We start from the raw sequence: 230,686 nt of genomic DNA on the forward strand, positions 1-230,686 counted from the left end.
AAGCCACCCTATCTTTCTCTGACGGTTCGCCCAGCGTCGAACTGCCGATCTATCAGGGAACGATGGGCCCGGATGTAATCGACATCCGCAAGCTGTACGGCCAGAGCGGCAAGTTCACGTACGACCCGGGCTTTATGTCGACGGCGTCGTGCAATTCCGCCATCACCTACATCGATGGCGACAAGGGCGAACTGCTGTACCGCGGTTACCCGATCGAGCAGTTGGCGACCAACTGCGACTTCCTCGAGACCTCGTATCTGTTGCTCAAGGGCGAGCTGCCCAACGCACAACAGAAGGAAGAGTTCGTCAAGACCGTGACCCGCCACACGATGGTGCACGAGCAGATGAACTTCTTCTTCCGTGGTTTCCGTCGCGATGCCCACCCGATGGCTGTATTGACCGGCTCGGTCGGCGCACTGTCGGCGTTCTATCACGACTCGCTGGATATCAACAATCCGACGCACCGCGAAGTCTCGGCGATTCGCCTGATCGCCAAGCTGCCGACGCTTGTGGCCATGGCATACAAGTACAGCATCGGTCAGCCGTTCGTGTACCCGCGCAACGACCTGTCGTACAGCGCGAACTTCATGCGCATGATGTTCGCCAACCCGTGCGAAGAGTACGAAGTGAACGACGTGCTGGTGCGCGCGCTCGACCGTATTCTGATTCTGCACGCCGATCACGAACAGAACGCGTCGACGTCGACCGTGCGTCTGGCCGGCTCGTCGGGTGCGAATCCGTTCGCCTGTATCGCTGCCGGTATCGCATGTCTGTGGGGCCCGGCGCACGGTGGTGCGAACGAAGCTGCGCTGAACATGCTCGAGCAGATCGGTTCGCCGGAGAACATTCCCGAGTTCATCAAGCAGGTGAAGGACAAGAATTCGGGCGTGAAGCTCATGGGCTTCGGTCACCGCGTGTACAAGAACTACGACCCGCGTGCCAAGCTCATGCGTGAGACGTGCTACGAGGTGCTCAACGAACTCGGCCTGCACGACGACCCGCTGTTCAAGCTGGCAATGCAGCTCGAGAAGATCGCCCTGGAAGACGAGTACTTCGTGTCGCGCAAGCTGTACCCGAACGTCGACTTCTACTCGGGTATCGTTCAGCGTGCACTGGGCATCCCGACGTCGATGTTCACCTGCATCTTCGCTCTGGCCCGTACCGTGGGCTGGATCGCGCAGTGGAACGAAATGATCGGCGAGCCGGATCAGAAGATCGGCCGTCCGCGTCAGTTGTTCATCGGCCACACGCCGCGCGACGTCGCGTCCATCGACAAGCGTTAAGCCTGTCGAGGCGTCCGGCACGGCCCCCGCTTGCCGTGCCGGCACCGCAACCTTGCCGAAACGGCAAGGCGGTGCGGCCCGCAACGAGCCCTCGTTGCGCTATATTCGAAGCCACGGCACAAGCTGCCGTGATTCGCACAAATCCCCGGTTGATCGTGCGTTTACCGCCCGGTTTGCCGGGGATTTCGTATTCCGCCGGCGCGAAAGCGCTATGGCATAATCAAAAGTTCCCAGAACGATTTTTGTTCTCAGAACGATAATTTAGCCCCGCGTTTTTATCATGGCCAAGACGCTGTATGACAAATTGTGGGATGCACATGTCGTGCATACCGAGGACGATGGCACTACGTTGCTCTACATCGACCGTCACCTGTTGCACGAGGTGACCAGTCCGCAGGCGTTCGAGGGGCTAAAACTCGCGCAGCGTCCGGTCTGGCGTCTTTCGGCCAATCTGGCGGTGTCGGACCACAACGTGCCGACGACCGATCGTACGCAAGGTATTGCCGACCCGATTTCGCGTTTGCAGGTCGACACGCTCGACGCCAACTGCGACAGCTTCGGCATCACCCAATTCAAGATGAACGATCTCCGTCAGGGCATCGTGCACGTGATCGGCCCGGAGCAGGGCGCCACGTTGCCGGGCATGACGGTGGTTTGCGGCGACTCGCATACCTCGACGCATGGCGCGTTTGGCGCGCTGGCGTTCGGCATCGGCACGTCGGAAGTCGAGCACACGCTCGCCACGCAGACGTTGCTGATGAAAAAGAGCAAGAACATGCTCGTGAAGGTCGAAGGCACGCTGCCGCGAGGCTGTTCCGCCAAGGACATCGTGCTGGCGGTCATCGGTCGCATCGGCACGGCGGGCGGTACGGGCTACACGATCGAGTTCGCCGGTTCGGCCATTCGCTCGCTCACGATGGAAGGCCGCATGACGGTGTGCAATATGGCCATCGAGGCGGGCGCACGCGCCGGTCTGGTGGCCGTGGACGACACCACGATCAACTACGTGAAGGGCCGTCCGTTCGCGCCCACGGGCGTGGAATTCCAGCAGGCAGAAGCCTACTGGCGTACGTTCCACACCGACCCGGGCGCCGAGTTCGACCACGTGGTCGAGATCGACGCGAATACGCTGCGTCCGCAGGTGAGCTGGGGAACGTCGCCCGAAATGGTCGTGAGCATCGAAGACCGCGTGCCCGATCCCGAGAAGGAAAAAGACCCGGTCAAGCGCAGTGCGATGGAGCGTGCGCTCGAGTACATGGCGCTCACGCCGGATACCCCGATGTCGAGCATCAATGTCGACAAGGTTTTCATCGGCTCGTGCACCAACTCGCGCATTGAAGACATTCGTGCCGCCGCTTACGTCGTGAAGAAGCTTGGCCGCCGTGTGGCGTCTAATGTGCGCCTGGCGATGGTGGTGCCGGGCTCTGGCCTCGTGAAGCATCAGGCCGAGCAGGAAGGGCTGGATCAGGTCTTCAAGGCCGCAGGCTTCGAATGGCGCGAGCCGGGCTGCTCGATGTGTCTGGCGATGAACGCCGACCGTCTGGAGCCGGGCGAGCGTTGTGCGTCGACCTCGAACCGCAACTTCGAAGGCCGTCAGGGCGCAGGAGGGCGTACGCACCTCGTAAGCCCGGCAATGGCTGCTGCGGCCGCCATTGAAGGTCATTTCGTCGACGTGCGACGCCTCGTCTGACGCTTTAGCATCGGTTTAGCCGTCGTTTGACATCGTTTTTGAAAGAGAAAAATCATGAAGAAACTGTGGATGCTGATCGGTGCGGTGCTGGTGTTGGGTGTGGCGGGTTGCAACACGATGGCAGGCCTAGGCAAGGATACCCAAGCCGCCGGCTCGGCTCTCGAGAACGCCGCGAAGAAGTGATGCGACGGTGCGTGTCGCCGGGGTTGTTGCCCTGTGCACGCACCCACGAAATTTCCGGCTTCGACGGCCCTGGTGTTCCGGGCTGGCCGCAGCCGAACTGTTTTGATCAGGTGGTTTGTGATGGAAAAATTTACCGTCCATACGGGGTTGGTGGCACCGCTGGATCGCGAAAATGTCGATACCGACGCGATCATCCCCAAGCAATTCCTGAAGTCGATCAAGCGTACGGGCTTCGGCCAGAACCTGTTCGACGAGTGGCGCTATCTCGATGTCGGTCAACCGGGGCAGGATTGCAGCACGCGTCCGCTCAACCCGAACTTCGTGCTGAACCAGCCGCGATATCAGGGCGCGACGATTCTGCTCGCCCGCAAGAATTTCGGCTGCGGCAGCTCGCGTGAGCACGCGCCGTGGGCGTTGCAGCAATACGGCTTCCGTGCCGTGATTGCGCCGAGCTTTGCCGACATCTTCTTCAACAACTGCTACAAGAACGGGCTGCTGCCGATCGCGCTGTCCGAGTTGCAGGTCGACCATCTGTTCAACGAAACGGCGGCGTTCAACGGTTACCAGTTGACGATCGATCTGGACAAGCAGGTCGTGTTGACGTCTGATGGCCGGGGCTACGAGTTCGACATCGCGCCGTTCCGCAAGTACTGCATGATGAACGGTTTCGACGACATTGGCCTGACGCTGCGTCACGCCGACAAGATTCGCGCCTACGAGGCCGAGCGGCTCGCGAAACAGCCGTGGCTGGCAACGCGTCTGCCGGGCTGAGTCCAGGGCATATTGGGCGCCAATAAGGAGATTGCATGAAAATCGCTGTGTTGCCGGGTGACGGCATTGGTCCGGAAATCGTGACGGAAGCCGTCAATGTGCTGAACGCACTTGGCGAAAAGTTCGAGCTGGAAGAGGCGCCCGTCGGCGGCGCCGGTTATGAGGCGGCGGGTCATCCGCTGCCGGAGGCCACGCTGAAGCTGGCGAAGGAAGCGGACGCCATTCTGTTCGGCGCCGTGGGTGACTGGAAGTACGACTCGCTTGAGCGTGCGCTGCGTCCCGAGCAGGCGATTCTGGGGCTGCGCAAGCATCTCCAGTTGTTCGCCAACTTCCGTCCGGCCATTCTTTACAAGGAACTGGCCGACGCGTCGAGCCTGAAGCCGGAAATCGTGGCAGGGTTGGATATCCTGATCATTCGCGAGCTGAACGGCGATATCTACTTCGGTCAGCCGAAGGGTTTCCGTCAGTCGCCGGATGGTGCTTTCGAGGGCGCGCGCGAAGGTTTTGATACCATGCGCTATAGCGTGCCCGAAGTGGAGCGTATCGCGCACGTCGCGTTTCAGGCGGCAGCCAAGCGCGGCAAGCGTTTGTGCTCTGTCGACAAGGCCAACGTGCTCGAAACGTCGCAACTGTGGCGTGACACGATGATCGAGGTCGCGAAGCAGTATCCGAAGGTCGAACTGTCGCATATGTATGTCGATAACGCTGCGATGCAACTGGTCAAGGCGCCGAAGAACTTCGACGTGGTGGTGACTGGCAACATGTTCGGCGATATTCTCTCGGATGAGGCGGCGATGCTTACGGGGTCGATCGGTATGCTGCCGTCGGCGTCGCTCGATGCCAACAACAAGGGGCTGTACGAACCGTCGCATGGTTCGGCACCCGATATCGCCGGTAAGGGCGTGGCCAATCCGTTGGCAACGATCCTTTCGGCGGCCATGATGCTGCGTTATACGCTCGGCCGTGCGGAACAGGCCGATCGTGTGGAGGCGGCAGTGAAGAAGGTGCTGGCGCAAGGGTTGCGCACGCCCGACATCTGGCAGGAAGGCGCGACCAAGGTCGGTACGCGCGAAATGGGCGCGGCGGTAGTCGCCGCGCTATAACGTTGACGGGGCGTCGTGAGACGCCCCTCGGCGCAATTGCAACGATAAGAGAGTGGATAAATGAAAACCGTAGGTCTGGTAGGTTGGCGGGGCATGGTCGGTTCGGTTCTGATGCAGCGCATGCAGCAGGAGAACGACTTTGCTTTGATCGAGCCGGTGTTTTTCAGCACCAGCAACGCGGGCGGCAAAGCCCCGTCGATGGCGAAGAACGAGACTTCGCTGAAAGACGCCAATGATGTCAACGAGCTGAAAAAATGCGACATCATCATTACCTGCCAGGGCGGTGACTACACAACCGAGATCTTCCCGAAGCTGCGTGCTGCGGGCTGGAACGGCTATTGGATCGACGCGGCCTCGACGCTGCGCATGAACGACGAAGCCATCATCGTTCTCGATCCGGTCAATCTCGACGTGATCAAGAATTCGCTGACGAAGGGCACCAAGAACTTCATCGGCGGCAATTGCACCGTGAGCTGTATGCTGATGGGTCTGGGCGGTCTGTTCCAGCACGGCCTGGTCGACTGGATGACGTCCATGACGTATCAGGCAGCATCGGGCGGCGGTGCACAGCACATGCGCGAGCTGCTTACGCAATTCGGCAGCATCAATGCCGAAGTCAAGTCGCTGCTGGACGATCCGCACGCGGCGATTCTCGAGATCGACCGTAAGGTGCTTGCCAAGCAACACGCGCTCACCGCCGAAGAAACCAAGCAATTCGGCGTGCCGCTGGGCGGCAACCTGATTCCGTGGATCGACAAGGATCTGGGCAACGGCCAGTCGAAGGAAGAATGGAAGGGCGGCGCCGAGACCAACAAGATTCTGGGTCTGGGCGACGGGTTCCCCGGCACGCGCGCCATTCCGGTGGACGGTCTGTGCGTGCGTATTGGCGCGATGCGCTGCCACAGCCAGGCGCTGACCATCAAGCTTACGAAGGATGTGCCGTTAGATGAACTGACCGACATCATTGGCCAGGCTAATGATTGGGTAAAGGTGGTGCCGAACACGCGTGAGGCGTCGATGAAGGATTTGACGCCCGCCGCCGTGACCGGCACGATGAGCATTCCGGTGGGTCGCTTGCGCAAGATGTCGATGGGTCCTGAGTACCTGTCGGCCTTCACGGTGGGCGATCAACTGTTGTGGGGCGCAGCGGAACCGCTGCGTCGCATGCTGCGCATCCTGCTCGACGCTTGAGCGTCGAAGCACATCGGTAAGGCGTGAAGAACGGCGGCCCGCGAGGCCGCCGTCCGCGCTTTGGGAGGCGCCCCATTTTGCCGGGGCGGCCAGTGACAAACGACTGACAGGCCCTTAAAGACACAGTGCGGAAATACTCGATCGGCAAGCGTGCAAACTCGACCCGTAACTCGTTTCGCCTGAGCGCGGCGGCGGCCGTGTTGTGGAGCCTCGGGCTCCTCAATGCCGGTGCCGCAGAGTTCGGCCCGCAGCAGGTGCGCTCGGGGCCGGGCCAGCCGTTGCGGGCCGTGATCGTGCTGGGCAACGTGTCGCAGGCGGAAGCCGATGGACTGTCGGTGAAGCTCGCTCCGCGCGATGCCTTCAGGCAAGCCGGTCTGCGCTACGACCCCACGCTCGAAAAGCTCTCCGTGTCGGTCACGCCGACGGGCGGGCGCGAGCCGGGCTACAGCGGCACGTACCTCGTTCACGTCGATTCGGCTGAGCCGGTCAGTACGTCATTCCTCGATTTGTTGCTGGTGCTCGAATGGCGTACCGGCCGGCAGTCCAACGCGGTGACGCTGTCCGCCATTCCGGAAGCCAGCGCCGCGCAACCCCAGGCCGTCGTGCCTGCAGCCGCGTCGAGCGGCGGTACGCCTGCGGCGTCCGCTACCCCAGCGACTTCGTCTACCCCTGTGGCTTCCGAGCCGTCGGGGAATGCGTCGGCCAATGCATCGGCTGCAAACGCGGAGGGCGCTCGCAAGGTGGGCCGCGGGGACTCGCTATCGTCGATTGCCCGCGAATTCACCGGCGGTGAGGGGGGCACGACACTGGCGCAGATGATGAGCGCGCTGTTCGAGGCGAACCGCTCGGCATTCATCGGGGACGACCCGAACCGGCTGCGTCAGGGCGCGACGTTGACGCGCCCGACCGATGCGCAGGTGCAGAGTATTCCTCCCGCGCAGGCACGCAAGTTCGTGTCTTCCGCACGGGAGCAGTTTGAAGCGTATCGCGCGCGGCTGGCCGAATCGACGGCGCAGCAGGCAGCACCGGCCGGTGGCCGCAGTGCGCAAGGCGCGATCGAAGCGGGCAAGGCACCGGAAGCTGCCGCACCCGCCACGCGCGATGAATTGAAGCTGTCGCGGCCCGGTAAGGGTGGGGCGGGCGGCACGGCCGGTCGTACTGGCGGCAGCGAGGAAGAGCAAATCGCTCAGGGCAAGGCGCAGGCCGAGGCTCAGGGCAGGGTGAATGAGTTGCAGAAGAACGTAGCAGATCTCCAGAAGCTGTTGGCGATGAAGAATCAGGCTGTCGCCAATCTGGAGGAGCAGGCCGCCGCCGCTTCCGGGGCGACTGCACAGGACAAGACGGCGAAATCCGCCGACAGCAAGAACACGGCGCAAGCGGCGGCCGGGGCTGCCGCTACGACGCCGAATCCCGCTCAGGGCGCGGCTGACGCGAAGGCCGCAGCCAGTTCGCCCGCGGCGGCTGTCGCATCGGAGGCTGCGGCTACCGATGCGGCGTCGGAGGCCACCGCGGTGGGTGCTACGGCGTCGGAGGCCACCGCAGCCGTAGCAGTGCCGGCCAGCGAGGTCGCAGCGGCGTCTGCCGCCAGCGCCCCGGCGGCAGAGTCGAAGCCGGCGCCGAATGCCGCCATGAATTGGCGCGCCGTTACGCAGAATCCTTACGTACTTCCCGGCGCGGGTGCGCTGGTGGTGTTGCTCGGCCTGTGGTGGCTCATGCGCCGCCGTCGCGCAGAGACGCCGGTGGGACAGCCCGGGCCCTATGACGACGGGCATGACGCTCGCGCAGACCAGGCGGCGCCGCATGACGGCCCGCAAGGTGCCGAGCCGGCGTCGGGGGCGGCTGCGGCCGGTGCGGTGGCTGCGGCGGGTGCTGCCGGTGCTGCCGCACTGTACGCGGCGAATCAGGCGGAAGCCGACGAGCATCTGCATCCGGTGGCCGACGACACATGGTCGGCATCGGCGGATGACGTTGCCGCCGTCGATGAGCCCCAGCCGGCGCCTGTAATCGCTGAAGACCGTACGCCGGACGACTGGGATGTCGAGCCGTCGACGTTGAACGACGCATCTGCCGATGCGGTGCATGCTGAAGGACAGAGCGAGTCACTGGTCGCACCCGAGGTGCCTGAGGCGGTTGCTGAGCCGCTCGTTGGCGAGGCGATGGCCCACGAGCCGGAAACGGCGCCGGAAGCTGCCAGCGAATCGGAAATCGATTGGGATGCCGCGTTCGCCGAGCAGGCTGGCGAGTCCAGTGGTGCCGCCGAAGCGCACGAACCACAGGAAGTGCCTGAAGCGCCCGCGCCCCACGCCGACGCGTCGGCGGCAACGTTGTCGTCGCTTGAAGCGCTGGGCACGGCAGCGGCTATCGGTGGCGTGGCCGCGACACATCTGGCAGAACACGAGCCGACGCCGACTGCATCGGAATCCGCGCATGCGCCGATGGCCGACGCGACACCTGACGGCGGCGTGGCAGGTATGCTGGGCGATCTGGATCTGGCGATTCCGGGGCAGCCGGCGCATGTGGGTACGATTTCGAGCGATGCCTTGCCGTCCCTGAGCAAGGGTCTGGGCTCGGTGCAGTTCATGATGGAGCCGAAGGACGATTCGACCCGGCAGCACGCCAGCATGGAAGACGAGGGCGACGATGCCTATCCGGAACTGAGTGACGCCGATTTCGATGCCGCGATGGAGCAGGCGCACCGCGCCCCCGAGACGCCGCGCAGCTATACCGATGCCGCGCATGAAGCGCCGTCGCTCAAGCCGCTGTCGTTCGATCTGTCGGACTTCAGCCTCGATCTGAAGGGCGACGACGCGCCGGCCGCACCTGCGTTCGTCAGCGCCCCGACGTTGCCGGCAGATATCGGCGCCGAGGCATTGATCGAGCACGAGACGCTGGATTCGACGCCACCGCAAACACCGTTCGCAGCCGAACCTGCGGCACCGCAAGCGCCGCAAATCGTTGCGCCGACGCCGACGCATGCTGCGGCACCGGCCGCGCCGGACACGCCCGACGAGTTCCATACGAAACTCGAACTGGCCGCGGCGTACCAGACCATCGGCGACGACGATGGCGCGCGCGAGCTGCTTGAAGAGGTGATCGCCGGAGGGGACGCAGCGCAGCAATCCGTCGCCCGAACCCGGCTGGCCGAGCTTGGCAAGTGACGCCGCGGCACGCCGCCGATCACACCACTGATTGACCGTAGTTTGGGGCGCTCGCAGGTTGGGCGCCCGTTTTTCTTTTTCATATGCGAATCGCACTGGGCATCCATTACGACGGCACGGCGTTCTCCGGCTGGCAATCGCAGCCGCATGGCAACACCGTGCAGCAGACGCTCGAAGCCGCCCTGCGGGAGTTCGGCGGCGTAGCGCTGCCCACCACGGTCGCCGGGCGCACCGATACCGGCGTGCATGGCATCGGTCAGGTGGTGCATTTCGACACCGAACTGGATCGCGCGATGTTCTCGTGGGTGCGGGGCGTCAATGCCTTCCTGCCGAAGACGGTCGCCGTGCAATGGGCGCAAGCGATGCCCGACGACTTCCATGCGCGATTTGCGGCCTTCGAGCGCACCTATTTTTACGTGCTCTACGTGCACCCCGTGCGCTCGCCCTTGCTCGACGGCCGCTGCGGCTGGCTGCATACGCCACTCGATCTCGACGCCATGCGTGCCGCGAGCCAGGCGCTGGTCGGCGAACACGACTTCTCGGCGTTCCGTTCGTCCGAATGTCAGGCCAAGACGCCAGTGAAACACCTGTACGCCATCGACATCGAGCAGCAGGGGCACTTCTTCGTGTTCCGATTCCGCGCGAGTGCGTTCCTGCATCACATGGTGCGCAACATCATGGGCTGTCTGGTCGCGATTGGCCGGGCGCGTCAGCCTGCAAGCTGGATGACGCAGGTGCTCGCGAGTCTCGATCGCCGTCAGGCGGCGCCGACGTTCATGCCGGACGGCCTGTATCTGGCCCGCGTGGGGTATCCTGAGCGTTTCGCCGTGCCGGAGCCCAACTGGGCCGCGTGGCCGTTCCCGATGCCGTGGGCAAGCTCATGAAATCCCGTACCCGAATCAAGATTTGCGGCCTGTCGCAACCGGCAGATATCGACCATGCCGTGGCGCTGGGCGTTGACGCCATCGGCCTCGTTTTCTACCCGCCGAGCCCGCGCTATGTCGATCTGGCGCGCGCGGCGGAACTGGCGCGCCGGGTGCCGCCTTATGTGAGCCTTGTCGGTCTGTTCGTCAACGCAACGGCCAGCGAGATTGCCCGGGCCGTCGAGGCTGTGCCCCTCACCACGTTGCAGTTCCACGGCGATGAAACGCCCGGGGAATGCGCGGCACTGTCGGCGGCAGCGGGCAACCGTCCGTACATGCGCGCTATGCGTATCGGCCCTGAGACGAAAGACAGTGGCGATTTGCTACAATTCGCCAACGCATACACCGCCGCACAAGGCATCTTGCTCGATGCTCTGGTTGAGGGCTACGGCGGTGGAGGAAAGGTTTTCGATTGGTCACTTATTCCAAAAGACATCGCGCGTCGGGCCGTTTTGAGTGGTGGCTTGAACGCACACAACGTTGCTGAAGCCATCGGCCGGGTGACGCCATACGCCGTCGACGTGTCGAGCGGTGTGGAGGCGTCGCGGGGCGTGAAGGATCACGCCCGCATGACGGCGTTCGTGCAGGCAGTGCGTGCCGCCGACGCCGAATAAGCAACCCGCCGGGGCGCCCGCCAGGGCCGCTCACCGGTAACGCGAAGAGTAACGACCATGTACGATTTACCTGACGCCCACGGCCACTTCGGCCCGTACGGCGGTGTTTTTGTGGCGGAAACGCTGATTCACGCGCTCGACGAGCTGCGCGAAGCCTATGCCAGGTATCAGCAAGATCCGGCCTTCCTCGAAGAATTCCATTACGAACTGAAGCACTACGTCGGCCGTCCGTCGCCGATCTATCACGCCAAGCGCTGGAGCAGCGAGCTGGGCGGCGCACAGGTGTATCTGAAGCGCGAAGACCTGAACCACACGGGTGCGCACAAAGTGAACAACGTGATCGGGCAGGCGTTGCTGGCGCGTCGCATGGGCAAGCGCCGCGTGATCGCCGAGACCGGTGCCGGTCAGCACGGTGTGGCCACGGCAACCATCGCCGCACGCTTCGGCATGGAATGCGTGGTCTACATGGGGGCTGAAGACGTCAAGCGTCAGGCCGCCAACGTCTACCGCATGCAGTTGCTCGGTGCGACCGTGGTGCCGGTGGAATCGGGTTCGAAAACCCTCAAGGACGCGCTGAACGAAGCCATGCGCGACTGGGTGACGAACGTCGAGAGCACGTTCTACATCATCGGCACGGTGGCCGGACCGCATCCGTATCCGATGCTCGTGCGCGATTTCCAGAGCGTGATCGGCGAAGAGTGCAAGGTGCAGATGCCCGAACTGGCCGGCCGTCAGCCGGACTACGTGCTTGCGTGCGTGGGCGGCGGCTCGAACGCCATGGGTATCTTCTATCCGTACATCGACGTGCCGGGCGTGAAGCTCGTGGGCGTGGAAGCGGCAGGCGAAGGCATCGAGACTGGCCGTCATGCGGCATCCATCATCGGTGGCACGCCCGGCGTGCTTCACGGTAACCGCACCTATTTGTTGCAGGACGCCCACGGGCAGATCACCGAGACGCATTCGATCTCGGCGGGGCTGGACTACCCGGGGGTCGGCCCGGAGCACGCCTGGCTGCATGACATCAAGCGCGCCGAGTACGTGGGCATTACCGACACCGAAGCGCTTCGTGCATTCCATGACTGCTGCCGCATCGAGGGCATCATTCCGGCACTGGAGTCGAGCCATGCGCTCGCTTATGCGTGCAAGCTGGCGCCGACGCTGCCGAGCGATCAGATCGTGCTGGTCAATCTCTCGGGGCGCGGCGACAAGGACATGCACACCGTGATGGCGCTGGCCAAGCCTGCGCCTGCGGGCGCATAAGCGGCACCGCGAGACGCTCCACCGATCCCTAGATCCCTGCTCCCAGATCCATTGAGGACACCAGAACCGCATGACCGATCTGACTGATCGCAAGGCACAAAATGACTTCCTCGGGGCCGAACGCCCCGTGGACGCCACCGAAGCCGCCGCCGCGCGTCTCGAGGCCATGGAAGCGGCCGGGGAGTTGCGCGCGCATTGGGCGCCGGGCGACATCACGTTGCGTCATGCCGACTTCCTGCAACACCTGCACGAACTGGACGACGGCAGTGTCGACCTGATCCTTGCCGACCCGCCTTACGGGCTCGGCAAGGATTACGGCAACGACTCCGACAAGCGCTCCGGCGAGGATTTCCTCGGCTGGACGTATGGCTGGCTCGAAGCGGCGATTCCGAAGCTTGCGCCGCGCGGCTCGTTGTACCTGTTCTGTACGTGGCAGTACGCTCCCGAGCTGTTCGTGTTTCTGAAGCAGCGCATGCTGATGATCAACGAGATCATCTGGGATCGCCGCGTGCCCAGTATGGGCGGCAGCACCCGCCGGTTCTCGTCGGTCCACGACAATATCGGCTTTTTCGCGGTCTCGAAGGATTACTACTTCGACCTCGATGCCGTGCGCGTGCCGTATGACGCCGCAACGAAGAAGGCGCGCTCGCGCCGCATCTTCGAGGGCAGCAAGTGGCTGGAGCTGGGATACAACCCCAAGGATCTGTGGTCGATCTCGCGATTGCACCGGCAAGACCCCGAACGCGTCGATCATCCGACGCAAAAACCGTTGCATATCATCGAGCGCATGGTGCTGGCCAGTTGCCCGCCCGGCGGTCTCGTGCTCGACCCGTTCATGGGCAGCGGCACGACTGCCGTGGCTTGCGCGTTGCACGGCCGGCGTTTCGTCGGCTACGAGCTGAACGCGCATTACCATGCGCTCGCCAATCAAAGACTTCAGAGACTTTCCGATCATGTCCCGCATTCAAGCGACGTTCCAAGCCTTGCAAGCGCAGGGTAAGAAGGGCCTCATTCCGTTCATCACCGCCGGCGATCCCGAGCCGGGCTGGACGGTCAAGCTGATGCATGCGCTGGCGGATAACGGCGCCGACGTCATCGAACTCGGTGTGCCGTTCTCCGATCCGATGGCCGACGGCCCGGTGATTCAGCGCGCATCGGAGCGCGCGCTCGCCCGTGGCGTAAGCCTGGCCGAGGTGCTCGGCTATGTGGCCGTGTTCCGTCAGACGAACGACCGCACGCCGGTCGTGCTCATGGGCTACGCCAATCCGATCGAGGCCATGGGGCTCGACGCCTTCGCGGAACGTGCCGCAAAGGCCGGTGTGGACGGCGTGCTGGTCGTCGACTACCCGCCCGAGGAGGCTGAAGCTTATGCGGGCGCCGTGCGTGCCCGTGGCATCGATCCGATTTTCCTGCTCGCGCCGACGTCGACCGATGCGCGTATCGCTGCCGTGGCGCGTCAGGCGAGCGGCTATCTGTATTACGTTTCCCTCAAAGGGGTGACGGGCGCTGCGAGTCTCGATATGGACAGCGTTGCCGCCAAAATCCCCCAGATCAAGGCGGTCGCCGCCTTGCCGGTGGGCGTGGGCTTCGGCATTCGCGACGCCGCGACGGCCCGTGCCGTGGCCGGTGTGGCGGATGCCGTGGTCATTGGCAGCGCCATCGTCCAGCGACTGGAAAACACGCCACGTGATCTCGAGGGCCAGAACGCGGTAAAATCGCTGGCTGAATTCATCGGCGGCATTCGCCAGGCGCTCGACGAGGGCGCCAAATCGGCGTAAATTCCCGCGTAAATTTGCGGTGAAGTTGTGCTGGAATGGCTCCGCCCGTTCGATGGAACGCTGAATTGAAACGGCCGTGTCACGCGGTCGCCCGAAACGCCCGCGCCAGATGGTGCGGGCGTTTGCCAAGGAGAAACTATGAGCTGGCTCGATAAGCTGCTGCCCCCGAAGATCAAGCAAACCGATCCGACGCAGCGCAACAAGAGCATCCCGGAAGGGCTGTGGATCAAGTGCCCGTCGTGCGAAGCGGTGCTGTATCGCAACGATGTGGAAGCGAATCTGCATGTTTGCCCCAAGTGTGACCATCACATGCGCATCGGCGCGCGTGCGCGACTCGACGCGCTGCTCGATCCGGAAGGCCGTTACGAACTCGGTCAGGAGATCGTGCCGGTCGATGCGCTGAAGTTCAAGGACAGTCGCAAGTATCCGGATCGCATCAAGGAAGCGATGGACGACACCGGCGAGACCGATGCCATGGTCGTCATGGGCGGCGCCATCCACACACTGCCGGTCGTGGTCGCCTGCTTCGAGTTCTCGTTCATGGCCGGCTCGATGGGGTCGGTGGTCGGCGAGCGCTTCGTGCGCGGCGCGCAAAATGCGCTGGAGCAGGGCGTGCCGTTCATCTGCGTGACCGCTTCGGGCGGCGCGCGCATGCAGGAAAGCCTGCTCTCGCTCATGCAGATGGCCAAGACCACGGCCATACTGACCAAGCTGTCCAACGCCAAGCTGCCGTTCATCTCCGTGCTGACCGATCCGACCATGGGCGGGGTGTCCGCCAGCTTCGCCTTCCTGGGCGACGTGGTGATGGCCGAGCCGAAGGCGCTGATCGGTTTTGCCGGCCCGCGCGTGATCGAGCAGACCGTGCGGGAGAAGCTGCCGGAAGGCTTCCAGCGTTCGGAGTTCCTGCTGCAGAAGGGGGCGATCGACATGATTGTCGACCGCCGCAAGATGCGTGAAGAAATTGCGCGCCTGATCGCACTGATGCAGTGCCAGCCGGCCGACGCAGTCGCCTGAGCGAGGAGGAATCATCACTCAGGCGATGGCGATGCGTGCCGTTGCCGTGCCCCAAAGGGCGGTGCAACGGCGTAGAATTACGCAACGCCACGCAGTGCCGCGCAAACGGCGCCTGAACGCATCACTTAGCAGGATAAGAAGCGCGGACGTGAGTGACGTCCGCGTTTTTGTTTTTCTGCCCGCACATTCATGCCGACATACTCCACTCTCGACGCCTGGCTTGCCCATCTCGAAACCGCTCACCCCGTGGGCATTGACATGGGCCTCACGCGCATTGGTCGCGTGAAAGAGGCTCTCGGGCTGCAATTCCCGTGCCCCGTCTTCACGGTCGGCGGCACCAACGGCAAGGGCTCGACCTGCGCGATCATCGAAGCCATTCTGCTCGCGGCGGGTTACCGCGTGGGCTGCCATACGTCTCCGCATCTGCTCACGTTCAATGAACGCGCACGCCTGAATGGCGAGGTCGTCGACGACGCCACGCTGCTGCCGCACTTCGAAGCGGTGGAAGCCGCGCGGACGAGCTTCGACGAACCGGTCTCGCTCACGTACTTCGAGTTCACCACGCTCGCGATCATGCACCTGTTCGCCACGGCCGGCCTCGACGCCGTGATTCTCGAAGTCGGTCTGGGCGGGCGACTCGATGCGGTGAATATTGTCGATGCCGACTGCGCCGTGATCACGAGCATCGACATCGATCACGCGCAATATCTGGGTAACACGCGTGAGGCGATTGCCGTCGAGAAGGCCGGCATCTTCCGTGAGGGCAAGCCGGCGATCTGCGGCGATCCCATGCCGCCGGCCACGCTGCTGGCCGAGGCAGAGCGCATTGGCGCCGACCTGTGGTGCTTCGGCCGCGACTTCAACTATCAGGGCGACAAGCAGCAATGGAGCTACGGCGGGCGTCAGATGCGTCGGCCGGCGCTGGCGTATCCGGCCCTGCGCGGCGCGAATCAGTTGCTCAACGCCTCGGCGGCGCTTGCAGCGCTGGAGTCGATGCGCGACCGGTTGCCGGTCTCGGCGCAGGACATTCGTCTGGGGCTCGCTTCGGTCGAGCTGCCGGGGCGATTCCAGGTGCTGCCGGGGCGTCCGGCGGTGGTGCTCGACGTTGCGCACAATCCGCATGCTGCGGCCGCGCTGGGTCACAATCTCGACGGCATGGGGTTCTTCCCGTACACGTACGCGGTGTTCGGTGCGATGGCCGACAAGGACATCGAGGGCGTGTTGCGCCACCTCGTCGACAAGGTCGATCACTGGCGTTTGTGTGCGCTGCCGACCGAACGCGCTGCCAGCCCGGCGTTGCTTGAAGCGAAGTTGCGGGCCGTGGGTTTCGTGGAAGATGCCGATCATTCGGTGGAAACCTTCGAATCCCCCGAGAAAGCCTATGCCGCCGCGCTCGAGCAGTGCGGGGAGAATGATAGAATTGTGGTTTTTGGATCGTTCTTTACGGTGGCGGGTGTGATGTCGCACCGCAAATTGCAGCGCCACTGAGGTGTGAAGGTGCGTTTGCCGTGACATTTTCTTACGAGAAATGTCATGCGCGTGACGCACCACATGCGCGATGATCAGTCCAACGACGCGAGTTACGACCTGAGCCAAGGCCCTATGGGATTGTTTTCCTTCCGCAAGAAAGACGCCGAAGCCGTTCCCCCGAAGCGCGGTAGCCGCAGGAGCGGCCGAACCGGCACCCGTACCGCGGGAGGGGGCGAGTACAGCGAGCACGAGCAACTCGACCCGCTGCTGCCCGAAAAGCAACGCGCGCGCCGCCGTCTGGTCGGCGCGTTGGCGCTGGTGCTCGCCGCCGTCATCATCTTGCCGATGGTGCTCGCGCCCGAACCGAAACCGGCCGCCGACGACATCGCCATCCAGATTCCCGGGAAAGACGCCAATTCGCCGCCCGTGCGCGTGAAGCCGCCGGCGCCTGCGACGTTGCCGTCCGAGGCTTCGCTCGACAAGGGGGAAGAGGCGCTCGACAGCAGCACGCTGGCGGGGGCGAACGCTGCCAAGCCCGCGCCCACGCCGGCGCCCGCGCCTGCGCCCACGGCAGTACCTCCCGCCGCCGCCGTGGCCCCGGCCCCCGCGCCGAGCGCCGTGCCGGAACCGCAGGTCGCGCAAGCGAAGCCCGAGCACAAGCCCGAGGTCAAGAAGCCTGAGCAGCACGCCGAGACGAAACCGGCTACGAAACCGGACTCGCACGACACCGCCAAGGCGCAAGCCAAGTCGCAGCCGGATAACAACGCGGCCGACCCGATCGCGCAATTCGCGCAGAACAATACGGCAGCCAAGCCCGCCAAACCGGCCGACAACCGTGACAACGCGCAGAAATCGGCGGCGTCGGGGGGCAAGTATCTGGTGCGCATCGGCGCGTTCTCGACGCAGGATCGCGCACAGGCGTGGCTCGTCAAGCTGAAGCTCGTGAATGTACCGAGCTACATGGTGAAGAGCACGGTGGACGGCCGCGAACTGTATCTGCTGCGCGCGGGGCCGTTCCCTGATCGCAACAGTGCCGAAGCCGCCGGCAAGAAGATTCGTGACGCCGGACTGACGGCGCAGGTCGCCGAGGCGGGCTGAGTTGGGCGACACGGTGCATACCGGTCTGTTGACCGTAGTGGATTACGCGGCGATCGCCATTCTCGTCGGCTCGATGCTGTTGGGCATGTTGCGCGGACTTGTGCGCGAGCTGTTCAATCTGGTGGGTTGGGTGGTCGCGTTCTTCGTGGCGCGGGCGTTCGGCCCTACGGTGGCCCACTGGCTGCCGGCCGACCTGCCCGGTGGTGAGATGACGCAGGGCGCACTCGGTTTCCTGCTGGTGCTGATCGCCGTGGTGTTCGGCGCGGGTATCGTCAGCGCGCTCGTGGGCCGCATGACCGACATGATCGGCTTGCGCCCCGCCGATCGCGGTTTAGGCATGTTGTTCGGTATTGTTCGTGGTGTTCTGCTCTTGATGTTGCTGATGGTCGCCGCCAAGTTAACGGCATTGCCGCAACAGCCGGTCTGGCAGCACTCGCTGGTGCGCCCGTGGGTAGAGGCCGGGCTGGAACGTTTGATGCCTTACCTGCCCGAGCCGGTGCAGCATTACCTGCACAAGCCCGAGGCGGCGATGCCCAGTGGCAATCCGCTGGGAACGCCGATTCCCTTGCCACAACTGGAACCCTATCGGGCTACGCCGGATGCCGGCGGGCAAGGCGGCAACGGGAATCCGGGGCGCCGGGGGGGGCAGAGTAGCGGTGCGATGTCCGGCGTGTCGAACCTGATGGGCGGCGGCAGCACCCTGGGGGGTAGCGGCGCTGGCAGTGGTTTGGCGGGCGATGGCCTGGGCGGCGCGCAAGGCGCCGACGTTCAGTCGCAGGGGTGGGGCATGCGCAGCGGCGGATCGGCCGCGCCGTCTACCGGCCTGCACAAGGTTTCCGAATGACGGATAATACTGTCCGTTTGACGCAGATTTCGATGTTTTTTGAAGGATTCATGCCATGTGTGGCATCGTCGGTGTAGTCTCCAAATCCCCTGTCAACCAGTTTATCTACGATAGCCTGTTGCTGCTGCAGCACCGTGGCCAGGACGCTGCCGGTATCGCTACGACGGACGGCCAGTCGTTCTACATGCACAAGGGCAACGGCATGGTGCGCGACGTGTTCCGCACGCGCAACATGCGCGATTTGCCGGGCACGGTCGGTATCGGTCAGGTGCGTTACCCGACGGCCGGTACGTCGAGCGCGGCGCAAGCCCAGCCGTTCTACGTGAATGCGCCTTACGGCATCGTGCTCGCGCACAACGGCAACCTGACGAACTGGGAACAGCTCAAGGACGAGATGTTCCGCGTCGATCGCCGCCACATCAACACCACCTCTGACTCGGAAGTGCTGCTCAACGTGCTGGCGCACGAGTTGCAGCAAAGCGCGCGCGACGGATTGAGCGTCGCGTCGCTGTTCGAAGCGGTGGGCAAGGTGCATGGCCGCCTGCGCGGTTCGTATGCCATTGTCTCGATCATCTCCGGCTTCGGTCTGCTCGCGTTCCGCGATCCGAACGGTATCCGTCCGCTGTGCATCGGCCGCTTCGATGGCCCGAACGGCACGGAGTGGATGGTGGCGTCGGAGTCGGTGGCGCTGGAAGGCATGGGCTTCGCGTTCGAGCGCGACGTCAAGCCGGGTGAGGCGATCTTTATCAGCAACGACGGCGAACTGGTCTCGCAGCAGTGCTCGGAGTCGGTGTCGATGCACCCCTGCATTTTCGAACTCGTGTATCTGGCGCGTCCGGATTCGGTGCTCGACGGCGTGGCGGTCTACGACGCGCGTCTGCGCATGGGCGACTACCTCGCCGAGAAGATCCGCCGCGAGATCGACTATCAGGACATCGACGTCGTGATGCCGATTCCGGATTCGAGCCGCCCGGCGGCCATGCAGGTCGCCAAGCGACTGGGACTGAATTATCGCGAAGGCTTCTTCAAGAACCGTTACGTCGGTCGCACCTTCATCATGCCCGGTCAGGCGATGCGCAAGAAGTCGGTGCGTCAGAAGCTCAACGCCATGCGCGTCGAGTTCAAGGACAAGAACGTGCTGATCGTGGACGACTCGATCGTGCGCGGCACCACCAGCCAGGAAATCGTGCAGATGGCACGCGACGCTGGCGCGCGCAAGGTGATCTTCGCATCGGCCGCGCCGCCGGTGAAGTTCCCGAACGTGTACGGCATCGATATGCCCACGCGCAGCGAACTGGTCGCCCATGATCGCAGCGACGAAGAAGTGGCGCGCATCATCGGCGCCGACGAACTGATCTATCAGGACGTCGAAGACATGAAGGCTGCGGTGCGCGACATCAATCCGGCACTGACCGACTTCGATGCGTCGTGCTTCGACGGAAAGTACATTACGGGCGATGTGACGCCGGAGTACCTGAACCGTCTGGAGCAACAGCGCAAGGCCCCGAAGGCTCCTGTGGTGGAGTCCGGTGAGGGCGACGACAGCGAGCCGCGCGGGGCCCAGCTTGGCCTCTGAGCGGTGCCTGAGGCCGGCCAGCCGGGCGAATACCTGGCGGGCAGGGGGGATTTTCCTTCCGTGCCGGCAACGTGCTACACTGCTTCTCACGTCGATTTGATTTCAGCTTGCGGACGTGGGGGAACATCCCCGAAACAGCTAAAGCGAGGCCTAGACAGATGGATTTCGAGCCCGTTTTGCTGAATAGCGAAACGGGCTTTTCTTTTTTTGGCCGGCGATCGGGCCAACCCAATCACGAGATACACGATGGACTCCTTCGACTTCGATACCCTGGCGGTGCGCGCGGGCACGCAGCGCTCCGAGTTTGGTGAGCATTCCGAGGCGCTGTACCTGACCTCGAGCTTCGTATTCAAGAGCGCGGCAGAGGCCGCCGAACGCTTCGCGCATTCGGAGGAGGGGTTCACCTACTCGCGCTTCACCAACCCGACCGTGTCGATGTTTCAGGATCGTCTGGCCGCGCTCGAAGGCGGCGAAGCCTGCATGGCGACCTCCTCGGGCATGAGTGCCATCGTCTCGGTGGTGATGTCGGCGCTCTCCGCAGGCGATCACCTGGTTAGTTCGCAGAGCATTTTCGGCTCCACGCTGAATGTCTTCTCCACGATCTTCAGCCGCTTCGGTGTCGAGACGACATTTGTTGACCCGACCGATCTCGATGCCTGGCGCGCCGCGATTCGTCCGAACACGAAGATGTTCTTCCTTGAAACGCCGTCCAATCCGCTCACGGATATCGCCGACATTGCCGCGATCGGCAAGATCGCCAAGGAAGCGGGGGCTTTGTTCGTCGTCGATAACTGCTTCTGTACACCGGCATTGCAGCGCCCCATCGAGTATGGGGCCGACGTGGTGGTGCACTCGGCCACGAAGTACCTCGACGGTCAGGGCCGTGTGCTGGGCGGTGCCATCGTCGGCAAGAGGGACTTCATCATGGGCAAGGTCTTTACGTTCGTTCGCAGCGCGGGCCCGACCCTCTCGGCGTTTAACGCCTGGGTGTTGCTCAAGGGCATGGAGACGCTTTCGCTGCGCATCGAGCGTCAATCGGCCAACGCGCTGGCCATTGCGCAATGGCTCGAGCAGCAACCGCAAGTGGCGCGAGTCTTTTACCCGGGATTGCCGTCGCATCCGCAGTACGAACTCGCCCAGCGTCAGCAGAAGGCGGGCGGCGCGATCGTCGCGTTCGAACTCAAGGGCGCGACGCCTGCCGAGCAACGCGAGAACGCCTGGCGTGTGATCGACAACACGCGCGTGTGTTCGATCACGGGCAATCTCGGCGATACGCGTACCACGATCACGCACCCGGCGAGCACGACGCACGGTCGCATTACGCCGGAAGCGCGTGCTGCCGCCGGTATCACGGAAGGGCTGATCCGTCTGGCGGTGGGGCTGGAGTCGCCTGCCGACATTCAGGCCGATCTGGTCCGCGGTTTCGTTAGCTGAGCGGAGCCGTCCACATGAGTCGATTCTGGAGTGCTGGCGTTGCCGATCTGACGCCCTATGTGCCCGGTGAGCAGCCGCAGATGCAGCGCCTCATCAAGCTCAATACCAATGAGAACCCGTACGGCCCGTCGCCGCGTGTGCTTGCCGCGATTCGCGAGGCGCTCGGTAGCGATGCCGACGCGCTCAAACGATATCCCGATCCCGACGCCCGCCGTTTCAAGCAGACCATCGCCAAGCGGTTCGGCCTTGAAGTGGCCAATGTGCACGTAGGCAATGGCTCGGACGAAGTGCTGGCCAACGTCTTCCAGGGGCTGCTGAAGCACGACAAGCCGATTCTGTTTCCCGACATCACGTACAGCTTTTACCCGGTGTATTGCGGGTTGTACGGTGTGGCGTTCGAGAACGTGCCGCTGAGCGAGTCGTTCGAGATTCGCGTCGACGATTACCTCAGGCCGAACGGCGGCATCATCTTCCCGAATCCGAATGCACCGACGGGCCGGGTGCTGGCATCCGGCGAGATCGAGCGTCTGTTGGCAGGCAATCCGGATTCTGTGGTGGTGATCGACGAGGCGTACATCGACTTCGGCGGCGAGAGTGCCGCAGGGCTGATTGCGAAGTATCCGAACCTGCTCGTGGTGCAGACCTTGTCGAAGTCGCGCTCGCTCGCCGGGTTGCGTCTGGGGTTCGCCATCGGGCATCCGGATCTGATCGAAGCGCTCGAGCGGGTGAAGAACAGCTTCAACTCGTACCCGCTCGACCGGCTCGCGCAGGCAGCCGGTGTCGCAGCCATCGAAGACGAAGCGTATTTCGATCAGACACGTCGGGCTGTCATGGCAAGCCGGGAGGGGCTGGTGGCCCGTCTGACGGCGCTGGGTTTCGAGGTGCTGCCCTCGACGGCGAACTTCGTGTTCGCGCGTCACCCGTCGCACGACGCGGCGCAACTGGCCGCCGCGCTGCGTGAGCGCTCGATCATCGTGCGGCACTTCAAGCACGCACGCGTGGCGCAGTTCCTGCGCATTACCGTGGGCACCGAGGCCGAGTGCCAGGCATTCACAGACGCATTGAAGGAAATTCTGGCGAGTTAAGACGCCGTACGGGCAGTTGGATGCCCGGTTTCGTATCGCATGACGGGACAAGTCCGCGTCCCAACGGGCCGGCAACGCAGGGAAAACACGCCCGGCGCTGCCGGTTTTTTTTTCGGCGATTTGCTGCCCGCCCTTGTCTTGCCCGGCCACGGTGGGAAGGCAACAGGAAAATGCGGCGTGCGTTATGCTGTTGGGCGTGTTGCCAACCGGAGACTTCAGCATGTCGCATAACGTAGAACTTTTCATTAACGGACAGTGGAAGGCGGGCGTAGAAGGCCTCACGCTGCCGATCGAAAACCCGGCCACGGGCGAGACCATCGGAACGGTGGCACGCGCGACGCAGCCGGATCTGGACGCTGCCCTGGCCGCCGCCGAAGCCGGTTTTGCCAAGTGGCGCGAAATTGCCCCGTTCGAGCGCGCCAAGCTCATGCGAAAGGCTGCGGGTCTGCTGCGCGAGCGCGTGGGCGATATCGCACGTCAGATGACGATGGAGCAGGGCAAACCGATTGGCGAAGCCAAGGGCGAAGTGCTCTCGGCCGCCGATGTCATCGAATTCTTTGCGGAAGAGGGCAAGCGTGCCTACGGCCGTCTGGTGCCGGCGCGTGTGCCGAACGTCTACCAAATGGTGATCCAGTCGCCTGTGGGTGCAGTGGCGGCGTTCACGCCGTGGAATTTCCCCGTCAATCAGGTCGTGCGCAAGGTGTCCGCTGCGCTGGCCGCCGGGTGCTCGGTGATCGTGAAGGCCCCGGAAGAGACGCCCGCGTCGCCGGCTGCGCTGATTCGCGCCTTCGCCGATGCCGGTCTGCCCGACGGTGTGCTCAACCTCGTGTACGGCGTGCCGGCCGAGATTTCGTCGTACCTGATTCCGCATCCGACCATCCGCAAGGTGTCGTTCACGGGCTCCACGCCGGTGGGCAAGCAACTGGCCGCCATGGCCGGTCTGCACATGAAGCGCGTGACGATGGAGCTCGGTGGTCATGCGCCCGCATTGATTTTCAACGATGCCGACATTGCGGCCGCCGTACGCAACCTTGCGGCGGGCAAGTTCCGCAACGCCGGTCAGGTGTGTATCGCCCCGACGCGTTTCCTCGTGCAGCGCGGTGTGTACGACCAGTTCGTCGACGCTTTCGTGAAGGCCGCCGAGTCGATTCGCGTCGGCAACGGTCTGGACCCCGAAACGACGATGGGCCCGCTGGTCAACGGCAAGCGTTTCGAAGCGATCAGCGCCATTGTGGACGACGCCGTCGCCAAGGGGGCGCAGCTCAAGACCGGTGGCAAGCGCGCGGCGGAAGGCGGTTATTTCTACGCGCCGACGGTGCTGTGCAATGTGCCGATGAGCGCGAAGATCATGCACGAAGAGCCGTTCGGCCCGGTGGCCATCGTCAACCCGTTCGACACGGAAGAGGAGGCCATCGCCGAGGCGAATCGCCTGCCGTACGGTCTGGCCGCATATGCGTACACGACTTCGCAAGGCACGGCGCATCGTCTGTCGGCGCGTGTCGAGAGCGGTATGCTGACGATCAACCATTCGGGTCTGGCGTTGCCGGAAGTACCGTTCGGCGGTGTGAAGGACAGCGGTTACGGTTCGGAGGGCGGTCCGGAAGCCCTCGAAGCGTATTTGCAACCGAAGTTCGTGACGCGTCTGGAAGTCTGACGCGTACCCGCTAAGGGAAAAGGCCGATGCGAGCAATCGCATCGGCTTTTTTGTTGCCGCTTTGCCAGCTTGCCGGCTTGCCGGTGACGAGGCGCCTATCCGGCGTGCACCGCATCGAGTGAGGCGAGCCGTACGGCGGGCGAACAAAGGATGATGCCGAGTTGTAAGGCGAATCCGGCTGCCATACCCATCAGGCAGGCTGTTGTGCCGAAGCTGGCCGCGAGCCATGCGCCCAGAAACGCGCCGAGCGGACGCGCACCGAACGTCGCGGTCATGATTGCCGCCGACACGCGAGCCACTCGTCCGGCGGGCGTGACGACCTGCCGCAACGAGGTTGTCGAAATCGTCCACACGATGGGGCCGAAACCGAACAGGAAGAAGGCGCCGAAGACCGCACCATAGATCGTTACTCTGCCGGACAGCGATAACGTTCCCACCATCAATAGGGCCGCAATAGCCGCGCAAACCGGCCCGAGAAGGATCTGTCTGCCGAACCGGAAGTGCGCTGCGAGGCGTGCATAGCCAAACGCGCCACAGACCATCCCGAAGCCATAAACGCCCAGTGCAATGCCTACCGTCTGCGCTGTGAACCCGAGCGAGTCAATCGCGTAGTACGCGAAGACTGCGAGCAGCAGGTACCACGAGGTATTGAAAACGAAGGCGGTCGCGACGATAGGGCGCAGGTATCGGTTCAGGGCAATGAAGCTGACACCTTCCGTCAACTCATGGAAGAAATGACGCCGCGATACCGGCCGGGGTGCCTCCTGCGGCAGCCGCGACAGGCAATAGGCGCTGACGAGCGAGAGCAGCAATGCCCCGGCGAAGGCGAGGGTGCCCGAGGCCCATCCCGCGAGCAGGCCGCCGAGTGCGGGGCCGGCGGTGAATGCCACGCTGCGGGCAATTTCCAGCCGTCGGTTCGCCGTGAGCAAGTCTGCCTGCCCCACGAGGGCGGCGACCAGCGAAGGGGCCGCCGCACCGAACACCACTGTGCCCGTTGCCATGGCAAAGCCGAGAACGGCCAGTGCGGTGAGCGTCAGCAGGCCGCTATGGAACAGGGCGAACAGAAGCAGCAGCGCAGTAGCGCGCAGCAGTTCCGTCGCGATCATGAGCGGTTTGCGCCGGTATCGATCCGCGAGTCCACCGGCGGGCAGCGACAGCAGCAGAAATGGCAATGTCGTTGCCCCTTGCAGCGATGCCGTTTGCCCTGCCGATGCCCCCAGCGCCATGACCGCGACGATCGGAATGACGGCAAGCGTCATCTGTTCGCTGAACTGCGCCGCCAGATTGGCGCGCGCGAGATCGCTGACCAGCGAGGGCATGCGCGATGCATCGATACGCGTCTCGGGCGAGGCGATTGCGTGCTGTGGGGTGCCATCGGCCATTGAGACTACTCCGTTCCGCTGCGTTTTGAGGGGAAATCCCTCCGGCGCAGTCTAGGCCGATGGACGCACGCAAACGCTCCGTTTCTTGCGCTTGAATTCGAACGCCAACGCGGGCTCGCCTCAGTAGGCTTGCCCGTTGATGCTGCGCGGCTGCGGCCGGAACGCGTCGCTCAGCACATCGTGCGAAGCGTCGTAGTACGCCGAGTCGATATCGAGCATGCCGAGCATGGTGTGTTCGATCTGGTCTGTCTGGTACGGCCGCGATTCGAGCGTTGCGCGTGTTTGCGAATCGATCGTGTCTTTTGTCCAGACGAGCATGGGAATCTCATAGCCCGACGCATCGGCGACAGATTGCCCCGTGTGATTGCGCGTGTGGCCGACTTCCTGCGCATGATCGGCACTGAACAGCAGACTGGCGTCGGTCGATGCCGTCGCCGACATCGTTTTGCGAATCAGATTGGCGACCACGTAATCGTTGTACGCAATGGCGTTGTCGTACTCGTTGCGCAAACGTCGCACCCACAGCGAGCGCCCTTGTGCCTCCAGATCGGCCATCACGGTATCGTCGGTGTTGTCGAAGCGCGCGAACTCCTCCGGGTAGCGCATATCGTAGGTCGGGTGCGCCCCCAGCAAATGTACGATGATGAGCTTGCGAGGTGCGTCGCTCGCGAGCGCGGCATCGAAGGGCGGCAGCAGATTGCCGTCGAAATTGTTCTCGCCGCGCCCGAACCCCTTGTTGATGAATACCCGCTCGTCGGCGCGATTGGCGACCAGTCCGAGCCAGCCGTCGTTAGGCACCTGATTCGAGATCCAATAGGTGCGATATCCGGCTTCCCGGGCAAGCATGATGAGATCGGGCTGACGCATCCAGCCCTCGGGATCTTCGAGGCTCGCCGGCGTGAGCATCTTCATGAGTGAAGCCATCGTTGCCGGCGCGGACGACACCACGTCGCGGAACACAGTGAGGTCGTTGCGCATCGAGTTGAGCATGGGCGTGGTGTTGCGCGCATAGCCATAGAGCGACATGTTGTTGCGGTTCAGGCTCTCGCCGATCACCCATACGACAGTCTTGCGCTCAGGCCCGAGATACTGCACGCGCCAGTCCGCGCGCTGGGCCATGTTTTGCTCGAGTTCTCGTTGCAGCTTGCCGGCGTGAGCCAACTGCCCCTGATAGTCGAGATAGCGAATGGGCCAGTAGAGCAGTGGGTTCTCTTTGGCCATGGTCGGATTCAGATGCAGTGCGAGAAAGCCCGTGAGCAAGCTGACAACGGCGATCTTGCCGCTGCGGCGCAGCAACGGCGGAGAACTCGCGGCCTCGGTTCTCGACAGTCGGTGCTCCAGCACGACAACGGCCGACATCAGTATCGCGAAGACGGTGCTCGCCTCGGCGATGTCGCGCCAGTGGTGACGGAAGAACTCGCCGGCTTCCGATGGGTTGGTGTTGAACACCGCTTGTAACACCAACAGATGGTTCGGACGCAGACCAAAGTAATCGCGCAAGAATCCCTTGGTCGCGGCGTCGAGAAAGAAGATGGCGATGACGCCGAGCGTGGTGACGCTCAGCCACACCGCCCGTGCGCGCAGCAACAGGCATAGACCTGCGAGTCCGGGCAGTGCAGTTACCATGAGCGCCGCACTCTTGCCGTATTCGCTGGCGCCGAGCATGCCAAACGCCCAGAACAGGGTGAGTCCGCCCAGTCCGAGACAAAGGCGGTAAAGCAGTGATTTCAAGATCGTGTCCCCCAAAACTTCGCGCGCGTCGTGGCGTGTCTGTCGATGACCGGCAGATCGGTTCGGCCGGCGTCGGAATTCGACCAAAGATTGGGGATTTGGTGTCATGCGTCCGAAGATCTTCGGACGAATTGTTCAGTATTCGGGAACGATCGTCTCGCCCAGTGGCCTGCCGTGGGGCGATGGCAGGCAACAGGCTTCGTGGCGCCTGGCAGTTAGTTCAGTTCAGTGCAGACGTGCGCCGTTGGGGACGGCGCGTTCCACTCCCGCGAGCACGATCGCGCCAGAGGCGTCGGCAAAGCCGGTCACCAACACTTCCGAGGCAACGCCGGCAATGCGTTTGGGGGCGAAATTGCAAACGCACAGCACTTGTCTGCCGACAAGCGCCTCCGGAGTGTAGTGCACGGTGATCTGTGCGCTGGAGGTTTTCACGCCCAATGCCCCCAGATCGACTTCCAGCACATAAGCGGGCTTCTTCGCTTTCTCATTGACGCGGGCCGCCACAATCGTCCCCACGCGTAAATCGATTTTCTCGAAGTCCTGCCACTCGATGGTCTCGGCCATATCCGGTTCCTTTGTCCTTGTCGACGGATGAATAGGCGCAAAGCGTAGCCGGTTGTCGCCGCATCCGGCTTGTGAATTTCGGCAGACGGCGGCCGGCTCGTACAGTACGAGGGGGCTGCCGGATCAGTCGCACCCGGTGTGCTCGCGGCGCCAGACCGCAGGCGTTTGACCGTATTGCCGGCGAAAGGCGTGGGTGAGGGCGCTCTGGTCGTTGAAACCAACGTCGAGCGCGATGTCGGCGAGCGTCGCGTCGCTCTGCGTGAGCAGCGACGCCGCGCGCGCGAGCCGGAGGCGCATCAGATGCCGGTGAGGTGTCTCTCCGGTCATCGCAACGAAGCAATCGTGAAAGTGCCGCACGCTCATGCCGGCGTCCTGTGCCAGCGTCGCCGTGTCAAGCGGCGTGGACAGTTCGGCTTGCAGCCGCGCGTCGATACGCGCCAGATCCAGCCGCACCGAACGCAACGCGGGGCGCGTCGGTGCCAGCCTTGCCGTAAGGGCGTTGAGCCACTCGCGAACGACCGGATCGTTGCCGCTCAGCGGGAGTCCGTCTCGCGCATTCGCACTGACTCGCCGGACCAGCGCCAGCAGCTTGGTATCAAGCGCGAAAAACGCCTCGTGTGCGAACGCTCGTTCGGTGCCGGTCTTGGCGGCAAGGTGTGAGGGCACGTCGAGCACGACCTGCCGATTCGGACCGTCTCCCCGATAGTCGTGCCGCACTCCCGCCGGAATCACCACGCCGTTGCGTGCCCCAACGCGGCCAAACTGCATGGCATGGCCATCCAGCGAAATCGACATGCGCCCCGATAGCCCGATCACGACCTGATGAAAGTCGTGCGTGTCGGTGCTGTCGGTCGGACGGTACTCGCGCAGTTCGAGAATCGGGGCAGACATGATCGGGTGACGGCAAACGCTCGGGAATCAGACGTTAGCACCGTTCTGGGGAATAAGGCGCGGAAGGTGCATGACTTCAGGTTATGAAAAAACGCGCAAAGCAATCCCGGATTCATTGGTTCGGGCGCGCGGAGCGGATCGCTACACTGGTTCTCCAGTGGCCGGGACTGCTCCGGCCGGCACCGCGCGAACCGCTTGCCGGACGGGAGCGGGCCCGGTGCGCTTCAATTTCTCAGGGCCAGCGTAGCAGCACGCGTGCGGCCCCTCTTTGGCAGGGAAGTATGATATACGCCGTCACGATCTCGGGCAGCCCGTCGGCCGCCTCGCGCAGCGCCCGGTTGCTGCGTTTTGTCGAAACTGAACTGGCTGCGGCCGGCATCGCGGTGCGTCGCATCGATATTCGCGCGCTCTCGCCCGCAGCGTTGCTCGCCGCCGACACGTCGCACGACGACCTTCGCCATGCGCTCGCGCAAGTCGCCGGTGCGCAGGCCGTGGTGGTTGCGACACCCGTATACAAGGCTGCCTACAGTGGCCTGCTCAAAGCCTTCCTCGATGTGCTCCCGCAAGACGGACTGGCCGACAAGCTGGTCGCGCCGTTTGCCACGGGCGGTAGTCCCGCGCACTTGCTCGCGCTCGATTACGCACTCAAGCCGGTGCTTTCCGCACTCGGGGCGCAACATATTTTGCGTGGCGTGTTTGCCGTCGACCAGCAGGTGCCGAAGGAAGATGGCGCCACGCTCGATGCGCCGATTGCCCAACGTCTGGGTACCACGGTCGATCAGCTTTCGCAGTGGCTGCATGAACGCGAAGTGATTCGTCAGTGGCCGGCCACCGCTGCTACCGCTGCCGCAGCGGCGCGCTCCGCTGCGGCCCGGGCAACGCTCGCCGCCTGATCCCCGGAGCTCACATGCAAGTCTTCTGGTTCATTCCGACACACGGCGATACACGCTATCTGGGAACGTCCGACGGCGGACGCGTATTTGATTTCGATTACGCGCGGCAGATCGCCAGCGCCGTGGATTCGCTGGGCTACGAGGGGGTTTTGCTGCCCACCGGGCGCTCTTGCGAAGACGCCTGGGTGACGGCATCGAGCCTCATCGGTGCCACCCGGAATCTGAAATTTCTCGTCGCCGTTCGTCCGGGAATCGCTTCGCCCGCGCTGACGGCACGCATGGCTTCGACGTTCGATCGCCTATCGGGGGGCAGGTTGTTGATCAACGTTGTCACAGGCGGCGATGCGGGCGAACTGGAAGGCGACGGCTTCTTTGCCGATCATGCCGAGCGCTACGCCGTGACCGACGAATTTCTGCGCATCTGGCGTTCGCTGTTCGAGAAATCGCACCATGGTGAGAGCGTCGATTTCGAAGGCAAACATCTGCGGGCGAAGGGGGCGAAACTGTTTTTCCCGCCGGTGCAAACGCCGTATCCGCCGCTTTATTTCGGCGGCTCGTCGGAGGTGGCGCGCCAGATCGCCGCCGAGCAACTCGACGTCTATCTGACTTGGGGCGAACCGCTTGCCGACGTGGCCGAGAAGATTGCCGACGTGCGTGCGCGCGCCGCCAAACTCGGACGCACGTTGCGCTTCGGCCTGCGTTTGCATGTGATCGTGCGGGAGACGGAAGACGAAGCGTGGCGCGCGGCCGATGCCCTCATCAGCAAGCTCGACGACGAAACCATTGCGCGCGTGCAGACGCAGTTCGCCAAGATGGACTCGGAAGGCCAGCGGCGCATGGCGGCGCTGCACGGCGGGCGTCGCGACAAGCTCGTGATCGCCCCCAATCTGTGGGCGGGCGTGGGGCTCGTGCGCGGCGGCGCAGGCACGGCGCTCGTGGGCGATGGACCGACGGTGGCGCAGCGTTTGCGTGAGTACGCCGATCTGGGCATCGACACCTTCATTCTGTCGGGCTATCCGCACCTCGAAGAGGCCTACCGTTTCGCCGAACTGGTGTTCCCGCATCTGCCTCGCAACGTGCGCGAGCGGCTGGGCAATGTCTCGCTCTCGGGGCCGATCGGCGAGGTCATGGCCAACAACCTCGTGCCAAGGGCGTCACAAAGCTGAACGCTATACGGCATCGAACCCGTCTCACCACGATTTGAAGAGAAGCGGGGCCGTAGGGCCTCGGGGAGAAATTCGCATGACGCAAACCACCTTGCAAACGACCGCGACCGACGCCACAGCCACGATCCCCGTTGTCAGTGGCGGTGGCACGCTGCAACGCTATTGGCGCACGGCAGCGAGACGGCTTGCCCCGTGGGCGGTGCCTATCGTGCTGGTCGCGCTCTGGCAGTTGGCCGCGCAGGAGGGCTGGCTGTCGACGCGGGTATTGCCCGCGCCGTCAGCCGTGGTCGACGCCGCCTGGCAACTTGCTGTCAGCGGTCAGATCTGGCGCGACATTGGCGTGTCGACCGGCCGCGCAGTGATCGGCTTTCTGATCGGTGGCGGCCTCGGTCTGCTGCTGGGCATGTTGACCGGCTTGTCGCGAGTGGCGGAAACGGCGCTCGATTCCTCGTTTCAGATGCTGCGCAATATCCCGCATCTGGCGCTCATCCCGCTCGTGATCCTGTGGTTCGGCATTGACGAAAAGGCCAAGCTGTTTCTGGTGTCCATCGGCGTGTTTTTCCCGATGTACCTGAACACCTACGCGGGCATTCGTGCTGTCGACCCGGCGCTCGTCGAAATGGCGCGCAGTTACGGTCTGCGGGGCTGGGCCCTGTATCGCGACGTGATTCTGCCGGGCGCGCTGCCGTCGATTCTGGTGGGCGTGCGCTTCTCGCTGGGCCTGATGTGGGTGACGCTGATCGTGGCGGAAACCATCTCGGCGCAATCGGGTATCGGCTATCTGACGATGAACGCCCGGGAGTTCCTCCAGACCGACATCGTGCTCGTGGGGATTCTGTTGTACGCGTTGCTGGGCAAGCTGGCCGACGTGCTGGCCAAAGAACTGGAATTTCGCTGGTTGCGTTGGCATCCGGCCTTTCAACGAGGAGCCGTCGCATGAGCGCACAACAATTGGCCCCGGTCGCGGGCGTCGACATTGAAGCCGAATGGAAGGCGGAGCAACGCGCCACGGGCCGCGTGCCGCTCGATCCGCAAGCCGACCCGTTCGGCACGCAACTGCCGCTCGGTAGGGGCATTACCGCCCACGCGGTATCGCGTACGGCGCAGGGGACGAATCTTAAAGTGGTGCCTCCTGCAAGTGAGGTGGAGGCTCCGGCATCGACGGGCGGCGGTCTGCGCATCGACGGCGTGGGCAAGCGCTACGGTACACGCTCGGTGCTCTCGGATTTTTCGCTGGCGATTCCGCGAGGTGGGTTTGCCGCCATCGTGGGGCGAAGCGGCTGCGGCAAGTCCACGCTGCTGCGGCTGATCGCGGGCCTTGAGACACCCGACGCGGGGCGTATTGCGCTCGACGGACACGCGCTCAGTGGCGCGTCCGGCGCGGTGTCCACCCGCATCATGTTCCAGGATGCGCGTCTGCTGCCGTGGCGCACGGTGCTGGAGAACGTCGCCCTCGGGCTGCCGAAATCGTCGCACGCCAAGGCCTTGGAAGTACTGGGCGAAGTCGGATTGGCCGAGCGCGCCAACGATTGGCCCAGCCAACTGTCGGGCGGTCAGCGCCAACGAGTAGCACTGGCACGCGCCCTGGTGCATCAACCCGATTTGCTATTGCTGGACGAACCGCTCGGCGCACTCGACGCACTTACGCGCATCGAGATGCACGCGCTGATCGAACGTCTGTGGCGTGCCCATGGCTTCACGGCATTGCTGGTCACGCACGATGTGCAGGAGGCGGTAGCGCTGGCCGATCGCGTAGTGCTCATCGAGCAGGGCCAGTTAGGTCTTGATCAACCGGTGTCGCTGGCGCGTCCACGCGCTCGCGGCAGTGTCGAGTTTGCCGGACTTGAGGCCCAGGTACTCGCGCGTGTGCTCCAAACCGAACCGTCGGCGAGCGCCCATGTTCCCGCCCCCGAGCCGCTGTGGCCGGCGGCGACGGTGCGCTGGGCAGTCTGACGTCATCCGTTCATTCGTTTTTCCGAAGTTTTTTCCGAACACAGGAGTTCATCATGGGTATCACTGCCATCAACGTCCGTAACCAGTTCAAAGGCCGCATTCGCGAAATCCTGCGCGGCCCGGTCTTGTCCGAAGTCGACGTCGAAACGCCGAGCGGCATCGTCACCTCGGTAATCACCACACGCTCGATCGACGAACTGCGTCTGGACGTCGGTTCGGAAGTCGTGGCCCTCGTCAAGGCCACCGAGGTCTCGCTCGCCAAGCTCTGACGCTGGCGGCCCGGCGCCTGATCGCGCTGCAAATTTCCGAGTTCTCGGGACCGCATCGGACGCGCGCGGGAGCGGCGTCCGATGCGGATGACGGGAAATTCCGATGCCGCTCTCGGACTGTGCCGCGAATGCACGCACTCGGCTGATATAATGATGGCTTCCAAATGTTGGCGACCCGCCTGCGCGAGACCCTCCGCCGCGGGCGTTTTTGTTTGTTGCCGACGCGATGCACCGAAGCCAAACCATGACCACTGTCCGCACCCGCTTTGCGCCTAGCCCGACCGGATTCATCCATCTGGGCAACATCCGTTCCGCTCTCTATCCGTGGGCCTTCGCGCGTCACAATCAAGGCACGTTCGTGCTGCGCATCGAAGACACCGATCTCGAGCGCTCGACCCCGGAAGCCGTGCAGGTCATTCTCGAAGGCATGGAATGGCTCGGCCTCGACTACGACGAAGGCCCGTTCTACCAGATGCAGCGCATGGATCGCTATCGCGAAGTGCTTGAGCAACTGAAGGACGCCGGTCACATCTATCCGTGCTACATGAGCGTGGAAGAACTCGACGCGTTGCGCGAACAGCAACGTTGTACGCAATGGCGTTGTCGTACTCGTTGCGCAAACGTCGCACCCACAGCGAGCGCCCTTGTGCCTCCAGATCGGCCATCACGGTATCGTCGGTGTTGTCGAAGCGCGCGAACTCCTCCGGGTAGCGCATATCGTAGGTCGGGTGCGCCCCCAGCAAATGTACGATGATGAGCTTGCGAGGTGCGTCGCTCGCGAGCGCGGCATCGAAGGGCGGCAGCAGATTGCCGTCGAAATTGTTCTCGCCGCGCCCGAACCCCTTGTTGATGAATACCCGCTCGTCGGCGCGATTGGCGACCAGTCCGAGCCAGCCGTCGTTAGGCACCTGATTCGAGATCCAATAGGTGCGATATCCGGCTTCCCGGGCAAGCATGATGAGATCGGGCTGACGCATCCAGCCCTCGGGATCTTCGAGGCTCGCCGGCGTGAGCATCTTCATGAGTGAAGCCATCGTTGCCGGCGCGGACGACACCACGTCGCGGAACACAGTGAGGTCGTTGCGCATCGAGTTGAGCATGGGCGTGGTGTTGCGCGCATAGCCATAGAGCGACATGTTGTTGCGGTTCAGGCTCTCGCCGATCACCCATACGACAGTCTTGCGCTCAGGCCCGAGATACTGCACGCGCCAGTCCGCGCGCTGGGCCATGTTTTGCTCGAGTTCTCGTTGCAGCTTGCCGGCGTGAGCCAACTGCCCCTGATAGTCGAGATAGCGAATGGGCCAGTAGAGCAGGGTTCTCTTTGGCCATGGTCGGATTCAGATGCAGTGCGAGAAAGCCCGTGAGCAAGCTGACAACGGCGATCTTGCCGCTGCGGCGCAGCAACGGCGGAGAACTCGCGGCCTCGGTTCTCGACAGTCGGTGCTCCAGCACGACAACGGCCGACATCAGTATCGCGAAGACGGTGCTCGCCTCGGCGATGTCGCGCCAGTGGTGACGGAAGAACTCGCCGGCTTCCGATGGGTTGGTGTTGAACACCGCTTGTAACACCAACAGATGGTTCGGACGCAGACCAAAGTAATCGCGCAAGAATCCCTTGGTCGCGGCGTCGAGAAAGAAGATGGCGATGACGCCGAGCGTGGTGACGCTCAGCCACACCGCCCGTGCGCGCAGCAACAGGCATAGACCTGCGAGTCCGGGCAGTGCAGTTACCATGAGCGCCGCACTCTTGCCGTATTCGCTGGCGCCGAGCATGCCAAACGCCCAGAACAGGGTGAGTCCGCCCAGTCCGAGACAAAGGCGGTAAAGCAGTGATTTCAAGATCGTGTCCCCCAAAACTTCGCGCGCGTCGTGGCGTGTCTGTCGATGACCGGCAGATCGGTTCGGCCGGCGTCGGAATTCGACCAAAATTGGGGATTTGGTGTCATGCGTCCGAGATCTTCGGACGAATTGTTCAGTATTCGGAACGATCGTCTCGCCCAGTGGCCTGCCGTGGGCGATGGCAGGCAACAGGCTTCGTGGCGCCTGGCAGTTAGTTCAGTTCAGTGCAGACGTGCGCCGTTGGGGACGGCGCGTTCCACTCCGCGAGCACGATCGCGCCAGAGGCGTCGGCAAAGCCGGTCACCAACACTTCCGAGGCAACGCCGGCAATGCGTTTGGGGGCGAAATTGCAAACGCACAGCACTTGTCTGCCGACAAGCGCCTCCGGAGTGTAGTGCACGGTGATCTGTGCGCTGGAGTTTTCACGCCCAATGCCCCCAGATCGACTTCCAGCACATAAGCGGGCTCTTCGCTTTCTCATTGGACGCGGGCCGCCACAATCGTCCCCACGCGTAAATCGATTTTCTCGAAGTCCTGCCACTCGATGGTCTCGGCCATATCCGGTTCCTTTGTCCTTGTCGACGGATGAATAGGCGCAAAGCGTAGCCGGTTGTCGCCGCATCCGGCTTGTGAATTTCGGCAGACGGCGGCCGGCTCGTACAGTACGAGGGGGCTGCCGGATCAGTCGCACCCGGTGTGCTCGCGGCGCCAGACCGCAGGCGTTTGACCGTATTGCCGGCGAAAGGCGTGGGTGAGGGCGCTCTGGTCGTTGAAAACCAACGTCGAGCGCGATGTCGGCGAGCGTCGCGTCGCTCTGCGTGAGCAGCGACGCCGCGCGCGCGAGCCGGAGGCGCATCAGATGCCGGTGAGGTGTCTCTCCGGTCATCGCAACGAAGCAATCGTGAAAGTGCCGCACGCTCATGCCGGCGTCCTGTGCCAGCGTCGCCGTGTCAAGCGGCGTGGACAGTTCGGCTTGCAGCCGCGCGTCGATACGCGCCAGATCCAGCCGCACCGAACGCAACGCGGGGCGCGTCGGTGCCAGCCTTGCCGTAAGGGCGTTGAGCCACTCGCGAACGACCGGATCGTTGCCGCTCAGCGGGAGTCCGTCTCGCGCATTCGCACTGACTCGCCGGACCAGCGCCAGCAGCTTGGTATCAAGCGCGAAAAACGCCTCGTGTGCGAACGCTCGTTCGGTGCCGGTCTTGGCGGCAAGGTGTGAGGGCACGTCGAGCACGACCTGCCGATTCGGACCGTCTCCCCGATAGTCGTGCCGCACTCCCGCCGGAATCACCACGCCGTTGCGTGCCCCAACGCGGCCAAACTGCATGGCATGGCCATCCAGCGAAATCGACATGCGCCCCGATAGCCCGATCACGACCTGATGAAAGTCGTGCGTGTCGGTGCTGTCGGTCGGACGGTACTCGCGCAGTTCGAGAATCGGGGCAGACATGATCGGGTGACGGCAAACGCTCGGGAATCAGACGTTAGCACCGTTCTGGGGAATAAGGCGCGGAAGGTGCATGACTTCAGGTTATGAAAAAACGCGCAAAGCAATCCCGGATTCATTGGTTCGGGCGCGCGGAGCGGATCGCTACACTGGTTCTCCAGTGGCCGGGACTGCTCCGGCCGGCACCGCGCGAACCGCTTGCCGGACGGGAGCGGGCCCGGTGCGCTTCAATTTCTCAGGGCCAGCGTAGCAGCACGCGTGCGGCCCCTCTTTGGCAGGGAAGTATGATATACGCCGTCACGATCTCGGGCAGCCCGTCGCCGCCTCGCGCAGCGCCCGGTTGCTGCGTTTTGTCGAAACTGAACTGGCTGCGGCCGGCATCGCGGTGCGTCGCATCGATATTCGCGCGCTCTCGCCCGCAGCGTTGCTCGCCGCCGACACGTCGCACGACGACCTTCGCCATGCGCTCGCGCAAGTCGCCGGTGCGCAGGCCGTGGTGGTTGCGACACCCGTATACAAGGCTGCCTACAGTGGCCTGCTCAAAGCCTTCCTCGATGTGCTCCCGCAAGACGGACTGGCCGACAAGCTGGTCGCGCCGTTTGCCACGGGCGGTAGTCCCGCGCACTTGCTCGCGCTCGATTACGCACTCAAGCCGGTGCTTTCCGCACTCGGGGCGCAACATATTTTGCGTGGCGTGTTTGCCGTCGACCAGCAGGTGCCGAAGGAAGATGGCGCCACGCTCGATGCGCCGATTGCCCAACGTCTGGGTACCACGGTCGATCAGCTTTCGCAGTGGCTGCATGAACGCGAAGTGATTCGTCAGTGGCCGGCCACCGCTGCTACCGCTGCCGCAGCGGCGCGCTCCGCTGCGGCCCGGGCAACGCTCGCCGCCTGATCCCCGGAGCTCACATGCAAGTCTTCTGGTTCATTCCGACACACGGCGATACACGCTATCTGGGAACGTCCGACGGCGGACGCGTATTTGATTTCGATTACGCGCGGCAGATCGCCAGCGCCGTGGATTCGCTGGGCTACGAGGGGGTTTTGCTGCCCACCGGGCGCTCTTGCGAAGACGCCTGGGTGACGGCATCGAGCCTCATCGGTGCCACCCGGAATCTGAAATTTCTCGTCGCCGTTCGTCCGGGAATCGCTTCGCCCGCGCTGACGGCACGCATGGCTTCGACGTTCGATCGCCTATCGGGGGCAGGTTGTTGATCAACGTTGTCACAGGCGGCGATGCGGGCGAACTGGAAGGCGACGGCTTCTTTGCCGATCATGCCGAGCGCTACGCCGTGACCGACGAATTTCTGCGCATCTGGCGTTCGCTGTTCGAGAAATCGCACCATGGTGAGAGCGTCGATTTCGAAGGCAAACATCTGCGGGCGAAGGGGGCGAAACTGTTTTTCCCGCCGGTGCAAACGCCGTATCCGCCGCTTTATTTCGGCGGCTCGTCGGAGGTGGCGCGCCAGATCGCCGCCGAGCAACTCGACGTCTATCTGACTTGGGGCGAACCGCTTGCCGACGTGGCCGAGAAGATTGCCGACGTGCGTGCGCGCGCCGCCAAACTCGGACGCACGTTGCGCTTCGGCCTGCGTTTGCATGTGATCGTGCGGGAGACGGAAGACGAAGCGTGGCGCGCGGCCGATGCCCTCATCAGCAAGCTCGACGACGAAACCATTGCGCGCGTGCAGACGCAGTTCGCCAAGATGGACTCGGAAGGCCAGCGGCGCATGGCGGCGCTGCACGGCGGGCGTCGCGACAAGCTCGTGATCGCCCCCAATCTGTGGGCGGGCGTGGGGCTCGTGCGCGGCGGCGCAGGCACGGCGCTCGTGGGCGATGGACCGACGGTGGCGCAGCGTTTGCGTGAGTACGCCGATCTGGGCATCGACACCTTCATTCTGTCGGGCTATCCGCACCTCGAAGAGGCCTACCGTTTCGCCGAACTGGTGTTCCCGCATCTGCCTCGCAACGTGCGCGAGCGGCTGGGCAATGTCTCGCTCTCGGGGCCGATCGGCGAGGTCATGGCCAACAACCTCGTGCCAAGGGCGTCACAAAGCTGAACGCTATACGGCATCGAACCCGTCTCACCACGATTTGAAGAGAAGCGGGGCCGTAGGGCCTCGGGGAGAAATTCGCATGACGCAAACCACCTTGCAAACGACCGCGACCGACGCCACAGCCACGATCCCCGTTGTCAGTGGCGGTGGCACGCTGCAACGCTATTGGCGCACGGCAGCGAGACGGCTTGCCCCGTGGGCGGTGCCTATCGTGCTGGTCGCGCTCTGGCAGTTGGCCGCGCAGGAGGGCTGGCTGTCGACGCGGGTATTGCCCGCGCCGTCAGCCGTGGTCGACGCCGCCTGGCAACTTGCTGTCAGCGGTCAGATCTGGCGCGACATTGGCGTGTCGACCGGCCGCGCAGTGATCGGCTTTCTGATCGGTGGCGGCCTCGGTCTGCTGCTGGGCATGTTGACCGGCTTGTCGCGAGTGGCGGAAACGGCGCTCGATTCCTCGTTTCAGATGCTGCGCAATATCCCGCATCTGGCGCTCATCCCGCTCGTGATCCTGTGGTTCGGCATTGACGAAAAGGCCAAGCTGTTTCTGGTGTCCATCGGCGTGTTTTTCCCGATGTACCTGAACACCTACGCGGGCATTCGTGCTGTCGACCCGGCGCTCGTCGAAATGGCGCGCAGTTACGGTCTGCGGGGCTGGGCCCTGTATCGCGACGTGATTCTGCCGGGCGCGCTGCCGTCGATTCTGGTGGGCGTGCGCTTCTCGCTGGGCCTGATGTGGGTGACGCTGATCGTGGCGGAAACCATCTCGGCGCAATCGGGTATCGGCTATCTGACGATGAACGCCCGGGAGTTCCTCCAGACCGACATCGTGCTCGTGGGGATTCTGTTGTACGCGTTGCTGGGCAAGCTGGCCGACGTGCTGGCCAAAGAACTGGAATTTCGCTGGTTGCGTTGGCATCCGGCCTTTCAACGAGGAGCCGTCGCATGAGCGCACAACAATTGGCCCCGGTCGCGGGCGTCGACATTGAAGCCGAATGGAAGGCGGAGCAACGCGCCACGGGCCGCGTGCCGCTCGATCCGCAAGCCGACCCGTTCGGCACGCAACTGCCGCTCGGTAGGGGCATTACCGCCCACGCGGTATCGCGTACGGCGCAGGGGACGAATCTTAAAGTGGTGCCTCCTGCAAGTGAGGTGGAGGCTCCGGCATCGACGGGCGGCGGTCTGCGCATCGACGGCGTGGGCAAGCGCTACGGTACACGCTCGGTGCTCTCGGATTTTTCGCTGGCGATTCCGCGAGGTGGGTTTGCCGCCATCGTGGGGCGAAGCGGCTGCGGCAAGTCCACGCTGCTGCGGCTGATCGCGGGCCTTGAGACACCCGACGCGGGGCGTATTGCGCTCGACGGACACGCGCTCAGTGGCGCGTCCGGCGCGGTGTCCACCCGCATCATGTTCCAGGATGCGCGTCTGCTGCCGTGGCGCACGGTGCTGGAGAACGTCGCCCTCGGGCTGCCGAAATCGTCGCACGCCAAGGCCTTGGAAGTACTGGGCGAAGTCGGATTGGCCGAGCGCGCCAACGATTGGCCCAGCCAACTGTCGGGCGGTCAGCGCCAACGAGTAGCACTGGCACGCGCCCTGGTGCATCAACCCGATTTGCTATTGCTGGACGAACCGCTCGGCGCACTCGACGCACTTACGCGCATCGAGATGCACGCGCTGATCGAACGTCTGTGGCGTGCCCATGGCTTCACGGCATTGCTGGTCACGCACGATGTGCAGGAGGCGGTAGCGCTGGCCGATCGCGTAGTGCTCATCGAGCAGGGCCAGTTAGGTCTTGATCAACCGGTGTCGCTGGCGCGTCCACGCGCTCGCGGCAGTGTCGAGTTTGCCGGACTTGAGGCCCAGGTACTCGCGCGTGTGCTCCAAACCGAACCGTCGGCGAGCGCCCATGTTCCCGCCCCCGAGCCGCTGTGGCCGGCGGCGACGGTGCGCTGGGCAGTCTGACGTCATCCGTTCATTCGTTTTTCCGAAGTTTTTTCCGAACACAGGAGTTCATCATGGGTATCACTGCCATCAACGTCCGTAACCAGTTCAAAGGCCGCATTCGCGAAATCCTGCGCGGCCCGGTCTTGTCCGAAGTCGACGTCGAAACGCCGAGCGGCATCGTCACCTCGGTAATCACCACACGCTCGATCGACGAACTGCGTCTGGACGTCGGTTCGGAAGTCGTGGCCCTCGTCAAGGCCACCGAGGTCTCGCTCGCCAAGCTCTGACGCTGGCGGCCCGGCGCCTGATCGCGCTGCAAATTTCCGAGTTCTCGGGACCGCATCGGACGCGCGCGGGAGCGGCGTCCGATGCGGATGACGGGAAATTCCGATGCCGCTCTCGGACTGTGCCGCGAATGCACGCACTCGGCTGATATAATGATGGCTTCCAAATGTTGGCGACCCGCCTGCGCGAGACCCTCCGCCGCGGGCGTTTTTGTTTGTTGCCGACGCGATGCACCGAAGCCAAACCATGACCACTGTCCGCACCCGCTTTGCGCCTAGCCCGACCGGATTCATCCATCTGGGCAACATCCGTTCCGCTCTCTATCCGTGGGCCTTCGCGCGTCACAATCAAGGCACGTTCGTGCTGCGCATCGAAGACACCGATCTCGAGCGCTCGACCCCGGAAGCCGTGCAGGTCATTCTCGAAGGCATGGAATGGCTCGGCCTCGACTACGACGAAGGCCCGTTCTACCAGATGCAGCGCATGGATCGCTATCGCGAAGTGCTTGAGCAACTGAAGGACGCCGGTCACATCTATCCGTGCTACATGAGCGTGGAAGAACTCGACGCGTTGCGCGAACAGCAACGTGCGCGTGGCGAGAAGCCGCGTTACGACGGCCGCTGGCGTCCCGAGCCGGGCAAGGTGCTGCCCGAGCCGCCCGCTGGCGTGCAACCGGTGCTGCGCTTCAAGAACCCGCTCAGCGGCAGCGTGGTGTGGGAAGACGCTGTCAAGGGCCGTATCGAGATCTCGAACGAGGAACTCGACGATCTCGTGATCGCGCGTCCGGACGGCACCCCGACGTACAACTTCTGCGTTGTGGTCGATGACATCGATATGGACATCACGCATGTGATTCGCGGCGACGACCATGTGAACAACACGCCGCGTCAGATCAACATCTTCGAAGCGCTCGGCAAGCAGCCGCCGGTCTATGCGCACTTGCCCACGGTGCTCAACGACCAGGGCGAGAAGATGTCCAAGCGCAACGGTGCGATGAGTGTGGTCCAGTATCGCGAAGAGGGTTTCCTGCCGGAAGCCGTGGTGAACTATCTGGCGCGCCTGGGCTGGGCGCACGGCGACGCCGAAGTCTTCACGCGTGAGCAGTTCGTCGCGTGGTTCGATCTGGAACACCTGGGCAAGTCGCCGGCACAGCACAATCCCGAAAAGCTGCTGTGGCTGAACAACCAGTATCTGAAGCAAGCGGACAATGAGCGCCTGGCCGGGTTGACCGAGCCGTTCCTGCAAAAGGCGGGCGTGTCGATCGAGGGGGGAGCGTCGCTCGCGGGGGTGGTTGGGCTGTTCAAAGACCGTGCGAACACGATTAAGGACATCGCGCAAAGCGCCGAAATGTTCTACCGCAAGCCCGTGCCGTCGGACGCTGATCTGACCCAGCACATGACGGATGCCGCACGCGCGGCGGTGAAGGATCTGGCCGCCGCACTGGCTGCGCTGCCCGAGTGGAAGAAGGAGGCGATTTCGCCGGCCTTCAAGGCCACGCTCGCGCAGCATGGCATGAAGATGCCGCAACTCGCGATGCCGGTGCGTCTGCTCGTGGTTGGCACGACACACACGCCCGCTATCGACGCCGTGCTCGAACTGCTCGGCCGCGATACGGTGCTGGCGCGTCTGGGCGCGTGAAGCGTCACGCATGAGGCTTTCCGGGGTTGCCAGTGGCGGCGGCCGGAAACAAAAAACCCCGGGATGCCTGAGCATCGCCGGGGTTTTTTTTACAGGGGCCGCCATGCCCCCTGTCAGGGCTTACGACTGCGCGCCGTCCTGTGCTGCAACGGCGCTGGCGCGTGCCGACGGGGCCGGACGCTTGGCGCGCGAATAGCCTTCGAGCAGCTTGACCATCTGTGCGTAGATCTTTGGGTTGCCCGCCAGGATTTCGCCTTCGAACAGGAAATCCGATTCACCGGTGTAATTGCCCACGAGACCACCGGCTTCGGTGATCAGCAGGCTGCCTGCGGCCATGTCCCACGGATTCAGACCTTGCTCGAAGAAGCCGTCCATGCGGCCGGCGGCGACGTTCGCCAGATCGAGTGCCGCAGCGCCCGGACGGCGGATGCCGGCGCAATGCTCGGTCATCGTGCCGAACATCTTCAGGTAGTTCTCAACGCCTTGCAGGTCGCGGAACGGGAAGCCGGTGCCGATCAGGCCGTCGGCCAGACGATCGCGGCGCGACACGCGAATACGCTTGCCGTCGAGGAACGCACCACGGCCACGCGAGGCGGTAAAGAGTTCGTTGCGGGTCGGATCGTAAATTACGGCTTGCGAGACGATGCCCTTGTGCGCGAGAGCGATCGACGTGCAGTAGTAGGGCAGGCCGTGAATGAAGTTGGTGGTGCCGTCGAGCGGATCGATGATCCACTGGTATTCCGAACCCGACTTGCCGTGCTCTTCGCCCGATTCTTCGGCGAGGATGGCGTGGTCCGGATACGCTTGCAGGAGGGTTTCGATGATCGCTTGCTCGGCCGCTTTGTCCACTTCCGTCACGAAGTCGTTGTGCTGCTTCTTGCTGACCTTGACAGTGTCGATGTCGAGAGAAGCGCGGCTGATGATGTTGCCGGCGCGGCGCGCGGCCTTCACCGCGATATTGAGCATGGGATGCTGCATGACAGATTCCTGTTAAGGCCATCGCCGACGGTACGCGCGACCCCTTCTGGGCCGGCCGGCAGGCGTGGCAGACAAAGCGAACAAATTGAGCAAGAGCGATGCCCCGCAAGCGCCGCGCACAGGGTGGCGGCTCGTTTGCGGAGACGAAAACGCGTATTTTAGCAAAAACCCGGCCCGTGCGCTGCGTCGTCTTTATCTTCTGACCCTTTTTCGGTCGAGGCGCTGTTCGAGGTGGCGGACCGGCACGACGCCACGCAGCGCTCGCAATTCAGGGCAAAATAGCGACGTTCGCCGCTTGCCGCCTGCCGATGCATTACCTTTCGGGGGGGCTGCGGTGCTGCCCACTGCCGCTCGACTCTCATCGCCGCTGTCTCATGCCCCAATCGTCCCAATCTGCTGCTACTCCCACGTCAACGCTGTTCGATCAAGTGCGTTTCGTGCTCAACGAGACGAGCCACCCCGGCAACGTCGGGTCGGCGGCGCGCGCGATCAAGACGATGGGCTTCGGCCAGTTGGTGCTGGCGGCGCCGCGTGCGGGCGCGGATGTCCTGCGCGATCCGGAGGCCGTGGCGCTCGCGAGCGGTGCAGACGACGTGCTGGCAAACGCGCGTGTCGTGCCCGATCTTGATACGGCGTTGCAGGGCGTGAGCTGGGCAGTTGCGCTTTCGGCGCGCTCGCGCGAATACGGCCCGCCCAATGCCGAGCCGCGTGAGAGTGCGGCAATGGCCGTGCAGCACGCGGGGCAGGGCGAGGCGGTGGCGTTTGTGTTCGGCAGCGAGCGTACGGGCCTGTCGAATGCCGATGTTGAGCGTTGCAACGCCCTCGTTCATATTCCGGCCAACCCGGTGTATAGCTCGCTCAATCTGTCGCAGGCGGTGCAGTTGATCGCCTACGAGCTGCGGATGGCGTGTCTGATGCGCGAGCGTGGTGAGGCGCCTGTTTCCATCGCGGCCTCGGCTGCGCTGGCATCGCAACCGTCGGCGCTGGATACCCTGGATACCCAGGCCCACGAGGCGCTCGCGACACGTGACGACGTCGAAGGCATGCTCTTGCACCTGGAGCGCGCGCTTGTCGACCTCGATTTCCTTGATCCCGATAATCCGAAGAAGCTGATGACGCGTCTGCGCCGGCTGTTCGCGAAGAGTCATCTGGAGCGCGAGGAAGTCAACATTCTGCGCGGTATCGCGAAACACATTCTCGAGCGCAAGATTCGGCGGTGAAGCCATGTGCTCTCGTGTCGTCCGCCCGCGTCGGTCGACACGCTTCCCGATAATTACGCAACGATCCGCCCCAAGACGGCCGGACGCACACGACAGGATCGACAGGCTCATGTTTACCCATCTTCGCGAAGACATTGCCGCCATTCGGCAAAAGGACCCCGCAGCCCGCAGCAACTGGGAAGTCTTCACCTGCTATCCCGGCTTGCATGCAGTGATGCTGCACCGTGTGGCGCACGGCTGCTGGACCGCCGGCTTCAAGTGGCTGGGCCGCTACGTTTCGCAATACGCCCGCTTTCTCACAGGCATTGAAATTCATCCCGGTGCCACGCTTGGCCGGCGTGTTTTCATCGATCATGGCATGGGCGTTGTCATCGGCGAGACGGCAGTGGTTGGCGACGATTGCACGATTTATCAGGGTGTCACGCTGGGCGGTACGTCGTTGTCGCGTGGCGCGAAGCGTCACCCGACGCTGGAGTCGGGCGTGATCGTCGGGGCCGGGGCCAAGGTGCTCGGCGGCTTCACGGTGGGCGAGGGCGCGAAGATCGGCTCGAACGCGGTCGTGGTGAAGGCCGTTCCGGCGGGGGGCACGGCGGTGGGTAATCCTGCACGGATCATCCGTCCCGATACACCGCGCGACGGGGGCGACGCCAAGCCGCAGGGCGATACACGCAAGCCGGAATTCTCCGCCTATGGCATCACGCCCAACGCCGACGATCCCGTCTCGCTCGCCATCCACGGACTGATTGAAAACGCCACCGACCAGTCGCACAAGATCGACGTGATGGTGGCGGCGCTCAACCAGCTTGGCGCCCATCTCGAGGCGCTCGGTGCAAGCAAGATCGACACCGCCGAATTGCGCAAGCTAGGCAAGGAAATTCAGGATATGTGACGCGCGACTTGGCGGCGTCGGCATCGTCCGAAACAAAACGAAAACGGCCCGTCGTCAGCGCGGGCCGTTTTGCGTCCGGAGGCTATCGGACTCAGGTGCCTTGTGTAACGGACGGCGCGAGATCGATGGCGCGCAGACCGTGCGCGTCCCATTGCAGATACCCGCCGCGCGGGGGATCGACGTCGAACTCCCAGTCGGGCAGTACCCAACGCACGCGACGCCCATCGGCATGTCTTGCCGGGCGATGCGTGTGCCCATGTACGAGAGTGCGCTCACCGGCGGCGTCCAGCAGGGCGGCAACGGCGTTCGCGTTGGCATCGGCATAAACCCGGCGATGCGCGCCCTTGGCAGCGCTGATTCGACGAACGCGGTTGGCGATGGCCATGCGTAATCGCAGCGGAAGTGCCAGGAAAAACGCCTTGCCGGGCGGCGAATGGGCGACGCGGCGAAAGCGCTGATAGCTGACGTCTTCGGTACATAACTGGTCGCCGTGACTGAGCACCAGTGCTTGCCCGAGAAACGAGAAAACGCATGGGTCGTTGAGCATGACGGCACCTGCCGCGCGCGCGAAGCGTTCGCCGAGCAGGAAGTCGCGATTGCCGCGCATCACGGCGATGGGCACGCCGCTCACCGACAGTTCGGCCATGGCCGCCGTCATGCGCCGGGCAAATGCGCCGAGGGGCTCGGTGGTGGCAGCGGTGGGCGAGTCGGCGTCGGTATTCGCACTGGCCGGCGCATCGACATCGAGCATGTCGTCGCCAATCCAGTATTCGAACAGGTCGCCAAGGATGAACAGGATGGACGCCTCACGCGCGGGGCCGCGCAGGAAGTCCTCGAAGACTTGCACCGTACGCGGCAGCGCCGGCGACAGGTGAAGATCGGAAATGAAAAGCGCGGGCCCGTCGCCCCGTGGTGTCACAGGGCATTGCGGGCACCGCGCAGTCGATACCGGCATCGAATATCGCAGTGGACGGTGACGGCGCTTACGCGACGATCACGGCCTTTTCGATGATGACGTCGTCGACCGGCACGTCCTGGTGGAAGCCCTTCGAGCCGGTCTTCACGCCCTTGATCTGGTCGACGATTTCCTGGCCTTCGACGACCTTGCCGAACACGGCGTAGCCCCAGCCTTGCTGCGTCGGTGCGCTGTGGTTCAGGAAATCGTTGTCGCTCACGTTGATAAAGAACTGTGCCGTGGCCGAGTGCGGATCGTTCGTGCGCGCCATGGCCAGGGTGTACTTGTTGTTCTTCAGGCCGTTGTTGGCCTCGTTCTCGATCGGTGCTTCGGTCGGCTTTTGCTTCATGCCGGGTTCAAAGCCGCCGCCCTGAATCATGAAGCCGTTGATGACGCGGTGGAAAACGGTGTTGTCGTAGAAGCCGTTCTTGACGTAATTCAGGAAGTTCTCGACCGTCTTCGGTGCCTTGTCTGCGTCGAGTTCGATACGAATGACGCCGTGATTGGTGTGCAGTTCAACCATGATGCTTTCCTTCTGATGAAAGGGTTCCGATGGGCCGGAGGATTTCAGCGCTTGACGACGCTGGCCGATTCGATCACGACCGGCGTGACCGGTACGTCCTGGTACATGCCCTTGCGGGTCGTGGCAACGCCCTTGATCTTCTCGACCGTATCCATGCCGGACACCACCTTACCGAATACCGTGTAGCCGTAGCCGTCCGGGCTGGGGTAATCCAGTGACGCATTATCCTTCACATTGATGAAGAATTGCGCGGTCGCGGAGTTCGGGTTCGATGTCCGTGCCATGGCAATGGCGCCCGTCACGTTCTTCAGACCGTTTTGCGATTCGCTGGGAATCGGTGCGCGCGTGGTCTTTTCGTTCATCTCGGGCGTGAAACCGCCGCCCTGAATCATGAAATTGCCAATGACACGGTGGAAGATCGTGCCGTTGTAAAAGCCACTATTGACGTATTGCAGAAAGTTCTCGACCGTCTTCGGGGCGGCCTTCGGGTTGAGTTCGACCACGAAGTTGCCGGCCGACGTCTTGAACTGCACCTGCGGCTGGATGGTCTGTGCGAGCGCGGACAGGCTCGTGCCCGACAGGGCGGCCGCAGCGATCACGCTGCCGAGCAGCGCACGACGCAGGCGATTCGGAAAGGACATGCGTGTCTCCGTATGCAATGGGAATTCGGTGCTAAGGAAGGCGCTAAGCGTCTTAGTTACCTGACTTGCCGACATTCTTGAGCGACGCATCGTCGCTGGCCTTGGCCGGCGACGGCGTCTGGCTCACGGGCGCGGCGCGTTGCGGGGCAAGCATGTTCGACAGGATTTTCTCGCGGTTCGACACGCGTGCCGTCGGCGAGAGCTTGAGTGCTTTCTGATACGCCTGTTGGGCCAGCTTGGCGTACACGTCGCCAAGGTTCGAGTAGGCGACGGCGAAACTCGGATTGTTGCGAATCGCATTCTCGAGCGCGGCGCGTGCCTTGTCGTACTCTCCGGCCTGCGCGTACAGCGCCGCGAGGTTGTTGTACGGCTCGGGCAGTTCCGGGAAGTCTTGCGTGAGCGCGGTGAAGGCGTCGATGGCTTCCGCATTACGGCCCATTTCCATGAGCACGCGTCCGCGTGTGAAGCGCACCTGCGCGTCGCGCGGATATTGCTTGAGATGGGCGTCGATCTTCGTCAGCGCGTCGCTGAACTTGCCGGCCTCGACCAGTTTGTTGATGGCCGATTCGCTGGCTTGCTGAGGCGTTTGCAACTGGGCGGGCGGCGGCGGATCGATAATGGCCTGTGCACCGGCGGGCAGCGCAAACAACGTGCCCGCGAGGCCAAGGGTGGCGCCCGCGAGCGCCAGCGCACGGGCGCTGCGTGTGGCAGCGGCGACCGGGCGAAGTCGGGAGACAAGGCGCGTTGCGGGGGACAAAAGTGACCGGCTTCGTTGCGTCATAGTGGGTGCTTGGGATACCTGAGAGGTGCGCAAGAGATGCTATACTCGGCCGCATTCTAACAAAACACCTGCGCCCGGCCCGCGCCATTTCTCGTAGTGGCGGTGGATGCGGTTCGCAGGTTCGTTTTTTCTACCGCACGGCGCGCAGCCCGCCTCGCGATGTTGCTCTCGTCACAAAGTCCGTGACGTCCTTGAGAACATCGTCGCAGCGTCCGGCGCTGTTGCCGCCCGGTCAAGCGCTTATCTATGGATTCACTCCGTGTCTACAACTCGCTAGCGCGAGACAAACAGCCGTTCGTACCCCTCGTTCCCGGCGAAGTCCGCATGTATGTCTGCGGTATGACGGTGTATGACTACTGTCACATCGGGCATGCGCGCGTGATGGTGGTTTTCGACATGGTGCAGCGTTGGCTGCGTACGCTTGGGTACCAGGTGACCTACGTGCGCAACATTACCGATATCGACGACAAGATCATCAAGCGCGCCGTCGAGAACGGCGAGACGATGCGCGAGCTGACGACGCGTTTCATCGCGGCAATGCACGAGGATGCCGACGCACTCGGCGTGCAGCGCCCCGATCACGAGCCGCGCGCGACCGACTTCATTCCGCAGATGGTCGACATGATCGGCACGTTGCAACGCAACGGTTACGCCTATCAGGCAGACGACGGCGACGTGAACTACGCTGTGCGCAAGTTCTCCGGTTACGGCCAGCTCTCGGGCAAGTCCATCGAGGATTTGCGCGCCGGCGAGCGCGTTGCCGCCAATACCGCGAAGCAGGACCCGCTCGATTTCGTGTTGTGGAAGCGCGCCAAAGAGACCGAGCCTGAGGAATCGAAGTGGGCCTCGCCCTGGGGCGCAGGCCGTCCGGGCTGGCATATCGAGTGCTCGGCGATGAGCTGCCAGTTGCTCGGGAATCACTTCGATATTCACGGCGGCGGGGCCGACCTGCAATTTCCTCATCACGAGAACGAGATTGCGCAAAGCGAAGGCGCCACGGGCGAGACGTTCGTGAATTACTGGATGCACAACGGCTTCGTGCGCGTGGACAACGAGAAGATGTCCAAGTCGCTCGGCAACTTCTTCACGATTCGTGAAGTGCTGGCGAAGTTCGATGCGGAAGTTGTGCGCTTTTTCATTTTGCGTGCCCAATACCGCAGCCCGCTCAACTACAGCGATGCGCATCTGGATGACGCGCGCGGCGGTCTCACACGCCTGTACACGGCGCTCAAGGACGCGGTGGGCGATGGTGCGCCGCTCGACTGGAACGAACCGTACGCGCAGCGCTTTGCTGCCGCAATGAACGACGACTTCAATACGCCGGTGGCGATTGCCGTGTTGTTCGAACTCGCCGGTGAGATCAACAAGCAGCGCGATCCGGTGCTCGTGCGCCAGTTGCAGGGGCTTGCCGGGACGCTTGGCTTGCTCGGGCGCGATCCGCAATCGTTCCTGCAAGGGGCGATGGGGGGCGACGAGGGGGGCGATAGCGACGCATTGCGTATCTCTGTCGAAGCGCGCATCGAGGCGCGTGCCCAAGCCAAGCGCGAACGCAATTTCGCCGAGGCCGATCGCATTCGTGCCGAACTGTTGGCCGAAGGTATCGTGCTGGAAGACCGTCCCGGAGGCGCCACCGAATGGCGTCGTGCCTGAGCGCGGCGCATCGAGGCAAATCTCATGGTGACTCGTAAATCCGCGGCCGCTAAGGTTGCGACCCAATCCGCTGCGGCGAAGACGGTGCAGAAGGCGGCGAAACCCGCCAAATCGGCGACGCCGGCAGGCGAAGGGGCTCGCCGGGCGCCGGTCAAGGCGACCGGCGCCAGGACGACTGCCGTCAAGGCCGGTGGCAAGACCGGCGCCGCCAAGACGGCGGAAAAAACGGTGAAGGCCGGGGCCGCTCGCAAGGTCGCGCCGACAGCGGCGTCGAAGGTGGCGCAAAAGGCTGCGCAGAAAGCGGCGCCGAAGACCGGGGCGAAGGTCGCGCGCAAGGCGCCGGCGAAGGCGAAGGCCGCTTCGCCCTCCACGTCCTCCACGACCGCCAAGTCGGCGACCTCGGCCGCTGCGACCTCGCGTCGCCTCATCGCCAAGCGCGACGGCGAGACGCGTATCGTCACGCCGGAGATCGAGCGCATCGATCACGAGATCGTCGAGCAGGTCGTGACCGGTGTTGTGCCGTTGCCGGTGGCGGCGGGGGCAACGCGCCCCGGCTTCTGGGACCAGGCCTGTGCCGATCTGATGAAGCGCGATCGTATTCTCAAGAAGCTGATTCCGCAGTTCGGCCCGGCACATCTGACCGGCCGCGGCGAACCGTTCGTCACGCTCGCGCGATCGATCGTTGGTCAGCAAATCTCCGTGAAAGCGGCGCAGGCCGTGTGGGACCGGGTGGTCGCCATCTGTCCGAAGCTCACGCCGGCACAGTTCATCAAGGCCGGGCATGACGCGCTCGCCGGTTGCGGGCTCTCGCGCCGCAAGGCCGAGTACATTCTCGATCTGGCTACGCACTTCAAATCGGGGGCGCTCCACGTCGACGCCTGGGCAAGCATGGACGACGAGGCCGTTATCGCCGAGTTGACCGGCATTCGCGGCATCGGTCGCTGGACGGCCGAAATGTTCCTGATGTTCAACCTGATGCGCCCCGACGTACTGCCGCTCGACGACGTCGGGCTGATCAACGCCATCAGCGTCAACTATTTCAGCGGCGAGCCCGTCACGCGCAGTGAAGCGCGGGAAGTGGCCGCCAATTGGGAGCCCTGGCGCTCCGTCGCCACCTGGTACATGTGGCGCAGTCTCGAACCGGTGCCGGTGGAATACTGATTGTTCCGCCGAGGACGTATAATCCGCGTCCAATCCGTCTCATCCAGTAATTATTGACGGCTATTGCGGGTCGGGTGGCAATGAAAGTTGTCTATCTCGACCGGGTAGACGTTGCCGGCGGTACAATACGCTGCCGCATTTCCGGGGAAACCGGATGAAGAACACCTTTTTGGATTTTGAACAGCCGATCGCCGAACTCGAAGCGAAGATTGAAGAGCTGCGCTTCGTGCAGGACGATTCAGCCGTCGACATTTCCGAAGAGATCGAGCGCCTCTCGAAGAAGAGCCAGCAGCTCACCAAGGACATCTACACGAACCTGTCTCCTTGGCAGGTTTCGCAAATTTCGCGTCATCCGCAGCGTCCCTACACGCTCGACTATGTTCGCGACATCTTTACCGACTTCCACGAGTTGCACGGCGATCGCAACTTCTCGGACGATCACGCCATCGTGGGTGGCATGGCCCGTTTCAATGGTCAGGCCTGCATGGTGATTGGTCACCAGAAGGGTCGCGACACGAAGGAACGCGCGCTGCGCAACTTCGGCATGCCGCGCCCCGAGGGGTATCGCAAGGCCATGCGCCTGATGAAGCTTGCCGAGAAATTCGGTTTGCCCGTCTTCACGTTCGTCGACACGCCAGGCGCGTATCCGGGGATCGACGCCGAAGAGCGTGGTCAGTCGGAAGCCATCGGTCACAACCTGTACGTGATGGCCGAACTCAAGACGCCGATTATCACCACGATCATCGGTGAAGGCGGTTCGGGCGGTGCGCTGGCGGTTGCCGTGGCCGATACGGTCATGATGCTGCAGTTCTCGACGTACTCGGTGATTTCGCCGGAAGGCTGCGCGTCGATTCTGTGGAAGAGTGCCGCGAAGGCGCCCGAAGCTGCCGAAGCGCTCGGTCTGACGGCGCATCGCCTGAAGGCGCTGGGCTTGATCGACAAGATCGTCAACGAGCCGTTGGGCGGTGCGCATCGCGACCCGCTCGGCATGGCCGGCATGCTCAAGCGTGCGCTGGCCGACTCGCTGCGCCAGTTCCAGGGCATCAGCCACAAGGAGCTGCTCGAACGCCGCTTCGAGCGCCTGATGAGCTATGGCAAATTCAAGGAAGCCGGCGCGAAGTAATGCGTCCGTTATCGCGTCATCGCCCGTTGTGGCGATGACGCCGAATCCGATGCCTCATCACGATTCTTCTGCTGCCGCGCTCGCATCTGCCCGATGCGACGCGGCAGTTGCACATGTGGACGTCGCTTTGCGTCTGGCGCTGGCGGCGCACGTCACAGACGTCGGCCCCGGCAATGCATCGGCACTGGCTCCCTTTGCCCTCGCACTGAGCGGCGGGCTCGATTCGATGGTGCTGCTCGATGCGCTGGCGCACTGGGTTCAGACGCGTCGCGAAGCGGGTGAGCCGGTCGCGCAGCCGTTGGCCATCCACATTCATCACGGATTGTCCGAACGCGCTGACGAGTGGCTTGTCGTATGCGAGCGCGAGGCCCGTTTGCGTGGCTTCGTCTTCGAAGCGCAGCGAGTGAATGTGCCGCGCGACGCGCGTCAGGGTGTCGAGGGCGCGGCACGCGCCGCACGCTACGAAGCGCTCGCCGCAATGTGCAGCGCGCATGGCGTGAGATGGCTGCTGACCGCGCCTTGCGCTTGAATTCGAACGCCAACGCGGGCTCGCCTCAGTAGGCTTGCCCGTTGATGCTGCGCGGCTGCGGCCGGAACGCGTCGCTCAGCACATCGTGCGAAGCGTCGTAGTACGCCGAGTCGATATCGAGCATGCCGAGCATGGTGTGTTCGATCTGGTCTGTCTGGTACGGCCGCGATTCGAGCGTTGCGCGTGTTTGCGAATCGATCGTGTCTTTTGTCCAGACGAGCATGGGAATCTCATAGCCCGACGCATCGGCGACAGATTGCCCCGTGTGATTGCGCGTGTGGCCGACTTCCTGCGCATGATCGGCACTGAACAGCAGACTGGCGTCGGTCGATGCCGTCGCCGACATCGTTTTGCGAATCAGATTGGCGACCACGTAATCGTTGTACGCAATGGCGTTGTCGTACTCGTTGCGCAAACGTCGCACCCACAGCGAGCGCCCTTGTGCCTCCAGATCGGCCATCACGGTATCGTCGGTGTTGTCGAAGCGCGCGAACTCCTCCGGGTAGCGCATATCGTAGGTCGGGTGCGCCCCCAGCAAATGTACGATGATGAGCTTGCGAGGTGCGTCGCTCGCGAGCGCGGCATCGAAGGGCGGCAGCAGATTGCCGTCGAAATTGTTCTCGCCGCGCCCGAACCCCTTGTTGATGAATACCCGCTCGTCGGCGCGATTGGCGACCAGTCCGAGCCAGCCGTCGTTAGGCACCTGATTCGAGATCCAATAGGTGCGATATCCGGCTTCCCGGGCAAGCATGATGAGATCGGGCTGACGCATCCAGCCCTCGGGATCTTCGAGGCTCGCCGGCGTGAGCATCTTCATGAGTGAAGCCATCGTTGCCGGCGCGGACGACACCACGTCGCGGAACACAGTGAGGTCGTTGCGCATCGAGTTGAGCATGGGCGTGGTGTTGCGCGCATAGCCATAGAGCGACATGTTGTTGCGGTTCAGGCTCTCGCCGATCACCCATACGACAGTCTTGCGCTCAGGCCCGAGATACTGCACGCGCCAGTCCGCGCGCTGGGCCATGTTTTGCTCGAGTTCTCGTTGCAGCTTGCCGGCGTGAGCCAACTGCCCCTGATAGTCGAGATAGCGAATGGGCCAGTAGAGCAGTGGGTTCTCTTTGGCCATGGTCGGATTCAGATGCAGTGCGAGAAAGCCCGTGAGCAAGCTGACAACGGCGATCTTGCCGCTGCGGCGCAGCAACGGCGGAGAACTCGCGGCCTCGGTTCTCGACAGTCGGTGCTCCAGCACGACAACGGCCGACATCAGTATCGCGAAGACGGTGCTCGCCTCGGCGATGTCGCGCCAGTGGTGACGGAAGAACTCGCCGGCTTCCGATGGGTTGGTGTTGAACACCGCTTGTAACACCAACAGATGGTTCGGACGCAGACCAAAGTAATCGCGCAAGAATCCCTTGGTCGCGGCGTCGAGAAAGAAGATGGCGATGACGCCGAGCGTGGTGACGCTCAGCCACACCGCCCGTGCGCGCAGCAACAGGCATAGACCTGCGAGTCCGGGCAGTGCAGTTACCATGAGCGCCGCACTCTTGCCGTATTCGCTGGCGCCGAGCATGCCAAACGCCCAGAACAGGGTGAGTCCGCCCAGTCCGAGACAAAGGCGGTAAAGCAGTGATTTCAAGATCGTGTCCCCCAAAACTTCGCGCGCGTCGTGGCGTGTCTGTCGATGACCGGCAGATCGGTTCGGCCGGCGTCGGAATTCGACCAAAGATTGGGGATTTGGTGTCATGCGTCCGAAGATCTTCGGACGAATTGTTCAGTATTCGGGAACGATCGTCTCGCCCAGTGGCCTGCCGTGGGGCGATGGCAGGCAACAGGCTTCGTGGCGCCTGGCAGTTAGTTCAGTTCAGTGCAGACGTGCGCCGTTGGGGACGGCGCGTTCCACTCCCGCGAGCACGATCGCGCCAGAGGCGTCGGCAAAGCCGGTCACCAACACTTCCGAGGCAACGCCGGCAATGCGTTTGGGGGCGAAATTGCAAACGCACAGCACTTGTCTGCCGACAAGCGCCTCCGGAGTGTAGTGCACGGTGATCTGTGCGCTGGAGGTTTTCACGCCCAATGCCCCCAGATCGACTTCCAGCACATAAGCGGGCTTCTTCGCTTTCTCATTGACGCGGGCCGCCACAATCGTCCCCACGCGTAAATCGATTTTCTCGAAGTCCTGCCACTCGATGGTCTCGGCCATATCCGGTTCCTTTGTCCTTGTCGACGGATGAATAGGCGCAAAGCGTAGCCGGTTGTCGCCGCATCCGGCTTGTGAATTTCGGCAGACGGCGGCCGGCTCGTACAGTACGAGGGGGCTGCCGGATCAGTCGCACCCGGTGTGCTCGCGGCGCCAGACCGCAGGCGTTTGACCGTATTGCCGGCGAAAGGCGTGGGTGAGGGCGCTCTGGTCGTTGAAACCAACGTCGAGCGCGATGTCGGCGAGCGTCGCGTCGCTCTGCGTGAGCAGCGACGCCGCGCGCGCGAGCCGGAGGCGCATCAGATGCCGGTGAGGTGTCTCTCCGGTCATCGCAACGAAGCAATCGTGAAAGTGCCGCACGCTCATGCCGGCGTCCTGTGCCAGCGTCGCCGTGTCAAGCGGCGTGGACAGTTCGGCTTGCAGCCGCGCGTCGATACGCGCCAGATCCAGCCGCACCGAACGCAACGCGGGGCGCGTCGGTGCCAGCCTTGCCGTAAGGGCGTTGAGCCACTCGCGAACGACCGGATCGTTGCCGCTCAGCGGGAGTCCGTCTCGCGCATTCGCACTGACTCGCCGGACCAGCGCCAGCAGCTTGGTATCAAGCGCGAAAAACGCCTCGTGTGCGAACGCTCGTTCGGTGCCGGTCTTGGCGGCAAGGTGTGAGGGCACGTCGAGCACGACCTGCCGATTCGGACCGTCTCCCCGATAGTCGTGCCGCACTCCCGCCGGAATCACCACGCCGTTGCGTGCCCCAACGCGGCCAAACTGCATGGCATGGCCATCCAGCGAAATCGACATGCGCCCCGATAGCCCGATCACGACCTGATGAAAGTCGTGCGTGTCGGTGCTGTCGGTCGGACGGTACTCGCGCAGTTCGAGAATCGGGGCAGACATGATCGGGTGACGGCAAACGCTCGGGAATCAGACGTTAGCACCGTTCTGGGGAATAAGGCGCGGAAGGTGCATGACTTCAGGTTATGAAAAAACGCGCAAAGCAATCCCGGATTCATTGGTTCGGGCGCGCGGAGCGGATCGCTACACTGGTTCTCCAGTGGCCGGGACTGCTCCGGCCGGCACCGCGCGAACCGCTTGCCGGACGGGAGCGGGCCCGGTGCGCTTCAATTTCTCAGGGCCAGCGTAGCAGCACGCGTGCGGCCCCTCTTTGGCAGGGAAGTATGATATACGCCGTCACGATCTCGGGCAGCCCGTCGGCCGCCTCGCGCAGCGCCCGGTTGCTGCGTTTTGTCGAAACTGAACTGGCTGCGGCCGGCATCGCGGTGCGTCGCATCGATATTCGCGCGCTCTCGCCCGCAGCGTTGCTCGCCGCCGACACGTCGCACGACGACCTTCGCCATGCGCTCGCGCAAGTCGCCGGTGCGCAGGCCGTGGTGGTTGCGACACCCGTATACAAGGCTGCCTACAGTGGCCTGCTCAAAGCCTTCCTCGATGTGCTCCCGCAAGACGGACTGGCCGACAAGCTGGTCGCGCCGTTTGCCACGGGCGGTAGTCCCGCGCACTTGCTCGCGCTCGATTACGCACTCAAGCCGGTGCTTTCCGCACTCGGGGCGCAACATATTTTGCGTGGCGTGTTTGCCGTCGACCAGCAGGTGCCGAAGGAAGATGGCGCCACGCTCGATGCGCCGATTGCCCAACGTCTGGGTACCACGGTCGATCAGCTTTCGCAGTGGCTGCATGAACGCGAAGTGATTCGTCAGTGGCCGGCCACCGCTGCTACCGCTGCCGCAGCGGCGCGCTCCGCTGCGGCCCGGGCAACGCTCGCCGCCTGATCCCCGGAGCTCACATGCAAGTCTTCTGGTTCATTCCGACACACGGCGATACACGCTATCTGGGAACGTCCGACGGCGGACGCGTATTTGATTTCGATTACGCGCGGCAGATCGCCAGCGCCGTGGATTCGCTGGGCTACGAGGGGGTTTTGCTGCCCACCGGGCGCTCTTGCGAAGACGCCTGGGTGACGGCATCGAGCCTCATCGGTGCCACCCGGAATCTGAAATTTCTCGTCGCCGTTCGTCCGGGAATCGCTTCGCCCGCGCTGACGGCACGCATGGCTTCGACGTTCGATCGCCTATCGGGGGGCAGGTTGTTGATCAACGTTGTCACAGGCGGCGATGCGGGCGAACTGGAAGGCGACGGCTTCTTTGCCGATCATGCCGAGCGCTACGCCGTGACCGACGAATTTCTGCGCATCTGGCGTTCGCTGTTCGAGAAATCGCACCATGGTGAGAGCGTCGATTTCGAAGGCAAACATCTGCGGGCGAAGGGGGCGAAACTGTTTTTCCCGCCGGTGCAAACGCCGTATCCGCCGCTTTATTTCGGCGGCTCGTCGGAGGTGGCGCGCCAGATCGCCGCCGAGCAACTCGACGTCTATCTGACTTGGGGCGAACCGCTTGCCGACGTGGCCGAGAAGATTGCCGACGTGCGTGCGCGCGCCGCCAAACTCGGACGCACGTTGCGCTTCGGCCTGCGTTTGCATGTGATCGTGCGGGAGACGGAAGACGAAGCGTGGCGCGCGGCCGATGCCCTCATCAGCAAGCTCGACGACGAAACCATTGCGCGCGTGCAGACGCAGTTCGCCAAGATGGACTCGGAAGGCCAGCGGCGCATGGCGGCGCTGCACGGCGGGCGTCGCGACAAGCTCGTGATCGCCCCCAATCTGTGGGCGGGCGTGGGGCTCGTGCGCGGCGGCGCAGGCACGGCGCTCGTGGGCGATGGACCGACGGTGGCGCAGCGTTTGCGTGAGTACGCCGATCTGGGCATCGACACCTTCATTCTGTCGGGCTATCCGCACCTCGAAGAGGCCTACCGTTTCGCCGAACTGGTGTTCCCGCATCTGCCTCGCAACGTGCGCGAGCGGCTGGGCAATGTCTCGCTCTCGGGGCCGATCGGCGAGGTCATGGCCAACAACCTCGTGCCAAGGGCGTCACAAAGCTGAACGCTATACGGCATCGAACCCGTCTCACCACGATTTGAAGAGAAGCGGGGCCGTAGGGCCTCGGGGAGAAATTCGCATGACGCAAACCACCTTGCAAACGACCGCGACCGACGCCACAGCCACGATCCCCGTTGTCAGTGGCGGTGGCACGCTGCAACGCTATTGGCGCACGGCAGCGAGACGGCTTGCCCCGTGGGCGGTGCCTATCGTGCTGGTCGCGCTCTGGCAGTTGGCCGCGCAGGAGGGCTGGCTGTCGACGCGGGTATTGCCCGCGCCGTCAGCCGTGGTCGACGCCGCCTGGCAACTTGCTGTCAGCGGTCAGATCTGGCGCGACATTGGCGTGTCGACCGGCCGCGCAGTGATCGGCTTTCTGATCGGTGGCGGCCTCGGTCTGCTGCTGGGCATGTTGACCGGCTTGTCGCGAGTGGCGGAAACGGCGCTCGATTCCTCGTTTCAGATGCTGCGCAATATCCCGCATCTGGCGCTCATCCCGCTCGTGATCCTGTGGTTCGGCATTGACGAAAAGGCCAAGCTGTTTCTGGTGTCCATCGGCGTGTTTTTCCCGATGTACCTGAACACCTACGCGGGCATTCGTGCTGTCGACCCGGCGCTCGTCGAAATGGCGCGCAGTTACGGTCTGCGGGGCTGGGCCCTGTATCGCGACGTGATTCTGCCGGGCGCGCTGCCGTCGATTCTGGTGGGCGTGCGCTTCTCGCTGGGCCTGATGTGGGTGACGCTGATCGTGGCGGAAACCATCTCGGCGCAATCGGGTATCGGCTATCTGACGATGAACGCCCGGGAGTTCCTCCAGACCGACATCGTGCTCGTGGGGATTCTGTTGTACGCGTTGCTGGGCAAGCTGGCCGACGTGCTGGCCAAAGAACTGGAATTTCGCTGGTTGCGTTGGCATCCGGCCTTTCAACGAGGAGCCGTCGCATGAGCGCACAACAATTGGCCCCGGTCGCGGGCGTCGACATTGAAGCCGAATGGAAGGCGGAGCAACGCGCCACGGGCCGCGTGCCGCTCGATCCGCAAGCCGACCCGTTCGGCACGCAACTGCCGCTCGGTAGGGGCATTACCGCCCACGCGGTATCGCGTACGGCGCAGGGGACGAATCTTAAAGTGGTGCCTCCTGCAAGTGAGGTGGAGGCTCCGGCATCGACGGGCGGCGGTCTGCGCATCGACGGCGTGGGCAAGCGCTACGGTACACGCTCGGTGCTCTCGGATTTTTCGCTGGCGATTCCGCGAGGTGGGTTTGCCGCCATCGTGGGGCGAAGCGGCTGCGGCAAGTCCACGCTGCTGCGGCTGATCGCGGGCCTTGAGACACCCGACGCGGGGCGTATTGCGCTCGACGGACACGCGCTCAGTGGCGCGTCCGGCGCGGTGTCCACCCGCATCATGTTCCAGGATGCGCGTCTGCTGCCGTGGCGCACGGTGCTGGAGAACGTCGCCCTCGGGCTGCCGAAATCGTCGCACGCCAAGGCCTTGGAAGTACTGGGCGAAGTCGGATTGGCCGAGCGCGCCAACGATTGGCCCAGCCAACTGTCGGGCGGTCAGCGCCAACGAGTAGCACTGGCACGCGCCCTGGTGCATCAACCCGATTTGCTATTGCTGGACGAACCGCTCGGCGCACTCGACGCACTTACGCGCATCGAGATGCACGCGCTGATCGAACGTCTGTGGCGTGCCCATGGCTTCACGGCATTGCTGGTCACGCACGATGTGCAGGAGGCGGTAGCGCTGGCCGATCGCGTAGTGCTCATCGAGCAGGGCCAGTTAGGTCTTGATCAACCGGTGTCGCTGGCGCGTCCACGCGCTCGCGGCAGTGTCGAGTTTGCCGGACTTGAGGCCCAGGTACTCGCGCGTGTGCTCCAAACCGAACCGTCGGCGAGCGCCCATGTTCCCGCCCCCGAGCCGCTGTGGCCGGCGGCGACGGTGCGCTGGGCAGTCTGACGTCATCCGTTCATTCGTTTTTCCGAAGTTTTTTCCGAACACAGGAGTTCATCATGGGTATCACTGCCATCAACGTCCGTAACCAGTTCAAAGGCCGCATTCGCGAAATCCTGCGCGGCCCGGTCTTGTCCGAAGTCGACGTCGAAACGCCGAGCGGCATCGTCACCTCGGTAATCACCACACGCTCGATCGACGAACTGCGTCTGGACGTCGGTTCGGAAGTCGTGGCCCTCGTCAAGGCCACCGAGGTCTCGCTCGCCAAGCTCTGACGCTGGCGGCCCGGCGCCTGATCGCGCTGCAAATTTCCGAGTTCTCGGGACCGCATCGGACGCGCGCGGGAGCGGCGTCCGATGCGGATGACGGGAAATTCCGATGCCGCTCTCGGACTGTGCCGCGAATGCACGCACTCGGCTGATATAATGATGGCTTCCAAATGTTGGCGACCCGCCTGCGCGAGACCCTCCGCCGCGGGCGTTTTTGTTTGTTGCCGACGCGATGCACCGAAGCCAAACCATGACCACTGTCCGCACCCGCTTTGCGCCTAGCCCGACCGGATTCATCCATCTGGGCAACATCCGTTCCGCTCTCTATCCGTGGGCCTTCGCGCGTCACAATCAAGGCACGTTCGTGCTGCGCATCGAAGACACCGATCTCGAGCGCTCGACCCCGGAAGCCGTGCAGGTCATTCTCGAAGGCATGGAATGGCTCGGCCTCGACTACGACGAAGGCCCGTTCTACCAGATGCAGCGCATGGATCGCTATCGCGAAGTGCTTGAGCAACTGAAGGACGCCGGTCACATCTATCCGTGCTACATGAGCGTGGAAGAACTCGACGCGTTGCGCGAACAGCAACGTGCGCGTGGCGAGAAGCCGCGTTACGACGGCCGCTGGCGTCCCGAGCCGGGCAAGGTGCTGCCCGAGCCGCCCGCTGGCGTGCAACCGGTGCTGCGCTTCAAGAACCCGCTCAGCGGCAGCGTGGTGTGGGAAGACGCTGTCAAGGGCCGTATCGAGATCTCGAACGAGGAACTCGACGATCTCGTGATCGCGCGTCCGGACGGCACCCCGACGTACAACTTCTGCGTTGTGGTCGATGACATCGATATGGACATCACGCATGTGATTCGCGGCGACGACCATGTGAACAACACGCCGCGTCAGATCAACATCTTCGAAGCGCTCGGCAAGCAGCCGCCGGTCTATGCGCACTTGCCCACGGTGCTCAACGACCAGGGCGAGAAGATGTCCAAGCGCAACGGTGCGATGAGTGTGGTCCAGTATCGCGAAGAGGGTTTCCTGCCGGAAGCCGTGGTGAACTATCTGGCGCGCCTGGGCTGGGCGCACGGCGACGCCGAAGTCTTCACGCGTGAGCAGTTCGTCGCGTGGTTCGATCTGGAACACCTGGGCAAGTCGCCGGCACAGCACAATCCCGAAAAGCTGCTGTGGCTGAACAACCAGTATCTGAAGCAAGCGGACAATGAGCGCCTGGCCGGGTTGACCGAGCCGTTCCTGCAAAAGGCGGGCGTGTCGATCGAGGGGGGAGCGTCGCTCGCGGGGGTGGTTGGGCTGTTCAAAGACCGTGCGAACACGATTAAGGACATCGCGCAAAGCGCCGAAATGTTCTACCGCAAGCCCGTGCCGTCGGACGCTGATCTGACCCAGCACATGACGGATGCCGCACGCGCGGCGGTGAAGGATCTGGCCGCCGCACTGGCTGCGCTGCCCGAGTGGAAGAAGGAGGCGATTTCGCCGGCCTTCAAGGCCACGCTCGCGCAGCATGGCATGAAGATGCCGCAACTCGCGATGCCGGTGCGTCTGCTCGTGGTTGGCACGACACACACGCCCGCTATCGACGCCGTGCTCGAACTGCTCGGCCGCGATACGGTGCTGGCGCGTCTGGGCGCGTGAAGCGTCACGCATGAGGCTTTCCGGGGTTGCCAGTGGCGGCGGCCGGAAACAAAAAACCCCGGGATGCCTGAGCATCGCCGGGGTTTTTTTTACAGGGGCCGCCATGCCCCCTGTCAGGGCTTACGACTGCGCGCCGTCCTGTGCTGCAACGGCGCTGGCGCGTGCCGACGGGGCCGGACGCTTGGCGCGCGAATAGCCTTCGAGCAGCTTGACCATCTGTGCGTAGATCTTTGGGTTGCCCGCCAGGATTTCGCCTTCGAACAGGAAATCCGATTCACCGGTGTAATTGCCCACGAGACCACCGGCTTCGGTGATCAGCAGGCTGCCTGCGGCCATGTCCCACGGATTCAGACCTTGCTCGAAGAAGCCGTCCATGCGGCCGGCGGCGACGTTCGCCAGATCGAGTGCCGCAGCGCCCGGACGGCGGATGCCGGCGCAATGCTCGGTCATCGTGCCGAACATCTTCAGGTAGTTCTCAACGCCTTGCAGGTCGCGGAACGGGAAGCCGGTGCCGATCAGGCCGTCGGCCAGACGATCGCGGCGCGACACGCGAATACGCTTGCCGTCGAGGAACGCACCACGGCCACGCGAGGCGGTAAAGAGTTCGTTGCGGGTCGGATCGTAAATTACGGCTTGCGAGACGATGCCCTTGTGCGCGAGAGCGATCGACGTGCAGTAGTAGGGCAGGCCGTGAATGAAGTTGGTGGTGCCGTCGAGCGGATCGATGATCCACTGGTATTCCGAACCCGACTTGCCGTGCTCTTCGCCCGATTCTTCGGCGAGGATGGCGTGGTCCGGATACGCTTGCAGGAGGGTTTCGATGATCGCTTGCTCGGCCGCTTTGTCCACTTCCGTCACGAAGTCGTTGTGCTGCTTCTTGCTGACCTTGACAGTGTCGATGTCGAGAGAAGCGCGGCTGATGATGTTGCCGGCGCGGCGCGCGGCCTTCACCGCGATATTGAGCATGGGATGCTGCATGACAGATTCCTGTTAAGGCCATCGCCGACGGTACGCGCGACCCCTTCTGGGCCGGCCGGCAGGCGTGGCAGACAAAGCGAACAAATTGAGCAAGAGCGATGCCCCGCAAGCGCCGCGCACAGGGTGGCGGCTCGTTTGCGGAGACGAAAACGCGTATTTTAGCAAAAACCCGGCCCGTGCGCTGCGTCGTCTTTATCTTCTGACCCTTTTTCGGTCGAGGCGCTGTTCGAGGTGGCGGACCGGCACGACGCCACGCAGCGCTCGCAATTCAGGGCAAAATAGCGACGTTCGCCGCTTGCCGCCTGCCGATGCATTACCTTTCGGGGGGGCTGCGGTGCTGCCCACTGCCGCTCGACTCTCATCGCCGCTGTCTCATGCCCCAATCGTCCCAATCTGCTGCTACTCCCACGTCAACGCTGTTCGATCAAGTGCGTTTCGTGCTCAACGAGACGAGCCACCCCGGCAACGTCGGGTCGGCGGCGCGCGCGATCAAGACGATGGGCTTCGGCCAGTTGGTGCTGGCGGCGCCGCGTGCGGGCGCGGATGTCCTGCGCGATCCGGAGGCCGTGGCGCTCGCGAGCGGTGCAGACGACGTGCTGGCAAACGCGCGTGTCGTGCCCGATCTTGATACGGCGTTGCAGGGCGTGAGCTGGGCAGTTGCGCTTTCGGCGCGCTCGCGCGAATACGGCCCGCCCAATGCCGAGCCGCGTGAGAGTGCGGCAATGGCCGTGCAGCACGCGGGGCAGGGCGAGGCGGTGGCGTTTGTGTTCGGCAGCGAGCGTACGGGCCTGTCGAATGCCGATGTTGAGCGTTGCAACGCCCTCGTTCATATTCCGGCCAACCCGGTGTATAGCTCGCTCAATCTGTCGCAGGCGGTGCAGTTGATCGCCTACGAGCTGCGGATGGCGTGTCTGATGCGCGAGCGTGGTGAGGCGCCTGTTTCCATCGCGGCCTCGGCTGCGCTGGCATCGCAACCGTCGGCGCTGGATACCCTGGATACCCAGGCCCACGAGGCGCTCGCGACACGTGACGACGTCGAAGGCATGCTCTTGCACCTGGAGCGCGCGCTTGTCGACCTCGATTTCCTTGATCCCGATAATCCGAAGAAGCTGATGACGCGTCTGCGCCGGCTGTTCGCGAAGAGTCATCTGGAGCGCGAGGAAGTCAACATTCTGCGCGGTATCGCGAAACACATTCTCGAGCGCAAGATTCGGCGGTGAAGCCATGTGCTCTCGTGTCGTCCGCCCGCGTCGGTCGACACGCTTCCCGATAATTACGCAACGATCCGCCCCAAGACGGCCGGACGCACACGACAGGATCGACAGGCTCATGTTTACCCATCTTCGCGAAGACATTGCCGCCATTCGGCAAAAGGACCCCGCAGCCCGCAGCAACTGGGAAGTCTTCACCTGCTATCCCGGCTTGCATGCAGTGATGCTGCACCGTGTGGCGCACGGCTGCTGGACCGCCGGCTTCAAGTGGCTGGGCCGCTACGTTTCGCAATACGCCCGCTTTCTCACAGGCATTGAAATTCATCCCGGTGCCACGCTTGGCCGGCGTGTTTTCATCGATCATGGCATGGGCGTTGTCATCGGCGAGACGGCAGTGGTTGGCGACGATTGCACGATTTATCAGGGTGTCACGCTGGGCGGTACGTCGTTGTCGCGTGGCGCGAAGCGTCACCCGACGCTGGAGTCGGGCGTGATCGTCGGGGCCGGGGCCAAGGTGCTCGGCGGCTTCACGGTGGGCGAGGGCGCGAAGATCGGCTCGAACGCGGTCGTGGTGAAGGCCGTTCCGGCGGGGGGCACGGCGGTGGGTAATCCTGCACGGATCATCCGTCCCGATACACCGCGCGACGGGGGCGACGCCAAGCCGCAGGGCGATACACGCAAGCCGGAATTCTCCGCCTATGGCATCACGCCCAACGCCGACGATCCCGTCTCGCTCGCCATCCACGGACTGATTGAAAACGCCACCGACCAGTCGCACAAGATCGACGTGATGGTGGCGGCGCTCAACCAGCTTGGCGCCCATCTCGAGGCGCTCGGTGCAAGCAAGATCGACACCGCCGAATTGCGCAAGCTAGGCAAGGAAATTCAGGATATGTGACGCGCGACTTGGCGGCGTCGGCATCGTCCGAAACAAAACGAAAACGGCCCGTCGTCAGCGCGGGCCGTTTTGCGTCCGGAGGCTATCGGACTCAGGTGCCTTGTGTAACGGACGGCGCGAGATCGATGGCGCGCAGACCGTGCGCGTCCCATTGCAGATACCCGCCGCGCGGGGGATCGACGTCGAACTCCCAGTCGGGCAGTACCCAACGCACGCGACGCCCATCGGCATGTCTTGCCGGGCGATGCGTGTGCCCATGTACGAGAGTGCGCTCACCGGCGGCGTCCAGCAGGGCGGCAACGGCGTTCGCGTTGGCATCGGCATAAACCCGGCGATGCGCGCCCTTGGCAGCGCTGATTCGACGAACGCGGTTGGCGATGGCCATGCGTAATCGCAGCGGAAGTGCCAGGAAAAACGCCTTGCCGGGCGGCGAATGGGCGACGCGGCGAAAGCGCTGATAGCTGACGTCTTCGGTACATAACTGGTCGCCGTGACTGAGCACCAGTGCTTGCCCGAGAAACGAGAAAACGCATGGGTCGTTGAGCATGACGGCACCTGCCGCGCGCGCGAAGCGTTCGCCGAGCAGGAAGTCGCGATTGCCGCGCATCACGGCGATGGGCACGCCGCTCACCGACAGTTCGGCCATGGCCGCCGTCATGCGCCGGGCAAATGCGCCGAGGGGCTCGGTGGTGGCAGCGGTGGGCGAGTCGGCGTCGGTATTCGCACTGGCCGGCGCATCGACATCGAGCATGTCGTCGCCAATCCAGTATTCGAACAGGTCGCCAAGGATGAACAGGATGGACGCCTCACGCGCGGGGCCGCGCAGGAAGTCCTCGAAGACTTGCACCGTACGCGGCAGCGCCGGCGACAGGTGAAGATCGGAAATGAAAAGCGCGGGCCCGTCGCCCCGTGGTGTCACAGGGCATTGCGGGCACCGCGCAGTCGATACCGGCATCGAATATCGCAGTGGACGGTGACGGCGCTTACGCGACGATCACGGCCTTTTCGATGATGACGTCGTCGACCGGCACGTCCTGGTGGAAGCCCTTCGAGCCGGTCTTCACGCCCTTGATCTGGTCGACGATTTCCTGGCCTTCGACGACCTTGCCGAACACGGCGTAGCCCCAGCCTTGCTGCGTCGGTGCGCTGTGGTTCAGGAAATCGTTGTCGCTCACGTTGATAAAGAACTGTGCCGTGGCCGAGTGCGGATCGTTCGTGCGCGCCATGGCCAGGGTGTACTTGTTGTTCTTCAGGCCGTTGTTGGCCTCGTTCTCGATCGGTGCTTCGGTCGGCTTTTGCTTCATGCCGGGTTCAAAGCCGCCGCCCTGAATCATGAAGCCGTTGATGACGCGGTGGAAAACGGTGTTGTCGTAGAAGCCGTTCTTGACGTAATTCAGGAAGTTCTCGACCGTCTTCGGTGCCTTGTCTGCGTCGAGTTCGATACGAATGACGCCGTGATTGGTGTGCAGTTCAACCATGATGCTTTCCTTCTGATGAAAGGGTTCCGATGGGCCGGAGGATTTCAGCGCTTGACGACGCTGGCCGATTCGATCACGACCGGCGTGACCGGTACGTCCTGGTACATGCCCTTGCGGGTCGTGGCAACGCCCTTGATCTTCTCGACCGTATCCATGCCGGACACCACCTTACCGAATACCGTGTAGCCGTAGCCGTCCGGGCTGGGGTAATCCAGTGACGCATTATCCTTCACATTGATGAAGAATTGCGCGGTCGCGGAGTTCGGGTTCGATGTCCGTGCCATGGCAATGGCGCCCGTCACGTTCTTCAGACCGTTTTGCGATTCGCTGGGAATCGGTGCGCGCGTGGTCTTTTCGTTCATCTCGGGCGTGAAACCGCCGCCCTGAATCATGAAATTGCCAATGACACGGTGGAAGATCGTGCCGTTGTAAAAGCCACTATTGACGTATTGCAGAAAGTTCTCGACCGTCTTCGGGGCGGCCTTCGGGTTGAGTTCGACCACGAAGTTGCCGGCCGACGTCTTGAACTGCACCTGCGGCTGGATGGTCTGTGCGAGCGCGGACAGGCTCGTGCCCGACAGGGCGGCCGCAGCGATCACGCTGCCGAGCAGCGCACGACGCAGGCGATTCGGAAAGGACATGCGTGTCTCCGTATGCAATGGGAATTCGGTGCTAAGGAAGGCGCTAAGCGTCTTAGTTACCTGACTTGCCGACATTCTTGAGCGACGCATCGTCGCTGGCCTTGGCCGGCGACGGCGTCTGGCTCACGGGCGCGGCGCGTTGCGGGGCAAGCATGTTCGACAGGATTTTCTCGCGGTTCGACACGCGTGCCGTCGGCGAGAGCTTGAGTGCTTTCTGATACGCCTGTTGGGCCAGCTTGGCGTACACGTCGCCAAGGTTCGAGTAGGCGACGGCGAAACTCGGATTGTTGCGAATCGCATTCTCGAGCGCGGCGCGTGCCTTGTCGTACTCTCCGGCCTGCGCGTACAGCGCCGCGAGGTTGTTGTACGGCTCGGGCAGTTCCGGGAAGTCTTGCGTGAGCGCGGTGAAGGCGTCGATGGCTTCCGCATTACGGCCCATTTCCATGAGCACGCGTCCGCGTGTGAAGCGCACCTGCGCGTCGCGCGGATATTGCTTGAGATGGGCGTCGATCTTCGTCAGCGCGTCGCTGAACTTGCCGGCCTCGACCAGTTTGTTGATGGCCGATTCGCTGGCTTGCTGAGGCGTTTGCAACTGGGCGGGCGGCGGCGGATCGATAATGGCCTGTGCACCGGCGGGCAGCGCAAACAACGTGCCCGCGAGGCCAAGGGTGGCGCCCGCGAGCGCCAGCGCACGGGCGCTGCGTGTGGCAGCGGCGACCGGGCGAAGTCGGGAGACAAGGCGCGTTGCGGGGGACAAAAGTGACCGGCTTCGTTGCGTCATAGTGGGTGCTTGGGATACCTGAGAGGTGCGCAAGAGATGCTATACTCGGCCGCATTCTAACAAAACACCTGCGCCCGGCCCGCGCCATTTCTCGTAGTGGCGGTGGATGCGGTTCGCAGGTTCGTTTTTTCTACCGCACGGCGCGCAGCCCGCCTCGCGATGTTGCTCTCGTCACAAAGTCCGTGACGTCCTTGAGAACATCGTCGCAGCGTCCGGCGCTGTTGCCGCCCGGTCAAGCGCTTATCTATGGATTCACTCCGTGTCTACAACTCGCTAGCGCGAGACAAACAGCCGTTCGTACCCCTCGTTCCCGGCGAAGTCCGCATGTATGTCTGCGGTATGACGGTGTATGACTACTGTCACATCGGGCATGCGCGCGTGATGGTGGTTTTCGACATGGTGCAGCGTTGGCTGCGTACGCTTGGGTACCAGGTGACCTACGTGCGCAACATTACCGATATCGACGACAAGATCATCAAGCGCGCCGTCGAGAACGGCGAGACGATGCGCGAGCTGACGACGCGTTTCATCGCGGCAATGCACGAGGATGCCGACGCACTCGGCGTGCAGCGCCCCGATCACGAGCCGCGCGCGACCGACTTCATTCCGCAGATGGTCGACATGATCGGCACGTTGCAACGCAACGGTTACGCCTATCAGGCAGACGACGGCGACGTGAACTACGCTGTGCGCAAGTTCTCCGGTTACGGCCAGCTCTCGGGCAAGTCCATCGAGGATTTGCGCGCCGGCGAGCGCGTTGCCGCCAATACCGCGAAGCAGGACCCGCTCGATTTCGTGTTGTGGAAGCGCGCCAAAGAGACCGAGCCTGAGGAATCGAAGTGGGCCTCGCCCTGGGGCGCAGGCCGTCCGGGCTGGCATATCGAGTGCTCGGCGATGAGCTGCCAGTTGCTCGGGAATCACTTCGATATTCACGGCGGCGGGGCCGACCTGCAATTTCCTCATCACGAGAACGAGATTGCGCAAAGCGAAGGCGCCACGGGCGAGACGTTCGTGAATTACTGGATGCACAACGGCTTCGTGCGCGTGGACAACGAGAAGATGTCCAAGTCGCTCGGCAACTTCTTCACGATTCGTGAAGTGCTGGCGAAGTTCGATGCGGAAGTTGTGCGCTTTTTCATTTTGCGTGCCCAATACCGCAGCCCGCTCAACTACAGCGATGCGCATCTGGATGACGCGCGCGGCGGTCTCACACGCCTGTACACGGCGCTCAAGGACGCGGTGGGCGATGGTGCGCCGCTCGACTGGAACGAACCGTACGCGCAGCGCTTTGCTGCCGCAATGAACGACGACTTCAATACGCCGGTGGCGATTGCCGTGTTGTTCGAACTCGCCGGTGAGATCAACAAGCAGCGCGATCCGGTGCTCGTGCGCCAGTTGCAGGGGCTTGCCGGGACGCTTGGCTTGCTCGGGCGCGATCCGCAATCGTTCCTGCAAGGGGCGATGGGGGGCGACGAGGGGGGCGATAGCGACGCATTGCGTATCTCTGTCGAAGCGCGCATCGAGGCGCGTGCCCAAGCCAAGCGCGAACGCAATTTCGCCGAGGCCGATCGCATTCGTGCCGAACTGTTGGCCGAAGGTATCGTGCTGGAAGACCGTCCCGGAGGCGCCACCGAATGGCGTCGTGCCTGAGCGCGGCGCATCGAGGCAAATCTCATGGTGACTCGTAAATCCGCGGCCGCTAAGGTTGCGACCCAATCCGCTGCGGCGAAGACGGTGCAGAAGGCGGCGAAACCCGCCAAATCGGCGACGCCGGCAGGCGAAGGGGCTCGCCGGGCGCCGGTCAAGGCGACCGGCGCCAGGACGACTGCCGTCAAGGCCGGTGGCAAGACCGGCGCCGCCAAGACGGCGGAAAAAACGGTGAAGGCCGGGGCCGCTCGCAAGGTCGCGCCGACAGCGGCGTCGAAGGTGGCGCAAAAGGCTGCGCAGAAAGCGGCGCCGAAGACCGGGGCGAAGGTCGCGCGCAAGGCGCCGGCGAAGGCGAAGGCCGCTTCGCCCTCCACGTCCTCCACGACCGCCAAGTCGGCGACCTCGGCCGCTGCGACCTCGCGTCGCCTCATCGCCAAGCGCGACGGCGAGACGCGTATCGTCACGCCGGAGATCGAGCGCATCGATCACGAGATCGTCGAGCAGGTCGTGACCGGTGTTGTGCCGTTGCCGGTGGCGGCGGGGGCAACGCGCCCCGGCTTCTGGGACCAGGCCTGTGCCGATCTGATGAAGCGCGATCGTATTCTCAAGAAGCTGATTCCGCAGTTCGGCCCGGCACATCTGACCGGCCGCGGCGAACCGTTCGTCACGCTCGCGCGATCGATCGTTGGTCAGCAAATCTCCGTGAAAGCGGCGCAGGCCGTGTGGGACCGGGTGGTCGCCATCTGTCCGAAGCTCACGCCGGCACAGTTCATCAAGGCCGGGCATGACGCGCTCGCCGGTTGCGGGCTCTCGCGCCGCAAGGCCGAGTACATTCTCGATCTGGCTACGCACTTCAAATCGGGGGCGCTCCACGTCGACGCCTGGGCAAGCATGGACGACGAGGCCGTTATCGCCGAGTTGACCGGCATTCGCGGCATCGGTCGCTGGACGGCCGAAATGTTCCTGATGTTCAACCTGATGCGCCCCGACGTACTGCCGCTCGACGACGTCGGGCTGATCAACGCCATCAGCGTCAACTATTTCAGCGGCGAGCCCGTCACGCGCAGTGAAGCGCGGGAAGTGGCCGCCAATTGGGAGCCCTGGCGCTCCGTCGCCACCTGGTACATGTGGCGCAGTCTCGAACCGGTGCCGGTGGAATACTGATTGTTCCGCCGAGGACGTATAATCCGCGTCCAATCCGTCTCATCCAGTAATTATTGACGGCTATTGCGGGTCGGGTGGCAATGAAAGTTGTCTATCTCGACCGGGTAGACGTTGCCGGCGGTACAATACGCTGCCGCATTTCCGGGGAAACCGGATGAAGAACACCTTTTTGGATTTTGAACAGCCGATCGCCGAACTCGAAGCGAAGATTGAAGAGCTGCGCTTCGTGCAGGACGATTCAGCCGTCGACATTTCCGAAGAGATCGAGCGCCTCTCGAAGAAGAGCCAGCAGCTCACCAAGGACATCTACACGAACCTGTCTCCTTGGCAGGTTTCGCAAATTTCGCGTCATCCGCAGCGTCCCTACACGCTCGACTATGTTCGCGACATCTTTACCGACTTCCACGAGTTGCACGGCGATCGCAACTTCTCGGACGATCACGCCATCGTGGGTGGCATGGCCCGTTTCAATGGTCAGGCCTGCATGGTGATTGGTCACCAGAAGGGTCGCGACACGAAGGAACGCGCGCTGCGCAACTTCGGCATGCCGCGCCCCGAGGGGTATCGCAAGGCCATGCGCCTGATGAAGCTTGCCGAGAAATTCGGTTTGCCCGTCTTCACGTTCGTCGACACGCCAGGCGCGTATCCGGGGATCGACGCCGAAGAGCGTGGTCAGTCGGAAGCCATCGGTCACAACCTGTACGTGATGGCCGAACTCAAGACGCCGATTATCACCACGATCATCGGTGAAGGCGGTTCGGGCGGTGCGCTGGCGGTTGCCGTGGCCGATACGGTCATGATGCTGCAGTTCTCGACGTACTCGGTGATTTCGCCGGAAGGCTGCGCGTCGATTCTGTGGAAGAGTGCCGCGAAGGCGCCCGAAGCTGCCGAAGCGCTCGGTCTGACGGCGCATCGCCTGAAGGCGCTGGGCTTGATCGACAAGATCGTCAACGAGCCGTTGGGCGGTGCGCATCGCGACCCGCTCGGCATGGCCGGCATGCTCAAGCGTGCGCTGGCCGACTCGCTGCGCCAGTTCCAGGGCATCAGCCACAAGGAGCTGCTCGAACGCCGCTTCGAGCGCCTGATGAGCTATGGCAAATTCAAGGAAGCCGGCGCGAAGTAATGCGTCCGTTATCGCGTCATCGCCCGTTGTGGCGATGACGCCGAATCCGATGCCTCATCACGATTCTTCTGCTGCCGCGCTCGCATCTGCCCGATGCGACGCGGCAGTTGCACATGTGGACGTCGCTTTGCGTCTGGCGCTGGCGGCGCACGTCACAGACGTCGGCCCCGGCAATGCATCGGCACTGGCTCCCTTTGCCCTCGCACTGAGCGGCGGGCTCGATTCGATGGTGCTGCTCGATGCGCTGGCGCACTGGGTTCAGACGCGTCGCGAAGCGGGTGAGCCGGTCGCGCAGCCGTTGGCCATCCACATTCATCACGGATTGTCCGAACGCGCTGACGAGTGGCTTGTCGTATGCGAGCGCGAGGCCCGTTTGCGTGGCTTCGTCTTCGAAGCGCAGCGAGTGAATGTGCCGCGCGACGCGCGTCAGGGTGTCGAGGGCGCGGCACGCGCCGCACGCTACGAAGCGCTCGCCGCAATGTGCAGCGCGCATGGCGTGAGATGGCTGCTGACCGCGCATCACGCGAACGATCAGGCGGAGACAGTGCTGCTGCAAATGTTGCGCGGCGCGGGCTTGCCCGGCGTGGCGGCCATGGCGGTGGAGGGCACATTGCCCGCGGTGGGCGGCAATATCGCCAACGTCGGCGAGCCTTGCCGGCCGCGCCTGCTGCGCCCGCTGCTCGACATCACGCGCGAGACGATGCGTGCTTACGCCAATGCGCGTTCGCTATCGTGGGTCGAGGATCCGTCCAACGACGATCGGCACTACCTGCGTAACGCGTTGCGTCACGATGTCATGCCCGCCATCGCGGCGCATGTGCCTGCGTATCGGGAGACCCTGGCGCGGTTCGCAAGGCATGCCGCGCAGGCGCAATCGCTGCTCGATCAGCTCGCGCAAAGCGATTTCGAGATGGCGTGCTCGACATCTGCCGCCGGAGACGAGCGTTTGCAGCGCAGCCGTTTGCAGGCGCTGGATTCGTCGCGTCTCGCGAACCTTCTGCGCTATTGGACCGCCCGCCGGGGATTCGCCATGCCGACGGAGGCGCGGCTCGATGAGTGGGTGCGGCAGATTCGCGATGCGCAGGCGGACGCCTCGCTCGAGTTACCGCACGGCGACGCCGTCTTGCGGTTGTATCGCGACGAACTGCAATGGACCGCGCGCTACGGCATGGCCAGCGCGGATGACGCTGGCGACGGAGACGGCGGGGCTTCCGAAGACGTATTGCGATGGGCGGGCCACCGGGAATGGCCGTTGCCGCAATGGCAGGGGAGCATTGTGTTCACGCCGGTCGCCGACGGCGAGTCTGCCGAGGGCTCGATCGACGAACGCGTGTTGCGCGCCCGCCCTCTCGTGGCGAGGTCGCGTGCGGGCGGCGAACGGTGGCGCGAGCATGCTGCGGGGCATTCGCGTTCGCTCAAGCACTGGTATCAAAGCCGTGGGGTTGCGGCGTGGCTGCGGCATGTGCCGATCGTCTGGCAGGGGGAGGAAATCGTCTTCGTCCCGCGTCTGGGCATTGACGGTGCGGCACAAAGTGACGAAAGCACTGGCATGCGCTGGCGAATGATGTGGCGCGACGAAGCGTAGCCGGCGAAAAACAGCATAATCTGCTGCCGGATGCGGCATGTCGCGGCAATGGCAGCGCAATCTGCGCCAAACTGGCTCAGGCGCGATACATTCGTGCGATAATCAAAAGTTCCGCGAATCGAAACGTCATCGGTGCCCCTCCACGGGTATCTGCGCAGGATTCATAAACGGTTTTAAATCAATGTGTTAGCAATGTTATGGCTCTGATCGTACACAAATACGGCGGCACGTCGATGGGCTCGGTGGAGCGCATCAAGAATGTCGCCAAGCGCGTGGCCAAGTGGCATAAGGCCGGTCACAAGATGGTGGTGGTGCCGTCGGCAATGTCCGGCGAGACCAATCGTCTGCTGGGTCTGGCGAAAGAAATTTCGGCCCACCCGGATCCGCGCGAACTCGACGCCATTGCCGCCACGGGCGAGCAGGTGAGCGTTGGCCTGCTGGCGATGGCGCTTAAAGAAGCGGGTGTCGACGCCGTGAGCTACGCCGGCTGGCAAGTACCGATCAAGACAGACAGCGCTTTCACGAAAGCCCGTATTTCGGAAATCGACGATACGCGCGTGATGGCCGATCTCAACGCGGGCCGCGTGGTCGTCATTACCGGTTTCCAGGGGATCGATCCGAACGGCAACGTGACGACGCTGGGGCGGGGTGGCTCGGACACCTCGGCGGTGGCAGTCGCTGCCGCACTGAAGGCCGACGAGTGCCTGATCTACACCGATGTCGATGGCGTCTACACGACCGACCCGCGCGTGGTGGACGAAGCACGCCGACTCGACAAGGTCACTTTCGAAGAGATGCTGGAAATGGCCAGCCTCGGCTCGAAGGTCCTGCAGATCCGCTCGGTGGAGTTTGCCGGCAAGTACCAGGTCAAGACTCGTGTGCTTTCGAGCCTGACCGATCCGATGATTGCGCTCGACGAAGAAGCGCGCTCGGGCACGCTGATTACTTTTGAGGAAGACGAACAAATGGAAAAGGCCATCATCTCGGGTATCGCATTCCAGCGCGACGAGGCCAAGATCACCGTGCGCGGCGTGCCGGACCGTCCGGGCATCGCGTATCAGATCCTCGGCCCGATCGCCGACGCGAACATCGATGTCGACATGATCATCCAGAACCTGAGCGTGGAAGGGAAGACCGACTTCACGTTCACCGTGCCGCGCGGCGACTATCAACGCGCCATGACGCTGCTGCAAAGCGATGTGCAGGGCCACATCGGCGCTGCCGAAGTCGTGGGCGACCCGAAGGTGTCGAAGGTGTCGATCGTCGGCGTGGGTATGCGCTCGCACGTCGGCATCGCCAGCAAGGCGTTCCGCACGCTCTCGGAAGAGGGCATCAACATTCAGCTCATCTCGACCTCGGAGATCAAGATCTCCGTGCTGATCGACGAAAAGTACATGGAGCTGGCGGTACGCGCGCTGCACAAGGCATTCGAACTCGATCAGGCGTAAGCGATCATCGATCGAGTCGAAATATCGCGTCGCGTGTTTGCGTAGGGCATGCGGCGCGTAGCGCGAAATTCGCGCTGAGATGCGGGGAAAACTCCCCGAACGTGTCGAGTGCATGACACCTGCGCAAAAAAAGTTGGATTTTGATGCGCATAATATTTGACGGCATCGAGAACAGTAGGTAATATCACGCCTTCGTTACATCACCTCCCTGATGTGACGACAAGTTTGGGAGACGTGGCCGAGAGGTCGAAGGCACTCCCCTGCTAAGGGAGCATCTGGGCCAAAACCTGGATCGAGGGTTCGAATCCCTCCGTCTCCGCCAAGTCGCCTTGGCGGAACACCCCCGGCTCTTCGCGGAGAGCCGGGGGTTTTTTCTTTCCCGAGTTCGCGCGTTGGCGATACCTTGCGCGTCGATACCATCTCTTCTTCGAGCGAGGACAACGATGTCGATCATCACCACCGATTCCGGCCTGCAATACGACGATCTGCAAGTGGGCGACGGCACCGAAGCCACGCCGGGCAAGACCGTCACCGTTCACTACACGGGTTGGCTGACCGACGGCAAGAAATTCGATTCCAGCAAAGACCGTAACGACCCGTTCGCCTTCGTGCTCGGCGGCGGCATGGTCATTCGCGGTTGGGACGAGGGCGTTGCCGGCATGAAGGTCGGCGGCAAGCGCAAGCTGGTCATTCCGCCCGAACTGGGCTACGGCGCACGCGGCGCCGGCGGCGTGATTCCGCCCAACGCAACGCTGGTCTTCGAGGTCGAACTGTTGGACGTCTGAACGATCGAATGCCGTAACGAAAACGGCATCGTCGATCCCACAGACACCCCCGGTGCCTCGCAGGCACCGGGGGTGTTGTCTTTTCCGTGGGTCATCGTCACGAGCGTTGACCTCACAAAGGAGCCTTTACGAGGTGTCTCACTCAGTAACGTCGGTTTCCAGATTCTGGTTTCCCTTCTCGCTTGTGCTCTTCGAGTTCGCCGTCTACATCTCGAACGACATGATCATGCCCGGCATGCCGCTGGTCACGCGTGAGTTCGGTGCGTCGGCGGACATGACCACGCTGGCGCTCACCGCTGCCATGCTCGGCAACGCCAGCCTGCAATGGCTGCTCGGACCGCTGGCCGATCGTTTCGGACGCCGTCGCGTGCTGCTCTCGGGGCTCGCGATGTTCGTCATGGCGTGTCTTGCCATGCACTACGTGCAGACCATGCCGCAATTCATCGTGCTGCGTTTCCTTCAGGGCATGGGCTGCTGTTTCGTGCTGACGGTGGGATATCCGACCGTGCATGAAGCGTTCGAAGAGAAGACGGCGGTTCGCGTCATGGCGCTCATGGCGAATGTCTCGTTGCTCTCGCCGCTCTTCGGGCCGCTGGCGGGCGCTGCGGTAGTGTCGTACTGGCCGTGGCGCAGTATCTTCTGGCTGATCGCCATCGTGGCCGTGTTCTCGTTCATCGGGCTGTATCGCACCATGCCGGAACTCTCTCGGCATGACCGGGGCGCGCTGAACGCGAAACAACTCTGGGCGGGCTACAAGCTGCCGCTCTCGAGCGCCCGCTTCTGGCGGGGTGCGGTGCTCACGGGGATTGCCGTCACGCCGCTGCTTACGTGGATCGCACTCGGTCCTGTGTTCCTGATCGAGCGCGCCGGACTGTCGCAGATGCAGTATGCCGTGCTGCAAGTGCCGGTATTCGCCGCGTTGATTCTCGGCAATGTGCTACTCGCCCGTCAGGTCGGCCGATGGTCCAACGGCCGATTGCTTGCGACGGGCGTGGCTGCCATGCTGATCGGTGCGGCGGTATCGCTGATCGGCACGGCGATTCTGGCGCCGGGGTACCCGGCGTTGCTCATCGGCACGTCGCTGCACGCGTTCGGCATGGGCATGTGCTACGGCGTCGTCTATCGGCAGTCGCTGTTCGCGGTGGACAGCCCGAATCGCGCAACGGTCGCGGGCATGCTGAGCATGATCACCATCGTTGTCGCGGTGGCGGTGATCGAGGCAATGAAGGTGGCGTATCTCCATTTCGGGGATGCTGCGCTTGGTATTGGCGCGATGATGGCCGCGGCGCTCGTCGCTGTGCTCGCTGCGAACTTCGTGCCGCCGCCCGCGCAGGACGCCCTGGCGCAACCGGGACGCTAGCCGTCTGCCGGGCATGAAATGAAAAACGCCAGCGGAACGTTCGCTGGCGTTTTTTTATGTGCGGTGTCTCAGCCGTGTGCGCGTTCGTCGGTGACGGCTTCGCGACGATGCACTTCCGCGTGCGAGCCGTGTGCTACCGGATCAGCCTCGGGCGCATTGGCCGCCAGCGTGCCCGCAGCGTTTTGAGTCGTTGCGGTGGGTGCGGCGTAGTAGTCGCGCTCCCACTTCTCGTGATTGGTCTTCGCTTGCTGCAATTCCGGTGTGAGCGGGGCGAAGGCCAGCAGCAGCTTGTTGAGCCAGGACACCGGGACTTTGCAGGGGCGCTCGAAGTCGACGAACAGCACCACACGGGTTTCGTCGGTGTCGTTGTGGACTTGATGCGGGTACGCGTCGTCGAAGATCACCGCGCGATTCGCCTGCCAGACATAGCGCTGGCCATCGACTTCGATCCAGCAGTGCTCACGCTGGCGCGGCACCTTCAGCGCGAGGTGCAGGCGCAGCACGCCGTTGTACGGGCCGCGATGCAGCGGGATCTGCTTGCCGGGCGAGAGGATGGAGAAGAACGCCGTGCGCAACCCGGGAATGCCTTCGAGGGCGCGCGCCGTGGCCGGACAGCGGGCGAGATTTCGCTCGGCACGCATGCCGTAGCCGAGAAACACGAAGGTCTGCCACTGATGGTCTTGCGTGATGGTGGCGACGTCGGGCGAGATCTCGTGAAATGCGGGCAGACGCCCCGGGGTGGCCAGCACGGCTTCGAGCTCTTTGGCGATCGCCGGCGCTTGCGCTTCGAGGGCATCGACCCAGGGGAACTGAGCGTTATCGAAGATGGGCTTGTCGCCGACCAGCGAGCCGTGAGCGATGCGGCGTTGTGCGGATTCAACACACTGAAAGAAAAATTTGGCGAGCCAGCGGGGAAGAGTACGGTTGGGGTTCTGCACGGGCGATCGTGTAGCACTCAACGTCGGCCTCCAGGGCGGAAATGAGGGAACCGGGCCGGCGGGCATGTGTCTTTCAGTGCGGTGAACGCCGGGCTTTTGGGTACAATTGTCGCGCGGTCCGGCCGTGCCGCCAAGCCTCATGCGGGAAATGTGCGTGGCGGTGTGGTTACGAGACGTTACCAGATGTCGCGGCCAAGCGAAGGGGGAGGGCCGGCGGCGTCCCGGCCCCGGCAGGCAGTCAGGCGTTTGCGCCGACCAACACAGGAGACGCATGAAAGCGCGCACAACACGGCATCCACACACCACGCGGAGTTCGCTTCGCGGCTTCGTGTTTTCTCTGGCTTCCAAGGCGTTTCCGACGTCGCGCGCTTGTCTCGATGTGTCATCTGCCGCCGCCTCGTGCGCCCGCACCGAGCGCTTGCGCGACCGCCCCGGCAGGGTTTGTCGCCGGTGGCGTGCGCTGACATGGGTTCCGATGCTCTTGACGGGCCTTCTGCTGGCGCCCATGGCGCATGCCAAGTACGCTATCGCGCAATACGGTGAGCCCAAGTATCCGGAGGGATTCACGCACTTCGACTACGTCAATCCGGACGCGCCGCGTGGCGGCACGCTAACATTGGCCAATCCCGATCGTCGCACCAGCTTCGACAAATTCAACCCGTTCACGCTGCGTGGCACGTCGCCGCCGGGCGTGGCCGGTCTCATGTTCGAGACGCTCGGCATTGGCAGCGCGGATGAACCGGCGACCGTCTACGGCCTGCTCGCCGACGATATCGCCGTGGCTGCCGATGGCGCCTCGGTCACGTTCCACATCAATCCGGCGGCACGTTTCAACAACGGCGACGCGGTCAGCGCGCAGGACGTCAAGTACTCCTTCGATACCCTGATGAGTCCGCAGGCGGCACCGGGCTTCAAGGTCATGCTCTCTGACGTGAAGGGGGTGACGGTTCTTGACAACCGCCGCGTGCGCTTCGACTTTCGACGCGTGAGTCCCGACCTGCCGCTGCTCGTGGCCTCGGTGCCGGTCTTCTCGCCGAAGTGGGGCGTGGGAGCCGATGGCAAACGCAAGGCGTTCGATGCGCTGACGTTCGAGACGCCGGTGGCGAGTGGCCCCTATCTGATCGAGTCGTACGACGGCGGCCGGCGTATCACCTTCCGGCGCGATCCGAAGTACTGGGGGAATCATCTCCCGGTGCGGCGCGGCACCTATAACTTCGATCGCATCGTCTACAAACTGTACTCCGACGACATCGTGCGGCTCGAAGGCTTCAAGGCGGGCGAGTTCGACGCGATCACCGAGTATCGTGCGCGAAGCTGGGTGCGCAGTTACGTGGGCAAGCGTTTCCGCGACGGCGAACTGATCAAGCGTGAGTTCGTCCACCACAATGCGGCCGGCATGCAAGGGTTCATTCTGAACCTGCGGCGCGACATGTTCCGCGACGTGCGCGTGCGCCGCGCGCTCGATCTCGCGCTCGACTACCAGTGGCTCAACCGGCAACTGTTCTACAACCAGTATCAGCGCATCTACAGCTATTTCACCAACGGCGATCTCGCGGCGCGCGGCATGCCTAGCGCGGCAGAGTTGAAGCTGCTCGAGCCGCTGCGCAACAAGCTCGATCCGGCAGTGTTCGGGCCGATGGTCGTGCAGCCGACGACTACGCCGCCCGCGAGCCTGCGCGAGAATCTGCGCGAGGCGCGGGCGTTGTTGGCGCAAGCCGGATGGACCTATCGCGACGGTGCGTTGCGTAACGCGAAGGGCGAGCCGTTCGTGTTCGAGTTTCTCGACGACGGCGGTTCGATGGGACCGGTCGCGTCCGCTTACGCGCGTAATCTCGCGAAGCTCGGCATCACGCTGAACTTCCGCACGAGTGATTTTGCGTTGTATCAGAAGCGCATCGAGACGTTCGACTTCGACATGATTTCGCTGCGCTATCCCGATTCGCAGATTCCGGGCACCGAATTGATCGACCGGTTCGGCAGTCAGTCGGCCAATGTGGAAGGCTCGGATAACGTCATCGGTCTCAAAGACCCCGCCGTCGATGCCCTGCTGACTGCGCTGGTACGCGCGCATACCTACGAGGATCTCGTGGCCTCGGCGCGCGCGCTCGATCGCGTGCTGATGCACGGCTACTACATCGTGCCGCACTGGTTCTCGTCGACGCATCGCATGGCGTACCAGCAATATCTGCGCTTCCCGGAAACACTGCCGCTGTACTACACCGCAGAGGGCTGGCTCGTGTCGATGTGGTGGGATTCGCGTGCGGGGCAGGGCAAGGCGGCTACGACGGGTGGGGCGACATCACAGGCATCCCCGGCATCCCCGTTGGCCGGCGCATCTGCTGCGTCTGCGGTATCCCGATAGATTCTCCCTGAGCGCCAGGTACCGACAGGAGCTGTTCCCCAACCATGTGGTCCTACATACTCAAACGTCTGCTGATCATGATCCCGACGTTGCTCGGCGTGATCACGCTCACCTTCGTCGTTATTCAATTCGTGCCGGGTGGGCCGGTCGAGCAGGTGATGCTCGAACTCAAGGGCCGGGGTGGTGGCGGTGAGGCGAGCGGTGGCGGAGGCGGTAGCGATTATCGCGGACGCCGCGGTATCGACGCGCAGCAGCTCGCACAGATCAAGGCGCTCTACGGCTTCGACAAGACCCCGGCGGAGCGCTACTGGCTGATGCTCAAACGCTTCGCGAAATTCGATCTCGGCGAGAGTTACTTCCGTCATCAGAGCGTGTGGTCGTTGATTGTCTCGAAGCTGCCGGTATCGATTTCTCTCGGGCTATGGACGTTTTTCCTCACATACCTGATATCGGTGCCGTTGGGCATTGCCAAGGCGGTACGCAACGGGTCCCGTTTCGACACGCTCACGAGTCTGGTCGTGCTCGTGGGCTATGCGATTCCGGGCTTCGTGCTCGGGGTGTTGCTGCTGGTGCTCTTCGGCGGTGGCACGTTCTGGCAGGTGTTCCCGTTGCGCGAGCTTGTCTCCGATAACTGGAGCGATTTGTCGTGGCCGGCAAAGATTACCGATTATCTGTGGCACATCACGCTGCCGGTGACGGCGTCGGTCGTTGGCAGTTTCGCGGTAATCACCATGCTCACGAAGAATGCCTTCCTCGACGAAATTCGCCGGCAGTATGTGCTGACGGCGCGCGCCAAAGGGCTCTCCGAGCGCAAGGTACTGTTCAAGCATGTCTTTCGTAACGCGTTGATTCCGCTGATTACCGGTTTCCCGGCGGCCTTCATCGGTGCGTTCTTCGCCGGGTCTTTGCTGATCGAGACGCTGTTCTCGCTCGACGGTCTCGGTCGCCTGTCGTACGAATCGGTGCAGCGTCGCGACTATCCGGTCGTGCTCGGCTCGCTGTATCTGTTCACGCTCATCGGCTTGCTCACCAAGCTCATCTCCGACCTGTGCTACGTGCTGGTCGACCCGCGCATTCAATTCGATCGAGTGGAGCACTGACGTGACCCGATCCGCCACGCCATCGCCACGCCCATCGCCGTTCGCCTCATCGCCCGCGCCATCGCGCGCGCCGCGCTGGCGTGTGTGGCGGCGCTTTCGCAGCCATCGCATGGGTTATTGGAGCCTCATCGCGTTTGTTGTGCTGTTCGGCATCAGCCTGTTTGCCGAAGTCATCGCCAACGACAAGCCGTGGGTCGTTCGCTACGAAGGGCAATGGTATTTCCCGCTCGTGAAGACGTACCCCGAATCGACCTTCGGCGGCGACTTCCCGACACCGACCGATTACCTCGACCCGTTCATCGAGGGGCGGATTCGCTCGGGCGAGAACTTCGCGATCTACCCGCCAGTGCGCTATAGCTACGACACCATCAACTATTTTGCGAAGGTGCCCAATCCTGCGCCCCCGTCCTCGGAGAACTGGCTGGGTACGGACGATCGCGGGCGAGACGTCTTCTCTCGGCTGCTCTACGGGTTCCGGCTCTCGGTGATCTTCGCGCTGGCGTTGACTGTCTCGGGTACCTTGCTTGGGGTGCTGGCCGGTGCCGTGCAGGGCTTTTACGGCGGGCGCATCGATCTGACGCTGCAACGCCTGATCGAAATCTGGGGATCGCTGCCCGAGCTGTATCTGCTCATCATTTTTGCGTCGATCTTCGAGCCGCACCTCTGGCTGCTCTTCGTGCTGCTCTCGCTGTTCGGCTGGATCGGCTTGTCCGACTACGTGCGGGCCGAGTTTCTGCGCAATCGTCAGCTCGATTACGTGCGCGCGGCGCGGGCGATGGGATTATCGAACTGGCAGATCATCCGGCGTCACGTGCTGCCCAACAGCATGACGCCCGTCATCACGTTTCTGCCGTTCCGCATGAGCGGGGCGATTCTGGCGCTCACGAGTCTCGACTTTCTCGGACTCGGTGTGCCGCCACCCACGCCAAGCCTTGGCGAACTTCTCAACCAGGGCAAGGCAAATCTCGACGCGTGGTGGATTTCGCTGGCCACATTCGTGGTGCTGGTGCTCACGCTGTTGTTGCTCACGTTCATGGGAGACGCTTTACGCAACGCGCTGGATACGCGCGTTGCAGACAAGCAGGCTGCGGCCGGGGGGGCAATGTGAGCGGGCCGCTTCTCAGTATCGAAAACCTGTCGGTGCGCTTCGGCGACACCGACGCGGTGAAGGACATCAGCCTGGCCATCGAGCGGGGCGAGCGCGTCGCGCTGGTCGGTGAGTCGGGCTCGGGCAAGAGCGTGACGGCACTGGCCATTCTGCGCCTGTTGCAGGACGCCCAGATTCGCGGACGCATCCTGCTCGACGGCGTGGACCTGGCGTCGCTGAGCGAGCGCGCCATGCGCGGCGTACGCGGCAACGACGTTGCCATGATCTTCCAGGAGCCGATGACCGCGCTCAATCCGCTCTATCCGATTGGCGAGCAGATCGCGGAGGCGCTCGAGTTGCACGAGGGACTTTCTTCCCGAGATGCCAGGACGCGTGCGGTGGAGTTGCTGCGCCGTACCGGCATTCCCGAGCCGGAACGCCGCGTGTCGCACTTCCCGCATGAGCTGTCCGGCGGCCAGCGCCAGCGCGCCATGATTGCGATGGCGCTCGCGTGCCGTCCCAAGTTGCTGCTGGCAGACGAGCCGACCACGGCGCTCGATGTGACCATTCGTACACAGATCATCGAGCTGCTGCTCGAACTGCAACGCGACGCCGCCGAAAAGCGCGGTATGGCGGTGCTGCTCATTACGCACGATCTGAATCTGGTGCGGCGGTTCGCCCAACGCGTTGCGGTGATGGAAAAGGGCGTCCTCGTAGAGTGCGCCGATACGGAGACGCTCTTCGCGAATCCGCAGCATCCGTATACGAAGAAGCTCATCGATAGCCGTCCGCAACGTGAGATTCACCCCGTGCTGCCGATTGCGCCGGTGTTGCTCGAAGCGCGGGGCGTCACGGTGGATTACCCGACCGCACAGCCGGGGATGCGTGGCTGGTTCCGCCGCGGGCGGTTCCGGGCGGTGCATCCGGTCGATCTGGCCGTGCGTCAGGGGGAGACGCTCGGCGTGGTGGGTGAGTCGGGCTCGGGCAAGACGACGCTTGCCATGGCGTTGCTCGGGCTTCAGCACGCAAGCGCCGGGCAAATCGAGTTTCAGGGCGAACCACTTTCGTCCTATCGGGGTGCCGCGCAACGCACCTTGCGCTCACGCATGCAGATCGTGTTTCAGGACCCGTTTGGTTCGCTGTCGCCGCGCATGACCATCGAGGAGATTGTGGGGGAGGGGCTTGCCCTGCATCGTCCGGAGCAGACAGAGGACGAACGGCGCGCCCGTGTGGCGGACGTGTTGCGCGAAGTGGGGATCGATGCTCGTGCCATGTCGCGCTATCCGCACGAGTTCTCGGGCGGTCAACGGCAGCGGATTGCGATTGCGCGCGCGCTTGTCGTCGATCCGCAAATTCTTGTGCTCGACGAGCCGACCAGCGCGCTCGACGTCTCGATTCAGCAGCAGGTGCTCCATTTGCTTGCGCAATTGCAGATCAAGTACAACCTGAGCTACCTCTTCATCAGTCACGATCTGGCGGTCATGCGTGCCATGGCGCACCGTGTTCTGGTGTTCAAGGATGGGCATCTCGTGGAGCAGGGGGATACGGAGTCGGTATTTTTTGAGCCACAAAACGAGTACACCCGGGAATTGGTCGCGGCGGCCATGTTATAGGGCCGTGACGGGGCGATGAAACGTCACATAACGTCGCGCAACATCGGCTAAATCGCAAAGGCTTGATTGGTAATGAAAATTTTCTGATTGTGCTGATTGTTTTTTTCTATTACCTTTTGACATCATGTGACGTTCACATTACTATCGCGTACCAATTAAGTTGAATATTCAACGAGTTAACAGGTCAGTTCAGACGACAATTCCGGTGGTGTCTCGCCGGACGTGACTCGAAGATGTTCGACATCGCAGCATCCTGTTGCACCTGACGAGCTACTCATCGGCCATCCGACACACTCAACCCGGCGACCAATGCAGACGACGACCCCTTCGCGCACCCGCAAGACACTCCTTCTCGCGTTCACTGCCGCAGGCCTCGTCACCGCCTCGTTGACGGCGAAGGCTGACGATTACAACAATGGTCCGAGCCCCGCTGCCCGTGCCGCCGCCGCCATTCAGGCTAGCAACACTTCCCAAAATGCTACGAGCAACGTCACCGATGCCCCGCAGGCGGCGGTCGAAGAGTCGCGCGTGCAACGTGCACAGAAACTGCTCTCGAACGTTACCGACAAGGCGTCGGACGTCGTACTTGGCGCGCTGAATTACATTGGCGTTCGCTATAAGTACGGTGGCAATACGCCGGATAGCGGTCTGGATTGCAGCGGTTTCGTGCGCTACGTGTTCCAGGACACGCTCAATTTCATGCTGCCGCGCCGCTCGGAAGAAATGAGTCAGGTGGGTGAACGCATTGCCAAGACCGATCTGAAGCCGGGCGATCTGGTGTTCTTCAACACGATGCGCCGCAGCTTCTCGCACGTCGGTATCTATATTGGCGGCGACAAGTTCGTGCACGCCCCGGCCACCGGCGGCAAGATCCGCGTGGAAGACCTGCGCGAGTCGTACTGGTCCGCGCGCTATAACGGTGCCCGCCGTGTCGAAACGCTCAAGGCGAGTGCAGAACTCACGCGTGTCGAGCAGCTCTTCAAGAACGACCATCCGATGTAAGTCGCGATGTCGGCCTGTCCCACCGATTCGGCGGGCGGCGACGCGAACGAAAAAGCCGCCCACTTGGGCGGCTTTTCTTTTGGCGTGTCTATTGGTCTATTGAATGGAGGGCGGCGATGGTGCCGGCGCGGGGCGGTGGGCTTGCCTGCCGCCGGGCTAGACGTGGCGAGCCCTCTTTCCCGATTGAGGGCGAGAGCGGCTGCCTCGGCGCGATTCTCGGCAATACGTCAGCGCGAGGCCTGCGGCACGCCACGCGTGGCGTCTGTCTGCGCATCGGCTAACTTACGCTGAATTTCCGGCCACATTTTCGCCACGGCTTCCTCGCCGGCCAGAATGGCGCGATTGCGGCCCTGAAAGTCAGAGGCGGCCATCTTTGCCAGCGACGGACGGATCACCACGTCCGCATTCTTCTCCAGTTCATACTGCTTGATCGACTGACCCATGATCGTGAACGTCTGCATAAGGATGTCGAACTGGCCCTGCGTGGCTTGTGCCGTCGGATTGGCGGAGATGTCGACCGCGATCACGAAGTCGGCGCCCATCTGGCGGGCGTACTCGGCCGGTACGGGGGCAACGAGGCCGCCGTCGACATAATCGCGCGAGCCGATGTGTACGGGTTCGAACACGCCCGGCACGCTGCTCGAGGCGCGTACGGCCTGGCCGGTATTGCCGCGACGGAACAGGATCGGTGCGCCGCTCTGCAAGTCGGTGGCCACAATGCCTAACTGACGCGGCATCTGTTCGATCGGACGATCCTTGAGGATCTTGTTGACGTAGGACTGTAGCGCCTCGCCGCGCAACATGCCGCGCGAACGGAAGGGCATTGTCCAGTCGCTGATCGACGCTTCATCCATCGTCGAGGCGAGACGATTGAGCTGGAAGCCGTTCAAGCCGGAAGCGTACATGGCGCCAACGACGCTGCCCGCGCTGGTGCCGACCACGATGTCCGCATGGATACCACGGGCTTCCAGTGCTTTGATCACCCCCACATGGGCGAAGCCACGGGCCGCGCCGCCGCCGAGTGCCAGACCGATCTTGAGCGGTCGCACGATTTTGGGCGGGGCGATGGGGGCGGCCGGAGCGGTTGGCGTTTGTGCGACCGACGGCGCGGGGCTGACGGGCGTAGCAGGGGCATTGCCCTGCGAGACGACCGGCGGTGCGCTAGCGCACCCGGCGAGCACGGTGGCCACCACGAGGGCGCTCAGGGTTGTACGCGGGGAGGTGACGGCCCGGCGGCACACCGAGTCGGATGCGAGGGGAGTAGAAGGCGACATGGTGGGGGCGCTGTCGGCGCTCGGCGTGAGCGCGTGGCGCAGAATTTGAATCAAGGACAACAAGGGGAAACTCCGGCAAGGCAGGACTGACGCTCGCAGTGCCGTTGATCGTTAGGATGGGAGGCTGCTGCGGCGCGCGTCGACGCGCAATTTTACGGCGATTGGAGCGGTGCGGGCGCAATTCAGTTCACTTTTCGAGGGGGATCTCGATGTGAGGGGACTTGTCATGGAACCTTTTCTATCGTTGCCCGTCTTATCAGCCGCAACACGCATGTCACATCGAGATTTGCCGGTGCCTCGACGCTCGAATCGCGGCATGTCCCGCCCGCCGCATGGAACGTCGCTTCCTCTCGCCGCGCATCGCTTCGCATCCCACGTATCGCCGAAGATCCAGCTTCTCTATTCTCGATAGTGAATATTGAAACCAATGAGAATGGGAATCATTTGTGTTTATGGGTGTTTTTCATTATGCTGTTCCTCTCTACGAAACTGCGACTGCGGGGGAATGGCCCATGAAGACGAAGACGATCGGTAAATTGGCGCGACTGACGGTGCTCGGCACCACGATGGCGGCGGCGTTCGGTGCACACGCGGACACCAACGGCGTGCTGAATCTATACTCGGCGCGTCACTATCAGACCGACGAGCAGCTTTTCGGCACGTTCACCAAGCAGACTGGCATCAAGATCAATCGTATCGAAGCGGACGACGCGGCATTGCTGGAACGCCTGAAGAGCGAGGGCGCCAAGAGCCCGGCAGACGTCATTCTGATGGTCGACGCAGCACGTCTGGCGAAAGCCGACGAAGCAGGACTGTTCCAGCCGACCAAATCGGCCACGCTCGATGCCCGCATTCCGGCCAAGCTGCACGCCGCGAGCACCAAGGCGGGCACGGACTGGTACGGCTTTTCGACGCGCGCCCGCGTGATCGTCTACAACAAGGACAAGGTCGACCCGAAGACGGTGCAAACGTACACTTCGCTCGCCGATCCGTCGCACAAGGGGCAGGTCTGCACACGCTCAGGCTCGCATCCGTACATGCTCTCGCTGGTCGGCGCACTGATCGCCCGTGAAGGCGCTCAGGCAACGCAGAAGTGGGCCGAAGGCATGGTGGCGAACTTTGCCCGCGCGCCGCGCGGTGGCGACACCGATCAGATCAAGGCCGTGGCGACCGGCGAGTGCGGTGTGGCACTGGCGAACTCTTACTATTACGTGCGCATGGCGCGCTCGGACAAACCGGAAGATAAGGCCCTGATGTCGAAGGTCGGCTTCATCTGGCCGGATCAGGCGGGCAAGGGCACTCATGTGAACGTGGCGGGCGCCGGCGTTGCCAAGCATGCCCCGAACCAAGCCAACGCCGTGAAATTCCTCGAGTATCTGGCGAGCGATGAAGCACAACAGTACTTTGCGAACGGTAACAACGAGTGGCCAGCCGTAACGACGACCAAGGTCGACAACCCGGCGCTCGCCGCGTTGGGCGATTTCAAGGCGGAAGACGTGCCCATCGGCGTGATCGCAAAGAATCTGCCGGAAGCACAACGTATTCTGGATCGGGCCGGCTATAAGTAAGCGGGGGCGGGCGGCTGCCTTTTGAATCTATGCCGCCCTCCGTACGCAGCCCTCCATACGCCATCCTCCAGACGGATCGGCGCCCCTTTCCGCCTCTCAGACATAAACCCAACTCGCTGCAGAAAGGGGCGCCGATCCGTCTCCGCTCGTTGGGTTGCGGCCGGGTGCGACAGCACCGGGAAGCACTCGGATCACTGATCTGCCCCCTCCGTTCCCGGTTGGACGCCTGTCCAACTGGTGGCGACCTCCTCAGTCGACCTCTTCCTCTGCCTCTTCGCCCGGCTGATACATGTGGTAATCGCCCGTCGCGTAAACACCTTTGTAGGGCGTGGGCGACTCGTCTTCATGATCGACGGGGTGCGTTTCGACAATGCGCAGCGATTCGCGGACTTGCGGCGGCTCGCATTCGGCAATCAAGCGCAACGCCTCGGCTTCATCGTCGGCCACGACATCGTAGGTGGTGACGAACTCGGGCGCGGGACCGTCCGGATCTTCGTCTTCCAACGGCTCATACCATTGGCCCTCTACGATCAGATGCATCGCACGCGCGGTGTCCGACTGAGCGTCGCGCGCGGCACGCAGCGCCCACAGGGCAGCGTCGCTCCACTTGTACAGTTGGACGGCTTCCAGCGCAGAGGCGAGCGCCTTGTCGTTCTCACCCGTCTGTTTGTAGGCAAGCGACAACTCGGCAACGACGTCGGCCATCGAAACATGACTGCCTTCGTCATCAGCCTCCTGCTTGTGCAGTGCCTCGTATGTCGTAATGGCAGCCTTCGGTTCACCTTGCGCATTGAAAAGATGCATGCGCAGGGCGATGGCGTTTTCGATGAAGGCGCGACCGGCCTGTGCCAGATGCGGGCTTTCCAGCACGCGATCGAGACGCGTCTGCGCAGACGCGAAGTCGCCATGACGGGCCAGAGCGTTGGCGTGGTTGAAGTCGACAATCACGAGGTCTTCGTCCGGCGCGCAGTTGCCTGCGGCCTCGTACGCCTCGACGGCGGCAGGGAAGCGCCCGAGATCGGAGCGGTAATTGCCGAGCAATTGCCAAAGCAGCCAGACGCCCGGCGCATGGGCAACGCCAGCTTCCAGCACGGCCACCGCCTGTTCCATTTCGTCCATGTCGGCGTAGGCCATTGCCTGCACCTCATAGGCGCCCGAGTACTGCATTGACTCGAGCCGTTTGCCGATTTCCAGGGCCGACTCGGGATCGCCGGCTTCCAGGTGGGCAAAGGCTTCGGCCATCAATTCGTCTTGCTCGGACATTGCAATTTCTCCTTCGGGAACAGCTTTGGGGGAGGCGTGCCGGCGGCCAGCGCGCGGCATCGTCCCATCATATAACAGTCATCGTGACAGCTCGAACCGCACCGGCTTGAGGTGCGATGGTGCTGAAACGGGCGGTAAGCAGGGGAGTGGGCGCTGAGAATGCGCCGTAAAGAAAAAGCCGCGACATTCGCCGCGGCTTTTCGCTTGATGCACCGGGACGGAATCAGCCGCCGCGGCGCATCAGGTCGAAGAACTCTGCGTTGTTCTTCGTCTGCTTGATCTTGCCAAGCAGGAATTCCATGGCTTCAGCCTCGTCCATGTCGTAGATGAGCTTGCGCAGCACCCAGATCTTCTGGAGGATTTCCGGCTTGATGAGCAGTTCTTCGCGGCGCGTGCCCGACTTGTTCAGGTTGATCGACGGGTAGACGCGCTTTTCCGCAAGGCGGCGCTCAAGGTGCACTTCCATGTTGCCCGTGCCCTTGAATTCTTCATAGATCACGTCGTCCATGCGGCTGCCAGTCTCGATCAGCGCCGTGGCGATGATGGTGAGCGAGCCGCCTTCCTCGACGTTACGCGCCGCGCCGAAGAAGCGCTTCGGGCGTTGCAATGCATTGGCGTCGACACCGCCGGTGAGCACTTTGCCCGATGCCGGAATCACGGTGTTGTAGGCGCGAGCCAGACGCGTAATCGAGTCGAGCAGAATGATCACGTCTTGCTTCATTTCGATCAGGCGCTTGGCCTTCTCGATCACCATTTCGGCAACCTGGACGTGACGTGTAGCCGGTTCGTCGAACGTTGAAGCGATCACTTCGCCCTTCACCGAACGCTGCATTTCGGTCACTTCTTCCGGGCGCTCGTCGATGAGCAGCACGAAAAGCTTGGCTTCCGGATGGTTGGTGGCAATGGCGTGAGCGATGTGTTGCAGCATCACGGTCTTGCCCGACTTCGGCGAGGCCACGAGCAGACCGCGCTGACCCTTGCCGATCGGGGCAATCATGTCGATGATGCGGCCCGTCACGTTCTCTTCACCTCGAATGTCGCGCTCGAGCAGCAGCGGCTTGTTCGGGTGCAGCGGCGTGAGGTTCTCGAACATGATCTTATGTTTCGAGGCCTCGGGCGGGTGGTCGTTGACCTTGTCGACCTTCACGAGCGCGAAATAACGCTCGCCGTCCTTCGGTGTGCGCACTTCCCCTTCGATCGTATCTCCGGTATGCAGGTTGAAACGACGGATCTGCGACGGGCTGATATAGATATCGTCCGTGCTGGCCAGATACGACGTCTCGGGCGAGCGCAGGAAACCGAAGCCATCCGGCAGCACCTCGAGCGTACCGTCGCCATAGATCGTTTCGCCGGTCTTAGCGCGCTTCTTCAGAATGGCGAACATCAGCTCCTGCTTGCGAAGGCGGTTGGCGTTCTCGATCTCGAGGCCATTCGCCATTTCAAGCAGTTCGGAGACGTGCTGGGACTTTAGTTCGGATAAATGCATACGGAGGTGCCGTCCGTTGGACGACAAGTGAAGGATCAGGGAAAAAAGATGAGCGAACGCTCGAAGAACTTTGGGATGCTTTTCGCCGGATTATATAGCAAGCAGCGCGGGGCGCAAGCGCTGTGCCCATTGTTGGGCACCGGGGTGTCGCACAGTGACGACAAAGGCCCCGGCTGCCCTTGGCTCAGATTACAGATGCTGGTCGAGGAATGCGGTCAGTTGACCCTTGGCCAGCGCGCCGACCTTCTGGCCAGCAACAGCGCCATTCTTGAACAGGATCAGCGTCGGGATACCGCGAATGCCGAACTTGGTCGGCGTCGCCTGGTTGTCATCGACGTTCATCTTGGCGATCTGCACTTTGTCGCCATATTCCTTGGCCACGTCTTCCAGGATCGGGGCGATCATCTTGCACGGACCGCACCATTCTGCCCAGAAATCGAGAAGGACCGGCTTGTCGGAATTCAAAACGTCCGCGTCGAAGCTGGCGTCGGAGATGTGCTTGATTTGTTCGCTCATGAGTAAAGTTGCCTCGTCTGACTATTCGGAAACGACCGGCGAAAATGGCTCGCTTTCACCGACGCTGGAGATGCCACCCGGTATTTCCAGGCGTCCATTCTCCATATGGAGGCTGCAATCGCGTGCTTCAATAGCGGGCGCCAATGCAGTTTGTGCCCATCTTAGCGGAAATCGCAAACGCTTGCGCGCAGTGCCTCACGTGCCGCGACACCGCCAGCGGGCTCTCGTATATGACCCCTTCGCGGAAATTGCGCTTCTGTTGACGCGTCGACTCTGGTAGAATTCTTTCCTGACGGGCCTCCTCGCATGGTGGCGCGGCCAATCTGGTCAGGTCGGGAACGAAGCAGCCACAGCCGTTTTCTACCAGTGCCGAGGGTCAGGCTCGTCACCTACCTCTTTGTTTTATCGATGTTCTCCGCGCATTCTGCGCAAATTTCCCGCTCGCTTGAAACCGTCATTTGCCGTCGCCATTTCGATGGGGCGTGACGCCATTACCATGCTCTGCGTACGCTCACCGGCGATGGGGGCGAGTGTTGATTCCCCGCGTATCGCGTGGACCGGATGCGCTTGGTAGAATCGCGCAACATTTTTTTCTATCGCGCCGATAGCCTGCCGGAACTGACGGGCTTCAGACGCCTGATCGGGCGTTGACTTCGGTGCGGAAGCCCACCGCCGAACTGTTACAATTTGGCATGACCTATCAAGTACTCGCGCGCAAATGGCGCCCCAAAGGCTTCTCGACCCTGGTGGGCCAGGAGCATGTCGTGCGTGCGTTGACGCACGCGCTCGAGCAACAGCGTCTGCATCACGCGTATTTGTTTACCGGCACGCGCGGCGTTGGCAAGACCACGCTATCGCGCATTCTGGCCAAGGCGCTCAATTGCGAGACGGGGATCACGGCGCAGCCGTGCGGCGTTTGCAAGGCCTGTCGCGCCATCGACGAAGGGCGTTTCGTCGATTACGTGGAAATGGACGCGGCGTCGAATCGCGGTGTCGACGAGATGACGTCGCTGCTTGAGAAGGCCGTCTACGCACCGGCGGATGCGCGCTTCAAGGTCTATATGATCGACGAAGTGCACATGCTCACGGGCCACGCGTTCAACGCGATGCTCAAGACGCTGGAAGAGCCGCCCGCGCATGTCAAATTCATTCTCGCGACGACCGATCCGCAAAAGATCCCGGTCACCGTACTTTCCCGCTGCCTGCAATTCAATCTGAAGCAGATGCCGGCGGGACACATCGTGTCGCATCTCACGAACATTCTCGGCGAAGAAGGCATCGAGAGCGAGCCGCAGGCGTTGCGTCTGCTCGCCAAGGCGGCTGGCGGCAGCATGCGCGACGCCTTGTCGCTCACCGATCAGGCCATTGCGTACGCGGCGGGGCCGCTAAGCGAGACTGCCGTGCGCGGCATGCTCGGCGCGATCGATCAGAGCGTGCTGGTGCGTCTGCTCGATGCCCTGAAGGACGAGTCTCGCACCGACCTGCTGGCCGTCGCCGACGAGATGGCCGAGCGCAGTTTCTCGTTTGCCGCCGGATTGCAGGATCTGGGCAGCTTGCTGCACAAAATTGCATTGGCACAATACGCGCCGCAAGCGGTTTCCGACGACTGGCCCGAAGCGGCGGACGTACGCCGTCTGGCGGAGGCGCTGTCACCCGAGGCTGTCCAGCTCTATTACCAGATCGCCACACGTGCACGCGGCGAACTTGGCCTGGCGCCCGACGAATACACCGGTTTTTCGATGGCTTTGCTGCGCATGGCCGCGTTCACCCCGTTGCTCGCAGGCGGCACGCTTGCCGAGCCGCCAACGCCGCAAGCGACGGGTGCCGCGCGCGCCTTGGCACCTGCCGCCGCGCCGTCGCGGGCGCCGATGTCGGAACCGTCGCGTGCCGCTGCGCCACCTGCGGCTACGCCGGCGCAGCCCGAGGTGCGTCGCGCCCCGGCAGCCCGTACTAGCGCGCCGACCGACGGTGCGCCGATGTCACCTGCCCGCGCCGCACTCGCCGCGCTCAATGCTGGGCGGAAGGGCACGGCAGGGCGCGCCGGGAGCGGTGCCGCCAGTGCGAACCGTGGCAGCGCGTCGCGTGCCTCGGACGATGCGCCGGCCGGTGCCGATCCAGAGCCCGAGCCTGCCGGATCGGCCGCGCCTGCACCAGCGCCTGCCGCGCCGCCGAGAGCGTGTGTCTATCGTGAAGCCGATGGCGTCGCGCCAGTCTTTACCGGCGAATGGCCGGCATTGGCTGCCGAACTTCCGGCACGCGGCCTCGCCCAGCAACTGGCGTTTCAAAGCGAGCTGACGGAAGTGGCGGGGCGCGCGTTGCATTTGCGCGTGCCGTTGCGTCAACTGGCCGACGCGGCCACCACCGACAAGCTGCGTCAGGTGCTCTCCGAGCACTTGGGCGTCGAGGTGCAGTTACAAGTCGAACTGGGCCAGGTCGGCACGACGGCAGCGTCGCTTGCCGCGGAAGCGGCGGCGGCGCGTCAACGGGCGGCGGAACAGGCGATTGCCGACGATCCGCTCGTGCGTGAATTGATCGACGAATTCGACGCGCAGATCCTGCCGGGCAGCATTCGCCCGGTACAATAAGCAAATTCGCTATCGCGAAACGGCACGGGGTTTTCGAATTTTTCTCCCAAACGCGCGTTACATACGCTGCACGCCCCTCATACGATTTACTCAGGAGTCAAGATGCTGAAAGGAAACATCGCGGGTCTGATGAAACAGGCTCAGCAAATGCAGGAAAACATGAAGAAGGCGCAGGAGCAGCTGGCCCAGATCGAAGTCGAGGGTCAGTCGGGCGCCGGGCTGGTCAAGGTGGTGATGACGTGCAAGAACGATGTGCGTCGCGTGACCATCGATCCGAGCCTGCTGGCAGACGACAAGGACATGCTCGAGGATCTGGTGGCGGCTGCGTTCAACGACGCCGTTCGCAAGGCCGAAGCCACCGCGCAGGAAAAGATGGGCGGGCTGACCGCTGGTCTGCCGCTGCCGCCGGGCTTCAAGATGCCGTTCTGAGCATCGCTCGCCAGTTTCAAGAGAAATACGACGCATGCCCCAGCTCTCGAGCCTGCAAGAACTCGTCGACGCCCTGCGCGCGTTGCCGGGTGTCGGTCCGAAGTCGGCCCAACGCATTGCTTATCACCTGCTGCAACGCGACCGCAAAGGCGCAGTGCGCCTGGGTGAGGCGCTGGTGCATGCCTCCGAGCAGATTCGCCATTGTGCGCGCTGCAACACATTTTCCGAAGTCGAAATCTGCGAGACGTGCCTCGATCCCGAGCGCGATACGAGCTTGTTGTGCGTGGTGGAAACGCCCGCCGACCAGAACATGCTCGAGCAGACGATGACCTTCAAGGGACTGTATTTCGTGCTCATGGGCCATCTCTCGCCGCTCGATGGCGTGGGGCCGGGTGAGATACATTTCGAGCAATTGATCCGCCGCGCCACCGACGGAGTGGTCAGGGAAGTGGTGCTTGCCACCAACTTCACCAACGAAGGCGAAGCCACCGCTCACTACCTCGGACAAATGCTCAAGGCCCGCGGCCTGCGCGTGAGCCGACTGGCGCGAGGCGTGCCCGTCGGAGGCGAGTTGGAGTACGTAGACGCCGGCACGATTGCCCGCGCAGTCCTCGACCGGCATACGCTCTGAGCATGACGCGCAAGTGACGATGTCCGCACTTGCGCGTAGGTACTGCTACTACTCATCCAATCGGATTAGCTGTTTTTCGCTATACCTGCGCATTCCCTCGTCTTCTAGACTGAACCTGCCGACTTGAGGACCCAATAGCAGGGGAAACCTTATAACTCTCAAGAGGCGTGGGGCCGTATACCTGTGATGCAGATCCGGTCGAAGACCAAAAATACTGCATGCAGGCACTGCTTAGGCAGGGAGTTAAGGTATGGCTAACGATACCGGGCGCACCCTGATTTATGCCTCCCGAAAGCATAACGATGGCTTGCTGTCGTTTTTGGGGGAGCAAGGCTGGCAAGTCATGCCGGCCAAGAGCGCCAGCGACGTCGGTCGCATTCTGAACCCGGGGGTCACCAGCGCAGCACTCATTGACCTGGCGAGCGGTTATAGCGACCGCGAGATGGGCGCATTCGAGTCCTGCATGCAACCTGCCACGGTTGGCTGGGTTGCGGCCACAAATCCCGAGCAACTTGCGACAACCGCGATTCGCCGGTTGATTCGCGATTACTGCTTCGACTACGTCAACGTTCCGTGCACAAACGATCAGCTCGCGCATTCGATCGGTCATGCGTGGGGCATGGCGTCGCTCTCGGAAGTGCCGACCTTCACGCCCCAAGTCGGTGGCGATCAGGAAATGGTCGGAACGTGCGAGGCGATGCAGCAACTTTTCCGCACCATCCGCAAGGTCGCCAATACCGACGCACCGGTGTTCATCTCGGGCGAGTCGGGCACGGGCAAGGAACTGACGGCGGTGGCAATTCACGAGCGTTCGATGCGTGCGAAAGGGCCATTCGTGGCGATCAATTGCGGAGCGATTCCTCCGCACCTGATGCAGTCCGAACTATTCGGCTACGAGCGCGGCGCTTTCACCGGCGCGAATGCCCGTAAGATCGGACGCGTGGAAGCCGCCAACGGCGGCACGCTGCTGCTCGACGAAATCGGCGATCTGCCGTTCGAGAGCCAGGCGAGCCTGCTGCGTTTCCTTCAGCAGGGCGCTATTGAGCGTCTGGGCGGTCACGAGGTCATTCCGGTCAACGTGCGCATCATCTCCGCGACGCACGTGGATCTGGAGGAAGCTGTCAAGGAAGGCCGTTTCCGCATGGATCTCTACCATCGCCTGTGTGTGCTGCGCGTGGAGGAACCGCCGCTGCGCGCGCGCGGACAAGATATCGAGATTCTCGCGCACCACGTGCTCCAACGCTTCAAAGGCGATAACCATCGCAAGATCCGCGGCTTCACGCAATGCGCGGTGCAGGCGATGTACGAATACCACTGGCCGGGTAACGTTCGCGAGCTGATCAATCGCGTGCGCCGCGCCATCGTCATGGCCGACAGCCGCACAATCTCAGCCAAGGATCTCGACTTGCTGCCGTGGGTGCCGACATTGGCACGCACGCTGGAAGAAATTCGCGCGGAGGCCGAACGAACGGCCATCGAGCAAGCACTGCTGCGTCACTGTCACCGGTTGACGGATGTGGCCGCAGAGCTGGGTATTTCACGCATTACCCTCTATCGGCTCATGTGCCGGTACGGATTGCGTGGTGACGAGTCGGGCGTGCCGGCCTGATATCTTCTGGCGAAGAGAGAGCGGCCGTCCTGTGATGAACAGGGCGGTCGTTTCTTTTTGGCCTCCTGACGATCGTCATGTCGATATGCCGGAATCGACGTAATTCACCAATGACGGCCCCGCTGCCGTCGCCAATCGAGAATGCTGCCATCGCCAATAAAGACGGGCGATTCGGGCGTTTTCAGCGATGTTCCTGCCACCCTTTTCCCATACGCATTGCGTTGTCTCGCATTTCGAGTGAACGCGTCCCGCGACGTTACCCGTGCCGGATGGCGATGGCGCATCGCGCGCTTCTCAAGTTCGCCCCGCCGCCATGTTTCTGGCTGTCGCCGCGCGGTAAAAAGCGGTACCAAGGGTTGTCCCGCGAACACATCAAAGATGAAACATCCGGCACGCCGCCCAGCGTCGTGCAGCGCGTGGCGCCATGTGACACCGCTGTGGCGATTTTCGGGAGACAAGCAAATTCGCCGCAAATCTGTCACATGAAACCCTTGTAAATCAGGCGTCTTCGGCATACGTCGCTACTCGCGCCGATATCGTTCGCAGTTCGGAATGTTTGTGCATCGCGCGATTTCGCCGTCATCCGCGGCCAGACGCAGTCCACGTATCAATGCTGAAACGTTTTCACACACATGTCCTCGCATGCCCACTGCTAGGAAAAATTAACGCCAATGATTTCAAACACTTAAGGTCGGTGGCACGGAAGTCGCTTTATTCAGTCGGGCAAGGAGGGCATAGCGATGCGAATTCTCACCAACGAAATGCAGTACCGCGTACGACAAGGCGTCAGCGCACTGAGCGCAGCCATCGTCGTGACGCTCGGTCTGTGTGCCGTGCCGGCGCAAGCACAGGATGTCTCGCGCTCGCCGCTCATGCACCTCGCGATGCTGACCGGTTCGATGATGCCGGCATCGTTTGGCACGACGGCACTGCCGGTAACGTCGATCTCCGACGCCGATGCCAGCGTCCTGCCGCCGGTAGCCGCACAGGCCCCGGCAGACGAAACCCCCGCCATTGCGAACCGCGACGAGGGTAACGGCGCCAGCGACTCAGGCATGCCGCTCGCGGCCCGTATCGACGACGAACAACTCGGAAGCCAGCGCGGCCGCAATCTGCAGGGCGGCGCGATGGTCAAGTCACCCGGAATGGCGCTCGCCAACGGCGTTACGTTGTGGGACGAACTGCCTGGCGCCGTGACGCCGACGCCGCGTCCGCAACAACTGTCGAACGGCGTGAACAACCTCCAGGTGACGCGTGTGACTTACACGACGCGGTGAACAAGATGACCCCACTCTCCATGACGCATGCCGGAAGTCTGCTCGCCACGATGATCGTGGCGCTGACCCCGGCGATGCTGCCCGGCCATGCCCATGCCGAACCGGCCACGCCGGGCGACATCGTGGTCGAGCGCGACATCGGCCCGGAGATCGCGTATCGCGGTCTGCCGCGCGTCGAGAATCCCATCGCCGTCTCGGTGCCGGCTTTCCCGACGGGGCCGTTCAACACCGCCATGGGGGCCGTCAATCAGGTCACCGATGGTGAGTTGACCGGCCGCGGCAATGCGGGCCTCGTGACGGGTGCAGTGCAGTCGGGCATCAACCCGGTGATGGGGGTACTCGTAGGCAATGCCCGGGGCGGTAACGCGCTGAATACCTCGAACGGCGTCGGTGGCGGATTTGGCGCCGGGGCGGGCGGTGGCGGCGGCATCGGCAGCATCGGCACGCTCGTGCCGTCGGTGATCGGCTCGGCGCTGGCACCGCTCACCAGTATTGGTGCGGCAGGAGCGGCGAAATGAGCGCACATCGTGGGTGGCGTGGCGCGCAGCGCGCCCTTCCTCTGGCGGTAGCGGCTTTGCTGGCGGCGTTCGCCGGCGTGTCGTCGGCACAGGATGTGTGGATCACGAACGGCGAACTCACAGGCACTCACGCGACTATCGAGAGCGGTGTGGCGGTAGGCGTGACGGGGGCGCTGGGCGTGAATCAGGCGGCCGGGGTCAATAACGCGCAGGCCAACAGCGCAGTGATCGCGAACGGCGGCGGGTTGACGGTCGGCGCGTCGAGCACCAATCAACAAGCCCTCGTCACGTCGACGACCGGCGCGGCCAGCGCCGCAATTCAAGGCAACGCATTTTCAGGCACCTCGGGGCTGACGCAAGTCAACCAGGCGAGCGGTGCCGGCAATCTTCAACGCAACGCGACCGTCATTGTGACCGGCGATGCGTCTGGAGTGGCGAGCGTATCGGATACGGCACTATCCGCTGCGATCTCCAAGGGTGGCCCGGCTGGGCGCGACAACCTCAACGATCACTTCCGCACGGCGTCGATTTCCGGTGACGCCTTCCGCGGTGCGAGCGGTGTGGTGCAAGTCAACCAGTCGGCTGGGATAGGCAATGTAACCGCAAATGTTTTTGTGCTCCGTCCCCCGGCGGGCACATCTTTTTAACTGGGTAACTCTCTCGTCAAGGAGATGGTCATGAAAACGAAAGCAATTGCAGCGGCTGCACTGCTGGTAGCAACGGGTAGCGCCCTGGCGTCGCCCAATCACCAGCAATATAGCTTCTCGTTCATCGGCAACGAGACCAACGTTCTGAACCTGGTCGGCATTTTCGGTCTGGTCGGCATTCGCGGTTGCGTCACGGTGGATAACACTGGCAACGCGGTCGTGCAAAGCAATCAGAGCGTAGACGTACATGGTGTGAATCTGAAGGGTCCGCTGCTTGGCACGTACACGACGGGCAAGGTGACGTACGGCGTTGATTCGAAGACCACGACGGTGTCGAATCAAGGCAGTGCTTACCTGATCGGCGGTTCGACGACCACGCACTACGACAATTCCACGTCGTGGGTAAACGCCAGCGCGAACGGCCACCTGAACACGAGTCAGTCGTTCCAGGCGGGTGCCGGTTATGTGGCAGGGCAGTCCAGCTCGGGTTCGGGCGGCTTCATCGCAGGTGGCGGGTATCAATACTCGAACATCGCTGGCGGTGGAGGCATCATCGGTGGTGGCGTACTTCCGCTGCCGGGCGGTTTTGCACTGTATGGCGGCTACCTTGTCGGTAACTTCGGTGCTGGTCAGGGCTCGGCCTGGGGCGGTTATGCCTATGGCCAGCAATCGCAGCAGGCTGCAGGGTTCCTGGCGGCAGGCTTCCTGAACACGCAGAAGAGCTTCGATGCGGCGTTCCATGCGGTCCTGAACCACGGCAGTGCATCGATCGAGAGTAATTCGATCGCGGCAGGCGCATTGTGGGGCTTCCAGGATACGTACATGAAGTCCACCACGTGGGAAAAGGGTGCGCTCACGCTCCACGTCAACACCTCGACATTGCAGACGATGGGCGCAACGCTCGGTAGTGGCGCGCTGGCTAACGCCAACGGCAACATCGGCGTGAACGTGGCAGCAGGTGCCGACAACGCGCAGGCCAACAACGTCGCGATCGCTTCGCTCAACGCTCAGCCGGTGTATGCCTCGGCACAGGTGTTCGCGAACCAGTCGTCGAAGGGCTCGGCCAGCATCTCGCAGTTCTATGTCAACTCCAGCGTGGGTGATGGTGCCCTCGCCGGTGCGACCGGGAATGTGGGTGTGAACGTGGCGTCGGGTGTGGGCAACGTGCAGCAAAATGGTCTGGCCGCCGCAGTCTCGCAAGGCGGAACCGGCTGGTTCAAGGGCGGTGCAGCCAACTCGACGGCACAAACCGACCAAACGGCAAGCATGAAGGCCTCGGGCGACTTCATCGCCAACGCATCGCTGGGCAATGGCGCACTCGCCTGGGCTAGCGGTAACGTCGGTGTGAACGTGGCTTCGGGTATCGGCAACGTGCAGGCCAACAGCCTCGCCATCTCGGCAATCAAGTGATGTCGCTAACCGGTCCGGGAATTCCCGGACCGGTTTTTTCATGAGGTGTGTCATGAATGATGCGCGTCGTGCCGCGGTAAGGATCGCTACAGTTTGCGCTCTGGCGTGCGCAAGCGTGGCCGGGCACGCGCAGTATGCATCGGTGAATCTCGAGTCTTCGACTGGTGTACCGGCGGTCAAGAAGATGCGGTCGTTCAAATCGATGCACTACGTGAATCTGGTCCAGCAGGAATACGACTTCAGTTGTGGATCGGCAGCCTTGGCAACCCTGCTGCGTTATGGCTACGGGATCGATATTCCCGAGCCGGAAATGATCCAGAAAATGATGGTGTTTTCCAATCCGGAAACGGTCATCAAGAATGGCTTCTCGATGCTCGACATGAAGAAATTCGTGGAGACGCTTGGACTCGAGGGCCGCGGTTTCAAAGTTGACGTGAACGCGCTTTACGACCTGAAGATCCCGGTCATCGCGCTGATCGACGTCAACGGCTATCAACATTTCGTGGTCATCAAGGCAGCGAAGGACGGGCGCGTGTTCGTGTCTGATCCGGCGCTCGGCAATCGCATCATCGAGCAAGCCGATTTTGCCAAGCAGTGGAACGGCTTGGTGCTGGCGGTCATCGGCAAGCCGTTTATGGAGGATTCACCGCTGCTCAAAGGAAACGAATCCCTGGCGGCCAAGCTGCGCGACAGCGCGCTGGCGACCGGGACGTCACCGACCCCGATGGTGGATTTCGGCATCATCCGGGCGGACCTGTTTTGAGATCAGACCATCATGAACCGATATGTTCCGATGCTGGCAATCCCGCTGTTCGCGAGCGCGTTGCCGGCACTCGCGTCGAGCGTGGTGCCCGCAACATGGACGCCAGTGAGCGATGAAGTGCTCTCTCACGCGACAGGCAAATACGCGCAACAAAACATGATCACGGGCTTCCAGCTCGTAATGCAATCGCAATGGCAAATGCCGACCGGTGCGAGCCTCGCCGCCACCGGTGTGCTTGGCGTCAGTCAAGGGAGTTCCGGCGTGCAGGTGCAGACGGGGGCGGCGACGGGCATCATTCCCGGCCTCGTGAATGCGACCACGCCGCTTACGCTGAGTGTTTCGGGGGCGGGGAGCGTACTCGTGAATGGCGTCGCGCAGATTACGCAGGTTGCGGGTGATGCAAACAATGCGCTGAATAAAGCCACAATTCAGTTCGGCCCTGGGATATCGATCGCCACGCTGGTACCGGTCAGCGGGCAGGGCGCGAGCAATTCGCAGACAACGGTGGGTAATTTGAGTGCGAGCGTGGCCATTACGTCCGCAGGCATGCAAATCGCGCTCAATACGCCGAATGGCAATCTCGGCCAGAGCGTGGCTGGCGGCGCCGGGGCGGCGATGAACCAGATCATGCAGGTCGTGCAGGTCGCGGGTAACGCGCAGCAGGTCATGAACACGATGCAGTTGAACCTGCAAACGAGCCCGCTCACCTCGAATGCGCTGCGTCAGGTGGGAATTCAGAACGCCATGGCGAACATGATCGCCGTGCGTCGATGAAGTGAAGGGCAAGTGAAGTCACGGCGTCGTGCTGTGCACGCACGGTACGACGCCACCAACAGTATCCGGCACTCAAGTAACGCCGGGTACGATGAAAACTAGAATGTGGGGCGTCGCCGCTGCGGTAATTGCGGCGCACAAGAAGGTGATGCCGGCAGGGCCCGTGCAATGACCTATCGAGGTGGATGGCAACGGGTTTCGCACGCATTACCCCGCAGTCGAGCAGCAAGGACAACGTTGTAGGTAATACGTGTTTTGTTGGATTGCGCGCGGACGCCCGTCCGCACCTTTACCCGGGGGGGATCATGAACACTCACCGCTTTTTTCCCGTTGCCGCTATTCCGTTGGGGGTACTGCTTTTCACGCTATCGGCCCAGGCTCAGGAGCATACGAACCCATCGCCGGACGACCGTCTGCAAATGTTGATGGACATGGTCGACCGGCAGCAGCGGGAAATTTCTTCTCTGAAACAGCGCCTCACCGACATTGAGATGGCGCAACGCGGTCGTGGACTGACCGCATGGGACACTGCGCAGATTGCGCAGGTCTCACCCGGCGACGGTTCTGCCGCTGGCTCTGCAGGGACACCCGGCGGCGGCGCCGCCGGTGCTGCGGGTCCAACGAGCGCCGCGCCGATCGGTGAGACGCAGCAGATGCAAAAGAGCGAGAGCGAATCGCAGCGCACCCCGGCCGAAGAAGCCGTGGTGCAGGCGCAGCACGCGCCGCTGTTTGATCGCAAGCTCACGATCGATGCCGGTATCAGTTACAGCTACTACGACCGACGCCAGCTCGTGTTGAGCGGCTTCCTTGCGCTCGACGCCATTTTCCTCGGTCAATTGAACCTCGGCGAGACCAAAGCCAACGTGTGGACGTTCGACGTCAACACACGCTACGGCATCAGCGACCGGATGAGCGTGGCGTTCGACGTGCCGTACCTCTACCGCAATTCGGACTTCATTTCGGGCGGGGTGGGCGGCGCAGCGTCATCGATCAGCGACATCAGCAAGAACTCGGCAAATATCGGCGACGTGAATGCGTCTCTGTACTACCAAATCGTCAAGGAGAACGCGAACTGGCCCGATATCGTGGCGTCGTTCCGCGTGACCGCGCCAACCGGTACTTCGCCGTTCGGTATCAAGCTCGGTACGCCCGATCCGACCAACAACAACCTGACGACGCCTTCGCGTCTGCCGACGGGGAACGGGATCTGGGCGTTCACGGCCGGCCTGTCGTTCCTGCGCACTTACGATCCGATCGTGTTGTTCGCGAATGTGGCCTATACGTACAACGTGGCTCGCTCGTTCGACGATATCTCGACCATCGAAGGCACGACGCAACCCGCGAAGGTCAAGTTGGGCGACATCGTTCAGGTGGGCGCGGGGATGGCGTTGGCGCTCAACGACAAGACTGCGTTGTCGATCTCGTACTCGACGGCGATCTCTCGTGCGACGAAAACGGCTACGCCGGGTGGCCCGTGGACCACCGTGGCGGGCAGTACGACGAACGCGGCATCGCTCAACTTCGGTATCAATTACGCGATCAACAAGCATTGGACCGTTAACGGTTACGTCAACGCCGGCATGTCGCCGGATGCGCCGAACTATGTGATCGGTCTGCGCTTCCCGTACACGTTCTGATCGCGCGTGCGGCGCGTAGTCTGGCAGGACAAGGCAGGGCAAAAGCGACCTGCGCGTCACCCGGATCGGTGGCGCGCAGCATCACTGGGGAAGGGAACGTGAGAGCGAGGTTGAAGACGCGGCGGCGGTGTTTGCTGTGTCAGACCTGTCGGTGCTTTCCGTCCGGCGACTCAGTGCGAAATGCCGGCGGGAAGGCGGCCGGCGCTGGCGTTGACTTTCAGGCTTGTCGTCTGCAATCCCGATGCCAGGGACGAGGGCGAGTTAGGAGAGTACGACGACATCGAGACGGCCGGCGCGGGTTGCCCCGGCAATCTCATCGTTGCCTGAGTGGGTTTGGGTGCGGGCGCAGGCGGAATCACTTCGTCCCATAGACGAACGTTGTTGGCGACAGTGGTGGTTGTGTTTGTCGCATTGACGGGCACGGCCGTGGCAGGCGCCACGCCGGACAGATTGGCGACGACACTGTGCTGAAAGTTCGCCGCGCGTGTGCTGGCGAGCAACGCGTCGCTTACGCTGGCAGACACTCCGGCGCCACCGGTAATGTCGGCCTGTGCGGCACTTGCAAAGCATGCAGCCGCCAGACAAAACATGGCACTGCGCGTCGTCTTGACGGTGATTCTGATCATGGCGTGCCCCCCGGCCTCCGCGTGCTGTTCGCTCAGCACTGCTTGTATTCTATTGCGCGATTTGAGAAAGGAAAGGGGAAAAAGTAATAGCGGAATTTCCGAAATTTGAGTAAATAATTTACGCAGATTGCGGTTTGTCGCACGGAGGCAACAATGATAGGCGTCTCCTAGGCCGAGACGTGCCGTCATGCGGGCTTCGCGCGTAAACTGAGCCGAGAGCGAGGTGACGCCTGATGCGTAAAAGATGACGAATGCTGGAGGATTTCCTCGGTTTTCGTTACGGCGATGGGGATGATTGTTATTTCCCGGGCCGACAAACAAAGCATGCGACGGGCGTGACAAGAAAAAGCGGGGGACGGCGGCACGAAAGTGCTGACCGGAACGACAGGGGAAACCATGCGTGTGCTGGTCGTGGGTGAGGCTGCTACCTGGCTGAGCGGCCTGCAAGTCGCGTTGCAGATCGAAGCGAACGCGACACCGCCGGTCTTGCGTCACGTCGACGATGTGAGCGTGCAAGACTGGGTTTGGTTGCGCGAATTGCCGTCGCGTCGCGCGCTCGTACTCGAAGAGTCCGTGGCCCGAACGCCTGCTGTCGACACCTTGTGTGCGATGGCGGCCGAATGCGTGCCGGCGGTACCCGTCATTGTCATCGGCGATGCGGGTTTTCCCGATGAGATCATTCGCTGGTTGCAGGCAGGCGTTGCCGCATGCCTGCCATGGCCGAGTTCGGTCGCACGAATTCGTTCGGTTTTCGACCTTGTGTTCGCGGGCGGCCGATTCGTGCCGGACGAGGCGCTCTCGGCGTTACTTGTCCTCTGGCGGCAGGAGGCCATGGGCGAGGCTTTGCCACTCTCGCGTCTGCCGGTATTTCCGCTGGGTGGCGACAAGGCGACACAACTGGCCGAGTCGGCGCTGCTCGGCATCTCTCAGCGGCAATACGAAATTCTCGCACTGCTATCGCGCGGTTTATCCATCAAAACAATCTGCCAGCAACTGGTGATTTCCGAGGGAACCGCCAAGACGCACGTGTCTGCCTTGTACCGCCGGCTTGGCGCGCGCAATCGCGGCGAGGCGATCTATATTGCGGCGCAGCGCGGCGCGCGTCATCTGTTCGAGACATGAAGTCTTGCGGAATCTTCGGCGTGCCGGTGGATAGGACTTCGGCGCGACTTGATTCGGAACTTTCCGGGATTCGCGGCGAGGTTATTGGCCGATAGTCCACTGTCGAATTACTATACGAACTTCATTTGCCACCCATTTGTACCGGCGCTACCCGCCGGTGGCGTCTCGAAGTCGACGGCGATGGCCATCGACGAGGCACAGGAGTCCACGCGTTGTCCAAGTCGTCCAAGCCGTTTGAATCCGCATCGCCGCAAGGTCCTGCCACGACGTCTACGGCATCCGCTGCCGGACCGTCTTCCGAAACTTCCGCTTCGCCTTCCGCCAGTGGCGCCGGTTTGCCCACCCGGGGTGCCCTCGCAGGTGTGAAGGTTCTTGAACTCGGCACACTCATCGCCGGCCCGTTCGCCGCGCGCATGCTGGGCGAGTTCGGGGCCGAAGTCATCAAGATCGAAGATCCGCAGCACGGCGATCCGCTGCGCAAGTGGCGCAAGTTGCATCCCGATGCCGGTGGCACGTCGCTCTGGTGGGCGGTGCAGGCTCGCAACAAAAAATCGGTGACGATCAATCTCAAGTCCCCCGAGGGGCAGGAGATTGTGCGCAAGCTCGCTGCGCAAGCCGACATCGTGGTCGAGAATTTCCGCCCGGGGCTGCTTGAGCGTTTCGGGTTGGGCTATGAGCAACTGTCGGCCGAGAATCCGGGACTTGTGATGGTGCGTCTGTCGGGGTATGGGCAGACGGGACCGTACCGTGACCGGCCCGGCTTCGGGGCGATTGCCGAGTCAATGGGCGGACTGCGTCATATCACGGGCTACCCGGATTTGCCGCCGCCACGCATCGGCATCTCCATCGGAGATTCCATCGCAGCGCTGCACGGCGTGATCGGCGCGATGATGGCGCTGCATCACCGCAATGTGAACGGCGGGCGAGGGCAGGTGGTCGATGTCGCGCTGTACGAGGCTGTATTTAATCTGATGGAAAGCGTTGTACCGGAGTACAGCGTGGCCGGCATGGTGCGTGAGCGCACGGGGGCGTCGTTGCCCGGCATCGTGCCGTCGAATACCTATCCCTGTGCCGACGGCATGATTGTCGTCGGCGGCAACAGCGATCCGATCTTCAAGCGCCTGATGCACGCCATCGGGCGGTCCGATCTCGCTGAAGATCCCGCGCTTGCGCATAACGACGGCCGTGTGCCGCGCACGCAGGAAATCGACGAGGCGATCGGTCGCTGGACGCGTGAGCGCCCCATCGACGAGGCGCTCGCTGTGCTGCAGGGGGCCGATGTGCCAGCGAGCCGCATCTACACCGTTGCCGATATGTTCAAGGACCCGCAGTTCATCGCGCGTCAGATGATCCAGCGACACACGTTCCCGGACGGCACGCCTATCGAGTTGCCGAACGTCACGCCGAAGCTCTCGGAGACGCCGGGACAGACACAATGGCTCGGCCCGGAACTCGGTGCGCACACGGACGAAGTGCTTGGGCAACTGGGTTATGATGCCGGGCAAATCAAAGCCCTGCGCGAGGGCGGCGTCATTTGAACCGACATGATCTTGCGCAGGAGCACGGGGCGCGGCGTTCGCCGTGATCCGTGAATACAAAGCACGTCAAATATAGAAAGAACGCTGCAACCAAGGAGACACACACCATGCAAAGACGTCAGTTCGTCACGGCACTGGCCGCCACCGGCCTGATCGGCGCGGGCATTCGCCCCGGCTTCGCTCAAGCCAAGCTCGAAAAGACCAAGATCGCGATTGCCGTCGGCGGCAAAAACCTCTTCTACTATCTGCCGCTCACGATTGCAGAACGTCTGAATTACTTCAAGGATGAAGGGCTCGACGTCGAGATCTCTGACTTCGCCGGTGGCTCGAAAGCATTGCAAGCCCTTGTCGGTGGTAGCGCCGACGTGGTGTCGGGCGCCTATGAGCACACGATTCTGTTGCAGGCGAAAAACCAGTACATCCGTGCGTTTGTCCTGCAGGGGCGTGCGCCGCAGATCGTCTTCGGTGTGTCGAACAAGACCCTGCCGAACTACAAGTCGTTGGCCGACCTGCGTGGTAAGAAAATCGGCGTGACCGCCCCGGGGTCGTCGACGAACATCATGGCGAACTTCGTGCTCGCCAAGGGCGGTGTCAAGCCCAATGAGGTGGCGTTCGTCGGTGTCGGCGCGTCGTCCGGTGCGCTCGCCGCGATTCGGTCAGGCAATATCGACGCCATCGTCAACCTCGATCCGGTCATTACCATGCTGGAACGCGACAAGGAGATCCGTGTGATCTCGGACACCCGCACGCTCAAGGAAACGGTGTCGGTGTTTGGCGGGAACATGCCGGCTGGGTGCCTGTACACGAACGAATCGTTCATTCAGAAGAATCCGAATACCACTCAGGCGCTCACCAACGCCATGGTGCGTGCGCTGCGTTGGCTTCAGACGGCAGGGCCGTCGGACCTCATCAAGACGGTGCCCGACGCCTATCTGTTGGGTGACCGCGCACTCTACCTGGACGCGTGGAGCCGCGTGAAGGAAGCCATTTCGCCGGACGGCCTGATTCCCGCCGATGGCCCGGCTACCGCGCTGCGCACGTTGCAGGCGTTCGATGAGACGGTCAAGGGTAAGTCGATCGACCTGTCGAAGACGTTCACCAACGAGTTCACGAAGAAGGCCGACGCCAAGTACAAATGATGACTGCGCCGGCTCTCAGTTTTGACAATATTTCGTGTACGTTCGTTGCGCGAGACGATCGTTCGAAGCGTTACACGGCGGTCGCCGAAACATCGCTCGACATTGCGCCGGGCGAGTTCGTCTCGGTCGTCGGCCCGACCGGGTGTGGCAAGTCGACGCTGCTCAATGTCGCTGCCGGCCTGCTGGCGCCGTCGTCCGGCACGGTCAAGGTGTTCGGCGAAACGCTCAAGGGTATCAATTCGCGCGCCGGCTATATGTTTCAGGCCGAAGCGTTGATGCCCTGGCGTAATGCGATCGACAACGTGACTGCGGGTCTCGAGTTTCGTGGCGTGACGCCCGAGGAGGCGTCGGCGCGTGGGAATGAGTGGCTCAAGCGCGTGGGGCTGGGCGGGTTCGGCGACCGATACCCGCATCAGCTCTCGGGCGGCATGCGCAAGCGTGTTGCCATGGCGCAGACGCTGATTCTCGATCCGGACATCATCTTGATGGACGAACCGTTCTCTGCGCTCGATATCCAGACGCGTCAGCTCATGGAGAACGAGTTGCTCGAGTTATGGGCTGCCAAGCGCCGTGCGGTGCTCTTCATCACCCACGATCTGGACGAGGCGATTGCGCTGTCTGACCGTGTCGTGGTGCTTGCCGCAGGGCCGGGCACGCACCCCATCGGGGAGTTTCGCATCGATCTGCCGCGTCCGCGAGATGTGGCGGAGATTCGGAATCATCCGCGCTTTACCGAATTGCATGCTCAGATTTGGGACGTGTTGCGCGAAGAAGTGCTCAAGGGCTATGCACAACAGTTAAAGGCAGTCTGATCGTCATGTGCCAAATCGCAGGCTTTCTGATGGGCGTGTGCGGCTGGTTCGGCTGGCTGGACTGGATGGAATGGTTCAGTTTGCCAGATGAACTTGGCTTGTTCGATTGGCCCGTCTGAGTTGCCCGATGGCTCGTCTGATATTCCCGGAATTCGTTCGTCATGCGTAATCGTTCGATCATGCGGCACTTGCGGTTGTGGCAGTGGCTGCTGCTGGTAGTGGGGTTTCTCGTCTGGTACGTGCTCACGAGCCCGACACTGTTGCCCGCGTTTTATTTCGACAGCCCCGACAAGGCGGCTTTCTTCTTTGGGGAGCCGCAGAAGGTGCTGCTCCAGATCTGGCAATGGTTCGCCAGTGGGGAGATTTATCTTCATCTCGGCGTCACGCTGCTCGAGACGGTGCTCGCCTTCGCGATCGGTACCGTGTTCGGGTTGGCTGTGGGGCTGTGGCTGGCACTCTCGCCAAGCGCGGGCGCGCTGCTCGATCCTTACATCAAGGCAGCCAATTCGATGCCTCGCGTGATCCTGGCGCCGATCTTCGGCGTGTGGTTCGGGCTCGGCATCTGGTCGAAAGTCGCGCTGGGCGTGACGCTGGTGTTCTTCATCGTGTTCTTCAACGTCTATCAGGGCGTGAAGGAGGTGAGTCCGGTCGTGCTGGCAAATGCACGTATGCTGGGGGCGAATCAGCGCCAGTTGTTGCGGCGGGTGTATTTGCCGAGCGCCACCAGTTGGGTGTTCTCCAGTCTGCACAACTCGGTCGGGCTCGCGTTCGTTGGGGCTGTCGTCGGGGAATACCTCGGCTCGGCGCGCGGCGTGGGCTATCTGATTCTGCAAGCAGAAGGGACTTTCGACATCAACGCGGTCATTGCCGGGGTGCTGATCCTGACAGCGTTCGCGCTAGTGCTCGATGGGCTTGTCGGTGTCGTTGAGCGGCGGTTGCTGGTCTGGCAGCCGCAAGCTGGAGAGACTGAGAAGATGTAACCGTGAATCGGGTAGTTCGCCGGCGGCCATATTGCAGGATTGCTATCGGGCCGCCGGCGGCCGTGACCGATCGGCGGCAAATTCGTGGCAGGGCCCTGGCAATCTTGCCCGTGCCGTGCCCCGGCAGGGGCGCGATCGATACCCTCATGGCGTCGTCATGGCGTCATATCCGAGCACCTTTCCTCGGTTACAATTGCCGCATGCGAATCCTGCTCAGCAACGACGATGGGTATCAGGCGCCAGGCCTGGCCGCGCTATATGAAGCGCTGGCACCGCTTGGCGACATTACCGTGGTGGCGCCCGAACAGAACTGTAGCGGTGCGTCCAATTCTCTGACCCTGCAACGACCGCTTTCGGTGTTCAAAGCGGGCAACGGTTTCACGTTCATCAACGGCACGCCGACCGACTGCGTGCATGTGGCGCTGACCGGGCTGCTCGACGAGCGGCCCGATATCGTTGTCTCCGGGATCAACAACGGTCAGAACATGGGCGAAGACACGCTGTATTCCGGTACTGTAGCAGCGGCCACCGAAGGTTTCCTCTTCGGCATTCCCTCGTTCGCGTTCTCGCAGGTCAACAAAGGCTGGGACCATCTGGAAAGTGCCGCGCGCGTGGCGCGCGAGATTGTCGAACGCTATATGGAGCGTCCGCTGGGGCACCCCTTCCTTTTGAATGTCAATATCCCCAATTTGCCTTACGACCGCCTGAAGGGCTCGCTTGCTACGCGTCTTGGGAAACGACACCAATCGCAACCGGTAATCCGTCAGGAAAATCCGCGAGGCGAAACGATTTACTGGATCGGTCCGGCCGGCGATGCTCGCGATAGCAGCGAAGGCACCGATTTCCACGCCGTGGCGCACGATTACGTCTCGGTCACCCCCTTGCAACTGGATCTCACGCATACCGCACGACTTGGCGTCGTGCACGATTGGCTGGCCAGCGCAGGGGTGGCCCAACGATGACGACACCGCCGAAGCGCTTTCCTCTTCCTCTGGCCGAAGTGATGGCCCGCCGGCAGCGCAAGGCGCCGGTACTCGACAAGGCGTCGCGGGCGAGTCCTGCCGGTGCGCCGCCTGCGGCAATGACGCGGGGGGCGGCGCCAACGAGCCAAGGGAACGGAAAGACACCGGCAAACGGGAGTCCTTCCGCCACGACGCATAATAGTTTGCGAGCGGCGTCCACCCCTATGGCAGGGGCCTCGGCCCGGCCAGGCGGTGCACACACGCCACACGCAGTCGTGCCGAAAGGACTTGCCAGACCGGCGTCTGCGCCGCATGCTCAACCCGCGCCGCATACCGCGAAAAGCGTACCCCGGCCCACGGTCAAGGTGACCGGTACCGCTGGCATGCAAAAGGGCAGTGCGGCCGGGCCGAAGAGCACGGTGCGCAGTTCGACGCACGGGAAGGTTTCGGCTGGCGGCACAGCGCGGGCTAACCTCTCGACCCTCGATCATTCGCCTGATGGCATCGGGCTGACGTCGGATCGGGTTCGGGCGCGAATGGCTGAACGCGTGGCAGCGTCGGGCGTCAAACATCCGGGCGTGCTGGCGGCGCTGGCGACCGTGCCGCGTCATGGGTTCGTCGATGCAGCGCTCGCGAATCAGGCCTATGAAGACGCCGCATTGCCGATCGGGCATGGACAGACGATTTCGAAGCCATCGGTCGTTGGGCGCATGATCGAGTTACTGCTCGCCGGCGGGCGTCCGCTGGAAAAGGTGCTGGAAATCGGCACGGGGTGTGGCTATCAGGCGGCAGTATTGTCATGCGTGGCGCGCGACGTGTATTCGATCGAGCGTGTTCGCCCGTTACATGAGCGGGCCAAAGCCAACCTGCGGCCCCTTCGGGTGCCCAATATTCGCTTGCATTACGGCGATGGGCGCTTGGGATTGCCCGCCGTTGCACCTTTTGACGGCATCGTGATCGCCGCCGCCGGACTGGAAATTCCGGACGCGCTGATCGACCAGCTCGCCGTCGGTGCGCGTCTCGTCGCTCCGGTGGGCGGCGAGCAACAGATTTTGACCCTCATCGAGCGCATCGGCGCGCGTCAGTGGCGCGAGACGCAGCTTGATAGGGTGTTATTCGTCCCCTTAAAATCGGGCATCATTTAAGCCCGTCGGGCCTATTCTGCGGAGGATTTGAGTGAATTTGCGAGCGGGTTTCCAACAACGCGTCGCCAGTGTCCTGTTGCTGAGCATGCTGGCAGCGTGCGCATCGCGACAAGTCGGGGCGCCGGTCGTTGACCGTACCGTAGGCGGTACGACGACCGACAGCAATGTGCCGGGCTCAGCGCCCGTCGTTGACAACACGCCGGTGCCGGCCGGATTTTATCGCGTCAAGCCGGGTGATCGCCTCTATCGCATCGCGCTGGAGAACGGTCAGAACTATCGCGACATTGCTCGCTGGAACAACATCCAGAACCCGGACCAGATTGAAGTCGGTCAGGTGCTGCGTGTGAAGCCGCCGGCAGGTGACACGGGTACGCCGTTGCCTGCACCGGTTGCGGGCACGCCGTCGTCTGCGAGCAACAATCCGGCATCGGTACCGCCGGTTGTCGTGCCACCTCCGGCCAGTTCATCCGCTTCGGCAGCACCGTCTGCCGTGTCGAGTGGCGAGTTGCAACTGTCGTGGCCGGCCAAGGGCAGCGTCGTGGGGCGTTTCGACGATTCGAAGAACAAGGGCCTGAATATTGCCGGTAACACTGGCGATCCCGTCTATGCGGCTGGCGCGGGTAAAGTGGTGTACTCGGGGGCGGGCCTGCGTGGCTACGGCAACCTAGTCATCATCAAGCACGATGCCACCTTCTTGACGGCGTATGCACACAACCGCACACTGTTGGTCAAGGAAGGCGACTCCGTTACGCGGGGTCAGAAAATTGCCGAAATGGGTAACTCGGATGCAGAACGTGTCATGCTGCACTTCGAGGTACGCCGCGACGGCAAGCCTGTAGATCCGATGAAGTATTTGCCGCCTCAATAAACTAGGCAGGGTCGAATGCTCAAGAGAAAGCGTCGTACTTCGCAAGAGGAAGACCTCGCTGCCCCGGAGAGCGATCAGGACGTTGACGATCGGCAATCCCGGCAGGACGAGGACGTGGACGACGCTTTCGACGAGCGCGAGGCGGAGGAGGATGACGCCTCGTCGCCCGACGCCGCCGAAGAGGGGGGCGGCACCGCCGCTACCGGCCGCAAGCGAAAATCTGCTGACGGCGACGACTTCGGCACAGTGCTGCAAGCCGAACTCACGGCCGATACCGTCCAGCACTATCTCAATCGCATCAGTGTCAAGCCGCTGCTGACCCCTGCGGAAGAACTCGATTACTCCACGCGCGCGCAGGCCGGCGAATTTGCCGCACGTCAGGTCATGATCGAGCGCAATCTGCGCCTCGTCGTCAGCATCGCCAAGGGCTATCTCAACCGCGGTGTGCCGTTGCTCGATCTGATCGAGGAGGGCAATCTGGGCCTGATGCATGCCATCGAGAAGTTCGACCCGGGCCGTGGTTTCCGCTTTTCTACGTATGCCACATGGTGGATTCGCCAGAGCATCGAACGCGCCATCATGAATCAGGCGCGCACGGTGCGTCTGCCGGTGCATGTCATTCGCGAACTCAATCAGGTGCTGCGCGCGAAGCGCCACCTGGAAAAGAGTGCCGCGTATGTCGATGGTGGCGAGCAGCGCGATGCGCGCATTGAGGATATTGCCGATTTGACCGGCAAGACGCCTGAGGAGATTACCGACATCCTCGCGCTCAACGAGCATGTGGCGTCGCTCGATGCGCCGCTCGAAATCGATCCTGGCAGCAGCCTGCTCGACCTGCTTTCCGACGATCACAGTCAGGCACCCGAGCAAGAGGTGCAGCACCGGGAGCTGGAAGACCTCATGCGTCTGTGGCTTTCGCGACTGTCCACCAAGCATCGTTATGTTATCGAGCGCCGGTTCGGTCTCAATCGCGTGGAACCCGCCACGCTCGAGGAACTGGCCGACGAAATGGGACTGACCCGTGAGCGTGTGCGTCAGATCCAGCAAGAGGCGCTTGTCAAACTCAAGCGTTATTTCGCGTCGAACGGCGTACGTAAAGACGCCGTACTCTGATGGGCGTCGGCAACTGATGCCATGCGCAGTGTTGAGTGCGAGCTGGCAGTAGTCCGATACAGTATTCCGACGCTCGCTGATCCTTTCTTCAGATTTTCATCATGCCATCTCCCGTACTTGTCTTCGACATTGAAACGATTCCCGACGTTGACGGCCTGCGCAAGCTGGAACCCGCCTATGCCGGACTCTCTGACGATGCCGTTGCCGAAGCCGCCTTTGCGGCCCGTCGGGAAAAGGTGGGGCACGACTTCCTGCCGTTGCACCTGCATCGCGTCGCTGCGATCTCCTGTGTGTTCCGCGATCGCGACGGTTTTCGAGTGAAATCGCTCGGCACCCTCGACGATGGAGAGGGATCGCTCGTTTCCGGTTTCTATCGCACCATCGAAAAGTACGCGCCGCAGATCGTGTCATGGAATGGCGGCGGATTCGATCTGCCGGTGTTGCATTACCGCGCGATGATTCACGGTATTGCCGCGCCGCGCTATTGGGACATGGGCGAGGACGATCGCGAGTTCAAGTGGAATAACTACATCAGCCGCTATCATCAGCGCCATCTGGATTTGATGGATTTGCTGGCGATGTATCAGGCGCGCGCGAATGCGCCACTCGACGATCTGGCGAAGCTGTGCGGGTTTCCCGGCAAGCTCGGCATGGATGGCAGCAAGGTCTGGGAAGCTTATCGCGACGGCAAGCTCGAAGAGATTCGCAACTATTGCGAAACGGACGTCGTGAATACCTATCTCGTCTACTGCCGCTACCAATTGATGCGGGGCGGTTTGCGTCAGGCGGAATACGATCAGGAAATCGAATTCGTGAAGCGCTCGCTCGAGCAGGAAGCGGCGCCACACTGGAAGGAGTACCTCGCCGCCTGGCGGTGATTTTGTCCATTTGCGACAAATGAGGCGGCGCCGCCCGTACCGGTTGCTGCATCAGGGGCGGGCGAATCGATTAAAATGCCGGGTTTGCTGTCGCATATGAGAACAAAGACGTGACCCGCTCCTCCCGAAACTCCTCGCGTAATCGGCCCGGCGCCGAGCCCGGCATCATCGATATCGAATCGCTCGACATGGAGGCGCGCGGCGTTGGCCGCACCGCGCCCGAGGGCGAGCCAGGTAGCCCGGAGTACAAGCCCGGTAAGGTGATTTTCGTCGAAGGTGCGCTGCCAGGCGAGCGCGTCACGTATCTCAGCTATCGGCGTAAGCCCAAGTTCGAACAGGCCGAAGCCGTCAACGTACTGCGCGCGAGCCCGATGCGTGCCAAGCCGCAATGCCCGCATTTCGGCAAATGTGGCGGGTGCTCGATGCAGCATCTTGAGCCGCGCGCGCAAATCGCGATCAAGCAACGCGTGCTGGAAGACAATTTGGCGCGTCTTGGCAAAGTGAAGGCCGAAGCCATGCTTCGCCCGATTCAGGGGCCGGACTGGGGATACCGATTCCGCGCACGTCTGACGGTGCGCTACGTGCCCAAGAAGGGCGGTGTTCTCATTGGTTTCCACGAGCGCAAGAGCAGCTACGTGGCCGATATGGATTCTTGCGAAGTGCTGCCGCGCCATGTGTCGGACATGCTGGTGCCGCTGCGGCGACTGGTTGAGTCGCTGTCGATTCGCGAGCGTCTGCCCCAAATCGAGTTGGCCATCGGCGCAGACGTGACTGCGCTCGTGCTGCGTATTCTCGAGCCCCTCACGCCGGCGGACGAAGATATCCTGCGCGCATTCGCTGACGCGAATCATGTGCAATTCTGGCTGCAAACGAAGGGGCCGGACACGGCTGTGCCGTTCTATCCGCTTGCGCCGGAGTTGCATTACACGCTCCCGGAATACCAGATTCGGATGCCGTTCAAGCCGACGGACTTCACTCAGGTCAATCATCAGATCAACCGGGTGCTCGTGCATCGGGCGCTGCGATTGCTGGCGCCGGAGGCGCATGAGCGCGTGCTGGATCTCTTCTGTGGTCTGGGTAACTTCACGTTGCCGCTGGCGCGTCGTGCAGGGACGGTCATGGGTATCGAAGGCAGCACAACGCTGACCGAGCGCGCGCTCGCCAATGCGCAGCGCAATGGTGTGGCGGACCGCACTGAATTCGCTTGCCGGAATCTGTTCGATATCACGCCGGACGACATTCGTGCCCTGGGCGCTTTCGATCGTTACCTGATCGATCCGCCGCGCGAGGGTGCATTGGCGGTGTCGAAGGCGCTGGCGGAATTGGCGCAGCAGGGGTATGAAGGTCTGCCCAAACGTATCGTCTACGTTTCTTGCAGCCCCGCAACGCTCGCCCGAGATGCCGGATTGCTCGTGCACGAGGCGGGATATCGCCTGACGCTCGCGGGGGTGGTGAACATGTTCCCGCACACGTCACATGTCGAGTCGATGGCGGTATTCGAACATGAGAGCATCGGCCAGCCCTGGGTGCCGCGCGTGCGAGTCTCTGAATCTGGTGACACCGATGAGAATGAGGTGGACGAAGGCGTTGAGGCGGTTGCCGGGGCCGTGGATGGCGACGGCGTGATTCACGAAGGCGTTTGACCGCTCGTGTGATAGGTGTCCGGCCGCCGACTTCGCAGACTAAGTGTGTTAGGGGGGCGGTTGGCTGGGGCGTCAAGTTGGATGCCCTGTGGTGGGGTGGAGACGAGACCATTCGACCAAGCGCCGCGTAAAGAAAAAGCCAGTCCCGAGGGACTGGCTTTTTTTATGTCTGATGGCGGAAGCGGATGCCCGCGTCGCCTAGGCAGACGCGTTAGTTGCGGTTGCCGCCCAGCACGCCGAGGATGGCGAGCAGGTTGGTGAAGATGTTGTACAGGTCAAGGTAAATCGCGAGCGTTGCCGTGACATAGTTCGTCTCGCCGCCGTTCACGACACGCTGCACGTCGAACAGGATATATGCGGAGAAGATAGCAATGGCAAGCACCGAGACCGTCAACATCAGCGCCGGCAGTTGCAGCCAGATATTGGCAACCGAGGCCAACAGGATCACGAGCACGCCCATGAACAGCCATTTGCCTAGTCCGCTGAAGTCACGCTTGCTGACCGTGGCGACGGTTGCCATCACGCCAAAAATCACGGCGGTTCCGCCGAACGCCAACATGATGAGCGATGCGCCGTTCGAGAACCCCAGCACGAAGCTCAGCAGGCGCGTCAGCATCAGGCCCATGAAGAACGTGAAGCCCAGCAACAGCGCCACACCCACGCCGCTATTCTTGAAGCGCTCGATGGCAAACATGAAGCCGAAAGCAATGGCGAGGAAAGCGATCACACTCACCATCGGGCTGCCGGCAAACAGCGAGAAGCCGTAATTCACGCCCAGCCAAGCCCCGGCAATCGTCGGCAGCATCGACAGGGCGAGCAGCCAGTACGTATTGCGCAGTACCTTGTTGCGCACTTGTACGGTCGTGGCGCCTTGCGTCCCGCCGTAGCCGAAACGTTGGAAATCCTGGTTCATATATTGTGTTCTCCGTGGTCGTTGTGCCCGCCGGCGGGGCCGGCAAGCGCCTCTTGACGCTTACGATGACCGGCGCTCGTTGCCGGTAAATCCCCGCAGCCGTTGGTCTGGCTTGTCGTCGAAGTCAAAGGATACCGAAAGACTCCCGGGAAAACGTTCAGACGATTCTCGAAATCTCGGGGCAAATGCCCGAATTTCAATGCGCTGAGACGTCTCCCGACCTTCCCATTTAGGTAAGGTGCCGGAATCACACCCTTTCGTCAACTTCCCGAAAAGCCGGATCGTCCCGGCCGTCCTGCGTTTGAGCGGTACGCGCACTGTAGGTTCCATCCCCATCATAACAGCCTTCGTGCTACAATTACGGGTTCATGTTGGTTATATAACTGCTTAATTTTTTGGAGTTTTTCATGGCAGTCGAACGCACTTTGTCGATTATCAAGCCCGATGCCGTTGCCAAGAACGTGATCGGCCAGATTTATAGCCGTTTCGAAGGCGCAGGCCTGAAGATCGCCGCTGCCAAGCTGGTGCATCTGTCGCGTGCTGAAGCCGAGCAGTTCTACAGCGTGCACAAGGAACGCCCGTTCTTCAAGGATCTGGTCGATTTCATGATCTCGGGTCCGGTCATGATTCAAGTGCTCGAAGGCGAAAACGCCATCGCGAAGAACCGCGAACTGATGGGCGCCACCGATCCGAAGAAGGCTGAGAAGGGCACGATCCGCGCCGATTTCGCCGACAGCATCGACGCAAACGCCGTGCATGGTTCGGACGCCGCCGAAACGGCTGCTGCCGAAGTGTCGTTCTTCTTCGCCGGTCTGAACGTCTACTCGCGTTAATACGCGTTTAGCCGCTCAATCGCAGGAAGATACCGAAGGGATGTTGACGGACCAAGGCCATGACCAACCTTACGAATCTGCTTGATTACGATCCGGACGGTCTGGCCGCCTATTGCGGCACGCTCGGTGAGAAGCCGTTCCGTGCGCGCCAGCTCCAGCGCTGGATTCACCAGATGGGTGCTGCCGATTTCGACGGCATGACCGATCTCGCCAAGTCGCTGCGCGAGAAGTTGCACACGCGTGCGACCATCGCTGCGCCGGCGGCCATCACCGACCATGTGTCGACCGATGGCACGCGCAAGTGGCTGCTGGACGTGGGCAACGGCAATGCCGTCGAGACCGTCTACATTCCCGAGGAGACGCGTGGCACGCTTTGCGTTTCATCGCAGGCGGGCTGCGCCGTCAACTGCCGGTTCTGTTCGACCGGTAAGCAGGGTTTCTCGCGCAATTTGTCGCTGGGCGAAATCATCGGTCAATTGTGGATGGCCGAATTCGCATTGCGTCGCGACCTTGGGCGTGAGGGCAAGAACGAGCGTGTCATCACCAACGTGGTGATGATGGGCATGGGCGAGCCGTTGCTCAACTTCGAGAATGTCGTGGGTGCCATGCGCCTGATGCTCGACGATAACGCCTACGGGCTGTCGCGTCGTCGTGTCACGCTGTCGACCTCCGGTGTTGTGCCAATGATGGACCGCCTGGGGCAGGAGTTGCCTGTGGCGCTGGCCGTCTCGCTACATGCGCCGAACGACGCCCTGCGCGATGTGCTCGTGCCGCTTAATAAGAAGTATCCGTTACGCGAACTGATGGGCGCGTGCGAGCGTTACCTTGAAGTGGCGCCGCGCGATTTCATCACGTTCGAGTACTGCATGCTCGACGGTGTGAACGACACCGAGGCGCATGCGCGCGAGCTTGTCGCACTGACCCGCGACGTGCCGTGCAAATTCAATCTGATCCCGTTCAATCCGTTTCCCGAATCCGGCCTGTTGCGCTCGAAAGATCCGCAGATCAAGCGATTTGCGCAAATTCTGCTCGACGCGGGGCTCGTGACGACCGTTCGCAAGACGCGTGGCGACGACATCGATGCCGCCTGTGGTCAGCTGGCCGGCGAGGTGCAAGATCGCACGCGGCTTGCGCAGCGCGGCAAATTCGGGAAAATCGCGGTCGAGGTGCGTACCGTATGAGGTTGCGCATGGGCGGGCGAGGACCGTGGCGAGGGCCGTCGGCCCCGCACGCGCCGTGCCGCTCGTCGGATCAGTCTCGCACTACAGCATTCCTTGCGCGAGGCGCGTTTCGTGCCTCGCGCGATTCCGTCAGTTCTTCGCTGAACCGTTCGATGCGCCGAGCAGATCTTCACGCCGCGCGCACGGGGGGTGAGGCAGTGAAACTGTCGCCAGCATATCCTCAGCCGCTGCGGGTGGCTGCTTACGAACGGGGGCGTATCGATGGATAACCAGAATCAGGCGGATGCAGGCGGGCAAGCCGGGGCCGAGGGCCAGGCATTGCCGCAGAGCGCGACCGCCGGATGGGCTGAGCTTGGGGCGCAGGTGGGTGCGCAACTGGCTGCATTGCGCGAGAAGCGCGGCATGTCGATCGAAGATGTGTCGGCGCGCCTGAAAGTCTCGGTGCTAAAGCTCAAGCGTCTTGAAGCCGGCGAGTGGAATGCCTTGCCGGAAATGCCGTTTATTCAGGGTGTCGTGCGCAGCTATGCGCGCATGCTCGGCGCCGATCCGGAACCGATGATCGAGCCGCTGCGCCGTTTTGGCCGCGCCGCTCCCATCGACATTCCGCAACCCCAGACGGGGCAGCCGAGTATTCCGAAGAGCCCGGTGCGCTTCCGCTCGCCGGTCGCTGCGTCGCAAGCCAAGTGGCCTTGGGCACTGGCCGCGCTCGTTGTGATCGCTGGTGCCGCCTGGTACTTCGGCAATGCCCACAAGCCGAGTCGTGGTTCGATCGAACCGGCAGAACTGGCCAGCGCTACGTCGGCACAGGGCGCGACAGACGCTGCCGAGCCGGCGAGTCAGCCGGTCGTGGCCGACGTCAATGGCACGCCGCCGGGGGCCGATGGTGCCAATGCCGTGAACAACGGCAATACGGAAGGTACGGTCAATAGCGCGTCAGCCAGTACTGCTGCCGCGGGCGCGGGGCTCATTGCTGCCGCCGATCCGACCCATGTGGTCGCCGGGCTGGCGGGCGCCAGCGCGGCCGCTGCGCCGGTCGTCGCGCCGTCGCCGAAGCCGGCCGACGCCAAGGCGTCCAGCGTGGGCGTGCCGGGTAATGGCAAGATTGCGTTGCGTCTGAAGTCGGATAGCTGGGTCGAAGTGCGTTCGAAGGACGGCAAAGTGCTGTTCTCCCAGTTGATGCGCGCAGGTGCCGAACAGGAAATTACGGGCGATGCGCCGCTCAAGATCGTTGTGGGTAACGTCGCGGGCGTCGAGTCGCTGGAATTCAACGGTCAACCGGTCGAGATCAAGTCCCGCAATGCGGGCAACGTGGCGCGTCTGACGCTCCAGTAAGACCGAAAGAGGGTAATCATGGCTTCTGTAGAATGCATGCCGATCATCGGCGGTCCGGCACCCCGCCGTCAGTCGCGTAAGGTCGCGATTCGCTGGGGCGGCCAGCTCGTGACGGTCGGTGGCGACTCGCCGATTCGCGTGCAATCGATGACCAATACCGATACGGAAGACGTCATCGGTACGGCCATTCAGGTCAAGGAACTGGCGCAAGCCGGTTCCGAGCTGGTCCGTATCACCGTGAATACGCCGGAAGCGGCCGCCGCCGTGCCGGCGATCCGCGATCAACTCGATCGCATGGGCGTGATGGTGCCGCTCGTTGGCGACTTTCACTACAACGGCCATAAGCTGCTTGCGGACTATCCGGATTGCGCCGAAGCACTGTCGAAGTACCGCATCAACCCGGGTAACGTCGGGCAAGGTGCAAAGCGCGATACGCAGTTCGCGCAAATGATCGAAATGGCGGTCAAGTACGACAAGCCGGTTCGTATCGGCGTGAACTGGGGCAGCCTGGATCAGTCGCTGCTCGCACGCATCATGGACGAGAATGCCGCCCGTGCCACGCCGTGGGACGCGCAGAGCGTGATGTACGAAGCGCTCATCACGTCGGCGCTGGAATCGGCTGAACTGGCCCAGCGCGTTGGGCTGCCGGCCGACAAGATCCTGCTTTCCTGCAAGGTGAGCGCGGTGCAGGATTTGATCGCCGTCTATCGCGAGTTGGCCAAACGTTGCGACTACGCGTTGCATCTGGGGCTGACCGAAGCCGGCATGGGGTCGAAGGGCATTGTGGCATCGACGGCCGCGCTGTCGGTGCTGTTGCAAGAAGGCATTGGCGACACGATCCGTATTTCGCTGACGCCGGAACCGGGTGGCGCGCGTACGGCCGAAGTTGTGGTGGCGCAGGAAATCCTGCAAACGATGGGCCTGCGCGCATTTGCGCCGATGGTCATCGCCTGCCCGGGTTGCGGCCGTACCACGAGTACCGTGTTTCAGGAGCTTGCCTCGAGTATTCAGACATATCTGCGTGAACAAATGCCGGTATGGAAGGCTCAATATCCGGGCGTCGAAAACATGAACGTCGCGGTGATGGGTTGCATCGTGAATGGCCCGGGGGAATCGAAGCACGCGAATATCGGCATCAGCTTGCCGGGTTCGGGCGAATCGCCGGCGGCGCCGGTCTTCGTCGATGGTGAAAAGGTGCGTACGCTGCGCGGCGATCATATCGCCGAAGAGTTCCAGCAGATCGTCGACGAGTACGTGAAGACGCGTTACGGTCAGGCCGAAGGGGCGGTTGCCGCGTAAGCAGGCAGGACACACAAGAGAATATGACTGACGCAAAGAAGAAGCGCCCCGCCAAACTGGCCGGGGTCAAAGGCATGAACGACATTCTTCCGCAGGAGGAAGCCCTGTGGGAGTTCTTCGAGGAATCGGTGCGCGCTATGTTGCGTGCGTACGGTTATCAGCAGATCCGTACGCCGATTCTCGAACATACGCAATTGTTCACGCGCGGTATCGGCGAAGTGACCGACATCGTCGAGAAGGAGATGTACAGCTTCACCGATGCTCTGAACGGCGAGCAACTGACGATGCGCCCCGAGGGGACCGCGGCCGCCGTTCGCGCAACGCTCGAGCACAACCTGCTGTACAGCGGGCCGAAGCGCCTGTGGTACTTCGGTCCGATGTTCCGCCACGAGAAACCGCAGCGCGGCCGCTATCGCCAATTCCACCAGGTGGGCGTTGAAGCGCTGGGCCTTGCCGGTCCGGATGCGGATGTGGAAATCATCCTGATGTGCCAGCGCCTGTGGGACGATCTCGGGCTGACGGGCATTCATCTGCAATTGAACTCGCTGGGGCAGGGCGAAGAGCGTGCACGCCATCGTGCCGATCTCATCGCCTATCTCGAGAAGCACGTTGACCTGCTCGATGAAGACGGCAAGCGCCGTCTCTATACGAACCCGCTGCGCGTACTCGATACGAAGAACCCGGCGATGCAGGAGATGGTCGAAGGGGCGCCGAAGCTCATCGACTACCTCGGAGAGGATTCGATCAGGCATTTCGAAGGCGTGCAGTCGCTGCTCAAAGCGAACAACATTCCGTTCACGATCAATCCGCGTCTGGTGCGCGGGCTCGATTACTACAATCTGACCGTGTTCGAATGGGTGACCGACAAGCTGGGTGCGCAAGGTACGGTCGCCGGTGGCGGCCGGTACGATCCGCTCGTCGAGCAACTTGGAGGTGACGCCACGCCGGCATGCGGTTGGGCCATGGGCGTTGAGCGCATTCTCGAATTGCTGCGCGAAGACGACCTCGTGCCGCAGGCCGAAGGCGCCGACGTCTATGTCGTGCACCAGGGCGAAGCAGCTGTTGCTCCTGCGCTGGTTGCGGCCGAGCGCATGCGCGACGCCGGGCTGAACGTCGTGTTCCATTGCAGCCCGGACGGCAAGGGCAGCAGCTTCAAGTCGCAAATGAAGCGCGCAGACGCAAGTGGTGCGAACTTCGCCGTGATCATCGGCGAAAACGAAGTGGCTTCGGGCACTGCCGTGGTCAAGCATCTGCGTGCCGCCGACCAGGCGAACAACCAGACCAGCGTGGCGTTTGACGGCCTCGCAGAGCATCTGATCGACGCAATCGTCGCCAGTGCCGACGAAAGCGTGAACGAAAGCCTGGCCGATGTCGGCGCGGGTAACGAAACCCTTCATTAATCGAAGACGCCAGACACGGAGAGCACCGGCGAATGAGCAGCTATCACGAGGAACAGGAACAGATCGAGAACGTAAAGGCCTGGTGGAAGCAGTACGGCAATTACGTTATCTGGACGCTGGTCGTCATCATGCTGGCCTATGGTGGCTGGAACCTTTGGCGCTATTACGATCGCAAGCAGACGGTCGAGGCGGGCGTGCTGTACGGCGAGCTTGAGAATGCCATCGACGCGAAGGACAAGGCAAAGGTTGCCCGTATCGCGTCGGACATGGAAAGCAAGTTCAGCGGCACGCCGTACGCGCAGATGACGGCGCTGCTTGCCGCCAAGTCGCTCGCGGACGCGGGGGATGCCGCGGGTTCGAAGGCGCAGTTGCAGTGGGCGGTGTCGAACGCGAAGGACGACGAGTACAAGCAACTGGCCAAACTGCGTCTGGCCGGCGTGCTGCTCGACGAGAAGGCGTATGACGAAGCGCTTAAGCTGCTCGACAATCCGCCTGCGTCGTATGCCGGCCTGTTCGCCGACCGTCGTGGCGACGTGCTGGTCGCGCAGAGCAAGGTGGCCGATGCGCGTACCGCGTACAAGCTGGCGCTCGAAAAGCTCGACAAGCAGGATTCGGGCATGCGTCAGTTCGTTCAGTTCAAGCTCGACGCGCTGGGGGCCTGACGCGCGTCGGCACTCCGTTGGCAAGTATTACCCTTCCATAACGCATAACCGGGTACATGATGATCCTTAACGACTTCCGTCGATCGATGCCGCAAACGATGGCCATGTCACAGTCCGTGCCGGCGTCGACACGCCGTGGCATTTTCAAGCGCGCAGGCAGTGTTGTGCTGACGCTGGCGGTGCTGGGTACGCTGGGGGGATGCGGAATTTTCGGCAGCAAGCCGGCGCACGAGCCGACGCCGCTCACGGAGATCAAGCAGGCGCTGACCGTCAAGCAGATCTGGACGGCAAGCGTTGGCAAGGCCGGCGCTTACAGCTTTGCACCGGTCGCGGTGGGCAATGCCGTGTTCGCCGCAGGCGCCAACGGCAGCATCGTGCGCGTGGACGCGGACACGGGGGCCTCGACATGGTCGGCCAAGGCGGATACGAACATTACCGCCGGCCCGGGCAGCGATGGCGAGACGACTGTCGTTGCGACCCACAAGGGTGACGTGATCGCGTTCGATCACGACGGCAAAGAAGCGTGGAAGGCCAACGCCGGAAGCGAAGTGCTGACGGCACCGCTGGTGGGCCGTGGGATCGTTGTCGTGCGCGCGATCAACAATCGCGTGACGGCGTTCGATTCGGGCACCGGGGCGGTGCGTTGGTCGTACTCGCAACCGACGTCGACGCTCACGCTGCGTACCGGCACGGGGATGACGTTCGTTGGCGACCGTGCTGTGGTGACGGGTTTCCCGGGCGGCAAGCTGGTGGCGCTCGATGCGAATACCGGCAACCCGCTGTGGATCACGCCGCTGTCGTTCCCGAAGGGTGTGACGGAAGTGGAGCGTGTGAACGACGTGACCGGCTCGCCGGTCGTGTTCGGGCGTCAGGTGTGCGGTGCGACGTTCCAGGGCCGTGTGGGGTGTGCCGATGTGCAGACCGGCAATGGCCTGTGGGCTCGCGATTTCTCGTCGCCGAACGGCGTGACGCAGGATGAGCGTGTGGTGGCGGCGGTGAATACCGACGGCGCTGTGTACGCATTCAACGCTGCCGATGGCAGTACACTGTGGCAGAACGACAAGCTCAAGTACCGCGACCTGTCGGCGCCGTTGGCGCTCGGCCGCGTGGTGGTAGTGGGCGACAAGCAGGGCTATCTGCATTTCCTGTCGCGTGACAACGGTGAGCTTCTGGCTCGTGTCAAGCTGAGCGGTGCGATCAGTGCGCAACCGATCCTTGCCGGCCAGACATTGGTTGTGCAAACGCGCGACGGCAACATCTACGGCTTCCGTCCGGAATAACCGGTTACCGGCAGCACCCGGGCATTTTCCGGGAACGGCCGGCAGCGCGCCGGCCGTCTTCGTTTTTAGGGCTTATTCATGAAACCCGTGATCGCGCTCGTAGGGCGCCCCAACGTCGGCAAATCGACGCTATTCAACCGTTTGACCCGCTCGCGCGACGCGCTCGTCGCCGACATGCCCGGGCTCACGCGCGACCGTCACTATGGCGAGGGGCGCGTTGGCGAGCATCCGTACTTGCTGATCGATACCGGTGGCTTCGAACCCGTTGCCAAGGAAGGCATCTTCCACGAAATGGCCAAGCAGACGCGCCAGGCCGTGGTCGAGGCCGACGTAGTGATCTATATCGTGGACGGGCGCCAGGGTCTCACGCCGCACGACCAGATCATTGCCGACTATCTGCGCAAGACGGGGCGCAAGATCATGCTCGTGGTCAATAAGGCCGAGGGCATGAAGTATTCGTCGGTCGCGAACGAATTCTACGAACTCGGTCTGGGCGACCCGCTCGCGATCTCGGCCGCGCACGGCGATGGTGTAAAGGAAGTCATCGACGAAGCCATCGCACCGTTCTATGCGAACGAAGACGAGAACGACGACGACAAGCAGAACGACGGACGGGTGAAGATCGCCATCGTGGGGCGTCCGAACGTTGGGAAATCGACGTTGGTCAACACGCTCCTCGGTGAAGAGCGCGTGATTGCTTTCGACATGCCGGGTACCACGCGCGATTCGATCCATATCGAGTTCGAGCGTCAGGGGCGCAACTATACGTTGATCGACACGGCTGGTTTGCGCCGTCGCGGCAAGGTATTCGAGGCCGTCGAGAAGTTTTCGGTGGTGAAAACGCTGCAATCGATCGCCGACGCGAACGTCGTGATCCTCATGCTCGATGCGCGTCAGGACATCTCGGATCAAGACGCACATATCGCTGGTTTCATCGTCGAATCGGGGCGTGCACTGGTCGTTGGCGTGAACAAGTGGGATGGACTGGACGAGTACACCCGTGAGCAGACCAAGCAGGAATTGGAGCGAAAGCTCAAGTTCCTCTCCTTTGCGAACTTTCACTTTGTTTCGGCCGCGAAGGCGACAGGCATTGGCCCGTTGATGCGTTCGGTGGACGAGGCGTATGCGGCGGCCATGAGCAAATTGCCGACGCCGAAGCTCACGAAGGCCCTCATCGAGGCGGTGGAGCACCAGCAACCGCGCCGTTCGGGGTTCTCCCGTCCGAAGCTGCGCTACGCACACCAAGGGGGCTCGAACCCGCCGATCATCGTCATTCACGGGAATAGTCTCGATGGTGTAACCGATACATATCGCCGTTACCTCGAGAACCGTTTCCGCGAAACTTTTAAGTTGAAGGGCACTCCATTACGCATAGAGTTCCGGAACAGCGCGAACCCTTACGCCAAGGGCGAGTGAAAGCCAGTCCAGGGCGGGGTTTTGCTGGCGACGCTAGCAAAATCAGCTATAGTGTGGAAGTCAGGGTGGGAAGCGCGCACATGCCCTGGCTTACGGTCATTTGCTAAAAATACAATGGAGTAACTTATGAGCAACAAAGGGCAACTTTTACAAGACCCGTTTCTGAACGCCTTGCGTAAGGAGCATGTTCCCGTCTCGATCTATCTGGTCAACGGTATCAAGCTGCAGGGAAACATCGAGTCGTTTGACCAGTATGTCGTCCTGCTGCGCAACACGGTCACCCAAATGGTCTATAAGCATGCCATTTCGACGGTCGTACCTGCGCGTCCGGTGAATTTCCATCCGGAAGCCGAGCAGTCCTGATTCAGGCTCGCCCGACCGGGTGTCTCTCCGGCCGGGCGAATTTCTCTTCCCCATCGCCCGCACTTGTCCAACAGCCCCAATACCCATCCCCAGCGTAGCTTGACGATCAACGCCGCGCTCGTCGGCATCGATTTCGGTAAACTCGATTTCGAAGCCAGCCTCCAGGAACTCGACCTTCTGACGCAATCCGCAGGCGCCACGCCTGTCGTGACCATTACCGGTCGCCGTCACAGTCCTGATGCAAAGCTCTTCATCGGCAGTGGTAAAGCCGAAGAACTGCGTCTCGCCATCGAAGAGTACGACGTCGAACTGGTGATTTTCAATCATGCGCTGACACCCGGTCAGCAGCGTAACCTCGAACACCTGTTGCAGCGTCGTGTGGTCGACCGTACCAGCCTGATCCTCGATATCTTTGCCCAACGCGCGAAGAGTCATGAGGGCAAGCTGCAGGTTGAACTCGCACAACTGCGGTACCTGTCCACGCGCCTGGTGCGCGCCTGGACTCACTTGGAACGTCAGAAGGGCGGTATCGGCTTGCGTGGACCGGGTGAAACGCAGTTGGAAACCGACCGCCGTCTGCTTGGCGATCGTGTGAAGTCGCTGGAAGGCCGCCTCCAGAAACTTCAGCGCCAGCACGACACGCAACGTCGCGCGCGTCAGCGCAGCGGTACCGTGTCGATTTCTCTGGTGGGCTATACAAATGCGGGCAAATCCACGCTGTTCAACGCGGTGACGAAGGCGAATGCCTACGCCGCAGATCAGCTCTTTGCCACGCTCGATACCACGTCCCGCCGCGTTTATCTTGGCGATGTCGGGAACATCGTGCTGTCTGATACTGTCGGATTCATCCGCGAGCTGCCGCACCAGTTGGTTGCGGCATTCCGGGCGACGCTTGAGGAGACGGTACACGCCGACATGCTGCTGCATGTGGTGGATGCCTCGAGTCAGGTGCGTCAGGAGCAGATGGCCGAGGTCAACGCCGTTTTGGCGGAAATCGATGCGGCCGACATCCCGCAGATTATCGTCTGGAACAAGATCGACGCGGTGCCGGAACTGGCCGCACAAGGGCCGAGAATCGAGCGGGATGAAGCCGGGCGCGTTGCGCGGGTCTTTTTGAGCGCGCGTACCGGCCAGGGCCTCGACCTGCTGCGTGAGGCCATTAGCGAGGCGGTTGTGGCCGGCACTGCTGGGTTACAATCGCAGATCGAAGCGCCCGATGTCCGGCTCATCGACCGTTGGGGCGATGTGCCGCGCGCAGAAGACAGATAACACGAGACGTCACGCCGCGAAGGGTGGCTGCCACGGGGAATACCGGCAGCGCAGCTCAACGCGGGTGACGAACTGGCAAGAGACCAGACGGAGGCCGGGCAAGGCCGCCGATCGGCACACCAGAGATTCGGGAACTACGCGCGATCCGGCAGCATGCGCGCTCCGAAGTGAGGCGCGCCGGTCGCAACGCCAAGACCGCTTCAGTCACCACGCTTCTACCTATGCTTCCAAGAGCTTTGATGCGACGAGTTGGCTTGATTTTCTCCCTGAACGACCCGCGCTGGGGGCGGGACGGCGGCGGCGATACGCCGTCCGGCAATCAGGAACCGAACCGCCCCGACCGCGCGAACAATCCGAATCCGCAAGATCAGAAGGAGCCGCAGCGCGGCCCGCAAGGCCCGCAGCAGGAGGGGCCGCCCGATCTCGACGAGCTGTGGCGCGATTTCAATCGGCGTCTTAACCGTATCTTCGGCCGCAAGGGCGGCGGAGGCGGTAATAACAATGGCGGCTCGAGTAATTTTTCCGGCGGCTCGCGCGGATCAAGCATTGGCGTTGGCGTTGTCATTGCGCTGGCGTTTCTGATCTGGCTGGCCACGGGCATCTTCATCGTCCAGGAAGGCCAGGTCGGTGTCGTTACGCAATTCGGCAAATACAAGTACACGACGACTTCGGGTATCCAATGGCGTTTGCCGTACCCGTTCCAGTCCGTTGAGATCGTGAACATGTCGCAGATCCGTTCGGTCGAAATCGGCCGCTCGAATACGATTCGCGATACCGATCTGAAGGACTCGTCGATGCTCACGGGCGATGAGAATATTATCGACGTGCGTTTTGCCGTGCAGTACCGCATCAAGGATGCCACCGAGTTCCTGTTCAATAACGTGGATGCCGAATCGTCGGTGAATCTGGCCGCGCAAACTGCGGTTCGCGAGATCGTCGGCAAGAGCAAGATGGATTTCGTGCTCTACGCCGGCCGTGAAGAAATCGCCAATGAACTGGTCACCTCGATCCAGCGCATTCTGGACGACTACAAGACCGGCATTCTGGTCACCAGTGTGACCATGCAAAGCGTGCAGCCGCCTGAGCAGGTGCAGGCCGCGTTCGACGACGCCGTGAAGGCCGGTCAGGATCTGGAGCGCGCGAAGAATGAAGCGCAGGCTTATGCCAATAACGTGATTCCGCGTGCCAAGGGTACGGCGTCGCGTCTGACGGAAGAGGCTGCCGGCTACAAGGCGCGCGTTGTATCGCAGGCGCAGGGCGACGCCGATCGCTTCAAATTGGTGCAGGAAGCCTATGCCAAGGCGCCGGGTGTCATCCGCGAACGGATGTACCTCGACACAATGCAGCAGATCTACTCGCGTACCACGAAGATCATGGTGGATTCGAAGAACAACAGTCTGTTGTACCTGCCGTTGGACAAGATCATGGAGCGTACACGCAGTGGCGACGCGTCGTTGCCGGCGCCGGCCTCCGGTGCGGCAGCGAACGCGGCCACAGGATCGTCTGCTGCAGATGACAGCACGGATGCCGACCATGATCGATCGCGCGCGGCATTGCGCAACCGCGACCGCGATTCACGCTAAGGGGATAAGCGCATGAACCGTATTGGAACTGTAATTGTTGCGCTGATCGTTTTGTTGATCGTGCTTGCCTCGACCATGTTCGTGGTGGATCAGCGCCGTTTTGCCGTGGTGTTCTCGCTGGGCGAGATTCGCGACGTGTATAGCCAGCCTGGGTTGAAATTCAAGTTGCCGCCGCCGCTCCAGACGGTGTTGTATCTGGACAAGCGCATCATGACCATCGATAACCCCGAGCCGGAGCGCTTTATCACGGCTGAGAAGAAGAACCTGATCGTCGATTCGTATGTGAAGTGGCGCATCGTCGACCCGCGTAAGTTCTACGTGAGCTTCAAGGGGGAGAGCCGTCTGGCTCAGGATCGTCTGACGCAGCAGATTCGCTCGGCGCTTCAGGAGGCGTTCACCAAGCGCACGGTGACGGAAGTGGTGTCGTCGCAGCGCGAGCAGGTGATGCAGTGGGTCAAGCAGAAGGTCGGCGAAGACGCGGCGCAGGTCGGCATCGAGATTGTCGACGTGCGGATGCGTCGCGTGGATCTGGCCGCTGGCATTAGCGATTCGGTATATAGCCGTATGGCTGCCGAGCGTAAGCGCGTAGCGAACGAACTGCGCTCGACCGGTGCTGCCGAGGCTGAGCAGATTCGAGCCGACGCTGACCGCCAGCGTGATGTCGTCGTGGCCGAAGCCTATGCCAAGGCGCAGCAGGTCAAGGGCGAGGGCGATGCCACTGCGGCGGGCATTTATGCACAGGCATTTGGCCGTGACCCGCAGTTCGCTCAGTTCTATCAAAGCCTCGAAGCGTACAAGGCGACGTTCCGTGACAAGGCGGACGTCATCATTGCCGACCCGAACAGCGATTTCTTCCGATTTATGCGCGGATCCGGTGGTGCTGGCGCGCCGGCCGGAAAAGCGGGAAAATAGCGTCTTTGACATCCGAGTAGCTGCCACCGCCCGCGTCAAACGCGGGCGGTGGCGTTTTGGCCGAGCCCCCTGTGACCAGCAGCACGATAATTCTCGCTTTGGCCCTCATGCTGATCGTCGAGGGATTGTTTCCGTTCGTCGCCCCGGACCGGTGGCGGCAGAGTTTTCGTAAAATAACGGAAATGCCGTCCGGCCAGATTCGCTTCTTCGGTCTGGCCGCCGTCTCGCTAGGGCTGATCCTGATGCTGCTGGCCGACTACTAAAAGGCGCTTCCCTGCGCCGTCTGAATACCGAAATACCCATGCCGAACTGGCTACTTCCCGAAAATATCGCCGACGTGCTGCCGTCCGAGGCGCGCAAGATCGAAGATCTGCGTCGGCTCATGCTCGATCGTTTCCGCACCTACGGGTACGAACTCGTGATGCCACCGATGCTCGAGTATGTCGAGTCGCTGCTGACCGGCACCGGCCACGACCTCGATTTGCGCACGTTCAAGCTCGTTGATCAGCTCTCGGGCCGCACGATGGGCCTGCGCGCCGACATTACCCCGCAGATCGCACGAATCGACGCCCATTTGCTCAATCGCAAGGGGGTGACGCGTTTGTGTTACGCGGGGAGCGTGTTGTTCACTCGTCCGCGTAACCTCCTGGCGACGCGCGAGCCGTTCCAGATCGGCGCCGAAATCTTCGGGCATAGCGGGCTGGAAGCCGATCTCGAAATCCAGGAGCTACTGCTTTACTGCCTGCAACTCGCGGGGTTGAAGCAGATTCGTATCGATCTGTGCCACGCGGGTGTTCTTGAATCGCTGATCGAGCGTGTGCCGGCCGCCGAGGCCATCGAAAGTCAGTTGTTCGGGGCGCTCGCGACCAAGGACGTACCGCAGCTCGAAGCGTTGACCCGCGATCTGCCGACGCATCTGCGCGATGCGTTGCTGGCGTTGACCACGTTGTATGGTGAACCTTCCGAGACGCTGGCCCGTGCCCGCGAGGTGCTGCCCGATCTGCCCGGGGTAAAGGCCGCGCTGGACGATCTGGCCTATTTGGCGGCGTCGCAGAGCAAGGATGGTCCGGCGGTGCTGTCCATCGACTTGGCCGATCTGCGTGGCTATCAGTATCACAGTGGCGTGATGTTCGCGGCATATGTCGATGGCATTCCCAATGCCATTGCCCGTGGCGGCCGTTACGACAAGGTGGGGCAGGCGTTTGGCCGAGATCGCCCTGCAACCGGTTTTTCGCTCGATTTGCGTGAGTTGGCGGCAATTTCGCCGGTAGAAGCGCGTAGTAATGCGATTTTGGCGCCCGCGGATGATGTCCCTGGATTGCGTGCCAAAATCGACAGCCTCCGCGACGCGGGCGAGGTCGTCATCCGCATGCTGCCGGGCCACGACCAGGATTTCGAGGAGTTCACGGGAGATCGTGTCCTTGTCGAGAAAGACGGTCAGTGGGTTGTGACACCCCGGTGAACTTCGCTGAAAAAAGCGGCACTAGCGCCCGTCAACACGGGTAGAATACGTTTTTAACCAAACCAACTATTGTTATGTCCGGCAATGCATTGAATCAGGGACGCAACGTCGTCGTTATCGGAACCCAGTGGGGCGACGAGGGCAAGGGTAAGGTCGTCGACTGGCTGACCGATCATGCGCAAGGCGTGGTGCGTTTTCAAGGGGGCCACAATGCCGGACATACGCTCATCATTGGTGGCAAGAAGACGATTCTGCGCCTGATCCCGTCGGGCATCATGCACAAGGACGTCGTCTGCTACATCGGCAACGGCGTGGTGCTCTCGCCCGAAGCGCTGTTCAAGGAAATCGAAGAGCTGGAAAGCGCCGGTCTGAACGTTTGTGGCCGTCTGCGCATTTCCGAGGCCTGTACTCTGATCCTCCCGTACCACGTTGCTATCGACCAGGCGCGCGAAGCGCGTCGCGGTGCCGGCAAGATCGGCACGACCGGTCGCGGCATCGGCCCGGCCTATGAAGACAAGGTCGGCCGTCGTGCGTTGCGCGTGCAGGATCTGTTCGATCCGGAAGCGTTCGCTGCGCGTCTGCGTGAGAACCTCGACTATCACAACTTTGTCCTGACGCAGTATCTGGGCGGGAAGGCCGTTGATTTCCAGGAAACGCTGGACACGATGCTGAGCTACGCGGCGCGCCTGAAGCCGATGATCGCGGACGTATCGCAGATGCTCTACGCGGCTAACCGCGAAGGTCAGAAGTTGCTGTTTGAAGGCGCGCAAGGCACGCTGCTCGATATCGACCATGGTACGTATCCGTTCGTGACCAGCAGCAACTGTGTGGCGGGTGCCGCGTCGGCGGGCGCTGGCGTCGGTCCGCAGCAACTGCACTACGTGTTGGGCATCACCAAGGCTTACTGCACGCGCGTTGGCGCGGGGCCGTTCCCAAGCGAGCTGTACGATGCGGACAACCCCGCACGTCAGGAAGCCATTGGTCTGCAACTGGCAACGGTCGGCAAGGAATTCGGTTCGGTGACGGGGCGTCCGCGCCGCACGGGGTGGATGGACGCCGCTGCACTCAAGCGTTCGATCCAGATCAACGGTGTGACCGGTCTGTGCATGACGAAGCTCGACGTGCTGGACGGTCTCGAGACCGTACGTCTGTGCGTGGGCTACAAGATTGATGGCCAGACGATCGACATTCTGCCGCGCGGTGCCGTGGACGTAGCTCGTTGCGAGCCAGTGTACGAGGATTTCCCCGGTTGGACACAGAGCACGGTTGGCGTCACGTCGTGGGATCAACTGCCGGTTCAGGCGCAAAACTACCTGAAGCGTATTGAAGAGGTGAGCGGTATCCCGATCGATATGGTGTCGACGGGGCCGGACCGAGACGAAACCATTCTTTTGCGTCATCCCTTCAAGAACTGAAATACCAGTAGGACTGGCAAGGCACACCATGAATCTGCCCCAAAACGACGATAAGAACCTCTGGGTCTCGTGGGAAGAGTACCACCGACTGATTGAGCGCCTGGCGCTCAAGGTCTACGAGTCCAACTGGAAGTTCGACAAGATCCTGTGTCTGGCCCGTGGTGGCTTGCGTGTGGGCGATCAGCTCGCACGCATCTACGACGTGCCCCTCGCGATTCTGGCAACCAGTTCGTATCGTGAGGCCGAAGGCACTATTCGTGGCGATCTCGACATCGCCCAGTACATCACCATTACCCGTGGTGAGCTGGAAGGCCGCGTGCTGCTGGTCGACGATCTGGTCGATTCGGGGGTAACGCTCGAACGCGTGGGTAAGCACCTCAAGGAGCGTTTCCCGAAGGTGACCGATGTGCGCTCGGCGGTGTTGTGGCACAAGGCTTGCTCGAAAGTGGCGCCGGATTACGCGGTTGATTTCCTGGCAACGAATCCTTGGATTCACCAACCTTTCGAAGAGTACGACACGCTGCGTCCGCACAATTTGTCTGCGTGGATCAAGCGTGGTACGTGAGCGAATTAGGCAGGGCCGGGTACGCTGAGTAGCGTCGTTCGGTGGGGATACCCCAGCAAACAGGCGGTGACATCGGAAGATGTCCCGCCTGTTTTCTTTTTGTGCGTACGTCTCCGACTTTCTCCGGTCATTTCGGCATGAGATGGCGTGACAGGGCCATTTGGCGGGCAAAACCCCCTCTGCTCGCGGTTTTATAGGGCCGTATCGCATGATTTCATACGGAATCCGGTCACGACCTTTGCAGATTTCCAAGCTGCGACTCCGTCACGATGAAGTTGAAGTGGTTGCGCCTCGTTCCCACGATTTTCTCCGTGTGGATTACCGGCGTGATGGCGCTGGCCAGCACGACGAGCTTTGCCGCGTCTGCGGTGGCGGGCGTGCGCACGGTGAATGGGCTTCGGTATGTGTATGTGACCAACCAGACATCGATGGCCAAGGCCAAACTGGCCGCATTGGACCGATGCAGAACCCGCCTCGCTCCCGGCAGCCGGGGCGGGCGGTGTGAGGTATTGATGGCCGGAAATGGCCCGGCGTACTGGGCCGTCGTGCATGCGAGCAACGGTGAGGTCGGAGTCGCGCTCGGGGATACGCAGACATCCGCCGTTCAGGATGCGTTTGTCGTTTGTCAGCGGGGAGGCCAATGTTCGACCGATGGCGCGTACATCTGGTTCGATAGCGGCCAACGGCCGGGTATGCGATTGCCGCCGCCTCAGGCGGCTCAGCCACAGCCCGCACAGTGCAAGATTCCGACGGGGCAGGTCATACGTATGCAGACCCGGTGTATCAACGGCGAGTGCACCCGGACGTATGAGAACGGTTGTACGGTTCGCTTTCAGGCGGCGCGCTGCCTGGATCGAGAGACGAACAGCTACGTTTGGAAACCGAACGGTTGCGACGAGGAAAGCTGATGGAGTTGGCATTTCGCAGACGGGAACGTCCGTGGAATGCCATGTTATCCAGCCGGTTACGCCATCAAAAAATGGGCGCCCGAAGGCGCCCATTTTTGTGAAACCTCAGCCGGGGCGTTAGCTTGCCGACATGCCGCTATGGCGTAGCAAGGCATCCACTTGGGGCGCGCGGCCGCGGAATGCGATAAACGATTCCATTGCCTCGCGGCTGCCGCCTACGGCGAGAATCTCATCGCGATAGCGTGTCCCCGTAGCTGTATCGAGTACTGACCCGCTCACCTTCGCAGCTTCTTCAAATGCCGCATATACGTCGGCAGAGAGTACCTCAGCCCACTTGTAGCTGTAGTAGCCAGCCGCGTAGCCACCGGCAAAAATATGGCTAAACGTATTCGGCCAACGAGAGAACTCTGCCTGCGGTGTCACATGAAGCCGATCATTGATGCGCTTAGAGAGCTCCAGCACCGACTCGCTGCCACGCGGATCATAGTCGTAATGCAGATGCATGTCGAAGTCGGAGAAGACCAACTGGCGCAGCATCATCAAGCCGCTCTGGAAATTGCGTGCGGCGATCATCTTGTCGAAGAGCGCACGGGGCAGAGGGGCACCCGTATCGACGTGTGCCGTCATATGCTCCAGTACGTCCCATTCCCAGCAGAAATTCTCCATGAACTGAGACGGTAGCTCGACGGCATCCCACTCGACACCATTGATGCCCGCTACGCCAGCATCTTCCACTTGCGTGAGCATGTGGTGCAGTCCGTGCCCAAATTCATGGAACAGCGTGATGACGTCGTCGTGGGGTAGCAGCGCAGGCTTGTCGCCAACGGGGGCTGGGAAGTTGCATACGAGGTACGCTACGGGCGTTTGCAACTTGCCGTCGTGCAAGCGCTTCCGGGTGCGCGCGCTGTCCATCCATGCGCCGCCCCGCTTGCCTTCGCGGGCGAACAGGTCCATATAGAACTGCGCGACCAGTTCGCCGTCACGCTCGATACGGAAGAAGCGCACGTCAGGGTGCCAGGTCTCGGCGTCTTGCGGGCGAATCGTGACATCGAACAACGTGCCAGCGACGCGGAACAGGCCATCGAGCACCTTGGGCAGCGGGAAATACTGGCGGACTTCCGTTTCCGAGAAGGCGTAACGCTGTTGGCGAAGCTTTTCCGACGCGTATGCTGTGTCCCAGGGTTGCAGCTTGTCGATGCCGAGTGACGTGGCGGCGAACGCCTGTAGCTCTTCCCAATCCTTTTCTGCGTACGGCCGTGCGCGACGGGCGAGGTCTTCGAGGAATTCAAGGACTTGCGCAGGCGATTCGGCCATCTTGGGCTCGAGCGATACCTCGGCGTAGTTCTTGAAGCCAAGCATGTGCGCTTCTTCGCGGCGCAGGGCGAGCTGTTCGACAATGATCCCGGTGTTGTCCCAGCCGGCTTCGCCATCGCCAAATTTCGGGCCGAGTTCCGACGCGCGTGTAACGTTCGCGCGGTAGAGCTTCTCACGCAGGGCACGGTTATCGGCGTATTGCAGCACCGGGAAATAAGACGGGAAGTGAAGCGTGAATTTCCAGCCTGCAAGGCCGTCGCGTTCCGCTGCGGCGCGCGCAGCGGCCTTGTCGTCGTCTGGCACGCCGGCAAGCTCTTGCTCGTCGGTCACCACAAGGGAAAACTTGTTGGTGGCGTCGAGTACATGGTCCGAAAAATTCTTCGCCAGATGTGCCTGCTCTTCCTGAATTTCAGCGAATCGCGGTTTCTGTGCTTCGGGGAGTTCGGCGCCGCCCAGTCGGAATCCACGCATCTCGTTGTCGAGAATCTTCTTTCGCGCGGGTGACAGGCCTGCGAATTCAGGGCCTGCGGCAATGGCCTTGTACTTTTCGAACAGCGCCAGATTTTGGCCGACGCTGGCAGAGAATTCCGTGACGCGCGGCAGATTTTCACTGTACGCCGCGCGCAGTTCCGGGGTGTCGGCAACCGCGTTCAGGTGTCCAACGATTTCCCATGCGCGGCCCAGGCCTTCCGTGCCGTCTTCAACCGCGTCGAGAATGTTGGCCCATGTCGCCGGGGTAGACGGGTCTGCAGCCCGGTCAACCGCTGCACGCGCTTGCTCCAGCAGCACGTCGATGGCGGGCGTGACATGTTCGGGGCGGATCTCGGTGAAACGGGGGAGTCCTTCGATATCGAGCAGAGGATTGGTTTGCGGCGTATTCATGCGTTCGTTGTCCACTTGAAGGGGCTTACGAAGAGTGTGGGGGCATCTAGTCGAATTTTCCAGTCGTTTTTTTCAACCGGCACGATTAGGGCGGCGGACGAGGTATGCGCCGAAATGCCATATCAGGCATGTGTTTGCCACTTCTTCGAGGATACAGACGGGGGGGCGATGGCGGGCTTGTTACGCGATACGGGCGCAATTTTCGGGGCTTTCCGCCCCCTGCGTCGGCGTTTTCCGAAAGGGGGCGATGCGCCTAAGCGGCAAGGGCGCAACCGGCCTATCGGGGGTCGGCTGCGCCCTTGAGTCGTGCTGTGCTGTGTGACGGCTTAAGCGCCGAGAGCGCGCTCGGCGGCTTCGATGGTGTTTACGAGAAGCATGGTGATCGTCATCGGCCCTACGCCACCCGGAACCGGAGTGATGAAGCCCGCTACATCTTTGACGCCGTTGAAATCAACGTCGCCGCACAGCTTGCCTTCGTCGTCGCGGTTCATGCCGACGTCAATCACGGCTGCGCCCGGCTTGACCATGTCGGCCGTGACGATGTTGCGCTTACCTACCGCTGCGACGATCACATCGGCATTGCGGGTGTGGGCGGCCAGATCGCGCGTCTTGCTATTGCAGATCGTGACTGTCGCGCCCGCCTGAAGCAGCATCATTGCCATGGGTTTGCCAACGATGTTGGAAGCGCCGATCACCACCGCCACTGCTCCACGCAGCGGGAAATCCACTGATTCCAGCATTTTCATGCAGCCATACGGCGTGCAGGGGCGGAACAGAGGCGCACCGGTCATCAGGGCGCCGGCATTCGAAACGTGGAAGCCGTCAACATCCTTTTCCGGAGCAATGGCCTCGAGCACTTTGTGGCTGTCGATGTGCTTCGGCAGCGGCAGTTGCACGAGAATGCCATTGATCTTCGGATCGCGGTTGAGTTCGTCGATGCGAGCGAGCAGGGCGGTTTCCGTCAGATCAGCCGGGTACCGGTCGAGCGACGAATGCAGGCCGTTGTCCTCGCACGCTTTGACCTTGTTACGCACGTAGACCTGACTGGCGGGGTCCTCTCCGACCAGAATCACGGCGAGACCGGGCTGGTGGCCGCGGGCGGTGAGGGCGGCAGCGCGTGTGGCGACTTCGGCGCGAATGCGTTTGGCGAGGGCGTTGCCGTCGATGAGGGTGGCGGTCATGATGCGTGGGTATCTATGAAGGAAGGGGGCTGGCCCAACGGGCCGGATACTGCAGCGACGGTCGGGCGGGCGACCATGGCAAAGACCGTATTATAACGGTGTGCCGGAACGGGCGGGAGAGGGAGGAGAGCCCGGAATGGGCGTAGGTGGGCTTGCCAAAAAACTATCGTGCCCCTGAGGGCAAAGTGCCCCGTAGAGCTGGCGTTGCTCAATGAAGCGGGCGAGCAACGCCATGCGCAGGCGACCGGACGGCAATCGGCCGGTCGCTGATTCGCCCCCCGTCAGCGAGCCGACGCGGTGCACTGCATACGGTAGTCTACGACCCGGTCAAGGGCGAGGCGACCCGCTCGAGCGTTTGGATAGTGCAAGTCGGAGCAAGTCGGCAACGGTATTGACGTTGAGTTTCTCCATGATGTTGGCCCGGTGAGCCTCGACCGTTTTGATGCTGATGCCAAGATCATCGGCAATCTGCTTGTTCAGACGGCCGGCAATAATGCGCTCCAACACCTGATGTTCGCGACTCGTGAGCTTGGAGAGCAGGTCTTCGGCGGCTTGTTGCTCACGTTGGCTGCTGGCGTCTTGCCGAGCCTTCGACAACATCCGTTCGACCTGAGCGCGCAATTCCGCTTCGTCAAAAGGCTTTTCGATGAAGTCCATCGCGCCTTTTTTCATCGTGTCGACAGCCATTGGCACATCGCCGTGGCCCGTCACGAAGATGATCGGAATGTTGAACCGGTTCTCAACTAGCTTTTCTTGCAGTTCCAGCCCGCTCATACCGGGCATGCGAACGTCGAGAATCAGGCAGCCAACCTGATGTCCGTTGTAGTGCGAAAGAAACTCCTCGGCGCTCGCAAAGCCTCGCACATGGTAGCCATTGGCCTCGAGAAGCCAGCGAAGCGAGTCACGGACCGCTTCGTCGTCATCGACAACGAAGACGGTTTCTTGGTCAATATTGGTGTTGGGTGTCGTCATAATCCTCCCCCGGATCCGGATGTCGTATCGCCTTCTAACGGTAACAGAATACAAAATGTACAACCATTCCGCACGCCGTCGATTTCATTGTTTTCTACCCAAAGACGGCCGTGGTGCGATTCAATGATCGAACGGCAGATATTCAGGCCCATGCCCATGCCGTCCGACTTAGTACTAAAAAAAGGTTCAAACAATCGTTCGATGGTGGCTTCGTCGACACCGGGCCCGTGATCAGAGACCTGGAATTCGATCGATTTGTCGCGGCGCTCAACGTGCAGACGCACCGTGGAATCACGTCGCTGACCTGGCGGCGGCGTGTAGCCATGCATCGCCTCTGCCGCGTTCTTGAGCAGGTTCACGAGCACCTGTTCGATGAGCACCGGATCAACGTTGATCTGCGGCAGGCCCGCCGGCAACTCGGTCACGATACGAATGCGGCGTTTGCGTGCCTCGATCTCTGCGAGACCGACGGCGTCCGCTACGATCTCATAAATCGATGACGGTTGGCGCTTGGGTTCGCTACGTTTTACGAATGCCCGGATTCGCTTGATGATCATGCCTGCACGAACTGCCTGCTGAGACGTTTTCTCCAGCGCGGGCAGCAACGTTTCCGGCGAGGTGCGACCGGCGCGTACGAGCGCAGCGGTACCCATGCAGTAATTATTGATGGCGGCGAGCGGCTGGTTCAGCTCGTGGGCGAGCGACGAGGCCATCTCTCCCATCGTCGTCAGACGCCCTGTGAACTGCAGGCGTTCCTCTTCCTGACGAGCCAGCTCTTCCGCGTGACGCCGCGCCGTAATGTCGGTTGCCACCTGCAACTGTGCCAGATGGCCGTCGACCCACTGAATATACTGACGTCGGACTTCGAACCATTTCTGGTGCGTCGGCAGGTAGATTTCCTGCGTCTCGGCCGCCGTATCGGTAAGCGAGGCGGCGGGCAGTCCGGCAAATGCGTCGACCATGTCGATATGGTCGAGCGAGGCCGGCGAGAGTTCGCCTCCGCCGGACAACTCCAGATGACCTTCAGGGCGCGTGCCGAACAATTGGCGGTAGTAGCGGTTGGCGAACAGCAGTTCAGCCTTGTCGACAGCAAGCACGGATACCGACGCGTCGAGACTTTCGAGCACCGTCGTAAACCGCTCGTGAGCTGCGGCGAGTTCCTCTCGGGCCCGCTTCGGCTCGCTAATATCGGTTAGCGACGACATCCAGCCCGTCTGACGGCCGTGCGCGTCCACGAGCGGCGAGACGAACATGCGTGCGTAGAAGATCGTGCCGTCCTTGCGTTGCACGCGGATTTCGAATCCATGTGAGGGCGCCTTGCCACGTAGCGTCATGTCGATGCGACGTTGCATCTCGTGGATATCGTCTTTGGGCCAGTACGGATAGGGCGGCGCCCGGTTCATGAGATCCGGTTCATCCCAACCCGTCATCCGGCAGAACGCAGGGTTCACATACGTGATATGCCCCTGAAGATCGAGTACGCGCATGCCGATCACGATGGAGTTTTCCATCGCTCGCCGGAATGACGTTTCATTGAACAGCGCTTGCTGCGCCTCGAACCTTTGCCGCGTATGCCGCCAAAGGCTCCAGAGACTCCAGAGGACAAAGCAGGACAATCCTGCGATCAGCCAGACCAGCGTGTTGTTGACGAAATTGCCGACGGCCGGATACGAGTAAATCCGTACGGCAAGGCTGTGGCCGGGCGGGTCGAGCAGCAACTCGTACGAGACGTCGCGCGGGAGCGGTGGCCGGGTCGATGTCGTCGCTAACTCGTTGTTATGGGTGTCGATGAACGACACCTTGAATTTGTCACCGAGTTCTTGCGGCAACTCGTGAATAAGCAAACCTTCCACGGAATACACGGCGCTGATTGTGCCGAGGAACTCGCGCTCGCGCAGTACGGGGACCTGCACGACGATGTAGCTCGCCCCGGACGCGTCGTAGATCAGCGTGGAGTAGGCCGACCCCTGCAAGCGCGACGCGAACGGCGAGTCGGCCGGCACCGCCCACTTCGGACGTTGCGATGCGTCGAGCCAATTCATGAAGACGATGTCCGCATGATTCTGCATCAGTTCGCTCGCGGTATTCTGGAAGTGCGCGACGTCCTGTGGTTTTGCCGCCGTATCGCGGGCAAGCGAACTGATCTGGTCCTGAATGGCCAGCATATTGAGGCGGATCTGCTGCTGCGCCCATGCCACGTTCCGATACAGGGTGTCCTGCTGCTGCTCCGTCTCGCGCCGATTCAGACTCCACAGAATCAAACTCATGACCACCAGGAAGATCACAATGGAGACGAGCGGGACCAGCAGGTAATAGTGCGACTCCGCGAACCCCTGCAACCAGCGGTTGGAGCGGGCAGGTGGGGTGGCAGACCGGGACGGCGGAGCGGAGTTGGCAAGGCGTGGCGAAAGCATGGCGAGATTGTAGCGCAGGCCGGGCGGTTTCCCTCTGCCGGAACGTGATGGGAATAGCTTTTCGGAGGCGTCCGATGTTTTCGGTAAGACAGCAGCGCAAATTGATACTGAGACCGATCGGTACGCGATCAAATCGTGGTGTGATAGCGCCAGCAACCCCTTGATTTTATGTGCACTGCAACAGAATTCCGCATTATGAAATTTACTATCGTAATCTGAAATTTCGCTTGCGGAGGCTGGATTAACCTTCGTACAATGCCCCGGTAAAAAAGCCGGTGGGCCCGTCCATGAAGCGGGTATCGACCGTTACGCCAACCCGCTAACGACAGACAAGGAGACACCATGTCCGCCGTACCTGAAGAAGCCCTGAAGATCGTATCCCCTGCGGACGTCGATCCCCAAGAAACGCAAGAATGGCTGGCCTCGCTCGAAGGCGTGCTGGCTGCCGAGGGCCCGGAACGTGCCCACTACCTGCTTGAGAAGCTGATCGAGTTCGCGCGCATCAATGGCGAACATCACCCGTTCTCGGCAAACACCCCCTATATCAACACCATCCCCGTCGACCAGCAGGCCCGTATTCCGGGTGATCAGGACATCGAGCACAAGATCCGCTCGTACACGCGCTGGAATGCGATCGCGATGGTGCTGCGTGCCGGCAAGGACACGAACGTTGGCGGTCACATCGCTTCGTTCGCCTCGGCTGCAACGCTGTATGACGTTGGTTTCAATCACTTCTGGCATGCCCCTTCCGAGAAGCACGGTGGCGACCTCGTCTTCGTGCAAGGTCACTCGTCGCCGGGTGTCTACAGCCGCGCTTTCCTGCTGGGCCGTCTTGAGATGACTCAGTTGGAGAACTTCCGTCAGGAAGTGGATGGTGGCGGCCTGTCGTCGTACCCGCACCCCTGGCTGATGCCGGACTTCTGGCAGTTCCCGACGGTGTCGATGGGGCTGGGTCCGATCATGGCGATCTACCAAGCTCGCTTCATGAAGTACCTGGAGTCGCGCAACATCGTGAAGACCGAGGGCCGAAAGGTCTGGGCATTTCTCGGCGATGGCGAGACGGACGAGCCGGAATCGCTGGGCGCCATCGGCATGGCCGGTCGCGAGCAGCTCGACAACCTTGTGTTCGTTATCAACTGTAATTTGCAGCGCCTGGACGGCCCGGTGCGCGGCAACGGCAAGATCATCCAGGAACTCGAATCGGAATTCCGTGGTGCTGGCTGGAACGTGATCAAAGTCATCTGGGGCAGCCGTTGGGATTCGCTCTTGGCTCGCGACAAGAAGGGCCTGCTCATGAAGCGCATGATGGAGTGCGTGGACGGCGAGTATCAGACGTACAAGTCGAAGGATGGCGCCTACGTGCGCGAGAACTTCTTCAACACGCCGGAACTGAAGGCGATGGTCGCCGATTGGTCCGACGAGGACATCTGGGCGCTGAACCGAGGCGGTCACGATCCGCACAAGATCTACGCAGCCTATCAGTCGGCCACCCAGCATAAGGGCCAGCCGACCGTCATCCTGGCCAAGACCATCAAGGGCTATGGCATGGGCGAAGCCGGTCAGGCCATGAACATTACCCACCAGCAGAAAAAGATGCCGGTGGAGTCGCTCAAGAAGTTCCGCGACCAGTTCAAGCTGCCGATTTCGGACGATGAGATTGCCGACGTGCCGTACCTGAAGTTCGAGGAAGGTTCGAAGGAACTGGAGTACATGCGTGCTCGCCGTATGGAGCTGGGCGGCTATCTGCCGCAGCGCCGCACCAAGGCGGCTTCGCTGCCGGTGCCTGCGCTGAGCGCATTCGACGCTCTGCTCAAGGCGACGGCAGAAGGCCGTGAGATTTCCACGACGATGGCGTTTGTGCGTATTCTCAACGTGCTGCTCAAGGACAAAGCGCTGGGTCAGCGTATCGTGCCGATCGTGCCGGATGAGTCGCGTACGTTCGGCATGGAAGGCCTGTTCCGCCAGATTGGTATCTGGAGCCAGGTCGGTCAGCGTTACATCCCGCAGGATCAGGATCAACTGATGTTCTACCGCGAATCAGAGAGCGGTCAGATTCTGCAGGAAGGTATCAACGAAGCCGGCGGTATGTGTGACTGGATCGCGGCTGCGACGTCGTACTCGACGCACGGCGAGACGATGATTCCGTTCTACATCTTCTATTCGATGTTCGGCTTCCAGCGCATTGGCGATCTGGCCTGGGCGGCTGGCGACATGCGTGCCCGCGGTTTCCTCGTGGGTGGCACGGCCGGTCGTACGACGTTGAACGGCGAAGGTTTGCAGCATGAGGACGGCCACTCGCTGCTGTGGGCGTCGTCGATTCCAAACTGCCTGCCGTACGATCCGACGTTCGCATACGAACTCGCCGTGATCGTTCAGGACGGTCTGCGCCGCATGGTGCAGGATCAGGAAGACGTGTACTACTACCTGACCGTGATGAACGAAAACTACGCACATCCGGCTATGCCGGAAGGCGTGGAGCAAGACATCCTGAAGGGGATGTACGCGTTCCGTCGCGGTGTGGACAACAGCAAGGCGCCGCGTGTGCAACTGCTGGGTTCGGGCACGATCTTCAACGAAGTGATCGCTGCTGCCGAAATGCTCAAGAACGATTGGGGTGTCGAATCGGATCTGTGGAGCTGCCCGAGCTTCACGGAGCTGGCTCGCGAAGGTAACGATGTTGCACGCTACAATCTGCTGCACCCGACCGAGACGGCGCGTCTGACGCATGTCGAGAAGTGCCTGAACGACACCCGGGGTCCGGTTATCGCATCGACCGACTATATCCGCACGTATGCCGACCAGATTCGTCCGTTCGTGCGTGGTCGTTATGTGGTGCTCGGCACCGACGGCTACGGCCGTTCGGATACGCGTGAGAAGCTGCGTCACTTCTTCGAGGTGGATCGTAACTGGGTCACGGTCGCTGCTCTGAAGGCACTGGCCGATGAAGGCACGCTGCCGGCAAGCAAGGTCGCCGAAGCGATTGCCAAGTACAACCTGGATCCGAACAAACCCAACCCGATGACCGTCTAAAGGCCGCTTCGCGCGGCGTGCGTAACCGTCAGCCGCTCTTGGGCGGCCGGCGGGTGCGCGCTGCACGTTAAGCGCAGCCTCGAGGAGACTGTGGAAAATGAGTCAAGTGATCGAAGTGAAAGTCCCGGATATCGGTGACTTCAAGGACTTGCCCGTCATCGACGTGCTGGTCAAGGCGGGCGATAAGATCGATGCCGAGCAGGCCCTGATCACGCTGGAGTCGGATAAGGCAACCATGGATGTGCCGAGCCCGGCCGCCGGGACCATCAAGGCACTGAGCCTGAAGGTCGGCGACGAAGTATCTGAGGGGTCCCTCATTCTGACGCTCGAGACGGCGAACGGCTCGGGCGCACAGGCAAACGGTGCTGCGGCACCGGCACCGGCTGCGGCCCCGCAAGCCGCCGCCCCGGCACCTGCCCCTGCAGCAGCGCCGGCCGCACCGGCTGCTAGCGGCAGTACGAGCAAGATCGACGTGAAGGTGCCGGATATCGGCGGTTACGACGATGTGCCGGTGATCGACGTGCTGGTCAAAGTGGGCGACACCGTGACGGCAGAGCAATCGCTCGTTACGCTGGAGTCGGACAAGGCATCGATGGACGTGCCGAGCCCGGCGGCAGGTGTGGTCAAGGAACTGAAGGTTAAAGTGGGCGACAAGGTGTCGGAAGGCACGTTGATCGTTGTGCTGGAAGGCGCTGCGCCGGCCAAAGCTGCCGCCCCGGCCGCTGCCCCGGCATCGGCACCGGCGGCCCAGAGTGCAGCCCCGGTCGCGCCGGCTCCCGTTGCAGCCCCGGCACCTGCTGCCGCCCCGGCTGCGTCTGCCGCAGTGAGCAACGCTGGCACTCAGCCGATCAGCCACGCCAGCCCGTCGGTGCGCAAGTTTGCCCGCGAACTGGGTGTCGACGTTACGCAAGTGAAGGGCACGGGTCCGAAGGGGCGCGTGGTCGTCGACGACGTGCGCAACTTCATCAAGAGCGCGCTCGCGGGCAACCGTCCGGCAACGGCAGGTGCCGCACCGGCAGGTGGCGGCGAACTGAATCTGCTGCCGTGGCCCAAGGTCGATTTCTCGAAGTTCGGTCCGGTCGAACCGAAGGCACTGTCGCGCATCAAGAAGATTTCGGGCGCGAACCTGCATCGCAACTGGGTCATGATCCCGCACGTCACGAACAACGACGAAGCGGATATCGGCGAACTCGAAGCGTTCCGTGTGCAGTTGAATAAGGAAAACGAAAAGGCCGGAGTCAAGGTAACGATGCTGGCTTTCGTGATCAAGGCCTGTGTCCTGGCCCTGAAGAAATTCCCGACGTTCAACGCGAGCCTCGACGGCGACAACCTCGTCTTCAAGCAGTACTTCCACATCGGCTTTGCGGCGGATACGCCCAACGGTCTCGTTGTGCCGGTCGTTCGCGATGCAGACAAGAAGGGCGTGTTCGAGATTGCCCGTGAGACGTCGGAACTGGCCAAGCTCGCTCGCGAAGGCAAGCTCAAGCCGGATCAGATGCAAGGCGGCTGCTTCTCGATCTCGTCGCTCGGCGGTATCGGCGGCACGACCTTCACGCCGATCATCAACGCACCGGAAGTGGCCATTCTGGGCCTGTCGCGTTCGTATCAGAAGCCGGTGTGGGACGAGCGCAAGCAACAGTTCCTGCCGCAACTGACGCTGCCACTGTCGTTGTCCTACGATCACCGCGTAATCGATGGCGCCGAAGCCGCACGCTTCAACGCCTACCTGGGTCAACTGTTGCAGGACTTCCGTCGCGCAATGCTGTGACAAGCGAACGCCGCCGGCTGCGCGTAAGTGCAACTGGCGGCGCTCGCGCGACAGCTTCAGGATCTGGACGGGGAGGGGCATCATGACCACCGTGGTAGTCGTTAAGAAGGCAGGTGAGATCGCCATTGCCGCCGATTCGTTAGTGACGTTCGGCGACACGCGGCTCTCGCAATCGTACGAGGAAAATCGCAAGGTTTTTCTCGTGGGCGATTCCTATGTCGGCCTCGCGGGCACGACCGCACACTTTCCGGTCATGCGAGCGATTCTTTCCGGCATGGCCGACGAATGTCGTTTGCACTCGCGCGACGAAGTGTTTCGCACGTTCTGCCGCGTCCATCAGAAGCTCAAGGAAGAGTATTTCCTCAACACCAAGGAAGAAGAAGACGATCCGTACGAGTCGTCGCAGATCACCAGCGTGATCGCGAATCCGACTGGCATTTACGGGGTCTATTCCTACCGGGAAGTGTTTGTTTTCGATCGGTTCTGGGGGATCGGTTCGGGGCGCAACTTCGCGCTCGGTGCCATGTATGCCCTCTACGACCAGGATCTGAGCGCTAGCGCCATCGCCGAAGCGGGCGTGAAGGCGGGGGCGGAGTTCGACAAGAGTTCCGCCGGCCCGTTTCAGGTGCATGCGTTTCCGATCGATCCCACCATCAAGTCATAAATGCGACAGGGAGACCCCGCATGAGTCTCATTGAAGTCAAGGTGCCGGACATCGGCGCAGAGGGCGTGGATGTCATCGAAGTGATGATCAAGCCGGGCGACAAGATCGCCAAGGAAGCGTCGCTCATCACGCTGGAGTCCGACAAGGCCTCCATGGAAGTGCCGTCGGAAGTGTCGGGCACGGTCAAGGAAGTGAAAATCAAGGTGGGCGACAAGGCCAGCCAAGGCACGCTGATTGCGCTTATCGAAGCCGACGATGCGGGTGCCGGCAAGGCCGCTGCCCCGGTAACCGCGCCTGCTCCGGCTGCGCCTGCGGCACCTGCGCCAGCGCCCGCAGCTCAGCCGAGCGCTCCGGCACCCGCCGCTGCCAAGCATAGCGGTGGCGCAGACACCGAGTGCGACGTGCTCGTGCTGGGCGCCGGCCCGGGGGGATACTCGGCCGCTTTCCGTAGCGCTGATCTGGGCCGCAAGACGGTCCTCGTCGAGCGCTATGCAACGCTCGGCGGCGTGTGCCTGAACGTGGGCTGCATTCCTTCGAAGGCGCTGCTCCATACGGCGGCAGTCCTGGAAGAGGCGCAATCGCTGGGTCATCACGGCATCTCGTTCGGCAAACCCGAAATCGATCTCGACAAGCTGCGTGCCTACAAGGAAAGCGTTGTCGGCAAGCTCACGGGCGGTCTGGCCGGCATGGCCAAGATGCGCAAGGTGGAAGTCGTACGTGGTGTGGGTACGTTCCTCGATCCGAACCACATCGAAGTGGTGGCCGAAGACGGCAGCAAGCGCACGGTGAAGTTCGCCCAAGCCATCATTGCTGCGGGCTCGCAAGCGGTGAAGTTGCCGTTCCTGCCGGAAGATCCGCGTATCGTCGATTCGACCGGCGCGCTCGAACTGCGTCAACTGCCGAAGAAGATGCTGGTCATCGGTGGCGGCATCATCGGCCTTGAAATGGCGACGGTCTACAGCGCTCTGGGTACCGAGATCGACGTTGTGGAAATGCTCGATGGTCTGATGCAAGGCGCCGACCGCGATCTGGTCAAGGTCTGGGAAAAGATGAACGCGAAGCGCTTTGGCCGCGTCATGCTCAAGACCAAGACGGTGGGGGCGGAGGCCAAGCCCGATGGCATCTACGTGAAGTTCGAAGGCGAAGCTGCCCCGGCAGAGCCGCAACGCTACGATCTCGTGCTGGTTGCGGTGGGCCGTAGCCCGAACGGCAAGAAGATTGGTGCCGAGAATGCCGGCGTATCGGTGGGCGAGCGCGGGTTCATCTCCGTCGATAAGCAAATGCGCACCAACGTGCCGAACATCTTCGCGATCGGCGACATCGTGGGTCAGCCGATGCTTGCACACAAGGCGGTGCACGAAGCGCATGTCGCCGCCGAAGCGGCTGCGGGAGAGAAGGCTTATTTTGATGCCATTCAGATTCCGTCGGTGGCCTACACCGATCCGGAAGTGGCATGGGCCGGCAAGACGGAAGACCAGCTGAAGGCGGAAGGCGTGAAGTACGGCAAGGCAGTGTTCCCGTGGGCAGCCTCGGGCCGCGCTATTGCCAATGGTCGCGACGAGGGCTTTACCAAGCTGCTGTTCGACGAAGAGACACATCGCATTGTGGGTGGCGCGATCGTTGGCACTCATGCCGGGGATCTGATCGGCGAATTGTGTCTGGCAGTGGAAATGGGGGCAGACGCCGTCGACATCGGCAAGACGATTCATCCGCACCCGACGCTGGCCGAGTCGATTGGCATGGCTGCGGAGATCTACGAAGGGGTTTGCACCGACGTACCGCCGGCTCGCAAGAAGTAAGGCAGTTTTCGGCGTATCGACGCTTGCCATCGCGCAGTCGCGGTACGGGCGTCGAACGTTGGCAGACGCCGGTTCAGGTATTACGGCGTCACGGCATCGGCCTGAAAAAAGACCGTCATCCCGACATGGGGTGGCGGTTTTTTTATGGACGCGAGTCCTTGGCGATATGCTCATGCGCATTCCCTTGCCTCAAGCGTCGCGCCCGTCGCGCTTGATCTGTCTAGCCACAGAGAAATATGGGAAGGGAAGAGGGCGGGGCGTTACCGATACCCCAAAAGAAAAAACCCGGCGCCAGGCCGGGTTCGAAAGGTACTACGTTACCGAGGAGACTGGCTGTCGCTGCATCAACTGTGAGCCACAGCGACAAATTTTCAAGCGTCCCTGGTGACAGCGCTATCAAAGCGCTATCGATTACTTCTTGGCGCTGGCAGCACGCGAAGCCTGAGCCGCAGCCTTCGAGGCAACGTTAGTCGCGGCGGCAAAATTCGTCTCAGCGATTTCAACGGCTTGCTTGGTTGCCTTCTGCACGCTGTCAAACGCGCTGTTAGCTGCCGACAGGGCCGATTTGGCGAGCGCAACGGCCGACTCGGAACCTGCCGGGGCGTTCTTGGCCAGGTTGTCGAACAGCGCTTGCACGTTGTGCGAGCCTTCAGCCAATTGGGCTTCGGCCACCTTGGTCACTTCGGCTTGCGTCGACGAAGCGATTTCATACAGGTGACGGCCGTAAGCAAGTGCCTTTTCGGCAGCCGGCTGAACGAGGTTGGCTTGCAGGGCGAGCAGTTCTTGCGCGTCCTTCACAGCGAAAGCCTTTTGCGCGGTCGAAGCGGATTCGGCCAGCGATGCCTTGACGGCTTGCAGGTTCAGCTCGACCAGCTTCTCAACGCCTTCAAAGGCTTTGTTGGTCAGGCCAAACAGGGTTTCAAGGTTGGCTTTGTGGGCGGCAGCGAGTTGCTCGGGGGTCAGAAACGACATGGCGTTCTCCTATGGTGTCATATACAACATATCGACCCACTCCGTGTTCGCTGGTTGGTTCTCACCTTATGTCGGTGAAAACACGGTTGGGGCCTCTCAAATGGATGCGATCTCTTTTGTGCATCGCACAATTGCAAGTGTAGAGATATTTTTGTGAGTGTCAAGTCTTTTTTGTGCGGCGCACCAATTCAACAAAAGCTTACAAAATCAAAAGCTTGAGGTTCCTTGATTGGCGAATGACACTGCGTTGCGGCGTATTTTGCGCGTCGCCCGGAAATCCTTGATTGGTGCGGCTTTGCACCAGGTTGGCACCCGGCGCACCATGCGTGGCGATGGTACTATCGACGAGTTCCGGCACTGGCGGGACGGTGGCGTGCAAGATTACAACACCTGCTCGAGGGGGTGGTGTGCGCCCCGTGCGCCGGTGCCGATGTCGTTCAACGCCTTTTTGTGTGCCGCACCCGCCGGCCCTCCGCGTCGATGCAAGCGTTTTACAGCGACCATTTCGTCCTGCCGTTGCCGCCGGGGCATCGGTTTCCCATGGAGAAGTATTCCCGTCTGCGCGAACGCGTCGCTGACGAGTTGCCGAACGTCCTCTTGGCCGAGGCATTGCCCGCCGACGACGTGATGCTGGGGCGCGCCCATTCGTTGGCGTACGTGGCGCGCGTGAGTGCTGGCGAGCTGAATCCGAAAGAGCAGCGAGATATCGGCTTTCCCTGGTCGCCGCAGATGGTTGAGCGTTCGCGCCGGTCCGCCGGGGCGACGGTGGCCGCCTGCCGCGCGGCGCTCTCCGATGGCGTGGCCGTAAATCTTGCTGGGGGCACCCATCATGCCTATGCCGATCGCGGCGAAGGGTTCTGCGTATTCAACGACGCCGCCGTCGCCGCCCGCACGATGCAGGCTGAACTTGGCCCCGGCACGCGTGTTGCGATCATCGATCTCGACGTGCATCAAGGCAACGGCACCGCCGCCATTTTCGAGCACGACCCGAGCGTGTTCACGTTGTCGCTCCACGGCGAACACAATTATCCGTTCCATAAGGTGAACGGCGACCTCGATGTGGCATTGCCGGACGGTTGCGGCGACGACGAGTATCTTGTGGCACTCGGTCACGCGCTCACCGACCTTTTCGCGCAATTCACGCCCTCTCTCGTGATCTATCTCGCCGGGGCCGATCCGTTGGAGAACGATCGGCTCGGTCGGCTTGCCCTCACGCATGACGGGTTGCTCGCGCGCGACCGTCGCGTGCTGACGGCGTGCGCCGAGCGGGGGCTGCCGGTCGCTATCGCGATGGCCGGCGGCTACGGGCGCGACATCTCGCAGACGGTCGCCGCGCATTTCGCCACGATCCGCTTGGCCAGCCAATTCCTGCGTGTGAGCCGCCGTGTCCATCACGCGCCGGCGGGCGGCGTTCTCGTATGAGTGAACGTCAGACGACATCGCCGCATCCCGCGCAAACGGCCAGTGCGCCTTCAACGGCAGGCGTTGCCCGTCTCGGGATCTGGAGCGCGACCATGCCATGGTGGTTCGTGCTGATCTGGAGCACCGGTTTTATCGTTGCCAAGTACGGCATGCCGAATGCCGAACCGCTCACCTTTCTCGCACTGCGCTTCGGCGGCACGTTGCTGGTCATGTTGCCCGTTGCATTATTGACGGGCACGCCTTGGCCCGTGCGACGCGTAAGCACGGGCGTGCACGACTCCGCGAAGCGAATCGACTGGCCGCTCATTGCCCACCTCGCCGTTTCGGGCATTCTGATTCAGGCGGTGTATCTCGGTGGCGTATGGGCTGCGATCAAACAGGGTGCGCCAGCGGGGCTGGCGGCGCTGATTGTCGGCATCCAGCCATTGTTGACAGCCCTCTTCGCACGCGTGGTCGGCGAGCCGGTTTCGCGCCGGCAGTGGCTCGGATTGCTGTGCGGATTCGTCGGCGTCGGCCTGGTCGTTGCCAACAAGGTTGGCGTTCGTGGCATCGGTGCTGGGGCGGTGGCGTTGTGTGTCCTGAGCCTGTTTGCGATCACGGCGGGCACACTCTATCAAAAACGTTTCTGCGCGCATTTCGATCTGCGTGTCGGTACGCTCGTGCAGTTCGGTGCTGCTTTCCTCGTGACGCTGCCCGCAGCGTTTGCGCTCGAGACCATGCAAGTGCGCTGGAACGCTGAAATGTTCGGCGCGCTCGCGTGGTCGGTGCTGGCGCTGTCGATTGGTGCGATTTCCTTGCTGTTCCTGTTGATCCGTCATGGTGCTGCGACCAAGGTGTCCAGCCTCATGTATCTCACGCCCCCGACCACCGCCGTCATGGCCTGGCTGTTGTTCGGCGAAACGCTGTCTCCGTTGAGCGCAGCCGGAATGGTCGTTGCGGCCCTTGGTGTCGCCCTTGTGATCGAACGGCGCGCGGCGCCTGCCGCGCCGGCATCCTGAGGCCGATACCGACTTTCTTTCATCGATTGCCGCGAGCCCAAGTCCATGAAACCAGAACACCCGCGTGCGCAAGCCGCTCAACCCTCGCAAGGTAGCAACGCCGCGACGTCCGGCCTGCCTATGCAGCAACCCCTGGCTGGGGAAAGTACCCATCGACCGGTTGTCAACGATAACGCCGCGTTGCGCGTGGAATATGTTGACGAGGCGATTCGCAGCCGACGCTCGATTCGTGCTTACCTGCCAACACCTGTGCCGGAGTCGACCGTGGCGGACATTCTCTCGGTGGCGTCGCGTGCGCCTTCGGGCAGCAACATCCAGCCGTGGCAAACCTACGTGCTGACGGGAGGCGCGCTGAAGTCGCTCACGACGCGATTGCTGGACGCGTTTAACGACCCGGCGCAGCGGTTGATGCACCAGGAAGAGTACGCATACTACCCGCGCGAGTGGAGTGAGCCCTATCAGGCAAGGCGTCGCAAGGTGGGTTGGGATTTGTACAGCTTGCTGGGCATCGGGCGCGCGGACAAGGAACGCATGCATGGGCAGCACGCACGCAATTTCACGTTCTTCGATGCGCCGGTAGGGTTGATCTTTACGATCGACCGGCATCTGGAGCAGGGCAGTTGGCTCGACTATGGCATGTTCCTGCAAAGCGTGATGGTGGCGGCGCGGGCGCGCGGGCTCGATACCTGTGCACAAGCGGCCTTTGCCACGTTCCATCAGGTGATTGCTGCGGAATTGCGGTTGCCGGAAACACGGATGGTGGTATGCGGCATGGCATTGGGTCATGCCGATCCAGAGGCGGTCGAAAACCGGCTCGTTACCGAGCGCGCGCCCCTGAGCGAGTGGGCGCATTTTTTGAATTAACGTATATCAAGAGGTTGGCGTAATTTGGCAATTTGTGGCGGTTGTGCAGTTTTCGCGTTGCGCTGCACAAAACTGCCAGATGCCGGTTTAAGTATTTCAGCTAAGTCATTCATATTGCTTATTTTTTCGGAAGTTACTAAACTTCTCCCAACCTCGTTGCCTGCCAACCTCACGCTACCCCCAATTTATGTTCGCGATCACGACTCTTGCGCGTCTGTGCCGCTCCCGCCTCTGGGGTGCTGCCGTCGTGGCGATTTCGCTCGCCGCCGGTGCCCCGGCAGTCACTTACGCCGCTGGTAAGACGAGCGAATGCTCGCCCAAGACGGCCAAGACTGCTGCCCAGAAGCGCGCATGTGCCAATCCCAAAGCGGCGACATCCGCCGCTTCCAAATCCGGTGCCAAACGCGCCACTGCCACGACCGCTGCTCGCGATAGCAAGAGCGTGAAGACTGGCGGCAAAGCCCGTAAGCTGGCCACCGTCGACGACGACGGACCCGCAGCCAAGCGAGTCGCCGTCAAACGCGTCGTCTACAAGAACGGAAAGCGTCGCGTCGTTACGTCGTATCGCACCGTGAACTTTGCGCCGCAGGCACCGGAACGTCTGTCGGCAGGTCGTGCGTTCGGTCTGCATGAAACGCCCGATGCCCTGGCGCTGCGCTCGTCCGTCGCTTACGTGGTCGACGAGCGTACTGGCGAATCGTTGTTCGACAAGAACTCGCAAGCGGTACTGCCGATTGCCTCGATCTCTAAGCTGATGACGGCGATGGTGTCGCTCGATGCCGGTATCCCGATGACGGACGTCATGGAAGTGACGGACGAAGATCGCGATTACGAAAAGGGCACGGGCTCGCGCTTGTCAGTGGGTTCGCGTCTGTCGCGCGAAGACATGTTGCACATTGCGCTGATGTCGTCGGAGAATCGCGCGGCGGCTGCACTGTCGCGTTACTTCCCGGGCGGCCGTCCCGCGTTCCTGGCGGCGATGAACCGCAAGGCGAAGCAACTCGGCATGAACGACACGCACTTCAATGACCCGACGGGTCTGTCGAGCCAGAATGTGTCGAGCGCGCGTGATCTCGTGAAGATGGTCAAGGCCGCTTATCAGTACCCATTGATTCGCCGTTTCTCGACGGATTCCAATTACGACGTCAATACCGGCCGCCGTGAATTGCACTACGTCAGCACGAATCATCTTATCGGTCATCCGGGCTGGGAAATCGGCTTGCAGAAAACGGGCTACATCAATGAGGCAGGTCAATGCCTCGTGATGCAGGCCAACGTTGAGGGCCGTCCCGTGATCATGATTCTGCTCGATTCGACGGGCAAGTATTCGCGCTTCGCCGATGCCACGCGTGTTCGCAAGTGGCTGCTCGAAGGCGGTGGCGCTACGCCGCAACGCACCGCAGGCACGACACCGACGGCACAGGTGGCAACCAACAGCGGACACGCGCTGTAAGTCGCCGCTGTCGGGCGTTATCAACGCCCAAGCAAAAGGCGCTCCCTCGGGAGCGCCTTTTTGTTTTCCGCCGGCGTATTCGCAACGGTTAATGCCTGTGCTGTGCCGGCATCTGCCACCCTGCGTGATTCACGAGGGCGGCCGACATTACCTCCAACGCAGAAATGCCGGCCGGCTTGACCATCTGCCGGGGGAGCCTCAAATCACTCGGCTGCGGCGATCTGCGACAGGTTGCCACTCGTGTCCGGATTCGGCGAGTGAAAGCCGAGCGACGCTGAAATGAGCAACGCCGTCTCGTTCAGATTGGCGAGCCATGCGTCCTGCAAGCGGTCGGCGGGGGCGGAAAGGGAGAGCCCGGCAACGAGCTTACCGCTATCGTCGTAGATTCCCGCCGCAATGCACCGCACGCCCAGCTCGAGTTCCTCGTTATCGCGGGCATAGCCCGACTTGCGCACGTGGTTCAGTTCGCGCTCGAGCTTTTGCAGATCGGTAATGCTGTTGCGCGTATGCCCAGACAGCCCGGTACGCGTAGCGTAGGCACGCACGCGAGAGGCTTCGTCCGCAGCGAGGAAGAGCTTGCCGACAGACGTGAGATGCAAGGGCGCGTGCCCGCCAATGGCGCGTACGACCTGCATGCCCGAGCGCTCGCTGTAGGCGCGTTCGATGTAGACGATTTCATCGCCCTGACGTACCGACAGGTTGACCGTTTGGCCGGTGATACGGTGCAGGCCACGCATCGGCGTGAGGGCGGCGTCGCGCACTGACAGACGGGCTTTGACCAGATTGCCGAGTTCGAGCAGGCGCATGCCGAGACGGTAGGTTCCCGGGTCGCAACGATCGACAAAACGGCAAGCCACCATGTCGTTCAGAATGCGGTGCGCGGTCGACGGATGAAGTTCGGTGGCTTGCGCCAATTCCTTGAGACTGACGGGATCGGCATGGCCGGCAAGTGCATCGAGCAGACGCATCATGCGCTCGATCACCTGAATGGACGTGCGCGACTCCGCGCCTTGACTACTTTCGTCTTTCATGGGGTAGGGCCGAGTTTCGTATAGGGTCGATTCTATATCATATTGTGAAAAATTCGCAGGCTTCGCGTAGAGGAGTTATGCGAAAAATCCGGCCCGCCAATGAGGGCCGGCAAGCCAAGGCTGCCTTGTCCGGCGAGTTGGGAGCGTCGTGACGGGCGTGCCACGGGAAAGCGTTGCTGCCGCAGTAACCGCCGACCGAAACCGAAAGTGGTCTTCCGCTTCCGTGCCTATCATTCCCTTGCCATTTAATTCGGTGTCCGGCCGGTTCGGACGTTTCGGCGGCACCATAAAGGAGGCGCTGGGAATGTATGGGTATGTTTATGCGCCGGCGGCGCCATTGCCGCGAGGGAAGTGTGAACTGAAGCACAAGGCCGCCACAAGCGGAGCGTCGATTGCCGAGAAGCACGCGGAAATCGTCCGGCAGTTTCAGCAGATCGCAAATACAAAGGCGCAGTTGGGGTTGGGCAGCGAGTCGATCACCAGGCTGGAGAGCGCATTTTTTTCGACGTACAGAAAGGCGACCTCGGGCTACTGGGGGGGCGGCCTTTGGGATGGGTTTTACCGTTACGCATCCAATCCCGGTCGTCAGGGCTTGTACTTCCTGGTAGGCGAGCAGTTGAACGACCGCGATATCGAACGCCTCACGCCGTCTGCCCGGCGGTTTTCGATGATCCTCGGGCATTTATCGGACGCCTTGCGTAAGGAGGAGGAGATCCTGCGCAAATGTGGCGAGGTGACTGTGCGCTCGGCGGCGTTCCGGAGTGCGACTTTCGAAGACATCAATTCGGAAAGGGCCGAATACGCGAAGATCGGGGCCGAATGCATGGAGGTTCTGGCCGAAATCGAGCAGTGTCTGGGGGATGTGCGCGAGACGATCCGGTGCGGATCCAAGGAGGTGTGGCCGGAGAGGAAACACTTCGGCAAGCGCTTTGCGCTCTCGGCGGCCCTTTACTGCATTGCCGGCGGCATTGCGGTCGCGGGACTGATTGCGTCGAGCGGCGCCCTCGCTGTTGTCGCGGTGGTTCTGACGATGTTGATTCGTGTCGTCAGTCTGGGAAGTATTCGCGGGTTTGACCGTGAGCGTGGGTGGAAGTCTGTTGAAAGTCTGTTGGCGAATACCAAGCAATTCATTGAAACGGAGGGGACAACGATGAGAACATATTTGGATATCAGCGACCGGCGTGCCGCGCTGGCACGTGAGGACATGATGTGGAATCTGCTGACGGACGTGAGGGCTCAGACACAGGGCCTCAATGGTCAGGTCAGCGCCATGGCGGAGCAATTCCATAGTATCGCTTCCGGCCTGGACTCAATGCGGAGCGATGTCGGGCAGCAGTTTCAGACAGTCGAGCGGCGCTTCGATACATTGGTCGGACAGCAGAGTCAGGCAGTCGAGCGGCGCTTCGATACATTGGTCGGGCAGCAGTGTCAGGCAGCCGAGCGGCGCTTCGGTACATTGGTCGGGCAGCAGAGTCAGGCAGCCGAGCGGCGCTTCGATGCATTGGTCGGGCAGCAGTGTCAGGCAGTCGAGCGGCGCTTCGATGCATTGGTCGGGCAGCAATGTCAGACAGTCGAGCGGCGCTTCGATACGTTGGAAAGCGGCCTCGATGCGACGATGACAGCGGGCTTTCGTGGCGTTGAAAGCAAGCTCGGCGATTTCAAAAGTGATCTCCAGCGTTTGTCGCGAGTGCAGGAAGAGATGTCGGCGCGACTGGCATCTGCGATGCCGATGACAACCCCCAGGCAGGCGTCGCCCAGCAACAGGCCGGTGCCCGAGCGCGCGAACTCCTGGAGTCCATATACACATGCCAGCGCTCGCAGGGCTTGATGGGCGGTGAACGTCTGCACGCCTCGCTGCGATATGCGGGAATCCACGCTGGGCCGGTCGGGCCCAGCGACTTATAATGGCGCATTATTCCCGAATAGAGGATTCCCCCAATGCGCGTCGGACTGTTTGTCACGTGTCTGATCGACATGATGCGCCCGGAGATCGGCTTCTCGACACTCAAGCTGCTCGAGACCGCCGGCTGCGAGGTCGTGATTCCCGATTCCCAGACCTGTTGCGGCCAGCCCGGCTACAACTCCGGCGAACGGGCCATCGCCCGCGATCTCGCCCAGAAATTTCTCGATGAATTCGAATCGTTCGACTATGTCGTTGTGCCGTCCGGATCGTGCGGCGGCATGGTCAAGGCGCACTACGGCGACCTCTTTGCCGACGATCCCGAACTCATGGGGCGCTATGAACGACTGCGTCCGCGCGTGTATGAACTGACCGATTTTCTCGTCAATGTGCTGCATGTCGACGCAGTGCCCGGCGATTACAACGGCGAAGTCACTTATCACGACTCTTGTTCCGGGCTGCGCGAGCTTGGCGTGAAGACGCAGCCGCGCGCGTTGCTCGCGAAGATGCCCGGCGTGAAGATGACGGAGATGAAGGACTGTCAGGCTTGCTGCGGCTTCGGGGGCACCTTCGCACTCAAGTACGGCAACATCTCGACGGCCATCGTCGATGAGAAGTGCGCCAACATCGCGGCGAGCGGTGCGCCGGCGGTTGTGCTCGGCGACCTCGGGTGCATGCTCAACATCGAAGGGCGTCTGCGCCGCACCGGCGATACGAAGACGCGCGTATTGCACATCGCCCAAGTGCTCGCCGGCGATGCGTGAGTTCACCGCAGCCTCCCCGACAATCACGTTCGTGTGCGCGCTGACGCGTACCGGCGGTCATTACCTCTCGTGAGTCGCGATGCAAGTTCAATCGATGCAATTCAAGGCGCGCGCCGGGCAGAAGCTCGCCGATCAGCGTTTGCAAGCCAATCTCAAGAAGCTCTCGACCAAGTTCGTGACGGCGCGGGCGACCGCGATCGAGGAGATCGACTTCGAGGCGACGCGCGAGGCGCTCAAAGAGCGGCGCAATCGCGGCCTCGAGACGCTTGACGTCTGGCTCGAAATCTTCGAGCGCGAAGCCACCCGGCGCGGGGCGACCGTGTTGTTTGCGGAGTCGACGCAGGACGCGGCGCGTCTGATTGCGGAGATCGCTCGCAAACACGACGTGAAGAAGGTGATCAAGTCGAAGTCGATGGTCACCGAGGAGTTGCAACTCAACAAGGTGCTCGCCGACATGGGTGTCCAGTCGGTCGAGACCGACCTCGGTGAGTACATCCTTCAGATCAACGACAACGAGCCGCCGTCGCACATCATTGCGCCGGTGGTGCACAAGGATAAGGACGAAGTCGCCGACCTGTTCGCGCGCGTTCACCACAAGCCGCGTCTGACTGAAATCCCGGCGATGACGCGCGAAGCGCGTGAAATGCTTCGCCCACAGTTTCTATCGGCCGATATGGGCGTGACCGGGGGCAACTTCCTCGTGGCGGAAACCGGCTCCGTCGCCGTGGTGACGAACGAAGGCAATGAAGGCATGTGCACGATCATGCCGCGCGTGCATGTGGCGGTGACAGGCATCGAGAAGGTGCTGCCCACGCTCGAGGATCTGGCGACGGCGATGCGTTTGCTGCCGCGCTCGGCAACCGGGCAGGGCACGTCGAACTACTTCTCGCTGCTGACCGGTACGCGTGCCGAGGGCGAAGTCGACGGCCCCGATCATATGTACTTCGTGCTGGTAGACGGTGGCCGCTCGGGACTAATCGGCGGTGCGTTCCAGGAGATGCTGCGTTGCATTCGCTGCGGCGCGTGTATGAACCACTGCCCGGTCTATCAGAAGATCGGCGGGCATGCGTACGGCTGGGTGTATCCGGGGCCGATGGGATCGGTGCTCACGCCGAGTTATGTCGGGCTCGAGAAGACACTCGATTTGCCGCAGGCGGCGACGCTTTGTGGCGAGTGCAATCGCGTCTGCCCGGTGGGTATTCCGATCTCCGATCTGCTGCGCAAGCTTCGCGAGCGTCAGGTCGATCGCGGTCTGCGTCCGTGGCAGGAACGGGCGGCACTCGCCGCGTGGGCCTTTGCCGCACGTCGTCCGCGCCTTTATGCCGCGATCTCGGGCCTGGGCTCGTGGGCGTTGAGAAGGATGGGGCGCGATCGTGGCAGCATTTCGAAGTTGCCTTTCGCCGGCGGCTGGACCGACACACGGGAGATGCCCGCACCGAGCGGGAAAACGTTCCGTGCCATGTATCGCGAGCGTCGTGTGCCGCGATGAGTGTGGTGTGAGGTGGGTGCGTTGGGGGAATTGATGCTGCCTCGATGCGGTGCCAAAGCATCGTCAATGCACCGCTAATCCACCGTTAATACCCGCCGATATGCTGGTTTGGCAGTAAAAGCGCCGGGCCCCGAATGTCTGTGCCAGACAAGTCGGGGCCCGGCTTTTTTATGCCCGTGCGACTCAGATTCGGGCGGGCAACGCGAGGCGTTTTTCAATGCGTCGCTGCAACGCCGACAATCCGGTCGACAGCACCCAGTAGATGGCAGCACACGCGAGATAGAGCGGTAGCGGCTGATAGGTCGACGCAATGACCTCCTGTGCGGAGCGCAACAACTCGGTCACGGTGATGACCGAGACCAGCGACGTGTCCTTGATCAGGCTGATGAGGCTGTTGCCGAGACTCGGCACGGCGATACGCAGGGCTTGCGGTGCGATGACATAGCGCAGTGTCTGCCAGTACGACAGCCCCAGGCTGTACGCCGCCAGCCATTGGCCGCGCGGCATGCCCTCCAGGGCGCCGCGCATGCTCTCCGACAGGTATGCGCCGACATTCAGACTCAGGGTGAGGACTCCGGCCGGTGTGGGCTCGAGCGAGATGCCGATGCCCGGCAGTCCGTAATAGATCACGAAGATCTGTACGAGCAGCGGCGTGCCGCGCATTACGCTGACGTAGGCGCGGGCGATGGCGCGCAGCACGCGGACCTTGCCGATGCCCATGATCGCCACGATGACGCCGATTGCCAGACCGAACACCATCGACATCAACGCGAACTTGATCGTGAGCACTGTGCCTTGCAACAGCACTGGCATGGATTGAGCGGCGAGTTCGAATGGATTCATGGGGGATTTGGGGTAGTGAGTCGTGAGCCGGAAAGACGACGGCCGGCACTCGCGTCGTTGGCGGAGTGCCGGCCGTGATGCGACCGAAAGGTGTCGCTGCTCGGCGTGCGTCTTACTTCGCCGGTTTGGACACGTCCTCACCAAACCACTTTTCCGCAAGCTTGGTGAGCGAACCGTCCTGCTTCATGCTTGCGAGTGCATCGTCGATCGCCTTCGCGAATTTCGGATTGCCCTTGCGGAACGGGATGCCGACCGATTGGTTGGTGCTTTGCAGCACGGCGCCGGGGCGCAACGGCAGGTTCGACGTCTTGATCAGATACGCCAGCATCAAACGATCGTTGAGCGCGGCATCGACACGACCGGCGGCAAGATCGCGCAGGTACTCGGGCGCGCCCGGGTAGGTGCGCACGTCGATGCCGGGCACGGCTTTCGCGAGCTTGTCGTAGTTGCTGCCAAGGCTCACACCGAGCTTGTGCCCCTTGAGCGCTTCGAGCGAGTTGAACTCACGCTTGTCGTCCTTTCGCTGAATGAGCTGCGCGGCGGAGTAGGTGTACGGCTGACTGAAGTCGAGCGACTTCTTGCGCTCGTCCGTGATCGCGACCTGATTGACGATGACGTCGAACTTGCCCGCCACGAGGCCACCGATAATGCCGCTCCATTCCGTTGTCACGAACATGGGTTTCACGCCCAGACGTTCGGCCACGGCCTTGGCGACGTCGACATCGAAGCCGTCGAGCTGACCATCGGTGCCGCGATAGTTGAAGGGCGGGTAAGTGCCTTCGATACCGATTTTCAGCACGCCGGCAGACTTCACGGTGTCGAGCAGATCGGCGGCGCGGGCGGGCGACGCGCCGACGAGTGCGGCGGCGGCCAGCGGTACGAGGCACAGCGTCTTGAGCCAGGCTTTCATGATGAGGAAGTCTCCGTGAGGCGGATGAGGGTTGCGACGTTCAGCCGGTCAGGCCGTACGCAGCGCTTGCACGCATTCTCGCACCAGCTCTGGGCCGCGGTAAATCAGGCCGCTGTAGACCTGAACGAGGCTGGCGCCGGCATCGAGCTTGGCCTTCGCGTCGGCACCCGACAGAATGCCGCCAACGCCGATGATCGGCAACGCACCGCCCAGCTCGGTTGCGAGTGCGCGGATGACGCGATTCGAGGCGTCGAACACCGGGCGCCCCGACAGGCCGCCCCTCTCGTTCGCGTACGGCAGCCCCGCCACCGCTTCGCGCGAGAGCGTCGTGTTGGTGGCGATCACGCCGTCGAAGCCATGACGTGTAAGGGTGCCGGCAATGACTTTGATCTGTTCGTCGTCGAGATCGGGGGCGATCTTCAGAGCGATCGGCACGTACTTGCCATGGCGATCAGACAGTTGGCGTTGCTTGTCCTTGAGCTTGCCGAGCAGGGCGTCGAGTTCGTCGCCGCCTTGCAATTGGCGCAGATTCTTCGTGTTGGGCGATGAGATGTTGACCGTCACGTACGTTGCATACGGATAGACCTTCTCGAGGCAGATGAGGTAGTCGTCGACGGCGCGTTCGATCGGCGTGTCGGCGTTCTTGCCGATGTTCAGGCCCAGCGGCCCTTTGTAGCGCGCCGACTGTACGTTCTGAAGAAACTGCTCCACGCCACCGTTGTTGAAGCCCATGCGATTGATGATCGCTTCGGCTTGCGGCAGGCGGAAAATGCGCGGCTTCGGATTGCCCGGCTGCGGGCGCGGCGTGACCGTTCCCACTTCGACAAAACCGAAACCGAGTGCGGCGAGGCCGTCGATGCAGCTGCCGTCTTTGTCGAGACCGGCGGCAAGACCGACAGGGTTCGGGAAGCGGATACCCATGACCGTGCGAGGATCTTCGGGCAGCGTTTGACCGACGAGACCGGCCAGTCCGAGCGACGCGGCGCCGCGCAGCGTGGCCAGCGTCAGGTGGTGGGCTTGTTCGGCATCAAGACAGAACAGGGCGCGACGGGCCAGAGGATAGAAGGGCGCAAGCACGATGTCGGGGTTGGCAGAATCGGAAAGTCGCCATTTTACCGGTATCCCGGTCGCAGAGCGCGTCTTTTTCTACGCTCTGCGTACTCTTGTTTGGCGCGGTATCGGCCAGGAAATGAGCGCGATGCGCACTGCTGGCGTGGTGGGTGGGAGGGTCGAGGTGCTACTGGCCGGCGGCGTCGAGCATGGCTTCCGGCATGTCTTGCCATTGTCCGTCGAGCAGGCCCTGGAGTGGCCGGAAGTTGGCCTTGTAGACCATCTTGCGGCTTGCCTGAATCCAGTAGCCGAGATAGACATGAGGCAGTCCGAGCGCACGTGCCTGCTCGATCTGCCAGAGGATGTTGTAGGTGCCGTACGACGCGCCCTCGACGTCAGGGTCGAAGAACGTATAGACCGACGACAAGCCATCGCTCAGGATGTCCACCATGCTGATCATGCGCAGCGTGCCTGCGCCCTGATGGCCGGGCGGTTCGCGAAATTCCACCAGACGGGAATTCACGCGGCTTTGCAGCAGGAACTGCTCGTACTGCTCGCGGCTGTCGTGATCCATGCCGCCGCCTGCGTGACGCCGCGACTGATAGCGCATATAGAGCTGGTAATGCTCTTCGGTGTAATGCAGGCCCGAAACGTTGACGGCGAGGCCGGCGTGGCGCCGCCAGATACGGCGCTGCGTGCGGTTCGGGGCGAAGCGCTCGATCGGCACCCGCACCGGAACGCACGCACGGCAGCCATCGCAGTAGGGGCGGTACGTGAAGACGCCGCTACGACGGAATCCGGAGCGAACGAGTTCGCTATAGACGTCCGAGTTGATCAGATGGCTGGGCGTGGCGACCTGCGAGCGCGCCGTGTGATTGTCGAGATAGCTGCAGGGGTAGGGCGCCGTTGCGTAGAACTGAAGGGCAGACAGCGGAGAGAGCGGCAGTTCGTTCGGATGGGTCACTGCGAAACCTCGTGAGCCTTATCTGCTGCGTTACCGTAGGCCAGTGCGCTGAGCATCTGCTTATCCAGACGCCAGACCGGCGCGGGGGCCATGACTGCCGTCTGCACATGCGCCAGAAATGTCTGACGGGGGATTTCGCCGCCGCCGAGCGATGCCAGATGGGCAGTACTTTGCTGGCAGTCTATCACCTCTATTGCGTGTGTGCGTGCAAACGCGACGAGCGCGGCGAGTGCGATTTTCGACGCGTCTGTGCGCTTGGCGAACATCGATTCGCCATAGAACATGCGTCCGAGCGCCACGCCGTAAAGACCGCCGACGCGCTCGCCTTCGTAGAAGGTTTCGACGCTGTGGGCGAGCCCGGCGTCGTGCAGCGCGCGGTACGCCGCAACGATGGCGGGCGTGATCCATGTGCCGTCCTGACCGCGCCGGGGCGCTTGTGCGCACGCCTGCATGACTGCGGCAAAGTCGGCGTCCAGACGGATTTCCCACGCGTCGTCGCGCAGCACGCGGCGCAGCAGTTTGCGGAAGTTATGGCTGACGACGAAGTTCTCGGGCCGCAGCACCATGCGCGGGTCGGGGCTCCACCAAAGTACGGGCTGTCCCTGCGAATACCACGGGAAGATGCCCTGCCGGTAGGCGGCGAGCAGGCGTTGCGGTGAGAGGTCCAGCCCGGCCGCGAGCAAGCCCGGCGCATCGCTCGAGGCGTCGAGCGCTTCGTCCACTGCCGGGAACGGATCGTTTGCTTCGAGCCAGACGACCATGGTGACGTTAGCGCTCCGGAGCGGCGGGCGACTTCATTCGATGCGCGATGCTCGTGCGTTCAGACACGCAGCATCGGCGTGAGGATGTCCTCGGTATGCGCCGTATTGACGGGCAGCGACGGGACGGGTACGCCGGGCGCGGCGGCGTCTTGTGCGGCTTCGAGGTGTACGCCGAATGCCCCTGCGCGGCGGTCTTCGAAGAAGAAGCGCAAGGTCTTGGCGACGGTCGGGAAAGCGATCTCGTCCCAGGGAATCTCGTCTTCCGTGAAGAGGGCGACTTCGAGGCTCTCTTCCCCGGCGGCGAACTGCGGCTCGCGCATCTGTGCCAGATAGAAGATATGCACCTGATTCACGTGCGGCACGTTGAGTAATGAGAAGAGGGCGCCGACTTCGACAACGGCGCCGGCTTCTTCGAGTGTCTCGCGTGCCGCAGCCTGCGACGTCGTTTCGCCAATTTCCATGAAGCCCGCCGGCAGCGTCCAGTAGCCGAGCCGCGGCTCGATGGCGCGCTTGCACAGCAGCACCTGATCGCCCCACACAGGCACCGTGCCGAGCACGTTGCGCGGGTTCTGATAGTGGATGGTGCCGCAATGCGTGCAGACATGCCGCTCGCGGTTGTCGCCGGGCGGAATGCGCAACTCGACCGGGTGGCCGCAGGCGGAACAGAATTGGATGGGAGGACGTCGGTTCATGGTTGCTGCGAGTGTATCATCGGCAACGCACGCTGTGCGGCGACGCAAACGGGGTGTCGGGATAACCCGTGCTGCGGACGCACGTCGCGATTTTTCACCGGCACGTCTGCATGCCTAGAAAAAAATTCCGCGAGTCGTGTTGCACTGCGATGGCAATTGCCATATAATCTAATTCTTCAGACGCGGGGTGGAGCAGTCTGGCAGCTCGTCGGGCTCATAACCCGAAGGTCACAGGTTCAAATCCTGTCCCCGCAACCAAATTCGAAAGCCTGATTTCCACAAGAAATCAGGCTTTTTGCGTTTTACCCACGTCACTCTTTGTCCCTGGGGCGCGGCCCGATGCGCCGTGCGCGATGCTCAAGATATCCCATCACGAGTTTCCATGTCAGGTATCTACACTACGAACGAGAACGAATTCGACGCTATTACCGAACTCTGGGAGGCGTCCGTGCGAGCAACACACGACTTCCTGAGCGACGACGACATTGCGTGGCTTCGTCCGCGAATTCGCAACGATTATCTGGGGGCCGTCACGCTGCGTGTGTTTCGCGACGATGCTGGCACCCTTCGCGGTTTTCTCGGGGTCGCGCAGGGCAATGTGGAGATGTTGTTCGTTGCGCCCGATGCGCGCAGACAGGGCATTGGCGCCACGTTGCTGGCATATGCCGTGCGCGAGCTCGATTGCACGGGTGTCGACGTGAACGAGCAGAACCCGCAGGCGCTGGCGTTCTATCGACGCGAGGGGTTCGAGGTGACGGGCCGCTCGGAATTCGACGGGCAGGGACGCCCGTTCCCGCTGCTGCACATGCGGCTGGCTAGCGGGTCGCCGGCAACAAACGCTGCTTGATTTTCGCGCCGAAGACATTCACTACGAGGCCGGTCATCACGAGTGCCGCCCCAGCGATTTGCGGTCCGGCGAGTTGTTCGTCGAGCAGTAGCGCGGCGGACGCAAGGCCGATGATCGGCACGAGCAGGGAGAACGGCGCGACCTGACTCGCGGGGTAGCGCGTCATCAGGCGGCCCCAGAGGGAGTAGCCGACGAGTGTGGCGATGAAGGCGAGATAGGCGATCGCGAAGATCGATGCCGCCGAGATATGCGCGAGCGAGTTCGCGATTTGCTGCGGCCCTTCGAACCAGTAGGAGAGCAGGGCGAAAGGAATTGGCGGAATCAGGCTGGCCCAGACAACGAGGCCGACGAGATCGACATTGCCGATCTTCTTCGTGACGATGTTGCCTGTCGCCCAGCTAAGCGACGCGCAAAGTGTGAGTACGAAGCCGAGCAGTGTCATTGCGCCGCCGCCCTGCATGCCGATGACGGCGAGGCCCGCCGCCGCGATCAGCAGGCCGACGACGTTCTGCGCGCGAAATCGTTCTCCGAGGCAGAGCACAGCAAGTCCGAGTGTGAAGAAGGCTTGTGCTTGCAGCACGAGTGACGCGAGACCGGCGGGCATGCCGACGTACATTGCGGTAAACAATAGTGCAAATTGCCCGAACGAAATCGTTGCACCGTACGCGATCAGCCAGCGCCAGGGCACTTGCGGACGTTTGACGAAGAAGATGGCTGGGAAGGCGGCGAGCAGAAATCGGAGGGCGCCTAGCAGCATTGGCGGCACGCCGTGTAATCCGACCTTGATGACGACGAAGTTCACGCCCCAGGCGAGTACAACGATCAGAGCCTGTAACAGATCCTTCGGTGCCATGCTGGCGTCTCCTTGTGCTGCATTGGTACGGTGGGGGGAAGGCGAAAGTGTACTCCCGGAGCGTCGACGTGTCGTGCGGAAAACCTCGCAGTGGCTCGTGGGGCTCGGCTGAGGCGGTTCGACCGGTCCGGGCGGGCGCGAGGGGCATGACGTATACTTTGTATTTTGTTTATCAAGAGACGTCGTCTTGTGAAGTACTAGATGGCGTTTGCCGTATCGAGGAATTTGCATGAGCTTACCCGCCCGCCGCGTTAGCGTCGCACCGATGATGGATTGGACAGATTCGAACTGTCGTGTTTTCCATCGTCAGCTTTCGCGTCATACGTGGCTCTATACGGAGATGGTTACGACGGGGGCGCTGTTGCACGGCGACGTCGCGCGTCATCTCGACTTCGATTCGGTAGAGTATCCTGTTGCGTTGCAGCTAGGCGGCAGCGAACCGCAGGACCTGGCGCGTGCGGCGAAGCTCGGCGAGCAGTGGGGGTATGACGAGATCAACCTGAATTGTGGTTGCCCGTCGGAACGTGTGCAGCGCGGCGCGTTCGGCGCTTGCCTGATGGCCGAGCCTGAACTGGTGGCCGATTGTGTGAAAGCGATGCGTGATAGGGTGCAAGTGCCGGTCACGGTCAAACATCGCATTGGGATTGACGACGTCGAGTCGTTCTCGTTCGTCGAAGATTTCGTCGGCAAGATTGCCGAGGCCGGTTGCACCACATTCATCGTGCATGCGCGCAATGCGATTCTGAAAGGACTGAGTCCGAAAGAGAATCGCGAGATTCCGCCGCTCAAATACGACTACGCTTATCGCCTGAAGCAAGTCTTCCCGCAACTCGAGATTCTGATCAACGGCGGCGTCAAGACGCTCGATGAAGTTGAGTTGCACTTGCAGCACGTCGACGGCGTGATGTTGGGCCGCGAGGCGTATCACAACCCTTACGTACTGGCCGAAGTCGATGCACGTTTCTATGGCGATACGTCGCCGGTGAAATCACGCGAGGAAGTGGAAGATGCGTTGATCGCGTACGCAGCGACGCAGGTGGAGCAGGGCAAGTATCTTGGCGCGATTACGCGCCATGCACTGGGCCTGTATCGCGGTGTGCCGGGGGCACGCGGATGGCGTCGTGTGCTGTCGGATCCGAAGCGGCTGAAGGCGGGTATCGGTGCCTTCGAAGAGGCGCGCGCGCAGTTGCGTGCAGGTGCATTTTCCGAGCGAGACGAGGCGGTGTCGTTCGCTGCTGTGTAATGGCTTGCGGCAGCGAGCGAGCCTGGCCGGCGAGCGTTCGCCGCGCGAGATGGCGATGCGGCGCATCGATCGTGCACGAGAGTGAAGAAATATTTCGAAGAAGTGAAAAAAGTGCTTGGCAGCGCAATAAAAACGTCGCTATAATCTTGTTTCTGTTCAGCAAGCAAGTCAAGTTGCTGATCACGGCGGTGGCCGTAGCTCAGTTGGTAGAGTCCTGGATTGTGATTCCAGTCGTCGTGGGTTCGAGTCCCATCGGTCACCCCAAAATTCCCCTTGTAGTTCGCAAGAAAGTCTCTCCCGGTCCGGGAAAAATTCACCGAAATCATGTGTCGTGTTCTGTGCGGATCGCATCATTTTTGCGTCTGCTGCGTCTCGATCGGACGGTTTTCTGCTGCCCGGCGAATCGTCAAATTTTATGCAGGTGGCGTTTTACCACTTCCCCCGCTTTGACTCGTTGATTCGCGTGCTGCTCCGTCTTTGATGTTCAGCTCTCGATCTCGGCGTGATGCCCCTGGGGGCTTTTGCAGCGTTCGGCGACTCCAGCGCTGGTCAGCGATTTGTCTGCGGTAATGACCCCATGCAACGCGTTGCTGGCTGCGTGCATTTTTGTTGTCAGATGCGTGCGGTGTTCCCGCGTGGTGACGAACATTTTGATCACAATCGCCTGAATTCCTTCGCCGAGTTTCTGCAATCGTTCCTCCAACGTGATCGGCGCATCCCCATTGGTGGCAATTTCAAGCAGATTCAGGCCGACTTTGACTTCCTCTTCGTATATGGGGTACCCCGGTATTTATGGTTAGGTACGGTTGGTCAAGACTAAGGCCGACGGGGCGCCTGTGGCCGCAACCCGTGCCCCCATCGGGCCTTAGAGCCTTAGAGCCGTAAGGCCATAAAGTTTGATCTACATCTAATGCCGCGTTCGACACCCGCTACCAACGTAAGCGGGTGCGTCCATAATGAACTCGTCATGTTTTCATGACCCTGTCTTCCCGGGTGGTCATGGTGCCCCATGCGACCCGGTTTTGAGACCCACCCCTCAGGTGGGTCTTTTTTCGTCTGCCGAGCGCGTCCGCCATCTGCCCGGCATAACGTCCGGCGTGACATCCGACGTCACCTATTGAATTCGAACGTGCTACGATTTTTACGTGTGTAGGGCGTTTTTCGACTTTCAGAACACAGCGGAGGCGGCAATGAGTTCCTTCCTGCACGGTGGCATCGGACTCGGCAACGACGGCGAGTTCGTGCGCTTTTACGTCAACGTCGACGGCAGCGTTTTCAACTGTCAGATCGGGCGGGCCGCACTCAATCGTCTCGCGAAAGCCGACGCCAGAGGAGAAGCGCTGTTCGATCAGTTCATGGACGCCGAAGACGAGATCGTCGACCTTGCGACCCGTGCGATTGCCAACGGCGCACGCACTGAACCCATTGTCGTCGATGTTCCTTAAGTCGGTCCGAGGTGGCTGTCTCACCGGCCCCGTCCTTTCGCGCCGAACCCATGCAGCCTGTTCGCCGCGACGTTTCCTGCCTCTCGTCAACCGGAGTCTGTCATGAGCTACGCATCGCATGAGCAGGTCTACGAATACCGCGCGGGTTATCAAATTCGCGTGCGCGCTTTTCAGAACGAGTACGCCGGACCATGGGACTATCTGGTGCAGGTCAGCAGGCACGGGACTCCGGAAGGACCGGAGGTGCGCTCTCCCGACGGGCATCGCGACAACCGCATAGACGCCGAGATGGCCGGGCGTAAAGCGGGGGAGCGCATCGTCGACGAGTTGCTCGGCGAGGATACCTACGACTGATGGATGGGAATGCCGCCTTGGTCAGGCGTCAATCGCTAGCGGCACTCCGTAAGCCCTCAGCGCCCAGCCTGTCTCAAATCCCGGTCGTGACACCCGTACGTGCCCATTGGCCGTCCGCCGAGACCGAGGCGAGACCATCCTCTGCCAGTTTCTCCAGATGGGCTTGCAACGAGCGACGAGCGACGGCATGGCGCGACGCCGGCACGTCTGCGTAGACCAACGGAATGAGCGCCTCAATCGTCGCCGGCCCCACCTGTGCAAGCGCATCGAGCGTGCGCGATTCTCGCGCAAGCCGGTGGGCAATGAGCCGCGCAATTCGCTGCGCCGGCTGATCCATCAGGAAGCCATGTCCCGGTGCAAGCCACTCGGGGGCGAGTGCAGCCAGCTTCCCGAGCGACGCGAGATACGTCGCCATGTGACCGTCGGGCGGATTGATGACGACGGTCGATCCTTGCATGACATGGTCGCCGGTGAAGACCAGTTTCGTGTCATCCAATCCGTAGCAAAGATGATTGGCCGCGTGCCCCGGCGTATGAATTGCGCGTAGGACCCGGCCATCCGGCAACGTTACTTCATCGCCGTCCGCAAGCGTCACATCGGGCACAAAAGCTGTGTCCTGCCCTTCGTTGTGACGTGCGCGCATGCCATATGTCTTCGCTCCCGTCTTCTCTTTCAGCAGCCGCGCGCCGGGGGAGTGATCGCGATGCGTGTGGGTGACGAAAATCTGCCGGATGGGGCCGGGGGCGGCGTGCAGGATGGCGTCGGTATGCGCCGGTTCATCGGGCCCCGGGTCGATCACGGCCCATGCATTTTCGGTGCCACCGCCCACGAGATACGTGTTCGTGCCGGGGCCGGTCATCATGCCGGGATTCGGTGCGGCGATGCGCAGCACGCCAGGCATCAACGTGACCATTCGTCCCGGCACAATCTCGTAGCTTCCTGAACCCTGTTCGTGTGGATCGGTCAAGCTCAGTTCGGCCCACGCCGGCTCGTCTGGCGTGACCGGCCAGCGGCCGCGCTTGCCATTGGCAATGCGCGGCTGAATGCGCGGCACGGCCTCAAGCGCTTGCGCAGCAGCTATCGCCCGCTGCGCCGTTCCCACGGCTTCCAGCCACTGCAACAGCTTGCGTGTGGGCGGTAACAGGCGAAGTTGATCGGCGTGCGCGAGCGCGTACTGAGGACGCATCCATCGATGGGCCGCCGTCTCGATTTCATCGACCTCGACCTGTTGCCCCTCGGGCAGCATCGCCAGAAAGAAGCGCGTATCGAAGCGCTTGGGCAAACCCTGCGGCGTGACCCAATGACTCAGATAGTGCAGACGTTGCGGCGTAAGGCGCACATGGAACGCGCGGCACAGTGCGGCGATATCGATCCGCCCGTCGTGCAACGCCTCGCGCTCGCCACGCATGGCGCCGAGGCGTCTGGCATCAACGCTGCGCTCTGCATCATCGCTTGCGAATAGCACTCCGGTTTCCTCGAAGCATTCCCGCATGGCGGCCACGTAGTAGTCGAGGCCGCCGGCAGGCAGTTGCAGCCGCTGACTGGCCGTCGCGTCGTCGAGGCCATCGCAGACGACGTGACCTTGCCGGTCGGCCGCATCGACCACGCCACCGGGGAACACATAGGCGTCGGAACTGAAATCGGTCGCGCGTACGGCGCGTCGCAACAGCAGGACTTCCATGCCGCTGGCCCGCTCTCGCAGCATGACGAGGCTGGCGGCCATTCGGAGGCTGGGTGTCACCGGTGGAGCTTCGGAGCGATCGGGCATGGGGCGTGCGGACGCAAGCCGCGATAAATCGGTAAGCGCTTAGTTTGCCATTGGAATGCGTTGGCCGCAGGCGGGGCGACTCCCAATGGCCGCCGGGAGCCGGGTATGGGGGGAGACGTCAGGGCAGTGCGACCACGAGGCTCGCGTGCCCACGTGGCCCATACGGATCTCGTGGGGCGGGCGAGCGCAGCACCTTATTCCGCATCGTTCGCCGCATGCACAGACACCGTCATGCTGGGCTGCGCCGCGCCGTATTGCGGCGCCGACATGCGTGCGGCAACGTCCTGCAGCCATTGCATCGTCGCCTCGGGTTGCGTGACGGGCAGCATGTGGCCCCCATCCACGAGCGTTAGCTGCACGCGCTCGCTTGCGAGCGGCATGGTCTCGCCTTGCAAACGGTAATCGAGAATACGATCGCCGCGGCCGTACAGAATATCGACGGGAACCGAAAGCGAGGCGTAGCGCGCGGCCAGTCCGGGCATGTCGCGTTCGGCGGCGAGGATATCGACACTGCTAGCTTCGAAATTGCCCGGCCGGAAACCCAGCACGCCGCCGCCGCGAATGAGGAAGTCTTTCGGGGCGTCTTCGGGACCGAAGACATGGGTGAGTGTCGTGCGGCCGGTCATCATGCCGACGGGCACCGCGAGCGTGAGTCCGACCCAGCGGCGCCACCGCGCGCTGCGAATGGCCAACGCGCGAAACGCCGCGGGGACTTCGGACACCGGCTGCGTGAGCGGCGCAATCAGGGCGAGCGCCCCGACGCGCTGCGGGTGATCGAGTGCCAGCGCCAACGATACCGCACCGCCCAGCGAGTGCCCCACGACTAGCGGACGTTCCAGCGCAAGTGTGTCGATCAACCGGGCGATGGCGCTCGCCTGCGCGGCAATCGCGCCATCGCGATGCGGGGCGCGGGTCGAGTAGCCGGACCCGGGGCGGTCGACGAGCACGACACGATGCGTGCGCGCCAGCGCTGCCAGCGGCAGATAGGCGAAGTTGCGCAACTGACCGCAAAGGCCGTGAATGAACACGACAGCCGGACCTTGGCCGAAATCGACGTAGTGCAGGCGTTCGCCGTCGATATCGAGATATTGGCCGTCGGGCGGCACAGCCGCTTCGGCGCGACGTGCAACGCGACGCGTGAATCGCATCAGCACGAACACAACGGCGGCAAACGCAATGACGAGGCAACCGAGCAAATAAGCAATGAGCATGATGTCGTGTCGATCAGCAGGCAATGTCAGTCAGTCCGCATCGTAACAACGCGGGGCGCGAGTTGGGCTTCGGGATGACATGTCGCATGTCGTCGCGTGCGGGCTAACGCGTCGCAGATACCACAGCACCCGGCGTGTTCGACGCATGCGGGGAGGTATCCGTTCCCGGCACGGTCGATCGCGTGGCACGACGCTCGAAATGCATGGCGCCATCGTCGACGCGGCCCCAGCGCATCAGTCGCAAATCGCGTAAATAGCTCTGATAGAACACCCACGGCTTGCGTCCGCCTTGCTTGGGCAGCGCCCCGGCGGCGCGTTGAATGTAGCCCGACGTCAGATCGATGGCGGGCATCTCGCCATGCTCGCCGTCACGCAGACGCGGCACGCAGGTGTCTGCCCCCTGCGCATTCATATGATTGATGAGACGGCAGACGTATTGCGCGATCAACTCGGCTTTGAGCGTCCACGACGCATTGGTGTAGCCGAACACCGACGCGAGATTGGGCACGTCGCTGTACATCATGCCTTTGTAAGAGACCGAATCGGAGAGCACCACGGGCTTGCCGTCGACCAGCAGACGCGCCCCGCCCATCAACTGTACGCGCAGGCCGGTCGCGGTCACAACGATGTCGGCATCCAGTGTCTTGCCGCTCTTGAGGGCGAGGCCATTCGCTGTGAAGGACGCAATCTCGTCGGTGACGATGGCTGCCCGTCCGCCGCGCAACGCCTTGAAGATGTCACCGCCCGGGGCGAGGCAAAGCCGTTGATCCCACGGGTTGTAGCGCGGTGTGAGGTCGCGCTCGACGTCCACATGTCCTTGCGCCTGCCGTGCTGCGCGACGAATCAGCACGCGCCGAATCGCGTTCGGCCAACGCCGCGACGCAGTGTAAAAGCCGAGTGCGATGAGCACATTCTTCGCACGCACGATTCGGTGTGCCATGCCCGCAGGAAGCCATGCGCGCAATCGTTCGGCCACGCCGTCGCGCCCCGGCATCGACAGAATGTAGCTCGGCGAGCGTTGCAGCATGGTGACGTGAGCCGCCGTCGTCGCCATGCTCGGCAGCAATGTCACTGCTGTGGCGCCGCTGCCGATGATGACCACACGTTTGTCGCGATAGTCGAGATCCTGGGGCCAATGCTGCGGATGGACGACGGTGCCGGCGAAGGCGTCCATGTTTGGCCACGTCGGTGCATGTCCCGCATCGTAGGCGTAGTAGCCGCTGCACATGAAGAGGAAGCGGCAGGTGAGCGATTGCGTGTCTCGACGGCCATCGGCGTGCGTGCGCTCGATGTCCAGCGTCCAGCGCGCGATGCTCGAATCCCACCGCGCTTCGCTGACTTTGTGGCCATACCGGATGAGACCGTCGAGCCCCTCGGCGTGCGCCGTGTCCCTGAGGTAGTCGAGAATCTTGCCGCCGTCGGCAATCGCCTGATCGCTGGCCCACGGCCGGAAACTGAAGCCGAGCGTGAACATGTCGGAGTCGGAGCGCACGCCGGGATAGCGGAAGAGATCCCATGTGCCGCCGAGCGATTGGCGCGCTTCCAGCAGAGCGAACCGTGTCCCCGGGCAACGCTCGCGCAGGTAATGGGCGGCGGCAATGCCGGAGAGTCCGGCGCCGACGATGATGACGTCGAGATCGGTGGCGGCACTGGCGATCCCGGTGGCTGTCGTGGTGGCCGTCATGGCGGGGGGGCTCCGTCGGTCGGTTATTTGGTCGCCGCGGCGCGAGCCGCGGCATCGCGCGCATTCGATGAAGGCTTGCGGGCCATGGCAGTGCGACGGTAGAGCCAGATCACCATTGCCTGATAGCGCGCGCCGAGCAGGCGGGCCAGCTTGTCGACACGGCGGGCATCCGACCCGACGAGTACCCGTCTCGCGTTGCGCTCGACACCCGCGAGAATCTGCCGTGCGGCGGCGTCTGCGCTCGTCACGTCGATGAGCTTGTGGGCGCGCCGCCGATGCGTTTGAGCGTCCATGCCGGTGAGCGTGACGATGCTGTCGTCGATACGCGAAGTCTGCACGATGTTGGTCGCCACGCCGCCCGGATGCACGCAGGTGCACGAGACGGGCGCGTGCGCCAGATCGAGTTCCATCCGTAGCGCTTCGGTGAAGCCGCGTACGGCAAATTTGCTTGCGTTATAGGCCGACTGGGTCGGCATGGCGATGATGCCGAACAGGCTCGACGTATTGACGATATGACCTTCTCCGGACGCGCTCAGGTAGGGGAGAAACGCCTGCGTGCCGTGCACGACGCCCCAGAAGTTGATGTCCATCAGCCACTTGATGTCCTCCTCGCGCATGGTCGCGACCGGCACCGACAGCGAGACCCCGGCATTGTTGAAGACGAGATTCACCTTGCCATGGGCGGCGGCCGTCTCGCGCGCCCAGGCGAAAACCGCGTCGCGATCGGCGACGTCGAGTCGCTGCACGGTTACGCGAACCCCCAATGCACGGCAGGCGGTAGCGGTGTTCGCTACGCTGCTTTCGTCGATGTCGGATAACGCGAGATGCGCCCCGCGGCGAGCCAGTTCGAGCGCCAGCGAGCGGCCCATGCCCGATCCTGCTCCGGTGATGGCGGCCACCTTGTCCGTGAACGTCTTCATTGCGCTGTCTCCGATTGGGCGGCGTCGACGCCCACTGGATGGCGAAGATCGCGCGGCCTATAATTTGGTGATGGGTGTCACCACTTTAGTTTTCCGTCCGGGTGATGTCAAATAGCGAAATGGAACAAGGACTCGAATCGATAGACGCCGGATCGACGGCATCGCCCTCCGGCGGGGCGGAGACGCCGTCCGTGTCATCCGCACCGCCGACACCCTCCGCGAGCGGCGGGCGGCGCTATGGCGGCGTGGCGCAGGCCCAGCGCGAGCAGGCACGCCGTGCAGCGCTTATCGATGCCGCTACGGAAGTCTTCGGCACGGTGGGTTTTCGCCGCGCGACAGTGCGCTCCGTGTGCCGTATGGCCAAGCTCAACGATCGGTATTTCTACGCGGCGTTCGACAATATGGAACATTTGCTGCGAGCGACGTATGCGCATCATGCGCAAGCCTTGCTTGGTCAGTTGCAGGCTGCCATCGCGTCGAGTGTGCCGACGCTCGACGCACGGGTCGACGCCGGTTTGCACAGCTTCTTTGCGTTTTTACGCCAGCCGAACGCGGCGCGTGTTCTGCTGCTCGAAGTGATGGGCGTGAGTCCTGAAACCGATCAGACCTATCACCGCTATATCTCGGAGTTTGCGAAGCTGATTCTGAGCATGAGCAACGCGCCGCCATCGGCAAGTGACGACGCGCAAGCGCAGGCCAGAATCGTGGGTGTGGCGCTGGTCGGCGCAATGACCAATGCGGGCACCGCCTGGGTACTGATGGGGTATCAGGACAGCGAGGCGCGCATGGTGGCGAGTTGCCGTCGCGTGTTGCGAGGCGCGCTGCTTTGACGTGACCGACGGTGCAGCGGCGGTCATGCTCGCTACAATACGGTTTTCGCGTACAGCGCCAAGGTGCGCAGACGCTTCTGATTTCTCACTCTCCAAAGGTCGGAAATGACCACTATCGGAACACCGCTGTCGCCGAACGCGACGAAGGTCATGTTGTTGGGTTCGGGCGAACTTGGCCGTGAAGTGTTGATTGCCTTGCAGCGTCTCGGTGTCGAAACGATTGCCGTGGATCGCTACGAGAACGCGCCGGGGCAGCAGGTTGCGCACCATGCGCGCACCATTGCCATGACTGATCCCGAGCAACTCAAGGCGTTGATCGAAGCCGAAAAGCCGGATCTCGTCGTGCCCGAAATCGAAGCCATTGCCACGCCGATGCTCGAAGCCCTCGAAGCGGACGGTGTGGTGCGCGTGATTCCGACGGCTCGCGCAGCACGTCTGACGATGGATCGCGAAGGCATTCGCCGTCTGGCCGCAGAGACGTTGGGGCTGCCCACGAGTCCGTATCAGTTCTGCGACTCGCTGGCGCAGTTGCAGGCGGCTATCGACGGTGGCATCGGTTATCCGTGCATCGTCAAGCCGGTGATGAGCAGTTCGGGCAAGGGGCAGAGCAAGATCGACGGTCCCGCCGATGTGAAGGCCGCGTGGGACTACGCGATGGCCGGTGGCCGGGTGAGTCATGGCCGCATCATTGTCGAAGGCTTCATCGACTTCGATTACGAGATCACGTTGCTGACCGTGCGCGCGCGTGGCGCCGACGCACAGGTCGAGACGCACTTCTGCGCCCCTATCGGCCACAAGCAGGTGAGTGGCGACTATGTCGAGAGCTGGCAGCCGCATCCGATGTCGTCGGTGGCGCTCGAGCGCGCTCGTCTGATCGCGCGAGAGGTGACGAACAATCTGGGCGGGCAGGGCATTTTCGGTGTCGAACTGTTCGTCAAGGGCGACGACGTGTGGTTCAGCGAAGTCAGTCCGCGCCCGCACGATACGGGCATGGTCACGATGATTACCCAGTGGCAGAACGAATTCGAGTTGCACGCACGCGCGATTCTCGGTCTGCCTGTGAACACCACGCTGAAGACGCCGGGGGCGAGCGCGGTCATTTACGGCGGCGTGGACGCGAAGGGCATTGTGTTCGACGACGTAGATCGGGCGTTGCAAGTGCCGCAGACCGACATTCGCCTGTTTGGCAAGCCGGAGAGCTTCGTGAAGCGCCGCATGGGGGTGGCGCTCGCGTATGACAACGATCTGGATGTTGCGCGCAGCAATGCCCTTGAGGCCGCGAGTCGTGTGAAGCCGCGTGCGGTTTGAGCCGGGGCGGGGCTAAGGCCGTTTAAAGACCGCTCTCATACCAGCCGATGGGCTGATGCGCCGATGTGTAGGCGCATGAATCGCTGACGCACTGGCGCACTGGCGCACTGGCTCAGTAAGTGGGCGTTGCGGACTTCGGTTCGCAACGCCCGCTTTTTATTTTTGTGGTTGCGAAGTGCAACCATTAAGTTGTATTGTGCAACTATAGTGTGGTGCCTGGCACCGAAAGCCAATGGGAGAGTTTGCATCGTGAGTCCCGATCCGTCGTTGGTCGACGCCATTCGTGCCGTATCGCGCGAGATGGTCCGGGAGCTGGGTTTCATGGGCGGTGATTTTGCGGGCACCGATCTGTCGCCTTCCGCCGTTCATGCGTTGATCGAGATCGAGCGGGGTGGCGTCACCGCGCGTGAGCTCGGCGTCCGGCTTCGCCTCGAGAAGTCGAGCGTGAGCCGGATGCTGCGCAAGTTGGTGCAGTCCGGCGACATTGGTGAAGCGGTCTCGAAACACGATGCTCGCGTGAAAGTTCTGTTCCTGACGCCGGCCGGCAAAAAGCGCGTTGCGAAGATTCATGCGTTCGCGCGTGCACAAGTGATCAATGCGCTGGGGCGTCTGGCGCATGGTCAGGAGCGCATCGTGCTGGAAGGGATGCGGCTTTACGCCGACGCGTTGATGCAGCGCTGACGGGCGCGTGTATGCGTGCATACCCGTGGATGCACGGGGTGACGCGTGGAAAACGTTGCGACCGTCCGTCGTTATCCGCGACATATTGCCCGGGTGAAGCCGTTCCGGAATAACGCCTTGTGAGGTCACAACCATGAACGATTCCCCCTCTCTCGTCGAGCTTGCCGGACCGATACCCATCGGCGTGCCCGCCGCGCGACTCGACGGCCGCGTGTGCCTCGTCATGGGGGGTACCAGTGGCATAGGCCGTGCCACGGCCCTGCGCATGGCGCAGGAGGGCGCGCGTGCGGTGATCGTTACCGGACGCCGCAAGGCGCTCGGCGAGGCACTCTCCGATGACATCCGGCGCTTGGGGGCGGAGAGTTTGTTCGTGGCCGCAGACTTGACGTGCGAGGCGGATATCGTCAACACGATAACGCAGACGATGACGCAGTTCGGCCGGCTCGATGCGGTGTTCAACAACGCCGGTTTTCAGGAGCCGCGGGCACGATTGGCCGACCAGACCGACGCCGTCTATTCGCAGGTGTTCGATACCAATGTTCGCGCTGTCTTTCACGCGATGCGTCATGAGATTCCCGCGCTGCTTGCTTCCGGTGGCGGCACGCTCGTGAACAACACGAGCGTTAGCGGTGTGCGAAATCCGAATGCCGGCCTGGCGCTTTATGGGGCGTCCAAGGCGGCGCTCAATTCGCTCACTCGCGCGGCGGCGATGGAGTATGCCCCCGCAGGCATTCGCATTAATGCGGTCGCGCCGGGGCGTGTGGTGACCGCCATGATGCTTGCCTCGGGCATTGCCGATATGCGCAGCGTTGCGGCTGGACTTCCCCTCAGGCGAATGGGACATCCCGAGGAGGTGGCTGCCGCCGTCGTATGGCTGACTTCCAGTGAGTCAAGTTACGTCGTCGGCCATGTTCTGGCGGCGGACGGCGGTTTTCTGGCGGGATGAAGGCAGTGGCGCGCGCGAGGCTGGATCAGGAACTTTGCAGGGGAATCCTCTGCGTTCGCCCGTGCGGTGCATCGAAATCCTGCAATGGGCCCTTGGGCACGATACCTGTCGGATTGATGGTCCGATGGCTTTCGTAGTAGTGCCGCTTGATGTGCTCGAAATTCACCGTGGCCGCGATGCCAGGCTGCTGATAGATGTCGCGCGTGTAGGCGGAAAGATTCGGATAGTCGGCAATGCGTCGCAGATTGCACTTGAAATGGCCGACGTACACGGCGTCGAAGCGAATGAGCGTGGTGAAGAGCCGGATGTCCGCCTCCGTCATGCGTTCGCCGGTCAGGAAACGGCTCGTTGCCAGACGTGCCTCGAGGCTGTCCAACGTGTCGAAGAGCGGTACGACGGCTTCCTCGTAGGCGGCCTGCGTCGTGGCAAAACCGGCTTTGTAGACGCCGTTGTTCACCGTGTCGTAGATGCGGGCGTTCAGACGATCGATTTCATCGCGCAGCGCGAGCGGGTAGTAGTCTCCCGGCGTCGCACCGAGCGCATCGAAGGCGCTGTTGAACATGCGAAGGATTTCCGAGGACTCGTTGCTGACGATCGTGGCGCGCGCTTTGTCCCACAGCACAGGAACGGTGACCCGCCCGGTGAAGTGTTTGTCTGCCGCGAGGTAGACGTCACGCAGAAAGGGAGCGCCATGTACCGGGTCGCCGGTGACGCCGGGCGCGGGGTGGAATGTCCAGCCGTCGTCGAGCATCAACCAGTTCACGACGGCCACGGGAATCATGTCCTGCAACCCCTTGAGGACGCGCATGATGAGCGTGCGGTGCGCCCACGGGCAGGCATAGCTGACGTACAGCAGGTAGCGATCGCGTTGCGCTGCGAAGCCGCCCTCTCCATCAGGGCCGGGAGCGCCATCCGGCGTGACCCAGTGGCGGAAGGTGGCGGGGCGCCGCTCGAAGCGGCCGCCGGTGGCGCGCGTGTCGTACCAGTCGGTGTGCCATTCGCCGTCTACCAGTAAGCCCATTGCAACCTCCGGATCGAAACATTCAGGATACCTGCAAAAACGAAAAAACCCCGCGCTAGCGGGGTTTTCAGTTCGGGCAGGCTTTGCAGCGCTGCCCGAGGCGCGTCGATCGCGTGAGCGATCAGCAGCGAAGCATCCGTCGCTTACAGCGGCTGGATGTTGCTGGCTTGACGGCCCTTCGGTCCCATCTTCACTTCGAAGCTGACCTTCTGGTTTTCTTGCAGCGACTTGAAACCCTTCGATTGGATTTCCGAGAAGTGAGCGAAGAGATCTTCACCACCTTCGTCCGGCGTAATAAAACCAAAACCCTTGGCGTCGTTAAACCACTTGACGGTACCAGTTGCCATTTCTTAAATCCTTAAAGTTTTCAAATGAGCGAGCGAGAAGCTCAGCGAGCGCATGACATTAAAGCTGATCAGGTACAACCGAGTTGACGCAGAGGGCGACATTAGATGACACAAGACTCGCCATACAACGTTCATGCACCCGTTTTTTTACGGGAAAGGTGGGAAGGTGTCAAGCAGGGAAACTTTAGATTGTTGATCCATGCCAGTTTCAAGCCACATTTCGCTGCGTTGCGACATGCTTCGGCGATACCGGGCGACTGGTCAGACCGACATCGCGTTTTCACCGCCGCAGCCATATTGTTTCGGGTTGCCAGACGTAACGCAGCGCCGGAACTTCAATGCCGGGCGATACTGCGATCGGATGAACTCTGCCCGCGCGACCCCCCAATCGATCATAGAACTGGCGCGCATGTTTATTGTGCGCGAGCACCCAGAGATAAAGCGCAGCCTCGGGATCGAGGGCGTTCGCCCAGTCCTTCACCTGCTGAAACAACGCCCGCCCAATCCCTTGTCCCTGCCAGGCAGCGGCCACGTGAAGGTTGTCGAGCAAGATGCCGTCGGCACCCGATAACGCACAGACGAATCCGGCGATGGGCCCGTTCTCTTTGTCGGGACATGCTTTCCATATACGCAGTGCGGGATCGTCGACGCGCATCAGGCGGTCTCGCCACAGCGCAGCGTGTTCCTGTAAGAGATGATCGCGCACATGTTCCCTCGGAAGTCTATGCGCATATGTCGCTTGCCAACTGTGGGCATGCAGCGCAGCAATAGGGGCTGCGTCTTGCATCGTCGCGGGCAAAATGAAGGTCGTCGTCATGCTCTCGTTCCCGTCGGCCGGGAAGTTTGCCGAACAAAATGAGACGCAAAACGACGCATCAAGCTGCCGAAAAAAACGCGCGAAAAAATAATGTCGAGCGGCGCGAACGAAAGCGTGTCTTGTGGCGTGGGCGCAACGCGAGCGCTGGCGTGCCGGGGTGTCATGTACGTGTCACCGCGCTATGCGGTCTGGAGGAAAGAGAACGAAAGAGAGGTAAAGAGCGTGAAAGGGTGAGGCGCGGTGCGCCGCGTTTTCACCCGGTGATCACTATAGCGCGGTATGCGAGCTTAGGCGTGGGAATGGGAGTGCGAATGGGGGTGTCGTTGGCTGGCCACCGTCGGGCGCGCCCGATGTGTCGTTTTGGGCGGCAACGTGTGATGTGCCTTCACGGTTTTCTTCTTGCCGTGCGCGGCCTTGCCGGCATGAGGCTTCTTGTGTGCAGATGCCTTCGTCGCCGACTTCATCGACGTTTTTTTGACGGCACCGTGATGGCGATGCTTCGCCGGTGACGCATGAGCTTTAGCGGGGTGGCCTGACGGGGCGTGGGCGGCGGGCGCCGCGAATGTTGAGGTCGAGAGCATCGCAAACGTTGCCAGCGCAATGGCGGCGCCGACGTTGCGCAGGGTGCGCGGATAGAGCATGGACAACAGGGTCTCCGTAGATTTGAGTGCTGGCGTGTTCGGCGGATGCGCCGCGCTGCCGCTGGCCGATCGGCCGGATCGCGACACTGTTTTGTGACTGGGCAGTGCATGCGAGCGGCCGCGATTGTAGGGCGGCAAAAGTGACTTGTCGAGATGGCCGACCGACCGTCCGAATGCTGTGCGGGAGGCCCGACGGATGAATTTGGTGCGCTGCCACATGGCTTACACATAAACTAGGTATTTTCCCTAGTCATGTAAAAAACCGCGCCACGACTCGATTTCGTGGCTGCAAAATTCAGCTCCGCTACCCTTCAATTCGATAGGCAAGTGCCGTTAACGGCCTCATGACAGTCTCCTTGCAGACGTCATCATGACGGCCTCACCGTGGGTTTGACGAACGCGTTCGATGCATTCGTTGCAGCCCCGTACTTGTCCTTCGGCGCGCAGCGCGGGCGCGATGCCGGAGCGTCAAGGCACGATGCCGGGCAAGCACGCTAGGCGGCCGCGAAGTGCCGCGTGTCTCTCGAGACCTTACGTGGCAACCAACCAGGCACCGACGCTCGACACATTGCAATCGCTGCTGGCGACCGTTCAGCGCAATGAGCGTTCGCTAAAACGTTTTCAGGACATCGAGTTGGCGCTCATGGGCGCACCTGATTTCGGTCAGTTTCTGGAGGTCATGCTCAATCGTTTGCGCCACGACTTCGATCTGTCGGGCGTGCGGCTGATGCTCGCCGAAGTCGACGACACGTTGCGAGATCTCATCGACACCGCCGAAGGCATCCGCGCGCTCGACGCCGGTCTGTGCATTGCGCAAGACGCCGGCACGTTCGCTGCCGTGTGCGGCGACGGACAGCTCTGGATCGGCGCTCCACGCGATCGCCACGCCTCGCTCTTCGGCCCGCGTCCTCCCGCCAGCGCTGTTGTCATGCCGCTCGCCCGCAATGGCCGCTACCTCGGTGTCATCGCATTGGGCAGCCGGGACGCACGCCGCTTCTCTCCGGAAATGGCGACCGATTTTCTCGAGCGCTTTGGCGCGGTCGTCGCCGTGTGCCTGGAGAATATGTGGAACCGCGAGCGCCTCAAGCGCATTGGCCTGACCGATCCGCTTACCGGATTGTCGAATCGCCGCTATTTCGATCAGCGTTTGCGTGAAGAGGTGGTACGGGGCGCGCGTTACGGCGCGCCGCTCGCGTGTCTGCTGATCGACATTGACCATTTCAAGCGAGTCAACGACAGCCACGGTCACGCGACCGGCGACCGCGCGTTGCGCGCGGCAAGCGCCTGCATGCGCGCACAGTTGCGTGTGACGGATACCCTCGCGCGTTATGGCGGGGAGGAGTTCGCGGCGCTACTCGTGCAGACCGAGCAGAACTGGGCGGGGACCGTTGCCGAGCGGGTGCGTCGCGCTGTGGCGCGGCTGGAAGTTCCCGACGACGCCGGCACGCTCGTGCCGCTCACGATTTCCATCGGCCTTGCCAGTGTGGACCCGCGTGACAGTGCCGATCCGGAAACGCTCCCGATGCGTTTGCTTGGTGCTGCCGATGCGGCGTTGTACGCGGCGAAGCGCTCCGGTCGCGACCGCGTTGTCGTGGCGCCAGCGGCGACGTTGCGTTAAGGGCGTCGTCGATTCGCAGCGCGTTCCGTCGAAAGGACGTTCATTGGCGTTCGTCGCCGCGCATTCCGCCCTATCGCACGCTGAACCAACCGATCAGCAGCGACACCGTCACGACGGACAGCACCGTCGAAATCAGAATCGCGCGTGAAGCGACCGCCGCTTCACGCCCATAAAGTTGCGCGAGCATGAACGGACCGGTGCCGATGGGCAGTGCCGAGAGTAGCAGCGCGCTGTGTGCCCAGATCGCCGGCAGATCGAAGACGCGGAACGCGAGAAACGCCGTGATCGCGGGTTGAAACACGAGCTTGAGTCCGACGAGGCGTCCCACTGCGCGCGCAATTCGGGGCTCCTTCGCAGCCCCCGCACTTTGCGCCAGAAACATGCCGATCGCCACTAGCGCGCACGGACTCGCGGCGCCGCCAAGCAGCGTTGTGAAGTGCAGCACGGGTGCCGGCAGTGCAATGCCGACGCCGGCAAATGCCATGCCGACGAACGGCGAGACAACGAGAGGGTTGCGCACCAGCGCACGGGCCACGAAGCCTGCCGTGCGACGCCAGTTCGGCGTGGCCTGCAAATCCGTCTCGATGATCGCGATGGAGATGGCGAAGAGCACCGTCGCCGTGAGCAGCATGGCAACGACGACCGCCGGCACGCTCGCCGGACCGAAGGCCACGAGACACAGCGGCAATCCCATGAATCCGGCATTCGGGTAGGCCGCGCCCATGCCTTCGATACTGGCGTCGGTAAGACGTCCGCGCACCGTGCGATCGAGCATGAACGACAGGGCAAACGTCGCAGCCATGCCGCCACCGAACGCGCCCAGAAACCCCGGGTTGACCAGCTCGGCCCATGTGATCTGTGCCATCGACTGGAACAGTACTGCGGGCAGCGCCAGATAGACGACGAAGCGATTGAGTGCGTCGAGCGCGGCGCCACCGAGCCAGGCCCGGCGCGCGCAAAGATAGCCGACGAAAATCAGCCCGAAGACGGGCAGGGCAGCGGAAATGACGGCTTGCATGATCAGCGCGACTCCGCCAGCCGCGCGAGCCACTCGCGGCGCGCGTTGCCTCCGTCGGCTTCGGTGTGCTCGCGGGCGGCGGCTTCGGCGCCGTTGGCGTCTCCCGCCGCGATGCGTGCAACGATTTCCCCGTGTTCGTGCCAGACCACTTCTTGCATTGGCATTGCCCCGAGCGTTGCAGCCATCGCCCGCATGATGTGTGGCCATTGCGGTGCGAGCGTCTGGGCGATCAACGGGTTGCCCGATGCATCGTGCAGGGCCGTGTGAAACGCCACCTCGATGCGCACCTGATGCGCGACCGGTGTGCCGCGCGTCATCGCCATACCCGCAGCGACGGTGTCCTGAAGCCGACGCAACACCGGCTCGCTCAACGTTCCTTGAGCCATGCGCGTCGCCGCAAGCCGCGCCGCCAGACCATCGAGCGCGGTACGCACCTGATAGAGCTGGCGCAGATGATCGGGGTCGATGGGCGCGACTTCCAGACCCTGACGTCCACTGTCGCACACCAGACCGTCGCGCTTGAGCAATTGCAGGGCATGGCTGACAGGCTGACGCGACACGCCCAGCGAGTCGGCTAGTTCCGCCTGTCGAATGCGCTCGCCCGGGGGCAGCGTGAGATCGGCGATGGCGTCGCGCAAGCGCGAGTAGACCTGATCGATCAGCACCGGCGTGCTGGCTAGCGGCGCGAGCGGAACCAGAGGCGAGGGGGGCGAGAGGGGGGCGTTAGTCGCCGGGGTATCAACGGAGACGGCAGGGGTCGACATGGAATTCCGGTGGCTGCCGGCGTTGGTGATATCTGGAATTCCGAATTCTACGCCGCCAGACGGACGCCGGGGGCATTTTTTTCAATCAACGGCAATCGCGAGGGGAAGAGGCACGTGGGGCGACGCGTATATCAGTCGCTCGGGTCCAGTTCCGGTGGCGCAATGGATGCGACGCGGGCAGGCGTCTGAAGCAGTGCCTGAACGGTCGTACGGGTTCGCTGGAGGCGTCGGGCGAGCGCCCAGGCATCGGCCTCGCGCTCGAAAAGACCGACAATCAAGTGCGGCTCCGCGGCAAATCCGTCGGAAAACAGGCCGATGTTCTTGGCGATCATCTCGCTCGCCCGCTCCACCGAGACAGTGTACTGACGCGGTGAACGGTATTGATTGATGACAACGGCAAAGGCGCGGGAGAACGCGTCTGACATGCGGGAACCTCCTCTGACGGCGTTGCGCGAAAGCGCCGATGTCGAGCATTAGGGCTATGCGCTAGCGTTGCACTTCCGGAGATTGTAGGCGATGACGGCGCACGTGTCGGGACAAAACGATGGCGTGGTGCGTTGACGGCGATCCTCTTCGGCAGCGGCATAAAAAAAGCCGCCGAGCGGGTCGGCGGCGCAACAGAGAGGGTGACAGCGCAACCGAAGTTGCCGGAAATCAGCATAGGTCGCGGCGATGACAACGTCGTGACCGCTGTTTCAGCGAAGCGGCCGGGATTCGTCGAGATCCACCGCCGGATCGCGAGGTGATAGGGACAGAAATTCTCGGAAAAGCCTCCCACTGTGCGCATCGCGCACGAAAGGCCCTCCGTTGTCTGATGCGACTGGGCGCGTGCGCCGGCTACACGAGTACGGGCAACGCCTCCACGACAAGGAGTGCAACGAGCGCTCCGACCACCGCGCCGACGGCACGCAGACTATAGCGCGTGCCACGCGTCGCGACAGGAATGCCGCCAACGAGTAGCGCACCGGCCACCGCCATTGGCAGGAACAGCGTCAGGTCGTAAAGATTGAAGTGGAATACGGGCATCATTCTTGTCTCCTCTCCTGAATCGCCATTCCACTATAGGACGGCGGCGGAGGATGCCCAAATTTGGTGCGACGCAGCATGTTGCTGCGCAGAGATTAGCGCGTTGGCGGTGTCAGTCTTCCTGGCGTACGGCGTGCATTTTTCGGCGTGCGTTCCACATCGCCATGTCCTTGCGGGTGCGCATACGATCGCTGACGTTGATCCCGGAGGGCTGTGCGTTTGGCGGGGAGGCAGCAATATCGTTGGCTTCGCTGCGTGCCTGCACCATCATGACGAGCGTAAACAGCGAGGCGGCAAGCGCCAGCAAGATCAGCTTCATAGGGTCCCCGGGTCAATCTCTGGTGAATCTGGTCGGTGTATGCGTCGTCGTCATCGTCCTGACCGGTCTCCTCTATGGGGACCGTGCCGGCGCGGGTGGCGCGATGCTTCTGTCATGCTCTGCTTGACGGACTACGTTGCCGCAACTATCTGACGGGAGGGGGCTCCGGTGCGTCTGACGCTGACTTAGGCCGTGTCTTATACAGCGCGGCACATCATAGCCTGCGATTATGACAACGCTTCGGGTGGGCGACCAAAAATCTTGCCGTGCGCCGCGCGGGACGTCGTATGCGTCACGCTGTCCCTGAGTTGACGTCCCATGAACGTCCCCATGTTTTCACGTCCTTTAACGTATAGCGACGGTTGCGGCGAAAAGTTTAGAATTTGTGACACTTTTTTCGACACGGGCCAAAACGCCGTGTCCCCACGATTCGGCCCGTGTCTCTCCGACGAAGTGCTTACGGCTGATGCGACACGTCGTCTTGTGGCCCGCTGGCCCGACCCGCCCGGCGGGCGTTGCGCTCAGGTAACGCCATTGCAGCAAGCGACGCCAGCGCGGCGCCCGCCTGGGCGACCTCGTGCATCACATCGGGCGAGGTACCGAGCGCCACCGCGAGTCCGGTCAGCCCGGCCCAGGTCGAGGGCTCGAGTAGCCGTGACAGGAGAAAGCTCATGAGCCACCTCCCGGCGTTGTGTCGTCGAGCGAGGTCTTGCCGCTGAAGTAGAACGGCGTCATGTCGATGTTCGATACCGTCGTCGTCTGTCCCAGCCCCTCGTGCGCCGCGTTGGCGAGCACGCCGTTATCCTGATCGATGGTCCAGGTGAAGAGCCCGCCGAGCCCGTTGCGGCGTACGTAGTCGCCCTTGGCGCGAACCGTGCGCGGCGTGTCGAGCGACATGAACATGCCGCTCGACGGCTGAAACAGGAAGTCGGCATCGGCCACCGGGTCGGTGTAAAGAACGAAGCCGTTGCGTGCCGCGCCGTTCTCCAGATCGAGGTAGTTGAACAGCATGTCGTAGTACTCCGTGGTACCCGACTCGAATGTGCCGGTGGTGATGTCGTCGCCTGGCGAATAGGTGCCGGCGAGGGCCGACACTTGCGCGATGTCCGCCTGAAGGGCGTTACGGGAGTATGCCGCGTAGCCGATGTGCACCTTGGCGAACGGCACGCCAGCCTGACGCAGCCAGTTCACCGCCCGATCGATGGAAAAGCCACTGGCGGCGGTTGGGTCCGTATCGTGCAGGTTCGTGTGATGCGCAAGCGCCGGTGCCCACGGGGTGCCGAAGAAGTCGTAGGTCATGAGATTCAGACGCGACACGCCCGCCGCAATGAGACCGGGCAGATTGGCCTGGGTCATATCGGCGACGTTGGCCGAGGCGGCAATCGAGATCTCGACGTCCTTGCGTCCGGCCGCAACCAGCGCATTCTTCAGATCGCCGACGAGCGCCGCGTAGTTGGCGCCATCCGCGTCGTCGTACGTATTGCCCGAATCGCCGGGCGCGCCGGGATATTCCCAGTCGAGGTTGATCTCGACGAACATCGGAAATCGCTTGAGCAGATCGACCACGCTCGCGCAGAACGTCTTGCGTCGTGGGGCGCTCGCGGCCATGCCGTGGAACGCCCGACTCATCGTCCAGCCGCCAATGGCGAGCGCCATTTTCAGCGCGGGGTTCTTCGCGTGAAGCAGACGCAGGCCGCCGAGCACGCCCTGTGCACGCGACTGCTGGAACATTGGTGCGACATCGTTGCTGATCCAACCGTCGAATCCGCAATTACGATAGGCCAGCACGTCGCCCCAACTGTCGACGAAAGTGGCCTGATCCGGCTGGCGCGTGAAGTCGGTGGCGGCGCGTGCAATCGTCTGCGCCTTTTCGCCCTGATCGCCGACAATGCCCGAAAAGCCCACGATCAGACGGTCGTAGGCGAAGGGGTCGAGCAACATGAGATCGACGCCACGCCCTGCGGCGTCGTTGCTGAAGTCGCCGTCGAGCCGTCCGTCGTATTGTGACCAGTCGGTGTAATAGCCCGAGACTTCAAATGCGTTCTTGGCGTAGCGGTTGTAGACGCGACGGGCCACGCGTGCCGACGTGTACGACAGTTGTGTCGTGCTGGTGGACGGATCGAAGCCGTTCTGTGCGTAGGTCGTTTCGGTGGCGCCGTTCTGCGGATCGGTCGGGTAGACGAGCTCGCTTTGCGCGGCGGGCGTGGTGGACAGGGTCGAGCCGGTCGAGGGACGTTGCGAAGTGGTATCGGACATGGATGGCTCCTGAGGTTGAGTGGACACTTGCCGTCGCCGCGCGGTAGTGAGCGCATCGGCATTGGCGTAATCAGCGTGCTATCCGCTCAACGCCCGGGCCAGCGCAAATGACGTGTCAGGGTGACGAGGGCGCGTGGCAGCGTCGTTGAGAGCCACGCAAGGGCGCGTGGCATGCGGGGCGCGTGTGCTGGCGTCCGAGGGTTCGGCATCGGCGTATCGCAAGGCTCGAAGCGATAGCCGATTCGCGGCACGGTCACGATGTGGCGATGCAGGTCGAGAGGAATCAGTTTCCGGCGAAGACGCGAGACGACTTGCATCAGATTGGTGTCGTCCTGCGCGGGACGTTCCGGCCACAGCAGCGCGATTAACGTACGTTTGTCATGTACCACGCCGGCAGGTGAGCGGAGGGCACATAGCAATCGATATTCGATCTGCGGAATCCGCACGACCACGCCATTGCGACGCACCTCGCCATGCCCGTCACGCGCAACGCCCTGGTGGGGCAGCGCGGCGTGCGACGGTGCGTCGGTGGCGTCGCGCACGGTCAGCGCCTCGGTCCGGGATCGTTCAGGCGACATAGGTACCGCATGCGGGTACGCCGATTCGCGCGTCCTTGAACGGTGTGTGGTGTCGTTTGCTGCGTTCTCCGTTGCTGCGTTCTCCGTTGGTGCGGCCGGCGCCGGTAAATCGAGGCGATATCCCACGCGCGCCACGGTCACAACCGCGCGTTGCAGTCCGAGAGGGGCGAGCGAGCGACGCAAGCGCGAGACGAGTTGCACGAGGGCGGTGTCTTCCATCCACTGTGCGCGTGAACCCCACAGCGCTTCCATCAACACGCGCTTGCCGAGCGCCGTGCCTGCGCGCGCGGCAAGCAGTATGAACAAACGTTTTTCCTGTTCCGATAGCCGTGCGGAAATGCCGTCGCGCTGCACGAGATTGGTGACCTCGTCGAGGTCGTAAGGTGACATCGGCATGGGGCGCTCCTTGTAACAAGTCAGAGTCGCCAACCCTAGCGACGCGCGTTCGCCTGTCACAAGGCGGCAAGCGCGACATAGATACCGTCATCGGCCGTACGTCGACAGGCGTTGCGCGTCCCGGGTGCCTTGGCAATGTCACGCGTCTCCCGGCGAGGTAAGATAGCTGCCGTATCTCGCAATGGTGGCCCGATAGCTGGCGGTGCGGCGCCATTGCCGACTTCCCGAACCCTCCCGGATTTCGTCATGCTCGAACTCATTTCCGAACACCGTTGTTTCGGCGGCGCGCAGCGCTTCTATCGTCACGCTTCGACCACCATCGGTCTGCCGATGCGTTTCTCGGTGTTCCTTCCGCCCCAGGCACGCGACGGACGCGCTGTGCCCGCGCTGTTCTATCTCGCGGGGCTGACCTGCACGGAAGAGACGTTCATGATCAAGGGCGGTGCGCAGTGGCTCGCAGCAGAGCACGGCGTCGCGCTGATTGCACCCGACACCAGCCCGCGTGGTGCGGGTGTACCGGGGGAGACCGATGCGTGGGATTTCGGTGTCGGCGCCGGTTTCTATCTCGACGCCACGCAGGCGCCATGGTCCGCGAACTATCGCATGTACAGCTATCTCGTGGACGAACTGTACGGATTGGTGACGCAATCGTTGCCCATCGACGCGCAGCGTATCGGCATCTTCGGGCACTCGATGGGCGGGCATGGCGCATTGACGCTTGCGCTGCGCAATCCTGACAAATTCCGTTCAGTGTCGGCGTTCGCGCCGATTGCGGCGCCGATGCGTTGCCCGTGGGGTGAGAAGGCGTTTACCGGATATCTGGGGACGGATCGCGAAACGTGGCGGAAGTACGACGCCAGCGAACTGATTGCGAGCGCCGGGCAGATGGTGTTTCCGGGCGGCATTCTGATCGATCAGGGCTTGAACGATCAGTTTCTCGAAGCGCAACTGCATCCGGACATCTTCGAGCGCGCCTGCCGCGACGCCGGCCAACCGCTTACGCTGCGGCGTCACAACGGTTACGACCACGGCTACTACTTCATTCAGACCTTCATGGCGGATCATCTCTCACATCACGCCGAGCATCTGCGCGCGTACTGATCTGTCCGTTCCCTTCACCGGCGCGCGATTTTCGCCGCGCCGTCAGACCGCCTGCGCCTCATAACGGCGCGGCGGTGTGACGATCTCGTCTTGTGCCCGAACGATCTCCAACTCGTAACGGCCGGCGAGATGCGTGGCGCACAGCACCGCGTCGACCGCTGCCAGCGTGTGCTCGAACGCCGCACGCACCGTATCGCCTTTGAGCCATCGTGCGAGGAAGACACCCGAGGTCAGGTCGCCCACGCCCACGGGATGACGTGAGAACGGATACAGCGGACGGTGGCCGTGCCAGGCCTCGTCGTTCGTCACGACCAGCATGTCGAACCGGTCGGCGGGCTTGCCGGCGTATTCCAGATGCTTGACGAGCACCATCTTCGGCCCGCGCGAAATCAACGTGCGGCATGCTGCCACTGCATCGTCGAACGTGTCGATCGGATGCTGCGAGAGCTTCTCCAGTTCGAGATGATTGGGGGCCATGATGTCGGCGGCCGCCGGCATATATTCGACGAGAAATTGCTCGATGCCCGGCTTGACCTGACACCCCTTCTCGGGATGGCCCATCACCGGGTCGCACAGGTAGATCGCAGCGGGATTGGCCTGTTTGACGCGTTCCACCGCCGCGAGCACGAAGCCCGCCTGTTCCGGCGCACCGAGGTAGCCGGAGAGTATGGCGTCGCAACTGCCCAGTTCCCCAATGTCGTCGATGCCCTCGACCAGCCGTAGAATTTCCTCGCTGGGCAGCGCCTGACCGGTCCATTTGCCGTACTGCGTGTGATTCGAAAACTGCACCGTGTTGATCGGCCAGACGTTGACACCGAGACGGCGCATCGGGAATTCGGCGGCGCTGTTGTCGGCGTGGCCGAATACGACATGGGACTGAATGCTGAGGACGTTTTTCATGTTGATGTGGTGCGCTTGGGCAAAAAGGACAACGCCCGCGACCGGCACGATCCTGTCCGAAGAAGGAAGCGTGCCGGTCGCGGGCGTTGATCGTCATGGCGGCGGCCAGCGTCCAGCGTCTGCTGCGCCGTCGCCATAACGTTTGCTGCGTTACTTCTTGGACGAGATGATGGCGTCGGCCACGTTCTTAGGCGCCTCGGCGTAGTGTTTGAACTCCATCGTGTAAGTGGCGCGGCCTTGCGTGAGCGAGCGCAACGATGTCGAGTAGCCGAACATCTCCGACAGAGGCACTTCGGCGCGCACGATCTTGCCGCCGCCCACGATGTCGTCCATGCCCTGCATGATGCCGCGACGTCCCGAGAGGTCGCCCATCACGTTACCCATGAACTCTTCGGGCGTTTCGACTTCCACGGCCATCATGGGCTCTAGCAGCACCGGGTCGGCTCTGCGCATGGCCTCCTTGAAAGCCATCGAACCGGCCATGCGGAACGCATTCTCGTTCGAGTCGACGTCATGGTATGAACCGAACGTCAGCGTGACCTTCACGTTGACAACCGGATAGCCGGCCACCACCCCGCTGTTGAGCGTCTCGCGAATGCCCTTGTCCACGGCAGGGATGTACTCGCGCGGCACCACGCCGCCCTTGATCGCGTCGACGAATTCGTAGGGCTTTTCCTTGTCCGGCTCGAGCGAGATGACCACGTCGCCATACTGGCCGCGTCCGCCCGATTGCTTGACGAATTTGCCCTGCACGTCCTCGACTTTCTTGCGCACCGTTTCGCGATAGGCGACTTGCGGCTTGCCGACGGTCGCTTCCACACCGAACTCGCGGCGCATGCGATCGACCAGAATTTCGAGGTGCAGCTCGCCCATGCCCGAGATAATGGTCTGTCCCGACTCTTCGTCGGTCTGCACGCGGAACGACGGGTCTTCCTGCGCCAGACGATTGAGCGCGAGCCCCATCTTTTCCTGATCGCCCTTCGTCTTCGGCTCGACGGCCTGCGAGATCACCGGCTCCGGAAACTCCATCTTTTCCAGAATGATCACGTTGTTCGGATCGCACAGCGTGTCGCCGGTTGTTGCCTCCTTCAGGCCAACGGCAGCGGCAATGTCGCCCGCGCGCACTTCCTTGATTTCCTGGCGCGTATTGGCGTGCATTTGCAAAATGCGGCCCAGACGTTCTTTCTTGCCCTTAAGCGGGTTGAGCACCGTGCCGCCCGACTCGATCACGCCCGAGTACACGCGGAAGAAGATCAACTGGCCGACGAACGGGTCGGTCATGATCTTGAAGGCGAGGGCGGCGAACGGTTCGTCATCCGACGGATGGCGCTCGATCTCCTTGTCGTCCTCGTCGTGACCGGCAATGGCGGGCACGTCAACAGGCGAGGGCAAGTAGTCGATCACGGCGTCCAGCATGGCCTGCACGCCCTTGTTCTTGAAGGCGGTGCCGCACAGCATCGGCACGATCTCGCCTGCGACGGTGCGCTTGCGCAACCCGGCCTGAATTTCCGCTTCGCTCAGCGTTTCTCCGCCGAGATACTTCTCAAGCAACGCCTCGTCGGCCTCGGCGGCGGCTTCGATCATTTTCTCGTGCCATTCCTGCGCCGTGTCCCTGAGGTTGGCGGGAATGTCGACATAATCGAACTTCACGCCTTTCGATTCCTCGTCCCAGACGATACCTTTCATCTTCACGAGATCGACCACGCCCTGGAAGTTGTCCTCGGCGCCAATGGGAATCTGAATCGGGACGGCGTTGCCGCGCAGACGTTCGTGAATCTGCCTGTAGACGCGGAAGAAGTCGGCGCCCACGCGGTCCATCTTGTTGACGAACGCGATACGCGGCACCTTGTATTTGTTGGCCTGGCGCCAGACAGTCTCGGATTGCGGCTGCACGCCGCCGACCGAGTCGTAGACCATGCACGCCCCATCGAGCACGCGCATCGAGCGCTCGACTTCAATGGTGAAGTCGACGTGACCGGGGGTGTCGATGATGTTGATGCGATGTTCGGGATAGTTGCCGGCCATGCCGCGCCAGAAGCAGGTCGTCGCGGCAGACGTGATCGTAATGCCGCGTTCTTGTTCCTGCTCCATCCAGTCCATTGTGGCAGCGCCTTCGTGGACTTCGCCCAGCTTGTGGTTGACGCCCGTATAGAACAGGATGCGTTCGGTCGTCGTTGTTTTGCCAGCGTCGATGTGAGCACTGATGCCGATGTTTCGGTAGCGCTCGATGGGGGTCTTTCGGGCCACGGTACACCTCTTTTCCAGACGGTGGGAAAAAGCATAGCAGCAGCCATCATACTCCAATGTTGCAATGCCGCGCTGACCGGCACATCGCGCCAAAGACCAGCAATCATGGGGATTTGCGACGGGCCGCGGCACTGTGTCACGGACCGTTGCAATCCTCTGCAACCCCTCGCAGCCCCATGCAATCTGCGGCGTGCCGAAGCCCTGCCGCCGTGCCCCGGCAGTATCGCCAGGGCAACCGGCGCGAGGGGTGTCCTCTGCCTTGCTGTCACGTCATCGGAGGCTTATGCGCTCACGCGTTACGCCACCTGACGTTGGCGGGCGAACGCGAGCACCGGCCCACGAGGGCCGTTGGCGGCAACGTCTGCGTCGTCGTGACCGGACGAATACGCATCGCCGTCCGCGAGGCGGAACACCGCGACGGCCTCTCGTAATTGACGTGCCTGATCCTCGAGCGACCCGGCGGCCGCAGTGGCCTCTTCCACGAGTGCCGCGTTTTGCTGCGTGACCTGATCCATCTGCATGACGGCCGTGTTGACTTGCTCGATGCCCCCCGATTGTTCGCTTGATGCGGCGGAAATTTCCCCCATGATGTCGGTTACGCGTTGCACAGCCTGCACGATCTCGATCATCGTGCGACCGGCATCGCGCACTTGTGCCGAGCCGTCTTCGACCTTGCCCACGGACGTCTCGATGAGCGCCTTGATTTCCTTGGCGGCGGCCGCGCTGCGCTGCGCGAGCGTGCGGACTTCGCCGGCGACAACAGCGAAGCCGCGTCCCTGTTCGCCGGCACGCGCGGCTTCGACGGCGGCGTTCAGGGCGAGGATGTTCGTCTGGAAAGCAATGCCGTCGATCACGCCGATGATGTCGTTGATCTTCGCCGAGCTGGCAGCGATATCCTGCATCGAGGTGACGGCGCGCTCGACGACGCGCCCGCCTTCGCCTGCGATCTCCGACGCGTTGGAGGCCAGTTGACTTGCCTGACGGGCGTTGTCCGCGTTTTGACGCACGGTCGCGGTCAGTTGCTCCATCGACGAGGCAGTCTCTTCAAGCGAGGCGGCTTGCTCTTCGGTTCGTGCCGACAAATCGGTGTTGCCCGCGAGCAATTGCCCCGACGCCGACGCGATGGCTGCCGTGCCGCTGCGCACCCGCCGCACGATTTGATCGAGACTTTCATTCATGTGTTTAAGGGCCGCCATCAGTTGACCGGTTTCGTCGCGGCTCGTTACGTCGATACGGCTCGAGAGATCGCCTTTCGCCACACGCTCGGCGACTTCGACGGCGCGCGCGATCGGACGCGTGATGCTGCGCGTGACCGACCAGGCGGCAACGATCCCGGCAACGGTCGCCGTTGCGCCAATGGCGGCGAGCAGCCATTTGGCGAACACGATGTCGGCGCTCGTGGCCGCACCGGTTTCGTCCACGATCTTCTGCTGGAGCGTGACCAGCTCAACGGCTTCTGCCTGCATGGCGTCGAGGGCGGGCAGGGCGTCCTGCTGAACAATGCGAAGCGCAGCGTCTCGTTGGTCAGCCGCCAACTCTGCCAGGACGCTGCCACGCGCTTTCAGAAAGGCGTCGTTATGTTGTCGCATGGTACTGAGCAGCTGTTTGCCTTGTGCCGACGTTACGTACTTGTCGAGCACCTCCTGTGCCTTCGCGATGCGGGCCAGATTGACGTCGATTCGCTGATTCAGCGCGTTGCGTTGGGCGGTGTCCGTGGCGATGGCAATCTCCGTCAGACGTCGCGCGTTGCCGCGCACCATGGCGTCGATGCTATGTGCCGCATCGGCCTTGGCCCACGCGCGGGTGAGCAGTTCTTCGTTGGCTCGCTCGATGGCAACGAAGCGCACGAGCGCGATGAACAGCATTGTCAGCAGCAGGATTAGCAACGTACCGAAACCGAGGGTCAGCCGGGTTCGGATCTTCAGGTCGGCGATTCGCATGGGAATGACTCCTTTTAGGGATTTGTTGCCGGGACTACACGGAAGACGTGTGGCTTTCGGCGGGTCGAGGAGTGGTCGCCGGTCTGCCGCAGAACGCGTCGATACGGTGGGTAAGGCATTGACGCGACGTTGGCTCACGCGTCGGGAACGACACGTGTGACATGTCCGGCGACGCGTGACGGGGGGATTCGATGAAGCCTGTCCGTCTACCTTCGTATACGACGCAAAATACGACAACTGAAGGTTTTCCTACATACAGGCGGGGTAAACGACGGGATGAGCCGTACGTAAAACGCTGACGGAAAAACTAGACGAAGCGCACGGCGTAAATGGGAGGTAAATGCGCCGAGACGCATTCCCATTGCTCGCCGGCGTTCTCGCTGATCCATAGCGCACCGGTTGTCGAGCCCATGGCGAGCGTGCGGCCGGTGGCATCGATGTCGAGTCCGTGGCGATAGATGAGATCGTAGGACGGGGTCTCCGGCAACCCATGCGAGAGCGCGGTGAAGGACTCGCCGCCATCGCGGGTGCGAGTGACCACAAGGCGCGCGTCGACCGGTATGCGGCACGCATCGCGTTGCGCCGGCGCGAACCATGCAACGTCGGGGTCGTGCGGATCGACAGCGACGGCAAAGCCGAAACTCGACGGCGCCGCCTGAATCCGCCGCCACGACGCGCCGTAATCGAGGGTGCGGAAGATACCGTTATGGTGCTGGGCCCACAAGGCGTTTGGTGCGTCGCGGCATTGCACGAGCCGGTGAACGTCCTGTGCGTTTGGGTCGAAACGCCGTTCCGGCGGCATGTAATCGGCTTCCATGCCGCTGGCCGCGAGCGCCCAGGTGTGTCCGTCGTCGCGCGTGCGCCAGACACCGCCAGTCGATACGGCGACCATCACCTGCCGGCTGTCGTGCGGATCGATGCAGATTGAATGGATGCCCGCATGATCGTAGCCACCGCCCATCCACTGCGCGCGCTCGGGGCGATCCCAAAGGCTGCGCACCAGTTCCCAGTGCTGCCCGTGGTCGGCCGAGCGGAACAGGCCGCCGGGAATCGTGCCGGCCCAGAGAACGCCGGGGGCGTCCGGGCCTGCGGCTTCGAGCGACCAGAGCAGATCGACCGACGGTGCCTGTGCTTCGCCGGAAGGTGGTTCGGACTGCTGCGTTTTCGGCGCGAAGGCCGGCGGTGCAAGTTCGGTCCACGCGTTCGCCTCACGTGCGCGGCACCAGAGTTTTACGCCGAAGTGTCCGAGATTGAGCGCTGCATAGTCCGTGCCGTCGCGCGCGTCATGCAGCACCATGCTCACGGGCTCGCCGGGAAAGTCGGGGGTGTTCGACATCAGGCGCCAGGTGGTGCCCTCACGTTGCCACGTGAACAATCCCTTGCGGGTCGCGACCAGCAGCGTGCCTCCGGTGACATGTTCCATGGTTTTCCTCCTCGATGCATACGGGTCTTATGCGATGCCCGCCGGTTCATCCGCCTGAGAGCGCCTGCGCCACATACACGCGGCTGGCGTGCTGCAATGGATCGCTCAGCGAGTGACGGTCGCGTATCAGCCATCCGTCGACGAAGACCGCGACGTGGGCGCGTAACTGCCCCTGGTCATTGAACAGATAGCCACGCAGCCCAGGCGTTTGCGCAACGCATTGTGCGAGTGCGTCATGAACCGTCGGGCTGTCGACGCTCTGGTCGTCCACGCTCACGTAACGCTGGATTGCGGGTGCAAAGGTGACGGTCGCCATACCCCGGTCATGCGGATGTCGTGGCGACACACAAACCCGCATGCAATGAGAACGAGACTTTCAGTGTAGACAATGAGGATGGCTCGCGCAGTGTGCGTTTGGGCAGCGTTGCGTGGCCGCTGCGCTATGTTCCTTCGGAAATAACGCGTGTTGCGGCCACCCGTGGTGCAGCAGTCCGCTATCTGGTGTCCTTTGAATAACGATCTGCGAGTGTCGTCGCCCGGGAAGCGTCGTCACAGGGTGAGGCCCCGCATATCGGACACTCCCCATCCCCCATTCACCTCATTATTGTTCACCATTATCGGAGTGCCCACGAGCGCAGTGCCGCGGGTAAATTCCAGGAGGGAGCAATGGCGAAGGGCAAAGGAAAAGACATCGGCATGGGACGTTGGTCCGATGCGGCGATCAAGCGGCAGTGGCGGCTGCACCGGGCGGGGGAGGCATCGCAGAAGGAGGACTCGACGGTCAGGCGGCCGCCGGAGATTGCAAAGCGCGAAGGCTACTTTCTATGGAGTGTGAGGCAGGCGGCGTTTGTGGGGCGTCACGACGGTACGATCAAGGGGGGAGGACGGCATTTCGCAACATGCACCGCCCAGGCGAAGCGCTACGTCAGTGAAGCTCAGGCGAGGGCTGCGGGCGATGTCATCGCGGGCGATGTGCTGATCCTGTACGGCTACGCCGTCAACACCCCGCTGTACGTGGTGGGGCGTTGACGGCAACCCTGGCAAACCAGGCAAATCGCGGGCCTCGGGCGGCGATTACTTGCCCAGTTCGTGACCGATGACCCCGCCGACGACGGCGCCGCCGATGGTACCTGCGGTGCTGCCGCCGGTGGCCTCGTGACCGATGACACCCCCTGCAGCCGCGCCGCCAAGTGTGCAGCCCAACATCGACGAGCCCATCGCGAGCGCGGTGATGACAACCAGAATCGACTTTGCCGTTTTCATAACGAATCTCCTGTGGCAGGTGTCAGCCGCGCGCCGCGCAGCGACATGAGATCAGCTTAGACGGCTTGCATTGTGCACACTATCGGTCGCGACTGAATCGATTGTAGGAATAGGACGACAGGCGGGAGCGCGAGAGAAGGCGGCGATGGGAGTGATGGCAGAAGGGGTGCCAGCGGCGAAAGGGGCGGTGATGGCGGTGACAGTGGGGGCAGTCGCGGTGGTAGAAACGACAAGGGCCGCATAATGTGCGGCCCTTGAGGGTATCTGGTGGGGCGTGAGTGACTCGAACACTCGACCTACGGATTAAGAGTCCGCTGCTCTACCAACTGAGCTAACGCCCCGGTACTACCGGGAGCAAAAAAGGCAGCACGCGATGCCGCCTTTTCTGTGTGACTTTGGTGGGGCGTGAGTGACTCGAACACTCGACCTACGGATTAAGAGTCCGCTGCTCTACCAACTGAGCTAACGCCCCGATGCAACCGGGAATAAAAAAGGCTGCACGGCGAAGCAGCCTTTTTCAGAATTCGTTTGGTGGGGCGTGAGTGACTCGAACACTCGACCTACGGATTAAGAGTCCGCTGCTCTACCAACTGAGCTAACGCCCCAACGAGACCGAGATAATATCGGCTCTTCCGCAGGGGGTCAACCCTAAATGGTGAAAATCCGCAAAAAAGGTCTCAGGCGAGCAGTGGCACCAGCTCGAAGGCCAGGACTGCTAGGACTGCACCGACGACCACGAGCAACGATCGCCAGCACATTCGAATGGCGCCCTTGCAGGGCATGGCGCCTACCACGATCGCGCCGAAGACGGCGATCGCAAACATGCTGACGAGTTGGGCGTTGGAAAGGTGGGGCATGATCATGATCGATCTCCCTGCCGCTATCGCATGAGTTAAGTCGCGATTCCAGTATATAAAGCAGGCCGTTCCAAGCAAAGCGGCGCGACAACCGGGATTTCCCCAGTGGCCGCGCCGTGCGTTGTTGCTTTGCGATCTGTCCGATTCACCCGAGTCGAACGCCGCCGAAGACCGTCAACGTTATTCGGGCAGGTCGAGAATCAGCACGATCGTCCATGCGTCTTCGCCTTCGTGGTGATACTGGCGCTCCACCACGATAAACGGTTGCTTCTTGTCGCCCTGGCCGAGGAACAGCACATCGCCTTCGGCCGGCATGCATTCGATCGGCGGCAACGCGAGAGGGGTGCCCTTGGGGACAAGCTTTTCGGCCTTTTTTGCCGCACGCTCGGTCCATTCGATATCGAATTCGATCTGACTCACCGGATGATCCTGTCTATGCAAATTGAAACGGCTGCATGGTAGCACGCAGCTTGTGCAGCACACGAAAAAAGCCCGCTCCCTGGGCGGGGAACGGGCGAAGGTCCCATGCGATAACGGGGAACGCATGGCGACAGGAGATGCGCCCGTGGGTGGCCATCGGTGCCGGCTCGATCAGCGGGGAAGTGAACGGGGCGGGGGCATGACAGTCACCCGGGAAGGCGTGGGCGCGCGCCTGTCGGCGGGACAATACGAGGTGACGCAACACAGGCAGGCGATGCCGTCCCGCCTGTGTGCGTCACGTCATGCTGCCGGGGTACGGCAACACGACGAGGGACGGTGAGTCTGGCGCCGCGCGCATCAGTCGCGAGCAAACGTCAGCATCGTGACGTGAGATCGCACAATGCGCTGCGCGCGGTGGTGTCTTACGGGTTCGAATATTTCATTTCGCCATTCTGGCGTGCGCGTACGAGTTCTTCGTACACCTGAGCGCGCGTCTTACCCGGCGCGTTGCTCTGCGACAGCGAATTGAGTGCCGGATACTCGTAATCGTTCTGCGGGATCAGACCTTGGGCGCGTGCGTCGGCTAATTCCTGGCGAACTTGTTCGCGTGTGACCTGCGACGTTTGCGCTACCCATGCGAATTGAGAGCCTTCCGGATATGCGTCGCTGGTGCGAGCGCTTTGTGCAAAGGCGGCGCCAGCTCCGGCAGCCATGGCAACGGACACCAGAGCAGAGGCGATAAGCTTGCGATTCATGACGATAACTCCTGTTCTTCTGTGCGGCGGGGGCGCGCAATGCATCGGTACCGGCGTGGGTTTGTAACCTCGCGGTATGCGTTGTGTGCGACCGTTGAACAGAGTCTAAGCGTCGGGCTATCGCAGAAAAACGGCAATAAAGAGAATAAATACTTACGGGATCAGCAACAATGCGCGCGGCGCCTTCCCAGAAAAAACGCCACCCGGCGGGTGGCGTTTGCGGTGTGCGTGAAGACGCGGGTGTTGCGTTCAGCGTGTAGCGATGGCGACTGCCGCGCCGGCCATGACTGTACCCGTCGCGCGATTCAGGCGTTTCACGGCACGCGCCGAACTGAGCAGGCGACGTGCGCGTGCAGCGAGCACGATATAGCTGCCGAACACGATGGAGAGCACGGTCAGCGTGACGCCTACGACTTCGATGTAGCCGAGCGCAGTCACCTTCTGGAGATCGAGCAGGTTGGGCAGCAAGGCAAAGTAGAACACCACGACTTTCGGGTTTCCCATCGTGACGGACAGGCCGCCGAGAAACAGCCGCCACGATTTCTCGCGAGGCGCATCGGTCATCGGCTCTGTCGGGGCGATGGCCGGTGCGTGCCACATCTTCCATGCGAGATAGAGCAGGTAAGCGGCGCCCGCGTATTTGATCGCCAGGAAGATGCCCGAGAACGTATGCGCCAGTGCAGCCACGCCGAGCACGGCCAGGGTGAGCCAGACCACGTCGCCGATCGCCACGCCTGCCGAGAAGGCGACCGCGCCCTGCATGCCGCGTCCGAGAACCCGGGCGACGATCGCCGCAATGCCCGGTCCCGGCGTGCCGGCACCGACGAACAGCGCCAGGGCGAAAGTCAGTAAGTGAGTCCAATCCATCTCAGCGTCTCCTCGCGTGGATGATCAGCGTTGTCCGAAAAGCGGTTCAGGCACCAAGCCAGGGAAGGCCGCGGAAGCACCAGCCGCTCACATGCTTGCGATGTCCTTCGCTGTCCTTGTCACCTTCGAAGCCTTCGAGAATATCGAACGACTGTGTGTAACCTGCTTCGAAGGCAACTTTTGCCGCCGCTTTCGAGCGGGCGGCGCTGCGGCACAGGAACAGCAGCGGCGTGTTCTTGTCGGGCGTCTGCGAGGCAAGTTGTTCGAGGAAGTGCTCATTGGGCACGCCCCCGGGGTAACGCACCCATTCGACGTTGGCATACTGACCGTCGGGCACTTGCGGACGGCCGACCCAATCGAGTTCGGCGCGCGTGCGCACGTCGATGAGACGAACGTTGGCGTCGGCCTTGAGCAGCGCCAGGGCTTCTTCCGGGGTCACGGCGCCTGCGTAGGCGAGCTGGCCAGTGGCGCGACGTTGGGTGGCTTGTTCGAGAATGGCTTTGGCGCTTGTCATATTGCTGTGATCTCGTTAGTCGATGGTTGTCCTTCATTCTAGCGTGCACTTTGTGCGAGAGGCGCTTTTGGTGACGGGGGAAACCGGTTGGGCGCGAGGGAGTGGGTGTCGGCTTGCCGGGCGCGTGATTGATGGCGTTGCATTACAACGGTGCGCCGCGATGCACAATCCCGGTTCGCGGCATTCGTCCGAAAGCACTAAAAAGGTGCATAATCAATAAATGCACCAATGTGGATCTTTCTGGGGGTGAATTGCACCGAAATGAAGAATTCAGGCCCATGGACGGGAATTCGATGCTGGACGCACCAGAATCGATTATTCCCTTAGAAATCAGGGGCGAGGGTGAGGCAATGCGAGTTGGCGGAGCGTTGGCACGCTTCCTGCTTTACTCAGGCGAATCCGAACACGGAGTTCGTTAAGAGGGTGCGGCGACGCTGGTGATAAGCGCCGGCAGCGCCAGATTGAATCTTTCGGGAGATAGCATGAGCAAATCTGTGGCAGATGTGATTAACCTGGTCAAGGAAGAAGACGTCAAGTTCGTTGACTTCCGCTTTACCGATACGCGCGGCAAGGAACAACACGTCTCGGTGCCAGTGTCGCACTTCGACGCCGACAAGTTCGAAAGCGGTCACGCGTTCGATGGTTCGTCGATCGCCGGCTGGAAGGGCATCGAAGCCTCGGACATGCTGCTGGTGCCGGACCCCAACACTGCCTATATCGACCCGTTCTACGAAGAAAGCACGCTGGTGCTGACCTGCGACGTGATCGAACCGGCTGACGGCAAGGGCTACGATCGCGATCCGCGCTCCATCGCCAAGCGCGCTGAAGCCTATCTGAAGAGCACGGGCCTGGGCGACACCGCCTTCTTCGGTCCGGAGCCGGAATTCTTCATCTTCGACTCGGTCCAGTGGAGCACGGACATGTCGGGCACGTTCGTCCGCGTGAATTCGGAAGAAGCCCCGTGGTCGTCGGCGAAGGACTTCGAAGGTGGCAACACCGGCCACCGTCCGGGCACGAAGGGCGGCTACTTCCCGGTCGCACCGGTCGACACGTTCCAGGACATGCGCTCGGAAATGTGTCTGCTGCTCGAGCAACTGGGCGTGCCGGTCGAAGTGCACCACCACGAAGTTGCCGGTCAGGGCCAGAACGAAATCGGGACGAAGTTCTCGACGCTGGTAGAGCGCGCCGACTGGACGCAGATCCTGAAGTACGTCGTGCACAACGTGGCGCACAGCTACGGTAAGACGGCCACGTTCATGCCGAAGCCGATCGTGGGCGACAACGGCTCGGGCATGCACATCCACCAGTCGGTCTGGAAGGATGGTCAGAACCTGTTCGCGGGTAACGGCTACGGCGGTCTGTCGGAGTTTGCGCTGTACTACATCGGCGGCATCATCAAGCACGCTCGTGCGCTGAACGCCATCACGAACCCGTCGACGAACTCGTACAAGCGTCTCGTGCCGCACTTCGAAGCCCCGGTGAAGCTGGCCTACTCGGCCCGTAACCGTTCGGCCTCGATCCGTATTCCGTACGTTGCCAATCCGAAGGGCCGTCGCATCGAAGCGCGCTTCCCGGATCCGATGGCCAATCCGTACCTGGCTTTCTCGGCCATGCTGATGGCTGGTCTGGATGGCGTGCAGAACAAGATTCACCCGGGTGAAGCTGCCGACAAGAACCTGTACGACCTGCCGCCGGAAGAGGATGCAAAGATCCCGACCGTCTGCTCGAGCCTCGAACAGGCGCTGGAGTACCTGAACGAAGACCGCGAGTTCCTGACCCGTGGTGGCGTGTTCACGGACGGCATGCTCGATTCGTACATCGCGCTCAAGACGGAAGAAGCACGTCGTGTGGCAATGACCACGCACCCGCTCGAGTTCGAACTGTATTACTCGCTGTAATCGAATCGCTGCGCAGGGAATGCGCCGGCATGACGGAACGCCAGCGGCCGACCGTCATGCTCGAGAAGCAAGGGGGATGGCCGCGGCCGTCCCCCTTTTTTATCCGCAGCGTGCATTCACCTCGTAGCCAGACATGAACCTATCGCCTCGATCCCTGATGAAAAGTGTCCGTGCCGGTGCGAAAGGGCAGACCAAGCGTGCCTCGCATGCCGCTGCCGAAGACACCCATGCCACCGAAATGACGACTGACGCAGCCGCATTGTCCGGTCACATGTCGGCGTTGCACACGAGCATTGAGCCCTGGGAGGCGAAGCTCACAGCGACCGGCATCCTGCCGGGCCTCGAAGCGCTACCGACCGTGTTGCTGGTGCTCGAGAAGCACACGCTGCGAGTCGTATTTGCCAATCCGGCCGCAGAGGCGCTGCTTGCGCTCTCGCGCCGCTCACTGTCGCAGATGACGTGGAACGACGTCTTCACGAACGGCGACGTGCTTGCCTCGACGCTGGCCGACCTCATCGCCAACCATTTTCAGACAACGCGCCTCGATCTGGTGCTTGAGCGCACCGCGCAGGAGCCGCTGCATACGCACGCGATCGTGGCTGCGCCGGAAGCGGCGCCCGACTTCGTGATCGTCGAGCTGATCGAGAACGAACAGAAGATCAAGAACGAACGCGAAGAACGCATCATCGATCAGGCGTTGATGAACAAGCAGCTCATCCGCAACCTGGCGCACGAGATCAAGAACCCGCTCGGCGGGATTCGCGGCGCGGCGCAGTTACTGGAGTTCGAGCTGGATCAACGCGAGTTGCGCGAGTACACGCAGGTCATCATCAAGGAGTCCGACAGGCTGCAAACGCTGGTCGACCGCCTGCTGGAGCCGCACCGTCACCCGTATATCGCCACGGACGTGAACATCCACGAAGTGTGTGAGCGCGTGCGCTCCGTGGTGCTCGCCGAGTTTCCGCAGGGCTTGTCGATCGAGCGTGACTACGATGTGAGCCTGCCGGATTTTCGCGGCGACAAAGAGCAACTCATTCAGGCGCTGCTCAACATCGTGCGCAATGGTGCCGAAGCGTTGCGCGAGCAGATCGCACGCGGCGACGCACGCATCGAATTGCGCACGCGAGTGGCGCGAAAGATCACGATTGCCAAGCGATTGCACAAGCTGGCATTGGAATTGCATGTGATCGATAACGGGCCTGGCATTCCCGCCGACATTCGTGACCGAATCTTCTATCCGCTCGTCTCAGGACGCGATGGCGGAAGCGGTCTTGGACTTACGCTGGCGCAATCGTTCGTGCAGCGCCACGATGGTCTGATCGAATGCGAAAGCCGGCCCGGACGGACGGATTTCCGAATCCTGCTGCCTCTGGGCTGATGCGGCCCTCACGCCGTCGGCCGTAGCACCTGCGGCCGGGCATAGACGTTACACGGTGAACAATGAAGCCGATCTGGATAGTAGACGACGACCAATCGATTCGATGGGTCCTGGAAAAGGCGCTCTCGCGTGCCAACCTGCCGGTGCGCAGTTTTACCGGCCCGCGCGAAGCCAGCGCAGCACTCGAACACGACTCGCCGCAGGTGCTGGTCTCGGACATCCGCATGGCGGGCGGCTCCGGGCTCGAACTGCTGCAAATGGCCAAGCAGCGGCATCCCGGACTGCCGGTCATCATCATGACCGCCTTCTCGGATCTCGATAGCGCGGTTGCCGCTTTTCAGGGCGGCGCGTTCGAGTATCTGGCCAAACCGTTCGATGTGGATCGTGCGGTCGAGTTGATTCTGCGCGCGGTCGAAGAGAGTCTGCGCGAGGCCACGGACGACGAGCGCATCACGGAAGAGCCCGAAATTCTCGGGCAGGCGAGTGCCATGCAGGACGTGTTCCGTGCCATCGGCCGCCTGTCGCACTCCAGTGCGACCGTGCTCATCACCGGGGAGTCAGGGTCGGGTAAGGAACTGGTTGCGCGCGCGCTTCACCGGCATTCGCCGCGCGCGTCGGGGCCGTTCATTGCGCTCAACACGGCGGCGATTCCGAAGGATCTGCTGGAATCCGAATTGTTCGGCCACGAGCGCGGGGCGTTCACCGGCGCGCAATCCACGCGGCGCGGACGCTTTGAGCAAGCCGAGAGCGGCACGTTGTTCCTGGATGAAATCGGCGACATGCCGCTGGATTTGCAGACACGTTTGTTGCGTGTGCTCTCGGACGGCAATTATTACCGCGTGGGTGGTCATAGTCCGATCAAGGCAAACGTTCGTGTGATCGCGGCGACGCATCAGAATCTTGAAGATCGTGTGCGGCAAGGGTTGTTCCGCGAGGACCTTTATCACCGTCTGAATGTCATTCGACTGCGTTTGCCGTCGCTGCGCGAGCGTAACGAGGACATTCCGCTGCTGGTGCGTCATTTCCTGCAGAAGAGCGCGCGCGAACTGGGCGTCGAAACGAAGCGCATCAGCGAAGCGGCGTTGGCGCATCTGACTCGCTTCCCGTTCCCCGGCAACGTGCGGCAACTGGAAAATCTGAGCAATTGGCTGACGGTCATGGCACCGGCACAGACGGTCGAAATCAAGGACTTGCCGCCAGAGTTTCAGACGCTGGCCCCGGCACCGATGATGGGGGGCGGCGCGTCTGCTGGCGCGCCGGCGTATGCTGCGGCGTCCGCTTCCACCGTGCCGGCGTCGGTCCCTGCGGGGGCTCCCGCAGGGTACGGCACTGTGGGCGCCGGGCCTGCGGCCTCGGGGGGCGCGCAGGGCGTCAACGGCATGCCTGCGGTGTCCGGCATCGCAGGCGCCTCGACAGACACGGCAGCGGGCGAGAGCTGGGAGCCGATCCTGCGTCGGGAGGTGGCACGTTTGCTTCGTTCGGCGTCGCCCGATGTGATGGATCAATTGACACGCCGTTTCGAGACGGCGTTGATCAACGAGGCGCTCGATTTCACGCGCGGGCGCAAGGTCGAAGCGGCGAGCCGCCTTGGCATCGGTCGAAATACCATTACGCGCAAGATTCAGGAGTTGGGGCTGGAAAGCTGACGCCAATCGCGGTAGGCTCCTTGGTTCACTATTGAGCGACAAGGGAGTCGAACCATGGCAAGACGTATCCTGTTGACGGGCGCCACCGGGCAGGTGGGCTGGGAGCTGGCACGTAGCCTGCAAGGTATGGGCGACGTGCATGCCCCCACGCGCAGCGAAATGGACCTGCTCGACACCGACAGCGTGGTGCGTACGTTGCGCGACTTCGCCCCCGACATTATCGTCAATCCGGCGGCCTATACGGCCGTCGATCGCGCCGAGACGGAAGAGGCCGCGGCTTATCAGGTCAACGCTGTCGTGCCGGGCGTCATGGCCGAAGAGGCCAAGCGGACTGGCGCGCTTGTCGTTCACTACTCGACAGACTACGTTTTCGACGGTACCTCATCCACACCGTATCGCGAGGACGAACCCACGAATCCGCAGAACGCCTACGGACGGACCAAGCTGGCCGGTGAAACCGCCATCGCGGCGAGTGGTGCGAATCATCTGGTGTTGCGCACGAGTTGGGTGTACGGTTCGCGCGGCGCCAACTTTCTGCTCACGGTCCAACGCCTCGCGCGCGAGCGCGACGAGTTGCGCATCGTGTCCGACCAGCACGGCGCCCCCACATGGTGCCGAACCATCGCCGAGCTGACGTCGCAGGTTCTGGTGCAAGGGGTCGGCGAGCGCGGTGTTGACGCCGATTTCTGGCGTGAGCATGGCGGTCTTTATCATCTGACGGCAGCAGGGCAGACTACCTGGCACGGATTCACCGAGGCGATTCTCGACCTGAGCGCGCCGGAGAAGCGTCCGAACGTTGTGGCGATTCCGACTTCTGCCTATCCGCTACCGGCTAAACGGCCGGCCTATTCGGTCCTCGACAACGACAAGCTGGCACGTACCTTCGGCGTTCGAGCGCCCGACTGGCGTGACGCACTCGCCCTTTGTCTCGCCTGAGACAACGGCATCCCCTGACGGCGTGGCGCACTAAATCGGAAATTCCTCAGCACGCGGCGCCGCATTCCTTCGGCAACATGGTGGCTTTTTCGCGCACACGTAAAAACGTGCGCCAAGGAGCGACGCATGTTGTCGGTTCAGAACCCAATTTCCGGCTGGGAACCGCCCTCGGCGGGTGTCCACGATATCGAGACGAGGGCTCTCGGTCGCTCTCAATGGTCGCCTTCCGACGTTGCCGCACGCAGCGCCGCACCGCCCGAGGTGCTACGCCGCGCGATCTTGCGGGCCAACGACGACGAGCGGCACCAGATTGCGCAGCACGTCGCATGGCTGGAAAACGTCCTTCCGTCGTCATCTGGCGTGATGGGGCGATACGCCAGCGTTGTGCCACTGGGGGCAACGGCGGAGGCGTCGCTGGGCAGGTTACCGTTCGACAAAGGAGCGCTCAAGCAGGCCTGGGGCACTCGCTTCTCGCATTTGCTCAATGGCGAGCGCGTCGCCGACGTTGCGCGCGATCTGATGAAGTGGTGTGTGGCGGAGCGTTGTCAGACGGCAACGGCGTCGCTATGGCATTGGCTACCGTCGGCAGACGAGGCAGCGGGCGATGTGCTGGCTTGCGAGCGCCTGCCCATGCGGGAGTGGCCGGTCTCCGTATTAAGTGTCGCGCTGACTTTGTCGAATTTGCGCAATGCGGCGCTTCCCGATTTGTGGATGCCCAATGCCGATTTGCGCGGGGTGTTCGCGCCGGCTGCGCAGTTTTGCGGGGGGCATTTCAATGGCGCGTGGTGGAGTGGCGCGTCCTTACCTCGCGCAGGATTTGCGAGTTCCAAGCAGATCGGTGCCGATTTCGAAGGCGCAAATTTGCGGTTCGCGAATTTTCGGGCGTCTGATCTGAGCAATGCGCGGCTGGTGAAAGCCGATCTTCGCGACACCGTGATCTTGCACACCGTCATGTGCGGTGCCGACATGAGTGAAGCCAGATGTGCCGGAGTGACATTCACGAAGCCCCGTCTCGACGACGCGTCGTTTCAGCAGACCCGCTTGCAAGACGCCAGCTTCACGGGCGGCAGTGCGCACGGCGTGAAATTGATTGGCGCGAAGGCAAAGCGATCGCATTGGACGTCGATGGCGATGCGCAAGGCACAGGCGGTGGGCGCCGATCTTCGCGGTGCGGAATTCCGTCACTGCGTACTCACCGAATGGGATGCTCGCGGGGCAAAGTTCAATGGCGCATTCTTCGTGTCATGCGACCTGCGCAATGCAAGGTTCTGCGGTGCGAGCTTGAAACACCTGCGTGTCGGGCCCGATTGCAATCTGGCCGGCACGCAATGGCAGGATGCCCGCATTGGTCTCGACGCGGCGTGGCTGCGCAGCCTGACACCGCCGGAACTCAGCAAGGTCGTGCTGTCGTGGATGACACTTCCGGCCGATCAGCCGACGGCGCGCGCGAGTGTTTTCATGCAACTACTGGTCGCATTAAGTCGCAAGCCGGGGGTGTTCGACGTGGGGCGCGACGCGGTGCCGCCATTGCACCGGCTTCCGGAACAGGTGCGGCGCAGCGACTGGTTTGGATGTTTGCTGGCGGCGTTGAGCGAGACGGGGGGGCTTGGTGAGCATGATGGCGTTGCCGAACTACGCGCCCAATGGCTCGCACATACGCTTCAAGCGTTAGCCGACGTGCCGCTGTGGCGCGGGCAAGCGGGATGGGTGACGCCGTCATTGATGAGGGCGCTGCACAGAGAATGCGGGCCTGTCACTCAGAAAGCGCCCTGGTCGCTCGCTGGCGCCATGTGTCAGACGCTCTATTGGGCGGGGGAAGGGGTAGGGGGCGTTAGCCCACTGCGCACTCAGGCGTTGCGCGGGGCATGGCTCGATGCACTGCCGGCGCAGGTGCCTACGGCGTTGTCGGCGGATGGGATCAGTGCAGCCGACGCCGATTACGTCGTGTTGATTCGATCGGATGGTAACGTTGCCGCGCGTCTGCCAAGGCATTTGTTGGCAAGACTTCTCGGTTCGCACTCCGGCGGCGAACCGACGGGCGGCGACATGCCCTTCGCGCACGATACGCTGCCCGGGTTGCATTGGCTCGGCACGAGAGTCGTGGTGTGCGATGCCGAGTCGCCCGACGACTATCTGCCGGGCACCATGGCGCAGCTTCCAGCACTGTTGCGGGAGTTTGGTTTTCTGTCCGGGCTGTGGCCTGTGGAGCATCGGCTGGATAGCTTCGTCAGGCTGGTCGGACGATGGTGCGGCAAGGATGGCGAGCATCGTGCCAATGCAGCGTGTCATGGAACGTGGAATCCGACACATGCCGGCGCCTACGTTACAGGCGGCCCGACCCTCGAAGGTGCCGCATGCGCATTGCTGAGTGCGAACGATCGGTTGGAAGCACTTGTGAGCGCGGCGCGTGCGCCGGGTCACGTGCAGTTGCGACGTGCCGCACATCTCGACATCGAGGATGTTTTTAGCGATGCCCCACTGGATATGCCGGACGGTCAGGCGCCGCTGAGCGTATTGATGTCACGCCGGGTCCGACTGGTTTCCCTTGTGGCCGGATTGGGCTGGTTGGCGACGCAGCCGCAATGGCAGCGGCCCTGGTCAACGGCGAGCGATGAGTCGAGTGCATTGCGCGGAGCGGCATCTTCCCCGGATTCCTTGCGTCTGTACCGTCACTATGCGTTGGCGCTGCTCAACGAAACGATGAATGGCGACGCAGCTTGGCGCCAGTTGCCTCAAGCGATCGCGTTGCGCATGTGCCTGTCGAGCGAGCAGGTGTCGACGGACGCCTTGGCGGAAAGGTTAGTCAATTGGCTGAGATGTCCTGAAATACGCTATCTGCCGGGGTTGGCGCAGGCATGCCGTCACACACTTCCTTGGTTCTGGGCGATCCGTCTGCCGCTTCGCGCCGACACGATTCGCCAATTCATGATGACGCGACGAGGAGGAGCAAGTGTTTCACCCGGTGACGTTAGCGGAGATTGACGGGCCTTTTGGCCGATATTTCGTCGTCAGGGCAGTTGTGCTTTCGTGGTAAAAATACGTACGCGCAATATGCCTTCCTTCGGTGAGTGGGTTTCCGGCCGGCCGGACGCGCGGCATTTCTGTAGTTGGCGACATTTGTGGGGCGTTGGCCACGGATGCCTGCACGAAGAGGGTCGCCCAAGATGCGGCCCCGCGTGCCGGAATGCGGGGAAGGCCAATGCCTCGTTCCCAGGCTCTCAAGGGTTTCATACCCTCCCAGGCACCATGCATTCGACTTGTATCGCGTCAGGCTATCCGGGGTTCGTGGCGGTCAATCGCCGCGAGCTTGACGCGCATGTTCCACTCTCCTGGCCCTTGTTCGATGCCGACGGCACGCCGTTGTTGGCGGCGGGCGAACGTTTGCCGTCCGAGGCCGATCTCGACTGGCTCTTCACCATGTTCGCACCGCACCGGCCGTTGCCCGAAGGGGCGTCTACGGGCGAGGCGGCCGGCCGCACGGAGGCGGCGAACTCGGCGTCGCCGCTAGGGGCGTGTGGGGGGGCATCGACGGTGTATCTCCACGGTCTGCCTGTGCCGTTGCCTATCGGCGCGTGGATGCAGGTTCGCGTCGCGCCGGATGCTGAGACCATGCGTGTGCGTGCCAGGTTGATCGGCCGGGCACCCAACGGCATGCTGATCATTACGCCGCCGGCCGCCGGGGAGACACGTTTACCGGTAAGCGCAGGCGACAGGCTCGCGCTCTGGACGTTTCCCGGCGACAACCTGTACGAGTTCACTTGCGAAGTCCATAGCGTCCATCACGGTCCGTTCGACTATGTGGTGGTTTCGCGTCCTTCGCAGGTGCGTGAGACGCCTGTGCGGCGCACGCCTCGTGTCGATACGCGGTTGGTCGCACGACTGTCGCCACTGGACGAGACGACGCGGGCGTCATTTACCCGCATGCTGGCCGATCCGCAGGACACCCCCGAGTGGCTGGTGCTGGTGCGGGACATCAGTGCCGATGGGGCGGGGATCGTAGCGAAGGCACCGCTACCCGATGGCTGTCATCACGTCGCTTTGCAGTTCCGGGTGCCGATCGGAGCAGATGTGGTGCCGATTCTCGGCATGGCTGCCGTGCGCGGCGTGGAAGGGCCTCGCGTTGACGGCACCTGGGCTTATGGTCTGGAATTCATGCAAATGGATACGCGCAACAAGGCGGCGATTCGTTGCTTCGTGTACGAGTCGCGTCTGACGGACCCCCGCGCAGGCCAATGAATCGACAACGCTGTGCGCGATAAAAAACGGCACCTGATTCAGGTGCCGTTTTTGCATCGTCGAGGTAAAACGCGACGAAACACGACGAAACACGACGAAACACGACGAAACACGACGAAACAAGGCGAAAACGAAAAGACGCGCGGAGGTCAGCCCTTAAATGTCGCGACCACCGGTGCGTGATCCGACGGTTGCTCCCAAGTCCGCGGCACGCGGTCGATTTCGCACGCGGTGCAACGCTCGGCCAGCGCAGACGACACGAGGATATGGTCGATGCGCAGGCCGGCATTGCGCCGGAAGGCGCCCATGCGGTAATCCCACCAACTAAAGATCTTCTCGGGCTGCTCGAACATACGGAAGGTGTCGCGCAAGCCCAGTCCCTGCAGACGGGCGAAGGCCTGACGTTCTTGCGGAGATACCAGATTCTGGCCTTCCCATTTCGCCGGATCGTGCACATCGCGGTCTTCGGGGGCGATGTTGTAGTCGCCGAGAAGCGCGAGTTGCGGATGACGCTCCATTTCATCGGAGAGCCAATGGGTGAGGGCGTCGAGCCAGTTCAGCTTGTAAGCGAACTTGTCCGAACCGACGGCCTGACCGTTGGGGAAGTAGCCGCAGACCACACGCACGCCGCCGACGGTCGCTGTGATGAGGCGTTGCTGCTCGTCGGCAAAGTTCGGCAGATTTTTAACGAGATCCGTTGCTTCGCCCACTTTCGCGTGGTTGACCAGCAGCGCGACACCGTTATACGTCTTTTGCCCCGCGAAGTGCGACGTATAGCCGAGCGCAGCGATTTCCGTAATCGGAAAATTCTCGTCGGTGAGTTTCAGTTCCTGAAGACAGAGAACGTCGACCGGATTGCTGCGTAGCCAATCCTGCACATGGCCGAGACGAACCTTGAGCGAGTTGACGTTCCAGGTGGCAAGTTGCATGAGTGTCCTTCGATGTTAGGCGGCAGGTTCAGGCTTTGGAAGGCGATTTGTCGTCTGCATTGCCCGAGGGCAGTTGCGGCACGCTGACGAAGTCGTCGAGCGAAAGGCCTTTTTCCTTGAGCAGGGCTTCGAGCACCGGTTGGAGGCGGCCAAGACTTTCCTGGACCGCTTCGCGCACCGTGTCGACAACCACTTGCGTACTGCGTTCGATTTCGATGTTCACGCGCGTGCCGGCGACTTTGTCTTCGAAGGTCGTCATCCGACGCGTCTCAGGAATCAGCCATACTTCGAACCAGCCTTCCTGTCGATTGACTTCCGAGACCGTCAGACTCGCGCCATTGATCGCGATATAGCCCTTCGCAAAGACATACTTGCGGAACGCTTCGGGAATGGCGATGCGCAACACGCGATTGGTGTCCGATGTGCGTACGCTGAGAATTTCCGTCGAGAAGTCGATGTGTCCCGACAGCGGATGACCGCCGATTTCGGCGCCGTCCTTCGCGGCGCGCTCGACATTGACCTGCGCGCCGGTGCCGAAGCTACCGAGCGTGGTGACGTTCAGACTTTGGAGGATGACGTCGAACGACGCCGCCGTGGGCGAGAGCAGTTGCGTGACCGTCAGGCAAACGCCATCGACCGAGACGCTGGCGCCGAGGGTGAGGTCTTCGCAGAAGCCTTCGGGAAACGCCAGCTCGAGGGTGCGCATGCCGTCGCGATCTTCGATGGACGACAGCGTGGCCGTGCCTTGAACAATTCCGGTGAACATCGTGATGTCTAGAGTCGTGGGTTGCTATGCCGCAGTATTCTACTGCCTCGCGCGAGTATGCCGCTCGTCATGCGACGTGCTACGATGCCGCCTTTTCGTAGGATCGACAGGATCGATATGGGTTTCGAAGGCTGCCTGCTGGCGGATGACTTCTACTACTGGGCGGAGACGTCGCCTGCGCCGGACGGGCAGTTTTACGGCGTGGTGCATTTTACCGGTTGGCGCGACGTGGATGACGTGATCGAAACGCTGGACCCGCCGCTCACCCACACCACGCCAGACGGCTACCGCTGGGCTGGCGATGCGCTCGAAGCCGCGCATGCGCTGGCGAAGACGCTGGCCGCCGATGGCAGCCTCGGTATCGACCTCTGACCCTCTGAAACCTTGAATTCGATTCAGCCCGCCTGACATCTGACGCCCGGCGGGCGAGCCCACAACGGACAGCATCATGACCCAGACAAAATTTGAAATTCAGAAGCGCAAGGGGCTGAAGATCGACGCCGGTGTGCGTCGTGGCCCGCAGGGCGGCAAGCAGGTCGGGGCGCAGGGCAAGCGCAACGCCGCTGGCAGCAAGCTGCTGGGGGCGTTGCTCGGTGTTCCGTCGGACGAGAAGACTGTTGCCGATGCGGCGAGTACGACCCCCAACGACCCGAAAAAGCCGGATAGCCAGTCCTGAACGGGGACAAACGCACGGCGGAAGGTATTCGCTCGGCCCGCCTGCGTAGCCCTATCGCGGGCGGGCAACTTGCGACGCCCTCACCCAAAGGGCGGGGCGGCCAGCCAGTTACGGCACGATCGCCAGAAACAGGAAGGTAGCGAACAGCACCAGGTGGACGGCCCCCTGCAGCACGGTCGTGCGTCCGGTGCCGAGCGTGATTACGCCAACAAGCAGCGTGACGCCGAGCAACACCATATCCTTCGGCGCCAGACCCAGCTCGATGTGCTGATCGAGCAGCAACGAGACGGCCGCCACGGTCGGAATCGTCAGCCCGATACTCGCCAGCGCCGAGCCGAGCGCGAGATTCAAACTTGTCTGAAGCTTGTTGGCGCGCGCAGCGCGCAGGGCCGCCAGACCCTCCGGCAACAACACCAGCGCAGCAATCACGATACCGACGACCGCTTTCGGCGCGCCGGCTACCGCAACGGCGTTTTCCACGGCGGGCGAGAGCTTTTTCGCCAGACCGACCACGGCCAGCAACGCCACGACCAACAACCCCAGACTCAGAATGGCCGTGCGACGCGACGGCGGCGGCACGTGGACTTCTTCACTCGGCGCTTTCGCCAGGAAGTAGTCGCGATGGCTGACCGTTTGCACAAACACGAACACCATGTAGAGCACGAGCGAAATCATGCCCTCGAAAGCCAATTGTGACGCGGTGAGCCCCGGGCCAAGGACCGAACTGGTGTAGTTCGGCAAGACCAGCGTGAGCACCGACAGGGCGCACAGGACGGCGAGCGCGGCGCTCGCGCCTTCGACATGAAAGCCTTGCGTGTGGTGGCGCACGCCGCCAAAGAGCAGGCACAGCCCCACGATTCCCGTCGACACGATCATGATGGCGGCGAACACCGTGTCGCGCGCCAACCCGGCTTTGTCGGGACCGCCCGAGAGCATCACCGAGACGATTAGCGCCACCTCGATGATGGTTACGGCGACGGCGAGCACGAGCGTGCCGAACGGTTCACCGACTTTGTGGGCGACTGTTTCGGCATGGTGCACGGCAGAGAACACTGCGCCGGCCAGCGCGACACCGCACAGCGCAAGCTCTGCGCCATAAGGCAGAAATCCGGCGACGCCGAGGGCAACGAGGGCCACGATCGGCATGTACATGGTCCAATGGCCTAGCTTGGCGGTCTTTGAGGAGGACATCGTCGGAGACTCCAGAATTCGGGGAACGGGTACGGCTTGAGGTACGGCAGATCAAGCAACGGCGGGAACATTGCCCCGATGAGAACGTCGGAGCGGCGACTCATGGTCGCAGAAAAGTGACCCCCCGACAACACAAAGGCGTTGCCTCGCTGTCTCATGGGCCCGGCAACGCCTGTCTGCCAAGAGGCGCATGGACAAACGATCTTGTGCAGATCTTGAGCGATAACGCCTGAGTCTCCGAGTCGGATGCCGTCGAGAAATTCCGCAGGCTGAGCGGCGAATCTGGAAGTCGCCGTGCTTGGGTTGACACCGGATGGACGCGAGGCGTAATGTTCCGTTCATTGGTCTTACCACTGAACGGAGTGCTGCGCGCCCACCGGTCACCTTTCCCTTCGACGTCATGTCCTTCGATCCCATCGTGCAGGTTTCCGTGTCCGAGCAAGTCGCGCAACGTTTGCTCACGATGATTCGCACCGGGCTGCTCAAGCCCGGTCAGCAGTTGCCGCCCGAGCGCGATCTCGCAAGCATGTTGGGTGTCGGCCGCCCGGCGGTGCGAGAGGCGATCCGGGGCCTCGCGTTGTTGGGCCTGCTGCGTATCCGGCAAGGCGAGGGGACGTTCGTCGGTTCGCTGGAGATGCGCGAATTGCTCGAGCCGCTCGAAATGGTCATCGAACTCAACGCGGGCACGCTTGAAGCGCTGTTCGATGCCCGGCTGGTCATCGAACCGGGTGTGGCGGCGCTTGCCGCCACACATATCGCGGATGCGGATATCGCCCGTCTGCATGCGCTGGTTGATGACGAACAGGCGCTTCTTGGCAATCCGGAGACGTTCTCCGCGGCAGATATGGCATTTCACGAGACCATCATCGACGCCTGCGAGAACCCGTTTCTGCAAAGTATCGCCAACAGCCTGTATCTGCTGGGCAAGAAGAGCCGTCGGGTGACGTCGCAAGTCGACGGTGTGCTGGAGCGCAGCCTTCAGGACCATCGCCATATTCTCGACGCCTTGAAAGCCCGCGACCCTGAGCAGGCGGCACAGGCAATGCGGCGTCACCTATGCCGCGTGCGCGATGCCTATGCGGCGTCCGTCAGCGCGACGGTGGCGGGGACGGTCGACGCCAACGTCTGACAAACCGATCGGCGCGAACGTGCGCGAGAGCCGTTGCGATGCCGTTCGAACCGAATCCACAGACCCACGAGGAGACACTCATGACAGGCCGGCTGGCGGGTAAGACCGCCGTGATTACTGCCGCTGCGCAGGGCATCGGCCGCGCAAGCGTCGAAGCTTACTTGCGCGAAGGGGCACGTGTGATTGCCACCGATCGGAATGCAGAGACACTTGCGCAACTTGATGATCATTCGCGTCTGGAGCGGCGTCCGCTCGATGTCACCGATGGGGAAGCCGTGACGGCGCTTGCCCACGAACTGGGTGCGGTCGACGTGCTGTTCAACTGCGCGGGCTTCGTACATCACGGCTCGATCCTCGAGTGCGACGAAGCGGCGTGGGACTTCTCGTTCGATCTGAACGTCAAGAGCATGTACCGGACTACACGCGCATTCCTGCCCGCCATGCTGGCCGCAGGCGGCGGGGCGATCATCAATATGTCGTCGGCGGCGTCGAGTGTGAAAGGGGTGGCCAATCGCTGTGTCTACGGCACGAGCAAGGCCGCCGTGATCGGGTTGACGAAATCGATTGCGGCCGACTTCGTGGCGCGTGGCATTCGGTGCAATGCCATTTGCCCGGGCACCGTCGAATCGCCGTCGCTGCGCCAGCGCATTGCTACGCAGGCCGCCGCGGCGGGCACGAGTCTCGCGGCGGTGCGCGAGCAGTTCGTGGCGCGTCAGCCGATGGGGCGTGTCGGCACGCCCGAAGAGATCGCCGCGTTGGCGATCTATCTGGGTTCGGACGAATCGGCTTTCACTACCGGGGCAATCCATCTGATCGATGGTGGTTGGTCCAATTGATTTCTCGAGGAGAATTGCTTTGAAATTGCTGCGTTTCGGCCCGAAGGGCCAGGAAAAGCCGGGTCTGCTCGACGCGGACGGTCAAGTGCGTGACCTCTCCAACATACTCGCCGACATTACGCCGGAGACACTGAGCCCGCAGGGCCTGGCGGCGTTGCGCGCGCTTGATGCTAAGGCGTTGCCGGTGGTGACTTCGCCGGGGCGTCTGGGTGTGCCGTTTTCCGGGTTGGGAAAGTTCCTGGCAGTGGGCCTGAACTACAGCGACCACGCGGCCGAGTCGGGACTGCCTGTGCCGTCCGAGCCGGTGCTGTTCACCAAATGGGAGAACTGCCTGAGCGGGCCCAACGATCCCGTGGTGTTGCCCAAGCACTCGGTCAAGGGCGACTGGGAGGTCGAGTTGGGTTTCGTGATCGGCACGACGGCGCGTTACGTACCGCTTGAACGAGCCCTCGATTACGTTGCCGGGTATTGCGTGGTGAACGATGTGTCCGAGCGCGAATACCAGATCGAGCGCGGTGGCACATGGGACAAAGGCAAGGGCTTCGATACGTTCGGGCCGGTCGGCCCATGGCTTGTGACGACCGACGAGATCCGCGATCCGCAACAACTCGGGTTGTGGCTTGACCTGAACGGCGTGCGTCGCCAGACGGGCAATACGTCGACGATGATCTTCAACGTGGCGTATCTCGTGCATTACATCAGCCAGTTCACCACACTCAAGCCCGGCGATCTTGTGACGACCGGCACGCCGCCGGGCGTGGGTCTTGGCCAGAAGCCGCCAGTGTTTCTCAAGCCGGGGGACGTGATGCGGCTGGGCATCGACGGCCTTGGCGAGCAAACACAGGAAGTTCATGCCTACGACACGCGCTGGCTCGACTGAGCGCGTGCCGGATTCTCTTCACATCCATCCTGTACGGTGACGGGGGGAGGCAGCGCTGGCCGTCGCCAACGTTGTTCTGCGCGTCATCGACAGCATCGGGAGCGATTCATCATGCAAGACCTGAGAGGTAAATTCGTTCTGATTACCGGCGCGAGCACCGGTATCGGCGCCGCAGCGGCCAGGGCCTTCGCGGCGCAGGGCGCAAACGTGGCTGTGCATTACAACCGTTCGGCGGACAAGGCCGAAGCGGTGGCCGAGGCCGTCCGGGCCTGCGGCGTGAAAGCGATGACGGTGGCTGCCGACGTGGCGGATACCGGCGCCATCGACGCGGCAGTTGCCCATGTGCTCGATGGTTTCGGGCGCATCGACGTGCTCATCAACAACGCGGGAAGTCTCGTCAAGCGCACGCCCTTCACTGAGGTCTCCGACGCCTATTTCGAAGACGTGCTCAACGTGAATGCACGTTCGGTCGTGGCGTTCTCGCGGGCCGTAGTGCCCGCGATGCGCAAGCAGGGCGGTGGGGCGATCGTCAACGTGACGTCGATCGCCGCGCGTCACGGTGGCGGCCCGGGGGCATTGATCTACGCGGCGGCCAAGGGTTTCGTGAGTACGCTCACACGCGGCATGGCGAAGGAACTCATGCCGGACCGCATTCGCGTGAATGCCGTGTCGCCGGGTGTGATCATGACACCGTTCCATGAGCAATTCAGCACCGAAGCACAGATCGAAGCCTTCCGGCAGAGCATTCCGATGGGGCGTCTGGGAGATCCGGACGAATGCTCGGGCGCATTTCTGTATCTCGCTTCGGAGACGTTGGCGAGCTATGTGACCGGGCAGATCATCGAGGTCAACGGTGGACAGTTGATGCTCTGACGCGGCGCGGTGGCAGGTCGCCGGGGGCTTGGTGCGGGGCGCAGCGACACAGGCCGCGGGTGGGGCTGCTGCCTTCGCTCTGTTGTTGCCGGTCGCTGTTATGGAGCCCCGGCCGCCCGGGCAAATTCCATGTGGACCCCGGAAAATTCTGCATCGGCATTGCTGCGCGACGCAAAGTCGCGTTCGGTAAGGACTTGCCGGTTCGCTTCACCGGCAATTACTGGCACACTTGCCCCATTCGTCTGCATATGTCTGCGGCACTGGCACGCGGGCGCAACTATCGAGGGGCAAATGGAACGCTGTCCGTGGAGCGAAGGCTTCGAGCAGTATCGTCGGTATCACGACGAGGAGTGGGGGGTGCCGCTGCGAGATTCGCGCGCATTGTTTGAGTTGCTGATGCTGGAGGGGGCGCAGGCCGGGTTGTCCTGGGCCACCATTCTCAAGAAGCGCGACAACTACCGTAAGGCATTCGACAACTTCGATCCCGAGCGTATTGCGGCTTATGGTCCGGAGGACGAGGCGCGCTTGATGGCGGACGCTGGAATCGTGCGCAACCGTCTCAAGGTCGGCGGTGTCGTCAAGGGCGCCCGAGCGTATCTGGCAATGGAAGCCGCAGGCACGCGTTTCAGCGATTTTGTCTGGCAGTTCGTCGGCGGTGAGCCGCTACAAAACCGTTGGGCGTCGCTTGGCGAGGTGCCGGCGAGCACTGCGGTTTCCGATGCGATGAGCAAGGCGCTGAAGAAAGCCGGATTTACTTTTGTGGGCTCGACCATCTGCTATTCGTTCATGCAGGCGGCAGGTATGGTGAACGATCATCTGGTGGCATGCCCGCGTCACAAGGCGGTGAAGGCGCACGCGTTGGCGGACGGGAATAATGGCGTCGCGCAGGGCCGGAAACGCCGCCCGGGAGCGTCGTCGGCTACAATCGCGCCTGACGAATCAGGATCTGCCTAATGTTCAGCTACCGCCACGCCTTTCACGCCGGCAACCACGCCGACGTGCTGAAACACTTTATCGCCGTTGAATGTATCGATTACATGCGCCAGAAAGACACGGCGTTCTGGTACATCGATACGCATGCGGGCGCAGGCGGCTACGCGCTCGACGGCAAGTGGGCCGACAAGACGGGCGAGTTCGAGACCGGCATCGGCCGGCTCTGGACGCGCGACGATCTGCCGCCGGCACTCGCAGACTACGTTGCGCTGGTGCGCGAGTTCAATCCGGACGGCAAGCTGCGCTATTACCCGGGCTCGCCGTACTTTGCCTTGCAACTGCTGGGCGACCGTGACCGGTTGCGCTTGTTCGAGGCACACCCGACCGAGCAGGACGTATTGCGTGAGAACTTCGAAGCGCAGGGCCGGGCAGTGGCACGCCGCACGATGATTTTTGGTGCCGACGGTTTCGCGGGACTCAAGACAATTTTGCCGCCGGCGCCGCGTCGGGCGTTCACGCTGATTGACCCATCGTATGAAGACAAGCGCGATTACACGCGCACCACACAGACCGTGCAAGAAGGCCTCGACCGCTTCCCGACGGGCATGTATGCCGTATGGTATCCGCTGGTGCAGCGTCGTGAGGCCTCGCAATTGCCGGAGCGCATGAAGCGCCTCACGATCAACGGACAGCCGATCAAAAGCTGGGTGCATGCCGCGCTGACCGTGTGCAGCCCGGTGCCGGGCGGCATGGGGTTGCACGGCAGCGGCATGTTTATCGTCAACCCGCCTTATATGTTGCAGGACACCCTCAAGACGACCCTGCCTTATCTGGTCAAGACGCTCGGTCAGGATAAGGGGGCTCAATTCCTGCTTGACGGGCGGCAGAGCTGAGGTGTCGCGTCGCGAGCATTCGGTTCGCGACGCTCATTTGCGTGAGGCCGGCGCTTCGTACGGCAGCGACAGCAGTTCGTCCGGCGACAGATAACGCCATTCGCCGAGCGCGAGATTTCCCATCGGCAGGCCGCCGATGGCGATTCTGACCAGCCCCTCTACCCGATTGCCCGCCGCTGCGACCATCCGTTTGACCTGATGGTATTTGCCCTGTGTGATCGTCAGGGCAATCTCGTGCGGCGAGGGGCTCATGACGTCCGTTGCAGCCAGCGGTTCGGTTTCGTCGCGTAGCAGAACGCCATCGCGTAATGCCTGCAACATCGCTTCGGTGACCGGGTGCTTGGTCGTTGCGACATAGCGCTTGGGTATGTGTCGGCGCGGCGACATCATGGCGTGCAGGAACGGTCCATCGTCGGAGAGCAGCAACATGCCGGTCGTATCCTGATCGAGGCGGCCGGCCGGCTGCACACCGCGCACGGCCAACGGCAGGGGCAGCAGGGAATGCACGCCTTCGTGGTGCGTCGGGCTGGTGGAGCACTCAAAGCCCTCGGGCTTATTAAGCAGCACGTAGACGTGTTCGCGGTATTCCCACGGCTCACCGTCAAGCGTGAATTGCAGGCCCAGCGGGTCTACGGATTCACGGGGATCGTCGTGCACCACGCCGTCGATGGCGAAAGCGCCGGTCTGAATGAGCTTGCGGCACATCTTGCGGCTGCCGAAACCCTGCGATTGCAGTAAGCGATCTAACTCGATGATGCGTTCTCCGTCAGGCCTTGTGAGTTCAGGCCGCTATTGTAGCGGCCCGGGCTCAGCAGCCCTATAGCCTCAGTGCCTGACGGTCACATACCGGCTGGCTCGGCCGCACGTGTGCGTTGCGCCCCGTTGAGCCGTTCACTCGTCCTGGGTTGCGCCGCTGAAGCGCCGGTAGATGAGGCGTGCGGCCCAGTCGAGCAGGAATCCAAGAACGCCGATGACGAGAATGACGGCGGTCAGTTCCGAGTACGCGAGACGGTCACGCGTGTCGAGGATCAGATAGCCCAGTCCTGCATTCACGCCAAGCATTTCCGCCGGCACTAGTACGATCCAGAGAATACCGATGGCGAGCCGCACGCCGGTCAGCACGTGGGCGGCAATACCGGGCACATAGACGTGCCAGAGCATTTCCCAGCGTGTGGCGGCAAGGCTCTCGCCCAGTTGTACCCATCGGCGGTCGATATGGGTCACGCCCGCCGCCGTGCTCATGACCAGAGGCCACAGCGCCGCAAACGCGAGTAGGAAGTACACCGCCGGGTCGCCAACACCAAGCGACATCACCGCAATTGGCATCCATGACAATGGCGAGATCATGCGAAGGAACTGCAGCGACGGTGTGAGCGCCTTGTCCAGCCAGCGGAGGCGTCCGATCAGAAACCCCAGGGGAACGCCGAGGACGATGGCCCAAGCCAATCCGACGGCAATGCGTCGCAGACTGGCCAGAACGTGCAGACCCAATTGTTCGTCGCGGATCAGGTCGGGCAGGGCGCTCAGGGCGGCCGCCGGCGAAAATTGCGCGGCGAGCGATCCGGGCGTGGTGAAGACTGCGATGCCGAGCCACCAGATTGCGACGATACCGGCCAGCCCCGCGATTCCGAGCCATGCCTGACGGCCGGATCGTCTGCCCGGCAGGTTCACCGACGTGTCGCGGGTTGCCGTGGGGGGCGTGGGTGCCGCGCTCATGGTCTCGGCAACACGATCGGACGCGAGATCAGACAACGATCACCTCCTGACGCGTGAAGCCATCAGGCAGGCCGAACGTTTTCATGCCGCCCACTGCCGCGATGCTCTTTTTGACGAACCGGTCGTCGACGAGGTCGCGCGCGACAAATGCCGGATCGAGTTTTGCGAGAAACTGCGCATTGCCTTCAACTTGCGTCTTCTGCATATGGCGAACGAGGGCTTCGGTGTAGCTCGGATAAGGGTAAGGCTGAAAGTCGATACGCTTCTCGTGCCATTCGGCGTGAACGATCGCCCTGTCAGCGAGATAGCGGCCTTGCTCCGACGCGGCTGGCGCCAGTACGCGCTGCAAGATCTGGAACGGATGCGGTGTGTAGCGATTCTCGCCTTCCTTCGACAGCAGACGTGCCGCGTCTTCCGGATGGGCGCGCGTCCAGGCCTGTGCTTTGACAATGGCGTCGACCACCTTTTGCGACCACTCCGGACGCGACGTCAGGTCACGCTCGTGCATCGTCACCACGCAGCAGGCATGGTTCTTCCAAACGTCGCCGGTGAAGCGCAGCACCTTGCCGACCTTCAGGTTTTCGGCGGCGGCGTTGAACGGCTCGGCCACAATGTAGCCCGCGATCTGCCGGGCGGCGAGCGCTGGTGGCATGTCAGACGGCGCCATGACGATCAGGTTGACCTCGTTGGCCGCAGGTGCCCCGGACTTCTTGAGGACCGGCGTGAGACCGTTGGCGGCAAGCAAACCTTGCAGCACCACATTGTGAATCGAATACCAGAACGGCACGGCCACCGTCTTGCCACCGAGGTCGCTGACCTTGTTAATGTCGTTCGTCACGGTAATGGCGCTGCCGTTGACGTGATTCCACGCCACCACCTTGGCTTGCGCCTGACTGCCGTAACGTGCCCACACCGTCATTGGCGAGAGCAAGTGCACGACGTTGACCTGTCCCGAGAGGAAAGCTTCGATCAATTGCGCCCAACTGCGCAACAGTGTCGGTTTTTCCGCCTTGATGCCCGCTTGCTCGAAGTAGCCGTTGTTGTGAGCGACCAGCAGTGGCGTGGCGTCCGTAATCGGCAGATAGCCGATGCGCAACGGTGCGTCCGGTTCGGTGGCGGCGCGGGCGGCGGCTGAGGCCAGCAACGGTGCTGCACCGGCTACGGTCATCATCGAAGCGAGTTTGAGCCATTCGCGGCGGGAAATTTGGCACATGGTCTGAGAATCCCCGAAATTTGGACGGTGTGGTCTATTGTGTTTGGCGCGTCGTTGCATCGCGCGACATTGCGTGTTGCAACGCTTGCAGTATTTCAATACGCAATGTGCCCAACGCTTGTACCTGAGCTTCACGCGGGGAGGGCAGGTCGACCCGCCATTGGGCCAACGTTCGGCCCTGATTGCCGAGTAGCACGATGCGATCGGAGACAAGCAGTGCTTCGTCAATGTCATGTGTGACGAGGACCGTGGCGGCGCCTGTATCTCGAACCACGGTGACAAGCAGGCGTTGCATGTCGGCGCGCGTGATCTCGTCGAGTGCGCCGAAGGGTTCGTCGAGCAGCAAGGCACGGGGTTGACGTGCGAGACAGCGAGCCAGTGCCACTCGCTGGGCCATGCCACCCGAGAGCTGACGGGGATGCAAATGATGGGCATGCGAAAGGCCCACTTCGGCCAGCGCCGCATCGATTCGCGCGCGTCGTGTCTCGCGAGACAGTACCGGTTGCCTTGCAAACGTCAGCCCGAACGCAACGTTGCGTTCAACGGATAGCCAGGGCAGCAGGCATGGGTCCTGAAAAGCCAGCGCCACATCGGGCCGAGGGCCGGAAAGTGTCGCGCCTTCGACATCGACGGTGCCATTGCTCGGGGGCAGCAAACCCGCGGCAATGCGCAGCAAGGTCGATTTGCCCGAACCGCTGGGACCAAGAACTGACACAAGTTCGCCCGGCGCGACCGAAAGGTCAACGGCTCGCAGGATCGCCCTGTCACCGTAAGACAAACCGACGTTGCGTAGCGACAAGAACGGCGAGGCGCGCGAGTGATCCTCGCGCGCAGAGGCGATGAACGTGTCGGTGTGCGAGCGTTGCGCCGCCGCGGGTTGGGTCATGAAACCGTTCCGGTCCTCAGTTGTTGCGCGCGTTGGGCCGCGAGCTGGTTCTTCAATTGCACGAGGCTTGGCGTGACGATGGGAACAAAGGCGGCCTCGCGCTGACGTCTTGCCACACCCGACAGGCCACGCAGATAGCCACGCCCGCCGCCGGTCTGAACTTCCAATGTGGCGGCGTTGTGAACAACACCCGCCAGCGCAATGCGCAATTCGAACAAGCGCGCAGGTGTCTCGACAAACTCGCCTTGCGCGACACCTGCCTTCAGTCGGGTGCGGAGTGTAGCAAGCTGCTCTGTCAGCGCCGTGGCCTCATCGGCGACGGCGGCGCGCGCGCCCGGACCACTTTCGTTCGTGCCGGCCAGACTGCGCCGGGCAAGGCCCACCGACATGCCGCATTGCAGCCCGAGGAATGCCGGGCGTACGCGTACCAGCCATGCCGGTGCGTTGTCGGTAATGCGGTCGTCGTCCGTCAGCGGCGTGTCTGCCATTTGCAACGCGGCCGTATTGGTACCGCGCAGGCCGATCAGGTCAAGATCGTCGCTGCGCGTAACTCCCGGCGCATCGTGGGCGATCGCGAAGATCGACGGCGGGCCGCCGGCATCGTGATCGGCCGCCGCTGCGGCGACGAATCCCTGCTTGCGCAGGTTGGTTATCCATGGCAACCCGCCGGTTACCCGCCACGCCGGCTTGCCGAGCGCACCATGCGTGTCCGGCACGTTCGCCGCGCGAATTTGCAGTGGTTCGATGGCCGAAAGGTACTTCATGGCGTTCGACAGTCCCGTCGCTCCGGCCAGTTCCCCCGACAGCAGCGCCGGCAGGAGACGCTCGCGCAGCCCACGATTCGGGCTCTGCAACAGGTACTCGATGAACGTGCGTTGTCCCCACAAAACGAAGGCTGCCGCAAACGAGTGTTCGGCAACGTCGGCGACACTGTCGATCGCCTCGCCAATCGTGCCGCCATCCCCGCCCAGCTCGGCCGGCACGCCAATGCGCAGCAGGCCCGCTGCCGCCAGTTGCGGTACGACGTCGCCGCAGAGCGTGGCGTCGGTGTCGAGTGTCTCGGCATTGGCTTCGAGCCAGGCCGCGAGCGCCGGAGCGCTTGCGGCGAGCCCGTGCAGACCGGCGTGCGTGCTCATGCGGCTTGTTCCTTGGGCTCCCAGCGGTATGCCGCCAGTTGCGGATTCAGTTCGTTTTGCGAAAGATTATTCGCGAAGTTGCACAGCGTGGCCAGTGATACGCCGAGCACCACCTCGAGGGCTGCGGCATTGTCGAACCCGGCCGATTTGAATGCGGCGAGTTCGGCGTCCGATACGGCGCCACGCGTAGCGATCACGGCGCGCGTGAATACGGCCACAGCGTCGAGCTTGGCGTCGGACAGTTGGCGTTGGTCGCGAATCTCATTCACGAGCGCCTCGGGCAGTTGTGCCTTCTTCAGGGCAACGGCGGTATGGCCGGCCACGCAGAAGCCGCAGCCGTGAATACCCGCCGCCGTGATCTGCACGACTTCCCGCTCGGCGAGCGTCAGACTGGCGCGGCCGTTGATGGCCCCCACGGTCAGGTAGGTCTCCAACGCGGTCGGGGCGTTGGCAAGCGATGCCACCAGATTTGGCAGAAAACCATTTGCGGCAAGCGATTTCTCCAGAAACGGACGGCTCGCCTCCGGGGCGGTCTCAAGGGTATGCAATGGCAGTCGGCTCATATCGGGCTCCTCACAGTCGAGCTTCCATTGTGCGTAAGCCCGGTCGAATGCTCAATGCGCGCCCGTCTGGAAATTCTGCGGATTTGTCTCAGCTTGTCACGGTGTTGTCTCAGTGGGCCCCATGCCGTCACCGTATGCGTACGGCGAAGCGTCCGCAGATCGGAGGTGACGGCGCCGGGTCAATGCAACGGGTAGGGCGAATACGGTGCGGCCGTTGCGTGGGCCGCGCGTGCCGGGGCGGTGTCCGGTGCCGCATGGTGGGTCGCCTGGCGCCGCCATGCGCCGGGCTGAATTCCGGTCACGCGTTTGAAGGCTTGCGAAAAGGCCGATTCCGATTGATAGCCCACTTGCTCCGCCGCGTCGGGCAACGAGACACCGGCGCGCAACAATGCCGCCGCCGTCTTCATTCGGACCAAAGTGACGAACTGCGCAGGCGGCTGGCCGCCGATCTCGGCGAATTGCTTGCAGAAGCGTGCTCGTGACATATGGACGAACTCGGCCATCGCATCCGTCGTCCAGCGCTCGCCCGGTGACTCAATGATCGCTGCGGCCAGGCGCCCGAAAGCGTCGCGCCGCATCAGTCGCCACATGCCCGGTGCAACGTCTTCGGCATGCACGGCTTCACGCAACGCATAGTAGAAGAGAAGATCTGTGAGACGCGCCAGTAGAGGGGAAGGGGCCTCGCCCGGTCGACGCGCCTCTGCCTGGATCAGCGCAAAGACTTGCGTCATGCCTTCGACGCGACCGCTGGCACGACGCGCCACGATCGGGTTCGGCAGCATGCCGAGTACCAGGGCGTCGAGATCGGTGCGGAACTCGAAGAACCCGCAGGCCAGAGAGACAGACGAGGAGTCGGTCGCGTGAGCGCGCGGCTGCGGCGGCAACGGGGCCATCTTGCCGGTGCGCGCCGACATGTCGGATGGAGGTGCAGCGTTTGGCGACAAGCAGTGCGGTACATCGGATAGCAGGAAAACGGCATCGCCTGCGCTCAGCGCGATCGTTCGCGCCGCCTGCCCACCCTCGGCGCCCAGATGCAAATAACAACCACCGTCCAGCACGACGTGGAAACTCGCTCGCTGATGGCCCGCCGTCGACGCCTGATATACGCCGCAATACTCGCCCACATGAAATAGGGTGCTCTTTAATTCGAGCCCGGCCAGCAGCCAATCGGCGACCCGATCCGGATGGCCCGGGTGACTTGGATCGCCCGGATTCTCTTGCCGCTTTGCCTCAATTCGCCCGCTTTGCGTCTCGTCCCGCATCCCAGCCTGCCCGTATGTGCCATGCCCTCGGCAAAGCAACCATCCTCCCCATGCACATGAAAGTGGGCAACTATTTTTTCGTTGGATGCTTATTACGAGGGCTGGTTTGGGGCCGGGGAGGGGCGATAGCGGGGGGCGTTTTCAACCGAACTCTCGATCAGGCCGGTACCGATGCGCGCACCGGCTTCCCTGAGGCACCTATCGCGCGGAGAGGGCTTGGTCGCGTTGCGCGACGCCGGCATCGCTTGCGAGCGATGCCCTTCGAGCCCGCGCAACGGGCTTAAGCGCGTTGCTTGTCGGCCACATATGAAAAAAGCCGATGATCCAGGAGATCATCGGCTTTTTGTATTTTGTTGGTGCCCAGAAGAGGACTCGAACCTCCACGGTGTTACCCGCTAGTACCTGAAACTAGTGCGTCTACCAATTCCGCCATCTGGGCCCCGTCAGCTCGCTTACTGCTTGCTCGCTGCGAAGAAACAAGATTATGCCGAGAGGGGAATGGGCTGTCAACAGGTTTGCGCCGGAAATTCAAAAAACTTTAACCATCCGCCCAGTTGCCTCCTCACCGCCCTCTCAAGGCGCTTCACCCGCTATGCCGCTCGCCCCATATGCTCCGATCGAATCATGTCGATCAGGTGGCGCAGCCCCGGCAGCGTCTGACGCCGGCTCGGGTAATACATCGACAAGGGCGGGCCATCCACGGCCCAATCCATCAATACCGCCTCCAATGTGCCATTCGACAATTCCGCCGACACATTGCGCTCCAATACGTAACCCAACCCCAAACCACCCACCGCTGCGGCAATCACGCCGTCGCTCTCGTTAATGCTCAGCGCGCCTGGCACGTCCAGCTCCACCGCCGTCGACCCATTACCCAATTCCCACTTGTACAGCGTGTTGTCCCCCAGTCGCATCCGGATGCAATTGTGCGACATCAAATCCTGTGGCACCTTCGGCCGTCCATGCCGTGCAAAGTACGCGGGGGCCCCCACCACGATCCACTTCAGCGCCGGCGTCAGCGGTGTCGCAATCATGTCGCCCGGCACCGTGTCGCCGTACCGCATCCCGGCATCAAACCCCTCCGCCACAATGTCCAGCATCCGGTCATCCACCGTCACATCCAGTTCAATATCCGGATACGACGCCACAAATCGGGGCAAGATCGGGTCGAGCAGCAATCGTGCGGCATCGCGGGGCACGTTCAGACGCAATCGTCCCGCAGGCGACGCGCGATAGCGATCCAACGCCCCAATTGCCGATGCAATTTGCTCAAGGCCCTGTTCCAGTTCCTTCGCCAGGGCCGCCCCCGCTGCTGTCGGCGACACAGAGCGACTCGTGCGGTTCAGTAACTTCACGCCCAGACGCGCTTCAAGATTGCGCATCGCATGACTCAAGGCTGAGGTCGTCACGCCCAACTCTGTGGCGGCTTCCCGGAAACTCTGCCGACGGCAGATGGTGACAAAAACGTTCAAATCGGCAAGCTCGCCGCGAGTGAAGGCAGGCATGTAATTCCCAACAAGTATCAAGCAACAAAAACCAAAAACACCCGACAAGCCCAACGTATTAAGTGTCCGTTGAACAATTTTCAATTTTTTATGAGCTAAATTTTACCGATTTCCTTTTGATTCTGAAGAGGCGTCATGAGCGACGTGACGGAAACGCTACACATTCTCACTATCGATCAGCCGGTGAGCCGTATCGGGCTCGGGACCTGAGCCATCGGCGGTGCAATGTGGGGCAGCTCGGACAATGCCCAATCCATCGCTACGATTCGCTGCGCCGTTGAGCGCGGTATCTATTTGATCGACACCGCGCCGGTGTATGGGTTTGGTCACTCGGACGCGGTGGTGGGGCGCGCACTGGAAGGGCTGCGCGAGGCCGGTAAGATTCGCACCATCGGGGTGAGCAACTTTTCACCCGAACAGATGGACACGTTCCGGCGTGCCGCGTCGCTCGCTATGGTGCAGCCGCCGTACAACATCTTCGAGCGCGCCATCGAACGCGACGTGCTGCGATACGCCAAACGTGAAAAGCTGGTTGTGCTCGCGTACGGCGCGCTATGTCGTGGGTTGCTCTCGGGACGCATGACCGGGAACGCGACGTTCGATGGCGACGATCTGCGCAAGTCCGATCCGAAGTTTCAGCCGCCCCGGTTCGGCCAGTACCGCGCTACCGTGAGCGCGCTAAAGGCGCTTGCGTAAAATCGTCACGGTCAATCGGTGCTCGCACTCGCCATTCGCGGGGTGCTCGATCGGGGCCGGACGGTGGCGCTTGGGGGGGGGCAGAACAATTGAACAGCGTACACGATGCCTTCGGACGGAAACTCTCGTCGCAAGATCTCGCCGATATCGACGCCATTTTGACGAAGTAAGTGACATCACCTGTCGCTCCGGAATTCATGGCGCCGCCGTTGCGTGATTGGAGCGGGGAAGATGAGAAGCGCTGAGGCGTGGGGCGGGCGTAGCTGGCGATTGGTTTTTCTGCGTTTGCCGTCAATCGACTCGCTCGCTCATTCGCGCTGTGCTGCATTGAGCCGGTCGATGGAGGT

At 62.4% G+C, this 230,686-nt stretch carries 211 protein-coding genes, 7 tRNA genes, 1 other RNA gene and 5 pseudogenes (1 of these 224 only partly in view); 140 read left to right on the top strand and 84 right to left on the bottom strand.

All coding sequences use genetic code 11. The annotated features are described in order from the left end of the window. The 20 genes from gltA to AT395_RS10745 form a co-directional block, all read left to right on the top strand. Positions 1–1,283, top strand: partial view of a citrate synthase gene (gene gltA / locus AT395_RS10650; protein ID WP_048629229.1) — the 3' portion only. The gene continues 19 nt to the left of window position 1, outside the view; only the last 1,283 of its 1,302 coding nucleotides appear in the window; the start codon falls outside the window, past its left edge; it ends in the stop codon at positions 1,281–1,283. A gap of 280 nt (positions 1,284–1,563) precedes the next feature. After that, on the top strand, positions 1,564–2,973 hold the full coding sequence (gene leuC / locus AT395_RS10655) for a 3-isopropylmalate dehydratase large subunit (protein ID WP_042115493.1): 1,410 nt from the start codon (positions 1,564–1,566) through the stop codon (positions 2,971–2,973). A gap of 54 nt (positions 2,974–3,027) precedes the next feature. Then, a complete protein-coding gene (locus tag AT395_RS10660) occupies positions 3,028–3,156 on the top strand; it encodes an entericidin A/B family lipoprotein (RefSeq protein ID WP_010807368.1) in 129 nt (42 codons plus the stop codon). A 120-nt stretch (positions 3,157–3,276) separates the two neighbouring features. After that, positions 3,277–3,927 (top strand): 3-isopropylmalate dehydratase small subunit, encoded by a 651-nt coding sequence (gene leuD, locus AT395_RS10665; protein WP_042115494.1) that lies wholly within the window; start codon positions 3,277–3,279, stop codon positions 3,925–3,927. 35 nt (positions 3,928–3,962) lie between these two features. Next, complete coding sequence (leuB, locus tag AT395_RS10670) at positions 3,963–5,030, top strand: 3-isopropylmalate dehydrogenase (RefSeq protein ID WP_048629230.1); 1,068 nt, start codon at positions 3,963–3,965, stop codon at positions 5,028–5,030. 60 nt (positions 5,031–5,090) lie between these two features. Then, complete coding sequence (asd, locus tag AT395_RS10675; protein ID WP_072632815.1) at positions 5,091–6,221, top strand: aspartate-semialdehyde dehydrogenase; 1,131 nt, start codon at positions 5,091–5,093, stop codon at positions 6,219–6,221. Between the two features lie 125 nt (positions 6,222–6,346). Then, positions 6,347–9,379, top strand: coding sequence for a motility hub landmark protein FimV (locus AT395_RS10680; RefSeq protein WP_048629231.1), 3,033 nt, complete (start codon positions 6,347–6,349; stop codon positions 9,377–9,379). Between the two features lie 83 nt (positions 9,380–9,462). Then, entirely contained in the window at positions 9,463–10,263 is an 801-nt protein-coding gene (gene truA / locus AT395_RS10685) for a tRNA pseudouridine(38-40) synthase TruA (protein ID WP_048629232.1), read from the top strand. After that, positions 10,260–10,916: a phosphoribosylanthranilate isomerase gene (locus AT395_RS10690; protein WP_042118211.1), complete on the top strand. Its 657-nt coding sequence runs from the start codon at positions 10,260–10,262 to the stop codon at positions 10,914–10,916. Before truA ends, AT395_RS10690 begins: the two co-directional genes overlap by 4 nt. A 57-nt stretch (positions 10,917–10,973) precedes the next feature. Next, positions 10,974–12,176, top strand: a complete 1,203-nt coding sequence (trpB, locus tag AT395_RS10695; protein ID WP_042115499.1) for a tryptophan synthase subunit beta — start codon at positions 10,974–10,976, stop codon at positions 12,174–12,176. A gap of 166 nt (positions 12,177–12,342) precedes the next feature. Beyond that, positions 12,343–13,176, top strand: a complete 834-nt coding sequence (locus AT395_RS10700; protein WP_048629300.1) for a DNA-methyltransferase — start codon at positions 12,343–12,345, stop codon at positions 13,174–13,176. Further along, entirely contained in the window at positions 13,130–13,954 is an 825-nt protein-coding gene (trpA, locus tag AT395_RS10705) for a tryptophan synthase subunit alpha (RefSeq protein ID WP_042115500.1), read from the top strand. Before AT395_RS10700 ends, trpA begins: the two co-directional genes overlap by 47 nt. Before the next feature lie 138 nt (positions 13,955–14,092). Beyond that, positions 14,093–14,968, top strand: a complete 876-nt coding sequence (accD, locus tag AT395_RS10710) for an acetyl-CoA carboxylase, carboxyltransferase subunit beta (RefSeq protein ID WP_042115501.1) — start codon at positions 14,093–14,095, stop codon at positions 14,966–14,968. Positions 14,969–15,157: 189 nt separating this feature from the next. Continuing rightward, positions 15,158–16,456: a bifunctional tetrahydrofolate synthase/dihydrofolate synthase gene (gene folC, locus AT395_RS10715; protein ID WP_048629233.1), complete on the top strand. Its 1,299-nt coding sequence runs from the start codon at positions 15,158–15,160 to the stop codon at positions 16,454–16,456. 45 nt (positions 16,457–16,501) lie between these two features. Further along, positions 16,502–17,536, top strand: coding sequence for an SPOR domain-containing protein (locus tag AT395_RS10720; protein ID WP_058375186.1), 1,035 nt, complete (start codon positions 16,502–16,504; stop codon positions 17,534–17,536). A gap of 13 nt (positions 17,537–17,549) precedes the next feature. Continuing rightward, positions 17,550–18,380 (top strand): CvpA family protein, encoded by an 831-nt coding sequence (locus AT395_RS10725; RefSeq protein WP_224787387.1) that lies wholly within the window; start codon positions 17,550–17,552, stop codon positions 18,378–18,380. Between the two features lie 55 nt (positions 18,381–18,435). Beyond that, positions 18,436–19,956: an amidophosphoribosyltransferase gene (gene purF / locus AT395_RS10730; protein WP_042115503.1), complete on the top strand. Its 1,521-nt coding sequence runs from the start codon at positions 18,436–18,438 to the stop codon at positions 19,954–19,956. 246 nt (positions 19,957–20,202) lie between these two features. Beyond that, positions 20,203–21,390, top strand: coding sequence for an O-succinylhomoserine sulfhydrylase (locus tag AT395_RS10735; protein ID WP_048629236.1), 1,188 nt, complete (start codon positions 20,203–20,205; stop codon positions 21,388–21,390). A 14-nt stretch (positions 21,391–21,404) separates the two neighbouring features. Continuing rightward, positions 21,405–22,475, top strand: a complete 1,071-nt coding sequence (hisC, locus tag AT395_RS10740) for a histidinol-phosphate transaminase (RefSeq protein WP_048629237.1) — start codon at positions 21,405–21,407, stop codon at positions 22,473–22,475. 220 nt (positions 22,476–22,695) lie between these two features. Beyond that, the gene (locus AT395_RS10745) at positions 22,696–24,129 is read left to right on the top strand and encodes an NAD-dependent succinate-semialdehyde dehydrogenase (RefSeq protein WP_042118218.1); all 1,434 of its coding nucleotides are present in this window, start codon (positions 22,696–22,698) and stop codon (positions 24,127–24,129) included. 95 nt (positions 24,130–24,224) lie between these two features. Here AT395_RS10745 and AT395_RS10750 read toward each other — a convergent pair whose 3' ends face one another. The 4 genes from AT395_RS10750 to AT395_RS10765 all read right to left on the bottom strand — a co-directional run bounded on the left by AT395_RS10750 (position 24,225) and on the right by AT395_RS10765 (position 28,697). Then, positions 24,225–25,511, bottom strand: a complete 1,287-nt coding sequence (locus AT395_RS10750; RefSeq protein WP_082164806.1) for an MFS transporter — start codon at positions 25,509–25,511, stop codon at positions 24,225–24,227. A 120-nt stretch (positions 25,512–25,631) separates the two neighbouring features. After that, positions 25,632–27,242 carry a phosphoethanolamine transferase gene (locus AT395_RS10755; RefSeq protein WP_048629302.1) on the bottom strand — a complete coding sequence of 537 codons (1,611 nt, stop codon included), beginning with the start codon at positions 27,240–27,242 and terminating at the stop codon, positions 25,632–25,634. A gap of 225 nt (positions 27,243–27,467) precedes the next feature. Then, on the bottom strand, positions 27,468–27,806 hold the full coding sequence (locus tag AT395_RS10760; RefSeq protein WP_042115507.1) for a tRNA-binding protein: 339 nt from the start codon (positions 27,804–27,806) through the stop codon (positions 27,468–27,470). Positions 27,807–27,929: 123 nt separating this feature from the next. Beyond that, the gene (locus AT395_RS10765; RefSeq protein ID WP_042115508.1) at positions 27,930–28,697 is read right to left on the bottom strand and encodes an AraC family transcriptional regulator; all 768 of its coding nucleotides are present in this window, start codon (positions 28,695–28,697) and stop codon (positions 27,930–27,932) included. Positions 28,698–28,978: 281 nt separating this feature from the next. On the opposite strand from AT395_RS10765, the gene ssuE (AT395_RS10770) reads away from it, so the two are divergent. The 6 genes and pseudogenes from ssuE (AT395_RS10770) to AT395_RS10795 all read left to right on the top strand — a co-directional run. Further along, on the top strand, positions 28,979–29,590 hold the full coding sequence (gene ssuE / locus AT395_RS10770) for an NADPH-dependent FMN reductase (RefSeq protein WP_048629238.1): 612 nt from the start codon (positions 28,979–28,981) through the stop codon (positions 29,588–29,590). 14 nt (positions 29,591–29,604) lie between these two features. Further along, the gene (gene ssuD / locus AT395_RS10775; protein ID WP_042115510.1) at positions 29,605–30,756 is read left to right on the top strand and encodes an FMNH2-dependent alkanesulfonate monooxygenase; all 1,152 of its coding nucleotides are present in this window, start codon (positions 29,605–29,607) and stop codon (positions 30,754–30,756) included. A gap of 76 nt (positions 30,757–30,832) precedes the next feature. Further along, on the top strand, positions 30,833–31,696 hold the full coding sequence (gene ssuC / locus AT395_RS10780) for an aliphatic sulfonate ABC transporter permease SsuC (RefSeq protein WP_082164808.1): 864 nt from the start codon (positions 30,833–30,835) through the stop codon (positions 31,694–31,696). Then, positions 31,693–32,709, top strand: coding sequence for an ATP-binding cassette domain-containing protein (locus AT395_RS10785; RefSeq protein WP_082164809.1), 1,017 nt, complete (start codon positions 31,693–31,695; stop codon positions 32,707–32,709). Before ssuC (AT395_RS10780) ends, AT395_RS10785 begins: the two co-directional genes overlap by 4 nt. A gap of 53 nt (positions 32,710–32,762) precedes the next feature. Then, positions 32,763–32,978 carry a TOBE domain-containing protein gene (locus AT395_RS10790; RefSeq protein WP_010807342.1) on the top strand — a complete coding sequence of 72 codons (216 nt, stop codon included), beginning with the start codon at positions 32,763–32,765 and terminating at the stop codon, positions 32,976–32,978. Between the two features lie 244 nt (positions 32,979–33,222). Next, positions 33,223–33,564: pseudogene (locus AT395_RS10795) on the top strand (glutamate--tRNA ligase family protein); the annotation flags it as partial. Between the two features lie 58 nt (positions 33,565–33,622). On the opposite strand, the pseudogene AT395_RS26095 reads toward AT395_RS10795, so the two are convergent. The 3 genes and pseudogenes from AT395_RS26095 to AT395_RS26105 form a co-directional block, all read right to left on the bottom strand. Next, a pseudogene (locus AT395_RS26095) lies at positions 33,623–34,207 on the bottom strand (phosphoethanolamine transferase); the annotation flags it as partial. Then, positions 34,164–34,817, bottom strand: coding sequence for a hypothetical protein (locus AT395_RS26100; protein WP_237165748.1), 654 nt, complete (start codon positions 34,815–34,817; stop codon positions 34,164–34,166). The gene AT395_RS26100 and the pseudogene AT395_RS26095, both read right to left, overlap by 44 nt. 211 nt (positions 34,818–35,028) lie before the next feature. Further along, positions 35,029–36,267, bottom strand: coding sequence for a helix-turn-helix domain-containing protein (locus AT395_RS26105; RefSeq protein WP_083577657.1), 1,239 nt, complete (start codon positions 36,265–36,267; stop codon positions 35,029–35,031). A 268-nt stretch (positions 36,268–36,535) separates the two neighbouring features. Here AT395_RS26105 and ssuE (AT395_RS10820) point away from each other — a divergent pair, with 268 nt between their 5' ends. The 6 genes and pseudogenes from ssuE (AT395_RS10820) to gltX (AT395_RS10845) all read left to right on the top strand — a co-directional run bounded on the left by ssuE (AT395_RS10820) (position 36,536) and on the right by gltX (AT395_RS10845) (position 42,182). Further along, the gene (ssuE, locus tag AT395_RS10820; RefSeq protein WP_072632819.1) at positions 36,536–37,159 is read left to right on the top strand and encodes an NADPH-dependent FMN reductase; all 624 of its coding nucleotides are present in this window, start codon (positions 36,536–36,538) and stop codon (positions 37,157–37,159) included. Between the two features lie 14 nt (positions 37,160–37,173). Next, a pseudogene (gene ssuD / locus AT395_RS10825) lies at positions 37,174–38,324 on the top strand (FMNH2-dependent alkanesulfonate monooxygenase). 76 nt (positions 38,325–38,400) lie between these two features. Beyond that, a complete protein-coding gene (ssuC, locus tag AT395_RS10830; protein WP_082164808.1) occupies positions 38,401–39,264 on the top strand; it encodes an aliphatic sulfonate ABC transporter permease SsuC in 864 nt (287 codons plus the stop codon). Then, positions 39,261–40,277 carry an ATP-binding cassette domain-containing protein gene (locus AT395_RS10835; RefSeq protein ID WP_082164809.1) on the top strand — a complete coding sequence of 339 codons (1,017 nt, stop codon included), beginning with the start codon at positions 39,261–39,263 and terminating at the stop codon, positions 40,275–40,277. The genes ssuC (AT395_RS10830) and AT395_RS10835 overlap by 4 nt, the downstream gene beginning before the upstream one ends. 53 nt (positions 40,278–40,330) lie before the next feature. Then, on the top strand, positions 40,331–40,546 hold the full coding sequence (locus AT395_RS10840; protein WP_010807342.1) for a TOBE domain-containing protein: 216 nt from the start codon (positions 40,331–40,333) through the stop codon (positions 40,544–40,546). 244 nt (positions 40,547–40,790) lie between these two features. Continuing rightward, positions 40,791–42,182: a glutamate--tRNA ligase gene (gltX, locus tag AT395_RS10845; RefSeq protein ID WP_042115511.1), complete on the top strand. Its 1,392-nt coding sequence runs from the start codon at positions 40,791–40,793 to the stop codon at positions 42,180–42,182. Between the two features lie 120 nt (positions 42,183–42,302). Here gltX (AT395_RS10845) and AT395_RS10850 read toward each other — a convergent pair whose 3' ends face one another. Further along, the gene (locus tag AT395_RS10850; protein WP_042115512.1) at positions 42,303–43,160 is read right to left on the bottom strand and encodes an inositol monophosphatase family protein; all 858 of its coding nucleotides are present in this window, start codon (positions 43,158–43,160) and stop codon (positions 42,303–42,305) included. A gap of 374 nt (positions 43,161–43,534) precedes the next feature. Between AT395_RS10850 and AT395_RS10855 the strand changes: the two genes are divergently transcribed. Together AT395_RS10855 and cysE (AT395_RS10860) are read left to right on the top strand one after the other, a co-directional pair. Then, positions 43,535–44,380, top strand: a complete 846-nt coding sequence (locus AT395_RS10855; RefSeq protein WP_042115513.1) for an RNA methyltransferase — start codon at positions 43,535–43,537, stop codon at positions 44,378–44,380. Between the two features lie 109 nt (positions 44,381–44,489). Next, on the top strand, positions 44,490–45,269 hold the full coding sequence (gene cysE, locus AT395_RS10860; protein ID WP_042115514.1) for a serine O-acetyltransferase: 780 nt from the start codon (positions 44,490–44,492) through the stop codon (positions 45,267–45,269). Between the two features lie 91 nt (positions 45,270–45,360). On the opposite strand, the gene AT395_RS10865 is transcribed toward cysE (AT395_RS10860), so the two are convergent. The 4 genes from AT395_RS10865 to AT395_RS26285 all read right to left on the bottom strand — a co-directional run bounded on the left by AT395_RS10865 (position 45,361) and on the right by AT395_RS26285 (position 48,145). Next, entirely contained in the window at positions 45,361–46,188 is an 828-nt protein-coding gene (locus AT395_RS10865; RefSeq protein ID WP_048629239.1) for a UDP-2,3-diacylglucosamine diphosphatase, read from the bottom strand. 64 nt (positions 46,189–46,252) lie between these two features. Then, complete coding sequence (locus tag AT395_RS10870; protein WP_042115516.1) at positions 46,253–46,747, bottom strand: peptidylprolyl isomerase; 495 nt, start codon at positions 46,745–46,747, stop codon at positions 46,253–46,255. Between the two features lie 44 nt (positions 46,748–46,791). Further along, positions 46,792–47,388: a peptidylprolyl isomerase gene (locus tag AT395_RS10875; protein WP_376738383.1), complete on the bottom strand. Its 597-nt coding sequence runs from the start codon at positions 47,386–47,388 to the stop codon at positions 46,792–46,794. A gap of 52 nt (positions 47,389–47,440) precedes the next feature. Beyond that, positions 47,441–48,145, bottom strand: a complete 705-nt coding sequence (locus AT395_RS26285; RefSeq protein ID WP_052765560.1) for a tetratricopeptide repeat protein — start codon at positions 48,143–48,145, stop codon at positions 47,441–47,443. Between the two features lie 270 nt (positions 48,146–48,415). On the opposite strand from AT395_RS26285, the gene cysS (AT395_RS10885) reads away from it, so the two are divergent. The 4 genes from cysS (AT395_RS10885) to AT395_RS10900 all read left to right on the top strand — a co-directional run bounded on the left by cysS (AT395_RS10885) (position 48,416) and on the right by AT395_RS10900 (position 52,632). Then, complete coding sequence (gene cysS / locus AT395_RS10885; RefSeq protein ID WP_042115517.1) at positions 48,416–49,819, top strand: cysteine--tRNA ligase; 1,404 nt, start codon at positions 48,416–48,418, stop codon at positions 49,817–49,819. A gap of 24 nt (positions 49,820–49,843) precedes the next feature. Then, the gene (locus AT395_RS10890; protein ID WP_048629240.1) at positions 49,844–50,980 is read left to right on the top strand and encodes an endonuclease III domain-containing protein; all 1,137 of its coding nucleotides are present in this window, start codon (positions 49,844–49,846) and stop codon (positions 50,978–50,980) included. A gap of 154 nt (positions 50,981–51,134) precedes the next feature. Beyond that, positions 51,135–52,103 (top strand): acetyl-CoA carboxylase carboxyltransferase subunit alpha, encoded by a 969-nt coding sequence (locus tag AT395_RS10895; RefSeq protein ID WP_042115519.1) that lies wholly within the window; start codon positions 51,135–51,137, stop codon positions 52,101–52,103. 115 nt (positions 52,104–52,218) lie between these two features. Further along, the gene (locus tag AT395_RS10900) at positions 52,219–52,632 is read left to right on the top strand and encodes a PP-loop family protein (RefSeq protein WP_167370727.1); all 414 of its coding nucleotides are present in this window, start codon (positions 52,219–52,221) and stop codon (positions 52,630–52,632) included. A gap of 25 nt (positions 52,633–52,657) precedes the next feature. Here AT395_RS10900 and AT395_RS10905 read toward each other — a convergent pair whose 3' ends face one another. The 3 genes from AT395_RS10905 to AT395_RS10915 form a co-directional block, all read right to left on the bottom strand. After that, a complete protein-coding gene (locus AT395_RS10905) occupies positions 52,658–54,268 on the bottom strand; it encodes a phosphoethanolamine transferase (RefSeq protein ID WP_048629302.1) in 1,611 nt (536 codons plus the stop codon). A gap of 225 nt (positions 54,269–54,493) precedes the next feature. Further along, positions 54,494–54,832 (bottom strand): tRNA-binding protein, encoded by a 339-nt coding sequence (locus tag AT395_RS10910; RefSeq protein ID WP_042115507.1) that lies wholly within the window; start codon positions 54,830–54,832, stop codon positions 54,494–54,496. 123 nt (positions 54,833–54,955) lie between these two features. Next, complete coding sequence (locus AT395_RS10915; protein ID WP_042115508.1) at positions 54,956–55,723, bottom strand: AraC family transcriptional regulator; 768 nt, start codon at positions 55,721–55,723, stop codon at positions 54,956–54,958. 281 nt (positions 55,724–56,004) lie between these two features. Between AT395_RS10915 and ssuE (AT395_RS10920) the strand changes: the two genes are divergently transcribed. The 6 genes from ssuE (AT395_RS10920) (at position 56,005) to gltX (AT395_RS10945) (ending at position 61,640) form a co-directional block, all read left to right on the top strand. Continuing rightward, positions 56,005–56,616, top strand: coding sequence for an NADPH-dependent FMN reductase (ssuE, locus tag AT395_RS10920; protein ID WP_048629238.1), 612 nt, complete (start codon positions 56,005–56,007; stop codon positions 56,614–56,616). Between the two features lie 14 nt (positions 56,617–56,630). Beyond that, positions 56,631–57,782 carry an FMNH2-dependent alkanesulfonate monooxygenase gene (gene ssuD / locus AT395_RS10925; RefSeq protein ID WP_042115510.1) on the top strand — a complete coding sequence of 384 codons (1,152 nt, stop codon included), beginning with the start codon at positions 56,631–56,633 and terminating at the stop codon, positions 57,780–57,782. Between the two features lie 76 nt (positions 57,783–57,858). Further along, entirely contained in the window at positions 57,859–58,722 is an 864-nt protein-coding gene (ssuC, locus tag AT395_RS10930) for an aliphatic sulfonate ABC transporter permease SsuC (protein WP_082164808.1), read from the top strand. Next, entirely contained in the window at positions 58,719–59,735 is a 1,017-nt protein-coding gene (locus tag AT395_RS10935) for an ATP-binding cassette domain-containing protein (RefSeq protein ID WP_082164809.1), read from the top strand. The genes ssuC (AT395_RS10930) and AT395_RS10935 overlap by 4 nt, the downstream gene beginning before the upstream one ends. A 53-nt stretch (positions 59,736–59,788) precedes the next feature. Next, positions 59,789–60,004, top strand: coding sequence for a TOBE domain-containing protein (locus AT395_RS10940; protein WP_010807342.1), 216 nt, complete (start codon positions 59,789–59,791; stop codon positions 60,002–60,004). 244 nt (positions 60,005–60,248) lie between these two features. After that, positions 60,249–61,640, top strand: a complete 1,392-nt coding sequence (gene gltX / locus AT395_RS10945) for a glutamate--tRNA ligase (protein WP_042115511.1) — start codon at positions 60,249–60,251, stop codon at positions 61,638–61,640. Between the two features lie 120 nt (positions 61,641–61,760). On the opposite strand, the gene AT395_RS10950 is transcribed toward gltX (AT395_RS10945), so the two are convergent. Continuing rightward, positions 61,761–62,618, bottom strand: a complete 858-nt coding sequence (locus AT395_RS10950) for an inositol monophosphatase family protein (RefSeq protein WP_042115512.1) — start codon at positions 62,616–62,618, stop codon at positions 61,761–61,763. A gap of 374 nt (positions 62,619–62,992) precedes the next feature. Between AT395_RS10950 and AT395_RS10955 the strand changes: the two genes are divergently transcribed. Then, positions 62,993–63,838, top strand: coding sequence for an RNA methyltransferase (locus AT395_RS10955; protein WP_042115513.1), 846 nt, complete (start codon positions 62,993–62,995; stop codon positions 63,836–63,838). Between the two features lie 109 nt (positions 63,839–63,947). Beyond that, positions 63,948–64,727 carry a serine O-acetyltransferase gene (gene cysE, locus AT395_RS10960; RefSeq protein ID WP_042115514.1) on the top strand — a complete coding sequence of 260 codons (780 nt, stop codon included), beginning with the start codon at positions 63,948–63,950 and terminating at the stop codon, positions 64,725–64,727. A gap of 91 nt (positions 64,728–64,818) precedes the next feature. Here cysE (AT395_RS10960) and AT395_RS10965 read toward each other — a convergent pair whose 3' ends face one another. The 4 genes from AT395_RS10965 to AT395_RS26290 all read right to left on the bottom strand — a co-directional run bounded on the left by AT395_RS10965 (position 64,819) and on the right by AT395_RS26290 (position 67,603). After that, positions 64,819–65,646 carry a UDP-2,3-diacylglucosamine diphosphatase gene (locus tag AT395_RS10965; RefSeq protein ID WP_048629239.1) on the bottom strand — a complete coding sequence of 276 codons (828 nt, stop codon included), beginning with the start codon at positions 65,644–65,646 and terminating at the stop codon, positions 64,819–64,821. Between the two features lie 64 nt (positions 65,647–65,710). Beyond that, positions 65,711–66,205 carry a peptidylprolyl isomerase gene (locus tag AT395_RS10970; protein ID WP_042115516.1) on the bottom strand — a complete coding sequence of 165 codons (495 nt, stop codon included), beginning with the start codon at positions 66,203–66,205 and terminating at the stop codon, positions 65,711–65,713. 44 nt (positions 66,206–66,249) lie between these two features. After that, the gene (locus AT395_RS10975) at positions 66,250–66,846 is read right to left on the bottom strand and encodes a peptidylprolyl isomerase (protein WP_376738383.1); all 597 of its coding nucleotides are present in this window, start codon (positions 66,844–66,846) and stop codon (positions 66,250–66,252) included. A 52-nt stretch (positions 66,847–66,898) separates the two neighbouring features. After that, entirely contained in the window at positions 66,899–67,603 is a 705-nt protein-coding gene (locus AT395_RS26290; protein ID WP_052765560.1) for a tetratricopeptide repeat protein, read from the bottom strand. 270 nt (positions 67,604–67,873) lie between these two features. Here AT395_RS26290 and cysS (AT395_RS10985) point away from each other — a divergent pair, with 270 nt between their 5' ends. The 8 genes from cysS (AT395_RS10985) (at position 67,874) to AT395_RS11020 (ending at position 76,739) form a co-directional block, all read left to right on the top strand. Beyond that, entirely contained in the window at positions 67,874–69,277 is a 1,404-nt protein-coding gene (gene cysS / locus AT395_RS10985; RefSeq protein WP_042115517.1) for a cysteine--tRNA ligase, read from the top strand. Positions 69,278–69,301: 24 nt separating this feature from the next. Beyond that, a complete protein-coding gene (locus AT395_RS10990) occupies positions 69,302–70,438 on the top strand; it encodes an endonuclease III domain-containing protein (RefSeq protein WP_048629240.1) in 1,137 nt (378 codons plus the stop codon). A 154-nt stretch (positions 70,439–70,592) separates the two neighbouring features. Then, positions 70,593–71,561, top strand: a complete 969-nt coding sequence (locus AT395_RS10995) for an acetyl-CoA carboxylase carboxyltransferase subunit alpha (RefSeq protein ID WP_042115519.1) — start codon at positions 70,593–70,595, stop codon at positions 71,559–71,561. 115 nt (positions 71,562–71,676) lie between these two features. Next, on the top strand, positions 71,677–73,146 hold the full coding sequence (gene tilS, locus AT395_RS11000; RefSeq protein ID WP_167370728.1) for a tRNA lysidine(34) synthetase TilS: 1,470 nt from the start codon (positions 71,677–71,679) through the stop codon (positions 73,144–73,146). Positions 73,147–73,343: 197 nt separating this feature from the next. Next, the gene (locus tag AT395_RS11005) at positions 73,344–74,594 is read left to right on the top strand and encodes an aspartate kinase (protein WP_039368437.1); all 1,251 of its coding nucleotides are present in this window, start codon (positions 73,344–73,346) and stop codon (positions 74,592–74,594) included. Positions 74,595–74,822: 228 nt separating this feature from the next. Beyond that, a tRNA-Ser gene (locus AT395_RS11010) sits at positions 74,823–74,916 on the top strand. A 121-nt stretch (positions 74,917–75,037) separates the two neighbouring features. Then, positions 75,038–75,379 carry an FKBP-type peptidyl-prolyl cis-trans isomerase gene (locus tag AT395_RS11015; protein WP_039368410.1) on the top strand — a complete coding sequence of 114 codons (342 nt, stop codon included), beginning with the start codon at positions 75,038–75,040 and terminating at the stop codon, positions 75,377–75,379. 133 nt (positions 75,380–75,512) lie between these two features. Beyond that, entirely contained in the window at positions 75,513–76,739 is a 1,227-nt protein-coding gene (locus tag AT395_RS11020) for an MFS transporter (protein ID WP_072632820.1), read from the top strand. 68 nt (positions 76,740–76,807) lie between these two features. Here AT395_RS11020 and AT395_RS11025 read toward each other — a convergent pair whose 3' ends face one another. Next, entirely contained in the window at positions 76,808–77,698 is an 891-nt protein-coding gene (locus AT395_RS11025) for an aspartyl/asparaginyl beta-hydroxylase domain-containing protein (RefSeq protein WP_231606133.1), read from the bottom strand. A gap of 454 nt (positions 77,699–78,152) precedes the next feature. Between AT395_RS11025 and AT395_RS11030 the strand changes: the two genes are divergently transcribed. The 5 genes from AT395_RS11030 (at position 78,153) to AT395_RS11050 (ending at position 84,841) form a co-directional block, all read left to right on the top strand. Beyond that, entirely contained in the window at positions 78,153–80,039 is a 1,887-nt protein-coding gene (locus tag AT395_RS11030) for an extracellular solute-binding protein (RefSeq protein WP_082118022.1), read from the top strand. A gap of 44 nt (positions 80,040–80,083) precedes the next feature. Further along, on the top strand, positions 80,084–81,139 hold the full coding sequence (locus AT395_RS11035) for a microcin C ABC transporter permease YejB (protein WP_042115522.1): 1,056 nt from the start codon (positions 80,084–80,086) through the stop codon (positions 81,137–81,139). 1 nt (position 81,140) lies between these two features. Further along, on the top strand, positions 81,141–82,247 hold the full coding sequence (locus AT395_RS11040; protein ID WP_048629246.1) for an ABC transporter permease: 1,107 nt from the start codon (positions 81,141–81,143) through the stop codon (positions 82,245–82,247). Continuing rightward, entirely contained in the window at positions 82,244–83,839 is a 1,596-nt protein-coding gene (locus tag AT395_RS11045) for an ABC transporter ATP-binding protein (protein ID WP_048629247.1), read from the top strand. Before AT395_RS11040 ends, AT395_RS11045 begins: the two co-directional genes overlap by 4 nt. Before the next feature lie 309 nt (positions 83,840–84,148). After that, positions 84,149–84,841: a C40 family peptidase gene (locus AT395_RS11050; protein ID WP_082164813.1), complete on the top strand. Its 693-nt coding sequence runs from the start codon at positions 84,149–84,151 to the stop codon at positions 84,839–84,841. 227 nt (positions 84,842–85,068) lie between these two features. Here the strand turns inward: AT395_RS11050 and AT395_RS11055 are convergent, their stop codons facing one another. Further along, positions 85,069–86,115: a patatin-like phospholipase family protein gene (locus tag AT395_RS11055; protein WP_376738386.1), complete on the bottom strand. Its 1,047-nt coding sequence runs from the start codon at positions 86,113–86,115 to the stop codon at positions 85,069–85,071. Between the two features lie 512 nt (positions 86,116–86,627). On the opposite strand from AT395_RS11055, the gene AT395_RS11060 reads away from it, so the two are divergent. Next, the gene (locus AT395_RS11060) at positions 86,628–87,683 is read left to right on the top strand and encodes a Fe(3+) ABC transporter substrate-binding protein (protein WP_052765565.1); all 1,056 of its coding nucleotides are present in this window, start codon (positions 86,628–86,630) and stop codon (positions 87,681–87,683) included. 249 nt (positions 87,684–87,932) lie between these two features. On the opposite strand, the gene AT395_RS11065 is transcribed toward AT395_RS11060, so the two are convergent. From AT395_RS11065 to trxA, 3 genes are all read right to left on the bottom strand, one after another. Next, positions 87,933–88,946, bottom strand: a complete 1,014-nt coding sequence (locus AT395_RS11065) for a tetratricopeptide repeat protein (protein WP_048629249.1) — start codon at positions 88,944–88,946, stop codon at positions 87,933–87,935. 223 nt (positions 88,947–89,169) lie between these two features. Next, positions 89,170–90,432: a transcription termination factor Rho gene (gene rho, locus AT395_RS11070; RefSeq protein WP_042115527.1), complete on the bottom strand. Its 1,263-nt coding sequence runs from the start codon at positions 90,430–90,432 to the stop codon at positions 89,170–89,172. A 189-nt stretch (positions 90,433–90,621) separates the two neighbouring features. Next, positions 90,622–90,948 carry a thioredoxin TrxA gene (gene trxA, locus AT395_RS11075; RefSeq protein ID WP_042115528.1) on the bottom strand — a complete coding sequence of 109 codons (327 nt, stop codon included), beginning with the start codon at positions 90,946–90,948 and terminating at the stop codon, positions 90,622–90,624. Positions 90,949–91,239: 291 nt separating this feature from the next. On the opposite strand from trxA, the gene ffs reads away from it, so the two are divergent. The 12 genes from ffs to AT395_RS11140 all read left to right on the top strand — a co-directional run bounded on the left by ffs (position 91,240) and on the right by AT395_RS11140 (position 103,228). Then, positions 91,240–91,338, top strand: an RNA gene (ffs, locus tag AT395_RS11080) — signal recognition particle sRNA small type. Between the two features lie 302 nt (positions 91,339–91,640). After that, entirely contained in the window at positions 91,641–93,533 is a 1,893-nt protein-coding gene (dnaX, locus tag AT395_RS11085) for a DNA polymerase III subunit gamma/tau (protein WP_048629250.1), read from the top strand. A gap of 102 nt (positions 93,534–93,635) precedes the next feature. Then, positions 93,636–93,962 carry a YbaB/EbfC family nucleoid-associated protein gene (locus tag AT395_RS11090; protein WP_010807314.1) on the top strand — a complete coding sequence of 109 codons (327 nt, stop codon included), beginning with the start codon at positions 93,636–93,638 and terminating at the stop codon, positions 93,960–93,962. 34 nt (positions 93,963–93,996) lie between these two features. Then, positions 93,997–94,593 (top strand): recombination mediator RecR, encoded by a 597-nt coding sequence (gene recR / locus AT395_RS11095; RefSeq protein WP_042115530.1) that lies wholly within the window; start codon positions 93,997–93,999, stop codon positions 94,591–94,593. A 250-nt stretch (positions 94,594–94,843) separates the two neighbouring features. Beyond that, complete coding sequence (locus AT395_RS11100; RefSeq protein ID WP_042115531.1) at positions 94,844–96,202, top strand: sigma-54 dependent transcriptional regulator; 1,359 nt, start codon at positions 94,844–94,846, stop codon at positions 96,200–96,202. A 740-nt stretch (positions 96,203–96,942) separates the two neighbouring features. Next, on the top strand, positions 96,943–97,479 hold the full coding sequence (locus AT395_RS11110; protein WP_042115533.1) for a hypothetical protein: 537 nt from the start codon (positions 96,943–96,945) through the stop codon (positions 97,477–97,479). A gap of 5 nt (positions 97,480–97,484) precedes the next feature. Beyond that, positions 97,485–97,997: a hypothetical protein gene (locus tag AT395_RS11115; RefSeq protein WP_124988526.1), complete on the top strand. Its 513-nt coding sequence runs from the start codon at positions 97,485–97,487 to the stop codon at positions 97,995–97,997. After that, the gene (locus AT395_RS11120) at positions 97,994–98,644 is read left to right on the top strand and encodes a hypothetical protein (RefSeq protein ID WP_072632821.1); all 651 of its coding nucleotides are present in this window, start codon (positions 97,994–97,996) and stop codon (positions 98,642–98,644) included. Before AT395_RS11115 ends, AT395_RS11120 begins: the two co-directional genes overlap by 4 nt. Positions 98,645–98,674: 30 nt before the next feature. Beyond that, positions 98,675–100,054, top strand: coding sequence for a hypothetical protein (locus AT395_RS11125; RefSeq protein WP_053086384.1), 1,380 nt, complete (start codon positions 98,675–98,677; stop codon positions 100,052–100,054). A 52-nt stretch (positions 100,055–100,106) separates the two neighbouring features. After that, the gene (locus AT395_RS11130; protein ID WP_042115535.1) at positions 100,107–100,817 is read left to right on the top strand and encodes a C39 family peptidase; all 711 of its coding nucleotides are present in this window, start codon (positions 100,107–100,109) and stop codon (positions 100,815–100,817) included. Positions 100,818–100,829: 12 nt separating this feature from the next. After that, complete coding sequence (locus tag AT395_RS11135; RefSeq protein ID WP_094068811.1) at positions 100,830–101,591, top strand: hypothetical protein; 762 nt, start codon at positions 100,830–100,832, stop codon at positions 101,589–101,591. 305 nt (positions 101,592–101,896) lie between these two features. Beyond that, entirely contained in the window at positions 101,897–103,228 is a 1,332-nt protein-coding gene (locus AT395_RS11140; protein ID WP_042118235.1) for a hypothetical protein, read from the top strand. A gap of 170 nt (positions 103,229–103,398) precedes the next feature. Here AT395_RS11140 and AT395_RS11145 read toward each other — a convergent pair whose 3' ends face one another. Continuing rightward, positions 103,399–103,854 carry a hypothetical protein gene (locus tag AT395_RS11145; RefSeq protein WP_042115537.1) on the bottom strand — a complete coding sequence of 152 codons (456 nt, stop codon included), beginning with the start codon at positions 103,852–103,854 and terminating at the stop codon, positions 103,399–103,401. A gap of 396 nt (positions 103,855–104,250) precedes the next feature. Between AT395_RS11145 and AT395_RS11150 the strand changes: the two genes are divergently transcribed. The 11 genes and pseudogenes from AT395_RS11150 to rlmD form a co-directional block, all read left to right on the top strand. Then, complete coding sequence (locus AT395_RS11150; protein WP_048629252.1) at positions 104,251–104,976, top strand: helix-turn-helix transcriptional regulator; 726 nt, start codon at positions 104,251–104,253, stop codon at positions 104,974–104,976. A gap of 335 nt (positions 104,977–105,311) precedes the next feature. Next, positions 105,312–106,514 (top strand): CaiB/BaiF CoA transferase family protein, encoded by a 1,203-nt coding sequence (locus tag AT395_RS11155; RefSeq protein WP_042115538.1) that lies wholly within the window; start codon positions 105,312–105,314, stop codon positions 106,512–106,514. A 107-nt stretch (positions 106,515–106,621) separates the two neighbouring features. After that, a complete protein-coding gene (locus tag AT395_RS11160; RefSeq protein WP_042115539.1) occupies positions 106,622–107,653 on the top strand; it encodes an ABC transporter substrate-binding protein in 1,032 nt (343 codons plus the stop codon). Further along, a complete protein-coding gene (locus AT395_RS11165) occupies positions 107,653–108,465 on the top strand; it encodes an ABC transporter ATP-binding protein (protein WP_042118238.1) in 813 nt (270 codons plus the stop codon). Before AT395_RS11160 ends, AT395_RS11165 begins: the two co-directional genes overlap by 1 nt. Before the next feature lie 161 nt (positions 108,466–108,626). Further along, on the top strand, positions 108,627–109,445 hold the full coding sequence (locus AT395_RS11170; protein ID WP_042115540.1) for an ABC transporter permease: 819 nt from the start codon (positions 108,627–108,629) through the stop codon (positions 109,443–109,445). 200 nt (positions 109,446–109,645) lie between these two features. After that, positions 109,646–110,407 carry a 5'/3'-nucleotidase SurE gene (gene surE / locus AT395_RS11175; protein WP_042118239.1) on the top strand — a complete coding sequence of 254 codons (762 nt, stop codon included), beginning with the start codon at positions 109,646–109,648 and terminating at the stop codon, positions 110,405–110,407. Between the two features lie 119 nt (positions 110,408–110,526). Then, positions 110,527–111,552 carry a protein-L-isoaspartate(D-aspartate) O-methyltransferase gene (locus AT395_RS11180; RefSeq protein WP_376738387.1) on the top strand — a complete coding sequence of 342 codons (1,026 nt, stop codon included), beginning with the start codon at positions 110,527–110,529 and terminating at the stop codon, positions 111,550–111,552. An 85-nt stretch (positions 111,553–111,637) separates the two neighbouring features. After that, on the top strand, positions 111,638–112,420 hold the full coding sequence (locus AT395_RS11185; RefSeq protein ID WP_231606137.1) for a peptidoglycan DD-metalloendopeptidase family protein: 783 nt from the start codon (positions 111,638–111,640) through the stop codon (positions 112,418–112,420). 15 nt (positions 112,421–112,435) lie between these two features. Next, entirely contained in the window at positions 112,436–113,533 is a 1,098-nt protein-coding gene (gene rpoS, locus AT395_RS11190; protein WP_048629255.1) for an RNA polymerase sigma factor RpoS, read from the top strand. Positions 113,534–113,634: 101 nt separating this feature from the next. Next, complete coding sequence (locus tag AT395_RS11195) at positions 113,635–114,411, top strand: 3'-5' exonuclease (RefSeq protein WP_042115543.1); 777 nt, start codon at positions 113,635–113,637, stop codon at positions 114,409–114,411. Between the two features lie 110 nt (positions 114,412–114,521). Next, positions 114,522–115,919, top strand: a pseudogene (gene rlmD, locus AT395_RS11200) (23S rRNA (uracil(1939)-C(5))-methyltransferase RlmD); the annotation flags it as partial. A 346-nt stretch (positions 115,920–116,265) separates the two neighbouring features. On the opposite strand, the gene AT395_RS11205 reads toward rlmD, so the two are convergent. After that, positions 116,266–116,967, bottom strand: a complete 702-nt coding sequence (locus AT395_RS11205; RefSeq protein ID WP_010807292.1) for a Bax inhibitor-1/YccA family protein — start codon at positions 116,965–116,967, stop codon at positions 116,266–116,268. A 407-nt stretch (positions 116,968–117,374) separates the two neighbouring features. On the opposite strand from AT395_RS11205, the gene ndk reads away from it, so the two are divergent. The 17 genes from ndk (at position 117,375) to AT395_RS11290 (ending at position 134,847) form a co-directional block, all read left to right on the top strand. Continuing rightward, a complete protein-coding gene (gene ndk, locus AT395_RS11210) occupies positions 117,375–117,800 on the top strand; it encodes a nucleoside-diphosphate kinase (protein ID WP_042115545.1) in 426 nt (141 codons plus the stop codon). Positions 117,801–117,859: 59 nt separating this feature from the next. Further along, the gene (gene rlmN / locus AT395_RS11215) at positions 117,860–118,981 is read left to right on the top strand and encodes a dual-specificity RNA methyltransferase RlmN (protein ID WP_048629257.1); all 1,122 of its coding nucleotides are present in this window, start codon (positions 117,860–117,862) and stop codon (positions 118,979–118,981) included. Positions 118,982–119,242: 261 nt separating this feature from the next. Next, positions 119,243–120,313: a helix-turn-helix domain-containing protein gene (locus AT395_RS11220; protein ID WP_048629258.1), complete on the top strand. Its 1,071-nt coding sequence runs from the start codon at positions 119,243–119,245 to the stop codon at positions 120,311–120,313. Between the two features lie 18 nt (positions 120,314–120,331). Next, positions 120,332–121,612 carry a flavodoxin-dependent (E)-4-hydroxy-3-methylbut-2-enyl-diphosphate synthase gene (gene ispG / locus AT395_RS11225; RefSeq protein WP_042115548.1) on the top strand — a complete coding sequence of 427 codons (1,281 nt, stop codon included), beginning with the start codon at positions 120,332–120,334 and terminating at the stop codon, positions 121,610–121,612. Positions 121,613–121,635: 23 nt separating this feature from the next. After that, complete coding sequence (gene hisS / locus AT395_RS11230) at positions 121,636–123,012, top strand: histidine--tRNA ligase (protein ID WP_048629259.1); 1,377 nt, start codon at positions 121,636–121,638, stop codon at positions 123,010–123,012. Positions 123,013–123,044: 32 nt separating this feature from the next. Further along, positions 123,045–123,674, top strand: coding sequence for a YfgM family protein (locus tag AT395_RS11235; protein ID WP_042115550.1), 630 nt, complete (start codon positions 123,045–123,047; stop codon positions 123,672–123,674). 104 nt (positions 123,675–123,778) lie between these two features. Next, positions 123,779–124,954 (top strand): outer membrane protein assembly factor BamB, encoded by a 1,176-nt coding sequence (gene bamB / locus AT395_RS11240; RefSeq protein WP_052765736.1) that lies wholly within the window; start codon positions 123,779–123,781, stop codon positions 124,952–124,954. A gap of 78 nt (positions 124,955–125,032) precedes the next feature. Then, positions 125,033–126,370, top strand: a complete 1,338-nt coding sequence (gene der, locus AT395_RS11245) for a ribosome biogenesis GTPase Der (protein ID WP_042115551.1) — start codon at positions 125,033–125,035, stop codon at positions 126,368–126,370. Positions 126,371–126,496: 126 nt separating this feature from the next. After that, the gene (gene hfq, locus AT395_RS11250) at positions 126,497–126,733 is read left to right on the top strand and encodes an RNA chaperone Hfq (RefSeq protein WP_010807283.1); all 237 of its coding nucleotides are present in this window, start codon (positions 126,497–126,499) and stop codon (positions 126,731–126,733) included. 105 nt (positions 126,734–126,838) lie between these two features. Beyond that, positions 126,839–128,002, top strand: a complete 1,164-nt coding sequence (gene hflX, locus AT395_RS11255) for a GTPase HflX (protein ID WP_376738388.1) — start codon at positions 126,839–126,841, stop codon at positions 128,000–128,002. A gap of 221 nt (positions 128,003–128,223) precedes the next feature. Beyond that, positions 128,224–129,585, top strand: coding sequence for an FtsH protease activity modulator HflK (hflK, locus tag AT395_RS11260; protein ID WP_042115553.1), 1,362 nt, complete (start codon positions 128,224–128,226; stop codon positions 129,583–129,585). 12 nt (positions 129,586–129,597) lie between these two features. Further along, positions 129,598–130,497: a protease modulator HflC gene (gene hflC / locus AT395_RS11265; RefSeq protein ID WP_042115554.1), complete on the top strand. Its 900-nt coding sequence runs from the start codon at positions 129,598–129,600 to the stop codon at positions 130,495–130,497. A gap of 107 nt (positions 130,498–130,604) precedes the next feature. Further along, positions 130,605–130,760 carry a DUF2065 domain-containing protein gene (locus AT395_RS11270; protein ID WP_042118245.1) on the top strand — a complete coding sequence of 52 codons (156 nt, stop codon included), beginning with the start codon at positions 130,605–130,607 and terminating at the stop codon, positions 130,758–130,760. A gap of 38 nt (positions 130,761–130,798) precedes the next feature. Further along, the gene (locus AT395_RS11275; protein ID WP_042115555.1) at positions 130,799–131,959 is read left to right on the top strand and encodes an ATP phosphoribosyltransferase regulatory subunit; all 1,161 of its coding nucleotides are present in this window, start codon (positions 130,799–130,801) and stop codon (positions 131,957–131,959) included. Positions 131,960–132,033: 74 nt separating this feature from the next. Further along, positions 132,034–133,374, top strand: coding sequence for an adenylosuccinate synthase (locus AT395_RS11280; protein WP_042115556.1), 1,341 nt, complete (start codon positions 132,034–132,036; stop codon positions 133,372–133,374). A 28-nt stretch (positions 133,375–133,402) separates the two neighbouring features. After that, complete coding sequence (locus tag AT395_RS11285) at positions 133,403–133,939, top strand: phosphoribosyltransferase (RefSeq protein ID WP_042115557.1); 537 nt, start codon at positions 133,403–133,405, stop codon at positions 133,937–133,939. 269 nt (positions 133,940–134,208) lie between these two features. Further along, on the top strand, positions 134,209–134,847 hold the full coding sequence (locus AT395_RS11290; RefSeq protein WP_042115558.1) for a DUF4189 domain-containing protein: 639 nt from the start codon (positions 134,209–134,211) through the stop codon (positions 134,845–134,847). Between the two features lie 117 nt (positions 134,848–134,964). Here AT395_RS11290 and AT395_RS11295 read toward each other — a convergent pair whose 3' ends face one another. From AT395_RS11295 to AT395_RS11310, 4 genes are all read right to left on the bottom strand, one after another. Continuing rightward, positions 134,965–137,043, bottom strand: a complete 2,079-nt coding sequence (locus tag AT395_RS11295; protein WP_048629261.1) for a M3 family metallopeptidase — start codon at positions 137,041–137,043, stop codon at positions 134,965–134,967. A gap of 326 nt (positions 137,044–137,369) precedes the next feature. After that, positions 137,370–138,224, bottom strand: a complete 855-nt coding sequence (gene folD, locus AT395_RS11300; RefSeq protein WP_042115560.1) for a bifunctional methylenetetrahydrofolate dehydrogenase/methenyltetrahydrofolate cyclohydrolase FolD — start codon at positions 138,222–138,224, stop codon at positions 137,370–137,372. A gap of 327 nt (positions 138,225–138,551) precedes the next feature. Next, positions 138,552–139,196, bottom strand: a complete 645-nt coding sequence (locus tag AT395_RS11305) for a response regulator transcription factor (RefSeq protein ID WP_010807272.1) — start codon at positions 139,194–139,196, stop codon at positions 138,552–138,554. Next, on the bottom strand, positions 139,193–141,610 hold the full coding sequence (locus AT395_RS11310) for a PAS domain-containing sensor histidine kinase (RefSeq protein WP_048629262.1): 2,418 nt from the start codon (positions 141,608–141,610) through the stop codon (positions 139,193–139,195). The genes AT395_RS11305 and AT395_RS11310 overlap by 4 nt, the downstream gene beginning before the upstream one ends. 342 nt (positions 141,611–141,952) lie before the next feature. On the opposite strand from AT395_RS11310, the gene aceE reads away from it, so the two are divergent. The 4 genes from aceE to lpdA all read left to right on the top strand — a co-directional run bounded on the left by aceE (position 141,953) and on the right by lpdA (position 148,871). Next, the gene (gene aceE, locus AT395_RS11315; protein WP_042115561.1) at positions 141,953–144,640 is read left to right on the top strand and encodes a pyruvate dehydrogenase (acetyl-transferring), homodimeric type; all 2,688 of its coding nucleotides are present in this window, start codon (positions 141,953–141,955) and stop codon (positions 144,638–144,640) included. A 97-nt stretch (positions 144,641–144,737) separates the two neighbouring features. Then, complete coding sequence (gene aceF / locus AT395_RS11320) at positions 144,738–146,408, top strand: dihydrolipoyllysine-residue acetyltransferase (protein WP_048629263.1); 1,671 nt, start codon at positions 144,738–144,740, stop codon at positions 146,406–146,408. A gap of 82 nt (positions 146,409–146,490) precedes the next feature. Next, positions 146,491–147,072 (top strand): Ntn hydrolase family protein, encoded by a 582-nt coding sequence (locus tag AT395_RS11325; protein WP_039374712.1) that lies wholly within the window; start codon positions 146,491–146,493, stop codon positions 147,070–147,072. Positions 147,073–147,092: 20 nt separating this feature from the next. After that, positions 147,093–148,871 carry a dihydrolipoyl dehydrogenase gene (lpdA, locus tag AT395_RS11330; RefSeq protein WP_048629264.1) on the top strand — a complete coding sequence of 593 codons (1,779 nt, stop codon included), beginning with the start codon at positions 147,093–147,095 and terminating at the stop codon, positions 148,869–148,871. A 411-nt stretch (positions 148,872–149,282) separates the two neighbouring features. Here the strand turns inward: lpdA and AT395_RS11335 are convergent, their stop codons facing one another. After that, positions 149,283–149,843, bottom strand: a complete 561-nt coding sequence (locus AT395_RS11335; RefSeq protein ID WP_039374715.1) for a phasin family protein — start codon at positions 149,841–149,843, stop codon at positions 149,283–149,285. Between the two features lie 199 nt (positions 149,844–150,042). Beyond that, positions 150,043–150,222, bottom strand: coding sequence for a hypothetical protein (locus tag AT395_RS25565; RefSeq protein WP_048629265.1), 180 nt, complete (start codon positions 150,220–150,222; stop codon positions 150,043–150,045). A 101-nt stretch (positions 150,223–150,323) separates the two neighbouring features. Here AT395_RS25565 and AT395_RS11340 point away from each other — a divergent pair, with 101 nt between their 5' ends. The 4 genes from AT395_RS11340 (at position 150,324) to pbpG (ending at position 154,580) form a co-directional block, all read left to right on the top strand. Continuing rightward, positions 150,324–151,265 (top strand): histone deacetylase family protein, encoded by a 942-nt coding sequence (locus AT395_RS11340; RefSeq protein WP_048629307.1) that lies wholly within the window; start codon positions 150,324–150,326, stop codon positions 151,263–151,265. Beyond that, a complete protein-coding gene (locus AT395_RS11345; RefSeq protein WP_082117854.1) occupies positions 151,262–152,263 on the top strand; it encodes a DMT family transporter in 1,002 nt (333 codons plus the stop codon). Before AT395_RS11340 ends, AT395_RS11345 begins: the two co-directional genes overlap by 4 nt. Positions 152,264–152,377: 114 nt before the next feature. Continuing rightward, positions 152,378–153,127 (top strand): nitroreductase, encoded by a 750-nt coding sequence (locus tag AT395_RS11350; protein ID WP_376738389.1) that lies wholly within the window; start codon positions 152,378–152,380, stop codon positions 153,125–153,127. A 187-nt stretch (positions 153,128–153,314) separates the two neighbouring features. Then, positions 153,315–154,580: a D-alanyl-D-alanine endopeptidase gene (gene pbpG, locus AT395_RS11355; RefSeq protein WP_042115565.1), complete on the top strand. Its 1,266-nt coding sequence runs from the start codon at positions 153,315–153,317 to the stop codon at positions 154,578–154,580. 203 nt (positions 154,581–154,783) lie between these two features. On the opposite strand, the gene AT395_RS11360 is transcribed toward pbpG, so the two are convergent. Next, a complete protein-coding gene (locus tag AT395_RS11360) occupies positions 154,784–155,611 on the bottom strand; it encodes an IclR family transcriptional regulator (protein ID WP_048629266.1) in 828 nt (275 codons plus the stop codon). Between the two features lie 223 nt (positions 155,612–155,834). Here AT395_RS11360 and AT395_RS11365 point away from each other — a divergent pair, with 223 nt between their 5' ends. The 3 genes from AT395_RS11365 (at position 155,835) to AT395_RS11375 (ending at position 159,764) form a co-directional block, all read left to right on the top strand. Next, positions 155,835–157,439 carry a hypothetical protein gene (locus tag AT395_RS11365; RefSeq protein WP_125347431.1) on the top strand — a complete coding sequence of 535 codons (1,605 nt, stop codon included), beginning with the start codon at positions 155,835–155,837 and terminating at the stop codon, positions 157,437–157,439. Between the two features lie 110 nt (positions 157,440–157,549). Then, positions 157,550–158,275, top strand: a complete 726-nt coding sequence (locus tag AT395_RS11370) for a (Fe-S)-binding protein (RefSeq protein WP_042115568.1) — start codon at positions 157,550–157,552, stop codon at positions 158,273–158,275. 79 nt (positions 158,276–158,354) lie between these two features. Further along, on the top strand, positions 158,355–159,764 hold the full coding sequence (locus AT395_RS11375; RefSeq protein WP_048629268.1) for a lactate utilization protein B: 1,410 nt from the start codon (positions 158,355–158,357) through the stop codon (positions 159,762–159,764). 183 nt (positions 159,765–159,947) lie between these two features. On the opposite strand, the gene AT395_RS11380 is transcribed toward AT395_RS11375, so the two are convergent. The 6 genes from AT395_RS11380 to AT395_RS11405 form a co-directional block, all read right to left on the bottom strand. After that, positions 159,948–160,607, bottom strand: coding sequence for an amino acid ABC transporter permease (locus AT395_RS11380; RefSeq protein WP_048629269.1), 660 nt, complete (start codon positions 160,605–160,607; stop codon positions 159,948–159,950). Between the two features lie 112 nt (positions 160,608–160,719). Further along, positions 160,720–161,517: a transporter substrate-binding domain-containing protein gene (locus AT395_RS11385; protein WP_042115571.1), complete on the bottom strand. Its 798-nt coding sequence runs from the start codon at positions 161,515–161,517 to the stop codon at positions 160,720–160,722. 48 nt (positions 161,518–161,565) lie between these two features. Then, the gene (locus AT395_RS11390; RefSeq protein WP_048629270.1) at positions 161,566–162,594 is read right to left on the bottom strand and encodes a quinone-dependent dihydroorotate dehydrogenase; all 1,029 of its coding nucleotides are present in this window, start codon (positions 162,592–162,594) and stop codon (positions 161,566–161,568) included. Between the two features lie 160 nt (positions 162,595–162,754). Further along, positions 162,755–163,531 (bottom strand): arginyltransferase, encoded by a 777-nt coding sequence (locus AT395_RS11395; RefSeq protein ID WP_048629271.1) that lies wholly within the window; start codon positions 163,529–163,531, stop codon positions 162,755–162,757. Beyond that, positions 163,528–164,292, bottom strand: coding sequence for a leucyl/phenylalanyl-tRNA--protein transferase (gene aat, locus AT395_RS11400; protein WP_042115574.1), 765 nt, complete (start codon positions 164,290–164,292; stop codon positions 163,528–163,530). The genes AT395_RS11395 and aat overlap by 4 nt, the downstream gene beginning before the upstream one ends. A 59-nt stretch (positions 164,293–164,351) precedes the next feature. Further along, positions 164,352–164,966, bottom strand: coding sequence for an NUDIX hydrolase (locus AT395_RS11405; RefSeq protein ID WP_045852681.1), 615 nt, complete (start codon positions 164,964–164,966; stop codon positions 164,352–164,354). Between the two features lie 199 nt (positions 164,967–165,165). On the opposite strand from AT395_RS11405, the gene AT395_RS11410 reads away from it, so the two are divergent. Together AT395_RS11410 and AT395_RS11415 are read left to right on the top strand one after the other, a co-directional pair. Beyond that, a tRNA-Met gene (locus tag AT395_RS11410) sits at positions 165,166–165,242 on the top strand. 124 nt (positions 165,243–165,366) lie between these two features. Then, positions 165,367–165,831, top strand: a complete 465-nt coding sequence (locus AT395_RS11415; RefSeq protein ID WP_042115575.1) for a GNAT family N-acetyltransferase — start codon at positions 165,367–165,369, stop codon at positions 165,829–165,831. On the opposite strand, the gene AT395_RS11420 is transcribed toward AT395_RS11415, so the two are convergent. After that, positions 165,800–166,684: an EamA family transporter gene (locus AT395_RS11420; protein ID WP_042115576.1), complete on the bottom strand. Its 885-nt coding sequence runs from the start codon at positions 166,682–166,684 to the stop codon at positions 165,800–165,802. The genes AT395_RS11415 and AT395_RS11420 overlap by 32 nt on opposite strands. A 229-nt stretch (positions 166,685–166,913) precedes the next feature. On the opposite strand from AT395_RS11420, the gene dusA reads away from it, so the two are divergent. Beyond that, complete coding sequence (dusA, locus tag AT395_RS11425) at positions 166,914–167,927, top strand: tRNA dihydrouridine(20/20a) synthase DusA (RefSeq protein ID WP_058375189.1); 1,014 nt, start codon at positions 166,914–166,916, stop codon at positions 167,925–167,927. 188 nt (positions 167,928–168,115) lie between these two features. Next, positions 168,116–168,191: transfer RNA gene (locus tag AT395_RS11430), tRNA-His, on the top strand. Positions 168,192–168,411: 220 nt separating this feature from the next. Here the strand turns inward: AT395_RS11430 and AT395_RS11435 are convergent. Then, positions 168,412–168,618 carry a hypothetical protein gene (locus AT395_RS11435; RefSeq protein ID WP_048629274.1) on the bottom strand — a complete coding sequence of 69 codons (207 nt, stop codon included), beginning with the start codon at positions 168,616–168,618 and terminating at the stop codon, positions 168,412–168,414. A gap of 499 nt (positions 168,619–169,117) precedes the next feature. On the opposite strand from AT395_RS11435, the gene AT395_RS11440 reads away from it, so the two are divergent. Both AT395_RS11440 and AT395_RS11445 read left to right on the top strand, forming a co-directional pair. Beyond that, entirely contained in the window at positions 169,118–169,372 is a 255-nt protein-coding gene (locus tag AT395_RS11440) for a DUF1488 family protein (protein ID WP_042115579.1), read from the top strand. A 102-nt stretch (positions 169,373–169,474) separates the two neighbouring features. After that, positions 169,475–169,726, top strand: a complete 252-nt coding sequence (locus AT395_RS11445; protein WP_042115580.1) for a hypothetical protein — start codon at positions 169,475–169,477, stop codon at positions 169,724–169,726. A gap of 73 nt (positions 169,727–169,799) precedes the next feature. Here the strand turns inward: AT395_RS11445 and AT395_RS11450 are convergent, their stop codons facing one another. The 4 genes from AT395_RS11450 to AT395_RS11465 all read right to left on the bottom strand — a co-directional run bounded on the left by AT395_RS11450 (position 169,800) and on the right by AT395_RS11465 (position 175,309). Then, entirely contained in the window at positions 169,800–171,449 is a 1,650-nt protein-coding gene (locus tag AT395_RS11450) for an MBL fold metallo-hydrolase (protein WP_231606134.1), read from the bottom strand. A gap of 239 nt (positions 171,450–171,688) precedes the next feature. Further along, entirely contained in the window at positions 171,689–172,705 is a 1,017-nt protein-coding gene (locus AT395_RS11455; RefSeq protein ID WP_048629276.1) for an alpha/beta fold hydrolase, read from the bottom strand. A gap of 103 nt (positions 172,706–172,808) precedes the next feature. Beyond that, a complete protein-coding gene (locus tag AT395_RS11460) occupies positions 172,809–174,389 on the bottom strand; it encodes a flavin-containing monooxygenase (RefSeq protein WP_048629277.1) in 1,581 nt (526 codons plus the stop codon). A 23-nt stretch (positions 174,390–174,412) separates the two neighbouring features. After that, positions 174,413–175,309 carry an SDR family NAD(P)-dependent oxidoreductase gene (locus AT395_RS11465; protein ID WP_048629278.1) on the bottom strand — a complete coding sequence of 299 codons (897 nt, stop codon included), beginning with the start codon at positions 175,307–175,309 and terminating at the stop codon, positions 174,413–174,415. A 104-nt stretch (positions 175,310–175,413) separates the two neighbouring features. Between AT395_RS11465 and AT395_RS11470 the strand changes: the two genes are divergently transcribed. From AT395_RS11470 to AT395_RS11485, 4 genes are all read left to right on the top strand, one after another. Next, a complete protein-coding gene (locus AT395_RS11470; RefSeq protein ID WP_376738384.1) occupies positions 175,414–176,139 on the top strand; it encodes a TetR/AcrR family transcriptional regulator in 726 nt (241 codons plus the stop codon). A gap of 105 nt (positions 176,140–176,244) precedes the next feature. Further along, the gene (gene purT, locus AT395_RS11475; RefSeq protein WP_048629279.1) at positions 176,245–177,447 is read left to right on the top strand and encodes a formate-dependent phosphoribosylglycinamide formyltransferase; all 1,203 of its coding nucleotides are present in this window, start codon (positions 176,245–176,247) and stop codon (positions 177,445–177,447) included. 249 nt (positions 177,448–177,696) lie between these two features. Beyond that, complete coding sequence (locus AT395_RS11480; protein WP_052765571.1) at positions 177,697–178,128, top strand: MarR family winged helix-turn-helix transcriptional regulator; 432 nt, start codon at positions 177,697–177,699, stop codon at positions 178,126–178,128. Positions 178,129–178,261: 133 nt separating this feature from the next. Continuing rightward, positions 178,262–179,074 (top strand): SDR family NAD(P)-dependent oxidoreductase, encoded by an 813-nt coding sequence (locus AT395_RS11485; protein WP_048629280.1) that lies wholly within the window; start codon positions 178,262–178,264, stop codon positions 179,072–179,074. A gap of 25 nt (positions 179,075–179,099) precedes the next feature. Here the strand turns inward: AT395_RS11485 and AT395_RS11490 are convergent, their stop codons facing one another. The 4 genes from AT395_RS11490 to AT395_RS11505 all read right to left on the bottom strand — a co-directional run bounded on the left by AT395_RS11490 (position 179,100) and on the right by AT395_RS11505 (position 182,119). Continuing rightward, positions 179,100–180,095, bottom strand: a complete 996-nt coding sequence (locus AT395_RS11490; protein ID WP_048629281.1) for a glutathione S-transferase family protein — start codon at positions 180,093–180,095, stop codon at positions 179,100–179,102. A gap of 143 nt (positions 180,096–180,238) precedes the next feature. Then, positions 180,239–180,442: a cold-shock protein gene (locus tag AT395_RS11495; RefSeq protein ID WP_010807210.1), complete on the bottom strand. Its 204-nt coding sequence runs from the start codon at positions 180,440–180,442 to the stop codon at positions 180,239–180,241. 280 nt (positions 180,443–180,722) lie between these two features. After that, positions 180,723–181,259 (bottom strand): GNAT family N-acetyltransferase, encoded by a 537-nt coding sequence (locus AT395_RS11500; protein WP_042115588.1) that lies wholly within the window; start codon positions 181,257–181,259, stop codon positions 180,723–180,725. A gap of 287 nt (positions 181,260–181,546) precedes the next feature. Next, a complete protein-coding gene (locus AT395_RS11505; RefSeq protein ID WP_048629282.1) occupies positions 181,547–182,119 on the bottom strand; it encodes a hypothetical protein in 573 nt (190 codons plus the stop codon). 316 nt (positions 182,120–182,435) lie between these two features. On the opposite strand from AT395_RS11505, the gene AT395_RS11510 reads away from it, so the two are divergent. Continuing rightward, on the top strand, positions 182,436–183,518 hold the full coding sequence (locus AT395_RS11510; protein WP_042115590.1) for a GGDEF domain-containing protein: 1,083 nt from the start codon (positions 182,436–182,438) through the stop codon (positions 183,516–183,518). A gap of 70 nt (positions 183,519–183,588) precedes the next feature. Here the strand turns inward: AT395_RS11510 and AT395_RS11515 are convergent, their stop codons facing one another. The 3 genes from AT395_RS11515 to AT395_RS11525 all read right to left on the bottom strand — a co-directional run bounded on the left by AT395_RS11515 (position 183,589) and on the right by AT395_RS11525 (position 185,725). After that, positions 183,589–184,536: an AEC family transporter gene (locus tag AT395_RS11515; RefSeq protein ID WP_042118255.1), complete on the bottom strand. Its 948-nt coding sequence runs from the start codon at positions 184,534–184,536 to the stop codon at positions 183,589–183,591. 2 nt (positions 184,537–184,538) lie between these two features. After that, positions 184,539–185,300, bottom strand: coding sequence for a GntR family transcriptional regulator (locus AT395_RS11520; RefSeq protein WP_082164815.1), 762 nt, complete (start codon positions 185,298–185,300; stop codon positions 184,539–184,541). Between the two features lie 131 nt (positions 185,301–185,431). Then, the gene (locus AT395_RS11525; protein ID WP_042115591.1) at positions 185,432–185,725 is read right to left on the bottom strand and encodes a hypothetical protein; all 294 of its coding nucleotides are present in this window, start codon (positions 185,723–185,725) and stop codon (positions 185,432–185,434) included. Positions 185,726–185,857: 132 nt separating this feature from the next. Here AT395_RS11525 and AT395_RS11530 point away from each other — a divergent pair, with 132 nt between their 5' ends. After that, on the top strand, positions 185,858–186,046 hold the full coding sequence (locus AT395_RS11530) for a hypothetical protein (RefSeq protein WP_042115592.1): 189 nt from the start codon (positions 185,858–185,860) through the stop codon (positions 186,044–186,046). Positions 186,047–186,137: 91 nt separating this feature from the next. On the opposite strand, the gene AT395_RS11535 is transcribed toward AT395_RS11530, so the two are convergent. From AT395_RS11535 to AT395_RS11555, 5 genes are all read right to left on the bottom strand, one after another. Further along, entirely contained in the window at positions 186,138–186,329 is a 192-nt protein-coding gene (locus tag AT395_RS11535; RefSeq protein ID WP_376738385.1) for a hypothetical protein, read from the bottom strand. A 109-nt stretch (positions 186,330–186,438) separates the two neighbouring features. Beyond that, entirely contained in the window at positions 186,439–186,645 is a 207-nt protein-coding gene (locus tag AT395_RS11540; protein WP_042115593.1) for a hypothetical protein, read from the bottom strand. A gap of 457 nt (positions 186,646–187,102) precedes the next feature. Further along, positions 187,103–187,318: a hypothetical protein gene (locus tag AT395_RS11545; protein WP_042115594.1), complete on the bottom strand. Its 216-nt coding sequence runs from the start codon at positions 187,316–187,318 to the stop codon at positions 187,103–187,105. Next, entirely contained in the window at positions 187,315–188,901 is a 1,587-nt protein-coding gene (locus AT395_RS11550; protein ID WP_082164816.1) for a glycoside hydrolase family 18 protein, read from the bottom strand. The genes AT395_RS11545 and AT395_RS11550 overlap by 4 nt, the downstream gene beginning before the upstream one ends. Positions 188,902–188,987: 86 nt before the next feature. Continuing rightward, positions 188,988–189,875: a winged helix-turn-helix domain-containing protein gene (locus tag AT395_RS11555; protein WP_048629283.1), complete on the bottom strand. Its 888-nt coding sequence runs from the start codon at positions 189,873–189,875 to the stop codon at positions 188,988–188,990. Positions 189,876–190,121: 246 nt separating this feature from the next. Between AT395_RS11555 and fghA the strand changes: the two genes are divergently transcribed. Beyond that, the gene (gene fghA, locus AT395_RS11560) at positions 190,122–190,976 is read left to right on the top strand and encodes an S-formylglutathione hydrolase (protein ID WP_042115595.1); all 855 of its coding nucleotides are present in this window, start codon (positions 190,122–190,124) and stop codon (positions 190,974–190,976) included. 42 nt (positions 190,977–191,018) lie between these two features. On the opposite strand, the gene pdxY is transcribed toward fghA, so the two are convergent. The 5 genes from pdxY to AT395_RS11585 all read right to left on the bottom strand — a co-directional run bounded on the left by pdxY (position 191,019) and on the right by AT395_RS11585 (position 197,802). Next, on the bottom strand, positions 191,019–191,876 hold the full coding sequence (pdxY, locus tag AT395_RS11565) for a pyridoxal kinase PdxY (RefSeq protein WP_048629311.1): 858 nt from the start codon (positions 191,874–191,876) through the stop codon (positions 191,019–191,021). 150 nt (positions 191,877–192,026) lie between these two features. After that, complete coding sequence (gene fusA, locus AT395_RS11570; protein ID WP_042115597.1) at positions 192,027–194,123, bottom strand: elongation factor G; 2,097 nt, start codon at positions 194,121–194,123, stop codon at positions 192,027–192,029. A 296-nt stretch (positions 194,124–194,419) separates the two neighbouring features. After that, the gene (locus AT395_RS11575) at positions 194,420–196,063 is read right to left on the bottom strand and encodes a methyl-accepting chemotaxis protein (RefSeq protein ID WP_058375190.1); all 1,644 of its coding nucleotides are present in this window, start codon (positions 196,061–196,063) and stop codon (positions 194,420–194,422) included. A gap of 307 nt (positions 196,064–196,370) precedes the next feature. After that, positions 196,371–197,486, bottom strand: a complete 1,116-nt coding sequence (locus AT395_RS11580; RefSeq protein WP_048629285.1) for a VPS10 domain-containing protein — start codon at positions 197,484–197,486, stop codon at positions 196,371–196,373. 46 nt (positions 197,487–197,532) lie between these two features. Beyond that, a complete protein-coding gene (locus tag AT395_RS11585) occupies positions 197,533–197,802 on the bottom strand; it encodes a MoaD/ThiS family protein (RefSeq protein WP_042115600.1) in 270 nt (89 codons plus the stop codon). A 350-nt stretch (positions 197,803–198,152) separates the two neighbouring features. On the opposite strand from AT395_RS11585, the gene AT395_RS11590 reads away from it, so the two are divergent. Beyond that, entirely contained in the window at positions 198,153–198,515 is a 363-nt protein-coding gene (locus AT395_RS11590; protein ID WP_048629286.1) for a hypothetical protein, read from the top strand. 45 nt (positions 198,516–198,560) lie between these two features. Here the strand turns inward: AT395_RS11590 and AT395_RS11595 are convergent, their stop codons facing one another. The 9 genes from AT395_RS11595 to AT395_RS11635 form a co-directional block, all read right to left on the bottom strand. Then, entirely contained in the window at positions 198,561–198,749 is a 189-nt protein-coding gene (locus AT395_RS11595) for a glycine zipper 2TM domain-containing protein (protein ID WP_042115602.1), read from the bottom strand. A gap of 265 nt (positions 198,750–199,014) precedes the next feature. Then, positions 199,015–199,090, bottom strand: a tRNA-Lys gene (locus AT395_RS11600). Positions 199,091–199,145: 55 nt separating this feature from the next. Next, positions 199,146–199,221, bottom strand: a tRNA-Lys gene (locus AT395_RS11605). A 57-nt stretch (positions 199,222–199,278) separates the two neighbouring features. Next, positions 199,279–199,354: transfer RNA gene (locus AT395_RS11610), tRNA-Lys, on the bottom strand. A gap of 72 nt (positions 199,355–199,426) precedes the next feature. Beyond that, on the bottom strand, positions 199,427–199,612 hold the full coding sequence (locus AT395_RS11615; RefSeq protein WP_039371859.1) for a hypothetical protein: 186 nt from the start codon (positions 199,610–199,612) through the stop codon (positions 199,427–199,429). A 174-nt stretch (positions 199,613–199,786) separates the two neighbouring features. Then, positions 199,787–200,026, bottom strand: a complete 240-nt coding sequence (locus AT395_RS11620) for a hypothetical protein (protein ID WP_010804600.1) — start codon at positions 200,024–200,026, stop codon at positions 199,787–199,789. A gap of 422 nt (positions 200,027–200,448) precedes the next feature. Next, positions 200,449–200,781 (bottom strand): DUF4148 domain-containing protein, encoded by a 333-nt coding sequence (locus tag AT395_RS11625; protein WP_042115603.1) that lies wholly within the window; start codon positions 200,779–200,781, stop codon positions 200,449–200,451. A 249-nt stretch (positions 200,782–201,030) separates the two neighbouring features. Beyond that, positions 201,031–201,648 carry a LysE family translocator gene (locus tag AT395_RS11630; RefSeq protein ID WP_042115604.1) on the bottom strand — a complete coding sequence of 206 codons (618 nt, stop codon included), beginning with the start codon at positions 201,646–201,648 and terminating at the stop codon, positions 201,031–201,033. Positions 201,649–201,694: 46 nt separating this feature from the next. Further along, on the bottom strand, positions 201,695–202,162 hold the full coding sequence (locus AT395_RS11635) for a rhodanese-like domain-containing protein (protein WP_042115605.1): 468 nt from the start codon (positions 202,160–202,162) through the stop codon (positions 201,695–201,697). A gap of 482 nt (positions 202,163–202,644) precedes the next feature. Here AT395_RS11635 and glnA point away from each other — a divergent pair, with 482 nt between their 5' ends. From glnA to AT395_RS11665, 6 genes and pseudogenes are all read left to right on the top strand, one after another. Further along, the gene (gene glnA / locus AT395_RS11640) at positions 202,645–204,060 is read left to right on the top strand and encodes a type I glutamate--ammonia ligase (protein ID WP_042115606.1); all 1,416 of its coding nucleotides are present in this window, start codon (positions 202,645–202,647) and stop codon (positions 204,058–204,060) included. 325 nt (positions 204,061–204,385) lie between these two features. Continuing rightward, positions 204,386–205,438, top strand: a pseudogene (gene glnL / locus AT395_RS11645) (nitrogen regulation protein NR(II)); the annotation flags it as partial. Positions 205,439–205,500: 62 nt separating this feature from the next. Further along, positions 205,501–207,084, top strand: coding sequence for a nitrogen regulation protein NR(I) (gene ntrC / locus AT395_RS11650; protein ID WP_048629287.1), 1,584 nt, complete (start codon positions 205,501–205,503; stop codon positions 207,082–207,084). A 54-nt stretch (positions 207,085–207,138) separates the two neighbouring features. After that, the gene (rfbD, locus tag AT395_RS11655) at positions 207,139–208,020 is read left to right on the top strand and encodes a dTDP-4-dehydrorhamnose reductase (RefSeq protein WP_042115608.1); all 882 of its coding nucleotides are present in this window, start codon (positions 207,139–207,141) and stop codon (positions 208,018–208,020) included. Between the two features lie 126 nt (positions 208,021–208,146). Then, positions 208,147–211,002, top strand: a complete 2,856-nt coding sequence (locus AT395_RS11660) for a pentapeptide repeat-containing protein (RefSeq protein ID WP_048629288.1) — start codon at positions 208,147–208,149, stop codon at positions 211,000–211,002. 264 nt (positions 211,003–211,266) lie between these two features. Continuing rightward, on the top strand, positions 211,267–212,256 hold the full coding sequence (locus AT395_RS11665; protein ID WP_042115610.1) for a flagellar brake protein: 990 nt from the start codon (positions 211,267–211,269) through the stop codon (positions 212,254–212,256). Between the two features lie 149 nt (positions 212,257–212,405). Here AT395_RS11665 and xth read toward each other — a convergent pair whose 3' ends face one another. Then, the gene (gene xth, locus AT395_RS11670; protein ID WP_048629289.1) at positions 212,406–213,185 is read right to left on the bottom strand and encodes an exodeoxyribonuclease III; all 780 of its coding nucleotides are present in this window, start codon (positions 213,183–213,185) and stop codon (positions 212,406–212,408) included. 28 nt (positions 213,186–213,213) lie between these two features. After that, complete coding sequence (locus AT395_RS11675) at positions 213,214–213,951, bottom strand: riboflavin synthase (RefSeq protein ID WP_042115674.1); 738 nt, start codon at positions 213,949–213,951, stop codon at positions 213,214–213,216. A gap of 117 nt (positions 213,952–214,068) precedes the next feature. Here AT395_RS11675 and AT395_RS11680 point away from each other — a divergent pair, with 117 nt between their 5' ends. Beyond that, positions 214,069–214,323 (top strand): hypothetical protein, encoded by a 255-nt coding sequence (locus AT395_RS11680; protein WP_048629290.1) that lies wholly within the window; start codon positions 214,069–214,071, stop codon positions 214,321–214,323. Positions 214,324–214,399: 76 nt separating this feature from the next. Continuing rightward, positions 214,400–214,627 carry a hypothetical protein gene (locus AT395_RS11685; protein WP_048629291.1) on the top strand — a complete coding sequence of 76 codons (228 nt, stop codon included), beginning with the start codon at positions 214,400–214,402 and terminating at the stop codon, positions 214,625–214,627. Positions 214,628–214,735: 108 nt separating this feature from the next. Here the strand turns inward: AT395_RS11685 and AT395_RS11690 are convergent, their stop codons facing one another. Continuing rightward, the gene (locus tag AT395_RS11690) at positions 214,736–215,818 is read right to left on the bottom strand and encodes a calcium:cation antiporter (RefSeq protein WP_042115677.1); all 1,083 of its coding nucleotides are present in this window, start codon (positions 215,816–215,818) and stop codon (positions 214,736–214,738) included. A gap of 400 nt (positions 215,819–216,218) precedes the next feature. On the opposite strand from AT395_RS11690, the gene AT395_RS11695 reads away from it, so the two are divergent. The 6 genes from AT395_RS11695 (at position 216,219) to AT395_RS11720 (ending at position 221,362) form a co-directional block, all read left to right on the top strand. Then, on the top strand, positions 216,219–216,947 hold the full coding sequence (locus AT395_RS11695; RefSeq protein ID WP_048629312.1) for a FadR/GntR family transcriptional regulator: 729 nt from the start codon (positions 216,219–216,221) through the stop codon (positions 216,945–216,947). 80 nt (positions 216,948–217,027) lie between these two features. Next, on the top strand, positions 217,028–217,783 hold the full coding sequence (locus tag AT395_RS11700) for an SDR family oxidoreductase (RefSeq protein WP_042115678.1): 756 nt from the start codon (positions 217,028–217,030) through the stop codon (positions 217,781–217,783). 19 nt (positions 217,784–217,802) lie between these two features. Further along, positions 217,803–218,663: a fumarylacetoacetate hydrolase family protein gene (locus AT395_RS11705; protein ID WP_048629292.1), complete on the top strand. Its 861-nt coding sequence runs from the start codon at positions 217,803–217,805 to the stop codon at positions 218,661–218,663. A gap of 111 nt (positions 218,664–218,774) precedes the next feature. Beyond that, entirely contained in the window at positions 218,775–219,536 is a 762-nt protein-coding gene (locus tag AT395_RS11710; RefSeq protein WP_042115680.1) for an SDR family NAD(P)-dependent oxidoreductase, read from the top strand. Positions 219,537–219,827: 291 nt separating this feature from the next. Further along, entirely contained in the window at positions 219,828–220,490 is a 663-nt protein-coding gene (locus tag AT395_RS11715) for a DNA-3-methyladenine glycosylase I (RefSeq protein ID WP_048629293.1), read from the top strand. Next, positions 220,490–221,362, top strand: a complete 873-nt coding sequence (locus AT395_RS11720; RefSeq protein WP_042115682.1) for a 23S rRNA (adenine(2030)-N(6))-methyltransferase RlmJ — start codon at positions 220,490–220,492, stop codon at positions 221,360–221,362. Before AT395_RS11715 ends, AT395_RS11720 begins: the two co-directional genes overlap by 1 nt. A 33-nt stretch (positions 221,363–221,395) precedes the next feature. On the opposite strand, the gene AT395_RS11725 is transcribed toward AT395_RS11720, so the two are convergent. The 9 genes from AT395_RS11725 to AT395_RS11765 all read right to left on the bottom strand — a co-directional run bounded on the left by AT395_RS11725 (position 221,396) and on the right by AT395_RS11765 (position 229,727). Further along, positions 221,396–222,115 carry a pseudouridine synthase gene (locus tag AT395_RS11725; protein WP_042115683.1) on the bottom strand — a complete coding sequence of 240 codons (720 nt, stop codon included), beginning with the start codon at positions 222,113–222,115 and terminating at the stop codon, positions 221,396–221,398. Positions 222,116–222,253: 138 nt separating this feature from the next. Further along, positions 222,254–223,078, bottom strand: a complete 825-nt coding sequence (locus tag AT395_RS11730) for an ABC transporter permease (protein WP_082164821.1) — start codon at positions 223,076–223,078, stop codon at positions 222,254–222,256. 28 nt (positions 223,079–223,106) lie between these two features. Then, on the bottom strand, positions 223,107–224,291 hold the full coding sequence (locus AT395_RS11735; RefSeq protein ID WP_048629294.1) for an ABC transporter substrate-binding protein: 1,185 nt from the start codon (positions 224,289–224,291) through the stop codon (positions 223,107–223,109). Positions 224,292–224,325: 34 nt separating this feature from the next. Beyond that, complete coding sequence (locus tag AT395_RS11740) at positions 224,326–225,177, bottom strand: ABC transporter ATP-binding protein (RefSeq protein ID WP_082164818.1); 852 nt, start codon at positions 225,175–225,177, stop codon at positions 224,326–224,328. After that, a complete protein-coding gene (locus AT395_RS11745) occupies positions 225,174–226,313 on the bottom strand; it encodes an acyl-CoA dehydrogenase family protein (RefSeq protein WP_042115685.1) in 1,140 nt (379 codons plus the stop codon). The genes AT395_RS11740 and AT395_RS11745 overlap by 4 nt, the downstream gene beginning before the upstream one ends. Continuing rightward, positions 226,310–226,876: a carboxymuconolactone decarboxylase family protein gene (locus AT395_RS11750; RefSeq protein WP_042115686.1), complete on the bottom strand. Its 567-nt coding sequence runs from the start codon at positions 226,874–226,876 to the stop codon at positions 226,310–226,312. Before AT395_RS11750 ends, AT395_RS11745 begins: the two co-directional genes overlap by 4 nt. A 179-nt stretch (positions 226,877–227,055) precedes the next feature. Then, a complete protein-coding gene (locus AT395_RS11755) occupies positions 227,056–228,138 on the bottom strand; it encodes an AraC family transcriptional regulator (protein WP_082164819.1) in 1,083 nt (360 codons plus the stop codon). Positions 228,139–228,492: 354 nt separating this feature from the next. Next, positions 228,493–228,577: transfer RNA gene (locus AT395_RS11760), tRNA-Leu, on the bottom strand. A 151-nt stretch (positions 228,578–228,728) separates the two neighbouring features. Beyond that, a complete protein-coding gene (locus tag AT395_RS11765; protein WP_312023885.1) occupies positions 228,729–229,727 on the bottom strand; it encodes a LysR family transcriptional regulator in 999 nt (332 codons plus the stop codon). A gap of 141 nt (positions 229,728–229,868) precedes the next feature. Here AT395_RS11765 and AT395_RS26120 point away from each other — a divergent pair, with 141 nt between their 5' ends. Continuing rightward, positions 229,869–230,339: an aldo/keto reductase gene (locus tag AT395_RS26120; RefSeq protein WP_231606135.1), complete on the top strand. Its 471-nt coding sequence runs from the start codon at positions 229,869–229,871 to the stop codon at positions 230,337–230,339. Positions 230,340–230,686: the final 347 nt, after the last annotated feature.

This window comes from Pandoraea apista (assembly GCF_001465595.2).
In the GTDB taxonomy this organism is placed as follows: Bacteria; Pseudomonadota; Gammaproteobacteria; order Burkholderiales; family Burkholderiaceae; genus Pandoraea; species Pandoraea apista.

Coding starts and splice junctions, on each gene's coding strand:
- leuC (WP_042115493.1), top strand. CDS start 1,564: ATGGCCAAGACGCTGTATGACAAATTGTGGGATGCACATGTCGTGCAT.
- AT395_RS10660 (WP_010807368.1), top strand. CDS start 3,028: ATGAAGAAACTGTGGATGCTGATCGGTGCGGTGCTGGTGTTGGGTGTG.
- leuD (WP_042115494.1), top strand. CDS start 3,277: ATGGAAAAATTTACCGTCCATACGGGGTTGGTGGCACCGCTGGATCGC.
- leuB (WP_048629230.1), top strand. CDS start 3,963: ATGAAAATCGCTGTGTTGCCGGGTGACGGCATTGGTCCGGAAATCGTG.
- asd (WP_072632815.1), top strand. CDS start 5,091: ATGAAAACCGTAGGTCTGGTAGGTTGGCGGGGCATGGTCGGTTCGGTT.
- truA (WP_048629232.1), top strand. CDS start 9,463: ATGCGAATCGCACTGGGCATCCATTACGACGGCACGGCGTTCTCCGGC.
- AT395_RS10690 (WP_042118211.1), top strand. CDS start 10,260: ATGAAATCCCGTACCCGAATCAAGATTTGCGGCCTGTCGCAACCGGCA.
- trpB (WP_042115499.1), top strand. CDS start 10,974: ATGTACGATTTACCTGACGCCCACGGCCACTTCGGCCCGTACGGCGGT.
- AT395_RS10700 (WP_048629300.1), top strand. CDS start 12,343: ATGGAAGCGGCCGGGGAGTTGCGCGCGCATTGGGCGCCGGGCGACATC.
- trpA (WP_042115500.1), top strand. CDS start 13,130: ATGTCCCGCATTCAAGCGACGTTCCAAGCCTTGCAAGCGCAGGGTAAG.
- accD (WP_042115501.1), top strand. CDS start 14,093: ATGAGCTGGCTCGATAAGCTGCTGCCCCCGAAGATCAAGCAAACCGAT.
- folC (WP_048629233.1), top strand. CDS start 15,158: ATGCCGACATACTCCACTCTCGACGCCTGGCTTGCCCATCTCGAAACC.
- AT395_RS10720 (WP_058375186.1), top strand. CDS start 16,502: ATGCGCGTGACGCACCACATGCGCGATGATCAGTCCAACGACGCGAGT.
- purF (WP_042115503.1), top strand. CDS start 18,436: ATGTGTGGCATCGTCGGTGTAGTCTCCAAATCCCCTGTCAACCAGTTT.
- AT395_RS10735 (WP_048629236.1), top strand. CDS start 20,203: ATGGACTCCTTCGACTTCGATACCCTGGCGGTGCGCGCGGGCACGCAG.
- hisC (WP_048629237.1), top strand. CDS start 21,405: ATGAGTCGATTCTGGAGTGCTGGCGTTGCCGATCTGACGCCCTATGTG.
- AT395_RS10745 (WP_042118218.1), top strand. CDS start 22,696: ATGTCGCATAACGTAGAACTTTTCATTAACGGACAGTGGAAGGCGGGC.
- AT395_RS10750 (WP_082164806.1), bottom strand. CDS start 25,511: ATGGCCGATGGCACCCCACAGCACGCAATCGCCTCGCCCGAGACGCGT.
- AT395_RS10760 (WP_042115507.1), bottom strand. CDS start 27,806: ATGGCCGAGACCATCGAGTGGCAGGACTTCGAGAAAATCGATTTACGC.
- AT395_RS10765 (WP_042115508.1), bottom strand. CDS start 28,697: ATGTCTGCCCCGATTCTCGAACTGCGCGAGTACCGTCCGACCGACAGC.
- ssuE (WP_048629238.1), top strand. CDS start 28,979: ATGATATACGCCGTCACGATCTCGGGCAGCCCGTCGGCCGCCTCGCGC.
- ssuD (WP_042115510.1), top strand. CDS start 29,605: ATGCAAGTCTTCTGGTTCATTCCGACACACGGCGATACACGCTATCTG.
- ssuC (WP_082164808.1), top strand. CDS start 30,833: ATGACGCAAACCACCTTGCAAACGACCGCGACCGACGCCACAGCCACG.
- AT395_RS10785 (WP_082164809.1), top strand. CDS start 31,693: ATGAGCGCACAACAATTGGCCCCGGTCGCGGGCGTCGACATTGAAGCC.
- AT395_RS10790 (WP_010807342.1), top strand. CDS start 32,763: ATGGGTATCACTGCCATCAACGTCCGTAACCAGTTCAAAGGCCGCATT.
- AT395_RS26105 (WP_083577657.1), bottom strand. CDS start 36,267: ATGTCTGCCCCGATTCTCGAACTGCGCGAGTACCGTCCGACCGACAGC.
- ssuC (WP_082164808.1), top strand. CDS start 38,401: ATGACGCAAACCACCTTGCAAACGACCGCGACCGACGCCACAGCCACG.
- AT395_RS10835 (WP_082164809.1), top strand. CDS start 39,261: ATGAGCGCACAACAATTGGCCCCGGTCGCGGGCGTCGACATTGAAGCC.
- AT395_RS10840 (WP_010807342.1), top strand. CDS start 40,331: ATGGGTATCACTGCCATCAACGTCCGTAACCAGTTCAAAGGCCGCATT.
- gltX (WP_042115511.1), top strand. CDS start 40,791: ATGACCACTGTCCGCACCCGCTTTGCGCCTAGCCCGACCGGATTCATC.
- AT395_RS10850 (WP_042115512.1), bottom strand. CDS start 43,160: ATGCAGCATCCCATGCTCAATATCGCGGTGAAGGCCGCGCGCCGCGCC.
- AT395_RS10855 (WP_042115513.1), top strand. CDS start 43,535: ATGCCCCAATCGTCCCAATCTGCTGCTACTCCCACGTCAACGCTGTTC.
- cysE (WP_042115514.1), top strand. CDS start 44,490: ATGTTTACCCATCTTCGCGAAGACATTGCCGCCATTCGGCAAAAGGAC.
- AT395_RS10870 (WP_042115516.1), bottom strand. CDS start 46,747: ATGGTTGAACTGCACACCAATCACGGCGTCATTCGTATCGAACTCGAC.
- AT395_RS10875 (WP_376738383.1), bottom strand. CDS start 47,388: ATGTCCTTTCCGAATCGCCTGCGTCGTGCGCTGCTCGGCAGCGTGATC.
- cysS (WP_042115517.1), top strand. CDS start 48,416: ATGGATTCACTCCGTGTCTACAACTCGCTAGCGCGAGACAAACAGCCG.
- AT395_RS10890 (WP_048629240.1), top strand. CDS start 49,844: ATGGTGACTCGTAAATCCGCGGCCGCTAAGGTTGCGACCCAATCCGCT.
- AT395_RS10895 (WP_042115519.1), top strand. CDS start 51,135: ATGAAGAACACCTTTTTGGATTTTGAACAGCCGATCGCCGAACTCGAA.
- AT395_RS10910 (WP_042115507.1), bottom strand. CDS start 54,832: ATGGCCGAGACCATCGAGTGGCAGGACTTCGAGAAAATCGATTTACGC.
- AT395_RS10915 (WP_042115508.1), bottom strand. CDS start 55,723: ATGTCTGCCCCGATTCTCGAACTGCGCGAGTACCGTCCGACCGACAGC.
- ssuE (WP_048629238.1), top strand. CDS start 56,005: ATGATATACGCCGTCACGATCTCGGGCAGCCCGTCGGCCGCCTCGCGC.
- ssuD (WP_042115510.1), top strand. CDS start 56,631: ATGCAAGTCTTCTGGTTCATTCCGACACACGGCGATACACGCTATCTG.
- ssuC (WP_082164808.1), top strand. CDS start 57,859: ATGACGCAAACCACCTTGCAAACGACCGCGACCGACGCCACAGCCACG.
- AT395_RS10935 (WP_082164809.1), top strand. CDS start 58,719: ATGAGCGCACAACAATTGGCCCCGGTCGCGGGCGTCGACATTGAAGCC.
- AT395_RS10940 (WP_010807342.1), top strand. CDS start 59,789: ATGGGTATCACTGCCATCAACGTCCGTAACCAGTTCAAAGGCCGCATT.
- gltX (WP_042115511.1), top strand. CDS start 60,249: ATGACCACTGTCCGCACCCGCTTTGCGCCTAGCCCGACCGGATTCATC.
- AT395_RS10950 (WP_042115512.1), bottom strand. CDS start 62,618: ATGCAGCATCCCATGCTCAATATCGCGGTGAAGGCCGCGCGCCGCGCC.
- AT395_RS10955 (WP_042115513.1), top strand. CDS start 62,993: ATGCCCCAATCGTCCCAATCTGCTGCTACTCCCACGTCAACGCTGTTC.
- cysE (WP_042115514.1), top strand. CDS start 63,948: ATGTTTACCCATCTTCGCGAAGACATTGCCGCCATTCGGCAAAAGGAC.
- AT395_RS10970 (WP_042115516.1), bottom strand. CDS start 66,205: ATGGTTGAACTGCACACCAATCACGGCGTCATTCGTATCGAACTCGAC.
- AT395_RS10975 (WP_376738383.1), bottom strand. CDS start 66,846: ATGTCCTTTCCGAATCGCCTGCGTCGTGCGCTGCTCGGCAGCGTGATC.
- cysS (WP_042115517.1), top strand. CDS start 67,874: ATGGATTCACTCCGTGTCTACAACTCGCTAGCGCGAGACAAACAGCCG.
- AT395_RS10990 (WP_048629240.1), top strand. CDS start 69,302: ATGGTGACTCGTAAATCCGCGGCCGCTAAGGTTGCGACCCAATCCGCT.
- AT395_RS10995 (WP_042115519.1), top strand. CDS start 70,593: ATGAAGAACACCTTTTTGGATTTTGAACAGCCGATCGCCGAACTCGAA.
- AT395_RS11005 (WP_039368437.1), top strand. CDS start 73,344: ATGGCTCTGATCGTACACAAATACGGCGGCACGTCGATGGGCTCGGTG.
- AT395_RS11015 (WP_039368410.1), top strand. CDS start 75,038: ATGTCGATCATCACCACCGATTCCGGCCTGCAATACGACGATCTGCAA.
- AT395_RS11030 (WP_082118022.1), top strand. CDS start 78,153: ATGCTCTTGACGGGCCTTCTGCTGGCGCCCATGGCGCATGCCAAGTAC.
- AT395_RS11035 (WP_042115522.1), top strand. CDS start 80,084: ATGTGGTCCTACATACTCAAACGTCTGCTGATCATGATCCCGACGTTG.
- AT395_RS11050 (WP_082164813.1), top strand. CDS start 84,149: ATGCAGACGACGACCCCTTCGCGCACCCGCAAGACACTCCTTCTCGCG.
- AT395_RS11055 (WP_376738386.1), bottom strand. CDS start 86,115: ATGTCGCCTTCTACTCCCCTCGCATCCGACTCGGTGTGCCGCCGGGCC.
- AT395_RS11060 (WP_052765565.1), top strand. CDS start 86,628: ATGAAGACGAAGACGATCGGTAAATTGGCGCGACTGACGGTGCTCGGC.
- AT395_RS11065 (WP_048629249.1), bottom strand. CDS start 88,946: ATGTCCGAGCAAGACGAATTGATGGCCGAAGCCTTTGCCCACCTGGAA.
- rho (WP_042115527.1), bottom strand. CDS start 90,432: ATGCATTTATCCGAACTAAAGTCCCAGCACGTCTCCGAACTGCTTGAA.
- trxA (WP_042115528.1), bottom strand. CDS start 90,948: ATGAGCGAACAAATCAAGCACATCTCCGACGCCAGCTTCGACGCGGAC.
- dnaX (WP_048629250.1), top strand. CDS start 91,641: ATGACCTATCAAGTACTCGCGCGCAAATGGCGCCCCAAAGGCTTCTCG.
- AT395_RS11090 (WP_010807314.1), top strand. CDS start 93,636: ATGCTGAAAGGAAACATCGCGGGTCTGATGAAACAGGCTCAGCAAATG.
- recR (WP_042115530.1), top strand. CDS start 93,997: ATGCCCCAGCTCTCGAGCCTGCAAGAACTCGTCGACGCCCTGCGCGCG.
- AT395_RS11100 (WP_042115531.1), top strand. CDS start 94,844: ATGGCTAACGATACCGGGCGCACCCTGATTTATGCCTCCCGAAAGCAT.
- AT395_RS11110 (WP_042115533.1), top strand. CDS start 96,943: ATGCGAATTCTCACCAACGAAATGCAGTACCGCGTACGACAAGGCGTC.
- AT395_RS11115 (WP_124988526.1), top strand. CDS start 97,485: ATGACCCCACTCTCCATGACGCATGCCGGAAGTCTGCTCGCCACGATG.
- AT395_RS11120 (WP_072632821.1), top strand. CDS start 97,994: ATGAGCGCACATCGTGGGTGGCGTGGCGCGCAGCGCGCCCTTCCTCTG.
- AT395_RS11125 (WP_053086384.1), top strand. CDS start 98,675: ATGAAAACGAAAGCAATTGCAGCGGCTGCACTGCTGGTAGCAACGGGT.
- AT395_RS11130 (WP_042115535.1), top strand. CDS start 100,107: ATGAATGATGCGCGTCGTGCCGCGGTAAGGATCGCTACAGTTTGCGCT.
- AT395_RS11135 (WP_094068811.1), top strand. CDS start 100,830: ATGAACCGATATGTTCCGATGCTGGCAATCCCGCTGTTCGCGAGCGCG.
- AT395_RS11140 (WP_042118235.1), top strand. CDS start 101,897: ATGAACACTCACCGCTTTTTTCCCGTTGCCGCTATTCCGTTGGGGGTA.
- AT395_RS11145 (WP_042115537.1), bottom strand. CDS start 103,854: ATGATCAGAATCACCGTCAAGACGACGCGCAGTGCCATGTTTTGTCTG.
- AT395_RS11150 (WP_048629252.1), top strand. CDS start 104,251: ATGCGTGTGCTGGTCGTGGGTGAGGCTGCTACCTGGCTGAGCGGCCTG.
- AT395_RS11160 (WP_042115539.1), top strand. CDS start 106,622: ATGCAAAGACGTCAGTTCGTCACGGCACTGGCCGCCACCGGCCTGATC.
- AT395_RS11165 (WP_042118238.1), top strand. CDS start 107,653: ATGACTGCGCCGGCTCTCAGTTTTGACAATATTTCGTGTACGTTCGTT.
- AT395_RS11170 (WP_042115540.1), top strand. CDS start 108,627: ATGCGTAATCGTTCGATCATGCGGCACTTGCGGTTGTGGCAGTGGCTG.
- surE (WP_042118239.1), top strand. CDS start 109,646: ATGCGAATCCTGCTCAGCAACGACGATGGGTATCAGGCGCCAGGCCTG.
- AT395_RS11180 (WP_376738387.1), top strand. CDS start 110,527: ATGACGCGGGGGGCGGCGCCAACGAGCCAAGGGAACGGAAAGACACCG.
- AT395_RS11185 (WP_231606137.1), top strand. CDS start 111,638: ATGCTGGCAGCGTGCGCATCGCGACAAGTCGGGGCGCCGGTCGTTGAC.
- rpoS (WP_048629255.1), top strand. CDS start 112,436: ATGCTCAAGAGAAAGCGTCGTACTTCGCAAGAGGAAGACCTCGCTGCC.
- AT395_RS11195 (WP_042115543.1), top strand. CDS start 113,635: ATGCCATCTCCCGTACTTGTCTTCGACATTGAAACGATTCCCGACGTT.
- AT395_RS11205 (WP_010807292.1), bottom strand. CDS start 116,967: ATGAACCAGGATTTCCAACGTTTCGGCTACGGCGGGACGCAAGGCGCC.
- ndk (WP_042115545.1), top strand. CDS start 117,375: ATGGCAGTCGAACGCACTTTGTCGATTATCAAGCCCGATGCCGTTGCC.
- rlmN (WP_048629257.1), top strand. CDS start 117,860: ATGACCAACCTTACGAATCTGCTTGATTACGATCCGGACGGTCTGGCC.
- AT395_RS11220 (WP_048629258.1), top strand. CDS start 119,243: ATGGATAACCAGAATCAGGCGGATGCAGGCGGGCAAGCCGGGGCCGAG.
- ispG (WP_042115548.1), top strand. CDS start 120,332: ATGGCTTCTGTAGAATGCATGCCGATCATCGGCGGTCCGGCACCCCGC.
- hisS (WP_048629259.1), top strand. CDS start 121,636: ATGACTGACGCAAAGAAGAAGCGCCCCGCCAAACTGGCCGGGGTCAAA.
- AT395_RS11235 (WP_042115550.1), top strand. CDS start 123,045: ATGAGCAGCTATCACGAGGAACAGGAACAGATCGAGAACGTAAAGGCC.
- bamB (WP_052765736.1), top strand. CDS start 123,779: ATGTCACAGTCCGTGCCGGCGTCGACACGCCGTGGCATTTTCAAGCGC.
- der (WP_042115551.1), top strand. CDS start 125,033: ATGAAACCCGTGATCGCGCTCGTAGGGCGCCCCAACGTCGGCAAATCG.
- hfq (WP_010807283.1), top strand. CDS start 126,497: ATGAGCAACAAAGGGCAACTTTTACAAGACCCGTTTCTGAACGCCTTG.
- hflK (WP_042115553.1), top strand. CDS start 128,224: ATGCTTCCAAGAGCTTTGATGCGACGAGTTGGCTTGATTTTCTCCCTG.
- hflC (WP_042115554.1), top strand. CDS start 129,598: ATGAACCGTATTGGAACTGTAATTGTTGCGCTGATCGTTTTGTTGATC.
- AT395_RS11270 (WP_042118245.1), top strand. CDS start 130,605: ATGCTGATCGTCGAGGGATTGTTTCCGTTCGTCGCCCCGGACCGGTGG.
- AT395_RS11275 (WP_042115555.1), top strand. CDS start 130,799: ATGCCGAACTGGCTACTTCCCGAAAATATCGCCGACGTGCTGCCGTCC.
- AT395_RS11280 (WP_042115556.1), top strand. CDS start 132,034: ATGTCCGGCAATGCATTGAATCAGGGACGCAACGTCGTCGTTATCGGA.
- AT395_RS11285 (WP_042115557.1), top strand. CDS start 133,403: ATGAATCTGCCCCAAAACGACGATAAGAACCTCTGGGTCTCGTGGGAA.
- AT395_RS11290 (WP_042115558.1), top strand. CDS start 134,209: ATGAAGTTGAAGTGGTTGCGCCTCGTTCCCACGATTTTCTCCGTGTGG.
- AT395_RS11295 (WP_048629261.1), bottom strand. CDS start 137,043: ATGAATACGCCGCAAACCAATCCTCTGCTCGATATCGAAGGACTCCCC.
- folD (WP_042115560.1), bottom strand. CDS start 138,224: ATGACCGCCACCCTCATCGACGGCAACGCCCTCGCCAAACGCATTCGC.
- AT395_RS11305 (WP_010807272.1), bottom strand. CDS start 139,196: ATGACGACACCCAACACCAATATTGACCAAGAAACCGTCTTCGTTGTC.
- AT395_RS11310 (WP_048629262.1), bottom strand. CDS start 141,610: ATGCTTTCGCCACGCCTTGCCAACTCCGCTCCGCCGTCCCGGTCTGCC.
- aceE (WP_042115561.1), top strand. CDS start 141,953: ATGTCCGCCGTACCTGAAGAAGCCCTGAAGATCGTATCCCCTGCGGAC.
- aceF (WP_048629263.1), top strand. CDS start 144,738: ATGAGTCAAGTGATCGAAGTGAAAGTCCCGGATATCGGTGACTTCAAG.
- AT395_RS11325 (WP_039374712.1), top strand. CDS start 146,491: ATGACCACCGTGGTAGTCGTTAAGAAGGCAGGTGAGATCGCCATTGCC.
- lpdA (WP_048629264.1), top strand. CDS start 147,093: ATGAGTCTCATTGAAGTCAAGGTGCCGGACATCGGCGCAGAGGGCGTG.
- AT395_RS11335 (WP_039374715.1), bottom strand. CDS start 149,843: ATGTCGTTTCTGACCCCCGAGCAACTCGCTGCCGCCCACAAAGCCAAC.
- AT395_RS11340 (WP_048629307.1), top strand. CDS start 150,324: ATGCAAGCGTTTTACAGCGACCATTTCGTCCTGCCGTTGCCGCCGGGG.
- AT395_RS11345 (WP_082117854.1), top strand. CDS start 151,262: ATGAGTGAACGTCAGACGACATCGCCGCATCCCGCGCAAACGGCCAGT.
- pbpG (WP_042115565.1), top strand. CDS start 153,315: ATGTTCGCGATCACGACTCTTGCGCGTCTGTGCCGCTCCCGCCTCTGG.
- AT395_RS11360 (WP_048629266.1), bottom strand. CDS start 155,611: ATGAAAGACGAAAGTAGTCAAGGCGCGGAGTCGCGCACGTCCATTCAG.
- AT395_RS11370 (WP_042115568.1), top strand. CDS start 157,550: ATGCGCGTCGGACTGTTTGTCACGTGTCTGATCGACATGATGCGCCCG.
- AT395_RS11375 (WP_048629268.1), top strand. CDS start 158,355: ATGCAAGTTCAATCGATGCAATTCAAGGCGCGCGCCGGGCAGAAGCTC.
- AT395_RS11380 (WP_048629269.1), bottom strand. CDS start 160,607: ATGAATCCATTCGAACTCGCCGCTCAATCCATGCCAGTGCTGTTGCAA.
- AT395_RS11385 (WP_042115571.1), bottom strand. CDS start 161,517: ATGAAAGCCTGGCTCAAGACGCTGTGCCTCGTACCGCTGGCCGCCGCC.
- aat (WP_042115574.1), bottom strand. CDS start 164,292: ATGGTCGTCTGGCTCGAAGCAAACGATCCGTTCCCGGCAGTGGACGAA.
- AT395_RS11415 (WP_042115575.1), top strand. CDS start 165,367: ATGTCAGGTATCTACACTACGAACGAGAACGAATTCGACGCTATTACC.
- AT395_RS11420 (WP_042115576.1), bottom strand. CDS start 166,684: ATGGCACCGAAGGATCTGTTACAGGCTCTGATCGTTGTACTCGCCTGG.
- dusA (WP_058375189.1), top strand. CDS start 166,914: ATGAGCTTACCCGCCCGCCGCGTTAGCGTCGCACCGATGATGGATTGG.
- AT395_RS11440 (WP_042115579.1), top strand. CDS start 169,118: ATGAGTTCCTTCCTGCACGGTGGCATCGGACTCGGCAACGACGGCGAG.
- AT395_RS11445 (WP_042115580.1), top strand. CDS start 169,475: ATGAGCTACGCATCGCATGAGCAGGTCTACGAATACCGCGCGGGTTAT.
- AT395_RS11450 (WP_231606134.1), bottom strand. CDS start 171,449: ATGGCCGCCAGCCTCGTCATGCTGCGAGAGCGGGCCAGCGGCATGGAA.
- AT395_RS11455 (WP_048629276.1), bottom strand. CDS start 172,705: ATGCTCATTGCTTATTTGCTCGGTTGCCTCGTCATTGCGTTTGCCGCC.
- AT395_RS11460 (WP_048629277.1), bottom strand. CDS start 174,389: ATGACGGCCACCACGACAGCCACCGGGATCGCCAGTGCCGCCACCGAT.
- AT395_RS11465 (WP_048629278.1), bottom strand. CDS start 175,309: ATGAAGACGTTCACGGACAAGGTGGCCGCCATCACCGGAGCAGGATCG.
- AT395_RS11470 (WP_376738384.1), top strand. CDS start 175,414: ATGTCAAATAGCGAAATGGAACAAGGACTCGAATCGATAGACGCCGGA.
- purT (WP_048629279.1), top strand. CDS start 176,245: ATGACCACTATCGGAACACCGCTGTCGCCGAACGCGACGAAGGTCATG.
- AT395_RS11485 (WP_048629280.1), top strand. CDS start 178,262: ATGAACGATTCCCCCTCTCTCGTCGAGCTTGCCGGACCGATACCCATC.
- AT395_RS11490 (WP_048629281.1), bottom strand. CDS start 180,095: ATGGGCTTACTGGTAGACGGCGAATGGCACACCGACTGGTACGACACG.
- AT395_RS11495 (WP_010807210.1), bottom strand. CDS start 180,442: ATGGCAACTGGTACCGTCAAGTGGTTTAACGACGCCAAGGGTTTTGGT.
- AT395_RS11500 (WP_042115588.1), bottom strand. CDS start 181,259: ATGACGACGACCTTCATTTTGCCCGCGACGATGCAAGACGCAGCCCCT.
- AT395_RS11505 (WP_048629282.1), bottom strand. CDS start 182,119: ATGTGGCAGCGCACCAAATTCATCCGTCGGGCCTCCCGCACAGCATTC.
- AT395_RS11515 (WP_042118255.1), bottom strand. CDS start 184,536: ATGCAAGCCGTCATTTCCGCTGCCCTGCCCGTCTTCGGGCTGATTTTC.
- AT395_RS11520 (WP_082164815.1), bottom strand. CDS start 185,300: ATGTCGACCCCTGCCGTCTCCGTTGATACCCCGGCGACTAACGCCCCC.
- AT395_RS11525 (WP_042115591.1), bottom strand. CDS start 185,725: ATGTCAGACGCGTTCTCCCGCGCCTTTGCCGTTGTCATCAATCAATAC.
- AT395_RS11535 (WP_376738385.1), bottom strand. CDS start 186,329: ATGATGCCCGTATTCCACTTCAATCTTTACGACCTGACGCTGTTCCTG.
- AT395_RS11540 (WP_042115593.1), bottom strand. CDS start 186,645: ATGAAGCTGATCTTGCTGGCGCTTGCCGCCTCGCTGTTTACGCTCGTC.
- AT395_RS11545 (WP_042115594.1), bottom strand. CDS start 187,318: ATGAGCTTTCTCCTGTCACGGCTACTCGAGCCCTCGACCTGGGCCGGG.
- AT395_RS11550 (WP_082164816.1), bottom strand. CDS start 188,901: ATGTCCGATACCACTTCGCAACGTCCCTCGACCGGCTCGACCCTGTCC.
- AT395_RS11555 (WP_048629283.1), bottom strand. CDS start 189,875: ATGCCGATGTCACCTTACGACCTCGACGAGGTCACCAATCTCGTGCAG.
- fghA (WP_042115595.1), top strand. CDS start 190,122: ATGCTCGAACTCATTTCCGAACACCGTTGTTTCGGCGGCGCGCAGCGC.
- pdxY (WP_048629311.1), bottom strand. CDS start 191,876: ATGAAAAACGTCCTCAGCATTCAGTCCCATGTCGTATTCGGCCACGCC.
- AT395_RS11575 (WP_058375190.1), bottom strand. CDS start 196,063: ATGCGAATCGCCGACCTGAAGATCCGAACCCGGCTGACCCTCGGTTTC.
- AT395_RS11580 (WP_048629285.1), bottom strand. CDS start 197,486: ATGGAACATGTCACCGGAGGCACGCTGCTGGTCGCGACCCGCAAGGGA.
- AT395_RS11585 (WP_042115600.1), bottom strand. CDS start 197,802: ATGGCGACCGTCACCTTTGCACCCGCAATCCAGCGTTACGTGAGCGTG.
- AT395_RS11590 (WP_048629286.1), top strand. CDS start 198,153: ATGGCGAAGGGCAAAGGAAAAGACATCGGCATGGGACGTTGGTCCGAT.
- AT395_RS11595 (WP_042115602.1), bottom strand. CDS start 198,749: ATGAAAACGGCAAAGTCGATTCTGGTTGTCATCACCGCGCTCGCGATG.
- AT395_RS11615 (WP_039371859.1), bottom strand. CDS start 199,612: ATGATCATGCCCCACCTTTCCAACGCCCAACTCGTCAGCATGTTTGCG.
- AT395_RS11625 (WP_042115603.1), bottom strand. CDS start 200,781: ATGAATCGCAAGCTTATCGCCTCTGCTCTGGTGTCCGTTGCCATGGCT.
- AT395_RS11630 (WP_042115604.1), bottom strand. CDS start 201,648: ATGGATTGGACTCACTTACTGACTTTCGCCCTGGCGCTGTTCGTCGGT.
- AT395_RS11635 (WP_042115605.1), bottom strand. CDS start 202,162: ATGACAAGCGCCAAAGCCATTCTCGAACAAGCCACCCAACGTCGCGCC.
- glnA (WP_042115606.1), top strand. CDS start 202,645: ATGAGCAAATCTGTGGCAGATGTGATTAACCTGGTCAAGGAAGAAGAC.
- ntrC (WP_048629287.1), top strand. CDS start 205,501: ATGAAGCCGATCTGGATAGTAGACGACGACCAATCGATTCGATGGGTC.
- rfbD (WP_042115608.1), top strand. CDS start 207,139: ATGGCAAGACGTATCCTGTTGACGGGCGCCACCGGGCAGGTGGGCTGG.
- AT395_RS11660 (WP_048629288.1), top strand. CDS start 208,147: ATGTTGTCGGTTCAGAACCCAATTTCCGGCTGGGAACCGCCCTCGGCG.
- AT395_RS11665 (WP_042115610.1), top strand. CDS start 211,267: ATGCATTCGACTTGTATCGCGTCAGGCTATCCGGGGTTCGTGGCGGTC.
- xth (WP_048629289.1), bottom strand. CDS start 213,185: ATGCAACTTGCCACCTGGAACGTCAACTCGCTCAAGGTTCGTCTCGGC.
- AT395_RS11675 (WP_042115674.1), bottom strand. CDS start 213,951: ATGTTCACCGGAATTGTTCAAGGCACGGCCACGCTGTCGTCCATCGAA.
- AT395_RS11680 (WP_048629290.1), top strand. CDS start 214,069: ATGGGTTTCGAAGGCTGCCTGCTGGCGGATGACTTCTACTACTGGGCG.
- AT395_RS11685 (WP_048629291.1), top strand. CDS start 214,400: ATGACCCAGACAAAATTTGAAATTCAGAAGCGCAAGGGGCTGAAGATC.
- AT395_RS11690 (WP_042115677.1), bottom strand. CDS start 215,818: ATGTCCTCCTCAAAGACCGCCAAGCTAGGCCATTGGACCATGTACATG.
- AT395_RS11695 (WP_048629312.1), top strand. CDS start 216,219: ATGTCCTTCGATCCCATCGTGCAGGTTTCCGTGTCCGAGCAAGTCGCG.
- AT395_RS11700 (WP_042115678.1), top strand. CDS start 217,028: ATGACAGGCCGGCTGGCGGGTAAGACCGCCGTGATTACTGCCGCTGCG.
- AT395_RS11710 (WP_042115680.1), top strand. CDS start 218,775: ATGCAAGACCTGAGAGGTAAATTCGTTCTGATTACCGGCGCGAGCACC.
- AT395_RS11715 (WP_048629293.1), top strand. CDS start 219,828: ATGGAACGCTGTCCGTGGAGCGAAGGCTTCGAGCAGTATCGTCGGTAT.
- AT395_RS11720 (WP_042115682.1), top strand. CDS start 220,490: ATGTTCAGCTACCGCCACGCCTTTCACGCCGGCAACCACGCCGACGTG.
- AT395_RS11730 (WP_082164821.1), bottom strand. CDS start 223,078: ATGAGCGCGGCACCCACGCCCCCCACGGCAACCCGCGACACGTCGGTG.
- AT395_RS11735 (WP_048629294.1), bottom strand. CDS start 224,291: ATGTGCCAAATTTCCCGCCGCGAATGGCTCAAACTCGCTTCGATGATG.
- AT395_RS11740 (WP_082164818.1), bottom strand. CDS start 225,177: ATGACCCAACCCGCGGCGGCGCAACGCTCGCACACCGACACGTTCATC.
- AT395_RS11745 (WP_042115685.1), bottom strand. CDS start 226,313: ATGAGCACGCACGCCGGTCTGCACGGGCTCGCCGCAAGCGCTCCGGCG.
- AT395_RS11750 (WP_042115686.1), bottom strand. CDS start 226,876: ATGAGCCGACTGCCATTGCATACCCTTGAGACCGCCCCGGAGGCGAGC.
- AT395_RS11755 (WP_082164819.1), bottom strand. CDS start 228,138: ATGCGGGACGAGACGCAAAGCGGGCGAATTGAGGCAAAGCGGCAAGAG.
- AT395_RS26120 (WP_231606135.1), top strand. CDS start 229,869: ATGTGGGGCAGCTCGGACAATGCCCAATCCATCGCTACGATTCGCTGC.